The organism is Geothrix sp., assembly GCF_020622065.1.
Classification (GTDB): Bacteria; Acidobacteriota; Holophagae; order Holophagales; family Holophagaceae; genus Geothrix.
Genome location: NZ_JAHRYQ010000001.1, coordinates 392,322 through 619,443, shown reverse-complemented (window position 1 = coordinate 619,443; position 227,122 = coordinate 392,322). Strand labels below are relative to the sequence as shown.

General features: G+C 67.8%; 209 protein-coding genes and 5 tRNA genes (2 of these 214 only partly in view). 124 read left to right on the top strand and 90 right to left on the bottom strand.

Translation table 11 applies throughout. The annotated features are described in order from the left end of the window. Together QZ647_RS02975 and QZ647_RS02970 are read right to left on the bottom strand one after the other, a co-directional pair. Positions 1-939, bottom strand: partial view of an aminotransferase class I/II-fold pyridoxal phosphate-dependent enzyme gene (locus tag QZ647_RS02975; protein WP_291270751.1) — the 5' portion only. It extends 276 nt beyond the left edge of the window; only the first 939 of its 1,215 coding nucleotides appear in the window; it begins with the start codon at positions 937-939; its stop codon lies beyond the left edge, outside the window. A gap of 95 nt (positions 940-1,034) precedes the next feature. After that, positions 1,035-2,498: an ATP-binding protein gene (locus QZ647_RS02970; protein ID WP_291270750.1), complete on the bottom strand. Its 1,464-nt coding sequence runs from the start codon at positions 2,496-2,498 to the stop codon at positions 1,035-1,037. Positions 2,499-2,544: 46 nt separating this feature from the next. On the opposite strand from QZ647_RS02970, the gene QZ647_RS02965 reads away from it, so the two are divergent. From QZ647_RS02965 to nuoE, 10 genes are all read left to right on the top strand, one after another. Next, entirely contained in the window at positions 2,545-3,816 is a 1,272-nt protein-coding gene (locus QZ647_RS02965) for a HAMP domain-containing sensor histidine kinase (protein ID WP_291270749.1), read from the top strand. Further along, positions 3,813-4,436 (top strand): sigma-70 family RNA polymerase sigma factor, encoded by a 624-nt coding sequence (locus QZ647_RS02960; RefSeq protein WP_291270748.1) that lies wholly within the window; start codon positions 3,813-3,815, stop codon positions 4,434-4,436. Before QZ647_RS02965 ends, QZ647_RS02960 begins: the two co-directional genes overlap by 4 nt. Continuing rightward, a complete protein-coding gene (locus tag QZ647_RS02955) occupies positions 4,433-5,212 on the top strand; it encodes a cupin domain-containing protein (RefSeq protein ID WP_291270747.1) in 780 nt (259 codons plus the stop codon). Before QZ647_RS02960 ends, QZ647_RS02955 begins: the two co-directional genes overlap by 4 nt. A 30-nt stretch (positions 5,213-5,242) precedes the next feature. Then, positions 5,243-6,121, top strand: a complete 879-nt coding sequence (locus QZ647_RS02950) for a DMT family transporter (protein ID WP_291270746.1) — start codon at positions 5,243-5,245, stop codon at positions 6,119-6,121. An 84-nt stretch (positions 6,122-6,205) separates the two neighbouring features. Continuing rightward, entirely contained in the window at positions 6,206-7,618 is a 1,413-nt protein-coding gene (gene hydG, locus QZ647_RS02945; protein ID WP_291270745.1) for a [FeFe] hydrogenase H-cluster radical SAM maturase HydG, read from the top strand. A 15-nt stretch (positions 7,619-7,633) separates the two neighbouring features. Further along, positions 7,634-8,854: a [FeFe] hydrogenase H-cluster maturation GTPase HydF gene (gene hydF / locus QZ647_RS02940; protein ID WP_291270744.1), complete on the top strand. Its 1,221-nt coding sequence runs from the start codon at positions 7,634-7,636 to the stop codon at positions 8,852-8,854. Further along, positions 8,847-9,929 (top strand): [FeFe] hydrogenase H-cluster radical SAM maturase HydE, encoded by a 1,083-nt coding sequence (gene hydE, locus QZ647_RS02935; RefSeq protein WP_291270743.1) that lies wholly within the window; start codon positions 8,847-8,849, stop codon positions 9,927-9,929. The genes hydF and hydE overlap by 8 nt, the downstream gene beginning before the upstream one ends. Positions 9,930-10,055: 126 nt before the next feature. Beyond that, positions 10,056-12,236: an NADH-ubiquinone oxidoreductase-F iron-sulfur binding region domain-containing protein gene (locus QZ647_RS02930; RefSeq protein WP_291270742.1), complete on the top strand. Its 2,181-nt coding sequence runs from the start codon at positions 10,056-10,058 to the stop codon at positions 12,234-12,236. A gap of 9 nt (positions 12,237-12,245) precedes the next feature. Beyond that, positions 12,246-14,009 carry an NADH-dependent [FeFe] hydrogenase, group A6 gene (locus QZ647_RS02925; RefSeq protein WP_291270741.1) on the top strand — a complete coding sequence of 588 codons (1,764 nt, stop codon included), beginning with the start codon at positions 12,246-12,248 and terminating at the stop codon, positions 14,007-14,009. Next, positions 14,006-14,569, top strand: coding sequence for an NADH-quinone oxidoreductase subunit NuoE (nuoE, locus tag QZ647_RS02920; RefSeq protein ID WP_291270740.1), 564 nt, complete (start codon positions 14,006-14,008; stop codon positions 14,567-14,569). Before QZ647_RS02925 ends, nuoE begins: the two co-directional genes overlap by 4 nt. Here nuoE and QZ647_RS02915 read toward each other — a convergent pair. Beyond that, positions 14,521-15,717 carry an MFS transporter gene (locus tag QZ647_RS02915; protein ID WP_291270739.1) on the bottom strand — a complete coding sequence of 399 codons (1,197 nt, stop codon included), beginning with the start codon at positions 15,715-15,717 and terminating at the stop codon, positions 14,521-14,523. The two genes, nuoE and QZ647_RS02915, sit on opposite strands and share 49 nt — an antisense overlap. Further along, positions 15,717-16,565: a 16S rRNA (cytidine(1402)-2'-O)-methyltransferase gene (gene rsmI, locus QZ647_RS02910; protein ID WP_291270738.1), complete on the bottom strand. Its 849-nt coding sequence runs from the start codon at positions 16,563-16,565 to the stop codon at positions 15,717-15,719. Before rsmI ends, QZ647_RS02915 begins: the two co-directional genes overlap by 1 nt. A gap of 27 nt (positions 16,566-16,592) precedes the next feature. Between rsmI and QZ647_RS02905 the strand changes: the two genes are divergently transcribed. Then, positions 16,593-17,003, top strand: coding sequence for a hypothetical protein (locus tag QZ647_RS02905; protein WP_291270737.1), 411 nt, complete (start codon positions 16,593-16,595; stop codon positions 17,001-17,003). Positions 17,004-17,005: 2 nt separating this feature from the next. On the opposite strand, the gene QZ647_RS02900 is transcribed toward QZ647_RS02905, so the two are convergent. The 3 genes from QZ647_RS02900 to typA form a co-directional block, all read right to left on the bottom strand. Beyond that, positions 17,006-17,701 carry a YdcF family protein gene (locus tag QZ647_RS02900; protein ID WP_291270736.1) on the bottom strand — a complete coding sequence of 232 codons (696 nt, stop codon included), beginning with the start codon at positions 17,699-17,701 and terminating at the stop codon, positions 17,006-17,008. Positions 17,702-17,711: 10 nt separating this feature from the next. Then, positions 17,712-19,532: a S9 family peptidase gene (locus QZ647_RS02895; protein WP_366526150.1), complete on the bottom strand. Its 1,821-nt coding sequence runs from the start codon at positions 19,530-19,532 to the stop codon at positions 17,712-17,714. A gap of 212 nt (positions 19,533-19,744) precedes the next feature. Beyond that, positions 19,745-21,568, bottom strand: coding sequence for a translational GTPase TypA (typA, locus tag QZ647_RS02890; RefSeq protein WP_291270734.1), 1,824 nt, complete (start codon positions 21,566-21,568; stop codon positions 19,745-19,747). A 144-nt stretch (positions 21,569-21,712) separates the two neighbouring features. Between typA and QZ647_RS02885 the strand changes: the two genes are divergently transcribed. Both QZ647_RS02885 and QZ647_RS02880 read left to right on the top strand, forming a co-directional pair. After that, positions 21,713-22,951, top strand: a complete 1,239-nt coding sequence (locus QZ647_RS02885; RefSeq protein ID WP_291270733.1) for a type IV pilus twitching motility protein PilT — start codon at positions 21,713-21,715, stop codon at positions 22,949-22,951. A 50-nt stretch (positions 22,952-23,001) separates the two neighbouring features. Beyond that, complete coding sequence (locus tag QZ647_RS02880) at positions 23,002-23,277, top strand: HU family DNA-binding protein (protein ID WP_286353839.1); 276 nt, start codon at positions 23,002-23,004, stop codon at positions 23,275-23,277. A 33-nt stretch (positions 23,278-23,310) separates the two neighbouring features. On the opposite strand, the gene QZ647_RS02875 is transcribed toward QZ647_RS02880, so the two are convergent. Beyond that, on the bottom strand, positions 23,311-24,753 hold the full coding sequence (locus QZ647_RS02875; RefSeq protein ID WP_291270732.1) for an aminotransferase class V-fold PLP-dependent enzyme: 1,443 nt from the start codon (positions 24,751-24,753) through the stop codon (positions 23,311-23,313). Between the two features lie 93 nt (positions 24,754-24,846). Between QZ647_RS02875 and QZ647_RS02870 the strand changes: the two genes are divergently transcribed. Then, positions 24,847-25,116, top strand: coding sequence for a DUF493 family protein (locus tag QZ647_RS02870; protein ID WP_291270731.1), 270 nt, complete (start codon positions 24,847-24,849; stop codon positions 25,114-25,116). A gap of 247 nt (positions 25,117-25,363) precedes the next feature. On the opposite strand, the gene asnS is transcribed toward QZ647_RS02870, so the two are convergent. The 7 genes from asnS to QZ647_RS02835 all read right to left on the bottom strand — a co-directional run bounded on the left by asnS (position 25,364) and on the right by QZ647_RS02835 (position 32,694). Then, positions 25,364-26,665 carry an asparagine--tRNA ligase gene (gene asnS / locus QZ647_RS02865; protein WP_291270730.1) on the bottom strand — a complete coding sequence of 434 codons (1,302 nt, stop codon included), beginning with the start codon at positions 26,663-26,665 and terminating at the stop codon, positions 25,364-25,366. 65 nt (positions 26,666-26,730) lie between these two features. Further along, positions 26,731-27,669 (bottom strand): chemotaxis protein CheW, encoded by a 939-nt coding sequence (locus tag QZ647_RS02860; protein WP_291270729.1) that lies wholly within the window; start codon positions 27,667-27,669, stop codon positions 26,731-26,733. Then, positions 27,666-29,756, bottom strand: a complete 2,091-nt coding sequence (locus QZ647_RS02855; protein ID WP_291270728.1) for a chemotaxis protein CheA — start codon at positions 29,754-29,756, stop codon at positions 27,666-27,668. The genes QZ647_RS02860 and QZ647_RS02855 overlap by 4 nt, the downstream gene beginning before the upstream one ends. Next, positions 29,753-31,285, bottom strand: a complete 1,533-nt coding sequence (locus QZ647_RS02850; RefSeq protein WP_291270727.1) for a chemotaxis protein CheW — start codon at positions 31,283-31,285, stop codon at positions 29,753-29,755. The genes QZ647_RS02855 and QZ647_RS02850 overlap by 4 nt, the downstream gene beginning before the upstream one ends. Before the next feature lie 3 nt (positions 31,286-31,288). After that, entirely contained in the window at positions 31,289-31,900 is a 612-nt protein-coding gene (locus QZ647_RS02845) for a hypothetical protein (protein WP_291270726.1), read from the bottom strand. An 11-nt stretch (positions 31,901-31,911) separates the two neighbouring features. Continuing rightward, positions 31,912-32,268 carry a response regulator gene (locus QZ647_RS02840; RefSeq protein ID WP_285726717.1) on the bottom strand — a complete coding sequence of 119 codons (357 nt, stop codon included), beginning with the start codon at positions 32,266-32,268 and terminating at the stop codon, positions 31,912-31,914. 30 nt (positions 32,269-32,298) lie between these two features. Beyond that, complete coding sequence (locus QZ647_RS02835) at positions 32,299-32,694, bottom strand: PilZ domain-containing protein (RefSeq protein ID WP_291270725.1); 396 nt, start codon at positions 32,692-32,694, stop codon at positions 32,299-32,301. A 146-nt stretch (positions 32,695-32,840) separates the two neighbouring features. On the opposite strand from QZ647_RS02835, the gene pyrR reads away from it, so the two are divergent. The 9 genes from pyrR to QZ647_RS02790 all read left to right on the top strand — a co-directional run bounded on the left by pyrR (position 32,841) and on the right by QZ647_RS02790 (position 42,679). Then, entirely contained in the window at positions 32,841-33,383 is a 543-nt protein-coding gene (pyrR, locus tag QZ647_RS02830) for a bifunctional pyr operon transcriptional regulator/uracil phosphoribosyltransferase PyrR (protein ID WP_291270724.1), read from the top strand. Then, the gene (locus QZ647_RS02825; RefSeq protein WP_286353849.1) at positions 33,383-34,342 is read left to right on the top strand and encodes an aspartate carbamoyltransferase catalytic subunit; all 960 of its coding nucleotides are present in this window, start codon (positions 33,383-33,385) and stop codon (positions 34,340-34,342) included. Before pyrR ends, QZ647_RS02825 begins: the two co-directional genes overlap by 1 nt. After that, positions 34,342-34,833: a hypothetical protein gene (locus tag QZ647_RS02820; protein ID WP_291270723.1), complete on the top strand. Its 492-nt coding sequence runs from the start codon at positions 34,342-34,344 to the stop codon at positions 34,831-34,833. The genes QZ647_RS02825 and QZ647_RS02820 overlap by 1 nt, the downstream gene beginning before the upstream one ends. Further along, a complete protein-coding gene (gene gpmI, locus QZ647_RS02815; RefSeq protein WP_291270722.1) occupies positions 34,830-36,365 on the top strand; it encodes a 2,3-bisphosphoglycerate-independent phosphoglycerate mutase in 1,536 nt (511 codons plus the stop codon). Before QZ647_RS02820 ends, gpmI begins: the two co-directional genes overlap by 4 nt. 9 nt (positions 36,366-36,374) lie before the next feature. Then, complete coding sequence (locus QZ647_RS02810; protein ID WP_291270721.1) at positions 36,375-38,006, top strand: PAS domain S-box protein; 1,632 nt, start codon at positions 36,375-36,377, stop codon at positions 38,004-38,006. 252 nt (positions 38,007-38,258) lie between these two features. Beyond that, on the top strand, positions 38,259-38,819 hold the full coding sequence (locus QZ647_RS02805) for an ATP-binding protein (RefSeq protein WP_291270720.1): 561 nt from the start codon (positions 38,259-38,261) through the stop codon (positions 38,817-38,819). An 82-nt stretch (positions 38,820-38,901) separates the two neighbouring features. Further along, positions 38,902-40,647 (top strand): acyl-CoA dehydrogenase family protein, encoded by a 1,746-nt coding sequence (locus QZ647_RS02800; protein WP_291270719.1) that lies wholly within the window; start codon positions 38,902-38,904, stop codon positions 40,645-40,647. Positions 40,648-40,722: 75 nt separating this feature from the next. Beyond that, the gene (locus tag QZ647_RS02795) at positions 40,723-41,244 is read left to right on the top strand and encodes a PAS domain-containing protein (protein WP_291270718.1); all 522 of its coding nucleotides are present in this window, start codon (positions 40,723-40,725) and stop codon (positions 41,242-41,244) included. Continuing rightward, positions 41,219-42,679, top strand: a complete 1,461-nt coding sequence (locus tag QZ647_RS02790) for a methyl-accepting chemotaxis protein (protein ID WP_291270717.1) — start codon at positions 41,219-41,221, stop codon at positions 42,677-42,679. Before QZ647_RS02795 ends, QZ647_RS02790 begins: the two co-directional genes overlap by 26 nt. Before the next feature lie 2 nt (positions 42,680-42,681). Here QZ647_RS02790 and QZ647_RS02785 read toward each other — a convergent pair whose 3' ends face one another. Beyond that, positions 42,682-43,374, bottom strand: a complete 693-nt coding sequence (locus QZ647_RS02785) for a class I SAM-dependent methyltransferase (protein WP_291270716.1) — start codon at positions 43,372-43,374, stop codon at positions 42,682-42,684. 121 nt (positions 43,375-43,495) lie between these two features. On the opposite strand from QZ647_RS02785, the gene QZ647_RS02780 reads away from it, so the two are divergent. Further along, entirely contained in the window at positions 43,496-45,280 is a 1,785-nt protein-coding gene (locus QZ647_RS02780) for an acyl-CoA dehydrogenase family protein (protein WP_291270715.1), read from the top strand. A gap of 62 nt (positions 45,281-45,342) precedes the next feature. Here QZ647_RS02780 and QZ647_RS02775 read toward each other — a convergent pair whose 3' ends face one another. The 3 genes from QZ647_RS02775 to QZ647_RS02765 all read right to left on the bottom strand — a co-directional run bounded on the left by QZ647_RS02775 (position 45,343) and on the right by QZ647_RS02765 (position 48,894). Continuing rightward, positions 45,343-47,310, bottom strand: a complete 1,968-nt coding sequence (locus QZ647_RS02775) for a DUF6600 domain-containing protein (RefSeq protein WP_291270714.1) — start codon at positions 47,308-47,310, stop codon at positions 45,343-45,345. A 100-nt stretch (positions 47,311-47,410) separates the two neighbouring features. Then, positions 47,411-48,139 (bottom strand): hypothetical protein, encoded by a 729-nt coding sequence (locus QZ647_RS02770; protein WP_291270713.1) that lies wholly within the window; start codon positions 48,137-48,139, stop codon positions 47,411-47,413. Continuing rightward, on the bottom strand, positions 48,115-48,894 hold the full coding sequence (locus QZ647_RS02765) for a TatD family hydrolase (RefSeq protein ID WP_291270712.1): 780 nt from the start codon (positions 48,892-48,894) through the stop codon (positions 48,115-48,117). The genes QZ647_RS02770 and QZ647_RS02765 overlap by 25 nt, the downstream gene beginning before the upstream one ends. A 76-nt stretch (positions 48,895-48,970) precedes the next feature. On the opposite strand from QZ647_RS02765, the gene QZ647_RS02760 reads away from it, so the two are divergent. The 3 genes from QZ647_RS02760 (at position 48,971) to QZ647_RS02750 (ending at position 53,725) form a co-directional block, all read left to right on the top strand. Beyond that, entirely contained in the window at positions 48,971-52,027 is a 3,057-nt protein-coding gene (locus tag QZ647_RS02760; protein WP_291270711.1) for a sensor histidine kinase, read from the top strand. A 79-nt stretch (positions 52,028-52,106) separates the two neighbouring features. Further along, positions 52,107-53,153 (top strand): GTP 3',8-cyclase MoaA, encoded by a 1,047-nt coding sequence (gene moaA / locus QZ647_RS02755; RefSeq protein ID WP_291270710.1) that lies wholly within the window; start codon positions 52,107-52,109, stop codon positions 53,151-53,153. Beyond that, complete coding sequence (locus tag QZ647_RS02750) at positions 53,150-53,725, top strand: NTP transferase domain-containing protein (protein ID WP_291270709.1); 576 nt, start codon at positions 53,150-53,152, stop codon at positions 53,723-53,725. The genes moaA and QZ647_RS02750 overlap by 4 nt, the downstream gene beginning before the upstream one ends. Positions 53,726-53,745: 20 nt before the next feature. Here the strand turns inward: QZ647_RS02750 and QZ647_RS02745 are convergent, their stop codons facing one another. Continuing rightward, entirely contained in the window at positions 53,746-54,123 is a 378-nt protein-coding gene (locus QZ647_RS02745) for a (2Fe-2S) ferredoxin domain-containing protein (RefSeq protein WP_286353865.1), read from the bottom strand. A 285-nt stretch (positions 54,124-54,408) separates the two neighbouring features. Here QZ647_RS02745 and QZ647_RS02740 point away from each other — a divergent pair, with 285 nt between their 5' ends. The 10 genes from QZ647_RS02740 to QZ647_RS02695 all read left to right on the top strand — a co-directional run bounded on the left by QZ647_RS02740 (position 54,409) and on the right by QZ647_RS02695 (position 64,219). Further along, a complete protein-coding gene (locus QZ647_RS02740) occupies positions 54,409-54,729 on the top strand; it encodes a cytochrome c (protein ID WP_291270708.1) in 321 nt (106 codons plus the stop codon). A gap of 42 nt (positions 54,730-54,771) precedes the next feature. Next, positions 54,772-56,502, top strand: coding sequence for a DUF3373 family protein (locus QZ647_RS02735; RefSeq protein WP_291270707.1), 1,731 nt, complete (start codon positions 54,772-54,774; stop codon positions 56,500-56,502). Between the two features lie 66 nt (positions 56,503-56,568). Continuing rightward, complete coding sequence (locus QZ647_RS02730) at positions 56,569-58,758, top strand: molybdopterin-dependent oxidoreductase (RefSeq protein WP_291270706.1); 2,190 nt, start codon at positions 56,569-56,571, stop codon at positions 58,756-58,758. Between the two features lie 12 nt (positions 58,759-58,770). Next, the gene (locus QZ647_RS02725) at positions 58,771-59,322 is read left to right on the top strand and encodes a 4Fe-4S dicluster domain-containing protein (RefSeq protein WP_291270705.1); all 552 of its coding nucleotides are present in this window, start codon (positions 58,771-58,773) and stop codon (positions 59,320-59,322) included. A gap of 9 nt (positions 59,323-59,331) precedes the next feature. Beyond that, on the top strand, positions 59,332-60,312 hold the full coding sequence (gene nrfD / locus QZ647_RS02720) for an NrfD/PsrC family molybdoenzyme membrane anchor subunit (RefSeq protein ID WP_291270704.1): 981 nt from the start codon (positions 59,332-59,334) through the stop codon (positions 60,310-60,312). A 10-nt stretch (positions 60,313-60,322) separates the two neighbouring features. Further along, on the top strand, positions 60,323-60,910 hold the full coding sequence (locus tag QZ647_RS02715; RefSeq protein ID WP_291270703.1) for a molecular chaperone TorD family protein: 588 nt from the start codon (positions 60,323-60,325) through the stop codon (positions 60,908-60,910). A gap of 47 nt (positions 60,911-60,957) precedes the next feature. Continuing rightward, positions 60,958-62,337 carry a sigma-54 dependent transcriptional regulator gene (locus QZ647_RS02710; RefSeq protein WP_291270702.1) on the top strand — a complete coding sequence of 460 codons (1,380 nt, stop codon included), beginning with the start codon at positions 60,958-60,960 and terminating at the stop codon, positions 62,335-62,337. An 11-nt stretch (positions 62,338-62,348) separates the two neighbouring features. Continuing rightward, on the top strand, positions 62,349-62,750 hold the full coding sequence (locus QZ647_RS02705) for a helix-turn-helix domain-containing protein (protein ID WP_291270701.1): 402 nt from the start codon (positions 62,349-62,351) through the stop codon (positions 62,748-62,750). 35 nt (positions 62,751-62,785) lie between these two features. Next, positions 62,786-62,862, top strand: a tRNA-Pro gene (locus QZ647_RS02700). Positions 62,863-63,328: 466 nt separating this feature from the next. Beyond that, positions 63,329-64,219, top strand: coding sequence for a response regulator (locus tag QZ647_RS02695; RefSeq protein ID WP_291270700.1), 891 nt, complete (start codon positions 63,329-63,331; stop codon positions 64,217-64,219). Between the two features lie 43 nt (positions 64,220-64,262). Here QZ647_RS02695 and QZ647_RS02690 read toward each other — a convergent pair whose 3' ends face one another. From QZ647_RS02690 to QZ647_RS02670, 5 genes are all read right to left on the bottom strand, one after another. Beyond that, positions 64,263-64,652, bottom strand: coding sequence for an Hpt domain-containing protein (locus QZ647_RS02690; protein WP_291270699.1), 390 nt, complete (start codon positions 64,650-64,652; stop codon positions 64,263-64,265). 65 nt (positions 64,653-64,717) lie between these two features. Then, a complete protein-coding gene (locus QZ647_RS02685; RefSeq protein ID WP_291270698.1) occupies positions 64,718-65,440 on the bottom strand; it encodes a protein-L-isoaspartate(D-aspartate) O-methyltransferase in 723 nt (240 codons plus the stop codon). Positions 65,441-65,520: 80 nt separating this feature from the next. Then, positions 65,521-67,884: a VIT and VWA domain-containing protein gene (locus QZ647_RS02680; RefSeq protein ID WP_291270697.1), complete on the bottom strand. Its 2,364-nt coding sequence runs from the start codon at positions 67,882-67,884 to the stop codon at positions 65,521-65,523. Between the two features lie 71 nt (positions 67,885-67,955). After that, positions 67,956-69,047 (bottom strand): hypothetical protein, encoded by a 1,092-nt coding sequence (locus QZ647_RS02675; RefSeq protein ID WP_291270696.1) that lies wholly within the window; start codon positions 69,045-69,047, stop codon positions 67,956-67,958. Beyond that, on the bottom strand, positions 69,044-69,634 hold the full coding sequence (locus QZ647_RS02670; RefSeq protein WP_291270695.1) for an RNA polymerase sigma factor: 591 nt from the start codon (positions 69,632-69,634) through the stop codon (positions 69,044-69,046). The genes QZ647_RS02675 and QZ647_RS02670 overlap by 4 nt, the downstream gene beginning before the upstream one ends. Before the next feature lie 54 nt (positions 69,635-69,688). Here QZ647_RS02670 and surE point away from each other — a divergent pair, with 54 nt between their 5' ends. From surE to QZ647_RS02655, 3 genes are read left to right on the top strand one after another with little or no spacing between them, the layout of a single operon-like run. Beyond that, positions 69,689-70,438, top strand: coding sequence for a 5'/3'-nucleotidase SurE (surE, locus tag QZ647_RS02665; RefSeq protein ID WP_291270694.1), 750 nt, complete (start codon positions 69,689-69,691; stop codon positions 70,436-70,438). A gap of 2 nt (positions 70,439-70,440) precedes the next feature. Then, positions 70,441-70,713 (top strand): acylphosphatase, encoded by a 273-nt coding sequence (locus QZ647_RS02660; RefSeq protein WP_291270693.1) that lies wholly within the window; start codon positions 70,441-70,443, stop codon positions 70,711-70,713. A gap of 2 nt (positions 70,714-70,715) precedes the next feature. Continuing rightward, on the top strand, positions 70,716-71,240 hold the full coding sequence (locus QZ647_RS02655; protein WP_291270692.1) for an adenine phosphoribosyltransferase: 525 nt from the start codon (positions 70,716-70,718) through the stop codon (positions 71,238-71,240). On the opposite strand, the gene QZ647_RS02650 is transcribed toward QZ647_RS02655, so the two are convergent. The 3 genes from QZ647_RS02650 to QZ647_RS02640 all read right to left on the bottom strand — a co-directional run bounded on the left by QZ647_RS02650 (position 71,221) and on the right by QZ647_RS02640 (position 77,448). Further along, positions 71,221-72,168, bottom strand: a complete 948-nt coding sequence (locus QZ647_RS02650; RefSeq protein WP_291270691.1) for an NAD-dependent epimerase/dehydratase family protein — start codon at positions 72,166-72,168, stop codon at positions 71,221-71,223. The two genes, QZ647_RS02655 and QZ647_RS02650, sit on opposite strands and share 20 nt — an antisense overlap. A 255-nt stretch (positions 72,169-72,423) precedes the next feature. Continuing rightward, a complete protein-coding gene (locus tag QZ647_RS02645; RefSeq protein ID WP_291270690.1) occupies positions 72,424-75,264 on the bottom strand; it encodes a DNA/RNA non-specific endonuclease in 2,841 nt (946 codons plus the stop codon). Between the two features lie 102 nt (positions 75,265-75,366). After that, entirely contained in the window at positions 75,367-77,448 is a 2,082-nt protein-coding gene (locus QZ647_RS02640) for an ATP-binding protein (protein ID WP_291270689.1), read from the bottom strand. A gap of 38 nt (positions 77,449-77,486) precedes the next feature. On the opposite strand from QZ647_RS02640, the gene QZ647_RS02635 reads away from it, so the two are divergent. Then, positions 77,487-78,767, top strand: a complete 1,281-nt coding sequence (locus tag QZ647_RS02635) for a DNA methyltransferase (protein WP_291270688.1) — start codon at positions 77,487-77,489, stop codon at positions 78,765-78,767. Here the strand turns inward: QZ647_RS02635 and QZ647_RS02630 are convergent. Continuing rightward, entirely contained in the window at positions 78,723-79,514 is a 792-nt protein-coding gene (locus QZ647_RS02630; protein WP_291270687.1) for a hypothetical protein, read from the bottom strand. The two genes, QZ647_RS02635 and QZ647_RS02630, sit on opposite strands and share 45 nt — an antisense overlap. Positions 79,515-79,534: 20 nt before the next feature. Continuing rightward, the gene (locus tag QZ647_RS02625) at positions 79,535-80,638 is read right to left on the bottom strand and encodes a DNA cytosine methyltransferase (RefSeq protein WP_291270686.1); all 1,104 of its coding nucleotides are present in this window, start codon (positions 80,636-80,638) and stop codon (positions 79,535-79,537) included. A gap of 60 nt (positions 80,639-80,698) precedes the next feature. Between QZ647_RS02625 and QZ647_RS02620 the strand changes: the two genes are divergently transcribed. After that, positions 80,699-80,833, top strand: coding sequence for a hypothetical protein (locus tag QZ647_RS02620; RefSeq protein WP_291270685.1), 135 nt, complete (start codon positions 80,699-80,701; stop codon positions 80,831-80,833). 85 nt (positions 80,834-80,918) lie between these two features. On the opposite strand, the gene QZ647_RS02615 is transcribed toward QZ647_RS02620, so the two are convergent. The 4 genes from QZ647_RS02615 to QZ647_RS02600 all read right to left on the bottom strand — a co-directional run bounded on the left by QZ647_RS02615 (position 80,919) and on the right by QZ647_RS02600 (position 84,571). Beyond that, entirely contained in the window at positions 80,919-81,545 is a 627-nt protein-coding gene (locus QZ647_RS02615; RefSeq protein ID WP_291270684.1) for an OmpW family outer membrane protein, read from the bottom strand. 149 nt (positions 81,546-81,694) lie between these two features. After that, a complete protein-coding gene (gene cydB / locus QZ647_RS02610) occupies positions 81,695-82,720 on the bottom strand; it encodes a cytochrome d ubiquinol oxidase subunit II (RefSeq protein WP_291270683.1) in 1,026 nt (341 codons plus the stop codon). Positions 82,721-82,731: 11 nt separating this feature from the next. After that, entirely contained in the window at positions 82,732-84,051 is a 1,320-nt protein-coding gene (locus QZ647_RS02605; RefSeq protein ID WP_291270682.1) for a cytochrome ubiquinol oxidase subunit I, read from the bottom strand. Between the two features lie 43 nt (positions 84,052-84,094). Beyond that, positions 84,095-84,571 (bottom strand): Rrf2 family transcriptional regulator, encoded by a 477-nt coding sequence (locus tag QZ647_RS02600; RefSeq protein WP_291270681.1) that lies wholly within the window; start codon positions 84,569-84,571, stop codon positions 84,095-84,097. Between the two features lie 312 nt (positions 84,572-84,883). On the opposite strand from QZ647_RS02600, the gene QZ647_RS02595 reads away from it, so the two are divergent. Next, positions 84,884-85,732: a sugar diacid recognition domain-containing protein gene (locus tag QZ647_RS02595; RefSeq protein ID WP_291270680.1), complete on the top strand. Its 849-nt coding sequence runs from the start codon at positions 84,884-84,886 to the stop codon at positions 85,730-85,732. 17 nt (positions 85,733-85,749) lie between these two features. Here the strand turns inward: QZ647_RS02595 and QZ647_RS02590 are convergent, their stop codons facing one another. The 4 genes from QZ647_RS02590 to rpmB form a co-directional block, all read right to left on the bottom strand. After that, entirely contained in the window at positions 85,750-86,175 is a 426-nt protein-coding gene (locus QZ647_RS02590) for a GNAT family N-acetyltransferase (protein ID WP_291270679.1), read from the bottom strand. Further along, positions 86,172-86,879, bottom strand: coding sequence for a tRNA (adenosine(37)-N6)-threonylcarbamoyltransferase complex dimerization subunit type 1 TsaB (gene tsaB, locus QZ647_RS02585; RefSeq protein ID WP_291270678.1), 708 nt, complete (start codon positions 86,877-86,879; stop codon positions 86,172-86,174). The genes QZ647_RS02590 and tsaB overlap by 4 nt, the downstream gene beginning before the upstream one ends. Positions 86,880-86,934: 55 nt before the next feature. Continuing rightward, positions 86,935-87,336, bottom strand: a complete 402-nt coding sequence (locus QZ647_RS02580; RefSeq protein WP_291270677.1) for a bacteriohemerythrin — start codon at positions 87,334-87,336, stop codon at positions 86,935-86,937. A gap of 145 nt (positions 87,337-87,481) precedes the next feature. After that, positions 87,482-87,673: a 50S ribosomal protein L28 gene (gene rpmB, locus QZ647_RS02575; RefSeq protein ID WP_286353895.1), complete on the bottom strand. Its 192-nt coding sequence runs from the start codon at positions 87,671-87,673 to the stop codon at positions 87,482-87,484. 132 nt (positions 87,674-87,805) lie between these two features. Between rpmB and QZ647_RS02570 the strand changes: the two genes are divergently transcribed. Further along, positions 87,806-88,747: a DNA-processing protein DprA gene (locus QZ647_RS02570; RefSeq protein ID WP_291270676.1), complete on the top strand. Its 942-nt coding sequence runs from the start codon at positions 87,806-87,808 to the stop codon at positions 88,745-88,747. After that, a complete protein-coding gene (gene topA, locus QZ647_RS02565) occupies positions 88,732-91,266 on the top strand; it encodes a type I DNA topoisomerase (protein WP_291270675.1) in 2,535 nt (844 codons plus the stop codon). Before QZ647_RS02570 ends, topA begins: the two co-directional genes overlap by 16 nt. 51 nt (positions 91,267-91,317) lie before the next feature. On the opposite strand, the gene QZ647_RS02560 is transcribed toward topA, so the two are convergent. The 3 genes from QZ647_RS02560 to QZ647_RS02550 are packed head-to-tail and all read right to left on the bottom strand — an operon-like array spanning position 91,318 to position 93,443. Continuing rightward, positions 91,318-91,887 (bottom strand): hypothetical protein, encoded by a 570-nt coding sequence (locus tag QZ647_RS02560; RefSeq protein ID WP_291270674.1) that lies wholly within the window; start codon positions 91,885-91,887, stop codon positions 91,318-91,320. Between the two features lie 7 nt (positions 91,888-91,894). Beyond that, positions 91,895-92,863 (bottom strand): nucleotidyltransferase domain-containing protein, encoded by a 969-nt coding sequence (locus QZ647_RS02555; protein ID WP_291270673.1) that lies wholly within the window; start codon positions 92,861-92,863, stop codon positions 91,895-91,897. Further along, on the bottom strand, positions 92,856-93,443 hold the full coding sequence (locus QZ647_RS02550) for a hypothetical protein (protein ID WP_291270672.1): 588 nt from the start codon (positions 93,441-93,443) through the stop codon (positions 92,856-92,858). The genes QZ647_RS02555 and QZ647_RS02550 overlap by 8 nt, the downstream gene beginning before the upstream one ends. 802 nt (positions 93,444-94,245) lie before the next feature. Here QZ647_RS02550 and QZ647_RS02545 point away from each other — a divergent pair. From QZ647_RS02545 to QZ647_RS02520, 6 genes are all read left to right on the top strand, one after another. Then, a complete protein-coding gene (locus QZ647_RS02545) occupies positions 94,246-94,851 on the top strand; it encodes a hypothetical protein (RefSeq protein ID WP_291270671.1) in 606 nt (201 codons plus the stop codon). A gap of 102 nt (positions 94,852-94,953) precedes the next feature. Next, positions 94,954-96,705, top strand: coding sequence for a hypothetical protein (locus QZ647_RS02540; RefSeq protein ID WP_291270670.1), 1,752 nt, complete (start codon positions 94,954-94,956; stop codon positions 96,703-96,705). 78 nt (positions 96,706-96,783) lie between these two features. Then, entirely contained in the window at positions 96,784-97,206 is a 423-nt protein-coding gene (locus tag QZ647_RS02535; protein WP_291270669.1) for an Rrf2 family transcriptional regulator, read from the top strand. A 56-nt stretch (positions 97,207-97,262) separates the two neighbouring features. Further along, positions 97,263-98,141: an SDR family oxidoreductase gene (locus tag QZ647_RS02530; RefSeq protein WP_291270668.1), complete on the top strand. Its 879-nt coding sequence runs from the start codon at positions 97,263-97,265 to the stop codon at positions 98,139-98,141. A gap of 95 nt (positions 98,142-98,236) precedes the next feature. Further along, the gene (locus tag QZ647_RS02525) at positions 98,237-98,692 is read left to right on the top strand and encodes an aminoacyl-tRNA deacylase (RefSeq protein ID WP_291270667.1); all 456 of its coding nucleotides are present in this window, start codon (positions 98,237-98,239) and stop codon (positions 98,690-98,692) included. 89 nt (positions 98,693-98,781) lie between these two features. After that, the gene (locus QZ647_RS02520) at positions 98,782-99,333 is read left to right on the top strand and encodes a hypothetical protein (protein WP_291270666.1); all 552 of its coding nucleotides are present in this window, start codon (positions 98,782-98,784) and stop codon (positions 99,331-99,333) included. Between the two features lie 22 nt (positions 99,334-99,355). Here the strand turns inward: QZ647_RS02520 and QZ647_RS02515 are convergent, their stop codons facing one another. From QZ647_RS02515 to QZ647_RS02505, 3 genes are all read right to left on the bottom strand, one after another. Continuing rightward, on the bottom strand, positions 99,356-99,889 hold the full coding sequence (locus QZ647_RS02515) for a hypothetical protein (RefSeq protein ID WP_291270665.1): 534 nt from the start codon (positions 99,887-99,889) through the stop codon (positions 99,356-99,358). Between the two features lie 118 nt (positions 99,890-100,007). Then, on the bottom strand, positions 100,008-100,850 hold the full coding sequence (locus QZ647_RS02510; RefSeq protein ID WP_291270664.1) for a hypothetical protein: 843 nt from the start codon (positions 100,848-100,850) through the stop codon (positions 100,008-100,010). Between the two features lie 130 nt (positions 100,851-100,980). Further along, a complete protein-coding gene (locus tag QZ647_RS02505) occupies positions 100,981-102,249 on the bottom strand; it encodes an MFS transporter (protein WP_291270663.1) in 1,269 nt (422 codons plus the stop codon). A 167-nt stretch (positions 102,250-102,416) separates the two neighbouring features. Between QZ647_RS02505 and QZ647_RS02500 the strand changes: the two genes are divergently transcribed. The 16 genes from QZ647_RS02500 (at position 102,417) to QZ647_RS02425 (ending at position 112,092) form a co-directional block, all read left to right on the top strand. Continuing rightward, positions 102,417-102,707 (top strand): DUF2164 domain-containing protein, encoded by a 291-nt coding sequence (locus QZ647_RS02500; protein WP_291270662.1) that lies wholly within the window; start codon positions 102,417-102,419, stop codon positions 102,705-102,707. Positions 102,708-102,715: 8 nt separating this feature from the next. Next, the gene (locus tag QZ647_RS02495) at positions 102,716-103,081 is read left to right on the top strand and encodes a 5-carboxymethyl-2-hydroxymuconate Delta-isomerase (RefSeq protein WP_291270661.1); all 366 of its coding nucleotides are present in this window, start codon (positions 102,716-102,718) and stop codon (positions 103,079-103,081) included. Positions 103,082-103,089: 8 nt separating this feature from the next. Beyond that, positions 103,090-103,296: a hypothetical protein gene (locus QZ647_RS02490; RefSeq protein ID WP_286353912.1), complete on the top strand. Its 207-nt coding sequence runs from the start codon at positions 103,090-103,092 to the stop codon at positions 103,294-103,296. A 21-nt stretch (positions 103,297-103,317) separates the two neighbouring features. After that, entirely contained in the window at positions 103,318-104,064 is a 747-nt protein-coding gene (locus tag QZ647_RS02485) for a DUF6544 family protein (RefSeq protein WP_291270660.1), read from the top strand. Positions 104,065-104,103: 39 nt separating this feature from the next. Then, positions 104,104-104,496 (top strand): Rid family detoxifying hydrolase, encoded by a 393-nt coding sequence (locus QZ647_RS02480; protein ID WP_291270659.1) that lies wholly within the window; start codon positions 104,104-104,106, stop codon positions 104,494-104,496. 49 nt (positions 104,497-104,545) lie between these two features. Next, entirely contained in the window at positions 104,546-106,078 is a 1,533-nt protein-coding gene (locus tag QZ647_RS02475; protein ID WP_291270658.1) for a M14 family metallopeptidase, read from the top strand. Positions 106,079-106,318: 240 nt separating this feature from the next. After that, positions 106,319-106,750, top strand: coding sequence for a DoxX family protein (locus tag QZ647_RS02470; protein ID WP_291270657.1), 432 nt, complete (start codon positions 106,319-106,321; stop codon positions 106,748-106,750). A 42-nt stretch (positions 106,751-106,792) separates the two neighbouring features. Then, complete coding sequence (locus QZ647_RS02465) at positions 106,793-107,131, top strand: YciI family protein (RefSeq protein WP_291270656.1); 339 nt, start codon at positions 106,793-106,795, stop codon at positions 107,129-107,131. A gap of 63 nt (positions 107,132-107,194) precedes the next feature. Continuing rightward, positions 107,195-107,620, top strand: a complete 426-nt coding sequence (locus QZ647_RS02460) for a YciI family protein (protein WP_291270655.1) — start codon at positions 107,195-107,197, stop codon at positions 107,618-107,620. A gap of 40 nt (positions 107,621-107,660) precedes the next feature. Continuing rightward, positions 107,661-108,080, top strand: a complete 420-nt coding sequence (locus QZ647_RS02455; RefSeq protein WP_291270654.1) for a VOC family protein — start codon at positions 107,661-107,663, stop codon at positions 108,078-108,080. Positions 108,081-108,186: 106 nt separating this feature from the next. Beyond that, entirely contained in the window at positions 108,187-108,777 is a 591-nt protein-coding gene (locus QZ647_RS02450) for a dihydrofolate reductase family protein (protein WP_291270653.1), read from the top strand. Positions 108,778-108,791: 14 nt separating this feature from the next. Further along, positions 108,792-109,265, top strand: a complete 474-nt coding sequence (locus tag QZ647_RS02445; RefSeq protein WP_291270652.1) for a VOC family protein — start codon at positions 108,792-108,794, stop codon at positions 109,263-109,265. 160 nt (positions 109,266-109,425) lie between these two features. Beyond that, positions 109,426-110,658 (top strand): RNA polymerase sigma factor, encoded by a 1,233-nt coding sequence (locus QZ647_RS02440; protein WP_366526149.1) that lies wholly within the window; start codon positions 109,426-109,428, stop codon positions 110,656-110,658. A gap of 30 nt (positions 110,659-110,688) precedes the next feature. Further along, positions 110,689-111,045: a YciI family protein gene (locus tag QZ647_RS02435; RefSeq protein WP_291270650.1), complete on the top strand. Its 357-nt coding sequence runs from the start codon at positions 110,689-110,691 to the stop codon at positions 111,043-111,045. A 120-nt stretch (positions 111,046-111,165) separates the two neighbouring features. Beyond that, complete coding sequence (locus tag QZ647_RS02430) at positions 111,166-111,807, top strand: sensor domain-containing protein (protein ID WP_291270649.1); 642 nt, start codon at positions 111,166-111,168, stop codon at positions 111,805-111,807. Positions 111,808-111,822: 15 nt separating this feature from the next. Next, positions 111,823-112,092 carry a DUF4342 domain-containing protein gene (locus tag QZ647_RS02425; protein ID WP_291270648.1) on the top strand — a complete coding sequence of 90 codons (270 nt, stop codon included), beginning with the start codon at positions 111,823-111,825 and terminating at the stop codon, positions 112,090-112,092. Between the two features lie 10 nt (positions 112,093-112,102). Here QZ647_RS02425 and QZ647_RS02420 read toward each other — a convergent pair whose 3' ends face one another. Both QZ647_RS02420 and QZ647_RS02415 read right to left on the bottom strand, forming a co-directional pair. After that, positions 112,103-113,083 carry a SpoIIE family protein phosphatase gene (locus tag QZ647_RS02420; RefSeq protein ID WP_291270647.1) on the bottom strand — a complete coding sequence of 327 codons (981 nt, stop codon included), beginning with the start codon at positions 113,081-113,083 and terminating at the stop codon, positions 112,103-112,105. Next, positions 113,080-113,580, bottom strand: a complete 501-nt coding sequence (locus QZ647_RS02415) for a DinB family protein (protein WP_291270646.1) — start codon at positions 113,578-113,580, stop codon at positions 113,080-113,082. Before QZ647_RS02415 ends, QZ647_RS02420 begins: the two co-directional genes overlap by 4 nt. Before the next feature lie 86 nt (positions 113,581-113,666). On the opposite strand from QZ647_RS02415, the gene QZ647_RS02410 reads away from it, so the two are divergent. The 12 genes from QZ647_RS02410 (at position 113,667) to QZ647_RS02355 (ending at position 129,256) form a co-directional block, all read left to right on the top strand. Further along, a complete protein-coding gene (locus QZ647_RS02410) occupies positions 113,667-114,305 on the top strand; it encodes an ABATE domain-containing protein (RefSeq protein WP_291270645.1) in 639 nt (212 codons plus the stop codon). A 67-nt stretch (positions 114,306-114,372) separates the two neighbouring features. Next, positions 114,373-116,388 (top strand): NADPH-dependent 2,4-dienoyl-CoA reductase, encoded by a 2,016-nt coding sequence (locus QZ647_RS02405; protein ID WP_291270644.1) that lies wholly within the window; start codon positions 114,373-114,375, stop codon positions 116,386-116,388. A gap of 212 nt (positions 116,389-116,600) precedes the next feature. Next, on the top strand, positions 116,601-117,788 hold the full coding sequence (locus QZ647_RS02400; protein ID WP_291270643.1) for a crosslink repair DNA glycosylase YcaQ family protein: 1,188 nt from the start codon (positions 116,601-116,603) through the stop codon (positions 117,786-117,788). A 19-nt stretch (positions 117,789-117,807) separates the two neighbouring features. Next, positions 117,808-118,650 carry a MurR/RpiR family transcriptional regulator gene (locus QZ647_RS02395; protein WP_291270642.1) on the top strand — a complete coding sequence of 281 codons (843 nt, stop codon included), beginning with the start codon at positions 117,808-117,810 and terminating at the stop codon, positions 118,648-118,650. A 146-nt stretch (positions 118,651-118,796) separates the two neighbouring features. Further along, on the top strand, positions 118,797-121,565 hold the full coding sequence (locus QZ647_RS02390; protein WP_291270641.1) for a TonB-dependent receptor: 2,769 nt from the start codon (positions 118,797-118,799) through the stop codon (positions 121,563-121,565). A gap of 79 nt (positions 121,566-121,644) precedes the next feature. Continuing rightward, positions 121,645-122,511 (top strand): cyanophycinase, encoded by an 867-nt coding sequence (locus QZ647_RS02385; RefSeq protein ID WP_291270640.1) that lies wholly within the window; start codon positions 121,645-121,647, stop codon positions 122,509-122,511. Positions 122,512-122,525: 14 nt separating this feature from the next. Further along, complete coding sequence (locus QZ647_RS02380; RefSeq protein ID WP_291270639.1) at positions 122,526-124,013, top strand: M14 family zinc carboxypeptidase; 1,488 nt, start codon at positions 122,526-122,528, stop codon at positions 124,011-124,013. 36 nt (positions 124,014-124,049) lie between these two features. After that, on the top strand, positions 124,050-125,216 hold the full coding sequence (iadA, locus tag QZ647_RS02375) for a beta-aspartyl-peptidase (protein ID WP_291270638.1): 1,167 nt from the start codon (positions 124,050-124,052) through the stop codon (positions 125,214-125,216). 86 nt (positions 125,217-125,302) lie between these two features. After that, positions 125,303-126,697: a Na+/H+ antiporter NhaC family protein gene (locus tag QZ647_RS02370; protein ID WP_291270637.1), complete on the top strand. Its 1,395-nt coding sequence runs from the start codon at positions 125,303-125,305 to the stop codon at positions 126,695-126,697. Continuing rightward, entirely contained in the window at positions 126,694-128,241 is a 1,548-nt protein-coding gene (locus QZ647_RS02365) for a M20/M25/M40 family metallo-hydrolase (RefSeq protein ID WP_291270636.1), read from the top strand. Before QZ647_RS02370 ends, QZ647_RS02365 begins: the two co-directional genes overlap by 4 nt. Before the next feature lie 65 nt (positions 128,242-128,306). Continuing rightward, positions 128,307-128,876 carry a DUF2239 family protein gene (locus tag QZ647_RS02360; protein ID WP_291270635.1) on the top strand — a complete coding sequence of 190 codons (570 nt, stop codon included), beginning with the start codon at positions 128,307-128,309 and terminating at the stop codon, positions 128,874-128,876. Positions 128,877-128,878: 2 nt separating this feature from the next. After that, positions 128,879-129,256, top strand: coding sequence for a GIY-YIG nuclease family protein (locus QZ647_RS02355; protein WP_291270634.1), 378 nt, complete (start codon positions 128,879-128,881; stop codon positions 129,254-129,256). Here the strand turns inward: QZ647_RS02355 and QZ647_RS02350 are convergent. Continuing rightward, positions 129,219-130,562 (bottom strand): CapA family protein, encoded by a 1,344-nt coding sequence (locus tag QZ647_RS02350; protein WP_291270633.1) that lies wholly within the window; start codon positions 130,560-130,562, stop codon positions 129,219-129,221. The genes QZ647_RS02355 and QZ647_RS02350 overlap by 38 nt on opposite strands. A gap of 110 nt (positions 130,563-130,672) precedes the next feature. Between QZ647_RS02350 and QZ647_RS02345 the strand changes: the two genes are divergently transcribed. From QZ647_RS02345 to QZ647_RS02330, 4 genes are read left to right on the top strand one after another with little or no spacing between them, the layout of a single operon-like run. After that, complete coding sequence (locus tag QZ647_RS02345) at positions 130,673-131,269, top strand: methyltransferase domain-containing protein (RefSeq protein WP_291270632.1); 597 nt, start codon at positions 130,673-130,675, stop codon at positions 131,267-131,269. Positions 131,270-131,326: 57 nt separating this feature from the next. Further along, positions 131,327-132,289, top strand: coding sequence for an ABC transporter substrate-binding protein (locus QZ647_RS02340; RefSeq protein WP_286353943.1), 963 nt, complete (start codon positions 131,327-131,329; stop codon positions 132,287-132,289). A 2-nt stretch (positions 132,290-132,291) separates the two neighbouring features. Beyond that, positions 132,292-133,110, top strand: a complete 819-nt coding sequence (locus QZ647_RS02335; protein ID WP_291270631.1) for an ABC transporter permease — start codon at positions 132,292-132,294, stop codon at positions 133,108-133,110. Between the two features lie 11 nt (positions 133,111-133,121). Further along, positions 133,122-133,922, top strand: a complete 801-nt coding sequence (locus QZ647_RS02330) for an ABC transporter ATP-binding protein (RefSeq protein WP_291270630.1) — start codon at positions 133,122-133,124, stop codon at positions 133,920-133,922. Between the two features lie 31 nt (positions 133,923-133,953). Here QZ647_RS02330 and QZ647_RS02325 read toward each other — a convergent pair whose 3' ends face one another. From QZ647_RS02325 to QZ647_RS02305, 5 genes are all read right to left on the bottom strand, one after another. After that, entirely contained in the window at positions 133,954-134,286 is a 333-nt protein-coding gene (locus tag QZ647_RS02325; RefSeq protein WP_291270629.1) for a hypothetical protein, read from the bottom strand. A 44-nt stretch (positions 134,287-134,330) separates the two neighbouring features. Next, positions 134,331-134,978: a lysophospholipid acyltransferase family protein gene (locus QZ647_RS02320; RefSeq protein WP_291270628.1), complete on the bottom strand. Its 648-nt coding sequence runs from the start codon at positions 134,976-134,978 to the stop codon at positions 134,331-134,333. Beyond that, positions 134,975-135,472, bottom strand: coding sequence for a pyridoxamine 5'-phosphate oxidase family protein (locus QZ647_RS02315; RefSeq protein WP_291270627.1), 498 nt, complete (start codon positions 135,470-135,472; stop codon positions 134,975-134,977). The genes QZ647_RS02320 and QZ647_RS02315 overlap by 4 nt, the downstream gene beginning before the upstream one ends. Then, positions 135,448-137,967 carry a DNA mismatch repair protein MutS gene (gene mutS / locus QZ647_RS02310; RefSeq protein WP_291270626.1) on the bottom strand — a complete coding sequence of 840 codons (2,520 nt, stop codon included), beginning with the start codon at positions 137,965-137,967 and terminating at the stop codon, positions 135,448-135,450. The genes QZ647_RS02315 and mutS overlap by 25 nt, the downstream gene beginning before the upstream one ends. A 61-nt stretch (positions 137,968-138,028) precedes the next feature. Continuing rightward, complete coding sequence (locus QZ647_RS02305; RefSeq protein ID WP_291270625.1) at positions 138,029-139,606, bottom strand: PAS domain-containing methyl-accepting chemotaxis protein; 1,578 nt, start codon at positions 139,604-139,606, stop codon at positions 138,029-138,031. A gap of 349 nt (positions 139,607-139,955) precedes the next feature. Here QZ647_RS02305 and QZ647_RS02300 point away from each other — a divergent pair, with 349 nt between their 5' ends. The 7 genes from QZ647_RS02300 (at position 139,956) to QZ647_RS02270 (ending at position 149,315) form a co-directional block, all read left to right on the top strand. After that, positions 139,956-141,053, top strand: coding sequence for an NAD(P)/FAD-dependent oxidoreductase (locus QZ647_RS02300; RefSeq protein WP_291270624.1), 1,098 nt, complete (start codon positions 139,956-139,958; stop codon positions 141,051-141,053). Positions 141,054-141,110: 57 nt separating this feature from the next. After that, positions 141,111-142,382: a threonine/serine exporter family protein gene (locus QZ647_RS02295; protein ID WP_291270623.1), complete on the top strand. Its 1,272-nt coding sequence runs from the start codon at positions 141,111-141,113 to the stop codon at positions 142,380-142,382. A 70-nt stretch (positions 142,383-142,452) separates the two neighbouring features. After that, positions 142,453-145,026 carry an ATP-dependent chaperone ClpB gene (gene clpB, locus QZ647_RS02290; protein ID WP_291270622.1) on the top strand — a complete coding sequence of 858 codons (2,574 nt, stop codon included), beginning with the start codon at positions 142,453-142,455 and terminating at the stop codon, positions 145,024-145,026. An 88-nt stretch (positions 145,027-145,114) separates the two neighbouring features. Next, a complete protein-coding gene (locus QZ647_RS02285; protein WP_291270621.1) occupies positions 145,115-146,548 on the top strand; it encodes an HD domain-containing phosphohydrolase in 1,434 nt (477 codons plus the stop codon). Beyond that, complete coding sequence (locus QZ647_RS02280; RefSeq protein WP_291270620.1) at positions 146,545-147,375, top strand: response regulator; 831 nt, start codon at positions 146,545-146,547, stop codon at positions 147,373-147,375. The genes QZ647_RS02285 and QZ647_RS02280 overlap by 4 nt, the downstream gene beginning before the upstream one ends. A gap of 3 nt (positions 147,376-147,378) precedes the next feature. Further along, positions 147,379-148,395 carry a glycoside hydrolase family 3 N-terminal domain-containing protein gene (locus tag QZ647_RS02275; RefSeq protein WP_291270619.1) on the top strand — a complete coding sequence of 339 codons (1,017 nt, stop codon included), beginning with the start codon at positions 147,379-147,381 and terminating at the stop codon, positions 148,393-148,395. Further along, positions 148,395-149,315, top strand: a complete 921-nt coding sequence (locus tag QZ647_RS02270) for a diguanylate cyclase (protein ID WP_291270618.1) — start codon at positions 148,395-148,397, stop codon at positions 149,313-149,315. The genes QZ647_RS02275 and QZ647_RS02270 overlap by 1 nt, the downstream gene beginning before the upstream one ends. A 179-nt stretch (positions 149,316-149,494) precedes the next feature. On the opposite strand, the gene metK is transcribed toward QZ647_RS02270, so the two are convergent. Next, the gene (metK, locus tag QZ647_RS02265; RefSeq protein ID WP_291270617.1) at positions 149,495-150,637 is read right to left on the bottom strand and encodes a methionine adenosyltransferase; all 1,143 of its coding nucleotides are present in this window, start codon (positions 150,635-150,637) and stop codon (positions 149,495-149,497) included. A gap of 183 nt (positions 150,638-150,820) precedes the next feature. Between metK and QZ647_RS02260 the strand changes: the two genes are divergently transcribed. Both QZ647_RS02260 and QZ647_RS02255 read left to right on the top strand, forming a co-directional pair. Next, positions 150,821-151,954 (top strand): hypothetical protein, encoded by a 1,134-nt coding sequence (locus QZ647_RS02260; RefSeq protein ID WP_291270616.1) that lies wholly within the window; start codon positions 150,821-150,823, stop codon positions 151,952-151,954. 126 nt (positions 151,955-152,080) lie between these two features. After that, the gene (locus tag QZ647_RS02255) at positions 152,081-154,489 is read left to right on the top strand and encodes an Ig-like domain-containing protein (RefSeq protein WP_291270615.1); all 2,409 of its coding nucleotides are present in this window, start codon (positions 152,081-152,083) and stop codon (positions 154,487-154,489) included. 46 nt (positions 154,490-154,535) lie between these two features. Here the strand turns inward: QZ647_RS02255 and QZ647_RS02250 are convergent, their stop codons facing one another. The 5 genes from QZ647_RS02250 to QZ647_RS02230 all read right to left on the bottom strand — a co-directional run bounded on the left by QZ647_RS02250 (position 154,536) and on the right by QZ647_RS02230 (position 162,767). Beyond that, positions 154,536-155,792: a 1-acyl-sn-glycerol-3-phosphate acyltransferase gene (locus tag QZ647_RS02250; protein ID WP_291270614.1), complete on the bottom strand. Its 1,257-nt coding sequence runs from the start codon at positions 155,790-155,792 to the stop codon at positions 154,536-154,538. A gap of 1 nt (position 155,793) precedes the next feature. Continuing rightward, positions 155,794-157,026, bottom strand: coding sequence for an MFS transporter (locus tag QZ647_RS02245; protein WP_291270613.1), 1,233 nt, complete (start codon positions 157,024-157,026; stop codon positions 155,794-155,796). Positions 157,027-157,063: 37 nt separating this feature from the next. Continuing rightward, entirely contained in the window at positions 157,064-157,660 is a 597-nt protein-coding gene (locus QZ647_RS02240) for an OmpH family outer membrane protein (RefSeq protein ID WP_291270612.1), read from the bottom strand. Positions 157,661-157,722: 62 nt separating this feature from the next. Further along, complete coding sequence (gene bamA / locus QZ647_RS02235; protein ID WP_291270611.1) at positions 157,723-160,296, bottom strand: outer membrane protein assembly factor BamA; 2,574 nt, start codon at positions 160,294-160,296, stop codon at positions 157,723-157,725. Further along, positions 160,293-162,767 carry an ATP-dependent Clp protease ATP-binding subunit gene (locus QZ647_RS02230; RefSeq protein WP_291270610.1) on the bottom strand — a complete coding sequence of 825 codons (2,475 nt, stop codon included), beginning with the start codon at positions 162,765-162,767 and terminating at the stop codon, positions 160,293-160,295. The genes bamA and QZ647_RS02230 overlap by 4 nt, the downstream gene beginning before the upstream one ends. Before the next feature lie 194 nt (positions 162,768-162,961). Between QZ647_RS02230 and QZ647_RS02225 the strand changes: the two genes are divergently transcribed. From QZ647_RS02225 to QZ647_RS02195, 7 genes are all read left to right on the top strand, one after another. Further along, the gene (locus tag QZ647_RS02225; protein ID WP_291270609.1) at positions 162,962-164,266 is read left to right on the top strand and encodes an adenylosuccinate synthase; all 1,305 of its coding nucleotides are present in this window, start codon (positions 162,962-162,964) and stop codon (positions 164,264-164,266) included. 104 nt (positions 164,267-164,370) lie between these two features. Next, positions 164,371-164,445: transfer RNA gene (locus tag QZ647_RS02220), tRNA-Lys, on the top strand. 13 nt (positions 164,446-164,458) lie between these two features. Then, positions 164,459-164,533 (top strand) — tRNA-Glu (locus QZ647_RS02215). A gap of 347 nt (positions 164,534-164,880) precedes the next feature. After that, positions 164,881-167,832, top strand: coding sequence for a PD-(D/E)XK nuclease family protein (locus QZ647_RS02210; protein WP_291270608.1), 2,952 nt, complete (start codon positions 164,881-164,883; stop codon positions 167,830-167,832). Between the two features lies 1 nt (position 167,833). Beyond that, on the top strand, positions 167,834-170,938 hold the full coding sequence (locus QZ647_RS02205; RefSeq protein ID WP_291270607.1) for a UvrD-helicase domain-containing protein: 3,105 nt from the start codon (positions 167,834-167,836) through the stop codon (positions 170,936-170,938). A 74-nt stretch (positions 170,939-171,012) separates the two neighbouring features. Continuing rightward, on the top strand, positions 171,013-171,309 hold the full coding sequence (locus tag QZ647_RS02200; protein WP_291270606.1) for a DUF4258 domain-containing protein: 297 nt from the start codon (positions 171,013-171,015) through the stop codon (positions 171,307-171,309). Further along, positions 171,306-171,701 (top strand): hypothetical protein, encoded by a 396-nt coding sequence (locus tag QZ647_RS02195; protein ID WP_291270605.1) that lies wholly within the window; start codon positions 171,306-171,308, stop codon positions 171,699-171,701. Before QZ647_RS02200 ends, QZ647_RS02195 begins: the two co-directional genes overlap by 4 nt. On the opposite strand, the gene QZ647_RS02190 is transcribed toward QZ647_RS02195, so the two are convergent. Beyond that, positions 171,691-171,867: a DUF3606 domain-containing protein gene (locus tag QZ647_RS02190; RefSeq protein ID WP_291270604.1), complete on the bottom strand. Its 177-nt coding sequence runs from the start codon at positions 171,865-171,867 to the stop codon at positions 171,691-171,693. The two genes, QZ647_RS02195 and QZ647_RS02190, sit on opposite strands and share 11 nt — an antisense overlap. Before the next feature lie 383 nt (positions 171,868-172,250). On the opposite strand from QZ647_RS02190, the gene QZ647_RS02185 reads away from it, so the two are divergent. Both QZ647_RS02185 and QZ647_RS02180 read left to right on the top strand, forming a co-directional pair. Beyond that, positions 172,251-173,279, top strand: a complete 1,029-nt coding sequence (locus QZ647_RS02185) for a histidine kinase (protein WP_291270603.1) — start codon at positions 172,251-172,253, stop codon at positions 173,277-173,279. Then, the gene (locus QZ647_RS02180) at positions 173,248-173,985 is read left to right on the top strand and encodes a response regulator transcription factor (RefSeq protein ID WP_291270602.1); all 738 of its coding nucleotides are present in this window, start codon (positions 173,248-173,250) and stop codon (positions 173,983-173,985) included. The genes QZ647_RS02185 and QZ647_RS02180 overlap by 32 nt, the downstream gene beginning before the upstream one ends. Before the next feature lie 110 nt (positions 173,986-174,095). On the opposite strand, the gene QZ647_RS02175 is transcribed toward QZ647_RS02180, so the two are convergent. The 3 genes from QZ647_RS02175 to QZ647_RS02165 form a co-directional block, all read right to left on the bottom strand. Next, positions 174,096-174,419: an HU family DNA-binding protein gene (locus QZ647_RS02175; RefSeq protein ID WP_286353983.1), complete on the bottom strand. Its 324-nt coding sequence runs from the start codon at positions 174,417-174,419 to the stop codon at positions 174,096-174,098. Between the two features lie 232 nt (positions 174,420-174,651). Beyond that, on the bottom strand, positions 174,652-175,221 hold the full coding sequence (locus tag QZ647_RS02170) for a hypothetical protein (protein WP_291270601.1): 570 nt from the start codon (positions 175,219-175,221) through the stop codon (positions 174,652-174,654). Positions 175,222-175,259: 38 nt separating this feature from the next. Further along, positions 175,260-175,937, bottom strand: a complete 678-nt coding sequence (locus QZ647_RS02165) for a hydroxyacylglutathione hydrolase family protein (protein WP_291270600.1) — start codon at positions 175,935-175,937, stop codon at positions 175,260-175,262. Positions 175,938-176,042: 105 nt separating this feature from the next. Between QZ647_RS02165 and QZ647_RS02160 the strand changes: the two genes are divergently transcribed. The 3 genes from QZ647_RS02160 to QZ647_RS02150 all read left to right on the top strand — a co-directional run bounded on the left by QZ647_RS02160 (position 176,043) and on the right by QZ647_RS02150 (position 178,468). Continuing rightward, the gene (locus QZ647_RS02160) at positions 176,043-177,107 is read left to right on the top strand and encodes a bifunctional methionine sulfoxide reductase B/A protein (RefSeq protein WP_291270599.1); all 1,065 of its coding nucleotides are present in this window, start codon (positions 176,043-176,045) and stop codon (positions 177,105-177,107) included. Positions 177,108-177,170: 63 nt separating this feature from the next. After that, positions 177,171-178,070, top strand: a complete 900-nt coding sequence (epsC, locus tag QZ647_RS02155; protein WP_291270598.1) for a serine O-acetyltransferase EpsC — start codon at positions 177,171-177,173, stop codon at positions 178,068-178,070. Continuing rightward, the gene (locus QZ647_RS02150) at positions 178,067-178,468 is read left to right on the top strand and encodes a phage holin family protein (RefSeq protein ID WP_291270597.1); all 402 of its coding nucleotides are present in this window, start codon (positions 178,067-178,069) and stop codon (positions 178,466-178,468) included. Before epsC ends, QZ647_RS02150 begins: the two co-directional genes overlap by 4 nt. An 81-nt stretch (positions 178,469-178,549) precedes the next feature. On the opposite strand, the gene QZ647_RS02145 is transcribed toward QZ647_RS02150, so the two are convergent. Both QZ647_RS02145 and QZ647_RS02140 read right to left on the bottom strand, forming a co-directional pair. Beyond that, entirely contained in the window at positions 178,550-179,314 is a 765-nt protein-coding gene (locus QZ647_RS02145) for a lysophospholipid acyltransferase family protein (protein WP_291270596.1), read from the bottom strand. Positions 179,315-179,316: 2 nt separating this feature from the next. Next, positions 179,317-179,949, bottom strand: coding sequence for a peptidylprolyl isomerase (locus QZ647_RS02140; protein ID WP_291270595.1), 633 nt, complete (start codon positions 179,947-179,949; stop codon positions 179,317-179,319). 179 nt (positions 179,950-180,128) lie between these two features. Between QZ647_RS02140 and QZ647_RS02135 the strand changes: the two genes are divergently transcribed. Both QZ647_RS02135 and QZ647_RS02130 read left to right on the top strand, forming a co-directional pair. After that, on the top strand, positions 180,129-181,058 hold the full coding sequence (locus QZ647_RS02135; RefSeq protein ID WP_291270594.1) for an A24 family peptidase: 930 nt from the start codon (positions 180,129-180,131) through the stop codon (positions 181,056-181,058). Between the two features lie 97 nt (positions 181,059-181,155). Beyond that, positions 181,156-182,100 (top strand): ion channel, encoded by a 945-nt coding sequence (locus QZ647_RS02130; protein ID WP_291270593.1) that lies wholly within the window; start codon positions 181,156-181,158, stop codon positions 182,098-182,100. A 48-nt stretch (positions 182,101-182,148) separates the two neighbouring features. Here QZ647_RS02130 and mce read toward each other — a convergent pair whose 3' ends face one another. From mce to tmk, 5 genes are all read right to left on the bottom strand, one after another. Beyond that, entirely contained in the window at positions 182,149-182,553 is a 405-nt protein-coding gene (mce, locus tag QZ647_RS02125; RefSeq protein ID WP_291270592.1) for a methylmalonyl-CoA epimerase, read from the bottom strand. Between the two features lie 36 nt (positions 182,554-182,589). Beyond that, complete coding sequence (locus QZ647_RS02120; protein WP_291270591.1) at positions 182,590-183,798, bottom strand: hypothetical protein; 1,209 nt, start codon at positions 183,796-183,798, stop codon at positions 182,590-182,592. 62 nt (positions 183,799-183,860) lie between these two features. Next, a complete protein-coding gene (locus QZ647_RS02115; protein ID WP_291270590.1) occupies positions 183,861-184,103 on the bottom strand; it encodes a DUF2492 family protein in 243 nt (80 codons plus the stop codon). Positions 184,104-184,226: 123 nt separating this feature from the next. Further along, a complete protein-coding gene (locus tag QZ647_RS02110; protein WP_291270589.1) occupies positions 184,227-185,240 on the bottom strand; it encodes a hypothetical protein in 1,014 nt (337 codons plus the stop codon). Next, entirely contained in the window at positions 185,240-185,905 is a 666-nt protein-coding gene (gene tmk, locus QZ647_RS02105; RefSeq protein WP_291270588.1) for a dTMP kinase, read from the bottom strand. The genes QZ647_RS02110 and tmk overlap by 1 nt, the downstream gene beginning before the upstream one ends. 121 nt (positions 185,906-186,026) lie before the next feature. Here tmk and QZ647_RS02100 point away from each other — a divergent pair, with 121 nt between their 5' ends. Both QZ647_RS02100 and QZ647_RS02095 read left to right on the top strand, forming a co-directional pair. Further along, positions 186,027-187,157: a zinc-ribbon domain-containing protein gene (locus QZ647_RS02100; RefSeq protein WP_291270587.1), complete on the top strand. Its 1,131-nt coding sequence runs from the start codon at positions 186,027-186,029 to the stop codon at positions 187,155-187,157. Between the two features lies 1 nt (position 187,158). Continuing rightward, entirely contained in the window at positions 187,159-187,650 is a 492-nt protein-coding gene (locus tag QZ647_RS02095) for a hypothetical protein (RefSeq protein ID WP_291270586.1), read from the top strand. Here QZ647_RS02095 and rfaE1 read toward each other — a convergent pair. Genes rfaE1 through QZ647_RS02080 form a run of 3 tightly spaced genes read right to left on the bottom strand, consistent with a single transcriptional unit; the run spans position 187,647 to position 189,949 of the window. Next, positions 187,647-188,651: a D-glycero-beta-D-manno-heptose-7-phosphate kinase gene (gene rfaE1, locus QZ647_RS02090; RefSeq protein ID WP_291270585.1), complete on the bottom strand. Its 1,005-nt coding sequence runs from the start codon at positions 188,649-188,651 to the stop codon at positions 187,647-187,649. The two genes, QZ647_RS02095 and rfaE1, sit on opposite strands and share 4 nt — an antisense overlap. Next, positions 188,648-188,815 carry a Trm112 family protein gene (locus QZ647_RS02085; protein WP_291270584.1) on the bottom strand — a complete coding sequence of 56 codons (168 nt, stop codon included), beginning with the start codon at positions 188,813-188,815 and terminating at the stop codon, positions 188,648-188,650. The genes rfaE1 and QZ647_RS02085 overlap by 4 nt, the downstream gene beginning before the upstream one ends. Positions 188,816-188,824: 9 nt before the next feature. Next, positions 188,825-189,949 (bottom strand): hypothetical protein, encoded by a 1,125-nt coding sequence (locus tag QZ647_RS02080; RefSeq protein ID WP_291270583.1) that lies wholly within the window; start codon positions 189,947-189,949, stop codon positions 188,825-188,827. Between the two features lie 167 nt (positions 189,950-190,116). Between QZ647_RS02080 and QZ647_RS02075 the strand changes: the two genes are divergently transcribed. After that, positions 190,117-191,190: a 3-deoxy-7-phosphoheptulonate synthase gene (locus QZ647_RS02075; RefSeq protein WP_291270582.1), complete on the top strand. Its 1,074-nt coding sequence runs from the start codon at positions 190,117-190,119 to the stop codon at positions 191,188-191,190. A gap of 33 nt (positions 191,191-191,223) precedes the next feature. On the opposite strand, the gene QZ647_RS02070 is transcribed toward QZ647_RS02075, so the two are convergent. Both QZ647_RS02070 and QZ647_RS02065 read right to left on the bottom strand, forming a co-directional pair. Continuing rightward, complete coding sequence (locus tag QZ647_RS02070) at positions 191,224-193,926, bottom strand: serine/threonine-protein kinase (protein WP_291270581.1); 2,703 nt, start codon at positions 193,924-193,926, stop codon at positions 191,224-191,226. A 209-nt stretch (positions 193,927-194,135) separates the two neighbouring features. Continuing rightward, positions 194,136-196,172 carry a (Fe-S)-binding protein gene (locus tag QZ647_RS02065; protein ID WP_291270580.1) on the bottom strand — a complete coding sequence of 679 codons (2,037 nt, stop codon included), beginning with the start codon at positions 196,170-196,172 and terminating at the stop codon, positions 194,136-194,138. Positions 196,173-196,313: 141 nt separating this feature from the next. Between QZ647_RS02065 and QZ647_RS02060 the strand changes: the two genes are divergently transcribed. The 7 genes from QZ647_RS02060 to QZ647_RS02030 all read left to right on the top strand — a co-directional run bounded on the left by QZ647_RS02060 (position 196,314) and on the right by QZ647_RS02030 (position 201,975). Then, entirely contained in the window at positions 196,314-196,667 is a 354-nt protein-coding gene (locus QZ647_RS02060) for a 6-carboxytetrahydropterin synthase (RefSeq protein WP_291270579.1), read from the top strand. Between the two features lie 16 nt (positions 196,668-196,683). Further along, positions 196,684-197,115: a signal peptidase I gene (gene lepB / locus QZ647_RS02055; RefSeq protein ID WP_291270578.1), complete on the top strand. Its 432-nt coding sequence runs from the start codon at positions 196,684-196,686 to the stop codon at positions 197,113-197,115. 40 nt (positions 197,116-197,155) lie between these two features. Further along, positions 197,156-198,457, top strand: coding sequence for a UDP-N-acetylglucosamine 1-carboxyvinyltransferase (murA, locus tag QZ647_RS02050; protein WP_291270577.1), 1,302 nt, complete (start codon positions 197,156-197,158; stop codon positions 198,455-198,457). Between the two features lie 33 nt (positions 198,458-198,490). Further along, complete coding sequence (locus QZ647_RS02045; protein WP_291270576.1) at positions 198,491-199,177, top strand: YafY family protein; 687 nt, start codon at positions 198,491-198,493, stop codon at positions 199,175-199,177. Between the two features lie 84 nt (positions 199,178-199,261). Beyond that, positions 199,262-199,765, top strand: a complete 504-nt coding sequence (locus tag QZ647_RS02040) for a DinB family protein (RefSeq protein ID WP_291270575.1) — start codon at positions 199,262-199,264, stop codon at positions 199,763-199,765. Positions 199,766-199,864: 99 nt separating this feature from the next. Next, positions 199,865-200,812, top strand: a complete 948-nt coding sequence (locus QZ647_RS02035) for a ribose-phosphate pyrophosphokinase (RefSeq protein ID WP_286354011.1) — start codon at positions 199,865-199,867, stop codon at positions 200,810-200,812. Next, positions 200,812-201,975 (top strand): class I SAM-dependent methyltransferase, encoded by a 1,164-nt coding sequence (locus QZ647_RS02030; RefSeq protein WP_291270574.1) that lies wholly within the window; start codon positions 200,812-200,814, stop codon positions 201,973-201,975. The genes QZ647_RS02035 and QZ647_RS02030 overlap by 1 nt, the downstream gene beginning before the upstream one ends. A 57-nt stretch (positions 201,976-202,032) precedes the next feature. On the opposite strand, the gene QZ647_RS02025 is transcribed toward QZ647_RS02030, so the two are convergent. From QZ647_RS02025 to QZ647_RS02005, 5 genes are all read right to left on the bottom strand, one after another. Then, a complete protein-coding gene (locus QZ647_RS02025; RefSeq protein ID WP_291270573.1) occupies positions 202,033-205,122 on the bottom strand; it encodes an efflux RND transporter permease subunit in 3,090 nt (1,029 codons plus the stop codon). Beyond that, complete coding sequence (locus QZ647_RS02020; RefSeq protein WP_291270572.1) at positions 205,112-206,242, bottom strand: efflux RND transporter periplasmic adaptor subunit; 1,131 nt, start codon at positions 206,240-206,242, stop codon at positions 205,112-205,114. The genes QZ647_RS02025 and QZ647_RS02020 overlap by 11 nt, the downstream gene beginning before the upstream one ends. Then, complete coding sequence (locus QZ647_RS02015; RefSeq protein WP_291270571.1) at positions 206,239-207,414, bottom strand: TolC family protein; 1,176 nt, start codon at positions 207,412-207,414, stop codon at positions 206,239-206,241. The genes QZ647_RS02020 and QZ647_RS02015 overlap by 4 nt, the downstream gene beginning before the upstream one ends. Positions 207,415-207,486: 72 nt before the next feature. Continuing rightward, positions 207,487-207,795 carry a hypothetical protein gene (locus QZ647_RS02010; protein WP_291270570.1) on the bottom strand — a complete coding sequence of 103 codons (309 nt, stop codon included), beginning with the start codon at positions 207,793-207,795 and terminating at the stop codon, positions 207,487-207,489. A gap of 126 nt (positions 207,796-207,921) precedes the next feature. Further along, the gene (locus tag QZ647_RS02005) at positions 207,922-209,589 is read right to left on the bottom strand and encodes a DUF4382 domain-containing protein (RefSeq protein ID WP_291270569.1); all 1,668 of its coding nucleotides are present in this window, start codon (positions 209,587-209,589) and stop codon (positions 207,922-207,924) included. 82 nt (positions 209,590-209,671) lie between these two features. On the opposite strand from QZ647_RS02005, the gene QZ647_RS02000 reads away from it, so the two are divergent. The 4 genes from QZ647_RS02000 to QZ647_RS01985 all read left to right on the top strand — a co-directional run bounded on the left by QZ647_RS02000 (position 209,672) and on the right by QZ647_RS01985 (position 216,833). Then, positions 209,672-210,337, top strand: a complete 666-nt coding sequence (locus tag QZ647_RS02000) for a hypothetical protein (RefSeq protein ID WP_291270568.1) — start codon at positions 209,672-209,674, stop codon at positions 210,335-210,337. 99 nt (positions 210,338-210,436) lie between these two features. Beyond that, positions 210,437-211,495, top strand: a complete 1,059-nt coding sequence (locus QZ647_RS01995) for a WYL domain-containing protein (protein ID WP_291270567.1) — start codon at positions 210,437-210,439, stop codon at positions 211,493-211,495. A gap of 163 nt (positions 211,496-211,658) precedes the next feature. Then, positions 211,659-216,230, top strand: a complete 4,572-nt coding sequence (locus QZ647_RS01990) for an immunoglobulin domain-containing protein (protein ID WP_291270566.1) — start codon at positions 211,659-211,661, stop codon at positions 216,228-216,230. A gap of 42 nt (positions 216,231-216,272) precedes the next feature. Next, positions 216,273-216,833 carry a hypothetical protein gene (locus QZ647_RS01985; RefSeq protein WP_291270565.1) on the top strand — a complete coding sequence of 187 codons (561 nt, stop codon included), beginning with the start codon at positions 216,273-216,275 and terminating at the stop codon, positions 216,831-216,833. 55 nt (positions 216,834-216,888) lie between these two features. Here QZ647_RS01985 and QZ647_RS01980 read toward each other — a convergent pair whose 3' ends face one another. The 3 genes from QZ647_RS01980 to QZ647_RS01970 all read right to left on the bottom strand — a co-directional run bounded on the left by QZ647_RS01980 (position 216,889) and on the right by QZ647_RS01970 (position 219,932). Continuing rightward, positions 216,889-218,379, bottom strand: a complete 1,491-nt coding sequence (locus tag QZ647_RS01980; protein WP_291270564.1) for an ammonia-forming cytochrome c nitrite reductase subunit c552 — start codon at positions 218,377-218,379, stop codon at positions 216,889-216,891. 83 nt (positions 218,380-218,462) lie between these two features. Further along, positions 218,463-218,960, bottom strand: a complete 498-nt coding sequence (gene nrfH / locus QZ647_RS01975) for a cytochrome c nitrite reductase small subunit (RefSeq protein WP_291270563.1) — start codon at positions 218,958-218,960, stop codon at positions 218,463-218,465. A 159-nt stretch (positions 218,961-219,119) separates the two neighbouring features. Then, entirely contained in the window at positions 219,120-219,932 is an 813-nt protein-coding gene (locus QZ647_RS01970; protein WP_291270562.1) for a DUF4097 family beta strand repeat-containing protein, read from the bottom strand. A 110-nt stretch (positions 219,933-220,042) separates the two neighbouring features. Here QZ647_RS01970 and QZ647_RS01965 point away from each other — a divergent pair, with 110 nt between their 5' ends. After that, complete coding sequence (locus QZ647_RS01965) at positions 220,043-220,318, top strand: hypothetical protein (protein WP_291270561.1); 276 nt, start codon at positions 220,043-220,045, stop codon at positions 220,316-220,318. A 76-nt stretch (positions 220,319-220,394) separates the two neighbouring features. Further along, on the top strand, positions 220,395-220,934 hold the full coding sequence (locus QZ647_RS01960; protein WP_291270560.1) for a hypothetical protein: 540 nt from the start codon (positions 220,395-220,397) through the stop codon (positions 220,932-220,934). 7 nt (positions 220,935-220,941) lie between these two features. On the opposite strand, the gene QZ647_RS01955 is transcribed toward QZ647_RS01960, so the two are convergent. The 6 genes from QZ647_RS01955 to QZ647_RS01930 all read right to left on the bottom strand — a co-directional run bounded on the left by QZ647_RS01955 (position 220,942) and on the right by QZ647_RS01930 (position 226,239). Beyond that, complete coding sequence (locus tag QZ647_RS01955; RefSeq protein WP_291270559.1) at positions 220,942-221,415, bottom strand: DMT family transporter; 474 nt, start codon at positions 221,413-221,415, stop codon at positions 220,942-220,944. Positions 221,416-221,484: 69 nt separating this feature from the next. Beyond that, positions 221,485-222,900, bottom strand: a complete 1,416-nt coding sequence (locus QZ647_RS01950; protein ID WP_291270558.1) for a protein kinase — start codon at positions 222,898-222,900, stop codon at positions 221,485-221,487. Between the two features lie 48 nt (positions 222,901-222,948). Continuing rightward, positions 222,949-223,863, bottom strand: coding sequence for a GGDEF domain-containing protein (locus QZ647_RS01945; protein ID WP_291270557.1), 915 nt, complete (start codon positions 223,861-223,863; stop codon positions 222,949-222,951). Between the two features lie 107 nt (positions 223,864-223,970). Next, positions 223,971-224,909 (bottom strand): GGDEF domain-containing protein, encoded by a 939-nt coding sequence (locus QZ647_RS01940; RefSeq protein WP_291270556.1) that lies wholly within the window; start codon positions 224,907-224,909, stop codon positions 223,971-223,973. Further along, positions 224,906-225,667 (bottom strand): hypothetical protein, encoded by a 762-nt coding sequence (locus tag QZ647_RS01935; RefSeq protein WP_291270555.1) that lies wholly within the window; start codon positions 225,665-225,667, stop codon positions 224,906-224,908. Before QZ647_RS01935 ends, QZ647_RS01940 begins: the two co-directional genes overlap by 4 nt. 23 nt (positions 225,668-225,690) lie before the next feature. Next, positions 225,691-226,239, bottom strand: coding sequence for a hypothetical protein (locus QZ647_RS01930; protein ID WP_291270554.1), 549 nt, complete (start codon positions 226,237-226,239; stop codon positions 225,691-225,693). Between the two features lie 95 nt (positions 226,240-226,334). Between QZ647_RS01930 and QZ647_RS01925 the strand changes: the two genes are divergently transcribed. Both QZ647_RS01925 and QZ647_RS01920 read left to right on the top strand, forming a co-directional pair. Further along, positions 226,335-226,409 (top strand) — tRNA-Gln (locus tag QZ647_RS01925). A 17-nt stretch (positions 226,410-226,426) separates the two neighbouring features. Then, a tRNA-Glu gene (locus QZ647_RS01920) sits at positions 226,427-226,501 on the top strand. Between the two features lie 246 nt (positions 226,502-226,747). Here the strand turns inward: QZ647_RS01920 and QZ647_RS01915 are convergent. Both QZ647_RS01915 and QZ647_RS01910 read right to left on the bottom strand, forming a co-directional pair. Further along, positions 226,748-226,915 (bottom strand): hypothetical protein, encoded by a 168-nt coding sequence (locus QZ647_RS01915; RefSeq protein ID WP_291270553.1) that lies wholly within the window; start codon positions 226,913-226,915, stop codon positions 226,748-226,750. A 194-nt stretch (positions 226,916-227,109) separates the two neighbouring features. Then, positions 227,110-227,122 carry the 3' end of an HD domain-containing phosphohydrolase gene (locus tag QZ647_RS01910; RefSeq protein WP_291270552.1) on the bottom strand. The gene runs 1,238 nt beyond the window's last position, so only the last 13 of its 1,251 coding nucleotides appear in the window; its start codon lies off the right edge, out of view; it ends in the stop codon at positions 227,110-227,112.

Genomic DNA, 227,122 nt, shown 5'->3' with positions numbered 1-227,122 from the left:
CAGGCCCACCTTCTCGGGGTGGATGCGCAACACGAAGAGGTGGTAGCAGTGCCCGTGGTCGGCGTCGCCGGGCCAGGGCAGCATCACCTCTTCGATATCCTTCATCAGCTCGAGGTAGCGGTGGAACAGCACGCCGCGCCGGGCGTTGAAGCCATCCAGCTTGTCGATCTGATGGAGGCCCATGGCGGCCTGGAGGTCCATGAAGTTGGCCTTGCGGGCGGGCTCGTAGACCTCCGTGTGCGGGCTGCCCTCCTTGGCGAAACGCTTCCAGGCATCCCGGTCGATGCCGTGGAAGCGCAGGCGCTTGATGCGGCTCTCGTAGTCGTCGTTGAAGAAGGCGATGGCGCCGCCCTCGCCCGTGGTCATGTTCTTGTTCGGGTGGAAGCTGTAGACGCTCATGATCGAGCGGGGATTGCCGCCGATCTTGGTGCCCTGGTAGTGGGCGCCCATGGCCTGGGCCGCGTCCTCGATGACCCAGAGGCCATGCTTTTCCGCGATGCGCCAGATCTCAGCCATGGGGCACGGCAGGCCCGTGAGGTGTACGGGGATGATGCCCTTGGTGCGGGGCGTGATGGCGGCCTCAAGCCTGGCCGGATCGATGTTGAGCGTCACCGGGTCGATGTCCACCAGCACGGGCACGCCGCCCTGCAGCACCACCGTGCTGAGGGTGCTCACCCAGGTCAGCGAGGTGGTGATCACTTCATCGCCGGGCTGGATCCCCAGCACCTGCATGGTGATCTCCTGGGCCGTGGTGGCGCTGTTCATCACCAGGCAGTGCGGCACGCCGTTGTAGGCCTTCAGTTTCTCCTCGAAGGCCGCCGACTTCGGTCCCGTGGTGATCCACCCGCTGTGGATGGTGTCGATGATCTCCGCGATCTCCTCCTCGCCGACCATGGGCCGGGTGAAGGGAAGGAAGTCGGGGCGGCGCTGATAGGACATGGGAGCTCCGGACGCAAACCATCATTTTCACACATCGCGGAGCGGAGCCCGAGACGGAGCGTAGACGACCGATCACAGACCAGCAGCGGCGGGCCCTACGCGATCGGAATCGTGATCCGCAAGGTGCTGCCCGTGCCCAGACCCTCGCTGGACAGGCTGATGGTGCCGCCCATCATCTCCATGAGGTGCTTGCAGATGACCAGGCCGAGGCCGGTGCCCCCGTATTCCCGGCTGTGGCCCCCTTCGGCCTGGGCGAACTTCTGGAAGAGGCGGGCCTGGGCCTCGGGGCTCACGCCGATGCCGGTATCCACCACCAGCAGGGCGATCACGCCGGGATGGCGTTCCACCTGGATGCTCACCGTCCCCTCCTTGGTGAACTTCAGGGCGTTGGAGAGCAGGTTCAGGAGGACCTGCTTCAGGCGGCTCGGATCCACCATCACTTCGGGGATGTCCACCACCTCGGGCCACTCCAGCGTCACCGCGGGCTGGCGGGGGTAGGCCTCCGCGATGGGCTTCACTTCGTCGAGCAGGGGGGCGAGGGAGTGGGGTTCCGGATGAACCTCCATGCGCCCGGATTCGATCTTCGCGAGGTCGAGGATGTCGTTGAGCAGCCCCAGCAGATGCTGGCCCGAGCTGTAGCTGTCCTGCAGCATGGAGCGCATTTCCTCGGCGTCGTCATAGAGGCCGTCCATGACGAGGCGCGTGAATCCCAGGATGCCCGTGAGGGGCGTGCGCAGCTCGTGGCTGGTGAGGGCGAGGAATTCGCTTTTCAGCTGGTCGGCTTCCCGCAGGCGGTTGTTCACCCGCTCCAGCTCGAGGGTCTGGCTCTGCAGGGCGTCGCGCTGCTCGGAGAGGTCGCGGAACAACCAGGCGTTGTAGAGCGAGATGGCCGCCTGCCGCTGGAGGATGGCGATGGAATCCAGCTCCTCCTCCTCCACCCGGCGATCCACGGGCATGGCCAGGACCACGAAGCCCAGCAGGAGCAGCTGGTGCTCGAAGGGGATGAAGTAGAGCGGTGCACCTTCGGGACCCCGCAGCGCCTGGAGGGTCTCCTCGCCGCAGGTGGCATCCAGCCACTGGCTCTGGAACAGCACCAGGGGCGTATCCGGGAAGGGATTCGGCGCCGGCAGGCGCATGGCGGACCAGGCCGGGCGGGGAAAGCCGAAGCCCTCCTTCGGGACATAGCCGGAACCGCCATCCTCCAGGGCCCACACCACGGCCCGCGGGCAGTGGAATTCCTGGACAAGCACATCCAGCACCACGCTCACCACCTGCCCGCCCTTGGAAGTGGCGGCCAGGATCTCGGACACATGCTGGAGCATCTGCATCTGATGGGAGCGCCGGCCCAGCTTGGCCCTGAGATCACGCGCCTCGGCCGTGACCTGGGTCAGCTGCCGCTGGGATTGCAACAGCTCCGCCAGCAGCTCGGCCCCCTGGGGTCGGGCCGCTGGGGCGCCCAGAACCTGCTTCGGGCCCGAACTGGCCTTGCCCGTGGGTGGCGCCACGGGATAGGTGGGCGGGATCGGTTTGGGGCCGGAGGAGGAGTTCGAGGCTGACATCGGACTCCAGGATGGCCTCCCGGAGCGACACTGCCAAGATGGGGGCATGGCCAATCGCGCCCAGACCTTCTCGCTGCAGCGGATCATTTTCCTGTCCGTGTCCGTCGTGCTGTGCGTCCAGGTGGGCTGGTGGATCAAGCTGCAGATCCGCGAATCGGGGCGTTTGCTGGCGGCCCGCTCGCAGGCGCTGAAGGCGGGGCGGGCCGAGGCCTGGCAGATGGACAGCCTGCGGGTGCTCACCTACATCCACGGCCAGCCGGATCCATCGTCCCGGCGCGGCGCCATCGAGGGCCGGGTCCCGTCCATGCCCAGCCTGGAGGAGCGGCGGCAGGCCATCCACTCGGCCTTCCCCTATGTGGCCATGGTGCCCACTCCCGTGGCACCGGACGATCCCCCCCTGCTGGACGGTTCCGCCTACCTGACCCTGCGCCCGGAGCCCCTGGCCGAGCTGGAGCGCCAGGAGCGTCATGCCATCATCCGCACCGGGAGCGAGGGCGCCTTCATGGTGATGGCCGTACTGTTCGGCTTCGTCGTCCTCTACCGGAAGCTGTCGGAGGAACTGGGCCTCAAGCTGCGTCAGCGCAACTTCACCTCCGCCGTCACCCACGAGCTGAAGACCCCCATCGCCTCTCTCAAGGTCTGGACGGAGACGCTCTTCACCCGCAGCCTCGGCGAGGAACAGCGCCAGCGGATCCGGGGTCTCATGGAGAAGGACCTGGACCGGCTCAACGAGCTGGTGGGCAACCTGCTCGATGTGGCCCGGGCCGAATCCGGCAGCCTCGTCCTCCACACGGCTCCGCTCGAACTGGCGCCGTGGCTGCGGGGCGTCTGCGAGGGCATGGACCACCGACTGGGGCCCGGGGCCCTGGGCCTGAAACTCGAGGCGACCCCGGAACCCCTGTGGACCCAGGCGGATCCCAAAGCCCTCGGCACCGTCATCGAGAACCTGCTCTCCAACGCCTTCAAGTACGCCGCCGAGCCCCGGGAGACCACCGTCACCCTGGACGGGGACGGCGAGGACATCCTCATCGTCGTCAGCGACCTGGGGCATGGCATCGCCGCCAAGGACCTGCCCCGGATCTTCCACCGCTTCTTCCGGGTGGGCGACGAGATGACCCGCCAGGTGTCCGGCACGGGCCTCGGCCTGTTCCTCGTCAAGGAGATCGTGACCCGGCACGGCGGCGAGGTGCGGGTGTCCAGCCGTGGGCTCGGGCTGGGATCGGCCTTCACCATCCGCCTGCCCCGGCTGGCCCCGCCCCTGGAAGCCCCGCAGGAGGCGACCACCCCCGATCCGACGGGTTCCCTGGAGGCTGGATGAGCCCCACGCCCGGGGAGCGCCCCGAAACCGCCCTGGTCCAGGCCGCCGCCTCGGGGGATGCGGACGCCTTCGAGGCCCTGGTCCGCCCCCACCTGGGCATGCTGTTCCGCGTCATCGACCGCATCCTGGGCAACGGGGCCGAGAGCCAGGACGCCCTGCAGGATGCCCTGCTCACCCTCCACCGGGAGCTCCCCGGCTTCCAGGGGGCGAGCAAGTTCAGTACTTGGGCTTATCGCATCTGTGTGAACCAGGCCCTCATGGCCCGCCGGAAGCGGGTCCGGCGTCGGGAGGACGCCATCGAGGATCTGATGCCACGATTCGGTGACGACGGGCATCACATGAATGTGGATGGGCTCCTCGAATGGAGCGAGGATGCGGAGGCGTTGATGAAAGTCGAACAGGAGGAGCTGAAGGCCCGGGTCCGGGCGGGCCTGGACCGCCTGTCCGATGACCAGCGGGCCGTCTTCGTCCTGCGCGACCTCGAAGGCTGGAACACCGAGGAGATCAGCCGGCAGCTCGGCATCACCCGGGAGCTGGTGCGCCAGCGCGTGCACCGGGCCCGGCTGGCCCTGCGGGCCATGCTGCCCGAATTCGCACCCGGCCCGGGGGAGGAGCCATGACCCTGTTCATGCCGACCTGCGCCGAAGTGGTGGATCTGCTCACGGATTACGAGGAGGGCGCCCTCGGGCCCTTCCATTGGCTCGGGCTCAAGCTGCACCTGAGTCTGTGTCCTCCGTGCCGTGCCTTCCTGGACAGCTTCCACCGTACGGCCCCCATTCTGAGGACCCTGTGGAGCGACCCCGCCGGACTGGCGGCCGAGCGGGCCCTCGACGGCGCCCTGACCGCCCTGCGGGAGGGCCGCCTGCCCCAGGGTCCCCAGCATCATCCCGAGGATGAGGTGTGGCGCGCCCTCGAACCGGGTGGCGATCCCCTGACCGCGCTGCTGCTGCGGGTGCACCTGGGCCACTGCGGAACCTGCCGCGGCATCCACGGCCCCGGGCAGGCCCTGGCCTCCGGCGACCATCCCCTTGTCGCCCTCCGCCCCCTGCTTCCCCCGGAGGATCAGTGGGAGTGGACGCGCCACGGCCTCGGCGGCGCACAGGTGGCCCGGCTCATGAAGGATCCCGCCACCGGAGCGACCCTGAGCCTGGCCCGCATGCCCGGGGGACGGACCATGCCAGTTCACGGGCACCGGGGGCCCGAACTGTCCCTGGTGCTGTCCGGCGCCCTCCAGGACGGCCCGGCGCACCTCCGGCCCGGCGACTGGATCGCCCATGGACCCGACCATCAGCACGGCCCCACGGCCGATCAGGGGAGCGACTGCTGGACGCTGGTCCGCCTGGAGGGCGGTGTGCAATTCCGGGGTTGGCGGAGCCTGCTGGGGGTCGTGGGCTGATTCCCTGAAGCGGCATGATCCAATGGATTCATGACCGGACATGGCGACAGGATGCGGGGCGCGGCCCTGGTGGCGTTGGCGGCCCTGCTCTGGAGCTCCAGCGGGCTCTTCATCAAGGTGCTGCCCCTCGGGGCGCTGCAGATCGCGTTCGCCCGCAGCCTGGTGGCGGCCCTCACCATCGCCTTGGTGGTGAAGCTCCGGGGCGGGCGCCCCTTCCCCCGGCCGGACGCCCTCGCCTTCGCCTGCGCCGCCGCCTATGCGGGGGTGCTCATCTTCTTCGTCGCCGCCACCAAGCTCACCACCGCCGCGAACGCGATCTTCCTCCAGTTCTCCGCCCCCATCTACCTGGTGTTCCTCGAGCCCCGGCTCGCCGGACGGCCGGTGGCGCGCCGGGACCTCCTGGCGGTAACCCTCTGCCTTGGCGCCATGGGCCTCTTCTTCGTGGGCCGGCTCGGGGCCGGCACCCTGGCGGGCAACCTCCTCGGCGTGGTCTCCGGCCTCTGCCTGGCGCTCTTCTCCATGACCCTCAAGCTGCAGCGGGAACGCCGCCCCGGGGTCGATCCCATCGGCGCCATCATCCTCGGCAACCTGCTGGTGGCGGCCGTCTGCACCCCCGCCCTGCCGAGCCTCCGGGTCACCCTGCCCCAGGCCGGCATCCTGCTCTACCTCGGCGTCTTCCAGATCGGCGTCGCCTACCTGCTCTTCAACGCCGGGATGAAGCACCTGTCCGCCACGGCCGCCGTGGTGACCGGCACCCTGGAGGCCGTGCTCAATCCCGTCTGGGTCTTCCTCGGCATCGGCGAGCGCCCCTCGGCTTGGGCCCTTCTGGGTGGGCTGCTGATCCTGGGGACGATCATCTGGTACAGCCTGCCGCCCCACCCATCCGGACGCCGTTCCACCCGGTTGTGACCAAGGTCCGCCCCGGCAGGACTGGATCAAAAACAACCTGAGGGTTATGTTTGGCCAGCGGCGCGCCCCGCGGAGGTTCTTTCCATGCATGGCCCTTCGGAAGCATTCCCCCTGGATGAAGCGTCCATCGGCCGGCTGTTGGACGGCGCACCGGCCCAGGACCCCGTGCGGGTCCGCGATATCCTCGCCCGGGCCCGGGAACTGGGGGGCCTGGACGAGGCCGACCTCCCCACCCTCATGGCCATCCAGCAGCCCGATCTGCTGGACGAACTGTTCCACACGGCCGAACAGGTGAAGGAGGAAATCTACGGCCGGCGCATCGTCCTGTTCGCGCCGCTCTATGTATCGAATCTCTGCGGCAACGAATGCCTCTACTGCGCGTTCCGCGCCTCCAACCGCGGCTTGGCCCGCCGTGCCCTGGGCCAGGCGGAGATCGCCGCCGAGGTGCGCCACCTCCTGCGCCAGGGCCACAAGCGCCTGCTGCTCGTGGCGGGCGAGGCCTACCCCAAGGAGGGTCTGGACTACATCCTGAAGGCCATCCGCACGATCTACGCCACCCGCGAAGGCACCGAGAGCATCCGCCGGGTGAATGTGAACATCGCCCCCCTGGACCTTCCGGACTTCCGGCGCCTCAAGGAATCCCAGATCGGCACCTATCAGCTGTTCCAGGAGACCTACCACCGGGCCACCTACGCCCTGATGCATCCCCGCGGCCTCAAGGCCGACTACGACTGGCGCCTGGGTTGCATGGACCGGGCCATGCAGGCCGGCATCGAGGATGTGGGCATCGGCGCCCTCTTCGGCCTCCATGACTGGCGCTTCGAGCTGCTGGCCCTCCTGCGCCACGCCCGCCACCTGGAAGACCGCTTCGGGTGCGGACCCCACACCATCAGCGTGCCGCGCATCGAGCCCGCCGAAGGCTCCACCACCAGCGAAGCGCCCCCATTCGCCGTGACGGACACCGACTTCCGCAAGCTCGTCGCCATCCTCCGGCTGGCGGTGCCCTACACGGGGCTCATCCTCAGCACCCGCGAACGGCCGGAGGTCCGCCGCGAGGTCTTCCACCTGGGCATCAGCCAGATCAGCGCGGGCAGCCGCACCAACCCCGGCGGCTACCGGGAGGAGGAGGCCGGGAACGGCCCGGGCGACGGCGGCGCCCAGTTCTCCCTCGGCGATCACCGGGATTTGGATGAGGTGGTACGCGATCTGGCGGAGTCCGGCTTCATCCCCAGCTTCTGCACCGGCTGCTATCGGATGGGCCGCACCGGCGCCGATTTCATGGATCTCGCCAAGCCCGGCGAGATCAAGCTCCACTGCCAGCCCAACGCCCTCTCCACCCTCCAGGAGTTCGTGGAGGACCATGCCAGCCCCGCCACCCGCGCCGCGGCCGAAACCCTGGTCGCGGGAAGCCTCGCCGTCATGGACGACCGGGCCCGCATGCGCGCCGAGGCCATGGTGGCGCGTGTGCGGCGCGGCGAACGCGATGTGTTCTGCTGACGGATCGGAAGCCCCATGCAGCCCGCGCCCCGCACCCTCCGCCTCCACATCGGCCTCTTCGGCCGCCGCAATGTGGGGAAGTCCTCGCTGCTGAACGCCCTCACGCGCCAGCAGGTCTCCCTCGTCTCCGAACAGGCGGGCACCACCACGGATCCCGTGGAGAAGCCCATGGAGATGCTGCCGCTGGGCCCAGTGCTCTTCGTGGACACGGCGGGCCTGGATGACGAGGGCGCCCTTGGGGGTCAGCGCATGGCCCGCACCCGCGCCGTCTTCGAGCGGGTGGACCTGGCCCTCCTCGTGGCCGAAGCCGGGGCCTGGGGGCCCTTCGAGGACGCCCTCCTGGCCGAACTGAAGCAGCGGGACATCCCCACCGTGGGGGTCCTGAACAAAGCCGACCTGGCGGCTCCCGTGGAATCCGAATGGGCTCGCATCGAGGCCCTGGGGACGCCCTGCGTATCGGTCTCCGCCCAGAGCGGCGAGGGTCTGCCGGAGCTGAAGGAAGCCCTGCTCCTGGCGGCGCCCGGCGGGTTCCTCGACTCCCGGAAGCTGCTCGCGGACCTCGTGCCCGCAGGACAGGTGGCGATCCTGGTGATGCCCATCGACTCGGAAGCCCCGAAGGGGCGCCTCATCCTGCCCCAGGTCATGGCCATCCGCGACCTGCTGGACGGCCACGCCCTGGCCCTGGTGGTGCAGGAAGGCGAGCTGCCGATGGCGCTGGAGGGGCTGAAGCGCCCCCCCGCCCTGGTCGTCACCGATTCCCAGGCCTTCCAGGGCGTCTCCGCCCGAGTCCCCGCCGACATCCCCCTCACCTCCTTCAGCATCCTGCTGAGCCGCTTCCACGGCGACCTGCGGGCTCAGGTGCGCGGCACCGTCGCCATCGACCGCCTCCGCGGTGGCGAGCGCGTGCTGGTGGCCGAAGGCTGCACCCATCATCCCGGCGACGAGGACATCGGCCGCGTGAAGATCCCCCGCTGGCTCGAGGCCAAGGTGGGGGCTCCGCTGCGCTTCGAGCACATCCAGGGGCGGGATTTCCCGACGGATCTCGCCCGCTACGCCCTCGTGGTCCACTGCGGAAACTGCATGGGCAACCGCCGCGAGATGCTGTCCCGCATCCAGCGCTGCGAGAACGCCGGGGTTCCCATCACCAATTACGGGTTGGCCATCGCCCGCGCCAAGGGCATCCTCGACCGCGCGCTGCGCCCCTTCCCGGAAGCCCTGGAGGCCCTGCATGGCTGACCTCGACCAGGGCCGCGTGAAGGCCTGGCTCATGGAGGACGACCCCGCCGCCCTTGACCACCTCTGGGCCGAGGCGGATGCGGTGCGCCGGGACCGGGTCGGCGACGAGATCCACCTGCGCGGCCTCATCGAAGCCTCCAGCTTCTGTGTGCGCGCCTGCCACTACTGCGGGCTGCGGGCTCCCGCCCGGGGGCTGGACCGCTACCGCATGACGGGAGAGGAGATCCTCGAGGCAGCCCGGGAGGCCCACCGCCTCGGCTACGGCAGCGTGGTCATCCAGGCCGGAGAGGACCCGGGCCTCGATCAGGCCTTCATCGCAGCGGCAGTGCGGGCCATCAAGGCCGACACGCCCCTCGCCGTCACGCTTTCCCTGGGGGAACGGAGCGACGAGGACCTGGCCGCCTGGAAGGCCGCGGGGGCGGATCGCTACCTGCTGCGCTTCGAGACCGGTGACCCGGAGCTGTACCACCTCATCCATCCGGACCTGCCGGGCCGGCCCAGCGACCGCCTGGCCCAGCTCCGCCGCATGCGGGGCATGGGCTACGAGATCGGCACCGGCGTGATGGTGGGCATCCCGGGGCAGACCTGGGACATCCTCGCGGCCGACCTGCTCCGCTTCCGGGAATTCGACATGGACATGCTCGGGATCGGCCCCTTCCTGCCCAGCCCCCGGACGCCCATGGGCGGGCCGGATGCCCCGTCCTACCTCGCCCTGCGGGATCAGGTCCCCAATGACGAGCTCACCACCCTCAAGGCCGTGGCCCTGACGCGCCTGCTCTGTCCCGAGGCCAACATCCCCAGCACCACCGCCCTCGCCACCCTCGACCGCGCCCAGGGGCGCGAGCTGGCCCTGATGCGCGGGGCCAATGTGGTGATGCCCAATGTGACGCCGGTGGGCTATCGCGTCCGCTACGAGATCTACCCCGGCAAGGCCTGCGTGAGCGAGACGGCCGAGGCCTGCCGAGGCTGCCTGGAAACCCGCATCCGCGCCCTGGGAAGGCGGGTCGGACGGGGCCCTGGGGGTCGCCTCAGAACAGAGTGTAAAGATTTAGCCGGATGTGATTTCCATCACTGACCTATCGGTCATCAATGAGCAGACTCCCTGTGCAGCTGATGTCCGGTCCGCGGTGTCGGGTCCCCACCCTCCACCGTCCTCCACATCTTTGAATCCACCCGTCCCGAGCGGGTGGCAGGAGAGTTCATGCCTCTTCCCGTGAGCGACTTCTACCGGTCCCTGGCGGACCGTGCCGTCCGGACCCTGGCCGACAGGGACCTGGAGAACCAGATCATCATCCAGGTGGGATCCGCCACCTGCGAGCACGCGGCGGGATCGCAGGCCGTGGCCGAGGAGTTCATCCGGCACATCCGGGCCTCCGGGCGGAAGGACATCGTCATCCACCGCACCGGCTGCACGGGCCGCTGCTCGCGCGAGCCCATCCTCGGCGTGCGCCTGCCCGGTCAGCTGCCCGTCAAGTACGAGCGCGTCAACCGCGACCTGGTCCACCGCATCTTCACCGAGCACATCCAGGGCGGCGTCCCGGTGATGAAGCATGTCCTGGATCACAGTGGCGAGGTGCTGCCCGAGCGCGAGTTCCTGTTCTGTGAAGGGGATCGCTGCCAGAAGGGCGGCGTGGACCTCCGCGCCCGGTTCCTGGACCTGCTCGCAGAGCATGGCGTCGAACCCCACCGCGTGGGCGTGGCGACCACCAGCTGCTTCGGGGCCTGCGGCCTCGCCGGCGGTCCCGCCGCCACCTACCTCCTGGCCCGCCCCGAGAAGATCCTCTATCGCGTGACTTCCGAGGCGGACCTCCTGGACATCCTCCAGGAGCATGTGCTCCAAGGCCGGGTGGTCGCCCGCCTGCGAATGCAGGAAGAGCCCATCGCCCTGGAGTTCCTGGAACGCTACGGAGATGTGGCGTTCTTCAACCGCCAGAGCCGCATCGCCTTGCGGAACGCCGGCGTCGTCGATCCCGAGAGCCTCGACGAATACCTCGGCTTCGATGGCTTCAAAGCCCTGGCCACCGTCCTGGAACGCCGCGAACCCGACTGGGTGATCTCCGAACTCACCAAGGCCCGGCTCCGGGGCCGCGGCGGCGGCGGTTTCCTCACGGCCACCAAGTGGACGCTCGCCCGCAAGCAGGCCGACGCCACCCGTTTCATCATCTGCAACGGCGACGAGGGCGACCCGGGCGCCTTCATGGACCGCTCCATGCTCGAGAGCGATCCCTTCAACATCGTCGAGGGCATGATCATCGGCGGCTTCGCCATCGGCGCGCAGAAGGGGTTCTTCTACATCCGGGCCGAGTACCCGCTGGCCATCAAGCGCATCGAGCAGGCCATCGGCGCCTGCCGCGCCCAGGGGCTGCTCGGCCGGGACATCATGGGCTCCGGTTTCGACTTCGACCTGGAGATCCGGCTGGGCGCGGGTGCCTTCGTCTGCGGCGAGGAGACGGCCCTCATCCGCTCCATCGAAGGTGAGCGAGGCCAGCCGAAGGTTCGTCCACCCTATCCCACGGATCGCGGCCTGTGGGGCCACCCCACGGTGATCAACAATGTGGAGACCTTCGCCAATATCTCCGCCATCCTGCGCTACGGCGGCGACTGGTATTCCCGCATCGGCACCGAGAAGAGCGGCGGGACCAAGGTCTTCGCCCTGGCGGGCAAGGTGCGCCACACGGGTCTGGTGGAGGTTCCGCTGGGCACCACGCTCTCCCGGGTCGTGAACGACATCGGCGGCGGCGTCTCCGGCGGCAAGCAGCTCAAGGCCATCCAGACCGGCGGCCCCGCGGGCGGCTTCATCCCCGCGGCCATGCAGGGCATGGAGGTCGACTTCGAGCCGCTGCAGAAGGCCGGCTCCATCATGGGTTCCGGCGGCATGATCGTCCTGAGCGAGGACGACTGCATGGTCGACATCGCGAAGTTCTACATGGCCTTCAGCCAGGAGGAGAGCTGCGGGAAGTGCACGCCCTGCCGGGAGGGCACCACGCGCATCCTCGAGATCCTGGAGCGCATCACCCTGGGCAAAGGAGAACTGGCCGACCTGGACAAGCTCGAGCGCCTGTCCCGCCTCTGCCAGCGCACCAGCCTCTGCGGGCTGGGCCGCGCGGCACCGAACCCCGTGCTCTCCAGCCTCAAGCACTTCCGGGACGAGTTCCTGGCCCACATCCAGGACAAGCACTGCCCCGCGAAGAAGTGCGTGGCCCTGATCCGCTACGAGATCAATCCGGAGAAGTGCATCGGCTGCACCATCTGCGACCGCAACTGCCCCGTGGAGTGCATCTCGGGCTCCCGCAAGGAGGCCCATGTGATCGACCAGGCCGCCTGCATCAAGTGCGGCAATTGCTTCGATGTCTGCAAGTTCGCCGCCATTGACAGGGTGTAGGAGTCTGCGATGTCCCAGATGATCAGCCTCAAGATCGACGGCGAACCCATCCTCGTGCCGGCCGGCACCACGGTCATGGACGCGGCGGAAACACTCGGCATCCACATCCCCCGCCTCTGCTACCACCCGGAGCTCAGCCTCGAGGGCAACTGCCGGGTCTGCGTGGTGCAGGTGGAAGGCTTCGACCACTGCCTGGCCTCCTGCGCCACCACCGCCTGGGAGGGCATGGAGGTCCAGACCAACAGCCCCGTCATCCGCGAGGCCCGCCGCGACATCGTGGAACTGCTGCTGGACAACCACCCCAAGGACTGCCAGACCTGCGACCGCGATGGCATCTGCGAGCTGCAGAACCTGGCCTACCGCATGGGCGTGCGCGAGCGGCACTTCGAGGGCAGGCGCAAGCAATTCCCCATCGATGACGCGGGGGCGTCTGTGGTGCGCAATGCGGAGAAGTGCATCCTCTGCGGCCGCTGCATCCGGGTCTGCGGCGAGGTGCAGGGCGTGTTCAACCTCAGCCAGCACGGCCGCGGCTTCACCACCGTGGTGGGCCCCGCCAACCTGGCTCCCATGGACGAGAGCGCCTGCATCCAGTGCGGCCAGTGCGTGAGCGTGTGCCCCACCGCCGCCTTCCTCGAACAGGATCACACCGAGCGCGTCTGGAAGGCGCTTGGATTCCCCCGGACGGACAAGCATGTGGTGGTCACCACCGCCCCCGCGATCCGGGCCGCCCTCGGCGAAGCCTTCGGGCTGCCCATGGGCACGCCGGTCACCGGGAAGATGGTCACGGCCCTGCGCCGCATGGGCTTCGACGCCATCTTCGATGTCAACTTCAGCGCCGACCTCACCATCATGGAAGAGGCCCACGAGCTGCTGAAGCGCCTGGAGGGCGGCGGCCCCCTGCCCCTGCTCACCTCCTGCAGCCCCGGCTGGGTGAGCTTCCTGGAGAAGTTCTATCCCGAGCTGATCCCCCACATGTCGAGCTGCAAGAGCCCGATGCAGATGCAGTCCACCCTCATCAAGACCTACTACGCACAGCAGAAGGGGTTGGATCCCAAGGACATCTATGTGGTGTCCGTCATGCCCTGCGTGGCCAAGAAGTTCGAAGCCGCCCGCCCCGAGCATGTCCTCGATGGAAATCCCACCACGGACGCGGTCATCACCACCCGCGAGCTGGCGCAGATGATCAAGTCCTACGGCATCGACTTCACCCGCCTGCCCGACAGCGACTTCGACCACCCCCTGGGGACCTCGTCGGGAGCTGGCGATATCTTCGGCGCCACCGGCGGCGTGATGGAGGCGGCGCTCCGCACGGCGGCCTTCAAGCTGACCGGGAAGAACCTCGGCAACCTGGAATTGACCGAAGTCCGCGGCGTCACCGGCGAGATCCGGGAAGCCTCCGTGACCCTGGCCGGGAAGACCCTGAATGTGGCCGTGGCCAACGGCCTCCAGAACGCCAAGGTCCTCCTGGAGGCGGTGAAGCGCGGCGAGAAGGACTATCACCTCATCGAGATCATGGCCTGTCCCGGCGGCTGCATCTGCGGGGGCGGCCAGCCCTACCCGCCCATCGGCACCTACACCCTGAACCACGACCTGGCCCACGCCCGCGCCAAGGCCCTCTACAGCATCGATTCCGCCAAGATCCTGCGCTGCAGCCACGACAACCCCGATGTGCAGAAGCTCTACGCCGACTTCCTCGGCGAGCCCCTGAGCCATCGGGCCCATGAGCTGCTCCACACCCACTACACCGCCCGCACGCCCCGGGGGATCCGATGAGCGACTGCTGCCCCTGCTCCACCGACAACTGGCCCGAGCTGGAACGCGGTTTCCGCGCCATGCTGCCCGAGGACATCCTCGCCTTCATCGATGCCCACCGGCACCAGGAGCACAGCGAGAGCCTGCTCATCGCCACGCTCCATCAGGTGCAGGCCCACTTCGGTCACCTGGGCCCCGGCCACCTCGAGGCCGTGGCTCAGCTCATGCAGATCCCCTTGGCGAAGGTCACGGGGGTCGCCACCTTCTACCACTACTTCCGGCTCCAGCCCCGCGGCAGGTACCTCATCAATGTCTGTCTCGGCACGGCCTGCTATGTGAAGGGCGCGGAGAAGGTGGCCCAGAAGCTCCAGGACGAGCTGGGCATCCGCTTCGGCGAAACCAGCAAGGACGGCATCTTCAGCCTCGAGAGCACCCGCTGCGTGGGCACCTGCGGCCTGGCGCCCGTGGTGATGATCGGCGACGAGGTCCACGGACCGCTCACGCCCAGCCAGGTGCCCGGTCTGCTGGAGAGCTACCTCGCCCGCGCCGCCGAAGACCTGGTGGCCGAACCGTCCCGCTGAGCCAGCCGCATCTCCACCACGCCGGTGCTCAGGGGCACCATCAGCACGCCCGCCGCCAGGGCCACCACCCCGTGCCAGCCCGCCAGGTGGTAGGCCTGGCCGCTGAGGGTGATGCCCGCAGCGCCACCCAGGTAGTAGAAGAGCACATAGAAGGCATTGGCCCGGCCCCGCCCGGCGCTGAGCTTCCGGTTCAGGGCCCCGGCCGCCGAGGCGTGGAGGGTGAAAAAGCCGGCGCAGATCAGGCCCAGGGCCGCGGCCATGGCCCAGCCCCGGGGAACCAGGGTGACCACGAGCCCCGCCCCGAAGGTCAGCGCCCCCGCCACCATGGCCGTGCCATTGCCGACGCGGTTGCTGAGGCGCCCCGCCAGCGGCCCCGCCACCACGCCCACGAGGTAGGAGAGGTAGAGCAGGGTCACCGCCCGGGTGGACCAGTGGAAGGGCGCGCCGTGGAGGTAGAACGGCATGTAGTTGAAGACCGACGAGAACACGAAGAAGGCCCCGGCGCTCACGCAGTAGAGGCGGAACAGGTCGTGCCGGAACAGCACATCGCGGAACCGCACCGTCTCGGCCCCGCGGATCTCGTCGTGGCGCTCTCTGGGCAGCCCGGCATGGGCCGCCAGGGTGGCCGCCAGCAGCAGGCCCGCGGCGACGAGGAAGGCCCAGCGCCAGTGGGCCGGCGGCAGGATGAACCCGCCCAACAGGCGACCGGAGAGCCCCCCGACGACCGTGGCGGACACATAGGAACCCATCACCACATTGAGCCGTTCCGCGGGCATCTCCCGGGCCAGGTAGGCGGCCAGGCAGGTGGTGAGGGCCGGCACGAAGAGCCCCTGCAGGAACCGCGCGGCCACCAGCAGCGGCAGGGTGGGCGCCAGCGCGGAAGCCACCCCGGCGATCGAGACCACCAGGCCGCCCGTGAGCAGGATGGGGCGGATGGGCAGCCGGTCCGCCAGCGCCCCGAAGGGGAGGTTCGCCACGGCGATGCCCAGCACCACAGCCGACACCGTCATCGAGGCCGCGCCCTCGCCCACCCCAAAGGTCTGCCGCAGCACCGGCAGCACCGGCTGAGGAATGTAGACCGTGGTGAACACCGCACTGACCAGCGCGAACACCAGCCACTGGAGGCGGGTGGCGGGGTCCTTCGGCATCAGAGCTCCGCCGCCAGCCGGTAGATCTCCGAAGCAGACACGCCCAGGTGCTTGGCCAGGGGCTTCACGGCCTCGCGGAGGGTCATGCCGCCTTCCCGGGCGGCGGCGAGGTAGGCCTCGGCCCAGGCCGGCAGCGCGCCCTCGAAGGTGGCCTCGCTTTCGGTGACCAGGCGCTTCGCGTCGGCCCCCGCCAGCACCAGCACCATCTCCCCGCGATCCTCGCGGCCGAGTTGGGCCTTCACCTGGGCGGGTGTCCCGCGATACCAGGTCTCGTGGAGCTTGGTCAGCTCCCGGCCCAGGGCGATCTCCCGGTCCGCCAGCAGGGCCTCCAGATCCGACAGGGTCTCGTGGATGCGGTGGGGCGTCTCGAAGACCACGACGGTCTCCTCCTCCGCGCCGAGCTTCTTCAGCAGGGTGCGGCGGGGCTCGCTGCGGTTGGGCAGGTAGCCCCAGAAGCTGAAGGCGTGGCTGGGCAGGCCTGAGGCCACCACCGCCAGCAGCACGGCCGAGGCCCCGGGCAGCACGGTCACCTTGGCCCCGGCGGCCCGGGCGGCCCGGGCGATCTCGAAGCCGGGATCGTTGATGCCGGGCATGCCCGCATCGCTGCAGTAGGCCACCGTGCGGCCCGACATCAACTCCAGCCCCAGCCGCTCGAAGGCGGCGGCGCCGGCGTGGTCGTCGAAGCGCAGCATGGGCTTGTCGATGCCGAGATGCTTGAGCAGGCCCCCGGTGCGCCGCGTATCCTCGCAGGCCACCAGGTCGGCCTCGGCCAGGGCCTCCTTGGCGCGATCCGTGAGATCCCCGAGGTTGCCGATGGGCGTAGGAACGAGAATGAGGTGACCGGTCATGTCTCCATCATCGGATAAGCTTTCGCCATGCGTCGCCTCCTTTCCGTCGTGTCTCTGGTCGCCCTGACGGCCTGCGCCACCCCAGACCACAACCTGACCTATCCCCGAGGGTTTCCTGGCCTCCGGGGTGTCATGAATCACCTCCCGGATGGCCGCTGGCAATTCGTGCTCGAACTCCCCAATCCCCACCGGCGGACGGTCTATCGGGTCGAATCCCTGGAACCGCTGGATATCAAGGTGGAGCAGGACGCGCCCTGGAGTCGGGCCGTCTGGATCGTCGATGCGGGCCGGGTCGACGGGATCAAGCCCTTCCAACTGAAGCTGTGGGCAGATGGGGATGACTTTCCCATCCAGGTGGGCTTCCCGAAAGACGGCCGGGACTACCGCCACGAGGCAACGGCCTCCCTGATCTTCTTGAGCCTCGCTCCGCGACGCTGAAATCAGGTCACGCGCTTCAACTGGCTTTCACTCCGGATCAGGCGGCTGTAAGCCATGCCGGTGTGGTACCAGTGCAACAGGAAGGCCTCCAGGAGAGCCCGCCCCCAGCGGCGGGGACCTCGCTCGAACGGGGGGCCATCAGGGGCGGGAGTGCAGCGCACCTCCAGGTCCAACCCCCGGGCGGTGGCCCCGGCCCGGGTGAGGTGCAGCGGGTCCGTGACCAGCAGCAGGGTCCGCCACCCCTCGCTGCGCAGGTGGGCCCGCACATTGAAGAGGTTTTCGAGGGTGTGCTGACTGCGGTCTTCCAGGAGGATCGCCGTCCCGGGGACGCCCCGGGCCAACAGCCAGTCCCGCCCGGCCTCGGCCTCGCTGCGCAGCGCCGTTCCGGTGGTTCCTCCGGCCACGATGATCCGCGGGGCGAACCCCTGCCGCCAGAGCCCCTCGGCGTGGGCCAGCCGCGCCTCGAAGACCGGCGTCAGCGCATTGGCTTCCAGCTTCCGGCCCAGCACCAGGATCGCATCCGAGGCCGCGGGTTCCTCGCCGTGAGCCCCCCGGAGCACCTGCCGCAGCCGGAACAGCACGGGCAGGCCCAGCAGGCCGAACCCCGCAAGCAAGGCCAGCCCCAGTGAAGCCGCCCCGCCCGGTCCCAGCTTCTGGCGGAAGCTGGCGCGGGGCGGGGCGTGGTAGGGAGTGTTCATCCCCCCCAGTCTAGGGCTTCAGGTGCTTGGCCAGGAACCGTTCCATGGCCTCATAGAAGGCGAACCGGTTCTCCTCGTTGCGGAACCCGTGCCCCTCATTGTCCTTCACCAGATACTCCACCTCGACGCCGCGCTTCTTCAGGGCCTCGACCATCTGATCGCTTTCGGCCTTGTTCACGCGGGGATCCTTGGCCCCCTGGGCGATGAAGAGGGGGGTCTTGATCCGGTCGGCATGGAACACCGGGCTGGCGGCCTTCAGCAGGTCCTTGTCCTTCTCCGGATTTCCGACCATCTCGTACATCATGTCCAGGAAGGGCTTCCAGTAGGGCGGGATGGTGGTCATGAAGGTGAAGAGGTTGGAGACGCCCACATAGTCCACGGCGGCGGCGTAGAGGTCCGGCGTGTAGGTGATGCCCGCCAGGGTGGCATATCCGCCGTAGCTGCCGCCGTAGATGGCCACGCGCTTGGGATCGGCGATGCCCTGCTTGATGAGCCACTGCACGCCGTCGGTGACATCATCCTGCATGCTGCGGCCCCACTGCTTGAAGCTGGCTTCCCAGAACGACCGGCCGTACCCGGTGGAGCCGCGGAAGTTCATCTGGAATACCGCGTAGCCGCGGCTGGCCAGGAACTGCACCTCGGGGTTGAACCGCCAGACATCGCGGGCCCAGGGGCCGCCGTGGGGATTCACGACCACGGGCAGGTTCTTGGCCGCCTTGCCCTTGGGCAGGGTCAGGTAGCCGTGGATCGTGAGGCCGTCGCGGGAGGCGTAGGAGACGGGCTTCATCTCGGTGAGATCGGCTTCCTTGAGCCAGGGGGCCACCTCCGCCAGGAAGGTCAGCTTGCCCGTCGCCTTCTCGAACAGGTAGCGCTTGCCCCGGGTGCGGTCGCTGGTCGTGGAGACGATGACCTTGTCCTCGGCCTTGGTGTAGGGTCCGAGCACGATGTCGTAGCCCGGCAGCTGGGCCTGGACCTTGTCGAACACGGCCTTGGTCTCGGCATCGAGGAAGTGCCGCTGGGTCTTCCAGGTGGTGTAGGAGATCTCCGTCAGGACCTTCCGCTTCTTTGAAAAGCTCAACCCGGTGACATCCACATCGGGGCGCTCGAAGAGGAGCTTTCCCTCCTTGGCGGTGGCTGGGTCGAATTCGAAGATGGCCGCCTTGTCGCGCCCCCGGTTGGAGGCCACATAGAGCTTCTTGTTGTCGAAGGTGAAGAAGAGCGGCGCCAGCGTCTCCTTGAAGTTCGTGGTCAGGATCGGCTTGAAGGGGTCCTGCTCCTTCTCCCGGTACAGCAGCGAGCTGTTGACGCCATCGGTGGTGGTGGCGATCCGCACCCGTCCGGCGTGATCGGTCACCCAGCCCGTGATGTTTCCGGGGTTCTGGGCCACGAGGGTCTCCTTCCCCGTCTTCACATCCACCCGGTAGACATCAAAGACCCGGGCATCCCGGCGGTTGTGGGAGAGCAGCAGGTGCTGGTCGTCGTTCTCGAGGTCATCCACGATCTCGGCGCGGAGCTTGTCCCCGGGGGTCAGGTCCTTCAGGTCCTTCCCGGCCAGGTCAACGCTCACCACATGGAAGTTCTCGTCTCCACCGAAGTCTTTCACATAGAGGATCCGGTCGCCCTTCCAGAAGTAGCCCGAGATGTCCCGGGCGGTTTCGGAGGTGACGCGGGTCTCGCCCCCCCCGGCCAGGGGCCGCACGAAGACATTCAGGCGGCTCTGATAGGGCGCCACCCAGGCCAGGTGCTTGCCGTCGGGCGAGATCGAGAACCCCGTCTTCTCGGGGTTGCGGAAGAAATCCTGGAGGGTGGGCGGCGCCGCCGTGGCGGGCATCGCGCCGATGGTGCAGCACAAAGCCAGGCCCACGAGAATGGACCGGATGGGAACCCGTTGCATGGGACCTCCGAAAAAGGAGCTGTTCATCGGGAGGACGAACCTCCGGTGGGGATACTCGGAAAGCCTACGCGCCTCCCGACCGGGCCGGTTAGCCCCAAAAAAAGACGCGCCCGGAAATATCCGGGCGCGAATCAATCATTTCCAAGCCTTCAGGCGTCGGAACGCTTCTCGGATTTCTTCCGCTCGTTGGTGTCCAGCACGCGCTTGCGCATGCGGATGAAGTTGGGGGTCACCTCCACCAGCTCGTCGGCCTCGATGTATTCCAGGGCCTGCTCCAGGGTGTGCTCCCGCGGCGGGGTGATGCGGGTGGCTTCGTCGCTGCCGCTGGAGCGCATGTTGGACAGCTTCTTGGCCTTGGCCACATTCACCACCAGGTCATTCTCCCGGGCGTGCTCGCCCACGATCATGCCTTCGTAGCACTTGGTGCCGGGCTGGATGAAGATGACGCCGCGCTCTTCCAGATTCATGAGGGCGAAGCCCACGGCCTCGCAGGTCTCCATGCTGATGAGCACGCCGTTCTTGCGGCCGACCAGCTCGCCCTTGTGGGGGCCGTAGTGGCTGAAGAGGCTGTGGATGAGGCCTTCACCGCGGGTGTCGGTCATGAACTCGTTGCGGAAGCCGATGAGGCCGCGGCTGGGGATCTTGAAGTGCAGACGCAGTCGCCCGCCCTCATTGGCCATGTCCTGCATCTCGGCCTTGCGGTTGCCCATGTGCTCCATGGTCACGCCCATGTAGGCCTCGGGAATGTCGATGGTGACATCCTCGTAGGGCTCGAGCTTCTCGCCCTGCTCGTTGGTGTGCAGGATGACTTCGGGGCGGCTCACGCACAGCTCGAAGCCCTCGCGGCGCATGCTCTCGATGAGCACCGAGAGGTGCAGCTCGCCGCGGCCGCTCACCTTGAAGGAGTCGGGGCTGTCGGTGTCCTCCACGCGCAGGGCCACATTGTGCTGCAGCTCCTTCTGGAGGCGCTCGCGGATGCGGCGGCTCTGGATGAACTTGCCGTCCTGGCCGGCGAAGGGCCCGGCATTCACCATGAACATCATGGTGATGGTGGGCTCGTCGATGTCCACATACTCCAGCGCCGCGGGGCTCGCGGCATCAGCGATGGTCTCGCCCACGCGGATGTCCTCGATGCCGGCCAGGGCCACGATCTCGCCGGCGCTCGCCTCCGACTGCTGGATGCGGGAAAGGCCCTCGAAGCCGTAGAGCTGGGTGACCTTGTGCTGCTGGATGCTGCCGTCCCGCTTCACCAGGGCCACGGTCTCGCCCACCTTGATGCGGCCGTTCACGATGCGGCCGATGCCGATCTGGCCGACGAAGTCGCTCCAGTCCATGAGGGTGACGAGCATCTGCAGCGGCGCATCGGGGCTGCCCGTGGGATGGGGGCAGTGCTTGACGATGGTGTCGAAGAGGGGATCCAGGTTCTCGCTGGCGTCGTTCATGTCCAGCATGGCGTAGCCCATCTTGGCGCTGGCGAAGACGCAGGGGAAATCCAGCTGCTCCTCGGTGGCGCCCAGCTCGATGAGCAGGTCGAAGACCTGGTCCTGGGACCACACGGGGCGGGCGCCGGGGCGGTCCACCTTGTTGATGACCACGATGGGCCGCAACCCCAGGGCCAGGGCCTTGCGGGTGACGAACTTGGTCTGGGGCATGGGGCCGTCGAAGGCGTCCACCACCAGCAGCACGGAATCCACCATGCTCAGGACGCGCTCCACCTCGCCGCCGAAGTCAGCGTGGCCGGGGGTGTCCACGATGTTGAAGCGGTAGCCGCCCCAGTGCAGGGAGGTCGTCTTGGCCAGGATCGTGATGCCGCGCTCGCGCTCCTGGTCGTTGCTGTCCATGGCCCGTTCCTGGACGCGCTGGTTGTCGCGGAACATGTGGGCGCCCTTGAACAGGGCATCGACGAGGGTGGTCTTGCCATGATCGACATGGGCGATGATGGCGAGGTTGCGGATCTTTTCGAGAGGCGTCATCAGACTTCCTGGTTGGCCCGGGCAAAGGTCGGGCAGAACCCTCGATTTTACCAGACCTCGCGCTGTTTTCCGAGCATGGATTGCAAGCCCCTTCCTTTCGACGGCAGGGGGTCTAAGATAAGCGGACCCTCCCCGGGAGAAGCCATGCACATCAATGAACTGCTCACCGTGGTCTGCGAGCAGGGCGCGAGCGACCTCCACCTCAAGGTCGGCAACCACCCCATCGCCCGCATTAGGGGCAAGCTCACCCCCATGACCCAGTTCAAGCGGCTGGTGCAGGAGGACACCATCGCCATGGCCTACGCCATCATGGCCAGCGACAAGCAGAAGGCGAAGTTCAAGGAGAACCTCGACCTCGACATCGCCTATTCCGTGCCGAGTCTGGGGCGCTTCCGCTGCAACATCTTCAACCAGCGGGGCACCGTGGGCCTGGTGCTGCGCGTCATCCCCCGGAAGATCTACACCATCGACGACTTGATGCTCCCCAAGGTCCTGAAGACCATCTGCGAGGAGCAGCGCGGCCTGGTGCTGGTGACGGGCACCACGGGCTCGGGCAAGTCCACGACCCTGGCGGCCATGATCGACCTCATCAACGCCACCCGCACCGAGCACATCCTCACCATCGAGGACCCCATCGAGTATCTGCACCGGGACAACCTCAGCATCGTGAACCAGCGCGAGGTCGAGGCCGACTGCCGGACCTTCTCCTCGGCCCTGCGCGCCGCCCTCCGCCAGGATCCCGATGTGATCCTCGTGGGCGAGATGCGCGACCTGGAGACCATCGAGACGGCCCTGCACGCCGCCGAGACGGGCCACCTGGTCTTCAGCACCCTGCACACCCTGGATGCCACGGAGACCATCAACCGCGTCATCTCCGTCTTCCCGCCCCACCACCAGAAGCAGATCCGGCTCCAGCTGGCCGCGGTGCTCAAGGGCGTCATCTCCCAGCGCCTGGTGCCCCGGGCCGACGGCCAGGGCCGCGTGCCCGCCGTGGAGGTCATGGTGGCCACCGAGACCGTGCGCAGCTGCATTGAGGACAAGGACAAGACCAAGATGCTGAAGGATGTCATCGCCTCCGGCACGGCCCAGTACGGCATGCAGACCTTCGACCAGAGCCTCTATTTCCTATTGCGCCAGGGACTCATCACCGAGGAGGAGGCCCTGCTCCGGGCCACCAATGTCGGCGAGTTCAAGCTCCGCCTCGAGGGCGTCATGGCCACGGCGGACATGGCTCGGTCGAACATGGAGCGCGGCATGTCCATCGCCCAGGGACAGGGGCGCGAGGCCCCGGCGGCCATGCCCCCCACCATCCAGACCCCGGCTCCCGGGATGCCCATGGCCATGCCCCCAACCACCGATGTGAAAATCACCCTGGCACGCTAGACGCACTTCCTCGTATTCTGGCTCTCCCAATCCCTGGCCCGAGGTCGCTGATGATCAAGATTGACATCGCCAATTCGCTGATGAAGGTTCACCCCTGCTCCCGCGCCACCGCCCTCCAGGTGGTGGACCTGCTCACCGAGCGCCTCAAGGACGCCCTCCTCAACGGCCACCGCATCGAAATCCGCGGCTTCGGCGTCTTCGAGCCCCGCCCCCGCAAGCGCGGCATGGGCCGGAACATCAAGACCGGCGCCAGCGTCCAGATCCCCAAGGGCAAGAGCATTCGCTTCAAGCCGGGCAAGGACCTGCGGGAGATCGAAGTCAAGTAGAGCCCGGTCAACTAGGGCTCGGACAAGCCGGGGTCAGGCCAGTCCGGCTGCCGCCGCCTGGAGCCTCTCCAGGGTCTCGTCCACCTGCTCGCGGTGGGTACGGGCGGCCAGGATCGCCATGCGCAGGTAGAAGGCGCCGTTCAGCCGGGTGCCGCTGAGGAAGATCCGGCCCTCCGCCGTGAGCTGCTGCAGCAGGGCCTGGTTAAAGGCATCCACCTCTCCCGAGGCGGGCAGGAAGCGGAAGGCCAGGACGCTCAGCTGGGGTTCGGGCCCCGGGTCCACGCCCGGCATCTCCCGGAGCCGCGCATGGGCATACCGGGCCAGCAGGAGCTTCTCGTCGAGGGCCGCGCGGAAGGCCGCCGCGCCGTGCAGCTGGAGGGGCAACCAGAGCCGGAGAGCCCGGGCGTGCTTGCTGAATTCCAGGGTCGTTTCGGAGGGGCTCAGCTCCTCCAGGTCCTCGGGCGGGGAAGGCAGGTAGTCGGCCCGGAAGGCATGGGCCTTCCGCAGGGGATCCAGATGGCGCACCAGCACGATGCCGAGACCCAGGGGCGTGAACAGCCCCTTGTGCGGGTCCAGCACCAGACTGTCGCTGCGCTCCAGCCCGCGGAGCGTGGCCTGGCCGGACTCCGTCAGGGCGAACGAGGCCCCGTAGGCCCCGTCCGTGTGCATCCACAGGCCATGCTGCTGCGCCAGGTCGGCGCAGGCCTCCAGGGGATCCACGGCCCCGGTGTTGGTGGTTCCGGCGGTGGGCACCACCAGCCAAGGCCGGAGACCGGCGCGAAGATCGTCCTGGATCGCGGCTTCCAGGGCCTCGGGCCGCAGGCGGAAGTCGGCGTCCGTGGGGATGCTCCGCACGGGCGACTCGTCCATGCCCGCCACCCGGAGCGCCTTCACGATGCAGTGGTGGGCCTGATCCGACAGGTACACACAGGCCTTCGGATAGTCCGCGGCCTTCAGGCCCGCGGCTTCCCGGGCCGTGCAGATGCCCACCAGGTGGGCCATGCTGCCGCCGGCGGCCAGGTTGCCCGAGCTGCCCTCGGGGAGGCCCACCTCGTGGGCCAGCCAGCTGATCACCTGGTTTTCCATCCGCACGGCGCCCGGCCCGGCGAAGAAGTAGGCCGCGTACCGGTTGGTGATCGCCGCCAGCAGGTCGCCCAGGGCGCCCGCGAACAGCGATGAGGGCGGAATGAAAGCCAGATGCCGGCCCGAGGCCCCATTCGCCCCCACGCCGTCCACATGCTCGGCCAAGGCCTCCAGCACCTGCGAGAAGGGCCGCTCCGCCTCAGGAATGGGAAATCCAGCCAGGCCCGCCCCCGGCCGGTCCTTCAGCACGAAGGCGGGCGACTCCGGAAGCGCCTGGAGGAAGGTCTCGCCATACTGCCGGGCGGCCTCCCACAGCGGGGCGCGCTCCCCGGCGCCGGGGTCCAGCTTCCGGGACTGCGCTTCCAGGTCCTTCAGCCGTTCCAGCACGGGCATCCCTCCAAGGCGGCCAAGGCGGAAGGGTGCGGGAATCCCACCCTCTCCCTGGACCTCGGACGCTCCAGCGTAGCAAACGGTAAGATGGATGCCATGGATGCCTGCCCTCGCCCCGAGATCACCTACCCCGTCCGCGTTCCCATGAAGATCATCGGGCGCCAGGAAGAGCTGCGCCCCGACATGGTGATGGAGCTCATCCTCGCCCACCTCGGCCCCCAGGCCGAGGGCGACGAACAGCACACCGCCAACTGCAAGGGCAGCTTCATCAGCTACACCTTCTGGGTCACCCTGCCCCACGACAAGGCCGAGACCCCGCTGCGGGAGGCGATCCAGAAGCTGCCCGGGGTTGTCATGCAGCTGTGAGGGCCCGTTCGGCCGGCCGAAAGGGCACGACACTCACAGAGGCACGCAAAGACAACAGCGAATGTGGAGAGCAGCCCCAGAGAGGCCTTCCTTCGCGAATCCTCGTTATCCCGCCTTCTCTCAGCGAGTGTTGTTAACAGCCCAATCCGCGCGCTGCGGATGAAGCGTCCCTATCATACGGGGGCACGGAATGGTCTCGCGCACATGCAGCGAGGGACGAAGCGGGGCGCGGTGTCGTGGCCGGGTGCTATGGCCTGAGCGTCCCCATCATGCGGGGGTACGGAATGGTCTCGCGCACATGCGGCAGCTTGCAGATCCAGGCCACGGCGCGTTCGAGGCCCATGCCGAAACCCGCGTGGGGGACGCCGCCGTACTTGCGCACATCCAGATACCACTCGTAGTCGGCGCGGTTCAAGCCCTCGTGGTCGATCTGGTCCAGGAGGTACTGGAGGCTGGAGGCGCGCTCACCGCCGCCGATGACCTCGCCGTAGCCCTCGGGGGCCAGCAGGTCGGCGCCCAGGGCCAGCTTGGGATCCAGGGGATCCGGTTCCATGTAGAAGGCCTTGAAGGCCTTGGGGAAGCGGTGCACCCACAGGGGCTTGTCGGTGGCGTTCATGAGGATGGTCTCGTCATCGTTGCCGAAATCCTCGCCCCACTGGATGTCGCTGCCCAGGGTCTTCAGCTTCTCCACGGCCTCGGTGTAGGTCATGCGGTCGAAGGTGGTGTTCAGGGCCGTCTCCAGGGGCGCGAGGTCGCGCTCCAGGATTTTAAGCTCCTCCTGGCGACCCTCCAGCACACGCTGGATGAGGAACTTGGTCATGCGCTCGCCCAGGGCCATCACATCGTCCAGATGGGCGAAGGCCACCTCGGGCTCCACCATCCAGAACTCCGTGAGGTGGCGGCGGGTCTTGCTCTTCTCGGCCCGGAAGGTGGGACCGAAGCAGTAGGTCTTGCCGAAGGCTGCGATGCCCGGCTCCTGGTAGAGCTGGCCCGACTGGCTGAGGAAGGCCATGCCTTCGTGGAAGTATTCCGTGCCAAAGAGCGTGCTGGTGCCCTCGCAGGCGCTGGGCGTGAGGATGGGCGCGTCCAGCAGGGTGAAGCCGTCGCCGTCGAAGAAGTCGCGGATGCCCTTCACCAGGGTGTGGCGGATGCGGAGAATGGCCCACTGGCGCTTGCTGCGCAGCCAGAGGTGCCGGTTCTCCATCAGGAACTCGGTGCCGTGCTCCTTGGGGGTGATGGGATAGTCCTGGCTGCCGCCGATGAGCTCCAGGGACTTCACCAGCAGCTCAGGCTGGCCGGTCTTGGGGTGCAGTTGCACGACGCCGGTCACAGTGATGGCGGATTCCTGGGTAAGCTTCCCGGCCAGGTCATAGCTCTCGGGATCCGCCTCGGCGGCGCCGACGACGCACTGGACGAAGCCGGAACCGTCCCGCAGGTCGATGAAGCGGGTCTTGCTGGTGCGGGCATTGCGGACCCAGCCCCGCAGCCGGACGGTCTCGCCGACCTGGCCGGCGAGGAATCGGACTTCGGTGAAGGGCTGGCTGGTCACGGGGGCTCCTGAGCCTAAAACCCTATTGTGCCCGGGGATGGGCAGCGGCTCCAGGGCTGGAGAGGCTACTTGTCCTTCCGGTCGGAGCGGAACTTCCCCGAGATCGCCACTTGCATGCCCTTCAGGTGCGCCATGACCCGCTCCAGCTTCTGGCGGGCGATGTCCTGGAACTGGACCTGCTGGATGAGGGTGAAGACCGCATCTTGAAGATCCTGGTTGGTCCGCTCCAGGTCGGCGATGGTCTGCTCGTGGCCCTTCAGCTTGCCGATGCCCGCCTCCTGCTTGAGGTAGGCGAGACCCTGGAAGACCTTGTCCGCGCCCGCCAGCATGGCCTCCACGCGATCCAGGACCTTGGCCATCTCCTGCTCGGTATAGGAGACCGAGGACTCGATCTGGGGCAGCACGCGATGTTCGCCCTGCTCCTTGGAGGGGGCCAAGGCGATGAGCCGGCGAAGATCCTCGTCCAGCCGCTCCTCCAGGTTCCGAGTGGCCAGGCCCTGCCGGCCCTGGCCACGGACGGTTCCCTGGGCGGCCACCAGGGCCGCGTCCAGCAGGGTCACGACCCGCTCGCCCTGGACGATGAAGCCCGACACCCAGGCGCCATCAAGGCCAGCCAGCAGCGGACTGGCCGGGACCAGATCCTCCGCAGGCACGCTCACGACCGCATCCACGGCATCCACCAGCAGGCCGGTGGGCTGGCCTTCCAGGTCCAGCACGAGGATGGTGCCGACCTTGGAGGCGTCCAGACGCGGGAGGGACATGCGCAGGCGCAGGTTGACCACCGGCACCACCCGGCCTCGCAGGTCGAGGATGCCTTCCACGGACCGGGGCATGTGGGGCAGCTTGTTCAGCTCCCGGAAGGGGCAGATCTCCGCCACATGGTTCAGCGGCAGGCCGTAGGCCCGGTCATTCAGGAAGAAGGTCATGAACCGCTGTTGGGCGGTCTCGTGGCCCTCGGCGTGGGCCCGCGCCTCGGGGGGCGAAGGGGCGGCGCCCAGGTTCACACGGCCTCCTGGACGGCGAGCTGCAGGAGTTCAGCAGGGTCGAGGATCAGCACGACGCCGCCATCGCCCATGATGGACGCGCCGCTGATGCCCGGCAGGCTGGCGAGGTACGGCGCCAGCGGCTTGATGACGACTTCCTGGCGGCGCACGAAGGCATCCACGATGATGCCCATGCGGCGCCCCGCGGAAGCGATCACCACCACGGAGAGGCCATCCTCATCCGCGGCATCGGCGGCCGTCGTCGAGCGGAGCAGGGTCCGGAGCCGGGAGACGCCCAGCACCTCGCCGCGCAGGTTGATGGCCTGACGGCTGGTGAGGTGGGAAAGGCTCTCGGGAGGAACGATCAGGGTCTCCTCCACGGCCGTGCCGGGGATGGCGAAGACCTGGCCACCGCTCTTCACCAGCAGGGCGTCGATGATGGCGAGGGTGAGCGGCAGCTTGATGGTGAAGATCGAGCCCTTGCCCACGGTGGAACGGACGCCAACGCGGCCGTTGAGCTTGCGGACATTGGAGCGCACCACATCCATGCCCACGCCCCGGCCCGAGATGTCGGTCACCTTGGCGGCCGTGCTGAAGCCGGGGGCGAAGATCAGCTCGATCACCTCGTCGTCGGCCATGGCGTCGGCCCGATCCTGGCTGAGCAGGCCCTTCTCCACGGCCTTGGCGCGGATGACGGCCGGATCGATGCCCTTGCCGTCGTCCTCGATCTCCACCACCACGCTGTCGCCCTCGTGGCGGGCGCGCAGGATCACCGTGCCGACCTCGGACTTGCCGGACTTCACGCGGACTTCCGGGGATTCGATGCCATGGTCCGCGCTGTTGCGGATGAGATGGATCATCGGATCGCCCAGCTCCTCGATGATGCTCTTGTCGATCTCGGTATCCTCACCGGTCATGTGCAGGTCGATCTTCTTGCCGCTGGCCTTGGCCAGATCCCGGAGCATGCGGGGGAACTTGGAGAAGATGGTCTTCACCGGCACCATGCGGATGCCCAGCACGGAAGCCTGGATCTCCTTGCTCACATGATCGAGGTAGACGGAGGCATGGGCCAGTTCCTTGGCCACGCCCGCGGCCGGATGGCCGTTGACCTGGGGCACCAGGCGCTCCACCAGGTGGCTGATCATGGTCTTGCTGATGATCAGCTCGGCCACGATGTTCATGAAGTGCTCGAGCTTGGCCTGGCTCACACGGATGGTGTCGGAGGCGCCCTTGTCGTCCGCGGCGCGGCGGCCCGTCTTGCGGCGATCCTCCGCGGCAGGGGCGGCGGCCTCGGCCGAGCCCCCCAGCTCCAGGGGAAGGATGGTGACCACCGCATGGGTCACCGCCCCGAAGACCTTGCGGATCTCCTCGAGGGGTTCGCTCGCCTCGATGACCATGACCAGGTCCAGGTGGAAGTTCCGGGGCTCGAAGCTGTCGAGATCCACCAGGGGCTCCCGGGGGATCATCTGCCGGTACAGCAGCCGGCCCACCAGCTCCACCATCTGGAAGAGGGAGAGGGGATTGAAGGCCGTGCCGTAGATGGCGGAGTCCAGTTCCGCGTGGATGCCCACCACCGACTTGCCTTCGGCCAGGGCGGCCTCGCCGGCCTTGCGCCCGACCTCGTCCAACCCCTGCAGGAGTGCGGGCAGATGCAGGTTCCCCTGGGCCGCCGCCTGGGGTACGGCCGCCGCGGCAGCACCGCCCTTGCGGATGACTTCCAGGCTGCGGATGAGCTCGCTGGGATCGGGGTCCTCGGGCTCGCCCTGTTTCCGGACCTGGATGCGGACATCGTCCACCAGGACCTTGAGCATGTCCACGGTCTCGAAGAGCAGCTCCATCACGCGCTCGTTGAGCTCCATGCGGGACTTGCGGAGGTCGTCCAGCACGCTCTCGCCGACATGGGCCAGGGCCTGGACCTTCTGCAGGCCCAGGAAGCCGGCGGCGCCCTTGATGGTGTGCACGCTGCGGAAGATGGCATTCAGCAGGTCCAGGTCGCCCGGGGCTTCCTCGAGGGCGAGGAAGTTGGTCTCGATCTGCTCGAAGTGCTCCTGGGCCTCGACGAGGAAATCCTCGTAGAAGCTGGGATCGTCGAGGGCGAAGTCGCTCATGGCTCACCCATCTTGTTGGCCGTGGTCCGGCGCCCCTGGAGTCCCTGGAGCTGTTCGGTCTCGGCGTCCGTCAGAAGCTGCTGCAGCTCGAGCAGGAAGATCATGCCGTTGTCGAGCCGCGCCACCTTTTCGATGTAGCGGTTGGCGCCCACGGCCGTGACGGAGGGCGGGGGTCCGAAGCGGTGCAGCTCCACCGGCCGCACTTCATCCACCGCGTCCACCACCAGGCCCGTGAATACCCCGCCGATGCTGGTGATGAGGATCCGGGAGATGGAAGTGGCCTCCACGCGCTCCAGGCCGAACCGCGTGCGGAGATCCACCACGGGCATCACCTCGCCCCGGAGGTTCAGCACGCCATCCACGAACTGGGGGGCCCGGGGCACGGGGGTGACTTGGCCCACCATGATGATTTCGCGGACCTCATGCAGTCGCAGGCCGTAGTTTTCGGGGCCGAGGCGGAACACCACCAGCTCGAGGCTGGGAATCGATTCCTGGACGCGTGCGTCGGTGAGGCCGAGGCCCTGACCCATGGCCGCGATCTTCTCCTGATCGTCGCCCGTGATGATCTTCAGGACATTGATGAGGCTCACCATGCGCCCCGGCAGCAGCAGGATGCCTTCCAGGTGCTCCCGCTCGGCCTCGGACAGGGTCTGGGGCGGCGGCAGCGTCTGGCCGTCCTGCACGCGGAGGATCTCCTGGATCTCGTCCACCACCACGCCGATCCGGGCGGAGCCGAAGGAAAGCAGCACCACCATGTCGCGCTTGCGCTCGGTGTCCCCCTGCTGGATGGACAGGATCTCGGACAGGTCGATCAGCGGCATGACCTGATCCCGGAGGCAGATGACCCCGAGGACATAGTCCGGCGCATCCGGGACCTTGGTGACCGCGGGCAGTTCGACGATCTCCTCCACCTGCTGGAGGGCGATGCCGAAGGATTCGACGCCGAGGCGGAAGGTTACGAAGGGCCGACCGTCGGCTTCGGCCTCTTCCTCGAAGTCCTCGGAGCCGATGGCCAGGGCCCCGGCCATGCCCAGATCCTCGAGCTCCGTCCGGCGGCTGAGCTCGGAGCTGTCCAGCAGCTTCTCCAGGTGGATCAGGGTGATCAGGCGGCTCCCCACCGTGACCATGCCCGCCAGATACTCGGACCGGATGCCCGCGACCAGGGGCGGGGTCTCGCGGATCGTGTGATCCTCCAGCCTCACCACCTCGGCCACGGAATCCACCTGCAGGCCCGTGGGCCCGCTGGCCAGGCGCAGCACGATGATGCGGGTCTTGGGGGTCGGTTCCTGGGACGCCAGGTGGAAGCGGATCCGGCTGTCGATGACCGGGATGATGAGGCCCCGGAGGTTGATGACGCCCAGGATGAAGCTGGGGCTGCCGGGCACCGGGGTCACATCGGAACGGTGGGTGATCTCCTGGACCCGGTCGATGTCCAGACCGAACTCCACCCCATCCAGGGTGAAGGTCACCAGCTGGCCCGATGGGACCAGTTCGCTGGCGAGAAGGGCCTGGGTGGTCTCGGCGGCCATGACTTACCCCTTCTTCTGCTGCTTGAAGGCCTCCACCACGGAATCCGCGTGGGCCTTGTTCTCATCGGGCGTGGTGCCGGTCTGGGCGATGGTGTGGCTGATGGAGGGCCGTTCGGCGTCGCTCTTCAGACCCGTGCCCAGCAGGTCCACGATGTAGTCGTGGATCTGGCGCAGGTGGTGGACGATGCGCTCCAGCTTCTGCCGGGTGATGTCCTGGAACTGCATCAGGTCCATGGCCTCGAAGACCTTGTCCTGGATCTCCTTGCCCGCGCTCATGACCTCGTGGATGGCCTTCTGCACGCCCGGGGTCTGGGCGCCCTCGTGGCGCATCATGTCGGTGATCAGCTGCTGCTGCCGGGACACCAGGCGGCTGATCTGATCCAGCTGGTCCATGACCTTGTTGGACTCCCGCTCGGTCACGGCCGTGACCGTGTCCAACTCGGAGATCACATGGCCGGCGCCATCCTTGTGGGGTTCGGAGGAAGGCGTGGCCGGTGCAGGGGCCGGTGCCGCAGCCGCCACAGGAGGTTCGGCCGGAGCTTTCGCCGCGGCCTTGGCTTTTTTGGAAGGCTTGCCGCCTCCGGCGAGGAGGGCGTCGATCTCTGACTGGTCCATAAGGCTGCTCCCTACCCCAGGAGGGATTCGATCTTTTCCTTGAGGGTCTCCGGGGTGAACGGCTTCACCACGTAGTTGTTCACGCCGGCCTGGAGGGCCTCCACGATGTCCTCCTTGGCGGCGTTGGTGGTCACCATGAGGATCGGAATGGCCGGATTCTGGCCACGCACGGTCTTCACGAACTCGAGGCCATCCATCTCCGGCATGTTCCAGTCGGTGATGATCATCTCCACACCGCCCTGGCCGAGCTTTTCCAGCCCGGACTTGCCGTTTTCACCTTCCACCACATCGGTGTAGCCGATGCGGGACAGGGTGTTGATGATGATGCGCCGCATCGTCGAGGAATCGTCCACGATGAGGATCTTCACGGGGGCCTCCTAAAGGGTGGGAAATCAGGGTCAGAGGGGGGACGGGGGGGCGGAGGCCGCCACGAACTTCATGAGCGCTTCGAGGTCATCCGGGTACACATTCTGGAACTTGACGCCCAGTTCGTAGCCTCCTTCGTCCAACTGTTCGACGCGGACCACGGTGCCCAGGGCGACCAGGGGGCGGACATCGGCCTCCTGGGCGGGACCGAAGTGGTTCTGGAACCGGCCCCAGCCGGGCACACGGATCTCCAGCTTGAGGAGGGTTCCCAGGGGGTAGGCCCGGGGGGAGTCAACCAAGAGCCCCCCGATGGAGACATCCCGGTAGCTGCTGACGGCGGGGGTTTCGCCCTTGTGGAAGCTGAGCTCCTGGAAGCTCAGGGCGGCTTCCATGGGAATCCTTTGGTAATGTCGCCTTTCCTGGCTCATGGGCGTCCTCAGATGGGGCATCGGAGCGGGGGGAGCCCGACTTGAATCCTGCAAAAGCCGGCCTGCCTCATCCTCCGTCTTAAGGCCGGGCTCGGCTAGACTTGAATCCGTGCGCGCGCCCCGCGGGGGCGCACCCCGGAGGTTCCATGCCCGAAGCCCAAGGCCCCTGCCCCATGGACCCTGGCCAGATGGACGCCGCCCTCAAGCGCCTCGCCGTCGATCTGATGGCCCGCCTCCAGCCTGAGGAGGAGGTGGTCCTCCTCGGCATCCGGTCCCGGGGCCTGCCCCTGGCCGAGCGCCTGGCCATCCTCCTCCGGGCCGCCACCGGGGCCCAGGTGCCCGTGGGCTCCCTGGACATCACCCTCTACCGGGACGACCTCACCGAAATGGTGGGCAGCCCCATCGTCCGCCCCACGGAAATCCCCTTCACGCTGAAGGAACGCACCGTCGTGCTGGTCGACGATGTCCTCTACACGGGCCGCACCGTCCGGGCCGCCCTGGACGCCCTGTTGGATCACGGACGACCCCACCGCGTCATGCTCCTGGTCCTGGCGGACCGCAGCGGCCGGGAACTGCCCATCCAGGCAGATCTGGCCGGGCTCCGGGTGGAGATCCCCCCTGGCCACCGCGTGGCGGTGAAGCTCAAGGAAATCGATGGCGAAGACAGCGTCACCGTGGAGGCCTGCTGATGACCGCGGAACGCTATGTCTTCCCCCACAAGCACTTGCTCGGCATCGAACCCCTCAGCCCCCAGGACATCACGGCCCTGCTGGACCAAGCCCGGGCCTTCGAGGAGGTCTGTGAGCGCCCCAGCATCAAGATCGTCCCGGCCCTGCGCAAGAAGCTGGTGGTGAACCTCTTCTTCGAGAACAGCACCCGCACCCGCAACAGCTTCGAGATCGCCGAGAAGCGCCTCTCGGCCGAAATCATCAACTTCGACGCCGACACCAGCAGCCTCAACAAGGGCGAGACCCTCATCGACACGGCCATGAACCTGGAGGCCATGCACCCGGACCTCATCGTCATGCGCCACAGCGCCCCCGGGGCCCATGCGCTCCTGGCCCGGCACATGAAGGCCAGCATCGTGAACGCCGGCGATGGCGCCCACGAGCACCCCACCCAGGCCCTGCTGGATGCCTACACCCTGCGCAAGCACTTCGGCAAGCTCGAGGGCCTGCGGGTGGCCATCGTGGGCGACATCCGCAACAGCCGGGTCGTGCGCTCAAACCTCTGGCTGCTCACCCGCATGGGCGCCAAGGTCACCCTCGTTGGTCCCCCCACCCTGGTGCCTCAGGAGATGAAGGCCACCTGGCCCTCCATCGACATCAGCCACGACTTCGACGCGGTGATCCCCAAGCAGGACGCCATCATGATGCTGCGCGCGCAGTTCGAGCGCGGCACCGGCGCCTACATCCCCGGCCAGGGCGAGTACAGCCGCTTCTTCCAGCTCAATCCGGCCCGCATGCAGCGCGCGAAGAAGGATGTGGTCGTCCTGCACCCCGGGCCCATCAACCGCGGCCTGGAGATCACCAGCGAGGTGGCCGACGGCCCCCGGAACCTGATCCTCGACCAGGTGACCAACGGTGTGCCCGTCCGCATGGCCGTGCTCTACCTGCTGTCCCACCCCCACGGAGAGCAGGTGCCCTAATGGCCGCTCCCGTCGAGATCCTCTCCCGTCTGCTCTGGCTCAGGGACGCGGCGGCCCTGCCGGATGCGGCCCTGGCGGGCCAGCTGGGCATCGAGCCCCAGGCCCTGGCTGCCCTGGTGAAGGCCCATCCCGGACGCTTTCCCGAAGCGCTGGTGTTCCACCTCACGGCGGCGGAGCGCCAGGCGATCCCCGAAGCTCCCGTGCTGGCCTTCACCGAGGCCGGGGCCGCCCTCCTGACCGGACTGCTGCCCGGATCGGAGGATCGGCTGCTCACCCTGCTGCCGGCCTTCGCCGAAGCCCGCCATGTCCTCACGGACCAGGCCGAGCTGTCCGCGCGCGTGGCGGCCATGGAGCAGAAGCTGGACCTGGTCCTGAAAGCCCTCCAGGGCGAAGAGGTGGAGGGCGCCCCCCCGGAACGGCCCATCGGGTTCCTCGCCGATGAGCTGCCCAAGGGATTGAAGGCCAAGCAGCGCACGACGAAGAAGGGATGACCCGCCCCATGATCCAAGGCCCCATCACCCTCCTCATCCTCGACGGTTTCGGCGATGGTCCCCGGAATGCCTTCGACGCCACCTTCGTGGCCGCCATGCCGCGCTTCAATGCTTTGCGGAAGGTCTACGCCACGACGCAGCTCCAGACCAGCGGCGAGGCCGTGGGCCTGCCCGAGGGCCAGTTCGGCAATTCGGAAGTGGGCCACATGAACCTTGGGGCCGGACGGGTGGTCTGGCAGGAGCTCACCCGCATCGACGCCGCCATCCGGCGCGGCACCTTCCGCGAGAACGCGGCCATGGGCGCCCTGCTGGCCGGTCTCAAGGCCTCGGGCCGGCGCCTGCACCTGATGGGCCTGGTGAGCGACGGGGGCGTCCACAGCCACCAGACCCACCTGGCTGCCCTGGCCCAGTGGGCCCAGGCCGAGGGCGTGCCGACGACGATCCACGCCATCACCGATGGCCGCGACACGGGCCAGAAGAGCGCCGACGGCTACCTCCAGTGGCTCGCCTTCCAGCTGCGGGCCTGCCCCCTGGTGACCCTCGGCTCGGTCTGCGGGCGCTACACGGCCATGGACCGGGACCAGCGCTGGGAGCGCACGGAGCAGGCCTGGAAGCTGTATGTGGACGGCGAAGCCCCCCACCAGGCCCCGGACGCCTTGGCCGCCCTGGCCGCCGCGTACGCCCGGGGCGAGACCGACGAGTTCGTGGCCCCGACAAAGCTCGACGCCTTTCACCCCATCGCGGACGGCGACGGGGTGCTGTTCTTCAACTTCCGCGCCGACCGGGCCCGCCAGATGTGCCATGCCCTGGTGCATCCCGCCTTCCATGGCTTCAAGCCGAAGCACCGGCCCGCGGTGAAGCTCGTCACCTTCACTGCCTACGACATCGAACTGGAGCCCTTCGTCTCGGTGGCCTACCCGCCCCAGAGCCTCGACCACATCCTCGGCGAGCTCGTCAGCGCCCAGGGCTGGAAGCAATTCCGCACCGCCGAGACCGAGAAGTACGCCCATGTGACCTACTTCTTCAACGGCGGCCGGGAAGCCCCCTTCGCGGGGGAGGAGCGCCGCCTGGTGCCCTCGCCCAAGGTGGCCACCTACGACCTGCAGCCCGAGATGAGCCTGGCGGAGGTGAGCCAGGGCCTCGAGACGGCCATCCGGTCGGGTCAGTACCGCCTGCTGGTCTGCAACCTGGCCAACCCGGACATGATCGGCCACACGGGCGACCTGGGCGCCGCCATCACCGCCTGCGAGGTCGTGGACGCCGCCATGGGCCGCCTCGCCGACGCCACCCTGGCCATGGGCGGCGCCCTCTTCATCACGGCCGACCACGGCAACTGCGAGTGCATGCGGGATGAAAGCGGCAACCCCCACACGGCCCACACCCTGAACCCCGTGCCGGCGGTGCTGGTGGCGCCGGGCTTCGAGGCCCGCCAGCTTCGCAGCGGCGGGGCCCTCCGCGATGTGGCGCCCACCCTCCTGAAGCTCTTCGGTCTGGAGCAGCCCAGTGCCATGGATGGGGTTAGTCTGATCTGACGGAACCCCATGAACGCCGCGCTTCCAACCCGCCGGGTGACCCCCACGACCTTCGCGCGGGGCATGCGGGGATTCATGATCGCCTTCCACCTGCTGATGGTGGCCTTCGCCGCGTGGGCCCTCTACCGATCGCGGAAGCACGAGGTCGAGCAGGCCTCGATCACCACCCTCAACCTTGCACAGGTGCTGGAGGAGAGCCTCAAAGGCACGATCCGCCAGATCGACCTGACCCTGCTCTCCATCAAGGAGCAGGCCGAGCACAGTCCGGGCGGCCCTTTCAACAAGAGCCTGGGGGCCTTCGCGGAGTCCCGCCTCGCCCGCCTGGGCATGGCCGATGCCCTCCGCATCACCGACCGCGAGGGCCGGGTCCTCCACGGTGCTTCCCCGGGAACCTCGACCGAGGTGGGGCGGCGGGACTTCTTCCGTGCCTTGAAGATGGATCCCCAGGCCGGCCTGGTGGTTTCCCGGCCCGCCCAGGATGCCCGGGACGGGGCCTGGGCCCTGACCCTGGCCCATCGGATCGAGGCCCCCGACGGGACTTTCGCCGGGGTGGTCTGCGCCACCCTCACCCTGGAGCAGCTCGGCCGCGCCATGTCCCTCGTGGATGTGGGCCGAAAGGGATCGATCTCCCTGCGGGGGGAGGACCTCGACCTCCTGGTCCGCTACCCCGCCTTCGCGGGGCAGGAGAAACTGATCGGCAGCACCCAGGTCTTCGGCGACTACCTGACGGCCGTGAAGAGCTCCGCCGCCACCTCCCAGTTCTCCGCCACCTCGGTGGTGGACGGCCAGCGCCGCATCTACACCCTGCGAAAGCTCGATACCCCGAGGTTCTATGTCCTGGTGGGCCTCTCGGAAGAGGACTACCTCCGCACCTGGCGGCACCAGGCCGCCTTCGCCGCGGTGGCCGTCGCCGGTCTGGTGGGCCTCACCCTGGCCATGGGCTGGCTCGCCCGGGCGGCCTGGCTGCGCCAGCTGGCGGACCAGGAACGCCTGGCGGCCCAGGAGGCCAAATACCGCCTGCTGGCCGAGAACGCCCTGGATGTCATCTGGACCATGGATCCCGACGGCCGGCTCACCTACATCAGCCCGTCCGTAGTGCGTCAGCGCGGCTGGACCCCCGAGGAGTTCCTGCTCCTGGGCTCCGAAAGCAGGGCCCTCTCCGCCAACGGGGCGACCATCATCCAGGAGCGCATGGCCCGTTCCCGCCAGGCCCTCCCAGGCACCCAGCCCTTCGAGCAGGACCTGATCCAGGCGACCGTGAACCGGAAGGATGGCCAGCAGATCCAGGTTGAGGCCCAGTGGCGGATCGTCTGGGGTGAAGACGGCCGCCTGCTGGGCTTCCAGGGCGTCACCCGGGATGTCACGGAGCGCATGCGGCTGGAGGCTGATCGGGAAAATCTGATCCGCGATCTGACGCAGGCCCTCACGGAAGTGAAGCAGCTCAGCGGCATGCTCCCCATCTGCGGCCAGTGCAAGAAGGTGCGCGACGACCAGGGCTACTGGAGCCAGATCGAAACCTACCTCTCCCAGCACACCGAAGCCACCTTCACCCACGGCCTCTGCCCTGAATGCACCGCCGCCTTCCGGCAAGAGATGCAGGCCCGGCGGGAGCAGCGGAACCCAGACGAGCCCCAAGGGTGATCAAGGGCACATTCCCCTCCGAACCATCCCCTGGATACTGGAACCATGTGGATCGGAACCCCATGAGCCCAGACCAGAACCGAAGGGCGAGGCCCAGGAGGCGCCGGGTGAGCCCGCAGCAGCAAAGGGGCACATTGCCGAAGGCGGAGCCCGTGGGACAAGGCACCGGAGGTGCCGAATGAGCCCGAAGCAGGAGCGAAGGGCCACCGTCGCGAAACGATGGCCCGCAGGGCACGGCACAGGAGGTGCCGTGTGAAGATCGCCTTCATCGGCACGCACGGGGTCGGAAAAACCACCCTCTGCTACGAACTGGCCGCGGCCCTGAAACGGGGCGGCGTCCATGTGGACATCGTCAAGGAAGTGGCGCGGCTCTCGCCCCTGCCCATCAACCGCAAGACCTCCCTGGAGGCGCAGACCTGGATCTTCATGACCCAGATCGCGGAGGAGATCCGCTCGGCCAGCCAGCACGATGTGGTGGTGTGTGACCGCAGCGTGCTGGACAACTACGCCTACATGCTGTTCGCCTTCGGTCGCCAGCGCTCCATCGAGAGCTTCATGTACCACTGGATGAAGACCTACGACCTGCTCTTCAAGGTGCCCGTGTCCGGCGAAGTCTCCGCGGACGGCGTGCGAGACACGGATGCCTTCTTCATCCGCTCCATCGACCAGCTGGTGGACAGCCTGCTGGAGGAGCGGAAGATCGCCCATGAACGGCTCCGCCCCGAGGAGCGGGCCACCTGGATCGGTCGTGTGAAGGAGGTGGTACTCGCGCACCCCAAGGGGCAGCTCCCCCTGCTGTCCGAACCCCGCTGAGCGACTTGTGATCCAGGTCCTCCATTCGGCGCTGGAGGGGTCCTGACTTCGGGTAGATGATCAGGAGGTCGGGAGGTCCGTTATGGCCGAGACCAGCATGCTGCCCGTGCGTGGTGGCAGTTTCATGTTCCACCCCGCGGGCTCCCTGCCGCAGTTCACCCCCGAGGACAGCAGCGAAGAGGCCCTCGCCATCGCCGAGGCCGCCCGGGACTTCATGAACGGCGAGGTCATGCCCCGGGATGAGGCCATCGACCACCTCGACTTGGAGCTGAACCGGGAACTGCTCGGCAAGGCCGGCGAGCTGGGCATCCTGGGCATCGAGATCCCCGAGGCCTACGGCGGCCTGGACCTCGACAAGAAGACCGCCCTCCTGGTGCTGGAGGAGATGGCCAAGCAGGCCAGCTTCTCCACCAGCTACGGGGCCCACACCAGCATCGGCACCCTGCCCATCGTCTACTTCGGGAACCACGCCCAGAAGTCGAAGTACCTGCCGAAGCTGGCGAGTGGCGAGTGGGTGGCCGCCTACGCGCTGACGGAAGCCGGCAGCGGCTCCGACGCCCTGGGCGCCAAGGCCACCGCGGTGCTGGAGGACGGTCACTGGGTGCTGAACGGCACCAAGGCCTGGATCACCAATGCCGGTTTCGCCGATGTCTTCGTCGTCTTCGCCAAGATCAACGGCACCCACCTCAGCGCCTTCATTGTGGAGCGCACCGATCCTGGTGTTAGCACCGGCGCCGAAGAGAAGAAGCTCGGCATCAAGGGCAGCTCCACCCGCACCGTCATTCTGGAGAACTGCCGCATTCCCGAGGACCGCCTGCTGGGCGGCAAGGGCAAGGGCGCCCGCATCGCCTTCGGCATCCTGAACATCGGCCGTTTCAAGCTCGGTGCCAGTTCGGCGGGGGCCGGCAAGCGGGTGCTGGAATACACCCTGAAATACGCCGGGGAGCGCACCCAGTTCGGCAAGCCGCTCACGGCCTTCGGCCTCATCCAGCAGAAGCTGGCGAACATGGCCGTGCGGATCTTCGTGGGCGAGAGCATGAACTTCCGCACCATCGGCTACCTGGACGAGGCCCTGGCCCGCACCAGCTGGGAGAGCGAGACCGCGGGCACCGACAAGATGAGGGCCATCGAGGAATACGCCGTAGAAGCTTCCATGGCCAAGGTGTGGGGCAGCGAGGCCCTCTTCGCCACCGCGGACGACGCCGTGCAGACCTTCGGCGGCGCGGGCTTCAGCGCCGAGTACCCCGCCGAGAAGATCTACCGGGACTGCCGCATCAACCGCATCTTCGAGGGCACCAACGAGATCAATCGCCTGCTCATCGCCGGCACTTTCCTCAAGCGCTGCGGGGGGCCCGAGGGACTGCCGCTGGTGGAAACCGCCGCGGCCCCCCTGGATCTCCCCGAGGATCCCTTGTTCCGCACCATCGCCCTGGCCAAGGCCCGGGCCTTGAAGGTCATCGCCTTGGCCCAGACCGACTGGGGACCAAAAATTCTCGACAATCAAGAGGCCTCCGCGCGCATCAGCAACCTGCTGCTGGAGATCTACGCCATGGAGTCGGCGGTCATCCGGGCCCGGCGCATGCTCGAAACCGGGCACCGTTGGGCCGCCCTCGCCCGGGACCTGGCCGAGGTCTACGCCCAGGAAGCCTGGAACCGCGTGCAGGGCGAGGCCCGGATGCTGGCCGCCGAGCTGGCTTCCGACGCCGTCCTCGACGCCCTGGTCGCGGATCTGCTGGCCATGCACGCCCCCAGTCCCGCCCCCCTCTCCGTCCTGCGGAACCGCATCACCCAGGCCCTGATCGAGCAGGGGAGGTACCCCCTCTCCTGACCACGGACCTCGGGGTCGTCAAAACTCACCTACCAGGCCTGAAACACCCGATACCAGTCGGGTGGAGACTCCCTCATGAGCAGCAGGCCCCAGCCGACCCAGCAGGAGCGCGTCCTGGAAGAGGATGATTTCATCGTCTCCAAGACCGACCTGAAGGGTCTGATCACCTACGGCAATCGCATCTTCATCGGCATCTCCGGCTATTCGGAGGAGGAATTGCTGGGCGCCCCCCACAACATCCTCCGGCACCCGGACATGCCCCGGTCGGTCTTCAAGCTCCTCTGGGACACGCTCCAGGCCAAGCGGGAGATCTGCGCCTATGTGAAGAACCTCGCCAAGGACGGAAGCTTCTACTGGGTCTTCGCGAACATCACGCCCTCCTTCGACCGCCGGGGCGAGGTGATCGGCTACTACTCCGTGCGCCGCAAGCCCCGGGCCGAGGCCGTGAAGGCCGTCGGCGCCCTCTACCGGACCATGCTCGACGCCGAGCGCAAGGCCGGAGACGGCCAGGCGGGCATGAAGGCCTCCCAGGCGATCCTCAACCGGACACTCGAAGAGAAGGGCATGGGCTATGAAGAATTTGTCCTTGGGCTCTAGGGTCCACCACCTCGTCGCCGCGACCCTCGGCCTGTTCCTGCTCTTCGCCTACTTCGCGGTGGGCTCGAAGGGGCTGGACCTCCGGTTGGGCCTCCTCCTGGGCCTGGTCCTCGCGCTACTCGCCCTCACGCTCTGGACGACTCATCGCATCCTGTACGCCATAGATCGGCTGGCCACGAACCTGGAGGAGGCGGCCCAGGGCAACCTGGACCAGCGGATCACCCACATCAAGAAGGGCGGCGCCACGGAGAAGCTGTCCTGGGCCCTCAACGACCTCCTGGATCAGCAGGAGGCTTACTTCCGCGAGGTCGTGTCCGCCTTCGACCACGCGAGTCGCGGCCAGACCTTCCGCATGGCCATGGACCAGGGGCTCCACGGCGCCTTCAAGGACGGCATGACCCGCATCAATGTCTCGGTGGAGAGCCTCGGTCAGGTCCAGCAGATGGCCCTGAAGGAGAAGCTCATCGCCAAGGTCACCGACCTGAACAGCGGGAACCTCATCCAGAACCTGCGCTCCATCCAGGACTACCTCCTCACCATGACGAAGGAGCTGGGCACCGTGGGCGACCTCTCCCGCGAGACGGCTGAGGACGCCGACGGCAGCCGCAGCACCATCGAAACCATCGTGGCGGACCTCAACCGGATGGCCGAGATGGTGGGCAGCACCAACGCACAGATCGAACTCATCCACGAGAAGAGCACGGAGATCACCCAGATCGTCCAGGTCATCACCGATGTGGCGGACCGCACCAACCTGCTGGCCCTGAACGCCGCCATCGAGGCCGCCCACGCCGGGGATGTGGGCAAGGGCTTCGCCGTGGTGGCCGAGGAGGTCCGCACCCTCTCCGAGAACACCAAGGATGCCGCCGCCAGCATCGCCGCCACCCTCGACTCCTTCGCCCAGGCCACCACACGGATGCTGGATGAGTCCCAGCAGGTGAAGGCGATCACCGAGAGCTCCCAGACCGCCGTCACGGCGTTCAGCAGCCGGGTCCGCCGCTTCGCGGACTCGGCGCGCACCTCGCTGCGGCAGGTGTCCCGGGCCCAGGATGTCAGCTTCGCCTCCCTGGTGAAGGTGGACCACTTCCTCTTCAAGCAGAACGGCTACCGGGCGGTGAACCAGGGCGCGGATTCTGTGGAGGCGCGGGCCGTCCAGACCGATCATCGCGGGTGCCGCCTGGGCCAGTGGTACTACGAAGGCCAGGGCTTGCAGCAGTTCTCCCAGGTGCCCTCCTACTCCCGGCTGGAGGCCCCGCACGCCCAGGTCCACGGGCACATCCACGAGGCCGTCACCCTTCTCGCGCAGCGCTGGCAGAGCGACCCGAACATCCAGCTGCGCGTGGTCTCCCACTTCGAGCAGGCCGAGCGGGCCAGCGAGGAGGTGGTGGCCATCATCGACCGCATGGTGGACGAGCGCCACCAGCTGGGGGCCTGAACCTACTTCAAGCCCGTGTGCAGGGCCACGATGCCCCCCGTGAGGTTCGTCCAGCTCACCTGGCGGAAGCCCGCGGCCTCCAGCTCGGTGGCCAGGGCCCGCTGGTCGGGGAAGGTCCGGATGCTCTCGGGGAGGTAGGTGTAGGCCGAGCCGTCGCCGCTGATCCAGGCACCAATGCGGGGCAGCACACGCAGGCTGTACCAGTCGTAGAAGGCCTTGAGGCCCGGAAGCACGGGCGTGCTGAACTCCAGGATGGTGAGCTGGCCGCCGGGGCGCAGCACGCGCAGGAACTCGGCGTAGGCCCGGGTCCGGTCCTCCACATTGCGGATGCCATAGCAGATGGTGAGGCCGTCGAAGCTGGCGTCCCGGAAGGGCAGCCGCTGGGCATCCGCATCGCTGGAGGCCCAGATCAGACCCGCGAAGCCTTTCCGGCGGAACTTGGCCGGCCCCAGGCGCAGCATCGCATGTGTGAAGTCGGTGCTGACCACTTCCGCCCCGCGGCGGGCCAGGGCCAAGCTGGAGTCGCCGGTACCCGCGGCCACATCCAGGAAGCGCTTTCCGGCGGCCGCGCCCGACTTCCGCGCCATGCGCCACCACCACCAGAAGTCCACGCCACCGGAGAGCACATGGTTCAAGACATCGTACTTCCCGGCGATGGCCGAGAACATCTGCTGCACTTGCCTGCCTTCCGGCATCCAACCTCCTGGGAACTTCCATTGAAGCAGACCCGCGCCTGACCGCGTTGACCGAAGGTAGAGGCTAGCCAAGCCGCCCCCTCCCGCCCATCGTGATCCCTACCCAATCTGGAGGACAGAGATGAGCACCACCGCTGCAGAGCAGGTCAAGGGGGGCAGTTTCCTCATGACCCCCATCGGGGCCCTGCCCCAGTTCACCCCCGAGGAATTCGGCGACGACGCCAAGGAATTCGCCCGGGCCGCCCGGGATTTCATCCAGGGCGAAGTGCTGCCCCGGGATGAGCAGATCGACAAGCTGGACCTCCCCCTCACCATCGAGCTCATGAAGAAGGCCGGCGAACTGGGACTGCTGGGCCTGGAGATCCCCGAAGCCTACGACGGCATGGATGTGGACAAACGGTCCGCCATGCTCGTGCTCGAGGAGATGAGCAAGCAGGGCAGCTTTGCCGTGAGCTACAGCGCCAACACCGGCATCGGCACCCTGCCCATCGTCTACTTCGGCACCGAGGCCCAGAAGAAGCATTACCTGCCCAAGCTGGCCACGGGCGAGTGGCTGGCCGCCTACGCCCTCACCGAGGCCGGCAGCGGCTCCGATGCCCTGGGCGCCAAGGCCACCGCCGTGCTGGACGGCGACAACTGGGTGCTCAACGGCACCAAGATGTGGATCACCAACGCCGGTTTCGCCGATGTCTTCATCATCTTCGCCAAGGTGGACGGCCAGCACTTCAGCGCCTTCATCGTCGAAAAGAACGACCCCGGCATCAGCACGGGTGCCGAGGAGAAGAAGCTCGGCATCAAGGGCAGCTCCACCCGCACCGTCATCCTGGAGAACTGCCGCATCCCCAAGGACCGCCTGCTGGGTGAGCTGGGCAAGGGCCACAAGATCGCCTTCGGCATCCTCAACATCGGCCGCTTCAAGCTGGGCGTGGGCAGCCAGGGCGGCATGAAGCGGATTCTGGAATACGCCATCAAGTACACCTCGGAACGCCAGCAGTTCGGGAAGCCCATCAACTCGTTCGGGCTCATCCAGCAGAAGCTGGCGGACATGGCCACCAAGATCTTCGTCTGCGAGGCCCTGAACTTCCGGACCACCGGCTACATCGACGAGGCCCTGCACGCCACCAGCTGGGACAGCCCCACCGCCGGCGCCGACAAGATGGCCGCCATCGACCAGTACACCATCGAGTGCAGCATCTCCAAGGTGTGGGCCAGTGAGGCCCTCTTCTCGGTGGCGGATGAGGCCGTGCAGGCCTTCGGCGGCTACGGCTTCAGCGCCGAATATCCTCCCGAGAAGGCCCTGCGCGACTGCCGCATCAACCGCATCTTCGAGGGCACCAACGAGATCAACCGCCTCCTCATCGCCGGCACGCTGCTCAAGCGCGCCATGAAGAACGAGCTGCCCCTCATGCAGTTCGGCCAGCAGGTGGCCAAGGAGATCTCGAACCCGCCCAAGGCCGAGAGCTTCACGGGCCCCCTGGCCCGCCTGAAGCATGGCGTCGAGCTCAGCAAGCGCCAGTGCATGCTGGCCGCGGGCCTCGCCGTGCAGGTGCTGGGGCAGAAGCTCATCGACAACCAGGAAGTCATGGCCCGCATGAGCAACATGCTCATGGAGATCTACGCCATGGAAAGCGCCGTGGTGCGCGCCGAACGCATGGTCGAGTCCGGCCACCGCTGGGCCCAGATCGCCCGCGACATCACCGAGCTCTATGTCAACGAGAGCTGGCACAAGGTCCATGGCGACGCCCGCATGCTCTGCGCGGATGTGGTCGAGGGCGAAGCCCTGCGCCACGCCTTGGCCGGCGTGAGGGCCTTCACCGAGTTCCACCCCACCAGCAGCGCCCGCCTGCGTGGCCGCATCGCCTCGGAACTGATCCAGAAGGGCAGCTACCCGGTCGATGTGATCTGATCCCGCCCGCAGCCGCACATGCAGAAGGGGCCCCATTGGGGCCCCTTCTGGTTGAGGTGGGATCAGCGCCGGATCTCGCGGCCCCCGCCCCGGCCCTCACCACCGGAGGGGCGGGAAGGCGCCGGCTCGGACCGCGGCTCGGGCCGGGGCTCGGGCCGGGGCTCGGGAGCGGACTCCCGGGGCCTCTCGCGGGGCGGCTCGGCCCGGGGTGCGGGCCGGGATTCCCGTTCCACTTGCCGCGGCTGGGGGTCGGGCCGCCGCTCTTCCCGGTTGATCTGGGGACGGGATTCGATCGGGCGGGATTCTGCCGGCCGCGACCGGGGGGCCGCCTCGATGCGCCGCTCTTCCGCGGGACGCGGTTCGACGGCGCGTTCGCGCGGACGGGGCTCCACGGCGCGCTCGCGGGGAGCCGGATCCACTCGCCGCTCCTCGGTCCGGGGACGGGATTCCACGCCCCGGTCCCGGGGGGTCGGGTCGACCCGGCGGTCCTGCGGTGTGGCGACCTCGCGGCCACGCTCCGCGGGGCGCTCCTCGTGGACGCGTTCGCGCGGGCCCAGGGGGCGCTCGGATCCCTGGATCCGGCTGCGGTCTTCAAAGGGCGCCCGGACGCCGCCGCCCACCGGGGAACCCGGACGGACATCCCCGGCGGGTCCCACCGGAGCGGGGGTGCGTCGGATGATGGTGCGTCCCGTGGTGGCCTGGGCCTGGCGCTCGTAGGCCATCAGGCGGTCCCGGTTCACATCGCGCTGGAAGGCCGACTGCATCTGGCCGGGATTGCGGAACTCCGCCTGGGAGACGACCAGGGGCGAGCGCTGCCAGGGCGCGCGGAGATCCCGGCCGCCGCCCGTCCAGGTGGTGCCGCCGGTGGCGCCGTTGAAGCCCCGGAGGACCGTGGCGTCCGAGTAGATCCGCGTGTGTACATGCGGTGCGTTGATGTAGTTGATGGACACCACATTCCAGGCGTAGCCGCCGCCCCAGGCGCCGTAGCCCCAGTGGCAGGGCGTGTTGTAGTAGCCCAGGGGCGCCCAGCCGTAGTAACCGGGCGTGTGGTTCCAGGCCACCCAGGCGGGACTGTAGTAGACGCCGGGGATCCAGAACCAGCCCACGCCCAAGCTCCAGTGCCAGCGGCCATGGTGGTAGGCCACATAGGCCCAGGGCTCGTCGGAGACCCAGGTCATACCGCCTGAATAGGGGGCCCAGCGACCCTGGTAGTAGGGGCGCCAGTCCTCGGCGACGCCGTTGGGCTGCCAGACCCAGCCGAACTCGCCGGAATTGACCCAGCGGCCGTGGTCGTCGAGGTCGTCGGCGTAGTAACGGATCTCGGAGGGGACACGGTCCCAGCTCTCGCCACGCTTGATGACCACCGCGCGCTCGCTCCACCGGTCGAAATCGTCGCCATCGTAAGTGTTGAAGCTGCGCACCCGGTCCAGACCGTCCTGGGGGCTGTACACCGTCAGGCGCTCTCCGGCGGCGACGCGGGCTTCGCCCCGGTCATTGGCGAAGGTCACCCGGCCGGTGTGGACCTTCAGGCGGACGATGCGGTCCCGCTCGGCCTCCACCGTGAAGGCGCCCTTGTCGAAGCAGGTGGCGGTACCCGAAGGCGTATCCACCCGGAAGCGGGCGTCGGACTGCCCGCCCAGCAGCACGCGGAGCCGGCCGTAGTCCAAGCGGAGCAACACCTGCTTTTCACCCTTGCGGTCGGTGAAGAGGGTCGCGACGGTGAAGCGCGTGGCGCCACCGAACGCGATCCGGGTGCCATCGCCCAGTTGCAGAACGCCACGACCGCGGCTTTCCACGACATCGCCCTCGGCGATGGGGGTGCCCCGGCTCAGGGTTTCGTCCAGGTCGCCCTTCCGGATGCGGACATCCCCCTCCAGGGCCCTCACCATGGCATAGCGTTCGGGAGCTTCGCCCTGGTAGGTGTCATCGTCGGCCGGGACCGAGGCTGGGGCCTGGGGTGCGGCGCTCACGAAGGCCGCGGGAAGCAGGAGTGCCGCTGCGAGCCGGGTAGAGGTGAAGGTCGCGTTCATGGAGCCTCCGCTGGAATGGAATGCCGGGACCCTAAAGGTCGGTTCCGGGGAATGAGACAGCCAGGGTCGTGCCAGTTCCTAAGTCTTCAGTCTTCAGTCTTCAGTCTTTGGGGAAGGGCGCGAGCGCGGTGCCGGCCTTGGGTGGATCCGGGTGGGGGCCCAGGGCCGCCAACCGGGGCAGCAGGCCCATCCAGGGGATGGACCACCGACGGGGGGCGCCCTTCTCCACATCGCCCGCCGCCACCTCCAGCCGGTCGGGGAGGAAGCGGATCCGGAGGTCTCTCCCCGGAGGCAGCGGCAGATGGATCACCCGGGCCGTGGCGGGATGCACCACGCTGAGAAATCCCTCGCCATCCTCCAGCACCCAGAGCAGACCCCGGAGGAAGGGCCGGAAATCATCCGCGCACCATCGCAGGTTGCCGAACCCCCCGGTCAGGGCGGAATCCGTGGGGAACCCCCAGGCACCCGAGGGCACCGCCAGGGGGACGCCCCCATCCCGCCAGACCCGCAGGGGGCGGCCGGGCAGACCGATCTGCAGGCGGATCAGACCCCGCGCATCGCTGATCCGCAGGGTGCCGTCACCGGACAAGTGGATGATCATGGGCCCGCTGGAGGCTTCAGGCAGGGACGGGGTTCCCTGGGGCGCCACCCAGGGCTCCGCCTGCCAGCCGAGGGGGGAGGCATGTTCCCAGGGCAGGGAGGGGCGGCCCTGCACAGCGGCCACCTCGCCCTGCCCTGGGAGCGACCCTGGCAGCGGAGGCGGGGCGGCAGTCAGAGTCGAGGCGGCCGCCAGGGCCGCGGCGCTCAGGAAGAGGGTGCCCAGCCGCACAGGGCCTCCAGGTTGCGGGTGGTGAGTTCGGCGAGCTTCCCCGGGGAGATGCCCCGCAGTCCGGCCACGGCTTCAGCCGTGAAGCGCACGAAGCCGGGTTCGTTGGGCTTCCCGCGGTACGGCACCGGGGCCAGGAAGGGCGCGTCGGTCTCCACCAGGATGCGGTCTGCGGGCGCCCAGGCCGCCACCTCGCGCACCGCTTCGGCCTTCTTGAAGGTGGCGATGCCCGAGAAGCTCAGGTAGAAGCCGAGGTCGAGGGCCCTGGCCGCGAAGGCGCGGTCTTCGCTGAAGCAATGGATGATGCCCTTCACCCGGTCGGCGCCCTCCTCCTCCAGGACCCGCAGGGTGGCCTCCGGCGCGGACCGGGTGTGGATCATGAGCGGTTTGCCCAGAGCCAGGGCCAGGCGGATCTGGGCGCGAAACACGGCTTCCTGCTCATCCCGGGGGCTCAGATCGTAGTGCCAGTCCAGGCCGGTCTCCCCGATGAAGCGGACGGAGGGATCCGCCGCCAGGGCCGCCAGGGCGGCCCCGGTTTCCGGCGTCCAGGTCTTCGCTTCATGGGGATGCACGCCCAGGCTGGCCTGGACACCCGGCAGCTGATGGGCCAAGGCCAGCACCACGCTGGAATCTTCCAGATCCGTGCCCACGGCGATGAACCCGGTCACCCCCTCGGCCCGGGCGCGGGCCAAGGTGGCCTCGATCTGGTCCTGGGCCAGGTAGCTCCCCGTGAGATGGCAGTGCGCGTCCACAAGCATGCTTTCATAGTCCCATGCCACACCGGAATCACGCCAAGCCCCTTGCGTGCCGATGGTGTCTCCACAGATAAGAACCATGCTCCCTCGACGCACCATCCTCCTCTGGCTTTGGCTGGGCTTCACCACGGCCATCCTGCCCCTCCTGGGACAGCAGCCCGCCTTCCGCCGCTACGGGCTGAGGGATGGGCTCCCCCAGAGCCAGGTCACCGCCTTGCTGGAGGACCACCGGGGCTTCCTGTGGGTGGGCACCAACACCGGCGGCGTGGCGCGCTTGGGAGCCTCGGGGTTCCGGACCTTCGCCGGGCCCCAGGGGCTCAAGGCCTTGTTCATCCGGGGGCTCATGGAAGATGCCTCTGGCGGCATCTGGGTCGCCAGCCAGGAAGGCGTCTCCGAAATCCGCGGTGAAACCGTCCTGAACTACGGCCCGGCCCAGGGGCTGGAGACTTCCGATGCCGTCGCCTTGGGCCTGGATGATCAGGACCGCGTGCTGGTGGGCACCCGCCGGGGGCTGTTCCGGCTGGAGGCCGGCCGCTTCCACACCGTGCAGCTGCCGGCGCCCTGGCCCGGCGGCCCCATCCGGCGGCTGGCCCGAGACCACGCCAAGGGACTTTGGATCGTGGGCCAGGACACCCTTGTGGCCCGCTGGGATGCCCAGGGCCTCCACCCGTATCCCCTGCCGCCCACGCCCGCCGGGACCCGCATCCGCGATCTGCAGGTGGATCCGAAGGGACGGGCCTGGCTCCTGCTGGACACCGCGCTCCTGCGCATGGAGCGGGGCCAGTGGGTGAAGGAGCCGCTGGCGAACCTGCCGCCTTCTCCCCGCATGGTCAGCCTGCGCTTCGATGCGCGGGGGGACGGCTACCAGATCACCCTGGGCGGCGACGGCGTGCTGGTGAAGGAGGAGGGCCAGCATGCCCGGCTGCTGACCGCCGCCATGGGCCTGCCAAGAGATCGGATCTTCGTCGCCATGCGCGACCGTCGCGGGGTGCTCTGGGTGGGCTCCGACGGCGACGGCCTCGCGGCTCAGGCGCTGCCCGGGCTCTGGACCGTGGACGGCGCTGCCCAGCTGGCGGGCAAAGACCTGGCCGCCGTCACCGCCGTGCAGGAACTGGGCGGTGGGCGTTACCTCTTGGGCTCCAGCACGGGCCTCTACCAGGTGGACGAGGGACGGGGGCTCACCGGGCACTGGACCACCGCCAACGGCATGCCGGCCAACCCGATCTGGGAGTTGCTCCAGGACGGGCGCGGCGGCGTGTGGGTGGGCACGGACCGCGGTCTCGCCCATTGGAAAGCGGGGCGCGTGGCTTCGGCCGGCCCGAAGGAGATGTCCCGGGTGGCCGTCCTGACCTTGATCCACCATGCCGGGACGATCCTCGCCGGTACCGATCAGGGGCTCTTTGAACTCGATCTCCAGGGCCGCCTGCGCGCCCACCTCCGCCTGCCTCCGGAGATCGGCGAGGAGTCGATTCCGGACATCCTCCCCTACCAGGGCCGCCTGCTGCTGGCCACCTCGTCGGGCCTCTGGGAGCGTGTGGATGGGCGCCTCCAGCGCAGCTTCACCGACGCGCCCTTCGCCGCCTCCACGGTGACCGCCATCACGCTGGATGCCCGCGGGCGCCTCTGGATCGGCACCATGAAGGGCCTGCATGTCTGGATGGACGGCCACTGGGCCAGCTTCGGCATTGCGGACGGCCTGCCGGACGAGGGCATCAACTTCATCGTGGATGTGGGCCAGGGACGCATGGCCATCGGCCACAACAAGGGCGTGACTTTCCTCGAGGGACGCTCCCTCCACCACCTGAGTCGAAGCCAGGGCCTGATTTCCGAAGAAACGAACCACGACGGGTTCCTGCTGGATTCCAAGGGGCGCTTCTGGATCGGCATGATCGGCGGGGTCTGCATCCTGCAGGATGTCCGGACTTTCCGGAACGCCCCCTTGCCCGCGCCCGCCCTGCTCGAAGTGCGGTGGCCGGGCGGATCCCAGGTGCCCCCGGTCACCGCCCAGGTGCCGCCCCGCCCCGACTTCCTCGATCTCAGCTTCGACACGGGGGATCCTCTGGTGCCCTCCCGGATCTCCTACCAGGCCTACCTGCAGGGCGTGGATGACGGTTGGCGGCCCGTGAGCCAGAGCCTCACGCTCCAGTACCGGAACCTCAAGGCGGGCTTCTACCGGTTCCACCTCCGGGCCTCCACCGATGGCGTGACCTGGACTGAAGGCGCTCCGGTCTCCATCGAGGTGGCGCCGGCCTGGTACGAGCGCTGGCTCGTGCGGGGCCTGCTGGGCCTCGCCCTCGTCGCCCTGCTGGGCTGGATCCTCTGGCTGCGCGTTCACGCCCTCGCCCAGAGGGCCCGCGACCTGGAGGAGACCATCGAGGACCGCACCCTCCTGCTCGCCCGCCAGAACCGCGCCCTGGAACAGGCCCACCAGCAGATCAAGCGCAGCCTGGAAGAGCGGCTGAAGCTGCTGGACATGGTCACGCACGATCTCCGCTCGCCGCTCACCACGATCCTCCTCACCCTCGACCGCCTGCACGACCTCGTCCCCGGCCACACCAACCTCCTCGATGTGATGGAGCGGGAGGCCAACCGCATCGAGGCGCTGGCTCGGAACCTGCTCGACCAGAGCCGGTCCGAGGCACTGCTCCAGAGCCTCAAGCTGGTACCGATCCCGCCTGCGGAGGTCACCGAGGGCTTCGAGGAGGTGCTGCGGCTCAAGACGGAAGCCGCGGGCCTCCACTTCCATCTGGAGATCTCCCCCGAGACCGAGCGGGTCGACATCCTGGCCGACCCCGCCACCCTCCAGCAGGTGATGCTCAACCTCTTCGAGAACGCCCTCAAGTTCACGCCGGAAGGCGGCCAGGTGGGCCTCCGGTCCACGGTGGACCGGGCCGGGGCCGCCTGGGTCCTTGAGGTCTGGGACACGGGCCGCGGCCTAGATCCGGCCAAGATCCAGGAACTGCTCCAGCCCTTCGGACAGACCCAGGCCGGGGATGCCGCCAAGGGCTGGGGGCTGGGACTCTCCATCTGCCAGAGCATCGTCGATGCCCACCACGGCGAGCTGAAGATCGACAGCGAACCTGGCCAGGGCGCGCGGTTCCGGGTGGTCCTGCCCCTCTGCACCGAAACCCCCTGATCCCTGGGCTGTGATCGAGGGCAAAACCGCCGCACGGCCTCCGGCCACTCCGCGCATGCTGGATGGATCCGGAGCGCCCGTGCTTCCCTCCTTCCCCTTGCCGCCGACCAGCCAGCCCCCCCGCATGCTCCGGCTCAAGGACGGTCTCAAGGATGGTCTGGACCGGGGCATCACCTACCTGCGCGTGTCGGTGACGGAGCAGTGCAACCTGGCCTGCGTCTATTGCAAGCCGCGGACCGGCGCCCTCGAGCGCGCCGAACCCCCGGCCATGAGCCGCAATGAAGTGGTGCAATTGGTGAAGGTCTTCACCCGCCTGGGCATTCGCAAGGTCCGGCTGACCGGCGGCGAGCCCCTGATGCGCCGCGACCTGGAGACCCTCGTGGCGGGCATCAGCCCCGAGGTCGAAGGCCGCGTGCACCTCACCACCAACGGCATCCACCTGGCCCGCCGGGCCCGGGGCCTGCGCGACGCCGGACTCTGCGGCGTGAATGTGAGCCTGGATGCGGCCGAGCGCGGTGCCTTCGAGCGGCTCACGGGGAAAGATGGCCTCGCCAAGGTGCTCGCGGGCCTTGAAGCTGCGCGAGCCGCCGGTCTCAAGGCCAAGCTGAACGCCGTGGTGCTGCGGGGCTGGAACGACGATCAGATCCTCCCCCTGGCGCGTCTCGCCCAGACCGAGGGGATCCAGGTCCGCTTCATCGAGTTCATGCCCTACCAGGGCAATGGCTGGGGCAAGGACCAGTTCATGCCCGCCGACGAGATCCTCCGCACGGTCCAGGAAGGCCTGGGCACCGCGCTGGAGGAGGAGCCCGTCGTGGGCCTGGAGGAAGGCCCCGCGCGGATCTTCCGCCTGACCGGGAGCGAAGGCAAGGTGGGCGTCATCTCCACCCTCAGCGCCGATTTCTGCGACCGCTGCAACCGGGTGCGTCTCACCAGCCGCGGGGAGTTGAAGGCCTGCCTCTTCGGGAATAGGCCGGTGGGTCTGCTGGAGCCCTTGCGAAACCACGCCTCCCACGAGGAACTCGCCCACCTCATCCGCCAGGCCCTCACCGAGAAGCTGGACTGCCACCCCATGCGCCGCGGACAAACGCCCGAGTTCGCCGGAGGCATGTGGCAGGTCGGCGGATGACCTCCGGGGAGGCGGGCCTGCTGCTCCTGAGCGGGGGGCGCAGCCGCCGCATGGGCGCCGCGAAGCACGCGCTGACGCACCCGGATGGCGGCAGCTGGGGAGGGTACCTGGTGCGGGTCTTCGAGTCCGTGTTCCCAGGGGCGCCGATCCGGGTGCTCGGTGCCCTCCTGCCCGATCGACCCGACCTGCCGGTCTTTGACGATCCGCGCCAGGGCCCGGCCGCGGCTCTGCGGACCTGGGCTTTGACCGAGGCCGCCTCACCCCGGCGGTGGTGGGTGGTGGCCTGCGACCAGGTGCGCTGGACCCCGGCCCGGCTCGAGGCCTGGGCGCAGCGGGCCGAAAGCGCGGATCCCGAGGCCGCCCGCTGGGTGCTGGCGCAGCACGGGGGCCACCTCCAGCCCCTCGGCGGGTGGCTCCCGGACCGTTTCAGGCCCCGCCTCGCCGCGGCCCCGCACCGATCCCTCGTGGCCCTGGCAGAAGCCCTTCCCCATCTCCTCCTGCCCTGCGACGGGCCCGAGTGGATCGATGTGGACACCCCGGAAGAACGGCGCGAGTTCGAGGCGGGAAGCTAATCCGACCGCCAGCCCGGCCGCTAACCCAGGCGCTTGCGCACCAGCCGCTCCACCGGCACGCCGCCCTTCAGGTGGCTTTCGATGATCTCGGGCACATCCGCGGGGGTGACATGGGCGTACCAGATGCCGTCGGGATACACGAGCACGGCGGGTCCGATGGCGCAGAAGCCCACGGAGCCGCAGTGGAGGCACTGCACCTCGCCTTCCCGGTTGCCCTTGTAGAACAGCAGCCCCTCATCGATCAGGTGGGCCTTGAAGGCTTCCAGCACCGCCTCGGAGCCGTTGGCGGAACAGCTCTTGGAGGTGCACACCAGCACCTGCCGCTTCAGCGCCGGGCCCATCACAGGGGTCACGGCGGCATCCTGCTCGGGCGTGGGGAGGGAACGGGATTCATCCATGGGGCCAACCTCGGATCCCCACGATAGCAGCCCTGCCTCCGACCGACAGGAAGGCTCCAGATCCATGCCAACTGAGGGTTTAGAATCAAATTACTTAGTGGTTATTTAATTAATAGTGATCATAGTCACGAACGACTTGACCTCGTTATCCACCCGATCATCCTCAATGGCAAGATCCTTCCGCGCCCCTCCTCCGAGGCGCCGCGGAATCCCGGAACCCAGCGTCCTCCCGCCCTGGGATGGCGTCGCCCTGCCCCCAACTCTCCCCCAGAAAGGATGTGCTCCATGCGGAACACCCTGAAGCTCCTCGCCGTGGTCGCGGCGCTATCGGCCTCGCTGGCCGCCCAGGGCGGCAGCGACACCAAGGGCAAGTTCTTCTTCAAGAAGAGCTGCAAGTCCTGCCACGCCCCGGGCGGCAGCGCCAAGGAGATCACGCCCCTCTCCAAGACCCAGGCCCAGTGGAAGGCCTATTTCGCAGCAGGCAAGCACAAGAAGGGCGCGGAGAAGCTCGACGGCCTGCTGAAGCCCGAGCAGGTCAAGGATGTCCAGACCTTCCTCGTGAACCACGCCTCCGACTCCCCGCAGCCCGAAACCTGCGGCGGCTGAGCCGCTTGTGCGTTCTGCCCTGAACCCTTCCCCGGAGCTTCCATGAAACCCTCCCGCATCATGCTCGCCCTGGTCGCCATGCTGGCGCCCGCGGCCCTGAGCGCCCAGTCCAACGAGGACCTGCAGAAGCAGATCGAGCAGCTCAAGACGCAGCTGAAGGCCATCGAGGAGAAGGCCGCCGCCGCGCAGGAAGTCGATGCCCGTCTGGTCAAGGTCGAGACCAAGGTCGCCGGCGACAACATCCAGTGGGGCGGCGATCTCCGCACCCGCTTCGAGTCCAGCGAGTGGCACTTCAAGCCCTACCAGCAGTTCATGGGCTTCGCCCAGAGCGCCGGCTATCCCGGCCCTCTGCCTCCGGGCTACGCGTACCCCTTCGTGCCCCTCACGCAGAACTCCCCCGCCCAGGACTGGACCAACTCCGTCCAGTGGTCCACCCGCCTGCGCCTCAAGCTGGGCATCACCATCAACGAGCACGCCAAGATCATGGGCCGCCTGACGATGTACAAGGTCCATGGCGGCGCGGATGTCCCCACCTTCAACGGCTCGCCCAACACCGTCCAGAACTCGTTCAACAGCGCCAAGGTGCCGGGTACGGATGTGCTCCGCGTCGAGCGCGCCAGCCTCGTCTATGACTTCCCGGTGGGCGTCCTCTCCATCGGCCGCCAGAACACCTCGGACGGGCCGCCGTTTGAAGTGAAGGACGGCGTGGAGCGCCAGGCCACCCCGCAGGCCCTGGCCGTGAACGCCATGGTGGATGGCATCGGCTTCAAGTTCCACCTCGACAAGCTCGGCCTGCCCGAAGGAACGCTGCTGGGCCTCTGCTACGGCGTGGGCTACGAGTCCGGCTTCGGCGGCGGCGGCAATGTGAAGGCCAGCGCGGCCCCCGTGGGCTTCAACTTCACCAATGTGAACTGGACGCCCCAGGGTCCCAATGCCTCGGCCGCCACGCTGCAGGTCGCCAGCATCGGCCCCCTCAAGGACAGCACCGTGCTGGGCGCCATGTACGACATGCCCTTGCTCTTCCAGATCGGCGATACGGTCAGCAGCACGAACCTCTACATCGGCTACAACCGCATGGGCAACCTCACGGACATCCCCTTCGGCAGCACCAACAACTTCCCCGTGCCTGCCATGCCCGGCATGGGCGGCATGCCCGCGATCCAATATGTCACCGCCACCAACAACCTGGGCGACATCGACCAGTGGACCGCCACCTGGAAGCACAAGGTCGGCGACAGCTTCACCTACTTCGCCAGCTACGGCCACATCAAGAGCCTGCCCAACGGGAAGATGAGCCAGTACGGCGCCTACTGGACGATGCCCGCGGCCTTCGGCGGCCAGACTCAGCAGCTCGCCGGATTCGGCGGCCTCCTGGGCGACGCCAACAAGAGCCAGACCGCCAGCGCCTACTATGTGGGCATGCGCTGGGATGCCACCGAGAAGCTCGGCTTCGGCGCCGAGTTCAACCACGGGTCCCCGCGCTGGTGGACCTACAGCCCCGCCACCGGGGAAGCCACCGAGAAACTCGGCACCCGCGGCGATGTGTGGGAAGGCTACATCCACTGGCAGTTCGCCAAGAACGCCGCCTTCCGCCTGGGCTTCCTGGACTACAAATACAGCCACGCCTTCAGCGGCTGGCACATCAGCCCCGGGCCTTCCATGCCCGGCCAGAGCTGGGAAGATGCCTACGACCTGAACAAGAACCCGATGCTGCAGTACGGCTTCCCCGCCTCGGTGAAGTCCACCTACGCCTCCATCGAGGTCAAGTTCTAGACACCGCCCCACCGGGCCGGAGGGGCAACCCTCCGGCCCGGCCTTCGTCCTTCCTGGGAGATCCCGATGGGAACCACTCGCATGGACCGCCGCCTGTTCCTGAAGGCCGCCGGCGCCACCGCCGCCGGAGCCGTCACCGCCAGCCAGGCGGGATGCCTCCGGTATTTCAAGAAGGGCCGGACGGCCTCCGACGACCGCCGGGAAGTCCCGACGACCTGTGAGCTGTGCCCCAACAAATGCTCGGCCATCGCCGTGGTCGAGGGGGGCCTCGTCAAGAAGCTGAATCCCAATCCCGAGAACCCGAAGTCCCGCGACATGCTGTGCGCCCGCGGCAATGCGGCCATCAAGCAAGTCTACGATCCCGACCGCCTCAAGCAGCCCATGATCCGCGTGGGGGCCCGGGGTGAAGGCAAGTGGAAGCCCGTGAGCTGGGACGAGGCCTTCGACTTTGCCGCCAAGAAGCTGGCGGAAGCCAAGTCGAAGTACGGTCCCGAAAGCACCCTCTGGTCCTCCACCGAGGGCTTCCAGGAAGTCTTCTTCAAGAACCTGGGCCTGGCCTTCGGCTCGCCCAACCTCGTGCGCCACCCCACCCTCTGCCTGGCCTCGGTGAACCTGGCCTACAGCGCCACCTTCGGCACCGTCCCCAGCTTCGACCTGCTCAACAGCAAGTTCGTCATCATGTCCGGCGCGAACCGCTTCGAGAGCATCATCACGCCCGACACCATGGATCTCATCGGCGGGGTGATGGAGCGCAAGGCCAAGCTGGTCTATCTCGATCCCCGCTTCACCGTCACCGCGGCCAAGGCCGACGAGTGGTACCCCATCAAACCCGGCACCGACCTCGCGTTCATCCTCGCGATGATCCATGTGATCATCAAGGAAAACCGCCACAGCAAGGATTTCGTCGCCGCCTACACCACCGGCTTCGATCAGCTGGCCGAGCATGTGAAGCCGTACACCCCCGAGTGGGCTGAGCAGGAGACCGAGATCCCGGCGAAGGACATCATCCGCATCGCCCGGGAGTTCTCCGATGCCGCGCCCCGCGCCCTCTACTACGCAGGACGCCGCTCCTCGTGGTACCAGAACGACTTCCAGATGCGCCGCGCCCAGGCCATCCTCAACGCCATCATCGGCAACTGGGACCAGCCCGGCGGCATGGTGCCCAACGCCAAGCTGCCCAAGGGCGAGTTCCTATTCATGCCCTGGGACGAGCCCAAGGCGCCCCGTGTCGACGAGATCGAAAAGCACTTCCCCCTGGCCGCCAAGGGCGACGGCGTCTACCTGAAGCTGCGCGAGAATGTGCTCAGTGGGAAGCCTTATCCCATCAAGGCCTGGATGGTCTACAAGCAGGACCCCCTGAACGCCATGCCCGACCAGGCCAAGACGCTGAAGATGATCGAAGGAATGGACTTCATCGGCGTGATCGATGTCCAGATGAGCGACATGGCCTGGTATGCCGATGTGGTGTTCCCCGAGAGCGCCTACCTGGAGCGCACGGATCCGGTGGAGGTGATGCCGGGCATCTGGCCCGCCGTGGTCTACCGCCAACAGGTGGTGAAGCCCATCCACGACACGAAGCCGAATCTCGACATCGTGCAGGGCCTGGCCAAGCGCCTGGGTCTCGGCGACTACTTCGACTACACCATCGAGCAGTGGGTGGAGGCGGAGTTCAGGGATCTGCCCATCCCCATGGCCGCCGAGCACATGAAGAAGCACGGCGTGTGGGCCGCCAGCGGCCAGCCCAGCTACGGCAAGACCCTGACCCCCGATCACCGCTTCGTGACCAAGACCGGGAAGATCGAGCTGTTCTCCGAGCGCCTCCAGGAAGCCGGCCATGACCCGCTGCCCGTCTACGCCGCGCCAGTCCAGCCGCCCGGCGACCGGTTCCGCCTCATCCTCGGCCGTGTGGGCTACTTCACCCACGCCAACCAGTCGAACAATGTCTGGCTGAACGAATTCATGAAGGAGAACGACCTCTGGATCAACCCGAAGCCCGCCGAGCGCCTCGGGATCAAGACCGGATCCACCCTCACGGTCACCAGCAGCGTGGGCAGCGTGAAGCTCAAGGCCCGCGTCACCGAGGAGATCCGCCCCGACTGCGTGTTCATGCTGCACGGCTTCGGCAAGAAATCGAAGATGCAGAGCCTGGTCTACCAGGTGGGCGCCAGCGATGCGGTGATCCTCGAGACCGCTTGGGACAAGGTGTCGGGCAATGCCGCCTTCCACGAAACCTTCGTCAAAGTCGCGAACGCCTGAGGAGGGTGGACCATGGCCATCAAGAAGAAGCGCTACGCCCTCGTCATCGACTCGCGGAAATGCATCAATTGCAAAGCCTGCGCCGTCGCCTGCAAGGCCGAAAACGAGGTTCCGGTCGGGAACTTCCGCAACTGGATCAACGAAGACCGGCAGGGGGAATACCCCAAGCTCCGCATCGACTTCGAGCCGGAGCAGTGCCACCACTGTGAGCATCCCTCCTGCGTGCGGGTCTGCCCCACCGGGGCCTCCTGGCAGCGCAAGGACGGCATCGTGCTGGTCAACGACGACGAGTGCATCGGTTGCCGCTACTGCATGATCGCCTGCCCCTACGACGCCCGCTACTTCCACGAGGCCAGCGGCACGGTCCACAAGTGCACCCTCTGCAGCCATCGGATCGACAAGGGCACCATCCCGGCCTGTGTGGAGACATGCCCCTCCAAGGTGCGCGTCTTCGGCGACCTGGAAGATCCCGCCAGCCGGGTGCACGAGCTGCTCGCCACGCGGCGCTACCGCGTGAAGGAACCCCAGACGGGCAATGGCCCCCAACTCTATTACCTGCTCTAGGAGCTTGATATGCACGAGTTCAACTGGGGTCTCCTCATCGTGGTCTACCTGTTCCTGGGCGGCCTGTCCGCCGGGCTCTTCTTCGCCGCAGGCCTCGCCAACTACCTGGAGGTGGACGGCCAGCCCGCCTACCCCCGCATCGCCCGCATGGGGGCCCTGCTGGCGCCCTGGCCGGTGGCCATCGGCTCGGCCCTGCTCATCCTCGACCTGGGCAACTGGTACCGCTTCTACAAGCTGTTCATGCACTTCCGCTGGGAGAGCCCCATGTCCATCGGCAGCTGGCTTCTCACCCTCTTCACGCTGATCGCGTTCGTCTACGGCTTCGCCTGGCTGCCCGAGGACTGGCGGCAGAAGCTGTTCAGCAAGGTGCCGCCCACCTGGAAGCAGGTCCACCGGCTGAATGTGGATCTCTCAGGCCATCGCAAGACCCTCGCCATGATCGGCTTCCCCTTCGCCATCGGCGTGGGCATCTACACCGGTGTGCTGCTCGGCGCCGTATCCGCACGCCCGTTCTGGAACACCAACCTGGTGGCCCAGATGTTCCTGTTCTCGGCCCTCTCCAGCGGCGCGGCGGCCCTGCTGCTGGCCATGGTGCTCGACCCGAAGAACCCCATCGAGACCCACGAGACCAAGTTCCTCATCACTCTGGACATCGTGTTCATCGTGCTGGAGCTCTTCATCATCCTCCCCTACCTCATCCACGGGACGCTCTCCGTGCTGGCCGTGAAGCAGGCGCTCTGGCTCATTCTGGGTGGCCCGTACACGGTGGTGTTCTGGGTCTTCTTCCTGGGCCTGGGGCTCCTCACGCCCCTGGGCATCGAGGTCTACGAACTGGCTCCCAGCCTGCTCAAAGGGCACGCCTTCCACGGCAGCCGGAACCTCGCCCTGGCCGCCTCGGGGCTCGTGCTCTTCGGCGGCTTCCTCCTGCGCTACCTCTTCGTCTACGCTGGCCAGGTGAGCAGCTTCCACAAGATGGGGATGCTGCACTGAAGGAGCCCCCATGTCGCTCGCCCTCTTGGCAGACCTCGCCCAGATCCTCGCCGAGGCCTTCCTGGAGCCCGAGGCGGACCTGAAGGAAGCCCTGGAAGACCTGTTGAACCGGGACCCTGGCCCCTCTCTCGCAGGCCCCTTGCAGCAGATGTCGCAGCACACGCTTTCGTCCCAGGAACAGCCCGTGGAATATGCGCGGCTCTTCCTCCATGCCAAGGATGCGGACACGGTCCACCTCTTCGAATCCGTCCAGGCCCGGGGGCACCTCATGGCCCCCGAGGTGCTCGGCCCCCTCCAGGCCCTCTACGACGAGGCCGACATCAGCCTCCAGGAGGATCTCACCATCCCCCCGGACCACCTGGGCCTGGAGTTCGCCTGCCTGAGCTTCCTCCTGGGGCAGGTGATCGAGGGGGACCTGGCGGAACGCGACCCGTTCGTGGCGCTGGCCCAGCGTCTCATACGGGTCCACCTGCGTCCCTTCGTGCAGGCCGTGGCAGACCAGCTGCCCCAGGTGGCCGCCCACCCCTACTATCTGGCCGCGGGGGAACTGGCGGCCGCCCTACTGCCCGAAACCGAGAGGGCATTGGGAGAAATCTAGGCAACCTGCTGCTGGACAAAGGCTTGGCCCGCGTCCAGCATGGAATCATGCGCGCCCCCATCACCATCCTCCTGGTGGATGACGAGCCGGGAATCCGGCGGTCCCTGGGCGAAGCCCTGAAGGACGAGGGCTATCAGGTGGTGAAGGCCGAACGCGGCGAACAGGCCATCGACCTGCTGCACAACCCCGACGGTGAGGGCATCCAGTTCATGCTGCTGGATGTGTGGCTGCCGGGTCAGGATGGCCTGGAGACGCTGAAGCAGGCCAAGCAGATCCGCCCCGACCTGCCCGTGGTGATGATCTCGGGCCACGCCAGCATCGACACGGCCCTGCAGGCCACCAAGCTGGGCGCCTTCGACTTCCTCGAAAAACCCATCGACCTGGACCGCCTGCTCCTGGTGACCGGCAACGCCCTCCGCCAATCCCAACTGGAGCGGGAGAACCAGCGCCTGCTCGCCGAGGTGGAAAGCGGCCGTTTCTTCCTGGCAGACAGTCCCGCCATGAAGCGCCTCATGGCCGATGTGGCGCTGGTGGCGCCCACCGAGGGCCGCGTGCTCCTCACGGGCGAGAACGGCAGCGGCAAGGAGGAGGTGGCCCGCCTGCTGCACCTGCAGAGCCCACGCAAGGACGCCCCCTTCATCGAAGTGAACTGTGCGGCCATTCCCGAAGAGCTCATCGAGAGCGAGCTGTTCGGCCATCAGAAGGGCGCCTTCACCGGCGCCGTACGCGACCAGAAGGGCAAGTTCCGCGAGGCGGACGGCGGCACCCTCTTCCTCGACGAAATCGGCGACATGTCCCTGAAGACCCAGGCCAAGGTGCTGCGCGCCCTCCAGGAGGGCCGGGTGGAACCGGTGGGCGGGGGCGGCGCCGTGGGCGTGGATGTGCGGGTCATCGCCGCCACCAACAAGGACCTGCCCGGGGAGATCTCCCGGGGGCGCTTCCGCGAGGACCTCTACTTCCGCCTCGCCGTGGTGCCCCTGCGCATCCCGGCCCTGCGCGAACGCCCCGAGGACATCCTGCCCCTGGCCGAGGCCTTCATCAGCCGCATCGGCCGCCAGTACGGCCGGCCCCCCAAGCACTTGGGCCCCGAAGCCAAGGACACCCTGCTGCGCCACGACTGGCCCGGCAATGTGCGCGAATTGAAGAACCTCATGGAGCGCGCCGTCATCCTGGGCCGCGGCAACGAGATCGGCCCCCGGGACCTGGGCCCTCTCGCCGCTCGCCATCTCGCGGAGCAGGACCCCTTCTCCTTCCCCGAATTCCCCAGCCTGAAAGAGGCCCGCGACTGGTTCGAGGCCCAATACCTCCAGCGGGAGATGCGCCTCCAGAACGGCAACATGACCCGCGTGGCTGAGCGCGTCGGCGTGGACCGCTCCAACCTCTACAAGCGCCTCAAGGCCCTGGGCATCGAGCCCAGGGAGAGCTAGGCGGTGCCGCGATGACGGACAAGAAGTGGTTCAAGATCGGCGAAGCGGCTTCCCTGATCGGCGTCGGCCCCAAGGACCTGCGCTACTGGGAGGAGGTCATCCCCGACATCAAGCCCCGGCGCAGCAAGGGCAACCTCCGCTACTACCATGTCGACGAGCTGCCGCGCCTGAAGCGCATCAAGGCCTGGCTGGCCGAGGGCCTCACCGTGGCCGACTGCGCCGAGCTGCTGGCCCACGGCCACCTGGTGCAGCGCCTGGACCTGGGCCTCGAAGCCGACGAGCTGCCCGCCGCCCCCGTCCAGAAGCCCAAGGCCGCCTTTCCCAGGCTCCTCCGCACCAGCTCCGACCTGCAGCCCATCCTCAAGTCCGTGAAGGCCCTGTACGAACGCCTGTCCGCGCCACCGAAGAGTTGACCTGCCCCTCAGATGCGTCTACAGTCAATAGTTCACGGCGCGTGGCGCAGCCTGGTAGCGCACTACCTTGGGGTGGTAGGGGTCGGAGGTTCGAATCCTCTCGCGCCGACCAAAACACACCAAAGGGGCCCTCGGAAGAGGGCCCTTTTGGTGTGCTACCCCTTCGCCCGAAGGGATTCGAACCTCCGAGTGGGATCGTGGAGGCGTGCCTTGATGGCACGCCGGAGCGAGACCGGCGGCTGGCATAGCCAGACGCAGTTCGAATCCCCGCCCCGAGGAGTCGGCGCCAAATACGGAGCACCATCCACCTCCGGGTGGGATCGTGGAGGCGTGCCTTGATGGCACGCCGGAGCGAGACCGGCGGCTGGCGCAGCCAGATGCCGGTCGAATCCCGCCCGGGGGTCGGCGCCGAATACCGCCTCGTTCCCTTTTCCGCCCCCCCGTTTACCCCGGCCCAGGCGACAAAAGCCGACCGAAAGAGCGCCAATTGTCACCCGGGGCGGGGATGAATCCGAGAAGGAGGGGATGAAAGCCGGATCTTCTGTGTTTTCATGAACCCTCCTCATCAGGACACCCCTATGGAAGCCACCCGCGTACTGGTCGTCGAAGACGAGCCGATCAACCTCGAGGCCCTCGTCGAGAACCTCCAATTCGAAGGCTACGAAACGACCGGCGTATCGAGCGGCGCGGAGGCCTGGCGGGCCATCTCCGAGCATCCCGATGAGTTCGATGTGATCCTCCTCGACCGGGTGATGCCGGACATGGACGGCATCGAGATCCTGCGGCGGCTCAAGGCCCGGTCCACCCCCATCCGCGCCTCGGTCATCATGCAGACCGCGCTCTCCAGCGACCGGGACATCGTGGAGGGGCTGCGGGCCGGGGCCTACTACTACTTGACCAAGCCCTTCACTGCCCAGGCCCTGCTGGCCATCGTCGGCGCCGCGGCCCGGGATCGCCGGGGCTACCGGAAGCTCCAGCTGGACGCCCAGCAGGCCACCCGGGCCCTGGCCTGCATGGCCACCGCCCAGTTCACCTTCCAGACCCCGGAGCAGGCCTGGGACCTCGCCACCGTGATTGCCAAGGCCACCCCGAATCCGGAGCGGGCCGTCGGCGGGCTCTCCGAGCTGATGCTCAACGCCATCGAACACGGCAACCTCGGCATCACCTACGCCGGGAAGTCCCGCCTCCTTGCCGAGGACCGCTGGAAGGAGGAGATCGCCCACCGGCTCGCGCTGCCCGAGCATGTGGGGAAGCAGGCCACCATCTCGTTTGAGCGGGTGGACGGGGAGATCCGGTTCCGCATCCGCGACGAGGGCCCGGGGTTCGAGTGGCGGGACTACCTGGAACTGAGCCCGGAGCGCGCCTTCCACCTCCATGGCCGGGGGATCGCCATGTCCAGGCAGGTCTGGTTCGATCGCCTGGATTACCTGGGCACCGGCAACGAAGTCGTGGCGGTGATCCGCCTCTAATCCGGCTCCGGCGTACGGGGGTCCCTGCGTTCGAGCGTCCGAGCTATTCCGGCGCGGGAAGGGCCCGGATCGCAGCGCAGACCCGGTCATTCTCCCCTTCGAAGGCGGCCAGCAGGCCCTCGATCTCACCGGAGGGCCCCTCCGGGCGGAGCGCCGCCTCGAGCGCTCCGGCGAGGGCCTGGATCGAGGTCAACCCCAGGAATCCGGCGGCCCCCTTCAGGGAGTGGGCCAGCCTCCGCGTGGCCTCGGGCTCCCCGACAGCAAGGCCCTCTCTCAGAACCTGGATGTCGCCCCCGTGCAGCTGCTCGTACTTGCGGATCAGGCGCGCCAGGCTCTCCACCCGGCCGCCCACTGTCATCAGTCCGACTTCGACCTCCAGACCGGGGATGTTTTCGAGGAGCCGTCTCAGCTGATCTGCGGCATCCACCTGCATTGCGCCCTCCCCGGTCGACTCTGATCAAACCACAATCGGATGCTCCCCAGGCCGCCGAAAGCGCCTCAGGAGGGTGCCCCGGGCACCATCGGCACGAACCGGACGGGCAGCACGGCCTGGGTTTCGAGCCCGGCGGGCCGCTTGCGCAGCAGGTAGAGTTCCTGGGCCCCGAGCGCCCGGCCCACCGGGATGATCATCCGGCCGCCCACCTTGAGCTGGTCCACCAGGGTCTGGGGCACCTGGTCGGGCGCGCAGGTCACGATGATGGCGTCGAACGGTGCCGCCTCGGGCCAGCCGAGGTAGCCGTCTCCAGCCCGGACCTTCACATTCCCATAGCCCAGTCGCTGGAGGTCGGCCTCGGCGCGGCGGGCCAGAGGGACCACGATCTCGAGCGTGAAGACCTCCGCCACCAGACCTGACAGCACCGCCGCCTGGTAGCCCGATCCCGTGCCGATCTCCAACACGCGGTCTCCGGGCTTCGGAGCCAGCGCCGCCGTCATGAAGGCCACGATGTAGGGCTGGGAGATGGTCTGGCCATGGCCGATGGGCAGGGGCCAGTCCTCGTAGGCCTCGCTCCGCTGACCGGCGGGCACGAACTCATGCCGGGGCACCCGCGCCATGGCGGCCAGCACCCGCGCGTCCGTGACGCCGCGCGCGGCGATCTGGTCGCGCACCATGCGCACCCGGGCCTCGGCGAAGGCCGTCTCCGCCGGGACGGCCGGCCGGGCGGGTTCCGGATCGCAACCCCCGAAGGTGAGCATCAAGAGCACCCCCAGCTGCCTTCGCATGGTCCGAAGGTACCCCCTTCGGGGCCGTACGCCAGCGCGCCCCCCTGGAGGCCAGGGGGGCGCGGGTAGACAGGTGTTGATCAGGGATTCAGGCTGAGGCTGAGTTCCAGGCTCCCCGCCAGGCCCCCGGTCCAGCTCCGCAGGCGCCAGGCCAGAATCAGGGCCTTGGCTTTCGCGGCCCCGGGGAAGGCCTGGTCGAAGGTCACGGAGACCACCTGTCCGGCGTGGTCCACCTTCACGGCCAGCTCGGTGCCGGCCGGAAGGCCCGCCAGGGCGGCCACCAGGGCCGGGTCCTGCAGCCGGGCCTCCAGCTCGCCCCGCAGGCTCCTGGGATCCGAAGTCCCCGTGAAGCCCGAGAAGGCCAGGATGCGAAGACGGGGAGCGGCCTGTTTCACCTCCCGCCGGGCCCGGTCCTGGGCCAGGACTTCCACCACCGCGGAGGCCGGGGAAGCCAGCTTCATCATGGGCGCGGGCGCGTAGGCCACCGCCTGGGCCTGCAGGCCCCCCACGGCGGCGTCGGACACGCCTTCGGGCAGCGGCAGGGGCTGGGTGACCGTGGTGGAGGGTCCACCTGCGTTCCGGATCACCGTATCCACGGCCACGAAGGAGGTGTGGGCCGTGAGCAGGTGGTAGGCGAGGCCCAGGCGGGTAACCTCCGCCTTGCGGCCTTCGTCCTGGCCGAACTGGTCGTAGTCCGACAACATCTGGATGCGCTGGCGGGCCCAGAGCTGGCGCAGGGCGCTGTGCTCGCGGCCCTTCACCTTGCCCACCTCGAAGGTCTGGCTCCAGGGCCCGGCGCCGCTCATACCGGACAGCGTGACCGTGCCCTTCGCTTCGCCGGTCCACTTGCCGAGGCAGATCACAGGCCGGTCCGCCAGCACATCGGGCAGCTGCAGGGGCTCGAGGTCCTGGATGTGGAATCCATTCGTGGTGAGCTTCAGGTTGGTGAGCACGGGGGAGGAGACATAGGCCCGGAACCGCTCGGCCTCGGCCGCGGCCTGCTCGGGTCGGGTGATGACGAAGGCCTCGCCCTGCCCCGCGTGGGCCATGCCCTCGATGAGGTGGCGGTTGACGGAGGTGCCGATGCCGAAGGTGAAGAGGTTGGCCGAGCCGAGGTTCTTCCGGATGAGGTCGAACACCTGGCCGTCGGCGCTGATGTAGCCGTCGGTGGACACCACGAAGGTGCGCGAGATGCCCGGCACCCGGGGCAGGCCCAGGGCGCGCCGCAGGGCGCTGCCGAGCTCCGTGCCGCCGCCGCCGTTCTGCGAGCGCACGAAGGCCAGGGCCTGCTGGGCGTTTTCAGGCGTGGCGTGCAGCGATCCCGAGGGCGACCAGAACGCCGAGCTGCCCTCGAAGACCATCACATTGAAGAGGTCCTGGGGCCGCAGGCCCTGGATCATCTCCTTCATGAGCACCTTCGACATCTCGATGGGAAAACCCATCTGGCTGCCGGAGACATCCATGATGAAGACGAACTCGCGGGGCGGGATGTCCTTGGAAGCCACGCGCTTGGGCGGCTGGGCCATGAGCAGGAAAGTGTTCTCCTCCTTCCCCTGATCCAGCAGCAACCCGGATTGCACCGCACCCCCCGCCAACTGGTACTGGACGATGACATCGCGGTTGCCGCCCTGGCTTTCCGAGGGGTCGAGCTTCAGGGTGGCCTCGGTCCGGCCGTCATAGGCGATGGCGGTCTTGTGGGTGCCGCAGACCATCCGCTGGATGGGCAGCCCCGCCGACAGCTTCAGCTCCAGATCGAAGGTGGCCGCCGGCTTCTCGCCGGCATGCGTGTAGGGATTCGCCACCCAGCGTTCGCCCGTGCTTGAATCCGTGCCCCCCTTCCCGGCATAGCGCGGGCCCACCACCGTGGGATAGACGAAGCGGTAGGTGCCGTCCGTGGGGACCAGCAGCTCGGTGTAGGACAACTCCACGCGGATCTCGTCGCCAGGCAGGATGTTCGCCACATTCATCTGAAAGACATTGGGCCGGTGCTGCTCCAGCAGGGAGGTGCTGCGGCCCTGCTGCTTCGCCTGCTCGTAGTCGGCCCGGGCCTGGCCGCGTTCCTTGATCTGGGCCTTGAGCACCCGCTCGCCGATGCGCATGGTCATGCCGTGGACGGCCGAGCGCGTGGAGCCGGGGAAGACATAGACGGCCTCCAGGGGTTTCGTCCCGGTGTTCCGGTAGACCTGGGTCACCGTCACCTCGGCGATGACTCCCGCGATGGCCACCTTGGCGGAGGTGGCCTTCAGCGGCAGCTGATCCACGGCGCCACCCTCGCCCTTCACGAAGAAGTAGGGGGAGAGGGTGGCCTCGGCCGGTTCTCCGCCCTGGGGAGGGCTCTGGCGCACAGAGGAGGGCCGGCTGCGGGCCTGGGCGCCCCCCGGGACGGACACGGTGAGCCCGGCGCAGCAGGCGAGCAGGGTGGTGGTGGACCGGCGCAGCGACATGGGGTTCTCCCGGATGGGCCGCACCGGAATGGCGCGGTTCAGAGGGGAATGCCGCCAGCCGGAACGCCCTTTCAGCGGGGCGCATCTTTTTTCTCGGCCGGATGGATCCGCGCCCGGAAACCCTCGACGGGGCCCGTTTCCGGCAGCTTCGCCGGGTCCGCCACCGGGCCCTTCGTCAGGTACAGGTCGAGGGCATCACCCGGCCCCAGGCGGACCTGGCCGACCCAACGGACCAGGGCCTGGGGTCGGTCCTCGATCACCCGGAGTTTCAGCACCTCGACGCTGGAAGCCGTCCGCCGCAGGACCGCAACTTCCGCCTCCCGCGCGGCCGTGACCAGCACCCGGGTGATTCCGTCGGGCTGGAGCTCCAGGCTCCAGGTCGGCGCCGGGCCGGCCCCCGCGCGCTCGACCGCATTCAGCTCCGCCCGGTCCGAGGCCATGGCCTTCGCCATCGCAGGGGCCCCGGCGGCCTGGCCCAGGACCTCCACCACCGCGGCAGCGGGAGCCGGAGCGGCGGCCGTGGCGACGGGACGGGCCCGCTCGGCCTTTTTGGCCCGATCCTCCCGGGCGGCATCCTCCCTCCCGACGGGGACCTCCGCCGGGGCCACCCGCGAGGCGGGCATTGGGACTGGCGCCAGAGCGGGCGGTGGCGCCGCGACCGGGCGCGGGGAGGCCAGCTCATCGGGTGCGGCCACCGGAGCCACCTTCCGCGCGGGTGCCGCCTGGGATGGCAGCAGGGCCTGGGCCTGAGCCGGGGGCCGAGCTAGGGCCGGTGCCGGAACGGGCCCTTCGACGGCTTTCGCCGGACCGGAGGGGGCGGCCTTCGCCGTGTCCTGCCGCGCTGCCGGGGGTGGGGTCCCCGGACTGCGCAGGTAGGCCAGCCCGGCCGTGGCCGCGACGATCAGGCTGGCCGCGGCGCCGATGAGTCCCGGATGGCGGTAGAAGGGCACGACCTTCGGCGGGGCCCCCGGCGCCAGGGCCGATAGCAGGTGGGCCCTGGCCGCCGGGTCGGCCAGCAGCTCCCGCAGGGCCTCCTCATCGGCCAGCACATCGAAGAGATCCTGGTGCTCGAGGGCCGCCTCGAACAGCGTGCGCCGCTCGGTCTCGGTGAGGGTTCCCATGGCGTAGCCGCCCAGCAGCTTTTCGGCCTCGGCGTGCTTCATGGCGTCCCCCTTCCGCCGGATCCGTCCCAGCTTCCGCCCAGCGATTCGAGCAGCTGTTTCCGGCAGCGGTGGTCCCAGGTGTAGATGGTGTTGAGGCTGCCGGCGCCCATCAGGCCTTGGATCTCCAGGAAGCTGTGCCCCTGCAGCTTGAGGCGGAACAGCTCCCGGCAGCGCTCCCCCATGCGGCCGATGCCGCCCAGGAGCCGGGCCAGCAGCTCCTTGCGCTCCAGGACCGCCGCGGGATCCGGCGCGTCGGAGGCCGGCGGGAAGACCTCCACATCCACGGCGTCGAATTCGCCGCGCCGCGCGGCCTTGCGCCGGGCGGCCGCCAGCTTGAAGCGCAGGATCTGGAAGGCCAGGGGCAGCAGATCCTCCAGGTGCTCCAGATGGCCGTACTTCGTGTGGATCAGCACCAGCACCTCCTGGGCCAGGTCCTCCGCCTGGGAGCCTGCATACCGGGATGCCGCGAAGGCCACGATCCTTTCACGGAGTCGGGCCAGGATCGCCGCCCGGCCGTCGGCGGCGGCCAGGTCCGGCCGCGCGGCCGCCAGGGCGGGGAAGGGATCGAGGGGGAGGTCGGAATCCATGGGAATGGCCCCATCCTCGCATCCTTCTTCCATCCCGGGCGATACACTGATTGCATGTCCGAACGCCTGATCCTGCTTACCAACGATGATGGCCTCTGGGCCCCCGGCCTGTCGGCCCTCGCCCGGGCGGCCTCCCGCTTCGGCCGCGTGGTCACCGTGGCCCCGGACCGCAACCGCTCGGCCATCTCCTCGGCCCTCAGCCTCCACAACATCCTCCGCCTGCATGAGATCGGCCCCGATCGCCACGCCTGCGACGGCACGCCCGTGGACTGCGTCCTGCTGGGCGTCTGCGAGGTGCTCGACCGCAAGCCGGACTGGGTGCTGTCGGGCATCAACCACGGGTTCAACCTGGGGGAGGATGTCTTCTACTCGGGCACCGTGGGCGCGGCCTTCGAGGGCCGCCTCCAGGGCGCGCGCGCCGCGGCCTTCTCCATCCACCCCTCGGGCTCGCTGGAGCAGGTCGAGCCCTGGATCGGGCGCTTCCTCGAGCGCTGGGAGGCCATGGACCTGCCCGGCAACCGCATCTGGAATGTGAACTTCCCGAAGGGCGAGCCCAAGGGTTTCCGCCTCACGAGCCAGGACAGCCGCGCCTACCACGACCTGGTGGAGCGGCGCACCGACCCCCGCAACACACCCTATTTCTGGATCGGCGGCGATGCGGGCCCCACCTACGCCAAGGCCCCCGGCAGCGACGCCGGTGCCGTGTTCGAGGGCTTCGCCAGCGTGACGCCGCTGCGGCTCGACCTCGGCTGCCCGGAAACCCTGGCGCGGCAGGCCGACTTCGATTCGGCGTTCAACGGGTAGCGATGCGGATCGCCTTTCGCGTCCACGGGGCGGTCCAGGGCGTGGGCTACCGCCGCTTCGCCGCCCGGGAGGCCCAGGCCCTGGGTCTGGCGGGCTGGGTGCGCAACGAGGCGGACGGCTCCGTGGCCGGGGAGGCCGAAGGTCCGGAGGCCGCCCTGGCCGCCTTCCGGGCGCGCCTGGCCCAGGGTCCGGCCTTCGCCGCCGTGGGACGGCTGGACTGGGACGGCCTGGATGTGCGATCCTCCCTTCCCCATCCTTTTGAGATCTACAGGTAGCCATGTCCCTCTCAGCCCCCCTTGCCTCCTATGTCCGCGATGTGCCGGATTTTCCGAAAGCGGGGATCCTCTTCCGCGACATCACGCCGCTGCTGTCGAACGCCGAGGCCTTCGGCGAGGCCGTGGCGGCCATGGCCCAGCCCGTGCTCACCCTCCAGCCGACCCATGTGCTCGGCCTGGAATCGCGCGGCTTCATCTTCGGCAGCGCCCTGGCGCAGAAGCTCGGCGTGGGCTTCGTGCCCGCCCGCAAGCCCGGCAAGCTGCCCATGGCCACCCACAAGGAGGGCTACGGCCTGGAGTACGGCACCGATGCCTTGGAGATCCACACGGATGCCTTCGGCCCCGGCGACCGGGTGCTCATCGTGGACGATGTCATGGCCACCGGCGGCACGGCGGCCGCGGCCCAGCGCCTGGTGCAGCGCACCGGCGCCCAGCCCGTGGCCCTCACGGTGTTCATCGAGCTGACCTCCCTGCCCGGCCGCGAGAAGGTCGAGGGGCTGCCGGTCTTCAGCGTCCTGCGGTACTGATCAGCCCCATCTCCCGCAGGCTCTCGCGCACGCCGGTCTCGGGGTCCGCATAGCGCAGGGTCACGCCCAGGTCCTCCACCAGGCGCCGGTTGAGCACCTTCCGGGAAGCCTGGAGGAAAGCCAGCATGCCGGGGCTCAATTCCCTGCGCGCCTCCGCCAGGGTCACCCGGCGCGGCGCGGGGAGCCCCGCCAGACGGGCGACCAGTTCCAGGAAAGCCCCGATGCTGCGGGGGTCCCCATCCGTCACATTGACCGCCCCGGCGACGGGCCGGTCCAGGGCCGCCAGACAGGCCGCCACCAGGTCCTCCACCTGGATCCGGTTGCCGGGCCCTGAATCTTCGGGCCGCAGGACCGGCTCGCCGCTCCGCAGCCGCTCCAAGGGCAGGCGACCCGGCCCGTAGATCCCGGCCACGCGCAGCGCCACACCGCGGACGCCGCGCTCTGCGCCCCAGGCGAAGGCCGCCTGCTCTGCCGCCAGGCGGCGACGGCCGGCCGCATCGCCGGGCGCCGGGGGCGTGGCTTCATCCACGGCCTGGCCCTGCGCATCGCCATAGACCCCGGTGGTGCTCAGGTAGACCAGCACCTTCGGCCGGACTCCGCCCAATCCCGCCAGGAACCGCTGGAACCGGGGATCGCCCTCGCCCTGGCCAGGCGGAGGCGCCAGGTACAGCACGGACTCCAGGTCCCGGGGAGGCTCGAAGGCTCCGGGAGCATCCAGATCCAGGGCCTGCACCTGGAGCCCGCCGGCCGACAGTTCCGGAGTCAACTCGGCGGCCAGCGCAGTGGTCAGCGCGGCGGCGGAAGCCTGCGACCGCACCAGGGCCAGCACCGGACCCCGGCCTGCCAGGCGTCGCGCCAGCCGGGCGCCGGTGTAGCCGCACCCTGCGATGAGGCAGGTGCCCGTCGATGCCGTCTGCCGGTTCTCCATGGGGCCAGCATACCCCGTGGTTTGGGACCCCCGGGCCGCTCCCGGAAGTCGCCCCGTGAGAGGCTATCCCTCGCGTCGCAAGCCTCCGCCGGAGTTCCCGTGTCCCCGCTCGTCAAGATGGTGCTGCTGGCCTGGCTGGTGCTGGGGCCCGTGGGGCTGTGGCTGCGCCGGCGCTCCCGGCACAGAAGCTGATCGGGCATGAATGACGGCGAGCGGGATCCTTTGGATCCCGCTCGCCGATGAAACCCGGGACGGTCAGTAGCCCTGGATCTGGAAGTCGTCCAGATTGAACCGGGTGGTCGTGCCGCCGACCTTCCGGAACTCGAACCGGATGGGTCCCGGCTGGTTCAGGACGAAGACGGCCTGCGACAGCGTCGTCGTGCTGCTCGTGACGGCCGGACCGGCCAGAGTCCAGGTGCTTCCGCCATCCACCGAGTAGTACAGCTCCCAGGTGGAATTGGCGTCCGTTCCGTACTTCGCGTGGTTGACGGACACCGTCTGGGCGCCCTTGGGCCAGTCGAAGGTCATGGTCACGACACCGTTGCGCACCCGGAGGCTCTTGAGGTCGCTCTTCGGGTCGCTGGCGCTGGTGCCGACCAGCGCATCGGCCAGGGTCCAGACGCCGGAGGCGAAGGTCACATTGGCGGCGGCGTAGGCCGTCTTGGTCCCGGCCTCGAAGGTTTCCACCAGGGTGTTCGTGGCCGCGGCCTTGACCGTGAGGAGGAAGGTCCGGGTCGAGGTCGCGCCATCCCCATCCGTGAGGGTGACGGTGACGGTCGCCACGCCCTCCTGACCTGCCGCGGGGGTGAGCCTCAGGGTGACGGCGCCCGAGGCGTTGGCGGACTGGATGCCGCTGGCCGGAAGCAGCGTGGCGTTGTCGGAGGTGGCCGTCACCTTGACGAGGCCGGCCAGGGTGCGGTCGTCGGCCACCGTGAAAGCCACGGTGAGGGCCTGCCCCGTGGTGGCGGCCTGATTTTCCAGCACGGCCGGCATCGTCGTGGGCGCCCCATTGCTGGAGGCCGGCGGAATGACCCGGATCACCCGAGTGAGGGTGTTGCTGGTGCCGAGGTCATCGCTGGCCGTGAAGGTCGCCTGGAAGGAGCCCGCACTCGCGTACTGGTGGGCCGTCGAGAATCCCGTGCTGCTGGGGCTGGCGTCTCCGAAGGTCCAGCTAGCCGCGGCAATGGCCGTGCCCGCCGAGGTGCCGGGCGTGGCCGCACCTTCGAAGGTCACCGTGCTGCCCACCTCGACGGTGGTGTCGTAGCTGGGCTGGATCATGTGGACATTGGGCCCGGTCGCCTGCTCGAAGGGGACCTTCCAGCCGCGCACATCCACGGTGGCCTTCCAGGTGGGGATGTCCAGCTCCGGGGCGACGGCGGCCAGGTTGGGGAAGAAGTTGAGCCCTGTCAGCGACTCGATCCGGGCCACCGAGGTCACATACCCCGTCAGGGTGGCGGCGCTGTTCGTCAGACCCCAGGTGTTGGGCAGCAGCAGGGCGAGCACCTCGGGGTGCCCGGGGGTCTTCTCGTGGACGACGATCTTGTAGCAGGCTTCGGGGATCGCGATGCGGAGCCCGGGCGTGACTTTGGAGTTCCACCAGGCCGGGGTGCCCGGAAACACGGATCCGGTGTAGACCCAGACTCGCCCCTTGAAGGAGGTCAGCCCGTTGGTGGCGCCGCCCTGAGTGCCGCCGATGGCATCTTCCAGCTTCTGCCAGGTCTGCTGGTTGAACTGGGAGATCTGGGGGACGAGGTTGCTCATGATCGTCGCGTCGTCGCCCGCCACCGGGGTGTAGCGGTAGGACACATCGGCCCGGGGCACCTGATGGCCGCGGTCATAGCTGTCGGGGAACCCGGCGCCGCCCGTGTAGATCCCGGTGTAGTCATCCTTGCCCACCTGGGGGGCCTCCAGGCGGCCGTCCGCCTTGTAGTCCGCCGTCGAATTCGGGTACGGGGCCCTCACGGGGAAGTTCACATAGGCCGTCCACACGGGATTCTTCAGGGCCTCGTCATAGCCGAGCCGGAAGGCCCCGTTGGGGAATTGCACGGGATCCACATGGAGAGAAGGCAGCACCGTCAGGGGCCGGCTCGGCACCGGAACGGGGTCGCCGGCGTAGGTGGGTGCGGGGACCGAGGCCAGGGCCTGGACCGGCTCGCTCTCCGTGCCGAGATGGCCTTCGCTCACGGAGACGGAATAGGTGTCCGCATTCAGGGCGAACTCGGTGGAGGGCACGGTGTAGGAAGCCGAAGTCGCCCCGTCCAGGACCGCTCCGTTCTTCTTCCAGGCATAGGCCAGCGATCCCCCGTTGTTCGCCCGGGCCGTCACGGTGAAGGTCACCGCATCGGGGGGCCGGACCGTCTGCGTCTGGGGCTGCACGAGGATGGTCGGAGGGAGGTTCACCTTGAGGATCGCCGCCAGCGAGGTGACCGAGGCGACCGTGCCGTTCAGGAGGCTGGAGACCACGACCTCGTAGCTGCCCGCGTCCGCCGCAGTGACGGCCGCCAGGCTGAAGGTGGCGGCGGTGGCGCCGGGGATCGGAGCGCCATCCTTGCGCCACTGGTAACCCAGGGCCGCGTTCCCTTCGGCCGCCGCGGCCACCGTGAAGGCCACGCCCATCCCCTGGTCGACGGCCTGGGCCGCGGGCTGGAGCGTGATCGTCGGCGGGAGGTTGACCGTCAGGACCGCGGAATCGCTGGTGACGCTGCCGGTGGGATTGCGCACGGTGACCGCATAGGCCCCGGCGTGCCGGGCTTCGGTCGCCGGGATCAGGTAGCTGGGCGCGTCCTGGCCGACCCGCTGCCCGTCCTTCCACCACTGATAATGGAGCCGCCGGGGTTTCCCTTCGGCCACGACCGTGAACTGGGCCGGGTCCCCCATCGCCTTTGTCTGGCTGAGGGGCTGGGAGAGGATCTGGATGTGCGACGGTTTATGGATCTGATTCCCCGGAGCAGATGGGGGAGCCTGGTCGCCCTCGGCCCCTCGTCCGGGGCGTTCGGAGGGGGGGACGGGACGGGCCTCGGCCCAAGGGGAGAAGGCGAGGCCGCCCAGCAGGGCCAGGCAGAGGGCCCGGCGCCCGAGGCGCAAGTGAGTCGTCATGGATTCTCCAGGGTTGGTTTTCAGGCAACTGGAGCCATGCTCAGGCGTGCCGATCACACCCTGGTGTCGGCCCTGTAACTTCTTGCCTCCGCCTCCTGGCGCTCAGCCTTTCGGGCCCTTCGGCAACCACAGGTTGAACCGGCTGCCCTGCGTCAATGGCTGGTAATCCGCGTCGCCGCCATGGTCCTGGGCGATGCGGCGCACGATGGCGAGGCCCAGCCCCGTGCCCTTCCGCTTGGTGGAGAAGTAGGGTTCGAAGAGCCGTTCGCGATCGCCCTCGGGCACCCCCGTGCCGTCATCCTCCACGCTGAAGCGCAGGCCCTCGGTGTCGGGATCCACCGTGAGCGACAGGGCCACCGACCCCTTGCCGTCCACGGCAGCCACCGCGTTGTCCACCAGGTTGATGAGGGCCCGCTTCACCATGTCGCCATCCCAGAGGACGCCCGGCGACTCCGGCGGGCAGCTCAGGGTCCAGCGGATCTCCGGCTGGTTCGGCTCGTAGAGGGCCAGCACCTGCCGCAGGAGCTCGGCGGGATCGCAGGGCGCGAACTGGGGTACGGGCAGCCGGGCGAAGCGGCTGAAGCTGTCCACCAGGCGCGAGAGGCTGGCCACCTCCGCCAGGATCGTCTCGGCGCCCTCCTGCACGGCCTCGGGATCCAGGCGGCCCTCGCGGGAGCGGCGCAGCAGACGCTGGGCGGTGAGCTGGATGGGCGTGAGCGGGTTCTTCACCTCGTGGGCCATGCGCCGGGCCACTTCCTGCCAGGCGGCGCGCTTTTCGGCCTGGGCCAACAGGGACAGGTCCTCCAGCACGGCCAGGACGCCGCCGCCCTGGAGCGGCTCGAAGATCGCGCGCACAGGGCGGCCCTCGCCTTCGCCGCCCAGGCGCAGCTCCTCCTGCGCGCCGCGCCCGGATAGGCGCACGGCGGCCAGCAGCTCGGGCAGGCGGCCCAGGCGCGGCAGCGATTCCACGGTCGCCCAGCGGGCCTCGGTGGGATCGAAGGTCTCCAGGCCCAGCCAGCTGCGGGCCGCGGCATTGAAGGTGCGCAGCTCGCCGTCCGCGCGCCAGCTCATGACGCCCACGGGCAGGGCCGCCAGCAGCTGGTCCAGGTAGGCCCGCTGCTGCTCCAGCCGGCCGGCCTGCGCCACGATGGCCGCCCGGTTGGCCTTGAGGTCCCGGATCATGGCGTTGAAGGTGCGGGCCAGGAAGGCCAGTTCGTCCTCGCCCAGCTCCGGCAGCTGCACCTCCAGGTCGCCGCTGCCCACGCGCTGGGCGGCCTTGGCCAGGGCGCGGATGGGCTCGCTCAGCGACTTCGCCAGGGCGAGGCCCGACCACACGGCGAAGAAGAGCGTCAGCATGGTGAGGAAGAGGAAGGTGTTCTGCGGCAGCGTCTCCAGGGTGTCCTTGGCGGCCCGCATCTGCTGGCTTTCGCGGAAGCGCTGCTCCAGGGCCAGCACCCGGTTCAGGGTCTCCCGCGGCATGAAGATGCCCACCATCCAGAACCCATCGCCGCGGGGCACCAGCCGGAGCAGCCACAGCCCCTCGGTGGCCTCCTGCGTGGCCTCGGTCCCTTGGATCTGAAGGTTCGGCGGCGGCAGGCCGGCGCCCAGGTCCAGGGCCTTCACGCCCTCCCCGACGCGGACGCCCAGGTAGGCCACCAGATCGAGGCCCGAGGCCGTCCGGATGCTGGCGGCGTCCGCCGAAGGCGAAGCCAGCAGGCGCTCGGCGCCGAAGTCCATCCGGGCCTTGGCGGCGGCGCGGAGATCCCCCGCCACCAGCTGGCCGTCCCGGATCGAGATTTCCGTCTCCGGGCTGAACCAGCGCTCCACATTCTTGTTGATGAAGTTCTGCCCCACCAGGAAGAGGATCAGGCTCGGCACGAGGCACACGCTGAAGATGGTCAGCACCAGGCGCGTGCGCAGGCGGGCGCCCAGGATGCCGCTGCGGCGCTCGAAGTAGAGCTTGGCCACGCTGCGGGCCACGATGAAGAGCAGCGCCCCGATGGCGAGCACATTGGCCAGGCCCAGCGCCAGCAGCGCCCACCGCGAGGGCGCGTCCAGCCCGCCCTCGGCCACCCGGTTGCCCACGGCCTTGTAGGCCAGGATGGTCATGATGATCAGCACGGCCAGACCCACGGCCACATAGAGGCGCGTCAGCTCAGGGTGGCGCTTGGGGGCGGAACTCATCGCCACAGAGTACTCTGGCTCATCGGGATGGAGTGCAATTGGTAAAGAACACCGCGACCTACGACGAGACCTTCCAATCAAAAGCAGACCATCTGCTACGCCTGTTTCCTCCGCTCGGAGGCACGGAGGTGATGGAGCTGAAGACGGGCCGTGGCCCGATCCCCAAGATCACGGCCGAATTTTGGGGCCCTGGTCAGAGGAACGGCCACAGCCTTCATGAAATCAGCTACCGCGCCTGCTACAAATCCGAATTACCGGCACTGTTCATCGAGGCCCTGACCCAACCCGGAGACTGGGTCTACGACCCATTTGGGGGGCGGGGTACGACCGCGCTTGAGGCGGCACTTCGTGGTCGCAACGCAGCATCAAACGACATCAACCCTCTCTCCGGGATGCTTCTGCGCCCTCGGCTTGCACCACCGAGCCTCGAGGCTATCGCCGATCGCCTTGAGCAGATCCCCCGAATATCCAAGAAGGCCAAAACGCCCGACCTCTCGATGTTCTTTCACGCGGAGACGGAGTCAGAAATTCGAGCGTTGCGCGATTGGTTTCGATCCCGCCAGAAATCCGGTCGTTTCGACGAAGTCGACGATTGGATCCGGATGGTTTCTCTCAACCGCCTCACTGGCCATAGTGCCGGATTCTTTTCGGTATATACCCTGCCGCCCAATCAAGCCATGCCGGCGAAGAAGCAGGCCGAGATCAATCTAATCCGAAAACAGGTCCCCCCTTATCGGGACACCCATGCGCTCATTCTGAAGAAATCAAAGGCTCTTCTGAAAAATTTCACCCGCTCCGAGGACCTGGCATCCCTTCGATCCATCGGCGAGTTCGCCTCCTTACATTGTGGAAGTGCCGACCGGACGCCGGACATTCCCGATGGAAAGATCGATCTCGTCGTGACCAGCCCGCCCTTTTTGGATGTCGTCCAATACCACCTGGACAATTGGATGAGGAATTGGTTCGCCGACATTGATGAAAAGTCCGTCGAATCCTCGTTCATCTACGAAAGAACCATCGAAGGCTGGTCTCGTCGCATTGAACGGGCGTTCCAGGAGGTCCACCGAGTGATGAAACCGGGAGGCTGGTTCGTCATGGAAGTCGGAGAGATCAAGAAGGCGAGCATCCACATGGAGGACCTTCTATGGCCTATTGGTGAGTCCACCGGACTTAATCTTCAGGGCGTGTTGATTCACGCCCAGTCCTTCACCAAGACGGCCCATATCTGGGGTGTCGGGAACAACCAATCGGGAACCAACAGTCACCGGATGGTGTTATTCCGGAAGCAAAGTATTGAAGTCCCCGGGAACAGGATCTAACAGTCGCCAAGAGAACCAGTTGAAATCCAAGGGCAGAACCCACTGCCCCTCCATCTGTTGTCGCTGCACCCATCGATCGTCATCCACCGAGTATTCACACAGGTCCAACACAGCGACCAAACCGTTGAACAGGTCGAAATCCACAAGGTAAGTACGGATGGCATCTCGCTCGAAGATGTCCCTGGCCTCAACAACCTTGTGCCGCTTCAAATCATTGATGCCCGTAAACCCGCTCTGGACCTCGAGCCTCGCTGCAGAGCGCCCATCCTGATCGATCACGGCAAGGTCAGCGGTCGCGGAACGGCGGAAAGTAGCCGCCTGAGAAAAATCATCCGCACCGATGGACCGGATTTCATTCCCGAGGGGACGGAACATCTCTGTGATGGCCCTGTGGAAATACCGGACAACGAGATGGCCCCGCATCCAGCTGAAATAGACTTCCTCGGGCCGGCGGCCCTGGTTGTTCAATCGCGCCAACAAGTTGTTGCTCCGCAATTGAACAAGCACAGCATCTCGATTGTTCTCAAGGAAAATCGGGAGTTCCCCATCGGGAAGGGCACAGGAGGGATGGACCGCCTCTTGAAGCCCCTGAACCAGTTTCCCAAGGTGGGTATTGAGCGATTCGAGGTACCCCTCGTCAATCCCGGGCATGACGACCTTCCCGCTCAGGAAATCGCGACACTGCGACTGGTTCGTGAACCCCATCCGCTTCCGCCATTCCTTGGCGCTCTCCCGTGGATCAAACATTCGTACTCCAGTAATAGGCTTCAGGCATTGACTGCAGAAGGCCGAGAGCAGAGCGATTGGGCCACCGCCTGTCCCATCGCCTCACCTAGAAGCGGAGGGACGGCATTTCCGATCTGAAGGTTTTTTTCACTCCTCGTGCCACTGAATCGGTAGGAATCCGGGAAGCTTTGCAATCTCGCACCTTCCCGGGTGCTGAGCCCCCGGTCGGCAAAGGGATGGATGCAGCGGCTACTGCTGGGCGTTCCGAGGTTCCGAGTGATGGTCGGCGCAGGCCGGTCCCACCACAAGCGGGCATAGGTGTTCGCGAAGTAGGATCGGGGCCTGAGTTCTTCGGGAATGTCTTGGATCGAACCCCCTTTAGGCACATGGGAAATCATGTGGAGTAGCTTGTCACCATGATGGGGACCTTCATGTTCCGTGAGAATTTCCCCAGCACCCGCCCTCATGCGTTGCTGGAACGAGTTCGCTGGGGCGGCTGCGTATCGAACCGCGATTTCTCCAGAATGGATGATGGGAAGGTCGGACAAAGCATCCTGAAGGGTGAGTTGCTGCTCACCTCCGAAAAGGCCCACCCCCTTGAGATGGCTGGGTTCTGGAAAGGAAAACGGCTGCGAACCCGCTAGGCCAACCACAAAGGTCCGGAGCCGTGATTGGGGCACACCAAAATCCAGGGCATCAAGGATGCTATGAGAAGTGGTATAGCCTTCAGCCTCAAGCAGCCCCACCAGCCGTTCATAGGCACGGCCCTCGTACATTCGCTTGAATCCGCTCACATTCTCGAACAGCACCACCCTCGGCTTCACAATCCGAACCACATCCAGGAAGGTGTAAAAAAGGCGATTACGAGGGTCATCCTCGTCTTTTTTCCCTACCGTCGAGAACCCCTGGCACGGCGGACCTCCAGCGATCAGATCCACCTTCCCGGCGTAAGAGAAGAGCCTCTCCTGCACTTCGGGTGAGAGGACATCGCCGCAAATCACATCGGTATGTGGGTGATTGATTCGATACGATTCCGCGAACACCGGTTCAAATTCGTTGGCGGCAATGACATCCCATCCTGCCCATTGAAGCCCAAGACCCAATCCACCGGCCCCCGCGAAAAGGTCCATTGCCTTGAATGTCATCAGCTCCCCACGGTTCCATATCTCATATTCTACCTCCGGCCCTGAGGGAGGCTGTTCGATTTGTGGGCCGGCTTCCGCGCCCACGGCGTGCTGGTGAACAGCCAGGTCTTCACCAAGACTGCGCACATCTGGGGCGTGGGCAACAACACCAAGGGCACCAACAGCAACCGCATCGTGCTGTTCGAGCGGGCCTGACCCCATCCGCCAGGAAACCGAGGCGGCCCGGGCGCGGCCCGGGCACGACTTGGCCGCGCCCGGGTTTGCCCCGTGGTGGGCGAGATCAGAACCGGTAGCCAACTCCCACGCCGAAGAGGAACGGATCCACCTTCACCTCGGTGACCTTGACCCCGGCAGCGGTCTTCACCTCGCTGCGAATCTGCGCGTACTTCACATCGACATTGATGAAGCACTGCTTAGCCACCTTGAAATCCACCCCCACCTGGGCCGCGGGACCCACGCTCGTCTTGTCCAGGTCCAGGGCGCCGCCCGCCAGCTTCACATCCGAGATCAGGGTGAGGTTCAGGCCCAGGCCCACATAGGGATCCACCGTCTGGCCCGGGAGGAAGTGCCACTGGGCCGTGAGGGTGGGGGGCAGCTCCTTGAAGGTACCGATCTTCGCTCCGGCCAGGGTGACATCGTGCTTCTGCGGCACCGTCAGCACCAGCTCCGCGGCGAGATTCTTCGTGAAGAAGTAGCTGATGTCCACCTCTGGGATGGTCTTCGAGCTGACATGGATGGCATCCGCCGGGAGGCCGGCGGCCGCGTCGGACTTGTCGGCGGGCTGGAGGGAGACGGCGCGCAGGCGCACCATCCACGGACTCTCCTGGCGCGGGCCCTCCTGGGCCGGGAGCGGGGCAGAGCTCAGCAGTCCGGCGGCCAGGGCCACCGGCAGGACGAAGGACTTCATGGGACATCTCCTTGGCATCGCCCCGGAAGCGGGGCCTGGGACATAAAGGCTCCCCGCCCCGCCACGGGGCGGGGAGCCGGTTCACACGCGAGGGATCAGGTCAGGAAAAGGACGGTGAGGGCACCCTATCGCAGGGCTCCCGGACCGCATCAATACGCAGGGCCCTTCTGGATGCTCTCCGCCGTCACCGTGTCCCGGAAGGTCAGGTACACCCACAACTGGTAGCCGATCACCACGGGCAGGAAGCAGAGCACGACGCCCAGCATGATCTTGAGCGTCAGGGGGCTGGAGGCGGCGTTGAAGGCCGTCACCGAGGCCGCGGGGTCCATGCTGGAGGGCAGCAGGTCGGGGAAGAGGCCCGCCACGCCGAAGAGCACGGCGCCGAGGATGAGGGCCGAGGAGGAAAACCAGGCCTTCCACCAGGCCGCCTGCGCCGCGAAGACTCGCGTCAGCAGCAGTCCCGCGACGGCCAGCAGCGGCAGGAACAGGAGGACGGGCTTCGCCAGCACATGCTGCCAGAGCCGAGTGCTGAACCAGGTCATGGCCAGGAAGGCCACGGCCACCACGGCCTCGACCAACCACAAGACGGTGGCCATGCGACCGGCGCGGGCCTGCAGCTCGCCCTCGGTGCGCGTGGTCAGCCACAGGGCGCCATGCACGGCGAACATCAGCACAAAGAGCACGCCGCCCAGCAGGCCGTAGGGGTTGAGCAGCGTGAGCAGGTCGCCGTGGAAGAGCCCGGCGGCATCCAGGGGCAGGCCCTTGAAGATGTTGGCGAAGGCCACGCCCAACAGCAGCGCGGGCAGGAAGGAGCCCACGACCAGACAGGCGTCCCAGGTGGCGCGCCAGCGGGCGCTGTCCACCTTGCCCCGGAACTCGAAGGCCACGCCCCGCAGGATCAGCGCGAAGAGCAGCAGCATCAGCGGCGTGTAGAGGCCCGAGAACATGATGGCGTAGGCCCTCGGGAAGGCCGCGAAGGTCACGCCGCCCGCCGTGATGAGCCACACCTCATTGCCGTCCCAGAAGGGGCCCATGGCGTTCACGAGGATGCGTTTGTCGGTCTCGTTCTTCGCCAGGAAGGGGAACAGCGTGCCCAGGCCCAGGTCGAAGCCGTCGAGCATGAAGTAGACGGCCCAGGCCACGCCCCAGATCACGAACCAGATGGATTCCAGCATGGTCGCCTCCCTCACTTCGCGGCCGCGGCGGCGGCATCAGGGCCCTTCCGGGCGAATGTGAACAGCAGGTAGAAGTCCACGGCGCCCAGCAGCGCATAGACCAGGAAGAAGGCCGCGAGTGAAGTCCCCACCTGCGAGGCCGCCAGGGGCGAGGCCGCGTCCGAGGTCTTCATCAGGCCGTAGACGATCCAGGGCTGCCGGCCCAGCTCCGCGATGGTCCAGCCCAGCTCGTTGGCCAGGTAGGGCAGCGGGATGAGCCAGGGCAGCACCCTCAGGAACCGGGTCTGGTCCTCGATGCGGTCGCGTTTCAGCCAAGCCCAGAAGCCTAACGCCAGGAAGAGCACGCCCAGCCCCACCATGGCGCGGAAGCTGAGGAACACGGGCAGCACCGGAGGCCGCTCCGAGGCGGGGTAGTCCTTCAGGCCCTTGACCTCTCCGCCGGCAGAGTAGGTGGCCAGAAGGCTGAGGCCGCTGGGCACGGAGAGCGATTGCACGGCGTTGCGCTCGTTGGCCGCGTCGGGCCAGGCCAGCAGGTGCATGGGCACATGGCGGCCGGTCTCCCAGTGGGCCTCCATGGCCGCCAGCTTGGTGGGCTGGGTGGTGCTGAGGATCTCGGCGTTCATGTGGCCCTGGGCCATCTCGAAGAGGGCGAAGATCAGCGTCCAGGCCGCCGCCAGGCGGAAGGACTTTTTGAAGAAGGCGGTCTCGCGTTTGCGGATCAGGTGCCAGGCCGAGATGCCCAACACGAAGAAGCCCGCCGTGAGGTAGGCGCCACCCAGGGTGTGGATGAACTCGAGGATGGCGAAGCGCTGGCTGATGACGGCGAAGAAGTCCGCCAGCTCGGCGCGGCCATTCCGCAGCACGAAGCCTGTGGGGTGCTGCATCCAGGCGTTGGCCACGAGGATCCAGAAGGCCGACAGGTTCGATGCGATGGCCACGAGCCAGATGGCGGTGACATGGGCCTTCTTCGACAGCTTCTCCCAGCCGAAGTGCCACACGGCGATGAAGGTGGATTCCAGGAAGAAGGCCGCCGTGGCCTCGATGGCCAGCAGCGAGCCGAAGATGTCGCCCACATAGGCGGAGTAGCGCGACCAGTTCGTGCCGAACTGGAACTCCAGCGTCAGGCCCGTCACCACGCCCACGGCGAAGTTGATGAGGAAGAGCTTCCCCCAGAACTTCGCCATGCGCTTGTAGTCCTCGTCACCCGAGCGCACATACTGCGTCTCCATGAGGGCGACGAGCATGGAGAGCCCCAGGGTCAAGGGCACGAACAGGAAGTGGAAGTAGGTCGCCACCGCGAATTGCAGGCGCGACAAGGTCAAGGCGTCCACGGACTCCTCCTACAGGTCGGGGTTGGGGATGGGGCTTAGGGGATCAGGAACAGCTCGACGCCGCCTGGGTCCTGAGCGCCGAGTGGCAGCGCAGGTGGGCGGCGAGGTGGGTCTCCGGAGAGCGGGCCAGCGCATCGAAGCGCACGCCGGCCAGGTGGGTCTCCAGGGCACGGGCGGCCTCGGCCCAGGCCGCCTGGATGGGGCAGCCGTGGGCCAGGGGGCAGTGGTGATGTCCGTCCAGGCACTGGTTGAGGACGATGGGGCCTTCGAGGGCGGTCACCACATCCAGGAGGGAGATGTCCGACGCGGCCCGGGCCAGGGCGATGCCGCCCCCCGTGCCCCGGGTCGTCTGGAGAATCCCCGCCTTGGCCAGGCCGCCGATGAGGCGGCGGACGAAGGGCGCGGGCAGGAGGCGGGCCTCGGCGATCTCCGCGATGGAAGCGCGCGTCCCCTCCGGCAACGAGGCCAGGTGGAGCACCAGCCGCGCCGCGTAATCCGTCTGTCTGGAGATGCCGATCATGGGTCCTCGAAGGTGACTGCGGAGATAACATTACCTCAAGAGTCACCTTGGTCAATACCATTGAGTCATCAATTTAATAGACCTGTTTGTAGCCTGAATTCACAGGGATCGGCCTCCCGCCCCGACGCCGATGGGATCGAGACGAAGGGCCGTGGCCGGGACGGGCGGGATGGGGGCTGGAAGACCAGGCAGGCCAAGGCTAATCGCACCGGCCGGCCTGGACGATGGGGTGTCCTGGGGCCCACCCCGTGGATGGCATGGCGTCCCTCCAGGGACAAGGGTGGAAACTGGCGCTCGGGGAGGACGGTACCGATGGATCGGGACATCGCGAACAAGATCATTGATTTCATCTACACCGCCACGGGCATGAACTCGATCGTCTGCGATGTGGAGGGGACCATCGTCGCCGCCAAGATCAAGTCCCGGGTCGGCGACCTGCACTCCGGCGCGCGGAAGATGCTGCAGGAGAACCTGCCCCACATCATCATCACGGCCGCCGAAGAGGAAGCCTCGGGCGGAACCGTCCGGGCGGGCATCAACCTCCCCATCCGGCACAATGACGAGCTGATCGGCTCCATCGGCATCCCCGGCGATCCCGAGAAGACGCTGCTGGTGACCAAGATGGCCTCGGGCCTGTTCTCGAAGGAGCTCCGCGAGCGCGAGCTGCTGGACCTTCTGCTGGGCCACGCGGCGCAGATGGACAGCGCCATCACCACCATCGTGTCCACGGTGGAGCAGGTGAACGCCTCCCAGGAGAAGGTCTCCAGCATGGTCGACGAGGTGGAGCAGCTGGTTCAGGCCTCCTTCGAGGACATCAAGACCACCGGCGAGGTGGTCGAGACCATCCAGTCCATCGCCAGCAACACCCAGATGCTCGGCTTGAACGCGGCCATCGAGGCGGCCCACGCCAAGGAGGCCGGCCGGGGCTTCGCCATCGTGGCCGAGGCCGTGCGGAAGCTGTCCGACCAGTCCAGCGCCTCGGTCGAGGACATCAAGGTCACCCAGGCCCACCTGAACGAATCCATGGGCCGCGTGGTCGATTTCTCGAAAGATCTGACCACCCAGACCCACGAGCAGACCAACGCGACCAACGCCATCGCCCACATGGTGCTGGACCTGAAGAAGATCAGCGAAGCCCTGATGGCCATGACCCAGTCCTGAACCGGGTCGCCACCGATTCATCCTCGCCGGTAGAGCACCGCGTCTTCCCCATCGGGGTAGTAGCCGGGCCGCCGCCCGCAGGGTTCCCACCCGCAGGCCCGGTAGAGGCGGATGGCCGCGGCGTTGGAGGGCCGCACCTCCAGGAACAGGTGGGTCAGCCCCTCCTCGGCCAGCTGCCGCTGGCAGGCCTCCAGCAGAACCTGGCCCAGGCCCCGGCCCCGGTGGGCCGGATCCACGGCGATGCGCAGCAATTCCGCCTCTCCGGCCGCGGGCACCCGCGACCACCGGGCGAAGGCCACCTCCGGCACCAGCCACAGGGTCTCGTGCTCGGCGGGGGCCTTCCAGGCCGAGCCGAAGGCCGTGCGGTCCAGCCGCGTCACCCAGGCCGGCAGGGGCTCGCCGGCCGCCAGCCGCCGGACTCCGGACTCCGGACCCTCCCTCACCGCGCCACGCCCTTCCGCAGGGCCTCCGGCAGGTGGGCGGCGGCGTGGGGGAAGTTCACCTCGGCATCGGTCTCCCGCAGGTAGAAGGGCACCAGGGGCGCTTCCGGCGGCCCCTGGGAGACGCGCCGCGCCAGGGCCACCAGGCCCGCCAGGGTGGCTTCCCCCTCATCGGACAGAGAAATCCGGTGCGCGGGCAGCACCGCCTCCACCTTGGCCGCAAAGGCCTCCGGGGCCCACCAGGGCTCGGCCCCCACCCGCTCGGGGAGGGCGGCCAGCGGGTGCTTGGCGGCGGGCTCCGTGGGGCCCTCCGCCCAGCGCTGGTGGAAGGCCTCGCTGCGCTGGCCGTCCAGCAGAATCCAGAATGGTCCCGCCGCGCCAGCCTGGCCCTTGACCTGGCGCAGCGCTTCGGCCCGCAGGGCGAAGGCCGAGAAGCCCCAGGTGGGCAGCCCCGTGAGGCCCAGGCCCTCGGCCGTGGCCACGCCGATGCGCAGGCTCGTGAAGCCGCCCGGCCCCAGGCAGGCCGCCACGCCCGACAGATCCATCGGCCTGCCGCCGGCCTCGGCCATCAACGCCTCCAGCGCGGGGATCAGCCGCTCGCTGTGCCCCCGCCCCACCCCCGACGCCACCCGCCGCGTCCATGCGCGATCCCCCTGGATCAGCGCCAGGTGCAGGATCTCCGTGGTGGTGTCGAGGGCGAGCAGCATGAGGCCAGTGTATCGGGCCGGTGGCGTCCACGGCTTCTGGCGACCTCCGGCCTCGCTAGGCCTCCAGGCTCCGCTGCCGCACGAAGGCGCCCAGGTCCTGGTCCTGGCGCAGGATGTGCTCCACCAGCCAGGTCTCGAGGAAGGCCAGCACGGCCTCCGTCACCCGGGCCCGGCCGGCGCGGAAGTCCGCCAGCAGGTCGCTCAGCTGCAGGGTCAGGTCCGCGTGGGCCGCGAAGTGGGCCGAGGCCCGGGGGTACCCCACCCGGATCATCAGGGCCTCCTCGGAGCTGAAATGGGTGACCGCGTAGTCCCGGAGGAAGCCCAGGATCTTCCCGATCTCCTCCCGGTCCTTCCCCTGATCCAACGCGGCGTGCAGCCGGTTCACCGCGTCCACCAGCGAGCGGTGCTCCGCGTCGATCTGGTCCTGGCCTGTGACCAGCTCGGGTTGCCATGCCATGTAGCCCAAGGACCGCTCCAAGAGATGCCGCGAACCGCGGGAGCCCCGCCGCTTCGCGGGCGTCAGACCCGCCCTCCGGCTCCCCGCCGGCTGGTCACAGAAAAAGGCGGCCGCTCGGGCCGCCTCTTCGACTTTCGAGCTCGGCCTAGCAGGCCTTGAGGACCTTGCCCGCCTGGATGCAGGAGGTGCAGACGCGCAGGCGCTTGGGGGCGCCGCCCACCAGGGCGCGGACGCGCTGGATGTTCGGGTTCCAGCGACGCTTGGTCACATTGTTGGAGTGGGAGACATTGTTCCCGAACTGGGGCTTCTTACCGCAGATTTCGCACTGACGAGACATGGGAACCTCACGAACCAAAGGTGAAAACAGCCAAGAGAACCAGTGTAGCCAAGCGCATGCATAACGCAAGGGGAAAGCCCTTGCGCGGGACTGGCTTCCTTGCCCAGGATAGCCACACTCCCCCGGAATCCCATGGATCTGCCCCTCTGGGCCCTCGCCTTCACCGTGCTGGATTGGCCCGAGCGCCACAAGGCCGAGGCCTGGGCCGCGCTCCAGGCTGGCGTGGAGCCGACCCTCTCCACCGAGCAGGCCGGGGCCCTGGCCCGCCTGGAGGCCGACCTCCCCCGGCGGCGGCAGGAGGCCCGGGACCGGGAGGCCCGCCTGCTGCTGCCCGGGGATCGGGAAACCGATCCTCAGGAAACCGCCGCCGTGGAGGCCCTGCTGGCGCCCCTGCCCTACCCCGTGGCCCTGTGGGTGCGCGGCACCCTGCCGCCCCCCGGCCCCCGCCTGGCCATCGTGGGCAGCCGCCAGGCCAGCAGCCGGGGCAAGGCCCGCACCCGGGCCTGGGCGAAGGCCTTCACTGAGGCCGGCCTGGCCGTGGTGTCGGGCCTGGCCCGGGGCATCGACGGCGCAGCCCACCTGGGGGCGCTCGAGGCCGTCCCCGGGCCCTCCGGCCTGACGGGCACCTGGGGCATCCTGGGCTCGGGCTTCGACCACCCCTATCCGCCCGAGCATGTCCCCCTCATGGCCCGCATGGTGGCCGCCGGGGGCGGGGTGATCACCCCCTTTCCGCCCGAGGCCCCGCCCCGGGCCTGGCACTTCCCCCGGCGGAACTGGCTGCTGGCGGCCTGGACCTACGGGGTGCTGGTCACCGAGGCCCGGCTCAAGTCCGGCTCCCTGGTCACGGCCCGCCTGGCCCTGGACCTGGGCAAGGAGCTCTGGGTGTGTCCCGGATCACCGGAGGACCCTTCGGCCGAGGGGCCCAACTTTTTGCTAAGAGAGGGCGCCGCAAGGATTTGCCTATCGCCTTCCGACCTGCTCGAGGACCTCGCCCCCGCCCGGTCACTTGACAAACCTCCGCCCATAGGATCCATCCTTAGCCCCCTAGGAGTTCCGCCGTGGCCAGGAAGCTGAAGCAAGACGATGCAAGTGCACCAAGCCCCGCCGAACCCTCCGCCAAGGGCTCGAAGCTCGTGATCGTCGAAAGCCCGTCGAAGGCGAAGACCATCACCAAGTACCTGGGCAAGGGGTTCAAGGTCATGGCCTCCGTGGGCCACATCCGGGACCTGCCCCGCAAGCTGGGCGTGGACATCGAGAACGGGTTCCAGGAGGAATACGAGATCAGCCCGGCCAAGGAGAAGGTGGTCAAGGAGCTGAAGGCCGCCGCCAAGACCGCCACCGAGCTGGTGCTCGCCACCGACCCCGACCGCGAGGGGGAGGCCATCAGCTGGCACCTGCTGGAGGCCATCAAGCCGCCGAAATCCCTGCCCGTGAGCCGGGTGCTCTTCAACGAGATCACCCCGGCGGGCATCGCCAAGGCCATGGCCGCGCCCACCATCATTAATAAGAAGCTGGTGGACGCCCAGCGGGCCCGCCGCGTGCTGGACCGCCTGGTGGGCTACAAGGTCAGCCAGGTGCTCTGGGACAAGGTGCGCCGCGGCCTCAGCGCGGGCCGCGTGCAGAGCGTGGCCGCCCGCATCATCGTCGACCGCGAGCGGGAGATCCTGGCCTTCAACCCCGTGGAGTACTGGGTGCTGAAGGGCCGGTTCGCCGCCAAGCTGCCGCCCTCCTTCTGGATGAAGCTCGTGAAGCTGGGCGGCCAGCCGCTGCAGCTGGGCAACAAGGAGACCAAGCGCCGCGTGGCCGATGCCGTGCAGGCCAAGGACCTGAAGGCCCAGCTCGAGAAGGCCGCCTACACGGTGACGGGCCTGGAGACGAAAGAGAAGAAGCGCAACCCCGCCGCCCCCTTCACCACCGCCAAACTGCAGCAGGAATCGGCCCAGAAGCTGAAGATGAGCGTGAGCCGCACCATGCAGAACGCCCAGCGCCTGTACGAGGGCGTGGACTTCGGCGAAGGCCCCGTGGGCCTCATCACCTACATGCGCACGGATTCGCCCCGCCTGGCCCCCGAGGCCGTGGAGGCCACCCGCGCCTTCATCGCCGAGAAGTACGGCCAGGAGTACCTGCCCGCCAAGGCCCGCATCTTCACCGGCAAGGCCGGCGCGCAGGATGCCCACGAGGCCATCCGCCCCACGGACATCACCCGCACGCCTGAGAGCCTGCGGGGCCACCTGGAGCCCGACCAGTTCCGCCTCTACGCCCTCATCTGGCGGCGCACCATGGCCTGCCAGATGGAGGCCGCGCGCTTTGACGAGACCGTGGTGCAGACGGAAACCGAGGTCGGCAAGGACACCGCCCTGTTCGAGGCCAAGGGCGAGATCGAGCGCTTCCCCGGCTGGCTGGCGGTCTACCGCGCCGACAAGACCGAGGTGGATGCCGAGGGCATCGCCGACGCCACCAAGGGCGACGAGGAGGACGAGGACGAGGCCCTGCTGCCCGCCCTCAAGCTGGGCGAGGCCCTGAAGCTCGAGCAGCTCGACGCCGACCAGCAGTTCACCAAGCCCCCCGCCCGCTTCAACGAAGCCACCCTGGTGAAGGAGCTGGAAGAGGATGGCATCGGCCGCCCCTCCACCTACGCCAGCATCATCAGCACCATCCAGGACCGCGACTATGTGAAGAAGCACGAGGGCCGCTTCAAGCCCACGGAGCTGGGCATGGTGGTCACCGACCTGCTCATCCAGGGCTTCCCCCGCCTGCTGGACACGAAATACACCTCGGGCATGGAGGGCAACCTCGATCTCATCGAGGTGGGCAAGCTCACCTTCAAGAAGGCCATGACGGACTTCTACGGCCCCTTCGAGCAGGCCCTGGCCGCCGCCGGGCAGGACATGCAGAACCTCAAGGCCGGCGTGCCCACGGGCGAGAAGTGCCCCAAGTGCGGCGACCGCAAGAAGAACCCCGGCACGCTGCTCAAGCGCATCGGCCGCAACGGGCTCTTCGTGGGCTGCACCAACTACAGCGCCGAGTTGGAAAAGGACAAGTGCGACTACACCGCGGACCTCGAGAAGATGGAGGAGCCCGAAGACGCGCCCGAGTGTCCGCTCTGCGGCACCACGCCCATGAACCTGCGCAAGGGCCAGTGGGGCCCCTTCTGGGCCTGCCCCAACTACCCCAAGTGCAAGGGCATCGTGAAGGCCGATCCGAAAGGCATTCCGGTTCCCCCCGACGAACCCACCGGCGAGACCTGCCCCAACTGCGGCAAGGGCTTCGTGAAGCGCCACGGCCGCTACGGCGAGTTCATCTGCTGCATCGACTACCCCACCTGCAAGACCGTGAAGAAGGAAATCCTGGCCGTGCCCTGCCCCAAGTGCGGCGGCGGCCTCAGCCCCCGGAAAACCCGTTTCGGCAAGGTCTTCTACGGCTGCACCAACTACCCCAAGTGCGACTACACCGCCTGGGACAAACCCGTCCCCGTCACCTGCCCCGCCTGCAAGAACCCCAGCATGGGCGAAAAGACCCGCAAGCCGCGCGGCAAGGACCCCATCCAAGTGCTGCTCTGCCCCAAGTGCGGGCATGAAGAGCCGATGGGGTGACCTGCCGTACGACTTAGGAAGTTCTGCGGATAGCAATCAATAATCGTAAAATTAAGTAATGCGGGCGTTTCGCATTGCCCGCAACATGGTCAAATCTTCTTGAAAGTTTGACGGTAGTTTACCACTCTCATAGAGATGATCGGCATATACAATTTCGTTCAATGGCGCTGATAATAGCTTTGGCCGTTTTGATTCGTATTCAATTATATCAAATTGATTCGTAAGAAATGCTAAATCATAATTTTTTAATAATCTATACAATGCATTTGCAAGGAATTTATTTTTACCTCGATACACAGAAATATGAGGATAAAATCCGAACTGCCCTATCGGATAACTTGGTTTCCACCAAACCTTTCGAAGGTTAACACTATTTACATTTAAATATACAACCTCTTCTTCTTCGTTTGAAAAACTGTTAACACCTTTAATCTCTAACACATCGTTTTTTATTGTATTTAAAATTTTATTGATTTGCACATTATTTATTTTGTTCCTGTAGGGGCCGCGGATGGTCAAATGGGCAAGGTAAGGAGATTTTTCACCATAAACAGCCTCTTCAATGCTATGTATTAAATAGTTAATTTCACGATCATATATTTCGAGAAATAAAAAATACATTGGACTCTCAGAGTATTAGAGCTTTTCGAAGGATAGGATCAATCTTATCATTAGTTAGTGTATCATATAAAAAATTCGAAAAACCAGTGGAATATCCAGAGATAATTTTTCTGTCCTCAAGAGATAAATTTTCTCGATCTATTTCTTTTGACTCCTTCCAGTTCAAAAAAAATTCATAATGGTCGAGAATGGCTTTCCAAGATTTAATTAATGCCTCAGAACCCAATGCGTCTATGCCCAAGGCCATGCGCTCCAAAGGCTTGTAATTCGTCAACTCAAAACATTCTTCTATTTTTTGAATCGGAGTACTAATTATTGGCAGCACAGTAGCAAATACGGTGAGCATACGACTAAATTTTAAATTAATGCTCTTTTTTCGCCAGGGACGGGATCGTTCACACCTAAAATCTTCATAATTCAAACACAAGGTTCTCCAATATCTTAATATATCATTAATTAAAAAATATGGAATATAATTATTAACCGCCTTTTGATCTCTAAAATAATTTTTCAATATTTCATTTTTATGTGATTCGAACAAATTATTTGAACTCAAATAAATACCCTCTAACAATAACAACAACCTAACAGTAAACCTGTTTTCTGAATCATCCAACGGCGATCCAGTTTTTGAAACTAAATCACCAATTGGATGAAGTTTTAGAAATCTACCAGAATCACTTAGCGGAGGGTACCCCAAATCATTATTTATTTTATGCAATGCACTTTTTACATCTGATTCAAGCTTTTCGGCCACATCAATTGTGCCATTAAATGTCAGCAATATATCTAAATCTGAATTTCCTCCGTACTCGCCTCTAGCGATTGATCCGGCACAGAATATTGATATTTTATCATCATTTAAAATATCTATTCTAGCTATCTCCCGCCTTAAAACCTCAATCCTAGCAGATGAGATTCTACCTCTCTCCATCAATCGCGCATGTGATTTTAATATATCTATAGCCTTATCCACAATTGCCTCTTTTATTTATAATATCATATACCTCTTCCCAAGATAAAGCTCTTGGTTTTGCACAATTTTTATTAGTACTATTTGCAAAACAAATTGCAAATAGGCCTTGATTTCTTAAGTTTTCTATATTATTGGGTGAATCATCAATATATATATTAGCATTTACATGTTCCTTTTCTTTTAAAAAGCAAATATCCCAATAAGGGATTCCATTGTAATCAAGCCATTTCACTGTTTGTTGTATTGCAATTTGGTGAAAAAATGGAATGAATAGGCGATGAGTGATGATTCTAATTTTATATCCTTCATCCGATAAAATTCTCAGAAATTTTCTAGCCCCAGGGATCATTTTTGAAGTCTCAAACAATCCTCTCTGAGTGACAGCGAATCTATGTAGCTTTTCATAATGATCCGAGCCAGAAATTCCCCATTCAGGAAGCCCATAGCTCACTTCAGTCGGGAGTTCTTTCAGATCCCTTTCCAGCCATTCAGCAGCAATCTCACGCATTCGCCCGTAGAAATCTGCGCAGACCCCATCCAAGTCGACTCCTAGAATTGGGCCATTATTGGTATAGCTCATGGTGCTCCTTATCATAAAAATAGCTGATAGATTGATTCAATATTCCTTAGGTACAGAGCCACTGCAAGGATTTGTTTCTCGGGAATACATTCCTTGTGCGGTTGCCCGCCTAGCCTGCTACTTCCTGGACAAACTTCAGGAAGAGATTCCTTCCATCATGGTCGGTCAAATTTCCCAAAGTAAAGTTCCCCTTTATCATAATTTTCCATGCTCCAAGACACCCCCTCCTTCCTCGCCTACAGGCGCAACGCCGGGTCCCGCACGGTGCAGGCGTTGGAGGCGCCGACGCCCGAGGATCTGGAGTGGGCGCCGGTCCCCCGGGGCCTTCACCTTCGGTGACTTGTTCCGCCACCCTGCGGGGCTGGAGCACTTCATGTACGCGGAGAACATGCAGGGCTACCGCTTGCGGCCGCTGGAAAAGCCAAAACAGAACACCGATAAAAGCTGATAAACACCGATCAATCCAGTGCGTGAACGAGCGCTCACGGTTTTTTCATCGGTGTTTATCATTCAGTTCTCGGTGTGCATCGGTGCTCTTCTTTAGCCGGTGATGAAGGGCAAGGCGATAGGAACCGCCACAGCTTTTCATCCCATCCATCCCCTTCATCCTGGCTTCATAGGTTTTTCTTTAGCCAGGATGAAGGGGATGCAGGGGATGTCTGGAATCCGGGGCTGGTTCTCGTGTTTCAAAAGGACCTGCAAGTCGTTTGAATAGGTCATTTATTGACATGTTCAACATGAAATTTATTGGTAAAAAAGAGGCAATGATGCTTTAGGATAATTCTTTCCTTCGAAAGCACCCATGCCGAACCCCCTGCGTACCAAGAATCTTCTGGGCTCAAGCCTTGTGGCCAGCCTGGTTATCCCTCTGCTGGCCTGTCTGGGCGGGGGCGGGGGGAACGCGTCGTCCCAGCGATCCGGCCCCGTGCCCCTGCAGGTGAGCGTCCCGAGCCTGAGCATTCCGGCGGGGGGCGGGGGCTTCGTCGCGGTGACAGCCACCCGGCCGCTGGCCCACTACCTGAACTACCAGGGCCCCCTCACCCTCTCGCTGGATCACCCCCCCGCCGGGGTGCGGGGCAGCGGCAGCATCCCCGCCGACCAGTCCACGGGAACCCTGTCGCTCTGGGTGGATCCCTCGGTGGCCCCCCGGACGATCCAGGGCCTCCAGGTGCTGGCCACTGGCGGGAGCACGGTCTCCGTGGCCACCTTCGACCTGACCATCGCGCCGCCCCTGCCCCCGGGCCGCATCCGCTCCGACTTGGTGCAGGCCAGCGGACGCGTGCAGCAGGCGGGAACCCTGACGAACGCCCCCCTGATCCAGGAGCCCGTTGCCGCCACCACCGCCACGGATGCCGCCAAGGTCGACGCCGTGCGCCACGGCTTCGACCCCTCGACCCCGATCCCCTGATTCCGGCCCCCTGATTCAGGCCCCCTGATCCCGGCCCAGCCCGGCCTTCAAGGCTCTGAACCCCGGGCCCCGTCCCTCCTCCACCCTTCTTCGAGAGAACCCATGCGCTTTCGCCCCACCCTCCTGACCCTGACCCTGATCAGCCTGTCCCCCGGCCTGAGCGCGCAGGTGGCGCCCGCGGCCCCGGTGGTCGAGGCCGCGCCCAACCCCCAGGTGGCCTACCAGGGCCGCCTGAGCGAGGCGGGGCTGCCGGTGACCGGCACGCGGAGCTTCTCGTTCTCGATCCTGGATGCCCAGGGCGCTGAACTCTGGACCTCGGGCCCCCAGGATGTCTCGGTGAACAACGGCCTCTACGCGGTGGCGCTGGGCGGCTCGGGCATGCCCGCCATTCCCCCGGCCGTGCTGGCCAAGGCGAACCTGCGGCTGCGCCTGTCCATCAACGGGGCGCCGCTGACGCCGGACACGGACCTGGTGCCGGCCCTGCAGGCGCGCAGCGCCTTCGACTTCTCCGGCGCGCTTGCCGGGGATGTGGGCGGCACCCAGAACGCGACGGTGGTGCTCCGCCTCCACGGGGTGCCCCTGGATCCGACCGCCACCCCCTCGGCGGGCCAGGCCCTGGTCTTCAACGGCTCGAGCTGGGGCCCCTCGACGGTGGTCGGGGTGCCCGGTCCCGTGGGCCCCCAGGGCGCCACCGGACCCGCCGGACCCCTCGGCGCCACGGGCCCGCAGGGCCCCATGGGCCTGCCCGGCGCCACCGGTGCCACTGGAGCCACGGGAGCCACCGGCGCCCAGGGACTTCCCGGCACCGCCGGCAGGACCGTCCTCAGCGGCGTCACCGCGCCCGTGGCCAGCCAGGGCGTGGATGGCGACTTCTACCTGAATACCGCCACCAGCGTGCTCTACGGCCCCAAGGGGGCCCTCACGGCCGGAGCCTGGCCCGCCACCGGCACCAGCCTGGTGGGCCCGGCCGGGGCTCCCGGCCCCCAGGGACCCACGGGTTTGACTGGCGCCACCGGGGCCACGGGACTGACCGGGCCCGCCGGGCCCCAGGGGCCCGTGGGCTTGACGGGTGCGACGGGCGCCACGGGCGCCTCGGGCGCGACGGGGCCGCAGGGCGCCACCGGCCCCCAGGGTGCCCAGGGGCCCCAGGGCCTCACCGGACCCCAGGGTCTGACTGGGGCGACCGGGGCCACGGGACCGCAAGGCGCCACAGGCCCTCAGGGTCTCGCCGGGCCCCAGGGCCTGACCGGCGCGACCGGGGCGACGGGCGCGGCCGCCACCGTCAGCGTGGGGACCGTCACCACGGGTGCGGCGGGCTCCTCCGCCGCCGTCACCAATTCGGGCACCGCCAGTGCCGCGGTGCTGAACTTCACCATCCCCCAGGGGGCGACGGGCTCCGGGGCCGCGGGCCTGCAGGTGCTGGACAACACCAATGCCGTGCTGGGCAAGGTGACCCGCGCCGACAGCTACGGGTACACCGTCCTGACCTCCACCGGCTACCTGCTGGACCTGTCCTGGGATGGCACCGCCTATCCCGCCCAGACCTGGTTCACGACTTTCTCCGGCGGCGTGTGCAGCGGCACGGTCTACCTGAATGACGGCGCCGGCGGCGCGGGCGGCCTCAAGATCTGGGGCAAGACGGCCTACTGGGTGGGGTCCAAGAACAGCTTCATGGTCCCGCAGGATGTGAACGGCTCAGGCATGAGCATCTCGGTCGGCTTCACCAGCCAGGGCATCGACAACCCCGACTGCGTCGCCGCCGCCGGTTCCAACAGCGGCTGGCGCCTGACCACCATCACCAACGCGGCCCTGGGCCTGCCGGCGACCATCGCGGCCCCCCTGAAGCTGCAGTAGGCCGGCCCGGGGGCCTGCGAGGAAAATCCGTTGACAGGGATCCAATCCGAAACCACGATGGTTACGGATTGGATCCCCATGAGCAACACCCGCTACACCGTCGCCATCCATGTGCTCACCCTGCTGGCCTACGCCGGCCCCGAGGCGCTCACCTCCGACTACATCGCCGGCAGCGTGAACACCCACCCCGTGGTCATCCGCCGCATCCTGGCCCGCCTGCGGGCGGCCCGGCTGGTGCGCTCGCAGGGCGGCCCCGGGGGCGGCTGGCAGCTGCTCCGGGCGCCGGAGGCCATCCACCTCCAGCAGGTGCTGGTGGCCGTGGGCGCCGATGCCTCCTTCCCCCTGCACGCGGCGGCCCCCAATGTGCAGTGCCCCGTGGGCCGCTCCATCCAGGGGCTGCTCACCCACCACTTCCGCCTCGCCCAGGAAGCCCTGGAGCGCCAGCTGGCGGGCGTCACCCTCGCCGATCTGGTGGGGGGCGTGAAGGCCCAATCCGCCTGACCTTTTTTTTGGCCCTATTCGCAACCATTTCGGTTGCACTTTTTCCCGGAGACCCCATGACCACCTCCACCCTCACCGGCCCCCTCGTCGTCACCGGCGCCACCGGCCAGCTGGGCCGCCTCGTGCTGGCCGCCCTCCTGAAGCGGGTGCCCGCCGCCCAGCTGGTGGCCGCCGTGCGCACCCCTGAGAAGGCGCAAGATCTGGCCGCCCTGGGCATCCAGGTCCGCAAGGCCGACTACGACCAGCCTGAGACGCTGGTCGAGGCCTTCCGCGGCGCCGCCAAGGTGCTGCTCATCTCCTCGAACGAGATCGGCCAGCGGTTCGCCCAGCACCGCGCCGCCGTGGACGCGGCCAAGGCAGCCGGAGTGCCGCTGCTGGCCTACACGAGCCTGCTCCACGCCGAGACCTCGCCCCTGCCCCTGGCCCTCGAACACCAAGAGACAGAAGCCTACCTCAAGGCCTCGGGCCTGCCCTTCGTGCTGCTGCGGAATGGCTGGTACACGGAGAACTACACGGCCAGCATCCCCTCGGCCCTGCAGCACGGGGCCTTCCTGGGCAGCGCGGGCGACGGGAAGATCGCCTCGGCCGCCCGCGCCGACTACGCCGAAGCCGCCGCCGCCGTGCTGCTGCGCGACCACCAGGCAGGCCAGGTCTATGAATTGGCAGGCGATGCGGCCTACACCCTGCGCGAGCTGGCCGCGGAAATCAGCCGCCAGTCGGGCCAGGCCGTGGCCTACCAGAACCTGCCCGAGGCGGAGTACCTGGCCATCCTCCTGGGTGCCGGGCTGCCCGGACCCATCGCCAGCCTTCTGGCGGAATCCGACGCGGGCGCCGCCAAGGGTGGCCTCTTCGACGATTCCCGCACCCTGAGCCGCCTCATCGGCCGCCCCACCACGCCCATGGCGGAGACCGTCAGAGCCGCCCTGCGGGGCTGAGTTCCCTCACCTTCATGGCGCCTCCCCCTCCTGGGACCGATCCTTGTGCTGCGCCCGCCCCGGCGCCCATCCGGGTTCGGTCCCAGGAGGCAGCCATGCCCACGACCTTGCTGAAGGATTTCCTCTCCCAGAACCGGGTGGCCCACCAGGTCATCCAACATCCGGTGGCCTTCACGGCCACATCGGTCGCCGGGGCCGCGCACATTCCCGGCAAGGAGATGGCCAAGACCGTGGTGGTGAACCTGGACGGGCGGCTGGTCCTGGCCGTGGTGCCGGCCAACCGGAAGGTGGATCTGGAGCGCCTGCGCCAGGCCGCCGGGGCGGTCCGCGCCGAGCTGGCCGACGAGCGCGAGTTCATCGCCGACTTCCCGGAGTGCGAGCCCGGGGCCATGCCGCCCTTCGGGAACCTCTACGGCATGCCGGTCTTCGTGGAGCCGCACCTGGCGGCCGACAAGGAGATCGCCTTCAACGCCGGGACACACACCGAACTGATCCGCATGTCCTACCAGGACTTCGAGCGGCTGACGCACCCGAAGCTCGTGGACATGTAGCCGCCCTCGCGGAGGGAGACCCGGGCCGATTCGCGAGCGAGTCATAAACCTGCGAATGGGCCCGGGCCGGAATCAGCGATACTCGGCTGATGCCACCCCTCTCGCGCCCCGCCTTCCGCTGGACCGCCCTCATCGGCCTCTGGGCCCTGGTGGGCGCGGTGGCGTGGATCCTGGCGGTGCAGGTGTTCCTCATCATCCTGAACCCGTTCTGCCATGTGCAACGGCCCGGGATCGCGTGGATGACGGTGCGCAGCGTGGATCGCGATCCCGACAGCCAGCTCACGGACTTCGTCACGGCCCGGCAGGGCGACGCGGAGCAGGTGCTCCGCATGGCCAAGGCCGAGGCGGCGGAGCTGCGCGCGGACGACGAGGTGTGGATCCTCGACGCGTGGTACGCCGACGGGCTGCGCCCCACGCAGTTCCGCCTCACGCCCCTGCGCCTGCTGCTGGAGTATCCGGCCCTGCTGCTGCTCCCCGCCGCCTGGGCGCTCTGGCGCGTGCGGCGGGCCCGCCAGGTGGCCGAGGCCGCCCCGCCGCCGCCCGTGCGCCGCACCTTCACCGATGACTTCCATCTGCGGGCCCAGCGCTTCGCCAAGCCAGAATCCGTGGACAAGGATCCCGGCGGAGACCCGCCGGCTTGATCCGGCCGGGCGAGGCTTGGCTTCAGCCCTTCTTGTCGCCGGGCTCGGCCTTCAGTTCCTCGGCCTTGGGAGCCTCGGGCTTCGGGGCCTCGGCCGGTTTCGCCTTGGCCACCTCGGCGGGCTTCGTCTTGGGCGCCTCGGCGGCCTTGGGCTTGGCGGCCTCGGCGGGCTTGGTAGCGGCCTGGTAGGCCTTCCAGGATTCCTCGGCCTTGCGGTGGAGTTCCTCGGCCCGCTTCTTGTGGGCGTCGGCGCGCTTCTGGAGCCCTTCCGCCTGCCGCTTCGCCGCGTCGGCCTTCTTCAGGGCCTCGGCTTCGGCCCGCTTGTACGCCGCCTGCCGGGTCTTCTCCTGGGTCGCCCGCAGCTTCTGCTGGCGCGCCTCCCGGGCCAGCCGGTCGGCCTGGACCTGGCGCTTCTCCAGTTCCTGGTCCCGGCGGGCGGGTGGCGCCACCTTGACCTTCTCGGCGGCCTTGGCCGGGGCGGCGGGTTTCGGTTCCTGGGCGGACAAGGAGAGGGGCAGGCAGAGGGGCAGGAGCAGCAGGCTGGTGAGGCGCTTCATGGGAACTCCGGGGGTGAGAACCCCCATTCTGATCCCTTCGCGCCGGAAGCCTGAAGGTAAAGCTGCGGAGGGCGGTCCTCCCGCCCTCCGCAGCCGTGTCGCCTAAGGACCGGGCGGGCTACTTCGCGCCCTCCTTTGGCGGCTTGACCGTCCAGAAGCCGGGATCGCTGGCGACGACGCCGGGGCCGGGGTAGCTCAGCTTGGGGTTGAAGGCGAAGAGCTGGTTCTCCACGGCATTCACCGTCTCGGCGAAGACCTTCTGCATGCCCTTGCGGCCCTCTTCGCCCAAGGCTCCCTGGAAGGCCTTCTCCGCGTCTGCCATGCCGTCCAGCTCGGCCAGGGACTTCAGGGGCCGCAGCACGATGAAGGTGGGCGAGCCGGTGCCGGCGGCCACCTCGTAGAAGGCGAAGGAGGCCGCGTAGTGGCTCTTCTCGTAGGCGGCCAGGGCCGTCTTGACGCCCTCCTCGAACGCTCCGCCCTGGCCCTGCTTGATCCGGAAGGTCCGCACCCGCATGTAGCGCATCTTGCCGATCTCCACGGGCGGACCGTAGCTCAGGTCCTTGCGGTAGGTGCCCAGGAAGGTGCGCGTGCCGGTGAGGTGGTCGCCGTCCTGCTGGGAGATCTTCTCGATCTCGTGCTTCAGCGCTGGGTTCTTGTCGAACTCGTTCTGCTTGGCCTCCCAGTCCGCGAAGCTGGCGTAGCCCATGATGAACCAGGCCTCGCTGGCCCCGGTGAGGGCGTTCATGCCCAGGTAGTGATCCGCGGACTTGCCCTTGGTGAGCGTCCGCGTCCAGGCGGATTCCGTGACCGAGTGGGCGGCCCCATGGCCGGGCTTGACCTCCTCGCGGACGAAGAGCATCAGGGGGGGCGGCGGCATGGGGCCGCTCTGGGCGAGCAGGGCCGGCGCCACGAGGAAGGCCAGCCGGAAGCAGAGGGAAGAGGAGAAGAGGGACTGCTGCATGGAAGCCCACCTCCAGAGGGCGGTCCCGAGCGTGGTCCCCATTCATTGTTTGTGTCTAGTATTTTTTATGTTGTAACATGATAATTTAATCGTTTTAATCCAATATTAAACCTTGTGGTGCATTACCTGTTCAGGCCCCTTCCGATTTGCCGACTTCCGACGCCTGGAAGCTGCGGTACAGCAGCAGGTCGTACAGGAGCTTGAGGCCCCCCGCGATGAGGAAGGGCGCCCCGGCCAGGGCCGGGATGGCCAGGAGGGGCGTGGCCAGCACCGGGGAGATGGCGGCGCCGGTGGTGCGGGCGATGCCGGTGACACCGGCGGCGGCGGACCGCTCGTCCGGGGCCACCACCGCCATGGTGTAGGCCTGGCGCGTGGGCACATCCATCTGGGAGATGCTGAAGCGCAGCAGCAGCACGGCGATGGCCAGCGGCAGGTTCGGCATCAGCGGCACCAGGATCAGCAGCACATTCGAGGGGACATGGGTGAAGACCATGGTGCGGACGAGGCCGATCTTGCGGGCCAGCCGCACGGCGTAGAGGGCGGAGAGGCCCGCCAGGATGTTGGCCGCGAAGAAGATGGAGCCCAGCGTTCCCGGCGCCACGCCGAACTTCACATGGAACCAGTAGGCCACGATGCTCTGGATGACGAAGCCGCCGGCGAAGGCGTCCAGCGAGAACAGCGCTGACAGCCGCAGCACCACCCCCCTGGAAGCATGCAGGCCCATGCGGTTGGTGGGGGCGCCGATGGCGGCAGGCGGCGCCTCCACCGCCCCGGACATCTTGGCGAAGAGCAGGGCGAGGATCAGCCCCACGGCGGCGTAGGCGAACACCAGCACGCGGTAGCTGGCCACGGGCGCCAGGCCCGCGGCCTGGAGGGCCTGGGCGGCCCAGCCCCCGGCCAGCGCGCCGGTGGCGGTGGCGAAGGAGCCGGCCAGGTTGTACCAGGCGAAGACGCCGGTGCGGCGGTCCTCGGGCAGCAGCTGGGAGAGGGCCGCCTGCTCGATGGCCAGGAAGGGCCCCACCTCGTTGCCCGAGGGGCTGATGACGCCGAAGGTGGCCGCCAGCACCAGCACCGTGAAGTCCCCGCTGAGGGCGAAAGGCACCCCCGCCACCACCATGAGCGCCGCGCCCAGGACGAGCATCTTCTTGCGGCCGATGCGGTCGGCATGGAGCGTGATCCAGAGCGAGATGAGCGTGTCGCCCACCAGGGTCAGCGTCAGCAGCAGGCCGATGCGCCCCTCGCCGAAACCCAGGCCCGCCAGGTAGAGCACCAGCACCACCGACAGGAACCCGTACGAGAACATCCGCGCCGCCCGGCTGAGGAAGAGCAGCCGGCCGTCGGGGCCGAGGGTCTGGCCGAGCGTCTGGCCGGGCGCCTGACTGGGTTGGGGGGGCGGCATGGTGTCTCCCGGGCAGCGGCCACCGGCCGGTCCACCGACAAGATAGAGCCATCGCGGAGGCCCCGGGCATCCAAGTGGCCCTGTCCATCCAAGTGGCCTCTGTCCATCGTTTCCTCCCCCCGTCAACCGCAGCCACACTGGAACCCGAGGCGATCCGCGAGGCCCCCATGGACATCAAGCTCTCCCCCGACACCGAAAAGCGCCTGCACGGCGCCATCCAGCGCTTCGTGGCCGAGGAATACGGTGAGAGCGTGGGCGATCTGGGGGCGGGGACCTTCCTCTCGTTCTGCCTGAAGGAGCTCGGCCCGGCCATCTACAACCAGGCCATCGCCGACGCCCAGGCCTGCCTGCAGGAGCGGGTCACGGACCTGGAGAACATCTGCTTCGCGGAGGAGACCAGCTACTGGGACCAGGGCGGCCGCAAGGGCGTCGCGCGGAAACCCGGCCTCCGGCGCTAGACTGGCCCGTGCCCCACTGCCTCCTCGAACACTCCGCCAACCTCCTGGACGCGCCCGACTGGACGGGCCTGTTGCGGGAGGTCAACCGAACCCTGGCGGACACGGGCCTGTTCACGGCGGCCGACATCAAGAGCCGCGTGATCCGGCACGAGACCTTCGTCATCGGCGACGGGGCGCCGGACCAGGCCTTCGTCACCCTGAACCTGCAGATCCTCGGCGGTCGCCCGGACGAGGTGAAGGCCGGGCTCAGCGAGGCCCTGCTGGCGGTGCTGAAGCCCGCCTTCCCCCTCACCGCCGGGAAGATGCGGCTCAGCCTCACGGTCCAGATTTCGGACCTCCACCGCCCCAGCTACCGCCGACAGACCAGCCCCTAGGAGCCCCCGTGGCCGATGCCATCACCCCCCGCCAACTCACCCTGCTCCAGGTGGTGGCCAAGCACCCGGATGTGCCGCGGGACCACCTGGTGAAGGCCGGGGCCACGGACGCCGACCTGGCCTACCTGGAGCGCCACGACCTCATCCGCGAGCGGGCCATCGGCCGCTATCGTGTCTCCCACATGGGCCTGGAAGTGCTGAAGCGGAGCCTCTGAGCCCGACCCAGGAGGCAGTGCGTGACCCGGCCCCTGTCCCTCGACGATCTCTGGCGCTCGGTCGCACCGGGCACCGAGGCCTATGATCCCTCCGCGCGGCGGGCCCTGCCCTCCGGGGTGCAGCGCTTCCTGAACCATGCGGTGGCCCCGGGCGCACGGCTGCCCGAGGCCGTGCGCCTCTCCATGACGGGCACGATCCGCCTGAAGGGCTGGCATCCCTTCGAGGCCGAACAGGTCATCGTGCGGGGCCGGGGCATGATCTGGGCCGCGAAGGTGCGGATGAAGGGCCTGACCATCCGCGGCTCGGACCGCCTGCTGGAGGGTCGGGGGTCCATGCGCTGGGCCCTCTTCGACCTGATCCCCCTCCTCAGGGCCGAGGGCCCGGACATCACCCGCTCGGCCCGGGGCCGCCTGCGGGCGGAGTCCATCTGGCTGCCCTCCCTGCTGGCGGATCCTGCCGTGACCTGGACGCAGGAGGGCGAGAACCGCCTCCGCGCCGAGGTGCCGGTGGACGGCGAGCCGGGGGACCTGCACCTCCGCACCGACGAGGCGGGGCGCGTGTGCGAAGTGCGCCTGCCCCGCTGGGGGAACCCCGGCGGCGGGGACTTCCGCGAAGAGCCCTTCGGCGGCCTCATGGAGGCCGAAGCGACCTTCCAGGGCCTGACCATCCCCACCCGCCTCCGCGTGGGCTGGCATCCAGGCACGCCGCGCTTCGACGCGGAGGGCGAGTTCTTCCGCGCGGAACTCCGGCAGGTGGCGTTCCGCTAGCCTGAAGCACGCCCCCCGAAGGCCCGAGCAGGAGATCCCATGGCCCCCACCCCGACCCGCATCCCCGTCGCCGCACCCGGTTCACCGGCGCCCATCGGGCCCTACTCCCGTGCCGTGTGGGCGGGCGACCTGCTCTACCTCTCGGGGCAGACGCCCATCGATCCGGCCACGGGCCGCCTGGTGCCGGGCGACATCGGGGCCCAGACGCACCGGGCCTTCGACAACCTCGAAGCCGTGCTGGGCGATGCCGGGCTGACCATGGACCAGGTCATCAAGGTCAATGTCTACCTCACGACCATGGCCCACTTCCAGGCCATGAACGCCGCCTACGAATCCAGGTTCCGGGCGCCCTACCCCGCCCGCACCACCGTCGCCGTGGCCGAGCTTCCCCTGGGCGCCGCGGTGGAGATCGAGCTCGTGGCGAAACGCTAGCAGCCGGACCCCTCCGGCGAGAGAATGCCCAACCTCTTCCGGAGTCTCCATGTCCCTGCTCACCCGCGCCGAAGCCACCCGCTACGAGGAGACCAGCCGCCATGCGGATGTGATGGCCTTCATCGCCGGGTTGGAGGCCAAGGGCGACAAGCGCCTGCATGTCACCTCCTTCGGCGTGAGCCCTGAGGGCCGGGAGCTGCCCCTGCTGGTGCTGTCGGCCCACGGCGTGACGACTCCCGGGGAGGCCCGCAGCCTGGGCCGACCGGTGGTCCTGGTCATCAGCGGCATCCACGCTGGCGAGGTGGAAGGCAAGGAGGGCTGCCTGATGCTGGTGCGCGACCTCCTGGACGGCAAGCCCGGCCTGGACGCGGGCCAGATCCTCGCCGACCTCACCCTGGTGGTGGTGCCCCTCTTCAACCCCGACGGCAACGACGCCATCGACCCCGGCAACCGCAAGCTGCACCTGCCCAAGCTCACGGGCCAGCTCGGGCCCGACAGCGGCGTGGGCACCCGCGTGAACGCCGCCAAGATCAACCTGAACCGCGACTACCTGCGGCAGGAGGGCGTCGAGATGCGCCTGCTGCAGACCCGCGTCTGCCAGCCCTGGGCGCCGGACCTCACCATCGACAACCACGCCACCAACGGCTCGGTGCACCGCTTCTCCATGACCTACGACATCCCCCACACGGTGGAGAGCGGCCGGGGCGAACCCATCGAGTACATGCGCAACCGCCTGCTGCCGCCCGTCACCGCCGCGCTCAAGGCGAACCACGGACTGGACGCGGGCTGGTACGGCAACTTCGTGGAGGACGAGCGGGCCCTGGATGCGGACCGCGACGCCGAGCCCGGCGCGCCCGTGCGCGAAGGCTGGATGACCTACCCGCACCACCCCCGCTTCGGCAGCAACTACCGGGGCCTCACCAGCCGCATGGACCTGCTGCTGGAGTGCTACTCGTACATCCCGTTCTCGGAGCGGGTGCGGACGGCCTACGCCTTCATGCTGGAGACGCTCAAGCATGTGGCCGCGCATCGGGACGATGTCCTGCAGACCGTGACGGAGAGCCAGACGCCCCGGGAGCGCATCGCCGTGCGCTACGGCCTGGAGCGCTTCGATCGGCCCGTGGAGATCCTCACGCGCACGCCCCGCACCCTGGAGGGCGCGCCCTCCACCGTGACGATCCCCCACCTTGGCCGCTTCGTGGGCACCACCGTGGTGGACCGCCCGGCGGCCTATCTGGTGCCCCCCTCCGTGGCGGCCCACCTGCGCCAGCATGGCCTCTCCCTCCAGGAGGCCCTGGGCGCCTTCGAGGTGGAGGTGCCCCTGGTCGAGGCCCTGGGCTCGGAAGAGGGCCGCGCCATCCTGGAGGCCGCCGCCGTGGGCGAACTGTCCGTCTCCTGGCGGCGGGGCCCCCGGAAGGCACCCGCGGGGTGGTCGCTGGTGCCGACGGATCAACCCCTGGGCGCCGTCGCCGCCTACCTCTGCGAGGCCGAGAGCGACGACGGGGCCGTGGAGAACGGCCTGCTGCCCGTGCCCGCCCTGGGTGAGGAGCTGGCCCTCTGGCGCGTGCCGAACCTGGGCTGACCGCCGCCGGTCTCCGTTTCGGGAGGGTGGATGAGTGCCTCCGGCTTCTTCGGGGGCGGGCAGCTTATGAACTTATTTGCAGCAAATAAAATACTTAATAATTAATCATAAAAAAAGATTCAAAGCCTGTCGATTCCGCCACCTCCCATTCGACGCATGAGTAGAATCCGGGGCCTGCCGCCATCCCGTGCGGAAGCCACCCCGCGGTTCCCATCCGAAGCGCGTCCCACGGAGGCCCCCTTGCCCACCCACACCCCACCCGTCCCGACCCCTGTCCCCGCCCCGGCCCCCGCCCCAACCCGATGGCTCTGGGCGGGCCGCATCCTCAGTGCCCTGCCGATCCTGTTCCTGGCCTTCGACGGTGTCGCCAAAGCGATGCGGGTGCCGCCGGTCCTCGACGCCTTCGCCAAGCTCGGCTACTCGGAGAATGTCGCGGGCCCCCTCGGAATCACCCTGCTCGTCTGCGTCGCGCTCTACGCGGTTCCCAGGACCTCCATGCTCGGAGCCATCCTGCTCACGGGCTACCTGGGCGGCGCGATCGCCACCCATGTGCGGGTCGGCGATCCCCTGTTCTCGCACATCCTCTTCCCCACCTATGTGGCCGCGCTGGTCTGGGGAGGCCTGTACCTGCGCGAGGCACGGTTGGGTGCGCTCCTCCCGCTCCGGAAGTAGCTCCGTCCCCGGAATCCCGCCCACGAACTCAGGAGACCCACCATGCGATTTCTCTGCCTCTACAAGCCCAGCCGACCGGAAGGTACGCCACCCAGCGACCAGGACATGGCGGGGATGGACGCACTGATCGAGGACATGCGGACTTCCGGTGTCCTGCTCGCCACCGAAGGCTGCCTGCCGAGTGCCCTCGGCGTGCGCGTCCGCCTCTCAAACGGGAAGTTCGCTGTGATCGACGGCCCCTTCACAGAGTCCAAGGAGCTGGTGGGGGGCTATGCGCTGATCCAGGTGGCTTCCAAGGAAGAGGCGATCGAGCACACCAAGCGCTTCCTCCGAACAGCGGGCGACGGGGAGAGCGAGATCCGCCAAGTCTGGGAGCCCTGATCCCAGTCCATGTTCCAGACGATCCACTTTTCCAACCTCAACCCTTACCAAGGAGGCGTGATCATGCGCGTCATGGTCCTGATCAAGGCAACCCACGACACGGAGGCCGGCGTTCTCCCCGACGAGAAACTCCTGACCGACATGGGCCGCTACAACGATGAACTGGTGAAGGCCGGCGTGATGCTCGCGGGGGAGGGGCTCCACCCCAGCTCGAAGGGCGTGCGGGTGCGGTTCTCCGGCGCGACGCGGACCGTGATCGACGGGCCCTTCACCGAAACGAAGGAGCTGATCGCCGGCTTCTGGCTCTGGCAGGTCCGGTCGATGGCGGAGGCCGTCGAATGGATCAAGCGCTGCCCCAATCCCACGGGCGAGGCAGCCGAGATCGAGCTCCGCCAGGTCTACGAAGCTGAGGATTTCGGACCTCAGTTCACCCCCGAATTGCGGGAGCAGGAGGAAAGCCTGCGTGCCCAGATCGCCCAGAAGGCCTAGACGCAACGGCCCCATCACCCACCGACAAGGAGAGCATTCGATGCCCAAAATGATTTTCGTGAACCTGCCCGTCACCGATCTCAAGAAATCGATGGCGTTCTACACATCCCTTGGCTTTACCAACAATCCCACCTTCTCGGACGAGACTGCGGCCTGCATGGTGTGGAGCGAGGCCATCTATGTGATGCTCTTGACCCATGCCAAGTGGCACACCTTCACGACACGGGCCATTCCGCCATCAACCTCCAGTGAGGTGATGCTCACCCTCTCCTGCGAGAGCCGGGAGGCGGTGGATGCGATGAACACCGCGGCGGCCGCTAATGGCGGGGTGTCTGACATCAACCCCATTCAGGACCTTGGTTTCATGTACGGCCGCGATTTCACCGATCCGGACGGGCACACCTGGGGGCCGATGTGGATGGATCCGTCCGCGGTCCCGCCTGGCAAACAGCCCGGTTGAAACGAGGCTGGCGCCTCGGCAGCCGTGAGGTGCCGGGGCGCGCCCATCCCTGGGCCAGGCCCTCACGGTGTTTTGGAAACGCCCGCCCCAGGTCCTGGAGGCTCCGATGCGAAAGCTCAAAATCATCGAACACATGTCGCTGGACGGCGTGATCCAGCATTCCGCCGATGGCGACGGTTTCCCCTACAGCGACTGGACTGCGCCTTATCGGACGCCTGCTGGCCGGGATGCCATGCTGGCGGCGTATGGCGGGCGTTTCGATCTGCTGCTTGGCCGCCGCACCTACGATATCTGGTCGGGCTTCTGGCCAAAGGCGCCGAGCAGTCCGATGGCCGACGCCCTCAACGCGGCGACGAAACATATCGCGACCCATCATCCGGAAAGCCTTGAGTGGGGACCGTTCGAGGGCCTTGGACCGGACATCTTGGACGACATCCGCCGCATCAAGTCGCAAGACGGCCCGGACCTCATCCTCTCGGGCAGCTCCACCCTGACTTCCCCGCTCCTCGAACACGGGCTTGCGGATGAAGTCCTGCTGGCCGTCTATCCAGTCCTGTTGGGCACGGGGAAGCGCTTCTTTGCAGAGGGAATCCCACCCCTTTCGTTCGAGCTTGTCAGCACGAAGGCCCTTCCCTCCGGCATCACCTTCAATTCGTACAAGGCCTCTGGGCCTTTGAAGCGGCCTTTGAAGCATTGACAGGAGACTTCCAAATGAGCAAGAACACGATCTGTCTGTGGTACGAGCGTGACGCAGAAGAAGCGGCACGCTTCTACACCGGGATCTTCCCGCAGAGCCATCTCGGAGCCATCCACAAGGCCCCTTCGGACTATCCGGATGGCAAAACGGGCGACACCTTGGTCGTGGAGTTCATTGTCGCGGGAATACCGTGCATTGGCTTGAATGGCGGGCCTCAATTCAAACCCAGCGAGGCCTTTTCGTTCCAGATCGCGACGGAGGACCAAGAGGAGACGGACCGGTATTGGAACGCGATTGTCGGAAACGATGGCCAGGAAAGCCAATGTGGCTGGTGCAAGGACAAGTGGGGCGTCAGCTGGCAGATCACGCCGCGCATTCTGACCGAGGCGATGGCGAGGGGCGGCCAGGTCGCGAAGCGTGCCTTCAAGGCCATGATGCCCATGAAGAAAATCGACATCGCTTCAATTGAAGAGGCCATACGAGGTTGATATCCACCTTCCGGCCAGCTGCGCCGAGGCGTGCCGAGCAAAACCTCCTCGCTCAACAAGGCCGAGGCCGTCGCGGGAGGTTGCGGCCCGCGGGCGAAGCTGGTCTGATTCCCATGTGACGACATCCGACGCCCATCGAGCCATCGACGCCGTCTGGCGGATGGAATCCGCCCGGCTCATCGCGGGGCTCCTGCGGATGGTGCGCGACCTCGATCTGGCGGAGGAACTCGCCCAGGATGCCCTCGTCGCCGCCCTCGAGCAGTGGCCCGGAACGGGAGTCCCCGACAACCCCGGGGCCTGGCTCATGGCCACGGCCAAGCACCGGGCCATCGACCGGCTGCGGCGAATCAAGCTGATGGAGCTGAAGCACGAGGCCCTGGGACGGGAACTCGAGGCCCAGCAGGAGACGGCCATGGAGGCCTTCCACGCCGGACTGGATGATCCCATCGGGGACGACCTGTTGCGGCTCATGTTCATCGCCTGCCATCCGCGGCTCTCGCCCGAGGCCAGGACCGCGCTCACCCTGCGCCTGCTGGGGGGCCTGACGACCGAGGAGATCGCCCGCGCCTTCCTCGTACCGGAGCCCACCGTCGCGCAGCGCATCGTCCGGGCCAAGCGGACCCTGGCCGAGGCCCGGGTTCCCTTCGAAGGGCCCCACGGGGCCGAGCTCCGCGACCGCCTGGCCTCGGTGCTGGAAGTGATCTACCTCATCTTCAACGAAGGCTACTCGGCCACCGCCGGCGAGGACTGGATCCGGCCCGGGCTCTGCGAAGAGGCCCTGCGGCTCGGCCGCATCCTGGCCGGGCTGGTCCCGCAGGAGCCGGAGGCCCACGGCCTGGTCGCCCTCCTGGAGATCCAGGCCTCCCGGCTGCGCGCGCGCGTGGGGCCCGACGGCGAACCCATCCTCCTGCTCGACCAGGATCGCGGACGGTGGGACCAGCTCCTCATCCGGCGCGGCCTGGCCGCCCTCGAGCGGGCCCATGCGCAGGCCCTGGCGCTGGGCGAGCCCCCGGGCCCCTACGCGCTGCAGGCGACCATCGCCGGCTGCCACGCGCGCGCCCGTACGGCCGCCGACACCGACTGGGCCCGCATCGCCGCCCTCTACGAGACGCTCGCCCACCTCACCCCCTCGCCCATCGTGGAGCTGAACCGGGCCGTGGCACTGGGCATGGCCTCCGGTCCCGCGGCGGGTCTCGAGATCGTCGACGCGCTCACCTCTGAGCCGGCGCTCCAGAGCTATCACCTGCTCCCGAGCATCCGAGGCGACCTCCTCGCGAAGCTGGGGCGCGCCAGGGAGGCCCGGAGCGAGTTCCAGCGGGCGGCCGGTCTCGTGCGGAACGCCCGGGAGCGGAAGCTGCTCCTCGACCGGGCCGCCGCCTGCGGCGACGCCTGAGCCTCTCAACCCACCCGGAAGGAGATCCCCATGCCCTACATGCTGCTGATCCTGGAATCGCGGGCGCAGCGCCCGAGCCGGACCCCAGAGGAGGGGCATGCCGTCTATGACCGGATGGTTCGTTTCTCGGAGGATCTGCAGGCCCGCGGCCTGCTCCTGGCCACCAACTCGCTCCGATCCGACCGGGAGGGCGTGCGGGTGCAGGTGCGGGAGGGTCGATGCACCCTCCTGGATGGTCCCTTCTCCGAGTCCAAGGAAATGGTCGGGGGCTTCTTCTACCTGGATTGCCAAACCCGGGATGAGGCTGTCGCCATCGCGGCGACCTGCCCCGCCGCGGAATGGGCCACCGTCGAGGTCCGGGAAGTCGGCCCCTGCTACGACAATTGAGGCCTCGGCTCGGGCTCTTCCGCACTCAGCCGTTCCTTCGCCGATGCCCGCCTTCCGTTCGCCGGTTCCAGGCGCCCAAACCGGCGCCGGCTCGTACATTGGGGGTGTCCCGGAGGCCCCGTGTCCTTGTTGTCCCCCTCCCATCCCGGTTTCTTCGAGATCCTGAGTTCCCGCCGCGCCTACACCACCCTGCTCTACCTGCTGCTCTCCCTGGCCACGGGCATCCTCGCCTTCACCTACGCGGTGACGGGGCTCTCCCTCAGCCTGGGCCTGGCCATCCTGATCATCGGCCTTCCCGTGGCGCTGCTCTTCCTGTCCGGCACCCGCTTCCTGGCCGTGGCCGAGAGGCATTGGCTGAAGGCCCTGGTGGGTGGTGAGGAGGCCGAGGTCCCGCCCCTGCTGCCCGTCGGCGAGGGCTGGGCCGCACGGCTGGGGGTCCTGGTCCGCGACCGCCGCACCTGGACCAGCCTGCTCTACTTCGTGCTGCTCATGCCCCTGGGTGTCGTCTACTTCACGGTACTGGTCACCCTCCTCACCATGGGGCTGGCCCTCGTGGCGGTCCCGATCCTGAGCCTGCTCCATGCCACCGGCACCTCCAGCGTGGACCTCGGCGGCCCCGCCTGGCTGGCCGCCCATCCGACCCTGACGGCGGTCCTCTGCGGCCTGGCGGGCCTGACCCTCGTCCCCCTCACCCTGCACCTGGCCCTGCTGTTGGGCCGCTTCCAAACCTGGCTGGCCCGGCATCTGCTGGTCTGCGCCTGACCCCGGAGATCCCCCATGCCCACCGACGCCGCATCCGGCCGCACCCGAACCGAGGAATTCAAGCTCGAGGGCGGCAAGGTCCTCGACAAGATCAAAGAGCTCATCCACCAGGGCAACATCCGGCGGATCATCCTGAAGAACGAAGAGGGCAAGACCCTCATCGAGATCCCGCTGACCCTGGGCCTGGTGGGCGCGGCGCTGCTGCCGATCTTCGCCGCCGTGGGGGCCCTGGCCGCGGTGCTCACGCGCATGGTGATCGTGGTGGAGAAGACCGAGGGCGACTGATCGCGGAGGTTCAGGCGGCGGCGCGTCGCACCGCCACCAGGGTGAGATCGTCGCCGCAGGGCGATCCCGCCAGGTAGTGCTCAAGGTCCGCCCGGCAGGCGGCCAGCAGGTCCGGAAGGGGAAGCCCGGCGCTCCGGCGCAGGGCGGCGGCGGCCCGGCCGATGCCGAACTCGCGGTCGTCCCGGGAGCCCTCCGTCCAGCCGTCCGTGTAGAGCAGCAGGGTCTGGCCCGGGCGCAGCGTCAGCTCCCGTTCGGCGTAGACGGAATCGCAGAACAGGCCCAGCGGAAGGCCGCCGCCCTCGATGGGCCGCACGCCCCGGCCATCGGCGAGGAGCGGCCGGGGATGGCCCGCATTGGCGATCGAGAAGCGGCCCTCCGAAGCCAGCCGCAGGGCCGCCAGGGTCGCATAGCTGACCGAGGAGGTGGCGTCCGCGAAGAGCTCGTTGGCCCGCCTGAACAGGTCCGGAAGCGGTTGCCCGGTGGGCACCAGTGCCCGGAACAGGGCGTGCAGGTGGGCCTGCAGCAGGGAAGCGGCCACCCCCTTCCCCGACACATCGCCCAGCAGCAGGTGAAGGGGATCTCCAGGCGCGGCGGGTGCGATCAAGTCCACATGGTCGCCCGACACCACGCCCCGGGGCTCCCAGTGGTAGGCCACCTCCCAGCCGTTCTGCACCAGGTGGGGCGGCGGCAGCAGGGTGCGCTGCACCTTGCCAGCGGATTGGAGGTCCCGCTCCAGGCCCCGGCGCTCGGCCTCGGACAGGCATTCCAGGCAGACCGTCAGCAGCGGGTCCTGGGCCATGCGGCTGGCACTCATGGGATCGTGGCACACCGCACAGGTGCCCCAGGTGCCGATCTCGATGGCGCCGATGGCCGCATCCGCCCGCCGCATCAGATCCACCCACTGGCCTTCCTTCCGCGAGGAGGTCAGGTCGGCCAGGTGATCCCGGCGCGCGATGAGCCGTTCGAGGGTCCGGGTTTCCAGAGGGGTCACGACGGCCTCCCGCCGGCCGCCTCCGCCAGCTTCCGCAACAGGGCGATCTGGCCCGCGTGGTAGGCGTTGTGCTGCAATGTGCCCATCAGAAGGCCGCGGATCGTGGTGTCGGAGCCCGCTCTGGCCTCGTCGAAGCGGCTTTCCTCCAACTGGAGGACGGCGGTCCTCAAGCGGCCATGGGCCTCCTCCAGGGCTGCGCAGACCGCCTGCCAGGCGGCTTCGGAGTCCATCGCGGCGGGACCCCAATCGGAACCCGGTCCACCCTGCAGACGGGGGGCGCCGACGATCTGCCGCTCCGCATCCGCGAGCCAGTACGCCAGATGGCCCGCGAGCTCCGCCATGGAGTGGCTGGCGGGGCCCGGTCGCCACTGGGCCAACGACGCATCGGCGCCCGCAAGCAGCTCCATTACGGCCGGCCCATGCCAGGCGCCGCCTCGGAAACCGCGCTCAAGCTGGTCCGCCAGACCGGTGGAGGTCAAGGTTTGGGTCTGGGCCATGAATAACCTCCTTGATGCTAAATGGAGGTTAAATATGAAGCTCATTTCTAACCTGTCAAGGTAGATCTTTGGGTTATCATCTAGGGGTGGACGAAACCCCTGCCCTGGCCGCCCAAGGCCCCTTCGAGCTGTCGGGGGGCGATCTCTGCCTGGATTTCGTGAACACCTGGGGTGACCGCGGCCGGCCCGAGACGGACGGGCTGCAGACCTATCCGCAGCTGGTGGCCTTCGCCCGGCAGACCGGCCTGATCGACCCCGTGGGCGAGGCGGCGTTGGCCACCCGGGCCGCCGCCAAGGCCCCGGCCGCCGCGGCGGCGATCGAGGCCGCCCGGAGCCTGCGCGAGGCGCTGTACGGCATCTTCTCCGCCCGGGCCCAGGACCGGGAGATCCCAGGCCCGGACCTGGCCCGGCTCAATGCGGCTCTCCGGGAAGCCCTGCCGAACCTGCGCCTCGGCCTCCAGGGGAGGACGCTGGTCTGGCATTGGCGACCCGATGCCGCGGCTCTGACCTCGCCCCTCTGGCCCATCGCCCGGGCCGCGGCGGACCTGCTCACCCAGGCCACGGCGCCCGTGCGGGAATGCGGCGGGGCCCATTGCACCTGGCTGTTCCTCGACCAGAGCCGCGGCCGGTCCCGGCGCTGGTGTTCCATGGCCAGCTGCGGCAACCGCGCCAAGGCCCGCCGCCACTATCGTCGGACCAAGCATGACCCCCCGGCAGGGGGCTAGGGCCCGCTCCCTGGCTCCGGGTAGGTCCGTCCAGGCCCTACACTGGCCCCACTGACCCGGAGTGCCCGTGCCCTACCCCCGCCTGCTGGCCCCCCTCGACCTCGGGTTCACCATGCTGCGCAACCGCGTGCTCATGGGCTCGATGCATACGAACCTGGAGGAGGCCAAGGACGGCTTCGCCAAGCTGGCGGCCTTCTACGCCGAGCGGGCCCGGGGCGGCGTGGGCCTCATCGTCACGGGCGGCATCGCTCCCAACCTGCGGGGCCGCCTCACGCCCTTCGGTTCCCAGCTCTCCTGGCCCTGGCAGGTGGGCAAGCACCGGAAGGTGACCGAAGCCGTCCACGCCGAGGGCGGGAAGATCGCGCTGCAGATCCTCCACGGCGGGCGCTACAGCTACCATCCCCTGAGCGTGGCGCCTTCCTCCGTGAAGAGCCCCATCACGCCCTTCCGGCCCCGGGCCCTTTCGGAGCGTGGCATCCGCGCGACCCTCCGCGACTACGCCCGCTGCGCGGCCCTGGCCAAGCAGGCCGGCTACGACGGCGTGGAGATCATGGGCAGCGAAGGCTACCTCATCAACGAATTCATCGCCGCCCGCACCAACCGCCGCACGGACGGCTGGGGGGGGTCCTACGAGAACCGCATGCGCTTCCCCGTGGAGGTGGTGAAGGCCGTGCGCGGCGCCGTGGGACGCGACTTCATCGTCATCTTCCGCCTCTCCATGCTGGACCTCGTGCCCGAGGGCAGCACCTGGGAGGAGGTGGTGCGGTTGGCCCAGGCCGTGGAAGCCGCGGGAGCCACGATCATCAACACGGGCATCGGATGGCACGAAGCCCGCGTGCCCACCATCGGCGCCATGGTGCCCCGCGGGGCCTATGCCTGGGTGACAAAGAAGCTCAAGGGCGAGGTGGGCGTCCCGCTCATCGCCACCAACCGCATCAACACGCCGGAGGTGGCCGAGGAGCTCCTGGCCAGCGGCTGCGCCGATATGGTGAGCATGGCGAGGCCCCTGCTGGCGGACGCGGAGTTCGTGAAGAAGGCCGCCGAGGACCGCGCCCCGGACATCAACACCTGCATCGCCTGCAACCAGGCCTGCCTGGATCATGTCTTCCAGCAGAAGCGGGCCACCTGCCTCGTGAACCCCCGGGCCTGCTACGAGACCGAGCTGGTCTTCGCGCCGGCCTACGCCCCCCGCCGCATCGCCGTGGCGGGCGGGGGCGCCGCGGGCATGAGCTTCGCCTGTCACGCCGCCGAGCGTGGCCATGTGGTCACCCTCTTCGAGGCGGGCCCGGAGCTGGGGGGCCAGCTCAACCTCGCCAAGCGCGTGCCGGGCAAGGAGGAGTTCTACGAGATGCTGCGCTACTTCGGGCGGCGCCTGGCCACCGCGGGGGTGACTGTGCGGCTGGGTGAGCGGGCCACCGTGGAGCTGCTCTCGGACTACGAGGAGGTCATCCTCGCCACGGGCGTGCGGGCCCGGACGCCCGACATCCCGGGCCTCGACCACCCCAAGGTGATCAGCTATCCGGACCTGCTCTCCGGGCGGAAGACGGCCGGAAAGACCGTGGCCGTCATCGGAGCCGGGGGCATCGGATTTGATGTGGCCGAGTTCCTGGTGCAGCCTGACGCCACCCCCCAGGTCGAACGGTACCTGAGCGAGTGGGGGGTGGACGGCACCCACGACCTCCGGGGCGGCCTGCTCCCCGCGCCCCAGCCACCGGAGCCCGCGCGTCAGGTCTTCCTGTTGCAGCGCAAGACCGACCGCATGGGCGCCGGGCTCGGCAAGACCACCGGCTGGATCCACCGCGCCGGCCTGAAGGCCATGAAGGTGAAGATGCAGGGGGGCATCCACTACGAGCGCATCGACGACGCGGGCCTCTGGATCCGCGATGGCAAGGATGCCGGATCCAAGTGTCTGGCCGTGGACAGCATCGTCCTCTGCGCAGGCCAGGTCTCCGAGCGCAGCCTCGCGGAGCCCCTGCAGGCCCTGGGCCGTTCGGTGCACCTGATCGGTGGCGCCGACCTGGCCGCCGAACTCGATGCCCAGCGCGCCATCCGGCAGGGGGCCGAGCTGGCGGCGAAGATCTGAACCCAACCATTCACCACAGCGAACCCCGAGCGCGCAGAGAACGCGGTTTATTTGGGCGCCCTTTGGGTTCTTTGGGGCCCGTTCTTCCTTGACCCCAAAGGCCCCAAACACAGGCCGGTCCTTTTGCGGTGTCCCGGGTCCGGGCATCCTGGAACCGGCCTCTTCTCCCAGCGCTCTCTGGTCCTCTGCGGTTGGCTTTTTTCAGGTGGTCCGTGCTCCCTCTCGTCTCCGCTTCCGCCGCCCAGCGCCTCTTCCTGGGGGCCCAGGGCCTGCTGGACGATCCCGGCCGCCGGGCCACCGTGCCCTCGCTCCAGGCCCTCATCGAACGGCTGGGCTTCGTGCAGGTGGACACCATCAACATCCTGGCGCGGGCCCATGATCTGACGCTCTTCAGCCGCCTGGATGGCTACCGGCCCGAGCAGCTGAAAAAGCTGCTGGAGGACAAGCGGAGTCTCTTCGAGGGCTTCACCCACGATGCCTCCGCCATCCCCACGGTCTGGTTCCCGCACTGGAAGCCCCGGTTCGAGCGGGACCGGGCGCGCATCCATGCCCACGCCTGGTGGCAGCACCACTTCCGCGGCACGGACGGCGGGCGCGTGGTGGCCGATGTGAAAGCCCGCATCACGCAGGAAGGCCCCCTGAAGTCCTCGGACTTCGAGCATCCGGAGAAGCGCGGTCCCTGGTGGGGGTGGAAACCCCAGAAGGCCGCCCTGGATTTCCTCTGGCGCACCGGCGAACTGGCGATACCGCGCCGCGAAGGCTTCCAGAAGCTCTACGACCTCACCGAGCGCGTGCTGCCGGATCATCACGACCGGCCCTGCCCCGGCCCGGCCGAACATCTGGAGTGGGCCTGCGCCACCGCCGCCGAACGGCTCTGGCTCTTCACGCCGAAGGAGCTGGCGGATTTCTGGGCGGTGATCGAGGCGCCCGAGGCCCGGGCCTGGTGCCGGGCCGCGGAGGCCGAGGGGCGCATCGTGCCCGTGGCGGTGGAGGGGGTCGATGGCGAAACCCGCCCCGCCTACGCGCTGGCGGACTGGGAAACCCGCCTGGCCCGGCTGCCCGACCCTCCGGACCGCACCCGCCTGCTCTGCCCCTTCGACCCCATCCTGCGCGACCGGACGAGGGCGCTGCGCCGCTTCGGATTCGACTACCGCTTCGAGGCCTTCGTGCCCGAGCCCAAGCGCCAGTACGGCTACTTCGTGCTGCCCATCCTCGAGGGCGGCCGCCTGGTGGGCCGCCTCGATCCCAAGCTGCACCGCGACCGCGGCGTCTTGGAGATCAAGGGGCTCTGGTGGGAGCCCGGGATCAAGGCCACCAAGGCCCGCCGGCGCGGCTTGGACGAGGCCCTGGAGCGGCTGGCGGCCTTCGTGGGGGCCGAGCAGATCGAGCTTCCCGCTTGACCACGCTATTCTTGGCCCCATGTCCGCCTCGAAGACCCCCCTGCTGAACCGCCTGCATGGTGCCCAGGGGTTGTCCCCCAGCCAACGCCAGATCGCCGACTGCCTCATCGCCCACATGAACGAGGCGGCCCTCTGGGGCGTGGAGGAGCTGGCCGCCAAGTCGCAGACCTGCGTGGCCACCGTGGTGCGATTCGCGAAGAAGCTGGAGTACTCCGGCTATCTGGAGATGCGGAAGGCCCTCGTCAGCGTCGCCAAGAAACACTACGGCCGGGGCGAGCAGCTCCTGCAGGCCCCCCGGCAGGCGTCCGCCACGCTCCTGGAGGTGGCCCGGCGCGATGTGCGGAACATCGAAACCCTCGTCCAGGCCGTGAACGAGGATCTCCTCCAGCGCGTGGTGAAGCAGCTGAAGGGCAGCCGCATCCGCGTGGCCATCGGGGATGGCGTCTCGGCCCTCATGGCCCGGCAACTGGCCTACCTCCTGATCAACACCGGCCTGCCGGTGGTGGAGGGCAACCCTGCTGATTTCGCCACCCAGGTGGGGATGCTTGATGGCCGGGACCTGCTCATCGCCATCAGCATCAACCCCTACACGCAGGAGACCCTCGACGCCGCCGCCTATGCCCGCAAGCGGGGCATTCCGGTCCTGGTGTTCACGGACAGCCTCAACTCGCCCCTGGCCAAGTCGGCCACCCTGGCCCTGCCCATCCCCGGCGAGAACCTCCTCTTCTCCCACAGCGTGACGGCCTTCGGCGTCCTGGCCCATGCCATCGCCACTTCCATCGCCAGCCAAGCCCCGCAGAAGGCCCTGAGCAAGCTGCGCGAGGTCGAGCGGGTGGCCCAGCGGAAGTTCGCCAAGACCTGAGGCCCCCTCGGTCGCTTGAATCCGCCCGGCCCCCGTCCGGCGGCGGGTGGCTACAGGTCCACGGGGGTCGATGAAAAAAAACTTGACTCGCTTTTAGCAAAAGCATTACTTTTTCGTCACCAATCCAAAACTTTTCGGGAGGCGTGATGGCTAGAGGCTCTGGCAATTCCAGATTCAGTGCGCTCGTCCTGGCACTGGTGGCGTGTCCCGCGGCCCTGATCGGGCAGAGCACCACCAGCTCGGCCCTCACGGGCACGATCCTGGATCAGAACGGCAAGCCCATCCAGGGGGCCGTGGTCCGCGTGACTTCCGAATCGCTGATCGGCGGCAGCCGGACGGCGGTCAGCTCCGAAAACGGACGCTACCGCATCCCGATCCTCCCTCCGGGGCGCTATGCGATGACGGTGGAGGCCAAGGGCTTCCCCACCCGGAAGGCCGAGGAGGTCGCCGAACTCGGCAAGACCACCGTGGTGGACTTCAAGTTGTCCCCCGAGGCTTCGGCGGTGGTCGAGGTCGTGGGGCGGTCCGGCGCCGAGGAAATGGTTTCCACGACGACCCGGAACTTCAAGGCGGAGGACATCGAGAACCTGCCCATCAAGCGCGACATCGCCGCCATCGCGGCCCTCACGCCCGGCGTCAACCTGACCGTCAGTTCCGGCGCGCGGGTGTCGGCCTCGGGGTTCGGCGGTGATCGCGACAATGCCAACGCCTACCTGATCAACGGCATCAATGTGGGCGATTCCTCCGCCGGCCAGGCCTGGGTGCAGGTCAACCCGGACTGGTTCGAAGAGGTCCAAATCGGCGGCGTCGGCGCCGGCGCGGAGTTCGGCGGATTCTCCGGCGCCTACTTCAACGGCATGATCAAGAAGGGCGGCAACCAGTTCTCCGGGTCCCTGGCGGGCTACTACCAGAAGGACAGCTGGAGCGCGAACCGCAATGTGGCGGATCCCTCCCTGCCCGACATCATCGTCCGGAAGGTGGGCGACACCGCCTCCGACCTCGCCCTGAACATCGGCGGTCCCATCATCAAGGACAAGCTCTGGTACTTCTTCTCCATCGAAGCGATCTCCATCGAGCGCACGCCCGTGGGGAGCCCCGTCTCCGAGAAGCGCTCCACGCCCCGGGCCATGGCCAATGTGACCCTGCAGGCGACGCCCACGGCGACCCTCTCCCTGTTCCTGGACTACGACACCGTGCAGACCGACCACCGCGGCGCCAGCCGCACCCTGGCGGCCGAGGCCACCCGCAAGCAGGACGGCCCGAACTTCACCTTCGGCCTCGAGTGGCTGCAGGCCCTGAACAGCAACATGGTGCTGACCCTCCGGGCCAGCGGCTACAACGGCATCGACGATCACAAGGCCTACAACGGCGAATCGTACTCGCTCTATGTCGATGGAGGCGTGCCTGCGAACGCCGCCATCCCGGGCTACGCGAAATACTTCGGCTTCGACCAGATGAACAATGCCTACCAGTCCTTCGAGAACACCCGCAGCCGCCTGGGCCTGCTGGCGTCCCTCGACTGGTACATTCCCGCCGGAAATGGCTCCCACGCCCTGAAGTTCGGCCTCGACATCGACCGCGCCAAGGACAAGGAGAAGGCCTGGTATCCCGGTGGCATCTCCCTGAACGCCATCGCGGACGGGGACACGGTCTACACGGACTATGTCCAGGTGGGCGGCGGCTACGACTTCGACACCAAGCTGGAGCGGAACACCTTCTATGTGCAGGATGTGTGGACTGTCAACGACCAGCTGATCCTGCGCCCCGGCCTCCGCTTTGAGGAATTCAAGGGCGGGGATCTGTGGAAGACCACCACGCTGGCGCCCCGCTTCGGATTCACCTGGACGCCCAACGCCTCCAAGACCCTGGCCCTCAAGGGCCACATCGGCCGCTACTACGACGGGCTCTCCGGCGCCAACTACGACCGCGCGATCCCCGGCGCCTACCCCCTGGAGAAGCGCTACTGGTGGCCGAACTACGATGACGCCCAGGTGCTCAGCCTGACCAACCTCGGCAACCCGCTCGCCGATGTGCCGCTGCCCACCTTCACGCCGGACAACTACCGCAACGGCGTCTCGGAGCAGAGCACCCTCGATCCGAACATCAAGCACCCCTACTTCGACGAGATCCAGTTCGCCGTGGAGCAGCGCCTCGGCAAGAACTGGACGGCGGCGGCCAGCTATGTGCGCCGGAACGGAAAGGATCTGCTGGCCCGCTACGACCGGCTGCCCCTGTCCGCCTCGACCACCTCGGTGACCAACCCCCTGACCAGCCAGACCCTGACCTTCCAGCGGCCCGGCGTCAACGCGGACGGCACCCACGACTACTACATCACCAACGATCCGGACGCCAAGCGCACCTACTCGGCCACCACCTTCTCCCTGGACGGCCGCTTCACACCGAACTGGGACATGTCCTTCAGCGTCACCAAGGCCAGCAACAAGGGCAACCTCCTGAAGTCGAACGGGTATTCCTCGGGCCGGGAGTGGGTCGGCACGATGTACAACAACGACGGCTACCTGCCCGGGTTCAACGACGACGAGCTCAAGCTGCGGACCTCGTACAAGGCCCCCTGGGGAACGCGGTTCAACGCCAGCTTCGTCTACCTCAGCGGCCTCCACTACACCCGGTACATGCAGACCTCACGCCTGGGCAACCGCGAGCGCTACTACATCAACATCGAGCCACTCGGTGCCAGCACCTACGACGCCCGGCGCCTGCTCGACCTCCGCGTGTCCCACAAGTTCAGCCTCGGCGGCAAGCGCGCGCTCGAGTTGTTCGGCGATGTGTTCAATGTGCTGAACGACGCGGCCGTGACCTCCCGCGGCGAACGCTACGGCAGCGCCTACTACGGCATGGTCCTCGACCAGGAGCCGCCCCGGACCTTCCGTCTGGGCGCCAAGCTCCTATTCTGATCCTTCGGACGGCCAGCACGGGATTTGAGCGGCGGGGCGCGTGGACAACCGCCCCGCCGCTGTGTGATGGGATGGAACCATGAACCGACTTCTTCTCGCCCTCGCCCTCGCCTTCGACCTGTCCGGCTCGATCCTGGCGGCCGGGGGCCCGGCCACGGCTCCCCCGGCCCCAGCTCCCAAGGGCACCCTCGTCATCGTCGGCGGCGGCGGCATGCCCCAGGTGATCCTCGAGGCCTTCCTGAAGGCCTCCGGGGGAAAGGGCGGGGTGGTGGGCATCGTGCCCACCTCCACCAGCGATCCCGATGGCGCCCTCCGGGAGTGGAAGGCCGACCTGGAGCAGGCGGGGCTCACCATGGTCCCCCTCGACATCCGCACGCGGGAGGATGCCTCGGATCCGGCCCTCCTGGACCGCGCCCGGCGCTGCACCGGCTTCTGGTTCTCGGGGGGTGACCAGAACCTCGTGGGCGACAAGATCGTGGGCACTCCCTTCCAGCAGCTCGTGCTCGCCCGCTATGCGGCCGGGGCCGGCGTGGGCGGCACCAGCGCCGGCGCCGCCATCATGTCGAAGGTGATGCTCACGGGCGAGGACCGGAACGGCAAGGAGGCCCTCACGGAATTCGGCCCCGGGGCTTACCGCACCCGGGAAGGCATGGGATTCCTGCCGGAACGGGTGGTCGTGGATCAGCACTTCCTGCGCCGGGGCCGGGAGAACCGCCTCTTCAGCCTCATCATGGAGCGCCGCGACCACCTCGGCCTCGGCATCGACGAGGCCACGGCCCTGGTGGTGAAGGCCGGAAAGGCCGTGGTCCTGGGCGAGCGGGCCGTGATGGTCTTCGACCCTTCGGACATGACCGCCGACGGATCCTCCTTCTGGGACCTCCGCATCCACCTCCTCCGCCCGGGACAGGCCATCGACCTGGCCACGCGCAAGGTCTACCAGCGATGACCGGCGCGGGCTTCTTGCGTTCCGTTCCGGTCCTCCTGCTGCTGGCGCTGCCGGGGCTGGCCGGGTCCCGTCCAACGCCCCTTCAGGCGCCCTTCCCGAAAGACCATCGGACCCTGCGCCAGACGGTGACCTATGGAGAGATGCTGGCGTTTCTCGAACGCGTGGCCAAGCCGGACTTCATCACCGTCAGCGAGGAGGGCCTGAGCACCCAGGGCCGCAAGCTCCTGTTGGTCCGGCTCAACCGGGGCGGCGCCAAGGCCCGCTTCCGGGTGCTCTTCTACGCCCAGCAGCATGGGGACGAGGTGGCCGGCAAGGACGCCCTGCTCACCCTGGTGCGCGACCTGGCCGAGCGCCCCCACCTCCTCCCGGAGGATGTGGACCTCTACCTGATGCCCATGCTCAATCCCGACGGGGCCGAGGCCCACCAGCGGGTCAACGGGGCGGGGGCGGATCTGAACCGCGACCATCTCCTCCTGGCCCAGCCCGAGACCCGCGCCCTCCACCGGGTGGCCCGCCGCGTCCAGCCGCACCTCGCGGTGGACGGCCACGAGTTCGGACGGGACGGTGAAAGCTACGCCGCCAAGGGCTGGGAGGCCTGGCCCGTCATCACCATGGATGCGGCGAATCATCCCCTGATCCCGTCGTATCTCAAGACCACCGGGCTGGCGGCCGTGACCTCCGCTGCGCCCCTCCAGGCGAAGGCCGGACACCCCTACGCCCGCTACAGCGTGGGCGGGCCGCCTCCCGATGAGGAGATCCGGCCCTCCACGCCGGAAGTGGACGACGGCCGCAACGGCATGGGCACGCTGGGGGCCCTCTCCTTCATCATCGAAGCCGGCGTCCGCCACCGCGCCGCCGATCCCCAGGCCGACCTGGGCGAGCGGGTGGATGGCTACCGCATCCTCTACCGCCACCTGCTCGGCGACCGGGCCTGGCGCGACCGGGTTCGGGCGCTTTCAGAGCGGGCCCGCCGGGAGCCCCTGCCCCCCTTCATCGCCACCAATGTCTTCTGGGCCAACCTCGGCGGCCAGACCCGGTCCGTGCCGGTCCGGGAGGTGGCCACCGGCCGCACGGTCGAGGTGCCCACCGCCAACGCCATGACCGATCTCGTGGTGAAGGGCAGCGTGCCCACCCCCAGGGCCTACGCCATCGATCCCACGGCCGCCGCGCACTTCATCCCGGTGCTGGAGGCCCAGGGCCTGCGCTGGGAGACCCTGGCCGCGCCCCGCCGGGCGCCGGGGGAGCGGGTCCGCCTGCTCCGCCTCGAAGCGCCCTACGACGACCTGTACCAGCGCTACAAGGACCGCCAGATCGTCCAGCGCCAGCGTCCATCGGAGCTCGATCTCCCCGTGGGAACCCTCATCGTCCCCCTCGACCAGGACCTGGCCCGGCGGGCCATCCAAGTGCTCGAGCCCTGCCTGCTCTATGGCCTCTACGGCTACCCCGGCTTCCGCGACCTGGCGGTCCCCGGCGCCGACCTGCCCGTCTCACGCCTCTTCTGAACCCGCTGCCGGCCGCGCGGCCCGGTTGGAGTCCCCATGCTGCTCCTGATCAAGAATGCCGATGTCTACGCCCCGGAGCCCGGAGGGCGCTGCGACCTGCTCATCGGAGGCGGGAAGATCCTGCTCATGGAGCCGGACATCCGCATCCCCAAAAAGCACTGCGAGGTGGTGGACGCCCGGAACTTCAAGGCGGTGCCGGGCTTCATCGACGGCCATGTGCACATCATGGGCGGCGGCGGCGAAGGGGGGTTCGCCACCCGGACGCCGGACCTGCCCCTCACCGACGCCATCTTCGGCGGCGTCACCACCGTGGTGGGCTGTCTGGGCACGGACGGCTACACGCGGAACATGGCGGGCCTGCTGGCCAAAGCCAAGGGGCTGGAAGAGGAGGGCCTCAGCACCTTCGTCTATTCGGGATCCTACGGCCTGCCCCTGCGCACCCTCATGCCCTCCCTCGAGGAGGATCTCCTCTTCATCGACAAGGTCATCGGCGCCGGCGAGGTGGCCCTCTCCGACCACCGCTCCAGCCAGCCCACCTTCGAGGCCTTCGCGCAGGTGGTGGCCATGGCGCGGCGGGGCGGCATGCTGTCCGGCAAGGCGGGCATCGTCAATGTCCACCTGGGCGATGGAGCCCGGGGTCTCGACTTCCTGCGGCGCGTCGTCGCCGAGACCGAGCTGGCTGCCACCCAGATGTGGCCCACCCACATCAACCGCAACCCCCGCCTCTTCGAGGAGGGCATCGCCTACGCCAAGGGCGGCGGGTTCGTGGACTTCACCACCTCCACCCTGCCCTCGTACCTCGAGGATGGCGAGATCCCCTGCGCCAAGGCCCTGCGCCGCATGCTGGAGGCCGGCGTGGATCCCGGCCAGATCACCTTCACCTCTGACGGCCAGGGCAGCCTGCCGGACTGGGACCCCAGCGGTCGCCTGCAGGAGATCTCCGTGGGCCGGGTCACCTCCCTGTTCCCCGCCGTGCGGCAGGCCGTGCTGGAGGAGGGCATCGCCCTCGAGACCGCCCTCCGCATGGTCACCGCCAATCCGGCCCGCATCCTCAAGCTCCGGACCAAGGGGAGGCTCGCGGTCGGCATGGATGCCGACCTGGTCCTCCTCGACCCCAGGGACCTGGAGATCCGCACGGTGGTGGCCAAGGGCCGGCTCCTCATGAAGGGCGGGCGCCTCCTGGCCAAGGGGATGTTCCAGTGAACGCCCGGGAACGCGGCGCCCGGCCGAAGCCCCCCGCTCAACCCCCGACCCCGGCGTCATCCCCGGCGCCGTCCACGGGCCTGAAGATGCCCCACACCCTCGTGATCGTGGGGGCCCTCATCGTGCTGGTGCTGATCCTCTCCTGGATCGTGCCCTCGGGTGAATTCCAGCGCATCGAGAAGGTGCTGCCGGACGGCGGCCGCCTGAAGGTGCCCGTGGATGGCACCTTCCAGCGGCTCCCCAAGACCTACCTGGGCCTGCAGACCCTCTTCCTCGCCCCCATCAAGGGCTTCCTGGACGGCGCGGGCCTGATCTCCTTCCTGCTCATCATCGGGGGCAGCTTCGCCATCTTCCAGGAGACCGGCGCCGTGGAGCAGGGCATCAAGCGGCTCATGGTCCATGTGCGGCGCCACCCGGTGCTCGAGATGTTCTTCATCCCGGTGCTGATGACCGTGTTCTCGCTGGCCGGGGCCGTGTTCGGCATGGCCGAGGAGCTGATCCCCTTCATCGTCATCTTCATCGCCCTCTCCCGCGCGCTGGGCTACGACTCCATCGTCGGCACCGCCATCCCCTTCCTGGGGGCCGCGGCGGGCTTCGCCTGTGCCTTCTTCAACCCCTTCACCGTGGGGGTGGCCCAGGGCATTGCCGGGGTTCCCATCTACTCGGGCCTGGCCTACCGGGTGGGAGCCTGGGTGGTGGCGACCGGCGTGGTCATCGCCTATGTGATGGTCTACGCCGCGAAGATCAAGCGGAACCCGGAGCTGAGCCCGGTGCGCGACATCGACCTGGCCCGCGTCTCCACGGCCCCCGCAGGGAGTAGTGGGGAGGCCTGGAACACCACCCACATCCTCGCGCTCCTCACCTTCCTCGGCGCCCTGATCCTGCTGGTCTGGGGCGTCTTGAAATACCAGTGGTACCTGGAGGCCATCGCGGCCCTGTTCCTGGGCATGGGCATCCTCATCGGGCTCATCAGCCGCATGGGGCCCAGCGCCATCGCGAAGCACTTCGTGGCCGGAGCCAAGGACATGGTGGGCGTGGTGTTCATCGTGGCCTGCGCCCGGGCCCTGCTCGTCATCGCCAACGATGCGCGGATCATGGACACCCTGCTGCTCTACGGCTCCACCGCCATCCGCGTGCTGCCCGCCGCCCTGACCGCCCAGGTGATGTTCCTGGTGCAGTGCGTCATCAATTTCTTCATCCATTCCGGTACTTCGCAGGCCGCCCTCACCATGCCCGTGCTGGCCCCCCTGTCGGATCTCGTGGGCATCACGCGCCAGACCTGCGTGTACAGCTTCGCCCTGTCCGAGCTCATCAACCCGATTCTGCCCACCAGCGCCGTGACCATGGGCGTGCTGGGCGCCGCGAAGATCCCCTGGGAGCGGTGGGCCCGCTGGTTCCTGCCCCTCATGCTCATCCTGGTGGTGCTCGCCTTCCTGCTGCTGGTGCCGCCCACCCTGCTGTTCCACTGGGGCCCCGTGTGAGGCGTTCCCTCGCCCTTCTCGCCCTGCTGGGGAGCGCCCTCCTCGCCCAGGGCCCGGAGGGGGACTTCGTCCGCGTCCGCCGCCCCGAGCCCCTGCCCCCCGCCCTTCAGGTCGCGGTGGATGGTCTGGACGCGGCCCGCCTCACCCGCCACATGGCCTTCCTCACGGATCCCCGGCGGGAGGGCCGCGGCCTCGGCACCCGGGGCCTGGAGGCCACCGCCCGCTACCTTGCGGGCCAGCTGAAGGCAGCGGGCATCCCCCCCGCGGGGGCCTCCTACCTCCAGGCCGTGCCCCTCCGCGAGGTGCGGCCGGAACCCGGCGCTGTGCAGATGGTCCTCGGTTCCCGGACCTTGATCTTCCGCACTGGCAAGACGGCCGTACTGCCGCCCACGGAGCCCGGTACGCTCACAGGCCCCCTGGTCTTCGCCGGCTACGGCATCCAGGAACCCGCCCTGGGCCATGACGACTTCCAGGGCCTCGAGGTGCGGGGCAAGGTGGTGGTCTTCCGGGCCGGCTGCCCGCCCGGCGCGGCCTGGCAGAAGCCGGAGCTTACGGCGAAGTACGCCTCCGAGCGGCCGGCGGATCGCTACGACAGTCGGCTGGCCCTGCTGGAGAAGCTCGGCGCCCGGGCCGCCATCGCCTTGGAAGAAGATCTGGAGCGCCGCCTGGCCGAAGGCCAAGAACCTGCTCGACCCTACTTCCTCACGGAGCCATGTGCCCCGGCCCCCGGCGAGCCGCCCCTGGCCCGCGTGGCGCTGACGGCGGAGCTCCGCGCCCTCCTCGCTCCCGGGCTCGAAGGTACAGCCACCCTCCTTACGCGCGGCCGGGTCCGGACCTTCCGGTCTTTCAATGTGCTCGGGAAGCTCGCCGGATCGGATCCAGCCCTGCGCCCGGAGGCCATCGTCGCGGGGGCCCACATGGACCACCTCGGCCTGCAGGACGGCCGGCTGCACCCCGGCGCGGACGACAATGCCTCGGGTGTGGCGGCCCTGCTGGAGCTGGCCCGGTCCATCGCCGCGCAGCCGGTGAGACCCCGGCGCACCCTCCTGTTCGCCTTCTGGACCGGCGAGGAGGAAGGCAAGTTCGGGTCGGGCCACTACACCCGCCACCCCGTGTGGCCGCTGGCCAGGACGAAGGCCTACCTGAACCTGGACATGATCGCCCACCCCTGGGCGCCGGCAGAGCTCGACGCCTTGGCGGCCGGATCGGGACTGAAGGATCCCAAGGCCTTCTTCGAGGGGCTGGATCCCGCCCACTTCGCGGAGCCCGGCCCCTCCTCGGCGCACGGCGACCTGGGCCCGGTGCTCGCCCAAGCCGGCCGCGGCACGGGTATGTCCCTGCACCTGGACTGGACGGACGGCCGCAGCGGCGGCAGCGACTACCGCGACTTCGCCCGGCTCGGCATGCCTTTCGTCCGCTTCTTCGGCAGCTATTTCCCCGGCTACCACCAGCCCGGCGACACCCTGGACCGACTGGACCCCGGACAGGTGAAGCGCATGGCGCGACTGGTGCTCGCCACCGCCTGGCTGCTGGCGGATCGATAATTTTATCCCGGTATTATTGACGGATATTTTAACCTGGATAAAAATAAGGGTTCCGGAAGGACCCCATGGACGATCGGCTCCAGACCCCCTGCACCGCCTTCGAAGGCCCCCGTCGCCTGGCCTCCGGCCCCCTGGGGGAGGTGGCCCTGGCAGTGAAGGCCCGCCTGGAGGCTCACCCAGCTGCCCCGGTGCTGCTCTTCGACGATGAGACCGGGAAGATCGTGGACCTGGACCTCCGCGGCACGGCTCCAGAGGTGCTGGCCCGGCTGGCGCCGATCCCCGAGGGGCCCCGTGGCCGGGGTCGGCCCAAGCTGGGCGTGGAGGGCCGGGAGGTCACCCTCCTCCCCCGCCACTGGGAATGGTTGAACGGCCAGCCCGGCGGGGCCTCGGTCACCCTGCGCCGCCTGGTGGAGGCCGCCCGCCGGACCGCCGGGACGGGCCGCCGTCCGGCCCAAGACCGCGCCTACCGCTTCATGTCCGCCCTGGCGGGGGACGAGCCCGGTTATGAAGAGGCCCTGCGCGCGCTCTACGCCATGGACGCGGCGGCCTTCGCGATCCACACGGCCCCTTGGCCGGCGGATGTGCGGGACCACGCCCGGATTCTGGCCCATTCGGCCTTCGCGGGAGAACCCTGACCATGAGCGAAGCCTTCGACCGGAAAGCGGCGCTCCGCGCCTACAAGGCCCGCAGGCCCCGGCCGGGCATCTACGCGGTGCGCCACCGGGAGACGGGCCGGGCCTGGGCCGATGCAAGCCCGAACCTCGACACCACCCAGAACGGCCTGTGGCTCCGGCTCGAGCAGGGGCGCCACCTGGACCGGGATCTGCAGGCTGCGTGGAACCGATGGGGCCAGGCCGCCTTCGACTATGTGATCCTCGAGGCCCTCGAGGAGGAGATGAGCCCTCTGGTGCTCAAGGAGACCCTCAAGGCCAAGCGGGCCGAATGGATCGCCCTTCTGGCCGCCGGCGAAGATCCTTTCACGGGAGATCGACCTCCGCGTACCAGCCCTTGCTGACGATTTTCGTCCCGTAGGGTTCGGACAGCCTCTGCATCAGGGCGATGATCTCGCCGCCCCGCTTGGTGCCCGCCAGCTTCGGCACGCCGTAGAGGGGGCCCTCGTCGTCGATGGTGATGGGCAGGAGCTGGATCCGCTTCAGCTTCCCCTGGTTCAGGGTCATGCGGACCATCACCGTCTCCATGACCTCGCGGGAGTCGCGCCGGTCCCACACGGAGGTATTCGCCGGCCGGGGCATCTCGATGTCGCGCTGGTGGATGAGGTCCACGGGGATGCGGTCCGGGGTGCGGTACTGGTAGATGAAGTCGCCGAGGCTGTAGAAGATCGGCCTCCCCTTGTGGATCTCGATGCCCCGGAGCACATGGGGGCCCGTGCCGATCACGAGGTCCGCCCCGGCCTCGATGGCGCGGCGGAACATGATCTCGTCGTTGGGCGGCGTCCGGTCCTGGATGCCGTGGGCGCGGTGGTGGGTCACATCGTGGTTGTGGAGGGACACCAGCAGGAGGTCCGACCGGCGCTTGGCCAGGAGCACATCGTCCTCCATGGCCTTCACATCCGATTCCAGCGGGCCTTCCGCCTTCTCCACCTTGCCGTCCTTCGCCACCAGGATCACGGCCGGATCAATGGTCGCCAGGGAGGGACCATGGGGGTCCTTGGTCCGGTACTTGGCGGTCCAGTACCGCATGTAGGAAAGCAGGGCAACGGAAGTCTTGTGCCCGGCCACTTCCGTCCGGCCCGGCGCGCGGGCCTCCGCCAGGGTCGTGCCCGCGCCGGCGTGCGTGATGTTGGCGTGATCCAGGGCCTGCAGACACTCTCTCAACCCTTCCGGGCCAAAATCCAGCGCGTGGTTGTTGGCCATGCTCACGAGGTTGATGCCCGTGCGCGCCAGCTCCCAGCGGAAGTCCCGCCCCGCCCGGAAGTTGTAGAAGGGGCGCTGGAGGTCCGGCCGGTCGTTGAGCGAGAACTCCATGTTCCCGTAGGCGAGGTCGGCCTCCTGCATGAGGCGGAAGAGGCCCGCGCGATCGGGATCACCGAGGTGGCTGATGGGCTGGTTGAAGATCATGTCGCCCACCGCCGTGATGACCAGGTCCCCCGGCTCCTCCTTCAGGAGCTCTCCGATCCGCCCCGGCCAGTCGATCCGCTCGACGGGTTCCCTCGGCTGGATGCGGCGCTGGTACACGGAGCGGGGATCGTCCTTGACCGCCGCCGGGGGCGGCGCCGTCTGCGCCAGGCCCGCACTGGCGGCAAACGCCAGCAGCGCGGCGGCCAAGGGCCGGTTCCGATGGGAGATGCCCGTCCTGGCCATGGTGCCCTCCTGAGGTTTGGATGATGTGCACAATTTTGTTTCATTTACTGATTATTTGCAAAGTATTTAAAGCATATTTGAGCCCTGGCGAAGCGGCTTATCCTGGTGCGATGACCACCCACCCGGACGACTGGAACCGCCTCTACGAGGACGAGGGCCGTCCCGGCTGGGACATGAACGGGGCCACACCCCTGGTGGCAGAGCTGCTGGACCTGGCTCTCCCCCGGGGCCTGAGGGTGGGTGGAGAGATCGTGGTGCCCGGATGCGGCTACGGCCACGATGCGGCCGAGCTGGAGGCCCGCGGCTTCGCCGTCACGGGACTCGACTTCGCCCCCCTGGCCATCCAGGGCGCCAGGCAGCGCTACGGCGACCGCGTGGCCTGGTCCCTGGCGGACTGGTTCACGACCCATCTCGGCCCCTGGCACGCGATCTTCGACCACACCTGCTTCGTGGCCATGGATCCCGCGCGGCGGCCCGCCTATGTGGACGCCTGCGCGGCGCATCTCAAACCCAACGGCCTGTGGTTGGCTGTGCTCTTTCACGATGTGAAGGGCCGGCCGGGGCCGCCCCACGCCATCACCATGGAGGACATGCGGCGCCTCGCCGAAGTCCGCTTCGAGGTGCTGCACCTGGCGGAGGCCGCCTCCAGCCACCCGCGCCGGGCGGGCCGGGAGTTCTTGCTGGTGGCAAGACGCCGCCCGGAATGAGCCCTGCCCCCGGTGGGGGCCATGACCTAGAATGGGACCATACCCCCCGGAGTGACCATGCGTGCGAAAGCCCTCCTTTCCCTGCTATGCCTCTCTTCCGTGGCGCTGACGGCCCAGGATGTCGTCCGCCTCGGCAACCTGAAGTTCGCCCACTACGGCGCCGTGTCCTACATGAAGGAACTGGCCCCGAAGTACCGCCTGAAGGTCGAGGAGCGGATGTTCGCCAAGGGCATCGACATCAACCCCGCCATTGTGGCGGGTGAGATCGACGCCAGCGCCGCGGCCCTCGACGCGGCCATCGCAGGCCGGGCCGCCGGCGTGCCCATCGTCGTGGTCGCGGGTTTCGCCAGGGGTGGCGCCCGCATCGTGGTCGGGGCGAACTCCGGCATCCGCTCGCTGAAGGACCTCAAGGGCAAGAAGGTGGGCGTGGCCCGGGGCGGAGCCCAGGAGCTGCTGCTGCTGGCGGAGCTGGCCAAGGCCGGTCTCACCTGGTCGGACAAGCCGGGCAAGGATGTGCTGGTGCTCTACCTCCCCTTCGCGGACCTGAACCAGGCCCTCATGGCCAAGAACATCGACGCCATGTGCCAGAGCGAGCCCTACAGCTCCCAGGCCATCAACCGGAAGTTCGGCGTGGAGCTGCTGAAGCCCTACGACACGCCCCTGGGCGAGCCCATCCGGGCCCTGGTCATCACCGAGAAGCTCTATAAAGAGCGTCGCGATGTGGCCCAGCGCTTCCTGCTCTGCTTCGTGGAAGCCACCAAGAAATTCATCGATGAACCCAAGGCCGCGGAGAAGTTCGTCCGCGAAGTGATGTTCAAGAACCAGATCTCGTCCGAGGACTACCAGGACGCCATCGGCAACTCCCCCTTCAGCTACGACATCACCGTCTCGCATGTGCAGGTCACCACGGACCTCATGGCCAAGTACGGCGTGGGCAAGATGGCGAATCCACCCAAGGCCGGCGACTGGGTGAAGCTCGACCTCCTGGCCGAGGCGAAGAAGCAGCTGAAGGTGAAGTAGGCATGAAAAAGTACAAGAGCGCCGCTTCCGGCATCCTCGTCCCGCTGGCGGCCCTGGCCTTCTGGCAGCTGCTGTCCACCATGGGGTGGGTGAACGCCACCATCCTGCCCTCCCCCGGGCAGGTGCTCATCAAGTGGTGGGCCTACCTGCGCCCTCTGGAAGTCTTCGATCCGGCCCAGGGTTCGTACCTGAAGTGGTGCTTCTCTGGCGAGCTGATCCAGGATGCCCTCGGAAGCCTCTACCGCGTGCTGCTGGGCTTCCTCATCGGCGGCGGCCTGGCCCTGCCCCTAGGCCTGGCCATGGGGTACAGCAAGGTGGCCTACGGGCTCTTCAACCCGCTCATCCAGGTGCTGCGCCCCATCCCCCCCATCGCCTACATCCCGCTCTCCATCCTCTGGTTCGGCCTGGGCAACCCGCCGGCCGTCTTCCTCATCGCCATCGGCGCCTTCTTCCCCGTGCTGATGAACACCGTGGCCGGCGTGCAGAATGTCGACAGCATCTACCTCCGCGTGGGCCGCAACCTGGGCGCCTCGCGGCTGACGCAGTTCACCCGCATCATCCTGCCGGCGGCCACGCCCTACATCTTCACCGGCGCCCGCATCGGCATGGGCACGGCGTTCATTGTGGTGATCGTCTCCGAGATGATCGCCGTGAACAACGGCCTGGGGTACCGCATCCTGGAGGCCCGCGAGTACCTCTGGTCCGACAAGATCATCGCCGGCATGTTCACCATCGGCCTCCTGGGCCTGGGCATCGATACCCTCATGAGCCGCCTCAGCTCGCGCCTGCTGCGGTGGCATCGCGGTCTGGAGCAGGGATGACGGAAGCGGCCATGAGTTCCAGAACCCACATCTCCATCCGCGGCGTGCACAAGGTCTTCCAGAGCGGGGGCCAGGATGTGTACGCGCTGAAGGCCATCGATCTGGACATCGCCCAGGGCGAGCTCGTCTGCCTGCTGGGCCCCTCCGGCTGCGGCAAATCCACCCTGCTGAACGCCGTCGCGGGCTTCAGCCTGCCCACCTCCGGCGAGATCGCGGTGGAAGGCGCCGCCATCACCGCCCCCGGCCCGGATCGCGGCATGGTCTTCCAGGAATACGCCCTCTTCCCCTGGATGACCGTGGAGCAGAACATCGCCTTCGGCCTCGAGATCAAGGGCCAGGCGAAAACCGCCATCCAGACCAAGGTGGACGGCCTGCTGGAGCTCCTGCATCTCCAGGATTTCCGCAAGCGCTACCCCAAGGACCTCAGCGGCGGCATGCGCCAGCGCGTGGCCATCGCCCGGGTGCTGGCCCTGGATTCGCCCATCATGCTCATGGACGAGCCCTTCGGCGCCCTGGACGCCCTCACCCGGCGCAACCTCCAGGACGAGCTGCTGCGCCTGTGGACCGAGCTGAGGAAGACCATCCTCTTCGTCACCCACAGCATCGAGGAGGCCCTCTACCTGGCGGACCGCACGGTGGTCATGACCTACCGCCCCGGCACCCTCAAGCGCGACCTGCGGGTGGACCTGCCCCGCCCGCGCGATGTCGCCAGCCCCGGCTTCAACGCCCTGAAGAAGGAGCTGAGCCACCTCCTCATGGAAGAACAGAGCCGCCACAACCAGGATGAGTTCCGCGGCGCGGCGGTGGATTAGGGCTGGTCGTCAGCCCTACGAGTTCAGGGTTTCAGGGGTTCAGGATTTTGATGGGTGGCTTCGGGCTCTCGGGGGCGTCAGGTTCGGGCCCGCCCTCGCCGCGGCCCCGGGTGGCCAGCGCCACGGCCAGGGTCCAGAGCGGAGCCAGGTTCAGGTAGGGGACCGCCTCCGTGACGAACGAGGGCAGGAAGGCCCAGTGGAAGCCCACCATCACCCACATCACGACCATGGTGATCAGGTCCAGCCCTGCCCCCAGGAACCAGCCCAGGGGCCCCGAGGCATCGATGGGCACCTGGATGGCGTCCACCGCCAAGGCGATGACCCAGGCCGCGCGGATGCGGGTTTTGCTGAGGGGCCGGAGCATGGGGGAAGTCTACGCCCCGGCAACAGCCCTGCGAAAGGCGGAACTCAGGCTTCGAGGCGGATGTCCGCCAGCGCCTTCATCACCCGATCGGCACAGGCCTGATAGCGGGCACGACCGGCGAGCCCGGCGGGGAGCCCGGAGAAATCGACCGGCGGCCCCGCGACGAGGGTGATCCGCCCCGGCCTCGGCCAGCGGGCCTCCCGGCCCCAGCACTCGAAGGCGCCGAAAATCCGGACGGGGACCACGGGCACTTCGCCTTTGGCGATGATGAAGCCGATGCCCGCCTCGGCCTCCTGGAGGGTTCCATCGGGTGAGCGGGTGCCTTCCGGGAAGATGAGCACCCGGTTCCCCTCCTTGAGCAGACTCAGGATGCGCTTCATGCTGGCGAGATCACCCTTGCCCAGGTCCACGGGCAGCACCTGGATCCGTGGGAGCAGCCAGCCGAGGAACCCCTTGAACAGGGTCTTCCGGGCCAGGTAGTAGATGGGCTTCCGGAAGGCGGCCCCCACGGCCGCCGGATCCAGGAAGCTGACATGGTTGGCCACGATCAGGGCCCCTCCGGCCTCGGGAAGGAACTCGCGGTGCAGGGTGCGGTGCCGGAAGAAAAGGCGACCGGCGAGGCGCGACAGGGTGTGGGCCAGCCAGTAGATCACGGGCGGGCCGCCTTCCTGGAGCCGCGAGCCTCCGTTCACCGGCGCGCCTTCCCCGTGGCCCGTTCGATGCGGATGCGCAGCACCGCCGTGCGGAAGAGGTCCTTGCCGATCTCCCGGTCCACCAGGTCGGGGTGCCCCGCGGCGAAGCGCAAGCCCAGGGCCCGCAACGCCCCACGCTTTTCGACTTCATCCACCAGCAGCTCCGCCCGGCCGAAGACGATGACGCTGGCGTAGCGGGTGGCCAACTCCAGAGGCAGGGTCTCGGCCTGGGTGACGGCGCAGTAGGACACCTTGGGGTTGAAGGCCAGGTTGGCCAGTTTGTGGCCCGCGGTGGCGCAGTGGATGATGAGGGCACCCTCCACCACGGCATGGTTCACGGGCACGGCGTAGGGCCAGCCGGCCTCGTCCACCGTGGCGAGAACGCCCCACTCGGCCTCCTCCAGCAGATGCAGCACCTCCGCCTCGCCGAGGGCCCGGTCCCGCCGCCGGAGGGGGTGCTGGGGTGCGCTCATGCCCGCTTCGATGCGATCCAATTGAGCGCCTCCAGGGGGGTCATCCGGTTCAGGTCCAGGGCCTCCAGCTCGGCCCGGAGGGCGTCCGGTTCGGGTTCGAACAACGGCAGGGCGGGCTGAGAGGGCATGGGCGCCCGGGGCGGGGCTTCGGGCGCCTGGGCCAGCAGGCGCTGGGCCTTCTGGATGACGGTCCGCGGCAGGCCCGCCAGGCGGGCCACCTGGATGCCGTAGCTGCGGTCAGCGGGGCCCGGTGCCACGCGGTGGAGGAAGTGCAGCTGCTCTTCCCACTCCTGCACTTCCACATGGAGGTTCTGGATGCGGCTGTCATCGGCCAGCTTCGTCATCTCGAAGTAGTGCGTCGCAAACAGCGTGCGGGGCGCGCCCCCCTTCAAATCGCGAAGGAAGACGGCGATGGCTTCGGCCAGGGCCAGGCCATCCCGCGTGGAGGTGCCGCGGCCGATCTCGTCGAGGATCACCAGGCTGGCCGCCGTGGCCTGGTTGAGGATCCGGGCGGTTTCGGTCATCTCCACCATGAAGGTGGACTGGCCCTTGGCCAGCTGGTCCGAGGCGCCGATGCGCGTGAAGATGCGGTCCACCAGGCCGAAGCGCATGAGCTCGGCAGGCACGAAGGAGCCCGCCTGGGCCAGCACCACCAGCAGGGCCGCCGTGCGCAGGAAGGTGGACTTGCCGCCCATGTTGGGGCCCGTCACCACGGCCATGGGCTGCGCCGCGCTGAACTGCAGGTCGTTGGGGATGCACTCGCGGCCGAGGCGGGATTCCAGCATGGGATGGCGGCCCGCGGCCAGCGCCAGTTCCCGGTCCTCCCCCAATTCGGGACGCGTCCAGCCTGAAAGCCGGGCCCGCTCGGCCAGCGCGGCGAGGACATCCAGCGCCGCCACGGCCCGGGCGAGGCGCGTGAGTTCCGCGCGGTGATCCAGCACCAGGGCCAGCAGCCGCTGGAGCTGCACCGCCTCCAGCCGGGCCTGATCGCTCTCGGCGCTCAGCAGCCGCTGCTCGAAGGCCACCAGCTTCTCCGTGGTGAAACGCTCGGCATTGGCGAGCGTCTGCTTGCGCAGGAAGTGCGCCGGCACGGCGCCCAGGTTGGCCTTCGTGATCTCGAAGTAGTAGCCGAACACGCGGTTGTACTTGATCTTCAGGCTCTGGATGCCGCTGGCCCGGCGCTCCTCCTCTTCCAGCTCGAGCATCACCTGCTTGGCGTCCCGGGCCAAGCGGCGCACGGCGTCCAGCTCCGCGTCCACGCCTTCGCGGATGACGCCGCCCTTTTCAAGGTCCAGCGGCGGGGCCTCCGCCAGACACCGCTGCAGTTCTTCGCAGAGCGGCGTGCAAAGCGGCGTGGCCTCGGGCCACAGCTCCAACTCGGCCACCTCGGAGGCCCAGCCTTCATCCTGGATGCGGGCGGGCAGCTTCTGGAGCACGGCGAGCCCTTCCCGAAGCTGGGCCAGTTCCGGCGGCGTGGCGAGCCCCAGGGCCACGCGGCCCAGCAGGCGGTCCAGATCTGGCACCTGATCCAGCAGGGCCTGGATGGGCGTGCGGCGGCGGTCCTCCGTGAGCCAAGCCACTTGGGACCAGCGGCGTTCCAGGGCGGACCGGTGCCGCAGGGGCTGTTCGAGCCAGGCCCTCAGCAGGCGCGAGCCCATGCGGGTGCGGCACTGGTCCAGCAGGGCGAAGAGGGTGCCGGCGCGCCCCCCGTCCAGGCCGTTGGCGAAGACTTCCAGGTGCCGGGCGCTGGTGGCATCCAGCAGCGGCCCCGAAGCGCCCAGCTCCAGTGACACGCCCTGCAGGTGCGCGGGGCGGCCCTTCTGCGTGGCCTCCACATGGTCGAGCAGGGCCGCCAGGGCGCCGAGGGCCGCCGGGTAGGGATCCAGCCCCACGCCTTCCAGGTGCTGCCAGCCGAAGAAGGCCAGCACCTGCTGCTTCGCCCGGGAGGCCTCGAAGCGCCAGCCCGGCAGGCGCGTGCGGGCGGCCTCCAGGTCGGGGATGTCCTCGGCCCCCTCGGCCAGAATCAGCTCCTGGGGGCCCAGCCGCTCCAGGGTGGCACGCAGGGCTTCCTCGCCCTCGCCCGGCAGCACCCGCAGAGCGCCGGAGGCCAGCTGCAGCAGAGCCAGGCCCCAGGCCGATCCGATCCGGTGCAGGGCGCAGAGCCAGCGGGCGTCGTCATCCAGCCAGGTGCCAGGCGTGATGATCCGCTTGATGGCGCGGGGCAGCAGACCCTTGACCTCCTCGGCCTTGGCCGTGGGCTCGGCGATGGCCGCGGAGAAACCCGCCGCCAACAGCTTCGGCAGGTAGGATTCCAGGGCGAAGTGGGGTACGCCGCACATGGGCGTCTCGGACTCGGACCCCTTGCCCCGCAGGGTGAGCGCGATCTCCAGCACCGGCGCGGCCCGGATGGCGTCCTCGCCCAGGATCTCGTAGAAGTCGCCCATGCGGGTGAGCAGCACGGCCTCGCCCGCCTCGCGCTTGAGGCCGGCGATCTGCTGCAGCATGGGAGTGGACATTCGGCGGGTCGGCTCGGGGAGGGTGGGAGAAGGCGAATCTCCGATCTTCCCACAGACCCGCTCAGACCTTGAACTGATCCACCAGATCCAGCAGCCCGTGGGCGATGCGGGCCTGCTCGCGGGTGGTGCGGGAGGTGTCCTCCACGGTGGCCGAGAGCTGGAGGGTGGAGGCGGCGTTCCGGATCGCCACCTGGGCCCCCTCCTCCACCTGGTCGGCCACTTCGGTGCTGGTCTTGGCCTGCTCCTCGGTGGCGCTGGATATCTCGAGGGTGAGCGACTGGAGGATGCGGATGCGGTCGCGGATCTGGTCGAGGGAGTTCACCGCGTCCTGGACCGTGGCCCGGCCGCTCTGGACCGCCCGGTTGGATTCGTGGATGAGGTGCCCGATCTCCTCGGCGGCGGTGGCGGACCGTTCCGCCAGCTTGCGGACCTCCTCGGCCACCACGGCGAAGCCCTTGCCCACCTGCCCCGCATGGGCCGCCTCGATGGCGGCATTGAGGCTGAGGAGGTTGGTCTGCCGGGCGATCTCCTGGATGACCTGGACGGCCTTCACCACCTCGGCCGTGGCGGCCTCCACCTCTGCCATGGCGGCCATGGCGGCCTCGCCGGCCTGATCTCCTTCCACGGCGGCCTGGACGGCCTCCTCGGCCTGCTTCTGGCCCTGGCGGGCGTTGGAGGCCACCTGGGTCACCGACGCGGACAGCTCGGTGATGGCGGAAGCCAGGCTCTCGGAAGTGGCCCGCTGTCCTTCGGTGCTGCGGGCGATCTCCTCGGTGGCGCCGGTCATCTGGGTGGTGGAGGCCGACAGGGCCTCGGCGCTGGAGGCCACCTCCGTGGCTTCGAACCGCAGACGGTTCACCATGCTCTTGAAGCGCTGCTGCATGGCCCGGATGTGGGCGAGCACGCTGGTCACATCCCCTTCCCGGGTCGTGATGCTTGCCGAGAGGTCGCCTTCCGCCATGTTCTGCAGGATCGCCATGGCTTCGGCCGGATCGCCGCCGAACTGAGCCTCCAGCGAGTGCGCCAGCAGCCGGGCCAGCCCCAGACCGGCGGGAACGCCCACCAGCAGACCCAGCCCCAGGGCCCAGGCGCCGCCACCGATCCGCCAGCCCAGGGCCGCGGCCAGAAGCATCGCGGCCGCGGCCACCCCGAAGGAGACCTGGATCTTCGCGCGCAGACCAAGGTTCGGCAGGAGGATGAACGGTTTGTGGTAGGTGGATTCCAGCGTGCGGCCCTGATTCAGGAGACCGTAGGTGTGCACAGCCTGGTCGATCTGGGCCCGGGAGGGCCGGCTGCGGATGGAGACATATCCCGTCACCCGCCCCCGGTCGTGGATGGGCGACACGGCTGCGTCCACCCAGTAGAAATCGCCGTTCTTGCAGCGGTTCTTGACCATGCCGTGCCAGTGCTTCCCGGCCTTGATTGTCGCCCACAGATCCGCGAAGGCCGCCGCCGGCATGTCGGGGTGGCGGACGATGTTCTGGGGCGCCCCGATGAGCTCCTGCTCCGTGAATCCGCTGATCCTCAGGAACTCGGAATTGACGAAGGTGATCACCCCCGCGAGGTCCGTCTTGGACACCACGAAGGTGCCCTCCTGGATGTGATGCTCGACGGCCGTGACCGGTAAATTGGTGCGCATGGTGGGGTGGGTCTCCTGGGGGAGTGCCGGGCCCGTTCTCGCGAGGCGAGCGGCGACAGCATCTCAAAGTCCTATCGAGTCGTTTGAGGCCGGGTGTGAATCGTGGAATTTCGGGTGCTTCGCCTTGATTCAAATAATTGATTACAGAATTAATAGGTTTCCAGAAAGACAGCTGCGCAAAGCGCGGGCCCTCTCGGGCGCGGGGAGACATCAACGCCCATGGCCCCGGTTTCGGCCTGTTCAAGGTTATGTGTTAATAAAAAAATCTAGACATATTTTTCCGTCACGACGGGCTCCAGGGCGGGAGCCTCGGTCCGGCCTGGAATAATCGTTCCCGCGGGGGCCCATCATGGAACGAGTCCAATGCGTCGTCATCGGCGCCGGGGTGGTGGGGTTGGCCCTGGCCCGCCGGCTGGCGATGGCGGGCCGCGAGGTGGTGGTCCTCGAGGCGGAGGATCGCGTCGGCACCGGCATCAGCTCGCGCAACAGCGAGGTCATCCACGCGGGCATCTACTATCCGGCGGGATCCTTGAAGGCCCGGCTGTGCGTGGCAGGCAACCGCGCCCTCTACGCCTACTGCCGCGACCGGGCCGTGAACCACCGCCGGTGCGGCAAGCTCATCGTGGCCACGGAGGCCTCCCAGCTCGAGGCCCTGCGGCAGCTCCGTGCCCGGGCCGAGGCCAATGGGGTGCTGGACCTCCAATGGCTCGACGCGGAGACCTGCCGGCAGCTGGAACCTCAGCTCCGCGCCGCCGCCGCCCTGAGCTCCCCCAGCACGGGCATCATCGACAGCCATGGGCTCATGCGCGCTCTCCGCCAGGATGCCGAGGCCCATGGCGCCACCGTGGTGCTGAAGAGCCCCGTCCTGGGGGGCCGGTCGCGGTCGGCGGGGCTCGAGATCGAAGTCGGCGGAGAGGACCCGATGACGCTGCGGGCCGAGCGCGTATTCAATTGCGCCGGGCTCGGTGCCCTGGCCCTGGCCTGGGCTTTCGAGGGGATCCGCACCGCCGCCCTTCCACCCCTGCCCCGGCGCTGGGCCAAGGGCAGCTACTTCACCCTGTCGGGGCCCGCGCCCTTCTCGCGCCTGGTCTACCCCCTCCCCGACCAGAGCCACCTGGGCGTGCACCTCACCCTGGACCTGGCCGGGCAGGCGCGGTTCGGACCCGACATGGAATGGGTGGACCGCGAGAGTTACGAGGTGGACCCCCACCGGGCGGACGGATTCTACGCCGAGGTCCGCCAGTACTGGCCGGGTCTGCCGGATGGCGCCCTCCAGCCCGCCTACGCAGGCATCCGGCCCAAGCTGCACGCCCCGGGCGAGCCGGCCCCGGATTTCCTCCTTCAGCGGGAGGACGCCCACGGGCTGCGGGGGCTGGTGAACCTCCTCGGCATCGAATCGCCGGGACTCACGGCCTGCCTGGCCCTGGCGGAGGAGGCGGCGGGCTAGGGGAGCTCCCCCGGGGCCCCAGACCCGCGCGGCCCCTGGGGTCCGCTAACCTGGGGCATGTCCACGGCCGGATCATCCGATTTCCAGGGAAGCCCCGAGGCTGCCCCGTCCACCCCGGCCTCGGCCCCGCCGCCACCGGAAGTGGCCCTCTGCCTGGAACTGGGCCGCGCCTTCCAGGCCTACGGCATTCCCGCCCATCGCTTCGAGGATGCGTTGGAGCGGGTGTCCCGGCGCCTGGGCCTGGATGGCCAGTTCCTCGGGCTGCCCACGGCCTTCTTCGCCTCCCTGGGGCGGGGCCATGAGCGCTGGGCCTTCATCCAGCGCAGCCCCTCGGGGGAAACGAACCTGGAGAAGCTGTCCGACCTGCAGGAGACCACGGACGCCCTCATCGAGGGTCGCATCGGCGCTCCGGAAGCCCGCGAGCGGGTGCGCGGCATCCTGTCGGCTCCGGACCGCTGGGGCCCCTGGCTCACCGTGCCCTGCTTCGGCCTGGGCTCGGCCCCGGCCGCCATGTTCTTCGGCGGCGGCTGGCGCGAGATGGCGCTCACGGCGCTGCTCGGCGTGCTGGTGGGTCTCACGGCCCTGCTGCTGGGGCGGAAGGCCGGGCTGTCCCGGATCGTCTACCCGGTGGCCGGCACGCTGGTGGGGTTCCTGGCGGTGGCCGCCGCCGCGCGGTTCACCCATGTCTCGCCGCAGATCCTCACCGTGGCCGGGCTCATCGTCCTCGTGCCCGGACTGCGCCTGGTGGTTTCGATGAACGAGCTGGCCACGGGGAACCTGGTGGCGGGGACGGCGCGGCTGCTGGATACGGCCATGACCTTCCTCTCCCTGGGCTTCGGGGTGGCCCTGGGACAGCGCCTGGCGGGCCCCCTGGTGGACCGGGCCCTCCAGGGCACCCCCCTGCCCCTGCCCGCCTGGACCGTACTGCCGATCCTGCTGCTGGCGGCCGCGGCCTTCGTGGTGATCTTCCGGGCCCGCCCCCGGGAGCTGCCCTGGATCTTCGCCGCCTGCATCCTGGCCTTCTACGGCACCCGCCAGGGCGCCGCCCTGCTGGGGCCGCAATTCGGCGTGGGCCTGGGGGCCTTCGCCCTGGGCCTGGGCAGCAACCTCTTCACCCGCCTCACCCACCGGCCCTCCGTGGTGACCCTGCTGCCGGGGCTCATGGTGCTGGTGCCCGGGGGGCTCGGGTTCCGGGGCCTGGAGTTCATCATCCAGAAACAGCTGGTGGTGGGCCTCGACACGGCCTTCCAGGCCCTCTTCGTGGCCATCGCCCTGCTCACGGGGCTGCTCCTGGCCCATGCGGCCGTGCAACCGAGGACAGCCTTGTGATATTTGATTCATAAAATTTTAGTTGATTAGCATCAAATTTGACCTAAGCTGGAACCCGTCGAGGTGTTCCATGTCCCTCCTCCCCTTCACCCAGAAAGCCAACGACGCCGTGGTGGCTGCCCGGCAGCGCGCCGTGCAGGATCAGCACCCCGAGCTGGTGCCTCAGCACCTGCTCGGGGCCCTGCTCGCGCCGGAGGCCGGACTGCGCCCCCTGCTGGAACGGGCCGGCCAGAGCCCGGACTCCATCCAGGGCCTGGAGGACGCCGCCGAAGCCCTGGTCGACAAGCTGCCCCGGGCCGTGGGCGGCTCCGAACCCCAGGTCGGGGCGGCCTTCCGCCACTTCCTGGAAGTGGCCAGCGACACGGGCCGCGGGCTGGGCGATCGCTTCCTGGCCACCGACGCCCTCCTGCTGGCCCTGGCCAACGCCCACACGGACGCCAAGAAGGCCCTGGAGCGCTTCGGCCTGGACCGGAAGACGCTGGAGGCCGCCATCCGGGAAACCCGCAAGGGATCCCGCGTCGAGGACGAGGCGGCCGAGGAGAAATTCGCCAGCCTGGAGAAGTATGCCAAGGACTACACCGCCCTGGCCGCCGCCGGAAAGCTGGACCCCGTCATCGGCCGCGACGAGGAGATCCGCCGGGTGCTGCAGGTGCTCTCGCGGCGCACCAAGAACAACCCCGTGCTCATCGGCGAGCCCGGCGTGGGCAAGACCGCCATCGTGGAGGGACTGGCCCAGCGCATTCACAAGAACGATGTGCCCGAAAGCCTCAAGGGCCTGCGGGTCATGGGCCTGGACATGGGCGCTCTCGTGGCCGGAACGCAGTACCGGGGCCAGTTCGAGGAGCGCCTGAAGGGCGTCATCCAGGAAGTCGAGAAGGCCGAGGGCCAAGTCGTGCTCTTCATCGACGAACTGCACCTGCTGGTGGGCGCGGGAGCCGTGTCCGGCGGCATGGACGCCGCCAACCTGCTGAAGCCGGCCCTGGCCCGGGGTGAGCTGCGCTGCATCGGCGCCACCACGCTCGACGAGTACCGCAAGCACATCGAGAAGGATGCGGCCCTCGAGCGCCGCTTCCAGCCGGTCTTCGTGGAAGAGCCCGGCGTGGAGGACGCCATTTCCATCCTGCGGGGCCTGAAGGAGCGCTACGAACTGCACCACGGCGTGCGCATCCAGGACGCGGCCCTGGTGGCGGCGGCCCAGCTGAGCCACCGCTACATCGCCGACCGCTTCCTGCCCGACAAGGCCGTGGACCTCATGGACGAGGCCGCCAGCGCCGTGCGCATGCAGCTCGACAGCCGGCCCACGGAGATCGATGTCCGCGAGCGCCGCGAAATGCAGCTGCAGTTGGAGAGGCATTCGCTGACGAAGGAGAAGGATGCGGCCAGCCGCGCGCGGCTGGCGGAACTGGACAAGGAACTGGCGGAACTGAATGAGGAGCTGAGCAAGCTCCGGGCACAGTGGGAGAACGAGAAGAAGGTGATCGAGGGGGCCCGCGCCCTCCAGAAGAAGCTGGACGATCTCCGCATCGAGCTGGAGCAGGCGAAGACGAAGGGCGAGTACGAGCGGGCCTCGCGCCTGGAGTATGGCGAGATCCCCGCCCTGGAGAAGCAGCTGACGGCGACCTCCCCCAAGGAGAGCGCCATGTTGCGCCTGGAGGTGGGCGAAGCCGACATCGCGGCCATCGTGAGCCGCTGGACCGGCATCCCCGTGAGCCGCATCCTCGAAGGCGAGGTGGAGAAGCTCCTGAAGATGGAGGCCCGGCTGGGCGAGCGGGTGGTGGGCCAGGATCCAGCCCTCACGGCCATCTCCGATGCCCTGCGTCGGAACCGCGCGGGGCTCAGCGACCCCAAGCGGCCCATCGGTAGCTTCCTCTTCCTGGGCCCCACGGGCGTGGGCAAGACGGAAGTAGCGCGAGCCCTGGCGGAATTCCTCTTCGATGACGAGAACGCCATGGTCCGCATCGACATGAGCGAGTTCACCCACGAGGCCGATGCCACGCGGCTCATCGGCGCCGCGCCGGGCTACATCGGCTACGAGGAGGGCGGGCGCCTCACGGAGGCCATCCGCCGCCGCCCCTACGCCGTGATCCTCCTGGATGAAATGGAGAAGGCCCACCCCCGCACCTTCGACCTCTTCCTGCAGGTGCTGGAGGACGGGCGCCTCACGGATGGCCAGGGCCGGACGGTGGACTTCCGCAATACTGTCGTGCTCATGACCACCAACCTGGGCAGCCAGGCCATCTTCGATGCCGGCGGCGACGCCTCCAGGGCCGAGGCCGCCGTCCAGGCCGCCCTGCACGACCATTTCCGCCCCGAGTTCCTGAACCGCCTGGACGAGGTGGTGATCTTCCGCTCCCTGAGCCGCGAGGACATGAAGGCCGTGGCCCGCATCCAGCTCAAGCGCGTGGAAACCATGCTCCAGGCCCAGCGCCTGGAGCTGGAGGCCCCGGAGGCGGCCCTCGACTGGCTGGCCGCTGAGGGCTTCGATCCTCTCTATGGCGCCCGCCCCCTCAAGCGCCTCATCCAGCAGACCGTCGTGAATCCCCTGTCCCGCCTGGTGCTCCAGGGCCGGCTCAAGCCCGGCGGGCTGGCCCGGCTCCAGATCGAGGATGGTCAATTGAAAGTAGAGACGGAGGCCGTGCAATAGGGCAGGCTGGAGGCCGGAAGGCGGGACTCCCCCCAAACTTGTCCCCCTCCCCCTCCCGTCCGATGAGGCGGGGATCCTTGGAGTCGGCGTGCCCCTCACCACCCCCATCCCCATCCTCATCGTGGACGACGAGGCGGATCTGCGGAACCTGCTGGTGGAGGCCCTGGAGGACCAGGGCTACGCCGCCGAGGGGGCCGAGGGCGGCGCCCAGGCCCTGGCAAAGGTGCGGACCCGGCATTTCCCGGTGATCTTCACGGACCTGAACATGCCCGGCGGGCTGTCGGGCCTGGAGCTGCTGCGGGCCATCCACGACGAGGACCCCCGGAGCCTGGGCATCCTCATGACCGGGTATGCCACCACCGAATCCGCCATCCAGGCCCTGAAGCGCGGCGCCTACGACTTCATCCAGAAGCCCTTCAAGCTGGCGGAGATCGAGGCGGGGCTGGAGCGGGCCCTGGAGCACTACCGCCTGCTGCGGGAGAACGAGGAATACCAGCAGAACCTGGAGCGCATGGTGGAGGCCCGCACTCAGGAGATCCTGGGCCTGAAGAACGACATCGAACGCCTCTTCGAGGGCTTCGTGAACGCCTCCGTGACCGCGATTGAAGCCCGCGATCCCAGCACCTCCGGCCATTCCAGCCGGGTGGCCGAGCTCACCGTGGGCCTGGCGGAAGCGGTCAACCAGACCCCCAATGGCCCCTATGGCGAGCTGCTGTTCACCCCCATCCAGATCCGCGAGATCCGCTACGCCAGCCTCCTCCACGATTTCGGCAAGGTGGGTGTCCGGGAGCAGGTGCTCGTGAAGGCCAAGAAGATCGAGGGCGAGCACCTGGAGAGCATCTTCCAGCGGCTGCACCAGCGCACCCTGGAAGCCATGCGCGACCGGATGCTGGACGCCTGGAGCAAGGGACAGACCTTCGACCCGGGCCAGGCCAGGGTCCTGCTGAACCAGCAGGAGGAGGAGACGCGGCGCCTGGTGGACCTGGTGCGGCGCAGCAACGAGCCGACCGTGCTGCCCCAGGAGGTCGCGCACGAACTGAATGTCCTCGAGGACCTCACCTACCAGCACTGGTCCGGGGATCGCCGGGCCCTCATGGCCCCGGGCGACCTGGACCTGCTGAAGATCCCCAAGGGCAGCCTCTCGGCCCAGGAGCGGGACGAGATCCAGAGCCATGTCACCCACACCTACCGGTTCCTCAGCCAGATCCCCTGGACGAGCGAGCTGGCCGGCGTGCCCGAGATCGCGTGGGCCCACCACGAGCGCCTGAACGGCCGGGGCTATCCCCGCCAGCTCAAGGAGCCGGACATTCCCGTTCAGAGCAAGCTCATGGCCGTCTCCGATGTGTACGACGCCCTGACCGCCGCCGACCGGCCCTACAAGGCCGCCGTGAGCGTGGAGCGCAGCCTCGAGATCCTGGAACAGGAGGCCAAGGTGAACCTCCTGGACTCCGAAGTGCTGCGCATCTTCATCGACGCGAAGATCTTCGAACGCACGCTGGTCCCGGCGAGAACGGCCCCATGATCCAGGAGCCCATCCTCATCGTGGATGACGAACCCGAGGTTCGCACCGCGCTGCTGGAGGCCCTGCAGAGCCGGGGCTATTCCGCCGAGGCCGCCGCCGACGGGGAGGCCGCCCTGGCCCGGATGGCCGAGACCCCCTTTCCCCTGGTGCTGACGGACCTGCACATGCCCGGCGGGCTGTCGGGCCTGGAGCTCATCGCTGCCCTCAAGCAGCGGCATCCGGATGCCATCTGCATCCTGATCACCGCCTTCGCCACCCTGGATACGACCATCGGGGCCCTGAAGCAAGGCGCCTACGACCTCATCCAGAAGCCCTTCCGCCTGGCCGAGATCGAGGTGGTCCTGGACCGGGCCCTGGATCATGCCCGCCTCCTGAAGACCGTCCGGGCCTACCAGGCCGAGCTGGAGGCTCGCATCCTCAGCCGTTCCCAGGATCTCCGGGCGGCCCACGAAGAGGCCCTCGACCTCTGCGACCTGAGCCTCCAGGGCCTCGAGGCCCCCTCGCTGGAGGTGGCCCTCGGGCCGCTGCTGGACCGGCTCGTGGCCCGGTGTGCGCCGGATGGCCTGGCCTGCTACCGCCACGATGCCGATGGCCAGCTGCGCGCCGTCGCCCGGCGGGGGACCCGTCCCCTCCCGGTCGCACTCGAACGCCCCCTGCCCGGCCCCCTTCCCGCCCCAGCCCTGGGCTACCCCGAAGAGCACCTGGTGCCCCTGGGGAGCACGGGCTGGCTCTACCTGGGATTCGAGGATCGCTCGTCGTTCCAGGAAGCGAGCCCTGGATTCCTGCTCCTGGCCCGCCACCTGGAGCTGGCCCTCCGGGTAAGGTGAGGGATGCCCAGTGCCCAAGAGCTCCTCTGGACCGGTTTCCGGGGCCTCGATGCCGCGGAAGTAGACCTTCCCTTCCGCCCCGGCGGCCTCATCCTCTTCGCCCGCAACCTGGATCCTGATCCCACCCAGGGGCCAGCCCGCTGCAGGGCCCTGATCGATGGCCTCCAGGCCCGGTTCGGGACGGATCTGCCCCTGGCCGTGGCCCTGGACCAGGAGGGTGGGCCCGTGAGCCGCCTGCGCCCCTGGGTGGGCGCGACGCCCCCCCTCCGGCGGATCTGGCTGGGCGGTGGCGCCGCGGCCTGCGAAGCCTGGGGCCGCCTCTGGGGTGAGGGCCTGCGCCTCCTCGGCTTCAATGTGGATTTCGCCCCCGTGGTGGATCTCTGGGATGGTCATCCCGGAGCCGGCATCGGGGACCGGGCCGCCAGCGGGGATCCCGGCGAGACCATGGTGGCGGCGGGCGCCTTCCTCCATGGCCTCGAATCCCTGGGCGTCCGCGGCTGCCTGAAGCACTTCCCCGGCCTGGGCGGCACCACCCTCGACAGCCACCTGGGCCTTCCCGAGCTCGCCGATGCCGCCCAGGTGGGCCGCAATGCCGCCGCCTTCACGGCCCTGGCCCATCCCGACCGACTCGTGATGGTGGCCCACCTCCGCACCCCGGCTTCCGGCACCCTGCCCGCCAGCCTGCACCGGGGATCCGTGGCGGCGAATCCCTGGGGCATCCAGGGCCGCTTCCTGCCCGATGACCTGGAGATGGGGGGCTGCGCGGACTGGAGCTGGCCTGAGCGCGTGCGGCTGTCCCTGGAGGCCGGCCACCAGTGGCTGCTCGTCTGTCAGACGCCAGAGGGCTGGACCGCCTGCGCTGAGGCGGTGGGAACGATGCCTGACACCCTCTGCCAGGGCCCGCTCCAAGCCACGCGGAACCTGCGCCGGAACCTGCCTCCCCCGCCTGGAGACTCGTTCGCCCCGGACGCCTGGCAGGACTGGCTCATGCGACTCCTCGCCGCCGCCGAGGAGGTCTGATGGGCGCCCGCATCCTCATCGTCGATGACAACACCATGATCCGCAGCGAGATCAAGGCGGTGCTCATGAAGGACGGCGGGTTCTCGCACTTCATGGAGGCCGCGGACGGCCTTACGGCCTTCAAGACGATCATGGAGACCCCACCGGACCTCGTGCTCTGCGACCTGGTCATGCCGGGCTTCGACGGCCTGAAATTCCTGGGCCTCAAGGCCAGCCGCAAGGAGCTGGCACAGATCCCCGTGATCATCCTCACTGCCGAGGACGACCTGGACCGCAAGGCCGAGATCCTGGAACGGGGAGCTTCCGACTATGTCACCAAACCCTTCCACGAGAAGGAACTGCTGGCGCGGGTGCGCATCCATACCAAGCTGAAGCTGCTGCAGGATGAGCTCCGCGAAATGAATGTCCAGCTCGAGGCCCTCTCCGTCACCGATGTGCTCACGGGCCTGGCGAACCGGCGCCGCCTGATGACACGCCTGGAGGAAGAGGTCCAGCGGGCGCGACGCTACAAGACGCCGCTGTCCGTGGTGATGATCGACATCGACCACTTCAAGCAGGTGAACGATTCGTACGGCCACGCCATGGGCGACGAAGTGCTGCGGAACATCGGCGCCATGCTCAAGGCCAGCCTCCGGACCACGGACCTGGCCGCCCGTTACGGCGGCGAGGAGCTGACCCTGGTATTGCCCCACACGGACATCCCCGCCGCCCTGCAGGTCGCCGAGAACCTGAGGCAGAAGTTCTCCGAGATGGATCATGTCCTGGACGGCGTCACCATCCGGAAGACCGCCAGCATGGGCCTGGCGGCCCGCGATGGCCAAGGGGAGATGCCCGATGCCGAGGATCTCCTCAAGCACGCCGACGAAGCCCTCTACCGCGCCAAACAAGGCGGCCGGAACCGCGTGGAAGTGGCGGGGTAGCCTTCAGTCCTGAGTCTTCAGTCTTCAGTCTTCAGGTAAGGATTCCTGATGCGCCGCAGGGCGGCGGGATGGCGTTTGGGTTCACCGTCCCACCGGAGCGCCCCAAAGGCAACCAAAGGAGCGGCCCACCGGGCCGCTCCAAAGCTGCACCTGAAGACTGAGGCTCGAAGACTGGAGACTTACTTGGCCGCCTTCCTCAGCGCCTCCACCTTGTCCGTCTTCTCCCAGGAGAATTCGGGGCGGCCGAAGTGGCCGTAGGCGGCGGTGGCGCGGTAGATGGGCTTGCGCAGATCCAGGGCCTCGATCATGGCCTTGGGCGTGCAGCTGAAGACCTCGCGCACGGCGCGCACGATGGCCTCGTCCGAAACCTGGCCGGTGCCGAAGGTGTCCACCGCGATCGACACGGGCTCCGCCACGCCGATGGCGTAGGCCAGCTGGATCTCGCAGCGGCCGGCCAAGCCCGCGGCCACGATGTTCTTGGCGATGTAGCGGCCCATGTAGGCGGCGCTCCGGTCCACCTTGCTGGGATCCTTGCCCGAGAAGGCACCGCCTCCGTGGTGGCCGCTGCCGCCGTAGGTGTCCACGATGATCTTCCGGCCAGTCAGGCCCGTGTCGCCCATGGGCCCGCCCACCACGAAGCGCCCCGTGGGGTTCACATGGTAGACCGTCTGCGCATCCAGCAGATCCGCCGGCAGGCTGGCCTTGATCACATCCTGCAGGATGCTGTCGCGGATGGTGTTCTGGGTGACATGCTCGTCGTGCTGGGTGGAGATCACCACGGTGTGGATGCGCTTCACCCGGTCGCCGTCGAACTCCACCGTGACCTGGGACTTGCCGTCGGGCCGCAGCCAGGGGAGCTGCCCGCTCTTGCGGACTTCGGAGAGCTTCCGCGTCAGCAGGTGGGAGAACTGGATGGCGGCGGGCATCAGCTCGGGGGTGTCCTGGCAGGCATAGCCGAACATCAGGCCCTGGTCCCCGGCGCCGCCGGTGTCCACGCCCATGGCGATGTCGGGGCTCTGCTGGTCGATGGTCACCATCACCGCGCAGGTGGCGTAGTCGAAGCCCTTGATGTGGTGATCGTAGCCGATGTCCTTCACCACATCCCGCACGAGGGCCGCCACGGGAATGTAGGTCTCGGTGGTGATCTCGCCGGCCACCAGCACCAGGCCCGTGGTCAGCAGCGTCTCGCAGGCCACGCGGCTGCGGGGATCATCCTTGAGGGCTGCGTCGAGGACGGCGTCGGAGATCTGGTCCGCCATCTTGTCGGGGTGCCCCTCGGTGACGCTTTCGGATGTGAAAAGGTGACGCCCCTGGGTGGCCATGCCGGACTCCTTGGAACCCCTCCAAACAGTCGCCTGGAGGAAACAATGAGTATATCCCGAGCCCGCAGCCCCCTACACCTTTCGGATGACGCGGGAAACCTTGCCATGTCCTAGCCTTAAGGACTAAGGTGGTGAGTTCCCCGTCCCAGAAGCGCCCACCTAAACGCCCCCATGGAGGAACCCATGATTCCATTCCGCCGACCGACCTTGGCCCTGGCCCTGATGGCCGCATCCTTCCTGATGGTCTCCACCGCCTGCAAGCGGGAAGATCCGCAGATCCGGGAACTGACGCAGAAGGCCGCCGAAGCCGACAAGGCCAGCCAGCAGCTGAACCAGGCCGGCACCGAGCAGCAGAAGAAGCTGGCCCAGGCCGGCGTCAATGATGTCAAGCCCAACGCCGAGACCCTGCAGCTCACCGACGAGCAGAAGAAGGCCCTGGAAGAGCGCATCAAGAACGAGAAGAACAGCTCGTACCAGGCCCTGCTCCAGGAGGTGCTGGACAAGGACAAGGAGATCAAGGAACTCAACACCAAGCTCGCCAAGCTCAAGGCCGACCTGCCCAAGCCCGACCTGGCCAAGCCCAACGACAGCCACTACGGCATGGCCATGCGCTTCCTGAAGAAGAAGGGTGTACCCGAGGCCGAGGCCAAGAAGCTGGTGAGCCGCGTGGCCATCATGGAAAAGCTGGCGCCCGGTTTCGAGGTCTACCACTTCTACGCCAACGGCACCTACGGCACCTGGGTCGCCCAGGGCAAGGCGAAGATCACCCCCAACGACCTGATGCGCCAGGAGCGTGAAAAGGTCGAGGGCGAGCGCGACGAGGCCGTGGCCCAGAACGAGAAGCTTCAGGAAGAGGTCGTGGACCTCGAAGGCCAGAAGAAGAAGATCGAAGAAGAGATCGCGGGCCTCCGCTCCGAGCGCACCAACCTCATCGAAGAGCGCGCCAAGCTGCAGTCCGACAACGCCGCCCAGGTCTCCAAGCTGAACTCCCTGCACTATGTCGTCGGCACCCGCGACAAGCTGAAAGCCGAGGGCGTCATCGAGATCCCCGTCTTCGCCAAGGACCGTGCGGGCAAGAACTGGCGCGACGAGGTCTTCACCCAGAGCCTCGACCTCCGCTCCGCCAAGACCATCGCCATCAAGGCCGCCGACCTGGGCCTGAAGAAGATCGGCAAGGTGAATGTGGTGCCGGGCTCCTACCTGAAGGACGAGCACTACAAGCTCACCATCAGCGAAGACAAGCAGACCGCCACGATCGAGCTGATCACCGTGAGCCGCTTTAAGAACGACAAGGTCGTCTTTGCAGTCACCGATTAGCTGATTCCGCGCACCCGAAGGGCCCCGCCAGGGGCCCTTCGCTTTTGTATGGCATTTCGGTCCGGAGCCGCCTATCGTTTGGGACCAATCTCCCGTTTCCTTCAACCCCACCCATGAGGTGATGCGATGCATCCACGCTTGAACCAAGCGATTCTCGGCGCTTCCCTGCTGATGATCCTTGCCTGCAACGGCGGCGGCGATTCCAAGGCCCCCTCCATCGTCACGGGCGGCGGTTCCATGCCCAGCACGACCACCCCGGTGTTCGACCCCGCCAACGCGAAGATCCCCCTTCCGAACATCCTGGCCACCGCGACCGCCACCGATCCCCTCGTGGGCCGTGCGGCGAACACCCCCCTGACCCCCCCCGAGGCCCTGGCGTATGTGAACCTCAAGGAAGTGGGCGGCACCAACGCCGTGGCCGGCCTGAACGCCCCGATCTACCTCCAGTTCAACGCCGCGGTGGATGCCAGCACCGTCACGCCCGCCAACATCAAGGTGTTCCAGCTGAGCACGGATGCGGCCGGCACGGAGAACGCCGCCCTGGGCTTCACCGACATCTCCGCCACCTTCACCTATCAGTACGCGGCCGGCGGCACGGACCTGTTCCTGTTCCCGAACTTCCCCCTGCTTCCCGGCACCCGGTACCTCTATGTGGTCACCAACCGGGTGAAGGACGCCGCCGGGCTGCCCATTTCCGCCTCCCCCTACTTCGAGGCCCTCAAGTCCACCACCCTCCTCGGAGGTTCCTTCGCGGCCCTGGAGCCCATCCGGGCCAATGTCCAGAGCGGTTCGACCATCCTCCTCTCCGGCTACGCCAAGGTGATGGATGACCTCATCACCGCCACGGCCACCACCACCGTGACCAAGCGCTCCGACATCGCCTTGATCGGCCGCTTCATCACCACCGGTGCGGGTTTCATCGCGCCGAACCCCGCGACGCCCACCACGCGCATCCCCGTGGAGACCGCCCTGCGGTCCTTCGCCGCCGGCTCCACCCTCGGCGGTCTGGCGGGCAAGACCTGGACGAACACCGTCTCCGTCACCGCCACCTTCGACCGCGGCGGCATCAATCCCAGCCCCGATGCCTACTGGAGTGCCGTGATGGGCACCGCTACCGCGGCCCCCGCCACCGTGGGCACGGTGATCCTCGGCACCATCAACAGCGCCGACCTGTCCATGGATCCCGTCGTCGTGGCCGCCAATGCCACCGCCGCCGGGGGCAACCTCACCGGCATCACCGGCGCCTACAACCCCGCCGCGGGCGTGGTGCAGCCCTTCCGGACCACCGGGGCCCTCACCAGCTACTACCATGTGCCGCGGGCCATCCCGTTCGTCTACATCGCCCCCGCCGCCGGCTCCAACTGGCCCCTGGTGATCTACCAGCACGGCATCACCAGCCAGAAGGAGACCGCGATCGCCCTGGCCCAGACCCTCACCACCGTGGGCCGCGCCATCGTGGCCATCGACCTGCCCCTGCACGGCGCCCTGGCCATTCCCGCCCACCAGATCGCCGGCGGCGATTCGGCCACGGTCAAGGGACAGAAGCAGCAGGCCTGGGGCCAGGACTTCATGGCCATCGGCGCGCCCCTGGCCACCCGCTCCAACATCCAGCAGGCCGCCTTCAACCTGAACCGTCTGGAGCTCACCGTCGCCGTGGGCGGCTTCGCCGCCCTGTCCGCCCCGCCCTCCAACACGGGCATGCGCTTCGTGGGCCACAGCCTCGGTTCCATCGTCGGCACCTACTACCTGGCGGGCAACACCACCCTGGCCACCACGGGCGCCCCCTACACCCAGACCACCCTCAACAACGACATGAAGGGCTACCTGTCCGTCCCTGGCGGCCGCCTGGCCTACCTCATCCAGAACAGCCCCTCCTTCGGCCCCGCCGTGGACGCCGGTCTGGCGGCCGTGGGCATCGTCAAGAACACGCCCACCTATCACCAGTTCTTCCAGGTGACCCAGAGCGTGGTGGACCCCGCGGATCCCGCCACCATGACCACGCCCCTGGCCGCGGGCCTGCCGAGCCGCCTCTCCAACCGCGTGGCCATCCAGGAATCCGTGGGTGATGTCGTCATCGGCAACCCCTACACCCGCTATCTGGGCAATGCCCTCGGCGGCCGGGAAGTCCTGGGCGCCGCGGGCGCGGCCGTGGCCCCCGGCTTCAAACAGCTGGCCTACTCCGCCGGCGGCACTCCCGCCCATGCGGCCGGCGTGCCCGCCCAGTTCATGTTCACCCTCACCGCAGGCGCCCCGGCCCCCAAGGCCGCCAACGCCGCCGTGGCCATCACCGCCACCACGCCGACGGAAGGCTACTTCCAGTTCGACCAGGCCGGCATCGGCCACGGCTCCCTGCTGGATCCCACGGCCAGCCTCGTGAACACCGGCCTCCTGCAGAAGCAGATGCGCTACTTCCTGGGCGCCATGGGCACCACCCTCGTGGTGGATCCCACCCAGGGCGGTGCGACCCTCCCCCTGGCTCCCCTGGCCTTCCCCGAGGTCCAGGCGCCCGATAAATACACCATCTTCGGCCACTGATCCCAGGGCCGCGAATGAAGAAGGCGGGGCTTCGGCCCCGCCTTCTTCATTCCCCTTCCAATTCTGGAAACGCCTCGATCAGCTGCTTCCGGGCCTCCAGCAGCTCGGGCACGGCCGGATCCCGGCGGCGCAGGAAGCCGCGGATGGCCTGGAGATCCTCCGCGGACCGCTCCAGGATGGGCAAGGCCAGAAGGAGCACCAGCAGCGCTCCCGGAGCCGCCAGGGCTGCCCACCCGCCCCAGCACCACCCGGCCAGCCCCGCCAGCGCCGTCGCCCAGAGGGGATGGAGCAGGAGACCACCCAGCAGCTTGAGGGTGGCCACCTGGTCGCCTTCCTCTGTGAACCGGGTCGCGATCCAGTCCACAAGTCGGTACGAAGGCCAAAACGCGAGGGCGGCCGGCAGGAGGAGGACCGTCAGGCCCAGCCGCCGCGCGGCACCCGGCAACCAGCCCCGGATCTCGGTCCAGGGATAGGGATGGCCCACCTGATCGGGCCGGAGCCCCCGGGCGCGAAGCCAGCCCTGGGTGTCGTGCACCCGGGCCTCAAGGTCGGCCAGAGCCGCGGGTCCCAGCGCGGCCAGCCGGGGCACCAGGGCCCGCACGCGCCTGCGAAGCGCCTCCAGATCCACCCGGCTGCCGGGGGCCTCGGCCAGCAGCCAGGCCACCTCCTGGGCCAGGGCCAGCACCCGCACCTCCGGGTCCTGCAGGGTGAGCGGTTGCAGGGCCGCACGGATGCGGGCGGTCAGCTCCACCACCGCGTCGGGATCCGTACCCCGGCGGGCCAGATCGCTCCAGGCAACCGGTTCCCCCACCCGAAGGAGGGCGCCATGCCGGAAGGCGCCTCGATCCCCGTAGACCAGCCCCGCCGGGATCAGGAAGGGCGGTGTGGGGCTGGAGAGGGCCATGCGGGCAGCGCCGGTCTTGAGGGGGGCCAGGTCCGCCCCCGTGTGGCTCACACCCTCCGGGAACAGGGCCACAGAGCCGCCCCGGGCCAGGACCTCGTGGACCTTCCGGAAGCACTGCTGGATGGATTCCGGCGTGGCGTCGCCATCTCTGGGCCGGGTGACGGGGATGGCCCGGAACGCGGCCAGGAAGGGGCGGAGGGGCGCCAGCTTCCAGAGGGTGGCCTTGGCCAGCCAGCCCGCCCGGCGGTCCAGCGAGGCCGCAGCTGCCAGGGGGTCCAGCAGGCCGTTCGGATGGTTGAGCAGGATCAGGCAGGGGCCCGGCGGCAGAGGTGGGCCTTCGCGCCGGAGGGCGCGGAACCAGATCCGCGCCAGGAACCGCGCCGTGCGACTGGTGCCCACCTCAGGCCCGCGAGGGCCGGTGCCGCGCCCACCACAGGGCCAGGCCGCTGAGGACGATGGCCGGCACCACCACCAGGAGGGCCCGCGCCAGGGCATCCCCGCCGGAGTTCCCCATCGCGTGCAGCGCGTCCGCCCGGCGGCCCACCCACTCGGGGCTGATGGCGTCGCCCAGCAGGTGGATGAGCAGCACATTCACCGCCACGCCCGTGGCCCGGATGCTGGCGGGCAGGCTGCTGACGGTGAGGGCGTTGACCGGGCTGGTGTTCACGAAGAGCAGGAACATGCCCACGAAGAACAGCGCATAGGCCGCTCCCAGGTGGTGGGTGCCCAGGGCCCAGGCCACCACGGGGGCTGCGGCGAGCAGCGTGACGCCGGAGATCCCGGCCCCGGCATCGGGCCAGCGCTTCTGCCAGCGGTCCGTGAACCAGCCGCCGAGGAATGTCCCCAGGATGCCCGTCACCACCGCCAGGCCTCCGAACACCAGGCCCGCCTTGGCCGTGGAGACCGCGAAGCGGCGCTGCAGCAGCGTGGGTCCCCAGGTGCTGAGGCCGCCCATGGCGAAGGTGTAGGCCACATAGCTGGCGGTGCAGGCCAGCCAGATGCGGTTGAGGAAGACATGCTTCAGGCGCTGGAAGTACGGGGCGTTCGCGTCATCCTCCCGGGTGCCATCCATGGCGCCGCGCACCGGATCGGCCTGGAGCGCCATCCAGAGGGCCAGGGCCAGGCCCGGGAGGCCCGCCACCAGGAAAGAGGCCCGCCAGCCCCAGGCGCCCGCCACGAGGCCGCCCAGCCCGTACCCGAAGGCGCTGCCCAGGGGGATGGCGAGGTAGAACCAGGTGAAGGCCTTCGCCCGGTCGGATTCCGGGAAGCCGTCTGCCAGCATGGCCGGGCCCAAGCTGGCATAGGCGGCCTCGCCCACGCCCACCAGAGAGCGCGTCACCAGGAGCGCCGGATAGCTGTGCACGAAGGCGGCGCCCACGGTGGCGAGGCTCCACAAAGCCACGCCCCCGGCCACGAGGCGGGGGCGGTGGAAGCGGTCGGCCAAATACCCGAAGAGCGGCGCGGAACACATGTAGACCGCGATGAAGACGAAGGTCAGGCGCCCCAGCTGGGCGTCGGACAGGTGCAGCTCCCGGCCCAGGGGCTCCAGAATCGCCGCGACGACATACCGATCCAGGTAGTTCACCAGGTTGATCCCGGTGAGCAGCAGGAGCAGCCGTCGCGCGGCGGTCATGATTTAGGGCTTAGGTATCGCGGAGGGCTCCGGAGACCTACTTCTTCGGCGCGGCCGGCTTGGGGGCGGCGGGTTTGGCGGCGGCAGGCTTCGACGCGGCGGCGGGGGTGCCCTCGGAGGCATCCAGGCGCTTGGAGACCTCGGCGGTGAAGCCCTTCATCCAGGCCTCATCGGCCCAGGAGAGGATCTGCACGGACTGGTCGGAGAAGACCATCTGGATCTTCTGCTCCTTGGCCAGCTGCTCGACGATGGGGCCCGCCAGCTTGGCGATCGATTCGCTGACCTTCTTCTCCACGCGCTGGTACTCGGCCTGGCTGTCCTCCTGCATCTTCTTGGCCTCGAACTCCAGGTCGCGGTAGCGCTTGGCCAGGGCTTCCTTCTTATCCGGGTCCAGGCTGGGGGAGTTCAGCTGCTGCTGCAGGGTCTGCAGCTCCTGGCCCTTGGCCTGGAGCTTCTCCTGGAGGTTCTTGCCCGTGATCTCCAGCTCGGAGAAGATCGCGCCAGCCTTCTTGGAGCTGCGGACCAGCTGATTGATGCTGAAGAAGGCGAAGCGGGGCGCCTCCTGGGCCGCGGCGGGCATGGACAGAGCGGCGGACAGGCACAGGGCGGCCACGGAGGGGGCGAGCAGGCGCATGGGAAAACTCCAGGGGGAAAGGGCCATTGTAGCGCGGGAGGACCGGGCCCCCCGGGAATGGATCAGAAGGTGGTGCCGATGGAGAACTGGAAGTCGGTCCGGCCCTCGGTGTCGAAGGGATAGGGATTCAGCTTGCGCGCCCAGATCAGGCGGAGCGGCGCGGGGCTGATGGGCAGGAAGAACCGGAACTCCAGGCCCGCCGAGCGCACCAGGGTGGGGTTGGTGTAGGTAACCACCGTCGAGGTTCCGTAGGGCGTGTAGCTCACGGAATCCTTGCTGAAGATCTTCGTGCCGCTGCCCCAGGCGTTGCCCGCATCGTAGAAGAACACCAGGCGGAACTGGTCGGCGATCTTGAACTGGTACTCCAGGTTGGCGATGAACTGCTTGTTGCCGCCCACCACGACCGGCGTTCCTGTGTTGTCCAGCAGGACGCTGCCCACCTGGCCGAAGCGGTAACCGCGGATGCTGTTCTCCCCGCCGGGCCGGTACAGGTCGTAGAGCGGCAGCTCCTCCTTGCCCATGTTCTGGAGGTAGCCGTAGCTGAGGTTCAGGGCGAAGATGTGCCGGTCGGCCACATTGGCGAACTTGGCGAAGTCCCAGGTGGCGCGGAGGAAGGGCTTGTCGCCGCCGAACTGCCAGCCGCCGTATTCCAGACTGAAGGCCACGCGGGTGCCCTGAGTGGGCTTGAACTGGTGGTTCACGGTGCTGAAGGCCAGGCTCTGGCTGAAGGTGGAAGTGAGCTGGTTGCTCAGGTCGCGGAAGTAGTAGTTCCGGCCACCCTCGATGCGGATCAGACGGAAGCTGTAGCCCGTGGAGTAGGTGGTGAACCAGGCCCAAGGGCTCTGGGGCAACCAGTTGCTGAGGCGGGCGCCCACGGACAGGCCGAGGCTGCGGGTGAACTGCTTGTAGGCGTTGGCCACGCCCACGCGGGAAGCATCGTAGTCCGCCGACCCATTCGAGACCGAAGTGGAGAACGAGTAGGGCAGGTCGAAGATGAAGGGCTCGGTGAAGCCGACGGAGACATTCTTGGAGAACTTGCCTCCGTTGTAGCTGACGGACAGCGTCTCGCCGCCGCCGCCCAGGTTCCGGGTGGAGAAGCTCACGCCGAGGGAGAAGCCGAACAGCGAGCCGTAGCCGCCCTGGAAGAGGAGTTCGTTGACGCCGGCCTCCTCGCCGCGGATCACGACATCCACCTGGGACTTCTCCGGCACCAGGTCCACCTTGGGCTCGGAGTTCTTCACATCGAAGTAGCTGAGCTGACTGATGCTCAGGATCGAATCCTTGAAGCGGTCAGTCTGGAACAGGTCCCCCTCGCGCATGAGCATGCTGCGGCGGAGCACCTTGTCCTTGGTGGTGAGGTTGCCCTCGAATTCGATTTTCCGGACCGTGTAGGGCTCGCCCTCGTCCAGCTTCAGGGTGGTGTCCACCTTCTTGACGCCGTCCTCATCGCGGATCTCGAGCTTCTTCTCCGCCCGGAACATGATGTGGGCCTGGTTGCTGTAGGCCTCCTTCAGCTTGTCCACGGTCTGGTTTACCGCGTCGAGGTCGAAGGGCACGGGCTTCTCGCCCGCCTTCGGGGTCTCGAGGGAGGGCTTGATGTTGAAGAACTTCTTCAGGAAGGATTTGTTGTCCCGCTTCACCTCGGCGTACTTGCCGGTGTAGAAGGTGTCGCGGAAGAGCTTGCCGCCCTCGGCCTTGAAGGTCCCCTCGAAGTACTGCTGGCCCTCGAGGATGGGAACGGTAAGGGTGGCCCGGAGGTCGTACTTCGGAGACTTGGCCTCCTTGATCCGCTTCTCGTTCTTGATCTTCTGCTTCGGGGAAGTATGGTCATCCACCTCGATGAGGGGCTTGCCCACGAAGACATCCTTGTAGCCCATCTTCCAGTAGGCCTTCTTGAGGTTTTCCAGATCCTCTTCCAGGTTCTTGTCCACCAGCAGGTCGTGGGTGGTGAGCCAGCTGAACATCCAGTGCTTGCGGGTCTTCTTCATGACGCCGCGCAGCTGGGAGCTGGAGAACACCTTGTTGCCGCGGAACTCCACGCGGTAGATCTTCGCCTTGCCGCCTTCCTTGATGTCGAAGACCAGACGCGCCACGCCCGTGCCCATGGGTTCGAGTGTGATGTCCACCACGGGGTTCCGGAACCCCTTCTCGCCCGCCTGCTCCACGATCAGGTTCTTGATCTTGCGGGCGGCCTCGGGGTCGTACACCGTGTCGGGATTGATGGTGAGCTTCTTCTCCTTCACCTTGTCCTTGATGTTGGTGATGCCCACTTCGGTGCCGCCGCGGTAGTCCACCTCTTTGATGAGGGGCCGCTCGCGGATGCGGATGACCAGCTTCTTGCCGCCCTTGTCGTCCTCCAGTTCCAGCTTCACATCGTCGAAGGAACCGCTGGCCCAGAGCTTTTCGAGCACGGCGCTGAAATCCAGGTTCCGGAGGTCGTCCCCCACCTTCACGCCCGACTTGAAGATCACCGTCTCGGCCGTCTGCTTCTGCGCGCCGATCACCTCGATCTGCGTGATGGGCTCGATGTCCTGCGCCGCCAGCGAAAGGGAGAAGCCCGCCACCAGCAGCAAGGGCAGCACACCCCTGCGCCACCGGGGCCGGACCCGGTTCCGAACCATGTTCCGCTGCGTCATTCAGGCGCTCCGACCAGATGGGTTTCCTGGCCAGTGGCCACGTCTCCGGACTCAGACAGGGTGGGGACGAGCTTTCCGTCCACCAGATCGAAATTCACCGCGCCCGAGGGCACCGTGTCCTGGCCCACCATCAGCTCGGCGAGGGGATCCTCCACCTGCTTCTGGATGGCGCGCCGCAACGGCCGCGCGCCGTAGGCCCGGTCGCGCAAGGTGGTCTTCACCAGCCAATCGCAGGCCGCGTCCGTCAGCGCGACGGAGAGCTTGTGCTTCTGGAGGGTGAGGTTGAGATCCTCCACCAGCAGGCGGACGATCTTGCGCAGCTCGTCATCGCCCAGGCGGTTGAACACCACAATCTCGTCGATGCGGTTCAGGAACTCGGGGGGGAAGGTCCGCTTGAGCACCTTCATGGCATCGCCGCTCTTGGCGTCGGGACGGCCGTCCTGCTCGACGAAGCCGAGGTTCTTCTCCGACAGCAGCTCCCGGCTGCCCACATTGGATGTCATGATGATGATGGTGTTCTTGAAGTCCACCAGGTTCCCGAAGGCGTCCGAAGCCTGACCATCGTCAAAGATCGACAGCAGGATGTTGATCAGGTCGGGGTGGGCCTTTTCGATCTCGTCGAAGAGCAGGACGCAGTACGGGTTCCGCCGGATGCGGTCCGTCAGCATGCCGCCCTCCTCGTAGCCCACATACCCCGGAGGGGCCCCGAGCAGCTTGGAGACCTCGTGCTTCTCCATGTACTCGGACATGTCGAAGCGGATCATCTTCTTGGCATCCCCGAAGAGGAAGGCCGCCAGGGTCTTCGCCAGCTCGGTCTTGCCCACGCCGGTGGGGCCTAGGAACAGGAAGGAGCCCATGGGCCGGTTCGGATTCTTGAGGCCGGTCCGGGCGCGGCGCACGGCGCGCACCACGGCGCTCACCGCCTCGGGCTGGCCGATGACCCGCTCGTTGATCCGGGGTTCCATGTTCACGAGGTTGGCCTTCTCGTCGCCCTTCAGGGCCTTCACGGGAATGCCAGTCCAGCTGGCCACCACATCCTCGATGTCCTGCTCGGTCACTTCGGGGAAGCGCGCGTAGTCCTCGTCGGTGAGCTCGGAGCGGCTCTTCTGGATCTCCTCGCGCAGCTGCAGCTCCTTCTGGCGCAGCAGGACGGCCTTCTCGAAATCGCGGCTCAGCACGGCCTCATTCATCTCGTTGATGACCCGGTGCAGCTCGTCCTCGTGGGTCTGCCCCTCGGGCGTGGCGCCGCCGGGACCCGCCCGCAGCTTCACGCGGGCGCCGGCCTCGTCCAGCAGGTCGATGGCCTTGTCGGGGAGGAAGCGGTCCGTGATGTAGCGGTTGGACAGGTAGACCGAGGCCTCCATGGTCTTCGGCGTGTAGCGGACCCGGTGGAACAGCTCATAGCGGTCCCGGATGCCTTCGATGATGCGCAGGCTCTCGATCTCGTCCGGCGGATTCACGGTCACCGGCTGGAAGCGCCGCACCAGGCTGCGGTCCTTGTCGATGTATTTGGCGTATTCCTTGTGCGTGGTGGCGCCGATGCACTGGATCTCACCCCGGCTGAGGGCGGGCTTCAGGATGTTCGCGGCATCCAGGCTGCCCTCGGCGGCGCCGGTGCCGATGAGGCTGTGGATCTCGTCGATGAACAGGACCACGCTGGGATCCTTGCTGGCCTCGGCGATGATGGACTTCAGGCGCTCCTCGAACTGGCCGCGGTACTTGGTGCCCGCCACCACCAGGCTGAGGTCCAGTGCGTAGATGCGCTTGTCCGCCAGGCTCGGCGGCACCACGCCCTCGTGGATCTTCTGGGCCAGGCCCTCCACGATGGCGGTCTTGCCCACGCCGGCCTCGCCCAGCAGGATGGGGTTGTTCTTCCGGCGGCGGCTGAGGATCTGGACGATGCGCTCGACCTCCTGCTCGCGGCCGATGAGGTTGTCGAAGATGCCGCGCTCGGCCATCTCGGACAGGTTGCGGGCGAACTCGGAGAGGAGGGGGTGCTCCTTCTTCTTCTTCGCGATCTTCTCTTCCTTGCTGCTCTCCAGCAGGATCTCCTTGGCGGCGATCAGGTCGGCGCCGGCCTCCTTCAACAGGCGTCCCGCCAGGCAGCCCTCCTCCTTCAGCATGCCCAGCAGCAGGTGCTCGGCCCCCACATGCTTGTGGTTGAGCTTGGCGCTCTCGGCCGTGGCGTGCTGGAGGATGCGCTTGACCTCCTCCTCCATGGGAATGTCGATGCTGGTGCTGCTGGGGGTGATCTTCTTGTCCCGGGGGGTCAGGGCCGTCACCAGGCGTTCCCGCAGGGCGCTCACCTGGACGCCCATGCGCTCGAGCAGCTGGGTGCTGGTCTTTTCCGACTCCCGGAGAAGCCCCAGCAGGAGGTGGCCGCTCTGAATGCTTTCCGCACCGAACTGGCTCGCCTCATAGCGGGCGAAAAACATCACGCGGCGGGCTTTTTCGGTGAATTTTTCGAACACGGGACACCCTTCCGGGTCAGCTGCAGATCACCCTCACGGGTCTTGGATGGCCCCGAAGCCGGGATGGTTCCGGGGCGGCCTACCAGGGTAGCGCCTTCCACCCCCCTTGTCCCGATCCGCCTGGGGCTGGACCGCGCCTCCGTTCGGGACAGAACCGGCCTGGACCGCTAGACTGGAGGGTCGGGGAGGGCGACATGAGCCTGGTTAGGACCAATCTGGCGATCCTGGGCCTGCAGTGGGGCGATGAGGGCAAAGGCAAGGTCGTCGATCTCCTCAGCCCCAAGTTCCGCCAGGTCGTGCGCTTCCAGGGCGGCAACAACGCCGGCCACACCGTCGTGGTTGATGGCCAGAGCATCGCCCTGCACCAGGTGCCCAGCGGCGCCCTCCACCCCGGCTGCTTCCTGGTGGTGGGTAACGGCGTGGTGCTCAACCTCGAGGTCTTCCAGCAGGAGCTGGACCGCCTCCAGGCCCGAGGCTTCGACCTGACCGGCCGCCTGATGCTCTCCGACAAGGCCCACATCATCCTGCCCCACCACATCGCCCTCGACCTCTGGCGTGAAGGCGGCGCCAACAAGATCGGCACCACCGGCCGGGGCATCGGGCCCGCCTACGAGGCGAAGGCCGGCCGCATGGGCGTGCGCCTGGGCGACCTGCACCACCCCGAGACCTTGGCCGACCGCATCCGGCCCGGCTACGAGGAAGTCCGCCTGCGCCTGGGCGCGGGCGCCGACCTGCCCTCCCTGGAGCGCGTCGTCGAGTCCCTGCTGCGCACCGCCGAACCCTTCCTGCCCTTCATCGGCGACACGCAGAACCACCTGGTCGCGGCCTGGGAACGCGGCGATCGCATCCTCTTCGAGGGCGCCCAGGCGACCCTGCTCGACATCGACCACGGCACCTACCCCTTCGTCACCTCCAGCAACTGCAGCCTGGGCGGCCTCTTCACCGGCACCGGCCTGCCCCCCAAGGCCCTCGACAAGATCCTCGGCATCGCCAAGGCCTACACCACCCGCGTCGGCTCCGGCCCCTTCCCCGCCGAGATGCACGATGCCACCGGCGAGCACCTCCGCCAGGCGGGCCGCGAGTTCGGCACCACCACCGGCCGGCCCCGCCGCTGCGGCTGGTTTGACGCGCCCATCACTGCCCACGCCTGCCGCACCAACGGCGTGGATGGCCTGGCCATCATGAAGCTCGATGTCCTGGACGGCCTGGACGAAGTGGGCCTCATCGTGGGCTACCGCACCGGTGAAGGGACTGTCACCACCAAGCTCCCCAGCTGCGCCGCCGACTGGAAGGGCCTGAAGCCCGAGGTGAAGTATTTCAAGGGCTGGGCCAGCACCCGGGGCATCACCAGCCACGGGAAGCTCCCCGCCGAGGCCCACGCCTACCTCGAAGCTCTGGTCGAGAGCGTCGAAGTGCCCATCGCCTACCTCAGCACCGGCCCCGACCGTGCCGAAGGATGCATCTACCCCGGAACCTTCCTCGAACCGCTGCTGGCTTGACCCCGGCGCCCTTCGCAGGCACACTGGTCGTCCTGCCCATTCAGGCACCGCACGCTTGCGTGCACCGCGGACTCGAGGGTTCGCGGACCTGAAGCCACCGGCAAGGGCCCTTAGCTCAGTGGTAGAGCAGCGGCCTTTTAAGCCGTTGGCCGCGGGTTCAAATCCCGCAGGGCCCACCAAGTTCCACCCCATGGGGCTATCGTCTAGGGGTCAGGACACCGCCCTTTCACGGCGGTAACACGGGTTCAAATCCCGTTAGCCCTACCAGAAAAGAGCCTAGAGGAATCTAGGCTCTAATTGTATAAATACGGCTCAGCAGACTACCGGGTGAAATGAACGCTCCAAAAAACGCTCCAATTTGAGGGCAATTTTGGGAGCGTTTTCTCAGTTGATGCCGAGGTCATGTGGCATGTCCAGCAGGAGGGCCCGCTGGGGTCGGATGGCTGACGGCAGCCGCAGGCCGATCTGCCCAAGGGCTTGGTCGTCTTGCCAAGGTTGACCGCTTCGGCAGGTCCCTACCTGGAGCTGGAAGCCTGGAGAAGTCCACGGACATTTTCTGTCCAAACCGGTGTGGCAGGATGGTCTGGAACCAAGTCTGTCCTTGAGATGCCTGCATGAGCTACGACCCCTTTGATGGCGTGCTGCTGAACGACCCTCGACCGCCTGTGTCGGGGGCCGTCAGTCTCATGCTGCATCTGCGAGTAGCACGAAGACTGGCCAAGGCTCAGGGACGCTCGGTGGGTCCCAGCATGGAGGCGCTGACGGCACGCGCTCAGGCCTGCCGGGAGCTGCTGGCCCAGGGTCTGTTGCCGGTCACCCTTCGGGAATTGCAGACCTACGGGCTGGACCTCGGCCAGCCCAAAGCCGCCCACAGCCTGGCCAGCGTGCTGGCCCACATGGAGGCCTACCTCAAGGAAGTGGAAGCGGGCGGTTACTTGGAGCCGGACCTAGCCCTATGGCAGGCCGTGGACCTGGAATTGGCCGGGAAGCGCGGGCTCTGGATCGAGCGGACCGAGGCCGATGGGCCGTTGGAAGCCGGGCTCCGGGACCTGGTGCCTTCGCGTCTGCGGGCCCTGGCCTGCGTGCCGGGCCTGTGCGGTGCCACCTTCAGGTTGGCTGCCCAGAAGGGAGGCGAAGCCTCAGGTCTCTTCGGCAGCGCCCAGCCCCTGGTGGCGTGGTTCCTTGATGGGCTCGAAGCCCATGGCGAAAGCCTCCCCAATGACCTCGACCTTTCTGAACCGGAGGGCTGGGGATCAGCCCCTTGGTCGCCCGCTCTGGAATCCCTATTCGAGGGACCGCTGGATCTGAAGGACCATGCAGACACATTCCAGCGGGGGCTCGTCGAAGGTCCCCTCGACCTGCTTCGCCAGGCCATTGAGCAAGTCTGCGTCTGGCTGGACGCTGGGATTTCCCCCGCCGAGATAACCCTCATCCATCCCGAGCCTCAGACAGTGGCTGCTTTCCTCGCGCCCCTCCTGGCAGAAGAAGGCGTGGCGCTCCATGTGCGCGGCGGCCTGCAGCCCCTCCTCGCCAGCGAAGCCTGGAGCCCGCTCTGGACTCTCCTCATGGGCGTGCAGCGGCTGGACCCATGCGCCGTATCCGCCGGGCTCCGAGCCTCGAGGCGCGACGATCTGCGCCACTGGGCGGACGCCTTGGCCCTTGCGGATCAGAGCGGGACGCTCGCCTTCGAGGGCAGCTTCATGCACCTGCGGGACCGCGTGAAGGATTACGCCCAAAGCATCTGGCAGGAACTGGCCGCGCTGAGGACCACTACCCAGGCAGCCCACCGGTGGGCCGAGCGCCTGGAATCCCTGGCCACCACGTTGCGACTGCCCATGAATCCCGACGATTTCTACTCCCCGCTGGGCCTGCTCAAAGAGGCTTGGGGGCTCGAAACCTGGACCTTCGCCGACATGCTCCTGGCGCTGGAGGCCTTCCTGGACGCGGCGCGCAGCAGCGAGATCCCCCGAGCCGTCGAGGGACTGCGGCTGGTCACCCCAGGTACGGTCCTCGACGACTGGAACGGCGCGCGCGCCACACTGATCCTTGATCTCTCAGAAGGTGCCTGGCCCAGCCGCCCTGCCGAGAATCCCGACCTGGACGGAGACCGCAAGGCCGCCATCAACCGTGCGCTGCTCGCTTGCAGTCAGGCGGAGCCGACGGCTACGTTCCCCCCTGCCCTGCAGCGGTTCTGGCTACCCCGCAGCGAGCATGGCGACCAGATTCCCCGCGCTTTCCAGCGAGAGGCCTACGCATTCAACAAGGTGCTGGCCATGACCCGCGAGCGCCTGGTGGTGCTCAGTCCTGCCCAGGATGAGGATGGCCGCATGAAGTCCCAGGGACCCTTCTGGACGGCGCTGGAAGGTGCGGCCCCATGGAGTGCTGAAGCCGCGCTGCACAGCCGCCTGCGCTGGCGCTGGGAAGGCCACGATCAGTCACCTCTCCATCAGGCCCGGGCCACCGCTGCCCAGGCTTGCCCCGCCAGTGAGGCGCTGCTGGCGGAAGCGCCGGACTTCGACCGTGCACCGGGATTCCGCGCCGCCTGGCTCAAGGGGCAGGACAGCGCCAGCCCCACGGCACTTGAAAGCCTCGCCAAGTGCCCCTTCCGTTCTTTCGCTGAGCGCGTTTGGGGCTTGCAGACCTTCGATGCGCGCACCCGGATGTCCATGGCCGTGGGCATCCTCGTCCACCACATCATGGAAGAAGCCCTGGCCCCTTTCGTGGGCGTGGAGGACTGGCCTGCCGCCTTCCAGACGGCACTGGGGCTTGGCCCTGAGGCCGGAGCCGATGACCTCATTCCCCACCTGCAATCCCTATGGCTGGATCACCAGGGCCAGTGGCTGAAGGAGCTAGATCGCCACATTCCGCAAGAGCAGTGGCCCCAGGCCGTGCTCCGCCTGGAATCCCTTCTGCCTAATCTGGCCGCAGGCCTACTTCGGGATGTTCAGGCGGATGCCCCCGACAAGGGGGAACTCGCATTGCTCGACCCTGCATGTCTGTCCACTCCGAAGGGCAAGAAGGCCGCAGCGCCCCCACCGGAGATCTGGCATCGGACCCTTCTGTCCCTCGAGGGCAGCCTCGGTCCAGTCTCCTTGGACCTGGGTGACGGTCACACCCTCGCCGTCAGTGGCAAGGTGGATCGCATCGAGCGCTGGACCAGTGACAGCCTCTCCTTCCTACGGGTCGTGGATTACAAGACCTCGAAGGAGACCTACCTCAAGGCCTACGCCGACGACGACGCGCCCTTCGGGTCCCACCTCCAGACTCCCCTCTACATGCTCCTCGCGGAGCAGGTCTATGAGGGCGAAAGGGCCACGGCGGTACTGTTTCCCCTGAAGGAGGATGAGCCAAAGCCCTTCACCAAGCACCTGGGCACCCTTGCCGAGGCCGGACCCGATGGTGCCTGGCGCGAGAAGTTGCTAACGAACCTCTCCCGCTTCGATGCACGCCTGGAGTCAGGGGACTTCCCTCCCACGCCTGGCGAACATTGCAGCCAGTGCCAGTTGGCGGCCCTCTGCGGGCGGCCCGTGGACGTGACCGTCGAGACCGATGGGGAGGGGGACTGAGATGCGAAATCTCAACCTGAGCGATCCCCGCATCCTCGACCAGTCGCTGGTGGTGAGTGCCAGCGCGGGCTCCGGCAAGACCTTCACCCTCACGGTGCTGGTCACCGCCCGGCTGGGTCGTGGCGACATCCGCCCCTGGGAAATCCTCGCCACCACCTTCAGCGAGGCATCCGCTGCGGACCTCCGCGAGCGTCTGCTCCGCCCCCTGGACCTGCTGTCCGCTCTGGATGAGGCGGCGTGGCAGCAACTGCTGCCCCACCTCGAAGCCCCCGTGGCCAAGGACCTCGAGACATTGCTCAAGGATCAGTCCACCATCCAGCATGTGAAGAAGTCCGCCGGTGAGGTGGCACAGGCCGCCGCTCACTGGATGAGTGCGCCCTGGCTTGCGTCAGCCGCAAAGGCTCGCGCCTTCTGGCGTCGAGTGCGAAGAGAGGCCGAGCTGCTGCAGGTGTCGACCATCCACAGCCTGGCGATGCGCGTACTGAGCAAAGGCGAGGGCAGCAACGACACCATCCTCGATGTTCGCCACCCCTCCCTCCTGCGGCTGCTGCGACTGACGGTACGCGAGTCTCTAACTCTGCCCCTTGGCCATGTCGATGAAGTGCCCGCGCGGTTGCTGCTGGCCTGGGCCGAGCAGAACTGGGAGGCGCTGTCCCAGGGCTTCGACAACCACCTGGATGCCCTAGGGCACCTGACGGGTGAGGACCCCAGCCGCCACCGCGACGCGCTGAGCCGTGCCCTGGCTGCAGCTCGGACCGCGCTGGCGCCCTTCGCCGCAGATCCTGAGCTGGCCAAGCATCCCAGCGGCAAGGGCCTCCACAACTTCAAGCAGGAGAACCTCCTCCCGGTACCGGGTGATGGCGCCGATATGCAGGCGAACCTCCGCTGGGCCCAGGCTCAGAGCGGACGCGTGTCGAATCCGCCCCCGGCCTACTATTCCGACGCCTTCTGCGACGCGATGGCGACCCTCAAACCGGTAGCCAGCGCCCTGGAAGCCTGGCTGCGCTGCCTGCTGGTGAATGCGCTGCGGCGTTTCGAGGAAGAGAAACAGGCCCAGGGTTTGGCCACCTTCGGCGACCTGGTTCGCAAGGCCTTGGATAGCCTCAAGAATCATGGCCTGGAAACACCCCCGCCCAAGCTGCTGCTGGTGGACGAGTACCAGGACACCTCCAAAGTTCAGGATGCCTTCCTGGAGGCCCTTGGCGCTGAGCGCATGGTGCGTGTGGGCGATGTGAAGCAGGCCATCTACGGCTTCCGCGGCGGTGATCCCGACCTGCTGCGGGACCGGCTGGCGGCCGCGGGAGAGGGTGCCTTTCGCCTCGCGTCCAACTTCCGCTCCACACCCGAGATCGTGAGCCTGGCCAATACCTATGTGGACCAGGTCTGGCCCCAGTTGGACCCCTCGGTTGGTGACCTCGACGGTGCCCAGGTACCTGTTGCCCCATCGGGGCCTCCAGTGGGGTTGGTCCGCACGCCTGCGCCCTCAACTTCAGGCGACCTTCCGGCACTGTCGGATTGGATCTCGGGCCTCTCCCGGGAGTCTGGTTGGACCGAATCCCTCGGCGCGCCCACTAAGACCGGCAGCCGCACCCGGGCGCTTCTGCTCAAGCAGCGCACCCGCCTGCCGGGGCTCCTCCAGCGCCTGAAAGCCCAGGGCATCCAACCCTATGTGGTGGCCAAGGAAGGTTTCTGGGACAGCCCCGGTGTGCGGCTCATCCTAGCGGCCCTGGAGGCCGTGGCCCACCCCGAGCGCCCCATTCCCTGTGCGGCGTTGCTGCGGCAGGTGGTGGGCCTGACCGATTCTGAATTGGCGACCCTGGCCCAAGGCGGCGAAGGCCGTCCCGGGCTGCCCGGCCTGGGCCAGTTGGATCCCGAGCGGCTGCCGGAAGCACACCGAGATGCCGCCCGCTTCCTCCTCGACCTGCGGCAGGCCTCCACCCAGACCATCGCTGGCCGACTACTGCGCCACGGTGCCCTACTCCAGGCCATCGCGACCCTGGAGGTGCACGGTGCCTTGGAACCCCTGCGGGCACGACGCAACCTGGCCGGACTGCTCGCCAAGTTGCAGGGCCTGCCAGCCAGCCCCTCCGTGGCCTATGCCCTGCTAGATGACGAGCGGAATGGTCTGGAGCGGGGCGATCTGCCCGCCTCTGTGGAAGATGCCGACCTGCTCATCCAGACGGCTCACGGCAGTAAGGGACTGGAATACGACGATGTCATCCTGCCCCTGCTCAATGTGAACCCGCGCAGTTTCCGGAAGGGTGATCTGCGCACCCGACCCGAGACTGGCGAATTGTTGCTGGCCTGGAAGCTGGGGAAGTTCACCGGACGCACCTACGACGACCTCAAACCCCTGGTGGAGTCGAAACAGAAGCGCGACGAACTCAACCTGCTCTATGTGGCGCTCACCCGCGCCAAGGGGCGACTCTGCGTGCTGCTCCAGGAGCCCAAGGATCCCAAGGAGCCCAAGCCCCCCAGCGAGTTCAAGACTTGGGCAAAGTGGGGCCAGGTCCTGGCAAGCGCCCACCCGGACTGGAAAGCCCTGACCGATGCCCCGATGCCGGAGCCCTTGCCCGCACGGATCACCCTCAGGCCGGACTTACCGCCTGTCAGAACGGCCCTGGCCGACATCGCCCTGCCTGCCGATGCCCATGACGACCTCCCCGGCGACACCCGAAGCAAGGCCCGTCAGGAGGGCGAAGCCATGCATGCCTTCCTCCGAGATCTCCTGGTTCGCTGGGAAGATCCCGGGGCCTTCCTGGCCTGCCTCGACAGGGCCCCATCTGTGGCCCACGCCCGCGAGAATGCCCTGCGCTTCCTGGAGCAATTCGACGCCAAGGGCTGGCGCCATCTCCGTCGCCGCACAGAATTGCCCCTTGCGGGGGCAGCCAGCAGCGGCGCCCTCGGCCGGGCCGACCTGGTGGTCTGGGAGGACGACCGCATCCACCTCCTGGATTTCAAGCACTCGAAGGCCTTCGGCGAGGCGGAACTCGTTGGCTACCGGGACCAGCTGGCCCGCTATGCCAAGGTGCTGGAAGCCCGGGAGGGCAGGATCGTGGAGGCCTGGCTCGTGGCGCTGAAATCCGGTGAGTGGGTGCGGGCCTAACCCTCCGGGCAGGATCAGGACTCGACACCCCGTGTCCAATGGGTAGGTCGACTCTGGGGTTCTGGAGGTGATCCATGAGCCCGTCGAGCCCGCTTCTGCTTCCCCTGCCCCTGACCCACCATGCCCGGAGGAAGATGGATGGCCGCCGCATCCCCAGCGAAGCTGTGGAGGCCGTTCTGGCGTATGGCCGGGCGGTCTGGGCGCGGGGAGCCCAGATCTACGCCCTGGGCAGGAAGGAGGTCGAACGGGCCTCTCGGCGAGGGCTGGACCTCCGGCGCTTCGCAGGCCTCCAGGTCGTCTGCGCGGCCAATGGCGATGTGCTGACGGTCTACCGGAACCACGACTTCAAGCCCCTTCGGCGGTCGGCATGAGCCTCTTCCTAGATGGGAAGCCGTTGGCACGGGAACCCCGGAGCGGGACTTGGCAGGGCTGGTGGCGGCATGGCCTCCGGGAAGGTCATGAGGCGCTCAGCCTCACCATCGCGGGCGGCCGGGTCCATGGCACGGGCCGGGATCAAGACGGGAGCTTCTCCCTGGAGGGCGAGGTTCATCCCGACGGCACGGCCTCGTTCACCAAGCGCTACACCCAGCCCCTGGTGGCCACCCCCTCCCGTCTGGACTATCGGGGTCAGTGGAATGGCCGAGTCATCCGGGGAACCTGGGCGAATGGGACCTCGGCCTGCAGCCATGGCCCATTCCTCTTGTGGCCAAGCAGCGAAGAGCCCCGGCCTGCGGCCACAGCCCGCACCCCGCTCACTTCCTGAGGTAGCGCTTCACATCCCGGACCACGGGGCCCACGACCAGGACCGCCTGCTGGATCTTCTCGGTGGACACGCTGAAACGGATCGCCCAGCTCCGCAGATCATAGGGCTGATGAACATTGATCCGCTCCTGCAGTTCAGGCTGGCGGATCGCCAGATCGACGGACACGGAACCTCCTGGAAATGGGGGCTCGGCAGAGACGGGGGATCCCGGCCGAGTTCCTTGCATGGCGGATCCTAGGACCCTCTCCCCGGATCGGCCGAAGCCTTTCCCCCAACGGTCGTTTTAGGCGTCCGAACGGGTTTGCCCGGCGGCCCCGTTAGGCCGTGGTTGACCCTAGTTGGTCGTCTGCGCCAGCCGGCCGGGCTCCTCGGGCTTTCCACGACTGAAGTCGTGTTTACATACCGTTCATGGAAAGGCATTGGCCACTGCCCCGGCTGGGCTCACAACCAAGGTCGCGTTCCGGGTTCGCCAGTGACGATCCAGGAGAAGCCGAGGCGCCATCGATCCCCTGGGCCCACCTGTTCCCCTTGGCGAAGAACTGGCGGGCGATGGGCGTCTGCTACGCCCTCTGGGTCGCCTCCCTGCTGTACAGCCACTGGACCTCCACCCGCATCGAATCCGGGTGGATCTGGGCCAGCGTCTTCTCCGCGCCCCTCTTCCATGTCACGGCGTTCGCCCTCCTCGCACCGCTGCCCTGGATCCTCCCCAACCGGCTGCGCTCTCCATGGAACTTCGTGCTGGGGTTCGCCCTCTCGATCGTGGCTTGTGAACTGATCGCGATCCTTCTCCCGCTTATCGACGGGTGGCTGTTCACCCAGGCGCAGGTCAGGTTTGACCGGACCAGGCTCAGGCTGATGTACACCGGGCTGGTGGGCCCCGCGATGATGGTCGTGGGGGGTCTCGCCGCCGCCAGGGCCCGCTCCGAAGAACTGCGCCAAGCTTCCGAGATCGAAGCCCAGATCGCCAAGAACCAGCTGCTCCAGAGCCAGGTGCACCCTCATGTGCTCTTCAACGCCTTGAACGGTCTGGTGGAGCTCGTCCACAAGGATCCAGGAGCCGCCGAGACGGCGATCCGGCACCTGTCCGACCTGCTTCGCCGCCTCCTCCTGGCCTCGGAGCACAGCCGCCTGCCCCTGGGGGAGGAACGGAAGATCATTGCCGATTTCCTGGCGCTGGAGGCCATCCGTTTGGGGAGCCGGCTCCGAGTCGCCTGGGAGTGGGACGAGGCCCTGGACGCGATCGAGCTCCCGCCCCTTCTCCTCCAGCCCCTGGTGGAGAACGCCATCAAGCACGGCATCGCGCCCAGCATCCAGGGCGGGGAGATCATCGTTCGAGCCCAGGCTGAGGATGGAGCCATCACCCTGGAAGTCTGGAACTCCGGGGAACCCTTCCGCGATGGCGGGCCAAGGGCCGGCATCGGCCTGAGGAACCTGCGCTCCCGCCTGGCCTTGAACTTTGGCCCTGGCGCCAGCCTGTCCCTCGGCACTTCAGGTCGAGGCACGCTGGCCTGCCTCCGCTTCGCGGCAACCCTCGTAGAATTCCCCCATGGCTCCACTGAAAGTCCTAGTCGTCGATGATGAGCCCCTGGCCCGAGAGCGGCTCTCTCGGCTCCTCCAGGAAGCCGGCTGCACCATCGCGGGTGAGCTCGAAAATGGCCTGGCCCTGCTCCAGTGGCTGGAGGCGCCGAATAAAACAGGCGTGGATGCCATCTTCCTGGATATCCAGATGCCCGGCCTCAGCGGCATGGAAGTCTTGGCCAAGATTCCGGACGGCCCGCCCGTGGTCTTCGTCACGGCCTTTTCGTCCTACGCGGTGCGCGCCTTCGAGCTGACAGCCGCGGACTACCTGCTCAAACCGGTGTTCGAGGATCGCCTCGAGACCTGCCTGCAGCGCCTTCGCGAGCAGCTCGTGCGGCGCCTCAACCCCTCCGAGTTGAGGGGCCTCCTGCGGCCTCCCGCGCAGTTTCCCATCCGGGTGAAAGACGGCGAGATCTACCTGGAGCTGGAGGTCGTCACCCACTTTGAGCTGGAGCACGACCGTGTGTGGGCGTGCCGGGGGGCCAGCCGCTATCTGACGCGGTGGACCGCCCTGTCAGATGTGGAGCAGGCCTTCCCCGATGACGGCCTGCTGCGGATCCAACGCCACCTCCTGCTCCGCCCGCGAATGGTCAGGGGCATCCGCCCGGCCTCGGTGGGGCGCATCAAGGTGATGGTGGCGCCCAAGGTGGAGCTGACCGTCAGCCGGGCCATGACCCCGCGGGCGAAGGAACGCATCCGGCCCTGAACATGCACCTCCTCAACGGAGGCGGCCCTGCGGACCCAGGCGGTGCAGCCTCATCCCAATACATGAAGAAGGGGGCCGACGGCCCCCTTCTTCATTCGGCAACCGTCTGACTACTTCTTCTTGCCCTTGGGAGCGGCCTTCTTCGCGACCTTGGGCTTCGCCGTCTTGGCGGCCTTCGAGGCCTTGAAGCTCATCGACTTCGAGGCCGCGATCTTGATGGGGGCGCCGGTCTGGGGGTTGCGGCCCGTGCGCGCCTTGCGGGTCTTCTGGCTGAAGGTGCCGAAGCCGACCAGCGTGACCTTGCCACCCTTGCCGACATGGCCGGCGATGGATTCAAGGAAGCAGCCGATGGCAGCAGCGGCGGCGGCCTTCGTGATGTCGGCAGTCTTGGCGACGGCTTCGACGAGTTCAGCCTTGGTGAGGTTCTCGGCCATGTTGCTGGCCTCCTGAATGAAAGCGCCATCGGGCGCTGGTTGGGTTTCCGCTTGGATAGTGCCTCAATTTCGCGCCAGTGCAAGTCAAGAAAAGCCTCTCTCTTTCAGAACCCCCGGGGGTTCCCCCGGGATCGGGTTCCTCCGGCACCCCGAAAAACCCACCGGGGCCAGGGATTCTACCCTCGGCGAGCTGGCCGCCCGGGGCCCCGAAAACCCGCTGCACGCTTGGATTTCAGCTCGGCGATGCTGGAGATCTGACAGGAACGGGGGTGGGGGCAGGCCCCTTCACGACCCGCCCCCACCCCCAGCCCAGGACCCCGGCCAGCAGCAGCCAGCCGATGGGGGACCGGGCCGCGATGCGGAGGTCCTGCCAGGACGGCAGGGCCCCGAAGAGCAGGTTCGCCAGGAGGAACACCATGCCCGCTTCGGACCAGCCCGGAACGGGGTGCCCGCCCAGCCGCCACGCGAAGATACCGTAGGCCGCGGGCAGCAGCAGGAGCGGCGCCAGACCGATGAAGAAGGCGTTGTACCATCGCAGGTTCGTCAGGGCCACGGAACCCAGCACGAAGCCACGGCCCTCGCGCCGAGGAAGCACGGTGAAGTGGACGGGTCGGCCGCGGAGCAGGTGACCCACGGCCCAATGGCAGAGCTCATGGCAGATCGTCCCGGGCAGCACCAGCAGCGAGAAGAGCCAGAAGGAGCGCCGGGTCTGGTTCAACAGCCAGAGCACCGCAGCCGTACCCGCCAGGTAGACCAGCGCCGGGCCGTGTCCCCCCGCCATCCATCCCCAGGCCTGGTCCATCCCCATCACCTCCCGGGTCCATTGGACCACCCCCGGCCTCACCTCAACCCGTGCGCCGCCTTGAAGGTCGGCCATTCGTCCTTGAGGCGGATGAAGGCCTGGACATCCGGACACAGGAGGAAGGGATTGGTCTCGCGCTCCCAGGCCAGGGTGGAGCTGGGGCGGGCGCCGTAGTCGTGGCCGGGCCAGAGGGTCGCGTGGGCCGGCCATTCCCGGAGCAGACGCTGGAGGCTGTCCCATTCGGTGCGGGCCTCGCGATCGTCCGGGGTGCCGCCCACCTTCCCCACGAACAGCAGGTCGCCGGTGAGCCCCGCGGCCAGGCCATCCGCCCGGCCCCCAGCAGGGCCCTCCACCAGGAAGGCCAGGTGGTCCGGGCAGTGGCCGGGCACCCGCCACACGCCGAGCCGCCAGGTTCCGAGGGGGATCCCCGCCCCGTCCTCCAGCACCCGGTCCAAGGGACCGGGATGGCCCGGGCCACCCCACACCGGCGCTCCCGTGAGCGCCTGGGCCTCGGCATTGCCGTTGCTGTGGTCCGCATGGCCATGGGTGTTCAGGATGGCTGTGATCCGGAGGCCCTGGGCCTTCGCCCGGGCCACGAGGGCCCCGGGATCGTAGGATGGATCGACCAGGATTCCCTCCCCCGCCGTCCGGTCCCCCAGGAGGTAGCCGAAGTTCCGGTCCCCGCCCACCCGCACCTGCTCGAAGACGAACCGCATGAGGCCTCCTCAGGATGTCCCTGACCGAAACGCCATTGTCCCACCCGCCTCCGGGAACGCCCGGCCCCTGATCGGCATCCAACCCTGCATCCGGAGGATCTGCCCATGCTCAAGAGGAAGATAGGGCTGGCGGTGGCGGTTGCGGTGGCCCTGGCCGGCGCGGCCGTGGCCCTCCCCCACCGGAGCACCCTTTCCGCCCCACCCGATCGCGAGGTACAGGTGAACGCTCCCAAGAAGCCCACCCCGGAAGTCCTCCGGCAGAAGCTCACGCCCATGCAGTTCCATGTCACCCAGGAGGCGGGCACGGAGCCGCCCTTCCGGAACGAGTACTGGAACGAACACCGGGAGGGCGTCTATGTCGATGTGGTGAGCGGGAAGCCCCTGTTCTCCTCCAAGGACAAGTTTGATTCCGGCTGCGGCTGGCCCAGCTTCACGAAGCCCCTGGAGGGCGAGGATGTGGTCGAGAAGCGGGATGTCAGCGCCGGGATGATCCGCACCGAGGTGCGGTCCAAGGACGCCGATTCTCACCTGGGCCATGTGTTCGACGACGGTCCGAAGGATCGGGGCGGCCTCCGCTACTGCATCAACAGCGCGTCCCTGCGCTTCGTCCCGGTCGAGGACCTGGAGAAGCAGGGGCTGGGCGCCTTCCTGCCCTTGTTCAGCAAAGCCGCCGCCAAAGCCAATCCGGCGCCGGCGGGCGAGGAGATCGCCACCCTGGCCGGCGGCTGCTTCTGGGGCATGGAGGACCTGCTGCGACGGCAGCCCGGCGTCACGGCCATTGAGGTGGGCTACACCGGCGGGAAGGTGGCCAATGCCACCTACGAGAACCACGAGGGCCATGCCGAAGCCGTCCAGATCCGCTTCGACCCCTCGAAGACCACCTTCGAGGCGCTGCTGCGCTTCTTCTTCCGCATGCACGATCCCACCACGCTGAACCGCCAGGGCAACGACCTGGGCACCTCGTACCGCAGCGCCATCTTCTACCACTCGGAAGCCCAGCGGCAGACCGCGGAACGCGTGAAGGCCGAGGTGGACGCCAGCGGCAAGTGGAAGCGCCCCATCGTCACCGAGATCACCGCCGCGGGCCCTTGGTGGAAGGCCGAGGACTACCACCAGGATTACCTCGTGAAACATCCCGGCGGCTACACCTGCCACTTCGTGCGGGACTGAGGGCCTGTGGCATCCTTGTCCTCCAGGCCGGCCGCAAGGCTAGGCTGGAGTTTGGAGCCCCTCATGCCGAGCGAGCACCCCCTGGAAGACCGGCCCGACCTCCATGCCGTGGTCGAGGCCCTGGCTTTGGCCGCCACGGCCCTGACGGACATGCCCCTGGGGCGCCGGGAATTCCCGTCCCGCACCATCCTGGGGGGCCTGGTGGAGGAACTGCGCGCCCTGCTCTTCCCGGGCTATTTCGGCGCGTCCGAGCTGAAGGCCGAGACCCTGCACTACCACCTGGGCGCCCGCATGGACCGGGTGCTGATCGGCCTTGGCAACCAGATCCAGCGGGGCCTCATGGCTTCCGATCCCACCTGCGGGAACTGCCGGGAGCGGGCCCTGGACCTGGCGCGGGCCTTCCTCGCCCGGCTGCCCGAGGTGCGTCGTCTCCTCGCCACGGACATCCAGGCGGGCTTCGAGGGTGACCCGGCGGCCACCAGCCCCGATGAAGTCCTGTTCTGCTACCCCGGCCTGATGGCCATCACCAGCCAGCGCCTGGCCCACGAACTGCTGAAGCTGAAGGTGCCCCTGCTGCCACGCATGATCACGGAGCACGCCCACAGCCTCACGGGCATCGACATCCACCCCGGCGCCGAGATCGGTGAGCGGTTCTTCATCGACCACGGCACGGGCGTCGTCATCGGCGAGACCTGCATCATCGGCCGCAATGTGCGGATCTACCAGGGCGTGACGCTCGGCGCCAAGAGCTTCCCCCTGGATGCCGAGGGCCACCCCGTCAAGGGCGTCCCCCGCCATCCGGTGGTGGAGGACGATGTGATCATCTACTCCAATGCCACCGTCCTGGGCCGCATCACCCTCGGCAAGGGGTCAGCCATCGGCGGCAATGTCTGGCTCACCCGCAGCGTGCCGCCGGGCAGCGTCATCACCCAGGCCAACGAGAAGGACGGGATGCCCTCATGACCACGCTCCTGCGCTTCCTCTTCTCGGCCATCGGCCTGCTGGTGGCTTGCTCCTTCGTGCCCGGGCTGGGCCATGGATCTTTCCTGGACCTCCTGATCGTGGCCGTGATCCTGGCAGCCCTGAACACCACCGTCGGCAGCCTCCTCAAGGTCATCGCCTTCGTGCCCATGGCCTGCTCCCTCGGCTGCTTCAGCCTCGTCATCAACGGCCTGGTCTTCTGGCTCGCCGGCGCCCTCTCCTCCCGGCTGGGCCTGACCTTCACCGTGAGCGGCTTCTGGTCCGGCTTCTTCGGCGCCCTGGTCACCAGCATCGTCGCCTCCGTCCTCGGCGCCCTCTTCATCCCCAAGGACCGCCAGCGCCCGCAGGGTCCGCCTCCGTCCATCAAGGTCGTGAACTGAAAGGCCGGTAACCGCGGAGGCGGCGGAGGAATACCGGTCTGCCCCGCTCCGGATGAAGGGGACCGGTCCAGGCGAATCAGGTCACTTGACGCCTGCGTCCTTCGTCATTGACTCTCCTCGGCTCTTTTCCAAGAGTCCCTGCACTGCCGACTGGGCCGCCATCCGGAGAGCCTCGGCATCAGGGTGGGCGTAGGATTCCAGCGGCGTGCCCATCGTGATGCGGTAGAGGCCGCTTCGCGTGCGCCAGGTCCCCTTGGGCAGGATGTCCGGTCCGCCGTGGATGGCGAAGGGCACCACCGGCACCCCGGCTTCGAAGGCCAGGGCGAAGGCGCCCTTCTTGAAAGGCAGCAGGCGGCCATCGCGGCTGCGGGTGCCTTCGGGAAAAGCCACGATGGCCTGCCCCGCGCGGATCCGGACTGCGGCATCCTCCAGGCTGCGCAAGGCGGCCGCGCGGTTGCTGCGGTCGATGAAGATGAAACCCGCCAGCCAGATCACCCAACCCAGGAAGGGCACCCCCGCCAGCTCCCGCTTGGCCACGAACACGGGGTGGCAGGGGAGTGTGGAGATCATCAGAGGCGGATCGAACAGCGAAGTGTGATTGCCGATGAAGACCGCCGGCCGGCTGCCGTCGCGGAGCGCTTCGGGAAGGTCCTCCCAGCCCGCCAGTTCGCGGCGGATGCCAAAGGCCCAGGCGGTACCGCGGATGTAGCGGGGCGCCACGATCCAGAAGGCCCGCCGGCCGCCGATGAAGGGCGCCAGCAGGAAGCAGAGGCAAACGGCCAGGGCCAGGGCCAGGGCACCAAAGACCCAGACCAGGGCTGGTCGAAGAAAGGGGCGGATGGGCATGCCTACTGCGGCAGCAAGGAGACATCCTTCAAGCGCACGGGATACTGCGGCACGCCGCTCTGCCCTTTGCGCCATTCCGTCTTCACCTTCTCGATCTTGTCCACGGCCTCCATGCCCGAGACCACGCGGCCAAAGACGCAGTAGCCGTAGCCTTCATCGGTCAGGTCGCGGTGATCCAGGCTCTTGTTGTCCACGGTGTTGATGTAGAACTGGGCTGTGGCGCTGTGAGGCGAGCCCGTGCGGGCCATGGCCACGGTACCCCGGGTGTTCTTCAGGCCGGCCCGGAAGGTCTGGGGCGCCTCGTTGAGGATGGGCTCCCGCAGGGGCTTCTCGTCCAGGTTCTCCAGCAGACCGCCGCCCTGGACCATGAAGCCGTCGATGACCCGGTGGAAGATGGTGCCCTTGTAGTGGCCATCCTTCACATACTGCAGGAAGTTCGCCACGGTCTTGGGCGCCAGCTCCGGCTCCAGCTCGAGGACGACCGGCCCGTAGCTGGTGAGCAGCTGCACCCGCGGCTTGGCCACCGGGGCCGGAACGGGAGCTGGGGCCGGAGCCGGCGCTGGAACAGGCGCCTGAGCAGCCAGGGACATGGCCAGGGATCCAGCGAAGGACAGGCAGAGCAGCAGACGGGGCACGAAAACTCCTGGGGCTTCCCTTCATTCTGCCGCGAATGGCAGGGAAGTCCCCACTCCTGAAAACGAAGCCCCGAGCAGGCCGCCCTTGACGGAAGGCTCCACCTGCCAGCAAGGCGGGGACCAGGGGGGCGCAGAGGTCGCTCGCAGCCGGGCGGTCACCCCTGAGTTATCGTAGTCCCATGCCCTTCATGGACCTCCCCCCCTGGCTCCTGAGTCTTCTCCTGGCGCCGTTCGGCCTGATCTTCGGCTCGTTTTCCAATGTGCTCATCCACCGGCTGCCCCAGGAGGCGCCGGAGGACCGCAATGTGGTGACCAAGGCCAGCCACTGCCCCGCCTGCCAGGCGAAGATCAAGCCCTGGCACAATGTCCCGCTCTTCGGGTGGCTGTGGCTCCGCGGAAAGTGCGCCGCCTGCGGCTGGCGCATCCCCGTGCGCTACCCGCTGGTGGAGGTGCTGGGCGGCCTGATCCTGGGTGGCGCCCACTGGTTCTTCCCCTTCGGAACGCTTATCTGGCTCAAGGCCGTGATCTGCGCCTACGCGCTGGTCGTGCTGTTCTTCACGGACTTCACGGAGATGATCCTGCCGGACGCCATCCAGTTCCCCCTCATGGCCTTCGGGGTGCTCTGCGCCCTGCCGCAGCTGGCCTGGCCCGAGACCCTCCTCAAGGTCTGGGGCCGCCAGGACACCCTCATCCAGGCTCTGGCCTTCCACAACGGCCTGCAGCCCGCTCCCGCGTTCCGCGGCTTCGAGGCCGCCGTCACCTGGGAGACCAGCCTCCTGGGCCTGCTGATCGGCTATGGCGGTCCCGCCCTGCTCAACCAGGTCTACAAATGGATCCGCAAGACTGACGGCCTGGGCATGGGCGACTTCAAGATGCTGGCTTGGCTGGGCGCCTTCTGGGGCTGGGGGCCCATGCTCGGCATCCTCTTCCTGGGCGCGGGCCTCGGCGCCGCCGTGGGCGTGCCCCTCATGCTCATGCGCCGCGGCCCCGACCAGGCCGTCTCAGGCCAGACCATGCTGCCCTTCGGCTGCTTCCTGGCGCTCGCCACGCCGGTGGTGGTGTTCTTCGGGCGGGCCCTGTGGCTCGGATACCTGGGGTGGGTGGGCTGACCGCCTCGCAGGGCCCCGGGGGCTGGCGGGCCAACCTCCACCCCTGGCATGGTGGTCATCCGTCCCTCCACTCGGGCCTCCCTTCCACAGGACATCCATGCCCCCTCCCCCCCGCGGTATCCCAGTTGTTGACGACCTCGGTTTGGGTCTCCAGGCGAACTCCGGTCGAGGGGTCAACAAGGACGGCTCCTTCAATGTGCGCCGCCGGGGCCTGCCCCGCTTCCGCTTCTACGAGCTCTACCACCACCTCATCACCATGGGCTGGGCCCCCTTCCTGGGGCTCCTGCTCCTGGCCTTCGTCATCACCAACGCCCTCTTCGCCCTCCTCTACCTGGGCATCGGGATGGAACACTTCACCCGGCCCGGGGGCGAGACGCTGCCCGACCGGATGCAGGACGCCTTCTTCTTCAGCGCCCAGACGCTCACCACCGTGGGCTACGGGCACATCAGCCCGAAGGGCACCCTCGCCAACACTGCCGCGGCGCTGGAATCCCTGCTGGGCCTCCTCAGCTTCGCCCTGGCCACGGGCCTCCTCTACGGAAGGTTCTCCCGGCCCCAGGCCTGCCTCCGGTTCAGCGCCCAGGCCGTGGTGGCCAGCTACGGGCCCATCACCGGCTTCATGTTCCGCCTCGTCAACATGCGCAGCAACCAGCTCATCGAGGTGGAGGCCACGCTCAGCCTCTCGTTCGAAGATCCGGGCTCCCGCCAGCGCCGGTTCATGAACCTTTCGCTGGAGCGATCCAAGATCAACCTCTTCCCTTCCAGCTGGACCGTGGTGCATCCCATCGACGAGACGAGTCCCCTACAGGGGATGACCGCCGAGGACCTGCGCCGGGCCAGGGCCGAGTTCATCGTCCTCATCAAGGCCTTCGACGACACCTTCTCGCAGACCATCTACGCCCGCACCTCCTACACCGCGGAGGAGGTGCGTTGGGGCACCCGGTTCACGCCCATGCTCTTCGCGACCGCCGATGGAATGACCGAAATGGATGTGACGCAACTGGATGCCCTGGAGGGACCGGAGGCCACGGAGCGCGGCTGACAGGGCCGGCAGCTCCCGACCCGGCGCGAATCCGATCCGCGGAACCCCTCACGCCCCCTGGCTCAGCTCCATCAACACGCCCCCGGTCTCCGCCGGATGGATGAAGGCCACGCGGCAGCCGTGGGCACCGTTCCGCGGGGCCTGGTCGATCATGCGCACGCCTTTGGCGAGCAGCTGCGCCACGGCCGCGTCGATGTCATCCACCTCGAAGCAGACATGGTGGATGCCGGGGCCGCGCTTCGCCAGGAACTTCCCGATGGGACCTTCGGGGTCGGTGCTCTCCAGGAACTCCAGGGTGCTCTCACCCACGGGGAAGAAGGCCGTCTTCACCTTCTGCTCGGCCACCTCCTCCGCATGGTCCGCCGTCATGTCGAAGAGTCGTGCCATGCGCGCCATGGCCTCGTCCAGACCCGGCGTCGCGATGCCCAAATGGTTGATGCGGAGCAGGTGCATGGGATCCCCCGGACACAGTGTAGGCCCGAGGCTCCGTTAGATTGACGGGTGCTTTCCCGAGGAGCGGGGGAAGACTTCCTTCGCGCACTCGGGACAGATGCCGTGGGTGAATTCGGCGTCGGTGTGCTCGTTCAGATAGGCCTCGATCTGGTTCCAGTAGCCCTTGTCATCCCGGATCTTTTTGCAGTGGCTGCAGATCGGTAGCATGCCGCCCAGCGTCTTCACTTCCGCCAGCAGGTTCCGCAGATTCTCGTGGACCACCTGCTGCCGCTGCCAGGCCCGGTGCATCAACCAGGAAGCCACCAGGGTCAGGCAGGTGAACAGGGCCACTTCCGTGAGCTCCTGAACCGCTTCCCGGCACCATCCCGCCAGGTAGTCCTGCTCGGCCAGCCCCACCAGAACATAGAAGGGCTGGCCCGTCACCCGGCGGATGGCGAAGGTGCGCTGGACATGGTCAAAGGGAGTGCGGGCCCGGTAGATGCCCATGCTCTGACCGGACTGGGCGAAGGCCGAGAACTCGGTCGAGATGACCTTCTGGCCGACCCCAGTGCCGGCGGCCACGGGCTCGGGGTGGCGGGCGATCAGCTCCAGTTCCAGGTTCCGGAGGGCCACTGAACCGTGGGGCCCCACATCGAGGGAAGAGAACGCCTGACTGAACTGATCCAGGCCAATCACGGCATGGACCATGCCCGCGAAGCTGTGATCGGGGCCCTCCAGGCGCCGGGCCAGGATGATCACCCAGGTGCCGGTGAGCCTCCCGAAAATGGGCTTGGAGATCACCACCCCGGCCTCGGGCAGGTCCCGGAGCCGGATGAAATGCTCGCGATCCGCCACGCTGACGCTGGTGCCACCCCCGACGCCACTCCCGTGGTCGATCATCCCCTTGGCATCGGTCGTGCGCAGGGCCAGCAACCCCGGCACCCGCTCGTACTGCCGCCGGATGAAGGCATCCAGATCGCGGCGGTCACCCTTGGGGCCGGCCACGGACCGCTCCACCTCGTCCTTCACGGCCAAGACCGCCACATCGGCCCGGATGAAGGTGTCGGCCACATAGCGATCAAGGACCTGGGCCAGGTTCTGGCCCGTGACGATGGCCCGATCCTGGTGGTTGCGCCAGCTCTGCCGGAGGGAGACCACCGCCATGAGGATGACGAACAGGTTCAGGATCAGGATCCCCGCGCTCAGCCGGATCAGAAAGGACCGGGGGGCGAAGGGTGAATCGAGATCGACCGGGTGGGCGTCCATGAGGTCCGCGGTGGAAAGACTTCCTGGAGATCCTACTGGAGTCCGGCCTCTGACCCCTGGAATCAGTGCTGGCAAGCCGGGGCGGGCCCCAGGGTCACCCGACCGTCGGCCAGGTTGATCTTGCCCTTCTGGCCGAGGAAGGCCAGCACACCGTCGAAGTCGAAGGAGTCGCCGTGGCAGTTGTGATAGACGGGATCAGGCCCATGGACGGCGAGGGCGGCGGTCCGGAGATCCTCGACGGGGATGGATCCGCCGCGCTCCATCACCAGGGACAGCAGGTCGTGGCCGTAAAGGGGATCGGACATGGGGGTCTCCGGTTCAGGAGCGCTGACTCCTGAATCAAGTTTAGCCCAGGGTGGGGTGATCCGGGTCACGCCCGCTCCCGAGCCTGCCTGAGATGGCCAGAGCCGCCCGGGCCGCGGTCAGGATCAGGAGGCCTGGAGGGTCAGACCCACTTCCCGCAGCAGGGGCTCCGGGCTCAGGTTCCGCGGCAGGTGGCGCAGGGACTCGAGGACAGCCTCCTGGGGGGTCTTGAGGTCCCGGAACTTGGCGGCCAGCGGCTCCAGGGCCCCGCGCCAAGGCTCGAGGGCCGGGGCCTCCCCCGCCTGGATCCGGGCCAGATCCGCCAGCAGGCGCAGAAGCAGCTCCAAGGGCTGCCGCAGCTGTTCCCCCTGAGCCAGGACCGAGTCCTTTTCGGGAAGCAGGGCCTCCCCCACCTCGCTGAAGGCGCGGCCCCCCAGCAGGGCGATCCAGGCCTCCACCTGGGCCTCGGCCCGGCGGAAGGCGGGTTCTTCCAGGAAGCGCAGGCTGCCCTCCCCCAGGGCGGCCCAGCGGGCCCGATCGTCCTCGCCCCACCCCTGCCGCATCGCCACCGCCCAAGCCTCTTCCGGCGGCAGGGGCGCGAAGGGGATGCGCTCGCAGCGGCTGCGGATGGTCTGGAGCAGGGCCTCGGGCCGGTGGGTCACCAGGATGAAGTGGGTACCCTCGGGGGGCTCCTCGAGGGTCTTGAGCAGGATGTTGCCGCTGGATTCGTTGAGGCGGTGGGCCTCCTCCACCAGGATCCAGCGGTGGCATCCCAAGGGCGGGGCCAGGGAGGCCCACTCGATGACACCGCGGCTGAAGCGGGGCTGGTTGTTCGAGTCCAGGCCTTCGCGGATCTGGTCGATGCGGATGACGCCCGCCTTGCCCTCGGGCGTGATGCGCAGCAGGTTGGGCAGCTCGAAGGGCAGGTCATCGCCCAGGAACATCCGGCAGCCTTCGCACTGGCCGCAGGCATTCCGGCGGAAGCAGATCTCGCGCTGGGCCAGCTCCAGGGCCACGCGGCGTTTGCCGATGCCCTCCGGCCCGGTGAAGAGCAGTGAGCCGCGGATCCGGTCGGCCTGCAGGCGATCCAGCAGGCGCTGACGGAGGGCCCGGTGACCGGCGATGTCCGGGGCGAACATCAATCGACCCCGAAGCCGGCGCTGCGCAGCAGGGGCGTCACCCGCGCCCAGATGGCCGCTTCCACCTGGTCGACGGGATCCCGGGCGGGCACCAGGGCCACGCGGCCGGGGTGGCTCTGGGCGATGGCCAGGAAGCGGTTGCGCACCTTGCGGTGGAACTCCAGGGCGGCGTTGTCGAAGCGCGTTTCCGCGAATTCGGCCCCCAGGGAGAGGTTGCGGACCTCCACGCGCTGGAGCGACAGCTCGGGATCCATGTCCAACACCACGGTGAGGCTGGGGCGGAGTCCCCGCAGGACCAGCTCGCTGAGGCGGTCCAGGGCCGCCTCGGGCACGCCGCTGGCGCCCTGATAGGCCCGGGTGGAATCCTCGAAGCGATCCACCAGCACGACCTTTCCTTCCGCCAGCGCGGGGCGGATCACCGTCTCGAGATGCTGGGCCCGGTCGGCGTAGAAGAGCAGCAGTTCCGCGTCCGCGCACCAGGTCTCGCCACTGGCGTGGCGCTCCAGCAGCAGGCGGCGCAACTCCCGACCCAGGGCCGTGCCGCCGGGCTCCTTCGAGACCACCAGGGGCAGGCCCAGGCGCCGCAGGCGCTCGGACAGCCGGAGCAGCTGGGTGGACTTGCCCGAGCCTTCCACACCCTCGATGGTGATGAACACGCCGCGCACCGGACCTCCGTCCGATGAGGATACCCGGCGAGGGGCGGCCGGCGGCGGGCCGAGGTGTGTCGGGAGGTTTGGCCCGCGCTCATGCGGAGTGCTATCCTGCTCGAAACTCCAGGAGTTCCAGGTGGCCGAAGCGATCCATTGCCCCAGCTGCTCCACCCGCTACCGCCTCCGCCCCGAGCGGCTCCGGCCGGCCATCCGCCGGGCCCGGTGCTTCTCCTGCGGCGGCGTGTTTCCCGTGGGTGACATCGTGGCCCGCCTGCTGGCGCCAGCAGAAGCAAATGACTTCGACCTCGGCGCAGACCTCGAATCCGGCCTCGAGTCCCGCCCGGGCTCTGAGCTGGGGGACCTCCCCGACTTCCAGCCCTCGGATGGACCCCCCTCCCTCACGCTGGGCGACCTGGAGGGGACAGACGCGGAGATCCTCGAGAAGACCCTCGTGGACACTCCCGCCGCCCTGCCCGAGGCCCAGCAGGCCCCGGCGCCTGAGAGGGCGCTTGAGACGGCGCCCGCGGTCCCGCCCTTCCCCCCCGAGATCACCGAGACCACCCTGTCCGGCTACACCTCCGCCCGGGACGCCATCGACAAGCTGTTCGGGGATGCCCCGGCCCAGCCCTCGGGTCTGAAGATCACCAAGGATTCGTCCGCCATGGACATGGAGGCCACCCTCACCGCCCTGGAAGCCACCCTGGGCGGCGGTGAGATGCCCACCCCCCCCGGGGAGGCCCACTGGTCTGACGAAGGCCCCACCGCTTCCGGGCACCCGACTGAAGGCCCCCAGGCTGCCTCCAGCACCACGGTGCGTCTCTCCCAGGAGGATCTCCGGGCCGCCTTGGCCGTTGCGCCTCAGGAGCCTTCGTCCTTCCGGTCCCCTGAGCCAGTCCCGGCTCCCGAAGCGCGCAAAGCGGCCGCACCGTCGACGCCGTCCCTCTCCCCTTCGGACTTGTTTCCGACTTCGCTGGCCACGGATGCGGGCGCCGAGCTTCTGCGGCTGAAGATCGGCGAGGAGATCTACCCCGGGCTCACCATGTCCCAGATCATCGCCTGGGTGGAGGAGGGCCGCATCCTGGAGAACCACCTGGTGGCCCGGCAGCACAGCGAAAACTGGCTGGAGGCGCACAAAGTTCCGGGCCTGCGCCCAGTCTTCGAGCGCCTCCGCCGCGAGCGCAGCGGCGGCGCTCCTTCCCTGGATTCCCCGGTCATGGAGATCGCCCCCAAGAAGAGCCTCTTCGGCGGCCTCTTCGGCAAGAACTGACATGCAGATCCTCGCCCTCGCCGCCCTCCTCGCCCTGCCCCAGGTCCCGCCGACCCAACCGGCGCCGCCCGTCGCCGTTTCCGCGCCCCTCTCCGCCCCCGAGGCCTCGCTCTCGTTCTACTCCGAGAGCTTCGCCTTCGCCTGGGACCGCGTGATCCCCCTCACGGTGAACCTCGACGGCCTCAAGGTGACCCAGATCTTCTTCAACAAGCGCGTGGTGGAACCCGGCTTCTTCAACCTGCTCAAGGGCGCCGAGTTCGGCACCCGGGCCCAGGTGGAGGTGACCAACACGGGCAAGTATCCGAAGATCCCCGGCTTTGCCGTGGCCGTTCTCGATAAGGACGGGAAGCTTCTGGGCGCGGCCTCCGGCGGCACCAAGGTCGGCACCATCAAGCCTGGCGAAACCGAGACCTTCGATCTGAACTTCACCCAGGTGAAGGAGCGCCTCGCCAAGGGCGACCGGTTCCTGCTCACCATCGAACTCAGGAACTAATTCGCTTCTTGCTCGTGGTAGTGGGCGAGGATCTCCGCCGGCGTGGCCGTGGCCGTGCCCACCTTGGCGACCACCACGCCTGCGGCGGCGTTGGCCAGCATGGCGGCTTCGCGCCAGTCCGCCCCCGCGGCCACGGCGGCGCTGAACGCGGCGATGACCGTGTCGCCCGCGCCGCTCACATCGAAGACCTCCCGGGCTTCCGTCGGAACCATCCAGGGAGCCGCGTGGTCCTCGTCTGGCGCGAAGAGGGCCATGCCCCGCTCGCTGCGCGTGACCAACAGGCCCCTCAGGCCCAGCTCCGCCATGATGGCGCGGCCCGCCTCGGCCACCTCCGCATCGGTCCGGGCCGGCGCGTGGGCCAGCTCCGAGGCCTCCTTGGTGTTGGGCGTCATGAGGGTGGCGCCCCGGTACAGGGCCTTGTGCGCTGGCTTGGGATCCACGATCCAGGGCAGGTTCCGCGCGGCGCAGAACTCCCGCACCGCCTCCATGACGGTCTCGTTCACGGCGCCCTTGGCGTAGTCGGACACGATGAGGGCCGAGGCCTCGCTCAGGGCGCGGTCCAGACGGTCCTTGAGGCCCAGCAGCACGGCGGCCTCCCTCGGTCCTGATTCCTCTCGGTCGATGCGGAGCATCTGCTGCTGCTGGCCGATGACGCGGGTCTTGATGATGGTGGGCCGGGAGGCATCCAGCACCAGGCCCGAAATGGAGATGCCCAGGCGGCCCAGCAGGCTGAGCACCCGGTCGCCCGCCCCATCCTTCTGCAGGGTGCCGATGAGGAGGGGCTCCGCGCCCAGGGCCTTGAGGTTGGCCGCCACATTGGCCGCGCCGCCCAGCACGGCGTGCTCCCGCACCACCCGGACGATCGGTACGGGCGCCTCTGGCGAGATGCGGCTCACTTCGCCGAACAGGTACTCATCCAGCATGACATCGCCCAGCACGGCCACCTTGCGGCCTTCCATGCGCCGGAGCAGCGATTCGGCCTGGGCCCGGTCGAGCCTCATGGCTGGGCTTTCTTCGCCTGGTCCACCAGCATCACGGGAATCCCGTCCTCGATGGGGTAGAGCAGGCCGCAGCCCTGGCAGTGCAGTCCCTCCGCCTTCTCCAGCAGGTCGCCGTGGCAGGCCGGACAGCAGAGGATCTCGAGGAGGCGGGGATCGAGCGGCATGGGGGTAGCTTATCGGAATTGGCTCGCCCCCGGGGCCCGCTCCCCTCCCGCGGGCAGGTCGAGGGGCCTACCCAGAAACAGCGTGCCCCGCGCCACGCCCCGCAGGGTGTTCGCCAGGATGTAGAGCCAGAGGCCGACCAGCGTGACCGTCAGGAGGAGGGCGTAGCCCCGCGTGAGGGGGGAGGGGAAGCGCAAGGCGATCTTCTGGCTGCCGATGGTGTAGGCGGCCAGGGGAAACACGAAGGCCCACCAGCCCAGGCTGAAGGGGATCCCCCCGCGGCGGACCTGGTGGAGGCAAATGATCAGGATGATGGCCAGGATCCACATGCCGAAGCCCCAGAGGGTGGCGGCGCCGACGGAGAAGAGCCCGGTTTCGGTGACGAGCCCCAGACTCCGGGCATGGATGCCCAGGTCCAGGAGGCAGCTCACCGCGAGCCCCGCCGCGCTCAGGAAGATGCCGAAGGTGGGCGTCGTTTCCGCCGGGGGCAGGGGGTGCTGCGCCAGCCGGACGAAGATGATGGCGCCGATGAACAGGAAGAGGAAGAAGCCGATGCCCAGCATCGCGGCGTTGACGGCGAAGATCGTCAGGCACCAGTCCGGCCGGAACTGAAGGGCCTGTCCCAGCACCGGATTCCCCAGAAGCAGCAGGGCCATGTTGGCGATGGGCGCCATGATCCAGGAGAAGTTCATGGTCTCGGGATCAGGCGGTGCTTCGGCGCGGATGAACCGGAAGGTCGTGAAGAGGGTGAAGAAGGCCACGCCGGCGACGGCGATGACCCAGCAGGCCAGCATCAGCCCAAAGGCCCACGCCCGGTTCAGGTGGGGCCCCCAGATCAGGTGGATGTTCGTGCCCAGGATGACGGTGGCCACCGGCATCGTGACGAAGAAGTTCGACGAGACGGGATGGTGGAGGTCGCGCCGCACATAGTCGAAGTGGCGCACCCAGCGGAGCAGCCACGGAATCAGCACGATGAAGAATCCGACATCGGCCAGGGCCGCCACGACCAGGCTCGAGCGCCACAGCCCCGGGATCTGGCCCTCCCAGAGGAACAGGATGTTCGCCAGCCCTCCAGTGCCCATGATCACGGCGAACCAGCCTGGCGCAAAGTGCTTGATGGCGTGCTTTTCCTGCATCCGTACTCCCTGGACCCTGTCTTTCGCCGTGCCTGCGAACGCATCCCTTTCGGGTGGCGCAGGGAATCGGCTGGAAGACCGCAGTCTCCCGGTTCGCAGCCTCTGCCCGGGTGCCACCCGCACGGCATGAGAAACTCCTACCTTAGCCCTTCCGGAAAGCCCCGGCCATGACTCATCACACCCTCGAAAACCTCAACATCGATGCCTTCGACCGGATGCCCTCTCCGGCCGAAGTCCACGCGGCCCTTCCCGTCCCGGACGCCGTGGCCGACACCGTGGCCGGCGGGCGCCGGGACCTCCAGCGCATCCTCGCGCGCGAAGACCCCCGGCTCATGGTGGTGGTGGGACCGTGCAGCATCCACGACCCCGCGGCGGGGCTGGAGTACGCGACCCGGCTCAAGGCTCTGTCGGAGGAGGTCTCGGATTCACTCCTGCTGGTGATGCGGGTCTATTTCGAGAAGCCGCGCACCTCCACGGGCTGGAAGGGCTACATCAACGATCCGCGGATGGACGATTCCTTCCACATCGAGGAGGGGATGCGGAAGGCCCGGGAGTTCCTGCTGCGCATCGGGGAGATCGGTCTGCCCGCCGCCACGGAGGCCCTGGACCCCAACACGCCCCAGTACATCGGCGACCTCATCGCCTGGACGGCCATCGGGGCCCGGACCTCGGAATCCCAGACCCACCGGGAGATGTCCAGCGGCCTGTCCACGCCCGTGGGCTTCAAGAACGCCACGGACGGCGACCTGGGGGCCGCCGTGAATGCCATCCTCTCGGCCGCCCGTCCCCACAGCTTCCTGGGCCTCAACGACCAGGGCTCCGCCGCCATCGTGCGGACTCGGGGGAATGCCCATGGCCACCTGGTGCTGCGCGGCGGCGGGGGTCGCCCCAACTACGACACCGTCAGCATCGCCCTGGCCGAGGCCGCCCTGCGCAAGGCGGGACTGCCCGAAAACATCGTGGTGGACTGCTCTCACGCGAACAGCCACAAGAATCCCCGGCTCCAGCCCCTGGTCTTCCTGGACTGCGCCCACCAGATCCTCCGCGGCAACCGGTCCATCGTCGGGTTGATGGTGGAAAGCTTCCTCGAAGAGGGTAGCCAGCCCATTCCCGCCGACCTCGCCACCCTGCGCTACGGCTGCTCCGTGACGGACGCCTGCCTCGGCTGGGAGGATACGGCCACCCTGCTCCGGGAGGCCCGGAACCTGCTGAAAGATGCCCTGCCGGAACGGCGTGGATGAGCCCCGCAACGGTAGGCGGGCCGGTGCTCTCCCCTACCGGAGCCCCTCGACCAGGTAGAGGGCGCTGAGCTTGCGGTCGTAGGTGAAGGCGAAGGCCTTCCCGTCGGGCGTGGCATAGGCCGTCCGCGTCTGCAGGTAGCCTGCGGCATCGGGCGGCATGAAGCGGTGGACCTCCACCCGCTTCCCCGTGACGGGATCCAGGCGGTGGACCGTCACCGGCAGGAGGGAGAGTTCCGGGCGGACGAAGAGGCTCCGGCCATCCGCCGCCCAGCTGATGAGCCGTTCCTCGGCCTGGACCCCCCGGATGGGCACAGGCTTCCCCCCATCGACCGGCAGGATGAACCAGGTCTTGCGGTCGCTCGTGATGAAGAGACGCTTCCCGTCGGGCGACAGGGGACTGCTGCCCACGATGTTGTGACCGAAGCCCTCCTCGGTGATGGCCCGGGGCTCGCCGCCCTTGAGCTCCACCAGGTAGTACTTCAACCCCTGGGATCCCTCGCTCCCCTGGAAGAGCGCGCGATGTCCATCCGGCAGGAGGAAGGCGCACCCGACCGCCCGGAACCGCTGGGGCAGGGGCACCACGATGGGCTGGTCCTGCCCCACGGACAGGAACACCAGGCAGGGCCTGGGCGAGGCGGGATCCAGGACGGCCGCAGGGTTCAGGCCCGCCTTCAGGAGCCCCGTGGTCACGCCGGTGTCGAGATCCTTCGGGCTGAGTCCGTTGAGGTTCAGCTGAATCCAGCGTCCCCCCAGGGAGAATCCGTAGGGGTTGCCCTTGGCCAGCTTCAGGGCGGGCCCACCCGCGAAATCCGCGAGATAGGTTTCATCCAGGGCGGTTCCCCCATCCAAAGCTGGCGATTCGAGCAGGAGCAGCCGCCCGCCATCCGGGCTCAGCCCCTGGACCTGGGTGCCGCCGCGGACCGAGCGTTCCTGGTGGGTCAGCTCCCCGGCCCGCTGCACCAACACGCCACGCCGCACCTGATGGTTGGCCAGGAGGGCCCGCCCATCGGAAAAGACATCCATGAGCTGCTTGGAGCCGTCCCCACGCCACAGGAGGCGCGCCGGAGATCCCGGCCGGATCGACCACAGGGCCGTCTGATCCGCCTGGAGTTCGCTCAGCCACAGATCATTCCCAGGCCCCCAGGCGAGTCCGGTGAGGGTGTCACCGAAGCCGTCTCCGGGCTTTTCGAACACCACGGTCCGCCGGCCCTCCCGGTCCAGCAGCACGACCTTGGCGCTTCCACCCTGGGTCTCGACCATGGCCATCCGGTCTCCGCCCGGAGACAGCCGGATCAGCTTGGCGGTATGGCTGATGCCGTTGGACTCGAAGGCCGCCCGTCCGATCGGAAACTCCAGGCGGCCCCGCTGCGCGTCGTCGCTGGTCAGCAGGGCCAGACCCTGGCCGTCCCAGGCCGCCTCGAGCACATCCGCCTGGAGGTCCCGCAACGCCCCTCCACCCGCAGGCACCCGGGCGAGGGTGCCGCGGTAGCGCCCCAGCAGCCAGCGGCGGGGGTGCCGGATCAGGGCCAGGTCGTTGTTCCCGGACACCCCCACCAGCAGGGCATCCTTCAACCCCAGGGGCTTGGGTTCCAGGCTTCGGGGGTCGATGACGAAGGTCTCCGAATCGCCGCCTCCGAGCCTCGCCGAGAAGAAGATGGTCTTGCCATCGGGCCCGAAGAAGGCGGATTCCACGGTCCCCGGCGTGAAGAAGAGCCGCTGGAAGGCGGGCGCCGAAAGCGCTGCCGGGGTGCCGCGGAAAGCCCAGGCGAGCCCGCCCCCGGTCAGGGCCAGCCCGAGGGCGGAGCCCAGGAGGACCCGGCGCCGCCAGGCCGGCCATCGGAGCCCCGGGCCCCACGCGGGGAGGGGGCTCGCCATGGACAGGGGGGCCTCCAGCCCGAAGGCCAGGTCCTTCATGTTCTGGAACCGGTCCTGGGGGCGCTTCTCCAGGCAGCGGAAGACGAGCCGGTCCAGCCCGGGGGCCAAGGCGCCCCGGAGACCCTCGAGCTCCGGGGGCGCGTCCCGGAGGATGGCCGAAAAGGTTTCGGCGCCGCTGGGTCCGGCAAATGGCCGCCGTCCGGTGAGCATCTCGAAGAGCACCACCCCCAGGCTGAAGATGTCCGAGCGGGTGTCCGCCGGCTCACCCCGCACCTGCTCAGGGCTCATGTAGCCCACCGTCCCGATGAGCATTCCGGCCTCGCTGAGCTCTGTCGGGTGCTCGGATCCGGGCCTCAGGGTCGCCATCTGGCCGCGCCCGGATTCCAGCGTCTTGGCCAGCCCGAAGTCCAGCACCTTGACCTGGCCATCCTCCGTGATGAAGACATTGTCCGGCTTCAGGTCCCGGTGGATGATGCCCTTCTCGTGGGCGGCCCCCACGCCACGGGCGATCTGGATGGCCCACTCCACGGCCTTCCGGGGGGGCACGGCGCCATCCCTCAGGATCTCCCGGAGGCTGCTTCCCTCCAGCAGCTCCATCACCGCGTAGGCCCGGCTGCCATCCCAGCCGAAGTCGAAGATGCCCAGGATGTTGGGATGAGAGAGGGCCGCCACCGCCTTGGCCTCGCGTTCGAAGCGGGCCCGGGTCCGGGGGTCCTGGTAGAGCGCCTGGGGCAGCACCTTGATGGCCACGAAACGGTCCAGTTTCGGATCGTGGGCCTTGAAGACCTCCCCCATGCCACCGGAACCCAGGGGGCTCAGGATCTCGTAGGGGCCGATGCGGGTTCCAGGGACGGGGGGCATGGATTCGCTGCGGGAAATGGTGCGGTGGAGGACCGGGCGGACGGGAAAGCCAGGTTCCTCACCCAACCCATCTGAGGATCAGGCCCTCAGGGTGACACGGTTTGGCGGGGGGCCGCCCGGGCCCGGGAACCCCGGCGGAGCAGCCGTGCTCCAGGTCACAAAGGAAAGGGGGGTGCCGGTGGCGCCCCCCTTTCCGGTCAGCCATCCGGCTACTTCAGGGCCTTCGCCGCCAGCTCCAGCACATCGGTGGTGGCCACGCCCTCGTGGTTCGTCTCCCCCGCCGCGTTGTTGAGCATCACATTGCAGAAGGGGCAGCCCACGGCGATGGTGGTGGCCTTGGTTTCCATGGCCTGCTCGAAGCGCTCATGGTTGACGCGCTTGCCCAGGTGCTCCTCCAGCCAGAAGCGGCCGCCGCCGGCGCCACAGCACATGGTGGCCTCCCCGTGCTTCTCCATCTCGGTGAGCTTCACGCCGGGGATGGCATCCAGGATGGCCCGCGGCGCCTCCACCTGGCCGTTGATGCGGCTGAGGTAGCAGGGATCGTGGTAGGTGAGGTCCACATCCACGGTCTGTTCCATCTTCAGCTTGCCTTCGCTGATGAGTTTCGCCACCAGTTCGGTGCCGTGCACCACTTCGAAGTCGCCCCCGAAGGCCGGATACTCGTTCTTCAGGGTGTTGAGGCAGTGGGGGCAGTTGGTGATGACCTTCTTCACACCATGGCCCTTGAGGACCTCGATGTTGGCCTCCGTGGCCGTCTGGTAGAGGTACTCGTTCCCCAGGCGCCGCGCGGATTCGCAGGTGCAGCTCTCCTCGGTGCCGAGGATCGCGAACGACACATTCGCGGCCTTGAGCAGCTTCACCAGGGCCTGGGAGACCTTCTGGCCTGCGGCGTCGTAGGAACCGGCGCAGCCCACCCAGAACAGATACTCAGCCTCGGGGTTCTCGGCGAAGGTGGGCACTTCGAGTCCCTCGGCCCACTTGGCGCGGTCCGCCTGGGGCAGGTTCCAGGGGTTGCCCTGGCGCTCCATGCCCTTGAAGGCGGTCTGGGCCTCGGCGGGGAAGTCGCTCTCCTCCAGCGTGAGGTAGCGACGCATGCCGATGATCTTGTCCACGAAGCTGATCTGCAGGGGGCAGGCCCACTCGCAGTAGCCGCAGCTGGTGCAGGCCCAGATGGTGTCCTGGCTGATCCAGCCTTCCAGCTGTGCCTTGCTCCAGGGCGCCACTTCGTCATCGCGCTTCCAGTAGGAGCCCTCGGGCACGGGGCCGCCGATGAGCTTGCGGTCCTCGGGGACGGGCTGGTCCTGGCCCATCTGCTCCAGGGGCGTGGCCTTCAGGTAGTCGCGAAGGTCATTGCCGAAATCCTTGGGCCGGAGCGGCTTGCCGGTAAGCGTGGTGGGGCAGTTCTCCAGGCAGCGGCCGCACTCCACGCAGGTGTAGAAGTCGAGCATCTGCTTCCAGGAGAAGTCCTGGATCTTGTTGATGCCGAAGTGCTCGGCCTCCAGATCCATGGGCTTCAGGTTCTTCTGGGGCTCCAGTTCCCGGAAGTAGATGTTGAAGAGCGAGGTGAACACATGGAAGTGCTTGGAATAGGGGAGGAAATTGGCGAAGAAGTAGAGGGTCGCCAGGTGCAGCCACCACATGCTCTTGTAGAGCACCAGCAGCCCCGTGCCGCCCATGTCCCGCAGCTGGTTCGCCACGAAGAGGCTCACGGGGGCCCAGGCCTTCCATGCCGGGTTGTGCAGCCAGATGTAGGCCCCGTCCGCCAGCAGGTCCGTGATCATCAGGGTGCCGATGAGGCTCAGGGTGGCCCAGGCGTCCCAGGAGTTCTCCAGGCGCCAGGGCTTGGCGGCCAGGCGGCGGAAGGTCGCGAGGCCCAGCCCCAGCAGCACCAGCACCTCGAAGACATCCTTGGTGGCCTGGTAGCCGTAGCCGAAGGCGCCCAGGGCCTCGGTCATGTGGAAGGCGGGGAAGAGCCCTTCCAGCACCAGCCCGATGGACCGCAGGGCCAGGGCGCAGAAGCCCCAGAAGATGAGGATGTGGTAGAAGCCCGCGTATTTGTCGCGGACCATGCGCTTCTGCATGATGGCCAGGGTGAAGACCCCCTTCAGGCGCACCCAGGGCTGGTCGAAGCGGTTGTCCGGCAGGCCGGCCCTCAGGGTGGCCAGGCGCTTCCGCACGGTCCAGGCGAAGAACCCGGCCGCAGCCAGCGTCATGATCCAGAACAGCGCGATTTCCAGGGCCTTCATGGCGGTCCCTCCTTGCAGTCATCAATCGGAACGGGCCGTGGCGCGGCGCCGCCCATTGTCTCACCCGGCTATCAGGTATGCAGTCGAAGGGACAGTGTAGCCATGGGCATGACAAACTGAAGGCCCGACCTGGAGTCAGACTTGGGAAGCACCTCCGCCCTCCATTTTGAAGCCGCCGTCACCCGCCCCCTGTCGGTGGTGTTCCGGGCGGGCGAAGCCTGGGAGGGCCACGACTACACGGTGGAGGTGGTGGCCACACGGCAGGGCCTGGACGGCTTCGATGTCGTGGTCGACTTCCGCGACCTGGAGGCCGCCCTGGACCGCAGCCTGGCCCCCCTGCAGGGCAGGCTCCTCTCCGAGCTGGGGCTGGACGGCCCCCTGGCCCTGGCCCAGCGCCTGCTGGCCGAGCTGGCCCCCTTCGTCCCGTCCCCCGCGCGCCTCAAGGAGGTGGCCCTGACGGATGGGCGGGGACGGAGGATGGTGGTGCTTTCGTGAGGCTGGGCTGACCCTCATGCGTCCCTGGATCCCCGGCGCTGCCCTGGCCCTGGCCCTCTCGCCGCTGGCCGTGATCCACCCGGTGCGCGTGTCCGGGCGCAGCATGGAACCGAACCTGGCCAACGGCCGCCTGCGCTGGGTCCTGCGGGCCTGGGTGATTCCCCCGCCCCGGCGGGGGGAGGTCTGGCTGGTCGAAGGACCGCACGGTTCCTCCGTGAAGCGGGTGCTGGGCCTGCCCGGCGAGACCCTGACCTGGCAGGGTCCCGATCTCTGGATCGACGGCCGACGCATCGACGAGCCCTGGGTGGTCCACCCCGAACGGGGAGGAGAGGGGCACCAAATCTGCAACCGGGGTTATCTGGTCCTGGGCGACAACCGGCCGGAGAGCCAGGATGGGCGGCAATGGGGCCCCCTCCCCAGGACCGCCATGAGAGGCCGGATCCTCTAGCCGGGGCGCGGTTGGGCTACGCTGGAGGGCTGGAGATTCGATGGACCGACTGGTGATCCAAGGTGGACATCCCCTGCGGGGGCGCATCCGGGTGTCGGGGGCCAAGAACGCGGCCCTGCCCTGCCTCGCGGCGACCCTGTTGACGCCCGACCCGGTCCTCCTGTCCAACCTGCCCGCCGTGGCCGACATCCGCACCATGGTGAAGGTGCTGCAGGCCCTGGGCACGGAAGCCTCCCTGGAACCGGAAGGCGAGGGCTTCGAGCTGACCGCCCGGCTGGCCTGCGCCGGCAGCGAGGATCCCAAGGCCCCCTACGACCTGGTGAAGACCATGCGGGCCTCCATCCTGGTGCTGGGGCCCCTGCTCGCCCGCTTCGGCAAGGCCACCGTGAGCCTCCCCGGCGGCTGCGCCATCGGCGCCCGCCCCGTGAACCTGCACCTGGAGGCCCTTGAGCGCATGGGCGCCTCCATCGAAATCAGCCATGGCTACATCCACGCCACCGTGAAGGGCCCCCTGCAGGCCATCGACCACGCCTTCGAGAAGGTGAGCGTGGGCGCCACGGAGAACATCCTCATGGCCGCGGCCCTGGCCAAGGGCACCACGGTCCTGCGCAACGCGGCCATGGAGCCCGAGATCGGCGACCTGGCCCAGCTGCTCGTCAAGATGGGCGCCCAGATCGAGGGCATCGGCACGGGAACCCTCACCATCACCGGTGTGGCGAAGCTCCATGGCTGCGAGCACGCGGTCATCGCCGACCGCATCGAGGCCGGCACCTACCTCTGCGCCGTGGCCGCGGCCTGCGGCGATGTGGTGCTGGATCGCTGCGAGCCCGGGCACCTGCGCGCACTGCTGGACCTGCTGGAGCGGGCGGGCTGCCTGGTCACCGAGCGGGAGGGCCAGGACGGCCGCCAGCTCCGCATCCAGCGGGAGCCCGGCCAGAAGCTGCGGTCCAAGGATGTCACCACCCTGCCCTACCCTGGTTTCCCCACGGACCTGCAGGCGCAGGTGATGGCCGTCATGACACAGGCCTGCGGCATCAGCGTCATCAATGAAGGCATCTTCGAGAACCGCTTCCAGCACGCCATGGAGCTGGAGCGCCTGGGCGCGAACCTCCGCACGGACGGCCACCGCGCCATCGTGGCCGGCCCAGCGGACCTGACCGGGTGCACGGTCATGGCCACAGACCTCCGCGCCAGCGCCGCCCTGGTCATCGCCGGCCTCGTGGCCAAGGGCGAGACCATCGTCGACCGCATCTATCATCTCGACCGCGGCTATGCCGGCCTGGAGAAGAAGCTCCAGGGCGTCGGGGCCCGCATCGAGCGGGTGGGTGGCGGCAAGGTCTAGCCGACCGCGCGCCCCGCCCGCCCTCGGAAACCCATGCGCCGCGCCGACCGCCTGTTCCAGATCGTGCAGCTGCTGCGGCGGGACCGCATCAGTACCGCCGCCCGCCTGTCCAGGGAGCTCGGTGTCAGCGAGCGCACCCTCTACCGCGACATCGCGGACCTCATGGCCTCGGGCGTGCCCATCGAGAGTGAAGCCGGTGTGGGCTACAGCCTCCCCCGGCATTTCGACCTCCCTCCCCTCATGCTCAACGCGGAGGAGGGCGAGGCGCTGCTTCTGGGTGCTCGCGTCGTGGCCGCCTGGGGCGATCCCTCGCTCCGGGAGGCCGCAGAGAGCCTCCTCCGGAAAGTCGAGGCCGTCCTGCCGCCGGACCGGAGGCGGTCGCTGTCGGACCTGCCCTTCCTGGTGCCGGACTTCCATGTCCCCCCGGAAACCGCCCGCTTCCTCGGCGAGCTGCGCCGGGGTCTGCGCGAGCATCGCCGCGTCCGGATCACCTACGCGCGCGCCGACGGAACCGCCTCGACCCGGGTGCTGCAGCCCCTGGGCCTGGTCTTCTGGGGCTACCGGTGGCACCTCGCGGCCTGGTGCGAGCTGCGCGAAGCCCTCCGCACCTTCCGCGTGGACCGCATCCAGTCCAGCGAGGTGCTCGACCCCTTCGAGCCGACCCCTGGCCAGGGCCTGGAGGACTACCTTGGACAATTCCGGGCGGGACCTTCCCGGTGACCCCGCTCCGGGGATGAACCCTCCTGCCACCAGGTTGTCAGGAGCCCTGTCCTATCCTGGGTCTCCCTCATCCAAGGAGCCCCGATGCCGCTCTCCCAAGCCCTCCTCCCCGAGTTCCAGCACGAAATGGCGAGCCTCCGCCGCGTGATCGAGCGGATCCCCGCCGGCCGGATGGACTACCGCCCCCACCCCAAGTCCTTCACGCTGGGCGACCTAGCGAATCACCTGGTCACGATTCCCGGCTGGACCATCAGCACCCTGACCCGCACCGAGCTGGATTTCGGCCTGCCCGAGACCCGCGCCAGCCAGCCGAAGCCGAGCGACACCGTCGAGGGGCTGCTCCGGACCCTGGACCAGGGCGTGGAGGGGGCGCTGGAAGTCCTGGCCAAGACCCCGGATGAGGCCTTCCAGGTGGTCTGGACCCTCAAGAACGAGGGCGTGGTGATCCTGGCCATGCCGCGCGCCGCGGTCTACCGCAGCTTCGTGATGAACCATCTCATCCATCACCGGGCCCAGCTCGCCGTCTATCTCCGCCTGCTGGATGTGCCGGTCCCCTCCATCTACGGCCCCAGCGCCGACGAAAGCTGAGTTCCTCCCCCGGAAACCGGGTCAGGCTGCTTCCGCTTCATCCCTGTGACGACCTCCACGCGGGGGGTCGGCTACACTGGGTCCGAGATCGGGGGATCCATGTTCGGCGAGATGAAGGTCTTTTCCGGGAGCAGCCACCCGGACTTGGCGAGAGGCATCGCCACGCACATGGGCATGCCCCTCGGCAAGCTGAAGGTCACCCGGTTCTCCAACGAGAACATCAAGGTGAAGGTCGAGGAGAATGTCCGCGAATCGGATGTCTTCGTGATCCAGACCTCCTGCCCGCCCGTCAGCGACAACCTGCTGGAGCTGCTGATCCTCATCGACGCCCTGAAGTTCGCGTCCGCGGCCCGCATCACGGCGGTGCTGCCCTACTTTCCCTATGCCCGTAGCGACAAGAAGGACGAGGCGCGCATCTCCATCACGGCCCGCCTGGTGGCCGACCTGCTGGAGACCGCCGGGGCCGACCGCGTGCTCACGATGACCCTGCACGCCCCGCAGATCCTGGGCTTCTTCCGGAAGCCCGCAGACCAACTCCTGGCCACGCCCATCCTCACCAACTACTTCAAGACCAAGGATCTCTCCAATGCCGTGGTGGTGGCCACAGATGCCGGAGCGGCCAAGTTCGCCGGCCACTTCGCCAAGCGGCTGTCCGTGCCCATGGCCATCATCGACAAGCGCCGCTTCGATGACTCCGAGAAGGCCCAGAGCGTGGCCCTGATCGGCGACGCGAAGGGCAAGGACGCCATCATCTACGACGACGAGATCGCCACGGGCGGCTCCATCAAGGAGGCGGCCCGCATCCTCCGCGAGTTCGGTGCCCGCACGGTGCGCGTGGGCGTCACCCACCCGGTGCTCTCCGGCAACGCACTGGAGACCCTCACTTCCGCCAACCTGGATGAGCTGGTGGTCACCGACAGCATTCCGATCTCGCCCGAACGCGCCAAGGCCCTTCCGAACCTGCGGGTGCTTTCCACCGCCGCCCTCTTCGGGGATGCCATCCTTCGCATCCACGGGGGCCGCAGCATCAGTGAGATGATGGACTGATGCCCCCGCGCCTCGGCCCCATCGAGGCGCCGCCGGCCCTCGACCTGCTCGGGCCCCTCGGTCCCGAGATCGCCCGCCTGTTCACCCGGCCCTTCCTGGTGCTCCACCGGGCCTCGGGTCTGTACACCGCCCGAACCTGCCTGCTGCTGCTCATGGACCTGGGCTGGGAGGCCCGGCTACGCGGTGGCACCACCCTCGACGCGCTCTGCGAGGGGCTCCCCGCCCAGGCCCGCAAGCCCCTGGCCTGGATGCTCCCCTTCCTCGCCTCGGAGGGCCTGCTGCAACGGACTGGCGAGCGCTTCACGCTGGCGGGCGAACCCGACCTGGACCTCGCCGGCCTCCGGGAGCAGGTGGAAGCCGAGGCCCCTGGCCACGGGTCCAACTTCGACCTGCTGGACGGCGTGCGTTCCCACATCCAGCCCTTCTTCACCGAAGGGAAGAGCGGTGACAGCCTCCTGTTCGACCTGGCCCTGTTCCCCCTCTGGCTCGCCTACTTCCGCAATGGCAACCTGGGATACTTCCCCAACAACTGGCTCACCCTGCTGGCCCTCCGCGAGGGGCTCCCGGAAGGCGCGCGAATCCTGGAGCTGGGGGCCGGCGCCGGATCTTTCGCCCAGCTCGTCGCCCAGACGGGGGCCGAAGCGGGCTGGCTTGGCCGCATCGCGGACTACCGCTTCACCGATGTGGCTCCCACCTTCCTGCGACGGGCCCAGAGGGACCTGAAGAGCGTCGCGCCCGGACTGCCCGTCAGCTTCCAGGCCCTGGACATGAACCGGCCCCTCGGGGACCAGGGCATCGAAGCGGCGAGCCTGGACGCCATCGTCGGGATCAATGTGCTGCATGTGGCCCAGGATCTGGAAGCCACCCTGCGGGACCTACGTGGCCGCCTGAAGCCCGGCGGCCGCCTGGTCCTGGGCGAATGCCTGAAACCCACCCTGGATGCCCCCCTCTACCTGGAATTCTTCTTCAGCTTCATCAAGAGCTTCACGGAGGTGAAACTCGACCCGCGCTGGCGCCCCCGCCACGGTTTCCTCACCCCCGAAGCCTGGCGCGAGGCCCTGGGTCACGCGGGCTTCTCGCGGGTCGAGTGCATCCCCCCGCCCCGCCCCCTGATGGACCAGCACCCCAGCTTCACCGTGGGCGCCATGTCCGCCTTCGCCTGACCTCCAGACAGGAAGCGGCGCCTGGGCGCCGCTTCCTGTCTGGGTACCGGAGAAGGGTCAATCCGGAGGACCGTTCTCCGGCCCCGGGTTCCCCACCCAAGCATAGAAGCTCGGCAACGCCAGCAGGGTGAAGAGCGTACTCGTGATGAGTCCGCCCACCATGACGATGGCCAGGGGGCGTTCCAACTCACTGCCGCCAAGCCCGAGCAGCATGGGCATGAGGCCGAGGATGGCGCTTCCCGCGGTCATGAGCTTGGGGCGGACGCGACCGAGGCTGGCCTCCTTGAGGGCCTCGTGAAACGGCTTCCCGGCAGCCACCAGGTGCTTGGCCTGGGAGATGAGCACGAGGCTGTTCTGCACGGCCACGCCAAAAAGTCCGATCATGCCGACGATGGAACTGATGTTCCAGGTTTCCCCCGCGAGCCAGAGGGCGAAGAGCCCCCCGGCGAAGGCATCGGGGAGGGTCAGCACGACGACCGCCACTTCGCGCCAGCGCCCCAGGGCCAGGTAGAGCAGGCCGACCACGAGGGCCAGGGCGGTTCCGATGGCCACCATCAGTCGCTTCTGGGTCTCCCGGGCGTCCTCGATCTTGCCGCCCAGCTTCACCACGGTGCCCTTCGGCAGGTTCAGCCCCTTGAGGGCCAGCTCCAGGCGATCCGCGGTGCCGCCGAGGTCGCCCGTGGTGCGGACATTCAGGGCCAGGCGCCGCTGAGCGGATTCACGCCGGATCAGGCTTGGCGTGGTGGCCTCCTCGAAACGGGCCACCTGGCCCAGGTCCACCACCCGGCCATCATCCAGCACCAGGGGCAGACGCTTGAGGGTCTCGGGACTGGTGCGACCATCGTCGGGAAAGCGCACCACCCGCTCGATGCGCTGGGGGCCCTCGAAGCGGGGCGAGGTCTCAATGCCCTGAAGGGCTGTTTTCAAGGTCTTCACGATGAGCGTCCGAGGCACATCGAGACGACGCAGGGCATCCTCATCGGGCACCACGGTCCACTTTGGCAGGACACCGGCGCCTTCGGGGGTGATGGACGCCACGCCGGGCACCTTCCCCAGCACCTCCTGGAGGGCGGGTAGCCGAGCCTGCAGGGCGGCCAGGTCCGGGTGGAAGAACTTCACCTGGATGTCCGCCGGCGTGCCTCCGATGCCCTCGGCGATGCGCATCTGCATGGGCGTGGTCAACTCCACCGGATAGGGCAGCCCATCCGCCATCGCGGCCACTTCCTTCTGGATCTCGGGCGTCCGGCGCGTGCCGTCCAACACCACCAGCACATCTGAGATCGTGTGGGGCATGGGGTCCTCGGTGAGTTCAGAACGGCCCGTGCGTCGATAGACAGACGAGACACCAGGAAGCTTCACGAGCTTCTGTTCGAGTTGGAAGTTGGCCTCGTCCACGGCGGCAAGACTGGTTTCCGCCGGCAGGATGCTGTTGAGGAGGAGAGCCCCTTCATCCAGGTTGGGCAGGAAGTTGCTCCCCAGATGCAAGGCCAGCCATAGGCTGGGGATGGTCAGGCCCAGGGCCAGCACCCGCACCATGGCGCCATGGCCCATGGCCCATTCGAGGGCCGGGCGGTAGAGGCGCTTCAAGGCGACCACCAGCCGGGGTTCTTCGAGCAGGGAGCCCGGGGGGAGGAACCGCTCCACGAGGGCGGGCACCAAGGTGAAACTGAGCACCAGGCTGAGGGTCATGGCTGCCGCGATGGCCACGGCCAAGGGCGCATAGAGCCTGCCCGCGAGGCCCCCGATGGCCAGCAAGGGGATGAAGACGGCCAGGATGACCAGCACCGCCGTGAGGATGGGAACGCCCACCTCGGCCGCGGCGCGGGTGAGGGCGACCCGCCGGGGTTCCAGATGATCCTTGTGCTCGTGGAGGCGATGCGCGAGGTTCTCCACCATGATCACGGCGGCATCCACCAGCAGGCCCACGGCGATGGCGAGGCCGCCCAGGGTCATGGCGTTGAGCCCCATGCCGGCGGCGTTCAGGGGAATCGCCGCCCCAAGCGTCGCCAAGGGCAGCACGGCGATGACGATCAGGGCCGCCCGGAGATTCCCCAGCAGGAGCACCAGCACCAGGGCGACGAAGAGCCCACCGAGCAGGAGCGCCAGGGTCACGCCGTTCAAGGCGTGGGTGACGAGCCCCCCCTGGTCGTACATCAGAGTCAGTTCCATACCTTCGGGCAAGCTCTGGCGCAGTTCATCCAGAGCCTTCCGCGTCTCACGAGAGACGGTCATGGTTTCCGCCGTGGGTTGCCGGACCACCCGGAGGCTTACATCCTCGTGGCCCTGGTGACGGGCGAGTCCTCGCCGGAAACCCGCGCCTTCGCGGACTTCGGCGACATCGCCCAGGAGAACCGTCCCCCGAGGTGTCTTCAGGCGGAGCTTCTTCACGGCCTCGGGCTGGGCCGCGAGGCTGCCCACGGTGATGAACCAGCCTTTGTCCTGGATCTCCATCACCCCGGCGGCGCTGTCCTGGTGGGTGCCATCCATGGCTTCAAGGATCTGGGTCAGGCTCACCCCCTGGAGTCGCATCCGCTCGGGCTGGACGATGACCTGGAGCTGGCGCTCCTCGCCTCCCAGCCGCTCGACGCGGGCGACGCCGGGGACGGCCTGAAGCCGGGGGATGAGCACCTTCTCCGTGTGATCCCGCAGCTTCATGGGATCCGTGGTCGGGCCCTCCAGCACGATCTCCATGATCTCCTGGAGGCGCCCGGCGGCGCTGGAGACGAGCGGGGCCCGGGTCCCCTCGGGGAAGTTGCCGACGATGCCCGCGAGGCGTTCGGCCACGAGCTGTCGGGCCCGCCAGGGGTCGGTGCCACCTTCGAAGGACACCACGACCTGGACCACTTCGGCCTGCACGGTGCTCACCACGCGCTTGACACCGGGAAGGCCGCCGATGGCCTGCTCTACCGGCTGGGCCACGGTCAATTCCAGCTCCGTGGCAGCGCGTCCCGGACTCTGGATGAGGAGGTTGAGGCTGGGGAGGGTGAGATCGGGGAAGAGGTCGCGCTTCAGGGTGACGAAGCTGGCGAGGCCAGCGATCCCCCACACCATGGCCAGCGCGAACACCCAGCCCTTGCGCGGGAGCATCCAGTCGAACCAGCGCCGGATGGGGGAACGATGTTGGGAGGATGAACCATCAATGGTCATGGTCTTCTCCCCCGCTCTTGCGCTTGATCTGGAGCGACTTCAGCAGGTAGGCACCCTCGCCCACCACGGTCTCGCCAGGTTTCAGGCCCTCGAGCACCATCACATCGGTACCCAGCTCAGGGCCTCGGCGCACAGGACGGAACTCGGCCTCCTCCCCTGTCTTCACAAAGACCCCCCAGGTGCCTTCCACCTGTTGCAGGGCGCTCTGAGGAAGCACGACCGTCTTCGCCAGGGGGACATGGACCTCCAGCGGTGTGCCGGGGATCGGCAGAGGGTTGCCCAGCAAGCGCAGGCGATAGCTCAGCCGCCGCGTGTCCGTGGTGAGGGTCATGGGCGTGCCCTCCAGGCGGGCCTTCCACCGCTGGCCGTCGCCCTTCCGGGCCTCCGTCACGGTGCCGGGTTGCCAGTTGTCGGGCGCGGGGAGGGGCAGTTCCAGCTGCACGATGGCGGCGAAGGCCGATTGGAAGCGGCCCAATTCCTGGCCGGCCTCGATGCCCTGACCCGGCTGGATCTTGTAGGCCGTGACGGAGCCCGCCCTCGGCGCCTTCACGGTCATCACGGCACCCGCCGTCTCGGGATTCAGTCCCCGGGCGTCCAGGGCGAGCCGGGCGGCTTCCTCGTCAGCCCGCGCCGTGGCCGCTTCGCTCTTGGCGGCTTCCAGGTCGCGGCGGGACCCGGCCTGGGCTTCGTAGAGCCGCTGTTCCCGGGCCAGTTCGCCTTCGGCGCGGTCGCGCTTGGCCCGGGTGGACAGCCAGTCCGCCTTCAGGCGCGCCAGCTCGGGGCTCTGGAGCGTGAACAACCCGGCCCCTGCACCGACGCGCTGACCGGGAGCAACCTGGATGGCCGAGACGATGCCCTTCACCGGACTGCTGAGGATGGCCTGGGCGGATTCGTCACCGATGGCCTCGGCGGGATACCAGGCGCCCTCGGCCTTGGGCTCGGAAACCACCAGGAAGCGGAGACCCCGGATGTCCTTCAGGGGGAGGTGGGCCCCCTCGTCGTCGTGGACGCCCTCCACCTGATGGGATGCCTTGGCCTCGGTCGGTGCGGCCTTGCGTTCGCAGGCCCCTGTGGCTACCAGCGCGAGTGTCAGCAGGGAATGTCGGATGACGGGGTTCATGGGTTCACCTCGGATGTAAGGGCCTGGAGCTCGGCAGACAGAAGGTGGGCGGCTTGAAGACGCCGGTAGGAAGCGGCTTGGGCCTCCAGGAGCTGGCGCCGGATGGGGAGCGCCTCGGAGGGACGCTCCTTGCCTTCGCTGAGGCGCAGGCTCACGGCCATGAGAGACCGGTCGAAGCCTTTGAAACGGGTGGGCGGCGGGGCCGTCTGGAGCCGCGTCCACGCTGACTGGAAACGGGCATCCAGCTCCAGGAGGACGATCTCCAGCTCTCGCTTGGCGGCCTGGAGGGTGGCCTCCGTTTCGCGATGAATGGCCCGACCTTCCCCCGGGCGGGAAAAGCGGTAGGCCAGACCGATCTTGCCGATGCGCTCTTCACCCTCCTTGGCGTAGCTGCCCCGGAGGCTCCAACGGCTGCCGGCCAGGGCTTCCTGGTGTCGCAGGGCTTGTTGCTCCAGGTTCAGGCGGCTCTGGATCGCTTGACGCAGGGCGCCGGCCTCGAACCTGGCCTGGAGCCCATCGGCAGGGAGGATCTGCGCATCGCCAGGATCGGCGAGGGGGACGGGGGACCTCGGAACATCCGCCATCGCCCGGAGACCCGCCCAGGCATTCAGCCTCTGTCTCCGCGATTCATCCAGATCCGCCTGGGTGCGAAGCACTTCGCCCTCCACGAGACTGGCCTGGAATCCAGGCTCCGCCCCGGCCTCCAGCCGCGCCTGGGCGGCCTTGAGCCAGGCCTGGACCGTGGTGAGGTCCGCTTCTCGGAGTTGCAGGAGGCGCTCGGCCAGCCAGGCGTCCAGGTAGGCCTGGCGGAGGCGGAACCCCGTCTCGATCTTGGCGGCCTCCCGCAGGGCTGGGTGTGCCTGCCCGAGGGCCTCTTCGAGACGATGCCGGGTGGCGGGTGACAGGAACAGCGGCAGGTCCAAGTCCACGGACTGGTCCGTCGTCGTGGGCGCGGCCGGGTTGGTACGGGGGCCTGCGGAGTAGCCCAGGGAGGGGCCTTCGCGGAGGAATCCCTGGGTGCCGCTCAGCGCCCGGTGGCGTTCGGCCAGCAGGGCTTCCACCCGGAATTGTCCAGGGCTGGTCCGGGCCCGCTGAAGGATGTCGTCAAAAGAGAGGGGCGGCGCCTGTGCCAAGAGCAGGCAGGGCATCGCCCCCAGGAGAAAGGGTCGCATCGGAGCCTCATGGGAAATGGAGGGATGGCATGGCAGGGCGAGGCCCGGCCATGCATTCGCACGCTCAATCCCTCAGGCTCGAGGAGGATCCTTTTCCGGTTCGATGTCCAGGTTGACGAGACATCCCGCCCGTTCCGCCAGGAAGCAGCGATCCGGCAGGGCATCAGGCGAGGGGGGAGCCGGCGGTTCCGGCACGGGCACGGTGGCACATCCATCCGCACAGAGAATGTGGCAGATGGGCGCACAGTCGTCGCCTGGGCCTTCCACGCAGGCATCCAGGCTGGTGGCACCCAGGTACATCCCCGTCAGGCAGAGCAGAAGAATCGCCACCCAGCGCCGCAGGAAGGGCCGATCCAGCGCTCGAGAGGGGGGCCTCAGCATCGCCCCCAGACTACCCGAATGGGCCCGGCTCCGGGAATGCTCGGGCCTTGCCCCCCCGGCGTCCCTACCTCCCAAAGGAAGCGGCGCCGGAGCGCCGCTTCCTTTGGGTGAAGTGGGCTGATGGCCTCAGAACCCGGTGAACACCACCACCGCGTAGGCGGCGAAGCTTCCATCGGGTTTGGGCACGACGGCCACGCGGGCCTTGGCGGGACTGACGAGCTTGGCGCCCCAGGTGCTGGCATCGAGGGGCAGGACCGTGACCGTACCGGCCTGGTTGACCACTTCCAACACCACCGGTTGGGCCCCCACGACGGTGTTCAGGCTGACCGAGATGGTCTGGGTGGCCACAGTGGAATTGGTGAAGGTGAACCCCATCTGGCCGCCGCTGTACGAGGTGCTGATGGCGCCCTGGGGCAGGGCCACGGGCAGGAAGATGGCGTTGCTGGCATCCCAGGCGCTGGTGCCGCCGTTCCACACCAGGTCGCTCACGCCCTGCACGCGCACATCACCCGCACCGGTGACAGCGGCCGCGAAGGCGCCGCTGCTCCCGGAGGTCGCGCCGGGGAAGCCGAGATACCACCAGGAGAAGGCATTGGCGTAGGCATGCATTCGATCGCCGGCCAGCAAATGCTGGTAGGTGAAGGAGGTGGCGGTGGCCGCCTTGATCACGCCTCCGTCCACCGCCCGCTGGATGTTCACCGATTTGGCATGCATGGGCACCTGGAGCGGGTCCTTCACTTCGACCTGCACCTTGAAACCCGTCCACAGGTTGGCGAGGGCCGCCGGGCCTGTGCCAAGGGTCTGGCTCGTGCGGAAGGTGAAGGCGGTATCCGCATCAATGGCAATGGCCCGGGGGGTGCTGGCATTGGTGCTGACCAGCAGGCGACCCATGGCCTGATCCACGCCATAGACATGGCCTTCGGGCGTCCAGCCCGGCAGGGCGTTGGCGCCGTACCACACGCGCACGGCCCAGAGGCTGCCGTCGGCTTGCATGCGCAGTGACACCAGCGCGTTCTTGCCTGGGGCCAGGCCTGCCAAGCTGCCCACGGCCTTGGCATCCGCATCGAAGAACCAGCTGCCCGCATCCACATTCACCGTGAGATCGTTCCCACTGTCGGTGTGCAGAACGAAGCTCGAGGCGCCCACGGAGGCGATGGTGCCGCGGCGGTGGCGGAAAGCCATCTGAGCCATGCCCATCATGCCGTTGGCGTTGGGGCGGTGCTTCACCTGGAGGTTCATGACCCAGGAGCCGTCCGGCAGCGGCACCAGGAACAGCGGATGCCCGAGGTCGAAGTCCAGCTGCACGGCATTGTTGCCACTGGCTGTCACCACCAGGTCCGAGCTCAACCCCACCTGCACTGTGGAACCCGCTACGCGCACCAGGTTGCTGGGCACGGAGCTGCCGTCGGCCTTCACCAGGTTCACGCTGGCGGGATCGATCGTGATGCGCAAGGCGTCATAGGTGCCCACGGGGATCTGAGCCGTGGCGAGCAACTCGCCCACGCTGTCGAGATCCACGAGGTTGATCTTGGCGGTGGCACCCTGGAAGGCCACGACTTCCTTGCTATGGTCGGTCTTGTTCAGCAAGGTCACCCTGGTGACGACCACCTCGATGGCCGACCACTGGTCCGAGGGGGCGTCCGTGAGGATGATCGAGGCGGCGCCCATGGGGGTGGAGGCCGGAGTCGCGGCGGAGCCACCAGAAGAACCGCCGCTGCAGGCCAGACCAAGCGCCAAGGCGCCTAGGCTGAGGGGAAGCGCCGCCAGGGAAAGACTTCGGAACGCGGGACGCATGGGATCTCCAAAGGGGCGGAGCCGAGGCTCCGGGAGGGAGAGGGAAACGGATACCCCACTGACCCACCCCCCAGGAGGAGGGTTGAGGCGGTTTGATTTTGCGGATCCGGCCCTCGCCTTGCGATACTTCGCCATGGCGTCGACCCTGCGGGACCTCCTCATCCAGCGCGCGGCGCGGCTCCAGGGCCGCCCGGCCCTGACGGCCCCGGGGTGGGGCACCCTGTCCTACGCACAGCTCCGCAACCGCGCCGAGGGCGTGGCCCTGGGCCTATTGGCCGCCTCGCCAGCCCCGGTGGTCTTCAGCGCCACCGGAACGCCCTGGGACTGGGCCGCCGAGCTGGCGGCCGCGGCCTCGGGCCTGGCCTGGGACGCTGAAGGGTGGGCCGTGCCCTGGGAGATTCTCGGGGGGTCCCGGTTCAACCTGGACGAAGGCCGGGGCCCCTACCACACCCGGGAACAGAGCGTCTCCGTGTCCACGCCCTTCTCCGCGGGGCTCTCCCACGGCGAGTTGATGCTGCGCCTCCAGCGCTTGAACCGGACCCTCGGCTGGGACCACGACACCCGCGTGGACCTGCCCCTGGCCCACCTCCGCGAGAATCCCCTTCGCGCCGCGCTGTGGAGCCTCCTCTACGCCGGAGGCCATGCCGTCCTGGTGGAGGTACCAGCATCGCGGGGGTTGCTGGCCCGATTCCAACGATCGAAGACCGAGTGGGATCCGGCGCCCTTCACCGCCTTCTGGACAGACTAGAAAAACATCAGCCGATGCCACCTCATCGTCGGTCGCCGAGGCCCCCTGCGCCTTGCTTCTCGACAGTCACTGACCAATCATGATGCGGAGGAGACTGCCATGGCTCGGACTGCGCACCGCAAGGCCCTCGAATCGCCCCGTCCCGATGGCGGCCATCTGGTGAAGCCCGAGCGACTCCAGGCGGTGCTGGAGGCCGTCCGCGACTCTGGGGACCGCGGCATCACCAAGGCGGGGCTCGCGCGGAAGCTGGGCGGCACGGCCATGCGCACCGTGGACCGCGCCATCGCCTTGCTGGAGGAGCAGGGGGCCCGCTTCGGCAAGGCGCGCGAGGGTCGGCCTGCCGTCATCCACTTCACCCTGGAGAAGGCACCGGACTGGGACAGCAAGATCACCCCCCACGCCCGCATGGCGCTGGAGGTCGCCCTCATGGCCCTGGAGGGCACCGCCACCGAGCTGTGGTACGACCAGCTGGAAGGCCTGCGCACCCTGGCCGACAGCCACCTGAGCACCCGCGACCGCGACCTGTTCCGTGCCCTGCAGGAGCATGTCTGCGTGCGCGGCAGCGCCGACGACCAGCAGGCCCTCGACACCCGGATGCTCACCCAGGTGCTTCTGGCGCTTGGCCATCCCGATGGACCGCGCGAGCTCGAGCTCACCTACCGCGCCGCCTCCACGGGCCGCACCAGCGCCCGCACCGTGATCCCCTTCACCCTCACCCACGATGTCTTCTCCGGCGGCGCCTTCCTGCTGGCCTGGGACCCCGCCAAGCAGGAGCCCCGCCACTTCCGGCTGGCCCGCATCGAGGAGGCCAGGGCCTCGGCGAAGCGCGGCCTCATCCCCGACAAGCGCCCCCTGGAGCAGGCGCGGGACCTCCAGATCGGCGGCTGGTTCAGCCCCGGCACCCCCTTCCAGGTCCGGGTGCGGATCGGTGGCTCCAACTGGCCCCAGGCCCTCCTGGACGCGCCCCCTGCCCTGCCTGGCGTCGAGGTCCGCAAAGAGAAGGGCGGCACCGTGCTGCTGAGCTTCATGGCCACCGACTTCCAGGGGCCCACCCGCTTCGTGCTGCAGGTGGGAGCCGAGGCCGAAGTTCTCGACCCCAAGCCATTGCGCACCCATCTGGCCGCCACCCTGAAGGCCATGGCCGCACGGTACCGATAGGGACGGCCGCCTCCCCTTGCAAGCCGCCCCCCTACGATGGGCCGCGGCAAGTGGCGACATCCGTTCCTCGTTTCCAGATAGACTTATCTTCTAACACCGCTCCCTGCCAATTCATGATTCAAGACCCAGCCACCATTCGAAGCAACCGACGGAGGGTTCTGTTTTGCGCCCCAAATTACGGCCTGCCACATCCCAACTCGCCGCCCTCACGCTCCTGGGCCTGACCCTCACCAGCAGCGCCTGGGGAACGGTACCGAGGGACTCCGGCGAAAGACGGATCCTATCCATCCAGCAGGACCGGGACGAATCGACGCACACCCGGTTCCTTCGGACCCACCAGGGCCTCCGCGTGTGGGGTGGCGACGGCATCATCCACTCCCGGACCAAGGGGGGGGATTACCTCATCACCGACCCGACGCCCGGTGAGATTCCCCTCAACACGAGTCCCAGCCTGACGGCGTCGGAGGCCCTCTGGATCGTGTCGGCGGACCTGAACAGCGCGGGCCCCTTCGCGAAAGAGCCGAAGGTCGAGCTGGTCGTCCTGCCTCAAGTGGAACGGTTCCATCGAACGACCGGTCTGCCGGTCCGGGCGGGTGATCCTCTCAACGCCGTCGAAATCCTGGAAAAGCCCACCGGATACCGATTGGCCTATTTCGTCGAGGCCGCCTTCGGCAACAGCCGGGATGGCGTGATCTCCGCCGGTTACCTGGTGGATGCCCATGACGGGTCCATCCTGCGCAAATGGAACGCCCTGCAGAGCACCCTCGGCACCGGGAACTCCCAGTACAACGGAACCGTCACCCTATCCACCACCGCGGGGGGCCCGGGCTTCGAACTGAGGGACCTCAGCCGGGCCGGCAATGCGACATTGGATCTGGGGCACAGCTGGGACATGGCGTCTGCGGGGAGCCTCTACGCGGATGCCGACAATGTCTGGGGAGATGGCCTTCAGTATGCCATCGGCACTCCGACGAATTCCACCAACGGGCAGACGGCCGCTGTGGATGCGCATTTTGGCACTCAGGTGACCTGGGATTTCTATCAGCAGGTCCTGGGTCGGAATGGGATCGACGGGAAGGGAACGCCCACCCGGGCCCGTGTTCACTTCGGAAGCCAGTACGACAATGCCTTCTGGTGGAACGAGTGCTTCTGCCTCACCTTCGGTGACGGAGACAAGTTCCTGACCCTGACCGCGCTGGATGTGGTCGGCCACGAGTTCAGCCATGGCGTCACTTCGACCACGGCCAATCTCGTGTACATGGGAGAGTCCGGATCCCTGAACGAAGCAACCTCGGACATCCTCGGAACCATGGTCGAATTCTACGCCCGAGGCGCCGGGGGCGCTGGCGCGGTCCTTCCGGATGCAGGCGGGAACTGGACCATCGGCGAGCAGATGAAGACCCCTGCCTTCGACCGGCCGCTACGGTACATGTACAAGCCGAGTCTCGACGGCATGAGCCCGGATGCCTGGTCGACGAGCCTCCTCAACCTGGATGTCCATTACGGCAGCGGCCCCATGAACCGCTGTTTCTACTTTCTTTCCCAAGGGGCTGCTTCCAACTCTGCCTCGACGGCCTTCTCCTCCTATCTTCCCGCGGGTATGACGGGGATCGGCAATGACCGGGCCACTCGGATCTGGTACCGGGCCCTGGCCACCTACCTCACCTCCTCGAGCAACTACCTGCATGCACGCATGGCCGCGCTTCGATCGGCCATCGATCTCTACGGCGCAGGCTCCGCGGAATATCAGGCCGTCCGGAACGCCTTCGCCGCCATCAATGTCGGATACGCCTCGGGCCTCGGCGATGACCTGACCCCTCCGATGGTCTCGGGCTCGGTGAGCGGTTCCACGGGGATGATCGCTCTCGGGGTTCACGCCCAGGACAACACCGGAGTGGGCAGCCTGATCTTCTATGTGGATCAGCAAAGGATCGAAACCACGAATGGGGGCGGCCAGACCGATGTGACGCTGAACCTATCCTTCGATTCTCGGAGAATCCCGAAGGGCAGCCATGTTCTGACCGTGGTGGCCACCGACTCGGTGGGAAACACCACCCGCTCGGCCGAAGTCCCCTTCTCCACCTCAAACGCCTTCTACGAGCTGCTGCTTCAAGGCGATTTCGAATACGGCAGCGTCTGGGATGGCGGCATCGACAAGCACAACATGGCCTGGGTGGATCCCCAGGGCATCATCACGGGTGATTGGCCTGGCACAGCTTATCTCGGACGGTGGTGTGCGGCCTTTTGCGGTTTGGGCGACGCCAATACCCAGTCCATCCATCAAACCATCACCATCCCCGCCGAGGCCCAGAGCGCCGTCCTGACCTTCTGGCTTCAGGTCTTCTCGCAAGAACGGGATGGCCTGGCCAGAGACACCTTCCAAGTTCAGGTCCGATCCGCCGCCGGGGAGCTGATCGAAACCCTGGCGACCTACTCCAACCTGGACCGCAGCCTGATCCCCATTGCCATTCCGGCACAAAAGGACTACTTCCAGCGATCCCTCGATCTGTCGGCCTACCGGGGCAAGACCATCCAACTCTGGTTCGAAGGGAAGGAAGACGCAGCACACCCCACCCCCTCCTTCCCCCACGGTGCGGAAGCGCCAGTCGCCGCAACAGCCCCCTTGGCACTCCCATGGCCAGCGCCGGAACGGCCCCATGCGATGGAGGCCATCGAACGCGCCGCCGGCGGCGCCTACACCTCCGGTGTCGGGCTGACGGAATTCCTGCTGGACAATGTTTCACTCCGGATCGGGGAGGTCCTGGATGCAGAGCCCCCCATCGTCAGCGCCCGCGGCGTTCCGGGTACTTTTGGAGCCCTCAACCTCACGGCCGATGTCAGCGACAACCTCGCCATCACCCGAGTCGATTTCCTGGTCGATGGTCAGGTGGTGGGAACGGCCACCCACGGCCCCCGTACCATCCTCTTCGATTCTCGGATTCTCTCCGATGGTGCCCACGCGCTCTCGGTGAACGCTTACGACCAGGCTGGCAACAAAGGCACATCGCCCGCCATTAGCTTTCAGACAGACAACACCTTTAGTCAGCTCTTGAACAATCCCAGCTTCGATTTCGGGGATTCCGGGTGGGCCTTCGCCAACTGGGGCATCATCTTTTTATCGTCGATCTACGACCCACAGGTGACCACCATGGTGGGCAATGGGGGCAGCACCTCCCCTTCGTTGGCGACTCTGTCCCAGCGCGTCACCATCCCCCTGGAGGTCAACTCGGCCAAGCTGAAGTTCAGCTATGGGATGCAGTCCCTCTCCAATCCCCCGGATGATGCCCTGAAAGTCCAGGTTTGGGGTCTCGATGGTTCACTGAAAGAGACCCTGGCCTCGTTCACCCCACCAGGTACAGACCCCTTCTACGGGAATGCAGAGGTGGATCTGAAGGGCTATCGCGGCCAGGAAGTGATCGTGGCCCTTGTCGTCAATGCCCTTTATCTGCCGCCAGGCGGAGGGATCAAGGGCCTCGCCATCAACCTGGACAGGGTCGACCTGATCGTCCAGGCCGCCCTTCCCCCCACCATCCGGACTCAACCCTTGAGCCAGTCTGCGCTGGTGGGCGCCTCGGTCACTTTCTCCGTCGATGTTTCGGGCACTTCCCCCCTTACCTATCAGTGGCGGAAGGATGGCTCCGACATTCCCGGCGCCACCAATCGAACATTCACCCTCGCGGCCGTCCGCGAAGTGGATGCAGGGAGCTATGAAGTCAGAGTCAGCAACGGCCTTGGCACCGTCGCCAGTTCAGCCGCCCTGTTGACGGTGACCCTCCCCCCTCTCGTCGCCCCAGCCATCACGACCCAGCCTCAAAGCCAATCCGTGACCACCGGGACTCTCATCACCCTCGGCGTATCCGCCACGGGATCAGCCCCACTCGCCTACCAGTGGCGGAAGGACGGCTCGGACATCACCGGCGCCACCAGTTCCACATTCACGGTCGCGTCCGCCCAGGCAACGGATGCAGGCAACTACCAGGTCCGGGTCGCCAATGCGGCGGGAAGCGTCCTGAGTTCCGTCGCCACCGTGACCGTGACTGCAGCCCTCGTCGCCCCGACCATCACGACTCAGCCTCAAAGCCAATCCGTGACCACCGGGACTCTCATCACCCTCGGCGTATCCGCCACGGGATCAGCCCCACTCGCCTACCAGTGGCGGAAGGACGGCTCGGACATCACCGGCGCCACCAGTTCCACATTCACGGTCGCGTCCGCCCAGGCAACGGATGCAGGCAACTACCAGGTCCGGGTCGCCAATGCGGCGGGAAGCGTCCTGAGTTCCGTCGCCACCGTGACCGTGACTGCAGCCCTCGTCGCCCCGACCATCACGACTCAGCCCCAAAGCCAGTCCGCCGTGCCTGGGAGCGCCATCACCTTCAGCGTGACGGCCACGGGCTCCACGCCCTTGTCTTATCAATGGCGCAAGAACGACACGGACATCTCCGCCGCGACGGCGCCAGCCTACACATTCACGACCAGCCAAGCAGACCACGGCGCCCGATTCTCGGTGCGGGTCACGAACGGGGCCGGGAGTGCCATCAGCGGCGACGCCACGCTGACGGTCTCCCCCAAGAGTCGCGACCTGAACGGGGATGGCATCGTGAATGTGCTCGATCTCGCCTTTCTCATGCGGGCCTATGCGCCCGGAGTTGCCGTCGCGACCTCGCCCGTGGATCTGAACGGGGATGGGTTCGTGGATGATGTCGACCTTGCCCTCCTGATCGCCGCGTTGTAGGAAACCCCCATGAACCGGACTCGACTCCACCCAGGAATTTGCGTGTGTGCGCTCTTGATGACCTTCGCCTGCGGGGGGGGCGGAGGTGGTGGTGGGACTTCCGCTCCTTCCACCACCCCGCCCGCCTCGCCCTGGGCCAGTGCGCTGGTCTATGCGGATCCGCCCTCGGGCAACGGGTTCCGCTTCGTGGCGAACCAGGCCCTTTCCACCCCCACGCGGCTCGTACTGGACCTCGTGGGACCGGCGGCGCAAAGCGGTCAAGGCCTGAGCTTCATCCTGAAAACAGACGCCTCGAAGGTCACTTGGGTTGCGCCTTCCACGGCTTCCGGGCTGGTGCAGAATGTCGCATTCAACCTCCTCCCTGGACCCCAGGCCCTTGTGGGACTCGATAAAGGAGGGGGCAGCCTTCACGGCGCGGTGTACCAGAATTCGGGAAGCATCCCCCTCGGCCAACCGCTCGTCCGCGTCTGCCTCGCCCTGAACTCGGGCGCCGTGGGTACGGGTGTCTCGGTCCCCCTCACCCTCTCCGCGGGGAACAACCTGTCGAATGGCGGTGTGATCGCACCCATCGACATCGCCTTCGGATCTCTTACCGCCAAATGATGAAGGAAAGGGCCGGTTGCGCCGGCCCCTTCCTTCGTTCCCTACGGCGCCTTGGCTACTTCTTGGCCACCTTGGCCGCGCCCAGGTCGCGCAGGGCGACCTGGCCCTGGCGGCCGAAGTCGATGGCCTCGCCGAGGATGCGGGCGGCTTCCTGGGGGGCGTGGAAGCCCATGGAGTTTTCGGCATTCACGAAGTCCACACGCCACTGGGCCTTGCGCTGAAGCTCATAGATGGGCTTCAGCTTGGCTTCATCCACACCAGCCTTCTTGGCGGCCTCGAGGTTGTTGATGAGGTCCACCACCGCGTCCTCGGCCCGGTCCATGAGGGCCTTCGTGCGGTCCTGGATGGTCGTCACGCGGGCCTTCAGCTCTTCCTCGGGGAAGCGGTGGCAGGTCTGGCAGGCCCGGGAGATGTTAAGCAGAGGGCTCCGCACCTGGTGGTCGCTGATCTTGAGGGCGCCCTCGCGCTGGTAGGGCATGTGGCAGTCCGCGCAGGACACGCCGGAACGGGCATGGACGCCCTGGCTCCACATCTCGAACTCGGGGTGCTGGGCCTTCAGGACCTCCGCGCCGGTCTTGCTGTGCTTCCAGTCGAAGAAGCGGCCGCCATCGGGGAACTTGTAGTCGTTGTAGGTCGCCTCGATCTGCTCGACCTTCAGGCCCTTGTTCCAAGGGAAGAACAGCGTGACCTTGGGCCCGCAGTAGTACTCCACATGGCACTGGCCGCAAACCATGGAGCGCATCTCCTGGCGAGAGGCGTCACGGTTGGCATCGTAGGCCACGGTCTTGTCGCCCTTGCGCCACTTCTCGATGGAGGGCAGGTGCGGCACAGGCTCGCCGCTCTTGGCCAGGGCGTCGATCCCGCGGATGAAGCCGGGCTTGGTGACGCGAAGGGCCATGTTCTTGGGATCGTGGCAGTCGATGCAGGCCACAGGATGCTTCACGAGCTGGCTGGCCTCGGCGTAGGGCATCTTGCAGATGGCCTCGAAGCCGGCCATGAGCTGGGCCTGGGCATTCGGGCTGGTAAAGGCCTCGTCCAGGGTGCCGGGGGCGCCGCCCTTCAGGCCCACCTCGCGGAAGGCCACGGTGTTGGAGGCGTGGCAGTGGAGGCAGGCGCCGGGCTGCTTGCGCTCGGTGACGCGCTTGGTCTTGCGCTGGTCATCCAGCATGTAGGCGTGCCCCTGGCGCTGGTTGAAGTCGATGGCGAAGGCGTAGCCATCGAAGATCGTCACCAGCCGGGGATCCTCCTGGATGCGGCTCTTGGGCAGTCCCTCGCTGCCGGCCCCGCCGTACTTGGTGCTGTACTTCTCCGCGGTGCGCTGGTAGGCGTCGAACTGGCGGGGGAAGTTCTTCCCCCACACGGCCGGATCGACGGTCTTCTCGTCGAGGTCCACCAGCTTGAAGCTGGTCTGCTTCGCCTCGGCCTTGCGGTTGGTGATGCTGGCATACAGCGACATCACCAACACAGTGGCCAAGGCCGCACCGGCGGCGATGAGGCCCATCCGGACCACCGGACGGGAGAGCAGCGGAGTAGGGTTGTCGGTCATCGGGGAGGTCCTCCCGCGTGGGTTTCCACGCGCCAATGGTGAGTCAGGGGTTGAAGGTCAAGGCTTGGTGAGTCGTCTGGACATCAGCGCGTCGGCCCATGGCCCACCTCCTGATGGCAGCGCACGCACCCGTAGAGATCGGCCTTCTGCGTCGGGTCCGAGGGCACGCCGAGGGTGCCGTGGGCGGTGATCTCGCCCACCAGCTCGCCGTGGCAGCGCAGGCAGTTGTCCTCCAGCACCTGGGCGTTGGAGGGCTTGATGCGGATGGGCTCGGGGAAATTCAGCAGGGTGAAGGCCTTCGAGTGGTGATAGCCGTTGCTGGCCTTCACGAAGAGCTTGTTCACGGGGTTGTCGTGGGGCAGGTGGCAGTCGTTGCACACGGCCACGGCGTGGTGGGACCCGTGCCGCCAGCCGTCGTACTCCTCGCGCATGATGTGGCAGTTCACGCACACGGAGGGGTCGTTCGACAGGTACGAAGTGCCGTGGGCCGAGACGAAGGTATAGGCCCCGGACCCCAGGAACACGCCGGCGAAGACGCTGGCAAGGATGCTCAACAAGAACAGGCGACGCTTTCCGCTCACGGGGTGTCCATCCGAATGTGCGGGGTTCCGGCCTCGCACCGGAACAGGATGAAACAAAAAACGGACCTGTCAATCCGATATCAAAAAAAGTTCCTCCATCGAGCCCCGGGCCAACAAAAAGGGCCGGCTCAGCCGGCCCTTCCTCAGATGAGGTGGCGATCAGTTGATCGTGATGCCGCCATTCACCGTCTCCAATTCGATGCTCTGGTCCCCACCAGGGAAGACGGCGCTCACGCGTCGCTTGCTCACCTCGACCTGCTCGGCCCCCTTGGCGTTGAAGGTGATCCCGCCGTTCAGCGTGGAGGCCTTCAGGCGGCCCTTGAGGCCAGCGATCTGCAGGTGGATGCCCCCATTCACGGTCTCGGCCTTGACGCCCTTCCCCTGGCCGTCCAGGCCCGATCCCTTGATGCCGCCGTTCACGGTCTGCAGGGACAGTCCGCCCCGGACGCCCTCCAGGGTGATGCCCCCGTTCACCGTCGTGGCCTTCAGCGAATCATCCAGGCTGGTGGCGCGGATGCCGCCGTTCACGGTGGTGAGGACGGCAGCGCCCTGGGTGCCAGTGAGGGTCACTTCGCCGTTCACGCTGCCGAGGGTGGCCGCCACCCGACGCGGCACCTTGAGGGTCATCTGGCATTGGGGCCCCCGGTACGAGCCCCAGCCGTGGTGCTTGGGGTACTCGCCCCGGATTTCCAGACTGTCCTTGCCCGGCTCGATCACCACCTTCACCTGCTCATCCTGGCTGCTGGGCTTGAACTCCCCCGTGAACTGGACCTCCTCCCGGTCCCAGGCTTCCACACGGATGAAGCCGTTGACATTCTTCACCCGCAGGGAGGACCCGGAGGCCAGGGGCACCGTGCGGGTTTCCGTGGCCTTCTCCGCCTTGGCGGGCTGGATCACTTGGGTCTGGGCCCCGAGCGAGGCACAGAGGATGACGACGGCGACGGCCGCGGCGAGGGGACGGGCGAGGGCCATGGGAGCCTCCTGGGATGTCAGAGATCGTGACCTTGATTACGAAGGGTTTCGGAGCAGGTTTAGATCCCCCGCCGGATCTCCGTATACTTGGGGCGCCCCGGGAGCTTCCCATGCCGCAGACCCCCATGCCGCAAAGCATCGACCAGCCGAACCTCAGCCCCTCCGAATGGAAGCTCATCCAGGGCCTGCGCGCCCTTCCCGACGAGGCACTCCGGGGGCGGATGGAGACCTCCCTGGGCGAACTGCTCTTCTTCTTCCGGACCCCCCGCTGCCAGGGCATCGGGATCGAAGGTTTCCCCTGCGGGGACCCCCGCTCCTCCTGCGAGGACTGCCACCAGATCTGGGACATGCTCGACAAGGTGGCCGAACGGGCCCGGAAAGCCTGAATCCTAAAGCCTGCAGTATCCTGGTCGAGGAGTGGAAAAGGCCGTTCCTCTGGCGGCCGGATGCCTGGAGAGCACCATGAGCCGCAGGCTGAGCGTCAGGATCCTGGTGGTCGAGGAGGATCGCTCTGCCTGGCCCCGGATCGAGGCCTTCTTTGGCCTGCAGCTCGCCCAGGTCGGCACCCGGCCGGTGATGGTGTTCCGTGACCGGCTGCCCCAGCGGGCCGCGGGCTTCGATTTCATTTCCCTGACGGATCGCACGGGCCGGCGGAAGGTGGTCCACCTGCTGCTGGACCGGCCGGAGCTGCTCGCGGATCTGCGGAGCACGCCCATCGTGAACCTGCATGCCCCCCGGCCGAGCAGCATGCACGGCGACATGCGGGCCCTGCTGGGTCGCGAAAGCGTCGGCCTCCTGTCGGATGGCCTCTGGGTGTTCGCCCAGGACTGGATGGCGCCCGGGTTCGAGGATTCCCTGGAATTCCCGGAGCTGGGCCTGGCCCAGCTTCCCGCGGTCCGGCCCGCGACCGCCGATCGGACTTGGGAGCGGCGTTCCGGCCGGGCCAGGGACCTGAGCCGGGCCGCGGGCTTCGGATTCCCGCTGCCCGCAGGGGCCCGCTAGGAAGGGCTCAGGACGGCTGGGACCCCAGCCAGCGGTCGCCGAAGTTCACCAGCACGGCCCCCGCCAGGATCAGCACGGCGCCCGCGAGGCGGATGCCGGAGATGCCTCGCACCGGCAGGCCCAGAAGGCCGTAGCGGTCGAAGACCAGGGAGGAGATCACCTGCCCCGCCACGATCAGGGCGATCATGGCCGCCACGCCGATGCGGGGCGCCAGCAGTGTCGAGCCGAACACGAAGAAGGCGCCCAGGGCGCCGCCCAGCCATTCCCACCAGGCCACCCTCGGCAGGCCGCCGAGGGCCGCGAAGGGCTGCCCCGTGAGCACCGAGGCCACCAGGAGGGCGAGGGTGCCCACGGCGAAGGAGACGAGCGCCGCCAACACCGACCCGCTGTGCAGGGTGTCCCGCAGCGAACTGTTGATGGCCGACTGCAGGGGGATGACCAGCCCGATCACGAACGCCATGAGGATGAACACCAGGACCATGTGGTTCTCCAGCCCCCGGGAAGCCGTTTCCCGGAACCGCGATGGTAGCCCAGCCCCTGCGGCCTGTCTTCAGAGGCCATCCCAGGCATGGCGCGCATTCCCCGAGGCGTCTGCCGTCCCCGCCTTCACCTGGGCGCGAAGGTCGGAGGGGAGGCGCTGGGCGGCCTCCAGGGCCTGCACCCGGAAAGGCTGGGCCAGGGCGGGCCAGGCCGCCAGGAGTGCCTCGACCCAGGTCGCGTCCCCCAGGGCCGCCCGGGAGGCCCAACGCCAAGCCGAGCCGAGCCCGGGCTCCTGCAGCGCCGCCCGCACCTCGCCGACCCTGCCCGCTCGGAGGGCCAGGTCGGCAGCAGCCTCCACGGCCTCCCGTTGAGTGAAGGGATCGGGCACCAGGGCGAGGATGGCCGGCAGGGCGGAGGCATCGCCCACGCGGCCCAGGGCCTTCACCAGGGCGAACCGGGAGCCTTCAGGCCCACGGTCGAGCGCTTCCAGCAGCCAGGGTGCATCCACGGGCCGGGCGGCCCCGCAGAGCCCCTCGGCAGCGGATCGGCGGATGCCCACGGGGCCCGTGGCCAGGGCATCCAGGTACGGCCCCAGGCGCTCCTCGGGGCCGGATTCATCCCGCGGGCCCGCCAGGGTAGCGGTCTCCCGGTCCACGGTCCGATAGCCCGGCAGGGGTTCTTCACCCCACCCGGCGGCTTCGGCGCTGTCCAGCCAAGTGGACAGTTCCTGTCCGAACGCCTCCATGTCCGGGAGGCGCTTCGAGGGTTCCGGCTGAAGGGCCCGCAGGATCAGTCCCGCCAGCCGGGGAGGGAAGCCCGTCCGCGCGGCGGCTGGCGGCAGCTGGACCTGGGCATAGGCCTGGCCCGTCGTGAACTCGTAGAGGATGGCGCCCAGGGCATAGACATCGCAGCGGCCGTCCACGCGGCGGGGATCGCCGTGCTGCTCGGGGGCCATGTAGCCCAGCGTGCCCACCACCATGTGGCTCCGGGTCGCGCGGGTGCGGCCCTCGCCGCCCTCCCAGAGGCAAACCCCGAAATCCGTGACCTTCAGACGGCCATCGGGGGCGAAGAGCAGGTTGGAGGGCTTGAGATCCCGGTGGATCACGCCCTCGCCGTGGGCCACCCGCAGCGCATCGCAGATGGGGACGAGGCGCCGGACCAGGGCCGCCGGAGCTTCGCCCCGGCAGGCCTTCAGGCTGCCACCCGGAAGGAGCTCCATCACCAGGTAGGGCCAGACGCCGCTGCGCCCGAAGGCGAAGATCTCCACCAGGTGCGGGTGGGACAGGTGCGTGAGCACCTCCCCTTCGCGAAGGAAGCGCCGCACCAGGCCGGCGTCTCCATGCACTTCGGGGCGGAGCAGCTTCACGGCGGACGAGATGCCGCGAAAGCGATCCTCGCCGCGGAAGACCAGGGCCATCCCCCCTTCACCCAGGGGTTCCAACAGGCGCACGCTGCCGATCTGGGCCGGGGGCCGCAAGGCGCTCATGGCGTCGATTCCTTGCGGGCACTCATGGCATCCATTCTCCGCCGGCGCTCATGGCGCCTGGGCGACGCGGTTCCGTCCCTCAACCTTCGCGCGGTGGAGGGCGGCGTCGGCCCGTGCCAGAACGGCGCCGCCACAGGAGTCGGCGGTCTTCAGATCGGCGACGCCCAGGCTGCAGGTGGCCTGGACTAGGCGGCCGTCTTCCAACTCGACCCCGCGCTCGGCCAGGGCCAGGCGGAGGTCGTCGGCCGCGGGGAGGGCCAGCTCGGAGGGGGTTCCGGGAAGGACGGCCAGGAATTCCGCTCCCCCCAGCCGGCCCACGGAATCCCGGTCCCGGAGGCGCCGGAGCAGGTGCCCGCCGAAGGCCCGGATCACGCGGTCACCGGCGGAGGCACCGTGAGTCCCATTGAGGCGCCCGAGGTGGTCGAGGTCCGCCAGGATCACCGACAGGGGCCGGTGGTGCCGGCGGGCCCACTCGAAGTGGGCCTCCAGCTGGTGCAGCACCGCGGCGCGACTGCTCACGCCCGTCCAGGCATCCAGCGCGGAGGGCGCCTCCGGGGCCTGGTGATACCGCCGCTCCAGCGGGTCGAGCCACTTGAGCTTGAAGGCGTGCCCTCCCACCCGCAGCACATCGCCGGGCCGGAGGGTCGCGGGAGTCGGAGCCGCTAGGGCCTTGCGGCCGTTCACATAGACGCCATTGGTGGATCCCAGATCCAGCAGCGCCAGGGACTCCCCGTCCTCGGCGACCTCGAGCCGCGCATGCCGACGGCTCACCTCAGGCTCCGGGAGGCAGATCCCGCATTCCGGGGCCCGCCCGATCTCCAGCCCTTCCAAGGGCAGGGTGACCATCTCGCCCAGAGGCTGGCCGATGTACCGCACCAGGACCCACGCGCGGGCCCCGAGCCCCCCCGGGGCATCGGCGGAACCGGGTGGCCTGGGTTCGAGCGGCTCGGGTTCGGGGGTCATCCCTCCCAGTCTAGGAGGCTGCCGGGGGAATGAGAATGCCCCGGGCAAACGGGGCGGCCAACCTCAGCCCTGGCTCAGCCCTGGCTCAGCCCTGGCTCAGCCCTGGCTCAGCCCTGGCACACGCGATTGCGCCCCCCGGCCTTGGCCCGGTAGAGGGCCGCATCGGCCCGGGCCAGCAGCTGGCCCGCATCTTGATCCCCCGGGAGGCGCTCGGCGATGCCGAGGCTGCAGGTGACTTCCAGCCCGCCTCCGGGCAGGGGCACCGGCGCCGAGGCCACGGCCTTCCGCAGGCGCTCGGCAAAGGTCAGGGCACCGCCCAGGTCGGTCTCGGGCAGGACCATCAGGAACTCCTCGCCGCCGATGCGCCCCGCCAGATCGGCTTCGCGCTGGGTGGCCAGCAGGCGCTCCCCGATGACCCGCAGCACGAAATCCCCGGCGCCATGGCCCAGGGTGTCGTTGATCTGCTTGAAGCGATCCAGGTCGCACACCGCCACGGACAGGGGCCGGTCGTACCGCAGGCTCAGGCCGAACCGGGTTTGCAGCTCCGACAGGGCGCTGCTGCGATTGGCCAGGCCCGTCAGCGGGTCCCGGGTGCTCAGGTCGAGCAGGGTTTCGTGGAAGGCCCGCTCCAGGGCATCCAGAGCCACCAGCTTCAGCACATGGCCCCCGATGGACAGGCGGTCTCCCGCCTGGAGCGTGGTGATCCCCCGCACGCGCTCCCCGTTCACGAGCGTCCCATTGGTGGAGCCGAGATCCTCCAGCGCGACCCGTCCCTCCTGAAGGACAAGCCGGGCATGGAGCCGGCTCACCTCGCCATCCAGCAACGCCACCTGGGCCTGGGGCGCCCGGCCGATCAGCGACTCTCCCGGCGGCAGCGGGAAGATGCGCCCCAGGGCCGCGCCCGCATAGGCCACCAGGGCCCATTCTGCCGGCAGGGCCGAGATCTCCGCTTCCGTCTTCGGGCGCACCATCGTGGGCATCTCGGGAGAAACCGACGCCGCCGGCAGGGCCGGTTCCGCAGGTCCGGGTGGATGCGTCCGTTTCAAGATTCCTCCACGAAACAGCTGACCAGCGCGCCGTCGTCCTTCCGCCGGGCCAGGATGAAGGGCGCGCGCGGAGCGGAGGCCGCCACGGGCTCCAGATGGACGAAGATCCGGCCCGATCGCGGATCATGCCGCAGATCGGCCACGCCCTTGCGGGGGATCCGGAACAGGCCCAGCACCTCGAGGTTCCGGACATTCTCACCCGTGCCCCGCACCAGCTGGAGGCTGTACCGCATCCACAACCCCTTGGGCAGGTGGTGGATGTCCTCGCCGCGGATGGGCACCGGCAACGCGAAAGCGGCCGCCAGCCCGGCCCGGGCCATCCCGCCCTCCAGGGCGGGATCCAGGCGCCGGACGCCCGGCCGGAGCAGAGGATCCGACAGGCGCCGCGCCGCCGGGCGCGCGAGCGGGTCCGCCTGGCCGGCGACCGGGACCCTGCGCGGCAGGGGAGGAACGCCCACCTGCGTGGCCCGGCCCGGCTCCAGCGGCGCCATGCGGAGCACGGTGGCCTCCGTTCCCCAGCGGGCCCAGCCGGACTCGGCCCTCAGCGTGGCCTCGAAAGGTTCCAGGGCCCGGCTTTCCACCGCCTCCCGGAAGAGCGGCATGTCCCGCAGGTCGGCACGAGGCGCCTCCAGCCCCGCCCGCACCACCGCGCCCAGCTCGGAGGATCCGTGGCTATGCGGAACGAACGGCTCCGGTGAGGCCTCGACCACCGCCAGGCTGGAGAATGCCCGCCGCAGCGTTTCCGCTGCGTCCGACATCGCCTCCTTCACCCGTCCGAACATCAGGAACCCTTCACCACCAGGCTCTGGAGGGCCGCGCCCACGCGCTCCAGGGGCTCCACGAGGTCCATGTGGTAGCCGGCCTCCAGCAGCTTCGGCACGGCCTGCTCCTGGGCCGCCGCATCCACCGAGGTGGCGAACATCACGCGCAACGGCGCCGCCCCCTCCGCCAGTTGGATCAGCAGATCCCGCGGTCCGGCGCGGAACACATCACCCACCTTCGCCAACGGGGATTCCTGGCTCTTCTGCACCGCCATCACGGGGTACTTCGCGTCCCCCGCCCAACCTCCCGCCAGCTCGGAGGCGCTCAGGATGAACAGGTCCGGGGCGGCCTTCAGCTCCTTGAGGAGCGTCTTCTGGATGACCTCCTCCTTCAGGTGCGGCTCCAGCGACTTGCCGTAGAGGATGCCCTGCAGCCGGGTGGGCGTGATCGGTTCGGTGTAGCGGAAGTCCAGGGGGATGCCCGAGGTATCCGTCACCAGGAGGCCCCCCAGGTAGCTCGCCCCCTCCTTGACTGCCATGAAATAGGCCAGTTTGATCGATTCCGCCATGTCGTCCCCTCTATCATTGGAAGGTTACTGCGCCCATCGGCAGAACCCCCCCTTGCCTTTTGCCCCGCACCTGATACATTGGATCTTCCACTCGTTGGGGAGTGGTCTAATGGTAGGACAACGGTTTCTGGTACCGTCAGGTGAGGGTTCAAATCCTTCCTCCCCAACCATTCACAACTTGTTCGATGGTCCCATCGTATAGCGGTTAGTACACCGCCCTCTCACGGCGGGAACAGGGGTTCGATTCCCCTTGGGACTACCAAACACGGCCCGGCTCACGCCGGGCCTTTTTCTGTCCCATGGGGAATCGAAGCCATGGATGGTGCGCAGGTAGACGAGCCTGGGCACACCTCTCGGATGCCTCTGCCTGTGAGCATCGCCACAGGAAGGAAGGCATCCCATTTTTCGGATCCTCCTTCGTGTTGAGGGAGGATCACCCAGCTCGTTTAGTCCGGGTGATCCGGGCGATGAATGCCACCGTCCCGGGTCCAGTCTGAAGGTGGATGGTTTACCGCGTGCGGACGACCCTCAGGCCCTTCCGCCCTTCGACCACGAACCAGATGAGGCTGACGATGGCGAAATAGGGGAGCAGGGCGATGGCCCGGCTGGGATTGTCGACGCCGAAGAAGGTCACGACCGCGATGGCGATGGGAGCGAAAAGCGGGAACCAGCTCATGGTGACCTCCTGAAGGTGTAGATGAGTCAGCATAGATCTCCGAGGTGACGATGCAATGAAAAAACAAAAATAACATTACTATATTCTTTATTTAGATACTTCGATCTAGAGCCTTGTCCCCCGTTGGGCCACTGCCGGATGCATCGAAAAAGCCCCGTCGCGGGGCGTTCAATCAGGGGTCTGCGCCTTCCGTCTTAGCCTGCGCTG

Coding starts and splice junctions, on each gene's coding strand:
- QZ647_RS02970 (WP_291270750.1), bottom strand. CDS start 2,498: ATGTCAGCCTCGAACTCCTCCTCCGGCCCCAAACCGATCCCGCCCACC.
- QZ647_RS02965 (WP_291270749.1), top strand. CDS start 2,545: ATGGCCAATCGCGCCCAGACCTTCTCGCTGCAGCGGATCATTTTCCTG.
- QZ647_RS02960 (WP_291270748.1), top strand. CDS start 3,813: ATGAGCCCCACGCCCGGGGAGCGCCCCGAAACCGCCCTGGTCCAGGCC.
- QZ647_RS02955 (WP_291270747.1), top strand. CDS start 4,433: ATGACCCTGTTCATGCCGACCTGCGCCGAAGTGGTGGATCTGCTCACG.
- QZ647_RS02950 (WP_291270746.1), top strand. CDS start 5,243: ATGACCGGACATGGCGACAGGATGCGGGGCGCGGCCCTGGTGGCGTTG.
- hydG (WP_291270745.1), top strand. CDS start 6,206: ATGCATGGCCCTTCGGAAGCATTCCCCCTGGATGAAGCGTCCATCGGC.
- hydF (WP_291270744.1), top strand. CDS start 7,634: ATGCAGCCCGCGCCCCGCACCCTCCGCCTCCACATCGGCCTCTTCGGC.
- hydE (WP_291270743.1), top strand. CDS start 8,847: ATGGCTGACCTCGACCAGGGCCGCGTGAAGGCCTGGCTCATGGAGGAC.
- QZ647_RS02930 (WP_291270742.1), top strand. CDS start 10,056: ATGCCTCTTCCCGTGAGCGACTTCTACCGGTCCCTGGCGGACCGTGCC.
- QZ647_RS02925 (WP_291270741.1), top strand. CDS start 12,246: ATGTCCCAGATGATCAGCCTCAAGATCGACGGCGAACCCATCCTCGTG.
- nuoE (WP_291270740.1), top strand. CDS start 14,006: ATGAGCGACTGCTGCCCCTGCTCCACCGACAACTGGCCCGAGCTGGAA.
- QZ647_RS02915 (WP_291270739.1), bottom strand. CDS start 15,717: ATGCCGAAGGACCCCGCCACCCGCCTCCAGTGGCTGGTGTTCGCGCTG.
- rsmI (WP_291270738.1), bottom strand. CDS start 16,565: ATGACCGGTCACCTCATTCTCGTTCCTACGCCCATCGGCAACCTCGGG.
- QZ647_RS02905 (WP_291270737.1), top strand. CDS start 16,593: ATGCGTCGCCTCCTTTCCGTCGTGTCTCTGGTCGCCCTGACGGCCTGC.
- QZ647_RS02900 (WP_291270736.1), bottom strand. CDS start 17,701: ATGAACACTCCCTACCACGCCCCGCCCCGCGCCAGCTTCCGCCAGAAG.
- QZ647_RS02895 (WP_366526150.1), bottom strand. CDS start 19,532: ATGCCCGCCACGGCGGCGCCGCCCACCCTCCAGGATTTCTTCCGCAAC.
- typA (WP_291270734.1), bottom strand. CDS start 21,568: ATGACGCCTCTCGAAAAGATCCGCAACCTCGCCATCATCGCCCATGTC.
- QZ647_RS02885 (WP_291270733.1), top strand. CDS start 21,713: ATGCACATCAATGAACTGCTCACCGTGGTCTGCGAGCAGGGCGCGAGC.
- QZ647_RS02880 (WP_286353839.1), top strand. CDS start 23,002: ATGATCAAGATTGACATCGCCAATTCGCTGATGAAGGTTCACCCCTGC.
- QZ647_RS02875 (WP_291270732.1), bottom strand. CDS start 24,753: ATGCCCGTGCTGGAACGGCTGAAGGACCTGGAAGCGCAGTCCCGGAAG.
- QZ647_RS02870 (WP_291270731.1), top strand. CDS start 24,847: ATGGATGCCTGCCCTCGCCCCGAGATCACCTACCCCGTCCGCGTTCCC.
- QZ647_RS02855 (WP_291270728.1), bottom strand. CDS start 29,756: ATGAGCGACTTCGCCCTCGACGATCCCAGCTTCTACGAGGATTTCCTC.
- QZ647_RS02850 (WP_291270727.1), bottom strand. CDS start 31,285: ATGGCCGCCGAGACCACCCAGGCCCTTCTCGCCAGCGAACTGGTCCCA.
- QZ647_RS02845 (WP_291270726.1), bottom strand. CDS start 31,900: ATGGACCAGTCAGAGATCGACGCCCTCCTCGCCGGAGGCGGCAAGCCT.
- QZ647_RS02835 (WP_291270725.1), bottom strand. CDS start 32,694: ATGAGCCAGGAAAGGCGACATTACCAAAGGATTCCCATGGAAGCCGCC.
- pyrR (WP_291270724.1), top strand. CDS start 32,841: ATGCCCGAAGCCCAAGGCCCCTGCCCCATGGACCCTGGCCAGATGGAC.
- QZ647_RS02825 (WP_286353849.1), top strand. CDS start 33,383: ATGACCGCGGAACGCTATGTCTTCCCCCACAAGCACTTGCTCGGCATC.
- QZ647_RS02820 (WP_291270723.1), top strand. CDS start 34,342: ATGGCCGCTCCCGTCGAGATCCTCTCCCGTCTGCTCTGGCTCAGGGAC.
- gpmI (WP_291270722.1), top strand. CDS start 34,830: ATGACCCGCCCCATGATCCAAGGCCCCATCACCCTCCTCATCCTCGAC.
- QZ647_RS02810 (WP_291270721.1), top strand. CDS start 36,375: ATGAACGCCGCGCTTCCAACCCGCCGGGTGACCCCCACGACCTTCGCG.
- QZ647_RS02800 (WP_291270719.1), top strand. CDS start 38,902: ATGGCCGAGACCAGCATGCTGCCCGTGCGTGGTGGCAGTTTCATGTTC.
- QZ647_RS02795 (WP_291270718.1), top strand. CDS start 40,723: ATGAGCAGCAGGCCCCAGCCGACCCAGCAGGAGCGCGTCCTGGAAGAG.
- QZ647_RS02790 (WP_291270717.1), top strand. CDS start 41,219: ATGAAGAATTTGTCCTTGGGCTCTAGGGTCCACCACCTCGTCGCCGCG.
- QZ647_RS02785 (WP_291270716.1), bottom strand. CDS start 43,374: ATGCCGGAAGGCAGGCAAGTGCAGCAGATGTTCTCGGCCATCGCCGGG.
- QZ647_RS02780 (WP_291270715.1), top strand. CDS start 43,496: ATGAGCACCACCGCTGCAGAGCAGGTCAAGGGGGGCAGTTTCCTCATG.
- QZ647_RS02775 (WP_291270714.1), bottom strand. CDS start 47,310: ATGAACGCGACCTTCACCTCTACCCGGCTCGCAGCGGCACTCCTGCTT.
- QZ647_RS02765 (WP_291270712.1), bottom strand. CDS start 48,894: ATGCTTGTGGACGCGCACTGCCATCTCACGGGGAGCTACCTGGCCCAG.
- QZ647_RS02760 (WP_291270711.1), top strand. CDS start 48,971: ATGCTCCCTCGACGCACCATCCTCCTCTGGCTTTGGCTGGGCTTCACC.
- QZ647_RS02750 (WP_291270709.1), top strand. CDS start 53,150: ATGACCTCCGGGGAGGCGGGCCTGCTGCTCCTGAGCGGGGGGCGCAGC.
- QZ647_RS02745 (WP_286353865.1), bottom strand. CDS start 54,123: ATGGATGAATCCCGTTCCCTCCCCACGCCCGAGCAGGATGCCGCCGTG.
- QZ647_RS02740 (WP_291270708.1), top strand. CDS start 54,409: ATGCGGAACACCCTGAAGCTCCTCGCCGTGGTCGCGGCGCTATCGGCC.
- QZ647_RS02735 (WP_291270707.1), top strand. CDS start 54,772: ATGAAACCCTCCCGCATCATGCTCGCCCTGGTCGCCATGCTGGCGCCC.
- QZ647_RS02730 (WP_291270706.1), top strand. CDS start 56,569: ATGGGAACCACTCGCATGGACCGCCGCCTGTTCCTGAAGGCCGCCGGC.
- QZ647_RS02725 (WP_291270705.1), top strand. CDS start 58,771: ATGGCCATCAAGAAGAAGCGCTACGCCCTCGTCATCGACTCGCGGAAA.
- nrfD (WP_291270704.1), top strand. CDS start 59,332: ATGCACGAGTTCAACTGGGGTCTCCTCATCGTGGTCTACCTGTTCCTG.
- QZ647_RS02715 (WP_291270703.1), top strand. CDS start 60,323: ATGTCGCTCGCCCTCTTGGCAGACCTCGCCCAGATCCTCGCCGAGGCC.
- QZ647_RS02710 (WP_291270702.1), top strand. CDS start 60,958: ATGCGCGCCCCCATCACCATCCTCCTGGTGGATGACGAGCCGGGAATC.
- QZ647_RS02705 (WP_291270701.1), top strand. CDS start 62,349: ATGACGGACAAGAAGTGGTTCAAGATCGGCGAAGCGGCTTCCCTGATC.
- QZ647_RS02695 (WP_291270700.1), top strand. CDS start 63,329: ATGGAAGCCACCCGCGTACTGGTCGTCGAAGACGAGCCGATCAACCTC.
- QZ647_RS02690 (WP_291270699.1), bottom strand. CDS start 64,652: ATGCAGGTGGATGCCGCAGATCAGCTGAGACGGCTCCTCGAAAACATC.
- QZ647_RS02685 (WP_291270698.1), bottom strand. CDS start 65,440: ATGCGAAGGCAGCTGGGGGTGCTCTTGATGCTCACCTTCGGGGGTTGC.
- QZ647_RS02680 (WP_291270697.1), bottom strand. CDS start 67,884: ATGTCGCTGCGCCGGTCCACCACCACCCTGCTCGCCTGCTGCGCCGGG.
- QZ647_RS02675 (WP_291270696.1), bottom strand. CDS start 69,047: ATGAAGCACGCCGAGGCCGAAAAGCTGCTGGGCGGCTACGCCATGGGA.
- QZ647_RS02670 (WP_291270695.1), bottom strand. CDS start 69,634: ATGGATTCCGACCTCCCCCTCGATCCCTTCCCCGCCCTGGCGGCCGCG.
- surE (WP_291270694.1), top strand. CDS start 69,689: ATGTCCGAACGCCTGATCCTGCTTACCAACGATGATGGCCTCTGGGCC.
- QZ647_RS02660 (WP_291270693.1), top strand. CDS start 70,441: ATGCGGATCGCCTTTCGCGTCCACGGGGCGGTCCAGGGCGTGGGCTAC.
- QZ647_RS02655 (WP_291270692.1), top strand. CDS start 70,716: ATGTCCCTCTCAGCCCCCCTTGCCTCCTATGTCCGCGATGTGCCGGAT.
- QZ647_RS02650 (WP_291270691.1), bottom strand. CDS start 72,168: ATGGAGAACCGGCAGACGGCATCGACGGGCACCTGCCTCATCGCAGGG.
- QZ647_RS02645 (WP_291270690.1), bottom strand. CDS start 75,264: ATGACGACTCACTTGCGCCTCGGGCGCCGGGCCCTCTGCCTGGCCCTG.
- QZ647_RS02640 (WP_291270689.1), bottom strand. CDS start 77,448: ATGAGTTCCGCCCCCAAGCGCCACCCTGAGCTGACGCGCCTCTATGTG.
- QZ647_RS02630 (WP_291270687.1), bottom strand. CDS start 79,514: ATGTTTGATCCACGGGAGAGCGCCAAGGAATGGCGGAAGCGGATGGGG.
- QZ647_RS02625 (WP_291270686.1), bottom strand. CDS start 80,638: ATGACATTCAAGGCAATGGACCTTTTCGCGGGGGCCGGTGGATTGGGT.
- QZ647_RS02615 (WP_291270684.1), bottom strand. CDS start 81,545: ATGAAGTCCTTCGTCCTGCCGGTGGCCCTGGCCGCCGGACTGCTGAGC.
- cydB (WP_291270683.1), bottom strand. CDS start 82,720: ATGCTGGAATCCATCTGGTTCGTGATCTGGGGCGTGGCCTGGGCCGTC.
- QZ647_RS02600 (WP_291270681.1), bottom strand. CDS start 84,571: ATGATCGGCATCTCCAGACAGACGGATTACGCGGCGCGGCTGGTGCTC.
- QZ647_RS02595 (WP_291270680.1), top strand. CDS start 84,884: ATGGATCGGGACATCGCGAACAAGATCATTGATTTCATCTACACCGCC.
- tsaB (WP_291270678.1), bottom strand. CDS start 86,879: ATGCTGCTCGCCCTCGACACCACCACGGAGATCCTGCACCTGGCGCTG.
- QZ647_RS02580 (WP_291270677.1), bottom strand. CDS start 87,336: ATGGCATGGCAACCCGAGCTGGTCACAGGCCAGGACCAGATCGACGCG.
- rpmB (WP_286353895.1), bottom strand. CDS start 87,673: ATGTCTCGTCAGTGCGAAATCTGCGGTAAGAAGCCCCAGTTCGGGAAC.
- QZ647_RS02570 (WP_291270676.1), top strand. CDS start 87,806: ATGGATCTGCCCCTCTGGGCCCTCGCCTTCACCGTGCTGGATTGGCCC.
- QZ647_RS02560 (WP_291270674.1), bottom strand. CDS start 91,887: ATGTATTTTTTATTTCTCGAAATATATGATCGTGAAATTAACTATTTA.
- QZ647_RS02550 (WP_291270672.1), bottom strand. CDS start 93,443: ATGAGCTATACCAATAATGGCCCAATTCTAGGAGTCGACTTGGATGGG.
- QZ647_RS02545 (WP_291270671.1), top strand. CDS start 94,246: ATGCCGAACCCCCTGCGTACCAAGAATCTTCTGGGCTCAAGCCTTGTG.
- QZ647_RS02540 (WP_291270670.1), top strand. CDS start 94,954: ATGCGCTTTCGCCCCACCCTCCTGACCCTGACCCTGATCAGCCTGTCC.
- QZ647_RS02535 (WP_291270669.1), top strand. CDS start 96,784: ATGAGCAACACCCGCTACACCGTCGCCATCCATGTGCTCACCCTGCTG.
- QZ647_RS02530 (WP_291270668.1), top strand. CDS start 97,263: ATGACCACCTCCACCCTCACCGGCCCCCTCGTCGTCACCGGCGCCACC.
- QZ647_RS02525 (WP_291270667.1), top strand. CDS start 98,237: ATGCCCACGACCTTGCTGAAGGATTTCCTCTCCCAGAACCGGGTGGCC.
- QZ647_RS02520 (WP_291270666.1), top strand. CDS start 98,782: ATGCCACCCCTCTCGCGCCCCGCCTTCCGCTGGACCGCCCTCATCGGC.
- QZ647_RS02515 (WP_291270665.1), bottom strand. CDS start 99,889: ATGAAGCGCCTCACCAGCCTGCTGCTCCTGCCCCTCTGCCTGCCCCTC.
- QZ647_RS02510 (WP_291270664.1), bottom strand. CDS start 100,850: ATGCAGCAGTCCCTCTTCTCCTCTTCCCTCTGCTTCCGGCTGGCCTTC.
- QZ647_RS02505 (WP_291270663.1), bottom strand. CDS start 102,249: ATGCCGCCCCCCCAACCCAGTCAGGCGCCCGGCCAGACGCTCGGCCAG.
- QZ647_RS02500 (WP_291270662.1), top strand. CDS start 102,417: ATGGACATCAAGCTCTCCCCCGACACCGAAAAGCGCCTGCACGGCGCC.
- QZ647_RS02480 (WP_291270659.1), top strand. CDS start 104,104: ATGGCCCCCACCCCGACCCGCATCCCCGTCGCCGCACCCGGTTCACCG.
- QZ647_RS02475 (WP_291270658.1), top strand. CDS start 104,546: ATGTCCCTGCTCACCCGCGCCGAAGCCACCCGCTACGAGGAGACCAGC.
- QZ647_RS02465 (WP_291270656.1), top strand. CDS start 106,793: ATGCGATTTCTCTGCCTCTACAAGCCCAGCCGACCGGAAGGTACGCCA.
- QZ647_RS02460 (WP_291270655.1), top strand. CDS start 107,195: ATGCGCGTCATGGTCCTGATCAAGGCAACCCACGACACGGAGGCCGGC.
- QZ647_RS02455 (WP_291270654.1), top strand. CDS start 107,661: ATGCCCAAAATGATTTTCGTGAACCTGCCCGTCACCGATCTCAAGAAA.
- QZ647_RS02450 (WP_291270653.1), top strand. CDS start 108,187: ATGCGAAAGCTCAAAATCATCGAACACATGTCGCTGGACGGCGTGATC.
- QZ647_RS02445 (WP_291270652.1), top strand. CDS start 108,792: ATGAGCAAGAACACGATCTGTCTGTGGTACGAGCGTGACGCAGAAGAA.
- QZ647_RS02440 (WP_366526149.1), top strand. CDS start 109,426: ATGGAATCCGCCCGGCTCATCGCGGGGCTCCTGCGGATGGTGCGCGAC.
- QZ647_RS02435 (WP_291270650.1), top strand. CDS start 110,689: ATGCCCTACATGCTGCTGATCCTGGAATCGCGGGCGCAGCGCCCGAGC.
- QZ647_RS02425 (WP_291270648.1), top strand. CDS start 111,823: ATGCCCACCGACGCCGCATCCGGCCGCACCCGAACCGAGGAATTCAAG.
- QZ647_RS02415 (WP_291270646.1), bottom strand. CDS start 113,580: ATGGCCCAGACCCAAACCTTGACCTCCACCGGTCTGGCGGACCAGCTT.
- QZ647_RS02395 (WP_291270642.1), top strand. CDS start 117,808: ATGTCCGCCTCGAAGACCCCCCTGCTGAACCGCCTGCATGGTGCCCAG.
- QZ647_RS02390 (WP_291270641.1), top strand. CDS start 118,797: ATGGCTAGAGGCTCTGGCAATTCCAGATTCAGTGCGCTCGTCCTGGCA.
- QZ647_RS02385 (WP_291270640.1), top strand. CDS start 121,645: ATGAACCGACTTCTTCTCGCCCTCGCCCTCGCCTTCGACCTGTCCGGC.
- iadA (WP_291270638.1), top strand. CDS start 124,050: ATGCTGCTCCTGATCAAGAATGCCGATGTCTACGCCCCGGAGCCCGGA.
- QZ647_RS02370 (WP_291270637.1), top strand. CDS start 125,303: ATGCCCCACACCCTCGTGATCGTGGGGGCCCTCATCGTGCTGGTGCTG.
- QZ647_RS02360 (WP_291270635.1), top strand. CDS start 128,307: ATGGACGATCGGCTCCAGACCCCCTGCACCGCCTTCGAAGGCCCCCGT.
- QZ647_RS02355 (WP_291270634.1), top strand. CDS start 128,879: ATGAGCGAAGCCTTCGACCGGAAAGCGGCGCTCCGCGCCTACAAGGCC.
- QZ647_RS02350 (WP_291270633.1), bottom strand. CDS start 130,562: ATGGCCAGGACGGGCATCTCCCATCGGAACCGGCCCTTGGCCGCCGCG.
- QZ647_RS02345 (WP_291270632.1), top strand. CDS start 130,673: ATGACCACCCACCCGGACGACTGGAACCGCCTCTACGAGGACGAGGGC.
- QZ647_RS02340 (WP_286353943.1), top strand. CDS start 131,327: ATGCGTGCGAAAGCCCTCCTTTCCCTGCTATGCCTCTCTTCCGTGGCG.
- QZ647_RS02335 (WP_291270631.1), top strand. CDS start 132,292: ATGAAAAAGTACAAGAGCGCCGCTTCCGGCATCCTCGTCCCGCTGGCG.
- QZ647_RS02330 (WP_291270630.1), top strand. CDS start 133,122: ATGAGTTCCAGAACCCACATCTCCATCCGCGGCGTGCACAAGGTCTTC.
- QZ647_RS02325 (WP_291270629.1), bottom strand. CDS start 134,286: ATGCTCCGGCCCCTCAGCAAAACCCGCATCCGCGCGGCCTGGGTCATC.
- mutS (WP_291270626.1), bottom strand. CDS start 137,967: ATGTCCACTCCCATGCTGCAGCAGATCGCCGGCCTCAAGCGCGAGGCG.
- QZ647_RS02305 (WP_291270625.1), bottom strand. CDS start 139,606: ATGCGCACCAATTTACCGGTCACGGCCGTCGAGCATCACATCCAGGAG.
- QZ647_RS02300 (WP_291270624.1), top strand. CDS start 139,956: ATGGAACGAGTCCAATGCGTCGTCATCGGCGCCGGGGTGGTGGGGTTG.
- QZ647_RS02295 (WP_291270623.1), top strand. CDS start 141,111: ATGTCCACGGCCGGATCATCCGATTTCCAGGGAAGCCCCGAGGCTGCC.
- clpB (WP_291270622.1), top strand. CDS start 142,453: ATGTCCCTCCTCCCCTTCACCCAGAAAGCCAACGACGCCGTGGTGGCT.
- QZ647_RS02280 (WP_291270620.1), top strand. CDS start 146,545: ATGATCCAGGAGCCCATCCTCATCGTGGATGACGAACCCGAGGTTCGC.
- QZ647_RS02275 (WP_291270619.1), top strand. CDS start 147,379: ATGCCCAGTGCCCAAGAGCTCCTCTGGACCGGTTTCCGGGGCCTCGAT.
- QZ647_RS02270 (WP_291270618.1), top strand. CDS start 148,395: ATGGGCGCCCGCATCCTCATCGTCGATGACAACACCATGATCCGCAGC.
- metK (WP_291270617.1), bottom strand. CDS start 150,637: ATGGCCACCCAGGGGCGTCACCTTTTCACATCCGAAAGCGTCACCGAG.
- QZ647_RS02260 (WP_291270616.1), top strand. CDS start 150,821: ATGATTCCATTCCGCCGACCGACCTTGGCCCTGGCCCTGATGGCCGCA.
- QZ647_RS02255 (WP_291270615.1), top strand. CDS start 152,081: ATGCATCCACGCTTGAACCAAGCGATTCTCGGCGCTTCCCTGCTGATG.
- QZ647_RS02245 (WP_291270613.1), bottom strand. CDS start 157,026: ATGACCGCCGCGCGACGGCTGCTCCTGCTGCTCACCGGGATCAACCTG.
- QZ647_RS02240 (WP_291270612.1), bottom strand. CDS start 157,660: ATGCGCCTGCTCGCCCCCTCCGTGGCCGCCCTGTGCCTGTCCGCCGCT.
- bamA (WP_291270611.1), bottom strand. CDS start 160,296: ATGACGCAGCGGAACATGGTTCGGAACCGGGTCCGGCCCCGGTGGCGC.
- QZ647_RS02225 (WP_291270609.1), top strand. CDS start 162,962: ATGAGCCTGGTTAGGACCAATCTGGCGATCCTGGGCCTGCAGTGGGGC.
- QZ647_RS02210 (WP_291270608.1), top strand. CDS start 164,881: ATGAGCTACGACCCCTTTGATGGCGTGCTGCTGAACGACCCTCGACCG.
- QZ647_RS02205 (WP_291270607.1), top strand. CDS start 167,834: ATGCGAAATCTCAACCTGAGCGATCCCCGCATCCTCGACCAGTCGCTG.
- QZ647_RS02200 (WP_291270606.1), top strand. CDS start 171,013: ATGAGCCCGTCGAGCCCGCTTCTGCTTCCCCTGCCCCTGACCCACCAT.
- QZ647_RS02195 (WP_291270605.1), top strand. CDS start 171,306: ATGAGCCTCTTCCTAGATGGGAAGCCGTTGGCACGGGAACCCCGGAGC.
- QZ647_RS02185 (WP_291270603.1), top strand. CDS start 172,251: ATGGGCGTCTGCTACGCCCTCTGGGTCGCCTCCCTGCTGTACAGCCAC.
- QZ647_RS02180 (WP_291270602.1), top strand. CDS start 173,248: ATGGCTCCACTGAAAGTCCTAGTCGTCGATGATGAGCCCCTGGCCCGA.
- QZ647_RS02175 (WP_286353983.1), bottom strand. CDS start 174,419: ATGGCCGAGAACCTCACCAAGGCTGAACTCGTCGAAGCCGTCGCCAAG.
- QZ647_RS02170 (WP_291270601.1), bottom strand. CDS start 175,221: ATGGACCAGGCCTGGGGATGGATGGCGGGGGGACACGGCCCGGCGCTG.
- QZ647_RS02165 (WP_291270600.1), bottom strand. CDS start 175,937: ATGCGGTTCGTCTTCGAGCAGGTGCGGGTGGGCGGGGACCGGAACTTC.
- QZ647_RS02160 (WP_291270599.1), top strand. CDS start 176,043: ATGCTCAAGAGGAAGATAGGGCTGGCGGTGGCGGTTGCGGTGGCCCTG.
- epsC (WP_291270598.1), top strand. CDS start 177,171: ATGCCGAGCGAGCACCCCCTGGAAGACCGGCCCGACCTCCATGCCGTG.
- QZ647_RS02150 (WP_291270597.1), top strand. CDS start 178,067: ATGACCACGCTCCTGCGCTTCCTCTTCTCGGCCATCGGCCTGCTGGTG.
- QZ647_RS02145 (WP_291270596.1), bottom strand. CDS start 179,314: ATGCCCATCCGCCCCTTTCTTCGACCAGCCCTGGTCTGGGTCTTTGGT.
- QZ647_RS02135 (WP_291270594.1), top strand. CDS start 180,129: ATGCCCTTCATGGACCTCCCCCCCTGGCTCCTGAGTCTTCTCCTGGCG.
- QZ647_RS02130 (WP_291270593.1), top strand. CDS start 181,156: ATGCCCCCTCCCCCCCGCGGTATCCCAGTTGTTGACGACCTCGGTTTG.
- mce (WP_291270592.1), bottom strand. CDS start 182,553: ATGCACCTGCTCCGCATCAACCATTTGGGCATCGCGACGCCGGGTCTG.
- QZ647_RS02120 (WP_291270591.1), bottom strand. CDS start 183,798: ATGGACGCCCACCCGGTCGATCTCGATTCACCCTTCGCCCCCCGGTCC.
- QZ647_RS02115 (WP_291270590.1), bottom strand. CDS start 184,103: ATGTCCGATCCCCTTTACGGCCACGACCTGCTGTCCCTGGTGATGGAG.
- QZ647_RS02110 (WP_291270589.1), bottom strand. CDS start 185,240: ATGTTCGCCCCGGACATCGCCGGTCACCGGGCCCTCCGTCAGCGCCTG.
- QZ647_RS02095 (WP_291270586.1), top strand. CDS start 187,159: ATGCAGATCCTCGCCCTCGCCGCCCTCCTCGCCCTGCCCCAGGTCCCG.
- rfaE1 (WP_291270585.1), bottom strand. CDS start 188,651: ATGAGGCTCGACCGGGCCCAGGCCGAATCGCTGCTCCGGCGCATGGAA.
- QZ647_RS02085 (WP_291270584.1), bottom strand. CDS start 188,815: ATGCCGCTCGATCCCCGCCTCCTCGAGATCCTCTGCTGTCCGGCCTGC.
- QZ647_RS02080 (WP_291270583.1), bottom strand. CDS start 189,949: ATGCAGGAAAAGCACGCCATCAAGCACTTTGCGCCAGGCTGGTTCGCC.
- QZ647_RS02075 (WP_291270582.1), top strand. CDS start 190,117: ATGACTCATCACACCCTCGAAAACCTCAACATCGATGCCTTCGACCGG.
- QZ647_RS02070 (WP_291270581.1), bottom strand. CDS start 193,926: ATGCCCCCCGTCCCTGGAACCCGCATCGGCCCCTACGAGATCCTGAGC.
- QZ647_RS02065 (WP_291270580.1), bottom strand. CDS start 196,172: ATGAAGGCCCTGGAAATCGCGCTGTTCTGGATCATGACGCTGGCTGCG.
- lepB (WP_291270578.1), top strand. CDS start 196,684: ATGCGTCCCTGGATCCCCGGCGCTGCCCTGGCCCTGGCCCTCTCGCCG.
- murA (WP_291270577.1), top strand. CDS start 197,156: ATGGACCGACTGGTGATCCAAGGTGGACATCCCCTGCGGGGGCGCATC.
- QZ647_RS02045 (WP_291270576.1), top strand. CDS start 198,491: ATGCGCCGCGCCGACCGCCTGTTCCAGATCGTGCAGCTGCTGCGGCGG.
- QZ647_RS02040 (WP_291270575.1), top strand. CDS start 199,262: ATGCCGCTCTCCCAAGCCCTCCTCCCCGAGTTCCAGCACGAAATGGCG.
- QZ647_RS02035 (WP_286354011.1), top strand. CDS start 199,865: ATGTTCGGCGAGATGAAGGTCTTTTCCGGGAGCAGCCACCCGGACTTG.
- QZ647_RS02030 (WP_291270574.1), top strand. CDS start 200,812: ATGCCCCCGCGCCTCGGCCCCATCGAGGCGCCGCCGGCCCTCGACCTG.
- QZ647_RS02025 (WP_291270573.1), bottom strand. CDS start 205,122: ATGACCATTGATGGTTCATCCTCCCAACATCGTTCCCCCATCCGGCGC.
- QZ647_RS02020 (WP_291270572.1), bottom strand. CDS start 206,242: ATGAACCCCGTCATCCGACATTCCCTGCTGACACTCGCGCTGGTAGCC.
- QZ647_RS02015 (WP_291270571.1), bottom strand. CDS start 207,414: ATGCGACCCTTTCTCCTGGGGGCGATGCCCTGCCTGCTCTTGGCACAG.
- QZ647_RS02010 (WP_291270570.1), bottom strand. CDS start 207,795: ATGCTGAGGCCCCCCTCTCGAGCGCTGGATCGGCCCTTCCTGCGGCGC.
- QZ647_RS02005 (WP_291270569.1), bottom strand. CDS start 209,589: ATGCGTCCCGCGTTCCGAAGTCTTTCCCTGGCGGCGCTTCCCCTCAGC.
- QZ647_RS01995 (WP_291270567.1), top strand. CDS start 210,437: ATGGCTCGGACTGCGCACCGCAAGGCCCTCGAATCGCCCCGTCCCGAT.
- QZ647_RS01980 (WP_291270564.1), bottom strand. CDS start 218,379: ATGACCGACAACCCTACTCCGCTGCTCTCCCGTCCGGTGGTCCGGATG.
- QZ647_RS01970 (WP_291270562.1), bottom strand. CDS start 219,932: ATGGCCCTCGCCCGTCCCCTCGCCGCGGCCGTCGCCGTCGTCATCCTC.
- QZ647_RS01965 (WP_291270561.1), top strand. CDS start 220,043: ATGCCGCAGACCCCCATGCCGCAAAGCATCGACCAGCCGAACCTCAGC.
- QZ647_RS01960 (WP_291270560.1), top strand. CDS start 220,395: ATGAGCCGCAGGCTGAGCGTCAGGATCCTGGTGGTCGAGGAGGATCGC.
- QZ647_RS01955 (WP_291270559.1), bottom strand. CDS start 221,415: ATGGTCCTGGTGTTCATCCTCATGGCGTTCGTGATCGGGCTGGTCATC.
- QZ647_RS01950 (WP_291270558.1), bottom strand. CDS start 222,900: ATGAGCGCCTTGCGGCCCCCGGCCCAGATCGGCAGCGTGCGCCTGTTG.
- QZ647_RS01945 (WP_291270557.1), bottom strand. CDS start 223,863: ATGACCCCCGAACCCGAGCCGCTCGAACCCAGGCCACCCGGTTCCGCC.
- QZ647_RS01935 (WP_291270555.1), bottom strand. CDS start 225,667: ATGTCGGACGCAGCGGAAACGCTGCGGCGGGCATTCTCCAGCCTGGCG.
- QZ647_RS01930 (WP_291270554.1), bottom strand. CDS start 226,239: ATGGCGGAATCGATCAAACTGGCCTATTTCATGGCAGTCAAGGAGGGG.
- QZ647_RS01915 (WP_291270553.1), bottom strand. CDS start 226,915: ATGAGCTGGTTCCCGCTTTTCGCTCCCATCGCCATCGCGGTCGTGACC.